Annotated in this window: 181 protein-coding genes, 29 tRNA genes, 8 rRNA genes, 1 pseudogene, 5 riboswitches and 1 other annotated feature (2 of these 225 cut by a window edge); of the genes and pseudogenes, 63 read left to right on the top strand and 156 right to left on the bottom strand. The window is 38.2% G+C overall.

The features are described 5' to 3' along the window. The 5 genes from NV349_RS01640 to NV349_RS01620 all read right to left on the bottom strand — a co-directional run. Window positions 1-264: the 5' portion of a YqhG family protein gene (locus NV349_RS01640; RefSeq protein WP_036117946.1), read on the bottom strand. 516 nt of this gene lie to the left of the window's left edge; the window shows 264 of its 780 coding nt (coding positions 1-264); it begins with the start codon at window positions 262-264; its stop codon lies beyond the left edge, outside the window. A 17-nt stretch (window positions 265-281) separates the two neighbouring features. Beyond that, window positions 282-1,796: a DEAD/DEAH box helicase gene (locus tag NV349_RS01635; protein WP_058843977.1), complete on the bottom strand. Its 1,515-nt coding sequence runs from the start codon at window positions 1,794-1,796 to the stop codon at window positions 282-284. A 104-nt stretch (window positions 1,797-1,900) separates the two neighbouring features. After that, window positions 1,901-2,713, bottom strand: coding sequence for an AraC family transcriptional regulator (locus NV349_RS01630; RefSeq protein ID WP_036117951.1), 813 nt, complete (start codon window positions 2,711-2,713; stop codon window positions 1,901-1,903). 80 nt (window positions 2,714-2,793) lie between these two features. Beyond that, window positions 2,794-3,843, bottom strand: a complete 1,050-nt coding sequence (locus NV349_RS01625) for an NAD(P)/FAD-dependent oxidoreductase (RefSeq protein ID WP_036117955.1) — start codon at window positions 3,841-3,843, stop codon at window positions 2,794-2,796. A gap of 251 nt (window positions 3,844-4,094) precedes the next feature. Then, complete coding sequence (locus tag NV349_RS01620) at window positions 4,095-5,096, bottom strand: iron-siderophore ABC transporter substrate-binding protein (RefSeq protein WP_271912155.1); 1,002 nt, start codon at window positions 5,094-5,096, stop codon at window positions 4,095-4,097. 243 nt (window positions 5,097-5,339) lie between these two features. Between NV349_RS01620 and NV349_RS01615 the strand changes: the two genes are divergently transcribed. The 4 genes from NV349_RS01615 (at window position 5,340) to NV349_RS01600 (ending at window position 8,585) form a co-directional block, all read left to right on the top strand. Next, entirely contained in the window at window positions 5,340-5,927 is a 588-nt protein-coding gene (locus NV349_RS01615; RefSeq protein ID WP_036117961.1) for a dienelactone hydrolase family protein, read from the top strand. A gap of 2 nt (window positions 5,928-5,929) precedes the next feature. After that, a complete protein-coding gene (locus NV349_RS01610) occupies window positions 5,930-6,886 on the top strand; it encodes a LytTR family transcriptional regulator DNA-binding domain-containing protein (protein ID WP_036117963.1) in 957 nt (318 codons plus the stop codon). Between the two features lie 146 nt (window positions 6,887-7,032). After that, window positions 7,033-7,881 carry an ABC transporter ATP-binding protein gene (locus NV349_RS01605; RefSeq protein ID WP_036117970.1) on the top strand — a complete coding sequence of 283 codons (849 nt, stop codon included), beginning with the start codon at window positions 7,033-7,035 and terminating at the stop codon, window positions 7,879-7,881. Further along, entirely contained in the window at window positions 7,878-8,585 is a 708-nt protein-coding gene (locus tag NV349_RS01600) for an ABC transporter permease (RefSeq protein WP_036117973.1), read from the top strand. Before NV349_RS01605 ends, NV349_RS01600 begins: the two co-directional genes overlap by 4 nt. Before the next feature lie 16 nt (window positions 8,586-8,601). On the opposite strand, the gene ldmS is transcribed toward NV349_RS01600, so the two are convergent. Continuing rightward, entirely contained in the window at window positions 8,602-9,753 is a 1,152-nt protein-coding gene (ldmS, locus tag NV349_RS01595) for an L-aspartate--L-methionine ligase LdmS (RefSeq protein ID WP_089933104.1), read from the bottom strand. Window positions 9,754-9,860: 107 nt separating this feature from the next. Then, a complete protein-coding gene (locus NV349_RS01590) occupies window positions 9,861-10,451 on the bottom strand; it encodes a GNAT family N-acetyltransferase (RefSeq protein WP_036117982.1) in 591 nt (196 codons plus the stop codon). A gap of 96 nt (window positions 10,452-10,547) precedes the next feature. On the opposite strand from NV349_RS01590, the gene pdxR reads away from it, so the two are divergent. Both pdxR and NV349_RS01580 read left to right on the top strand, forming a co-directional pair. Further along, a complete protein-coding gene (gene pdxR, locus NV349_RS01585; protein ID WP_101966968.1) occupies window positions 10,548-11,912 on the top strand; it encodes a MocR-like pyridoxine biosynthesis transcription factor PdxR in 1,365 nt (454 codons plus the stop codon). A gap of 144 nt (window positions 11,913-12,056) precedes the next feature. Beyond that, window positions 12,057-12,863 (top strand): EcsC family protein, encoded by an 807-nt coding sequence (locus NV349_RS01580; protein ID WP_036117986.1) that lies wholly within the window; start codon window positions 12,057-12,059, stop codon window positions 12,861-12,863. 49 nt (window positions 12,864-12,912) lie between these two features. Here NV349_RS01580 and NV349_RS01575 read toward each other — a convergent pair whose 3' ends face one another. Beyond that, on the bottom strand, window positions 12,913-13,881 hold the full coding sequence (locus tag NV349_RS01575; RefSeq protein ID WP_271912151.1) for a quinone oxidoreductase family protein: 969 nt from the start codon (window positions 13,879-13,881) through the stop codon (window positions 12,913-12,915). A 316-nt stretch (window positions 13,882-14,197) separates the two neighbouring features. Further along, window positions 14,198-14,462: a binding site (T-box leader), on the top strand. Between the two features lie 66 nt (window positions 14,463-14,528). Between NV349_RS01575 and NV349_RS01570 the strand changes: the two genes are divergently transcribed. Next, window positions 14,529-15,761 carry an MFS transporter gene (locus NV349_RS01570; RefSeq protein ID WP_271912149.1) on the top strand — a complete coding sequence of 411 codons (1,233 nt, stop codon included), beginning with the start codon at window positions 14,529-14,531 and terminating at the stop codon, window positions 15,759-15,761. A gap of 39 nt (window positions 15,762-15,800) precedes the next feature. On the opposite strand, the gene NV349_RS01565 is transcribed toward NV349_RS01570, so the two are convergent. After that, on the bottom strand, window positions 15,801-16,514 hold the full coding sequence (locus tag NV349_RS01565; protein ID WP_058843989.1) for an IclR family transcriptional regulator: 714 nt from the start codon (window positions 16,512-16,514) through the stop codon (window positions 15,801-15,803). A gap of 240 nt (window positions 16,515-16,754) precedes the next feature. Between NV349_RS01565 and NV349_RS01560 the strand changes: the two genes are divergently transcribed. Beyond that, window positions 16,755-18,416 carry a M20/M25/M40 family metallo-hydrolase gene (locus tag NV349_RS01560; protein ID WP_089933109.1) on the top strand — a complete coding sequence of 554 codons (1,662 nt, stop codon included), beginning with the start codon at window positions 16,755-16,757 and terminating at the stop codon, window positions 18,414-18,416. 55 nt (window positions 18,417-18,471) lie between these two features. On the opposite strand, the gene NV349_RS01555 is transcribed toward NV349_RS01560, so the two are convergent. The 4 genes from NV349_RS01555 to NV349_RS01540 all read right to left on the bottom strand — a co-directional run bounded on the left by NV349_RS01555 (window position 18,472) and on the right by NV349_RS01540 (window position 22,207). Continuing rightward, a complete protein-coding gene (locus NV349_RS01555; protein WP_036118002.1) occupies window positions 18,472-19,425 on the bottom strand; it encodes a methyl-accepting chemotaxis protein in 954 nt (317 codons plus the stop codon). Window positions 19,426-19,558: 133 nt separating this feature from the next. Then, window positions 19,559-20,743 (bottom strand): NAD(P)/FAD-dependent oxidoreductase, encoded by a 1,185-nt coding sequence (locus tag NV349_RS01550; RefSeq protein WP_101966972.1) that lies wholly within the window; start codon window positions 20,741-20,743, stop codon window positions 19,559-19,561. Window positions 20,744-20,788: 45 nt separating this feature from the next. Continuing rightward, window positions 20,789-21,217, bottom strand: a complete 429-nt coding sequence (locus NV349_RS01545; RefSeq protein WP_036118008.1) for a helical membrane plugin domain-containing protein — start codon at window positions 21,215-21,217, stop codon at window positions 20,789-20,791. Window positions 21,218-21,538: 321 nt separating this feature from the next. Further along, window positions 21,539-22,207, bottom strand: coding sequence for a Crp/Fnr family transcriptional regulator (locus NV349_RS01540; RefSeq protein WP_089933112.1), 669 nt, complete (start codon window positions 22,205-22,207; stop codon window positions 21,539-21,541). Between the two features lie 101 nt (window positions 22,208-22,308). Between NV349_RS01540 and NV349_RS01535 the strand changes: the two genes are divergently transcribed. Beyond that, window positions 22,309-23,091, top strand: coding sequence for a class I SAM-dependent methyltransferase (locus NV349_RS01535; protein ID WP_089933114.1), 783 nt, complete (start codon window positions 22,309-22,311; stop codon window positions 23,089-23,091). Window positions 23,092-23,152: 61 nt separating this feature from the next. On the opposite strand, the gene NV349_RS01530 is transcribed toward NV349_RS01535, so the two are convergent. The 6 genes from NV349_RS01530 to NV349_RS01505 all read right to left on the bottom strand — a co-directional run bounded on the left by NV349_RS01530 (window position 23,153) and on the right by NV349_RS01505 (window position 28,042). After that, a complete protein-coding gene (locus NV349_RS01530) occupies window positions 23,153-23,449 on the bottom strand; it encodes an AraC family ligand binding domain-containing protein (RefSeq protein ID WP_089933118.1) in 297 nt (98 codons plus the stop codon). A 2-nt stretch (window positions 23,450-23,451) separates the two neighbouring features. Then, window positions 23,452-24,222 (bottom strand): ABC transporter permease, encoded by a 771-nt coding sequence (locus NV349_RS01525; protein WP_089933120.1) that lies wholly within the window; start codon window positions 24,220-24,222, stop codon window positions 23,452-23,454. Further along, window positions 24,197-25,249, bottom strand: coding sequence for an ABC transporter substrate-binding protein (locus tag NV349_RS01520; RefSeq protein WP_271912144.1), 1,053 nt, complete (start codon window positions 25,247-25,249; stop codon window positions 24,197-24,199). Before NV349_RS01520 ends, NV349_RS01525 begins: the two co-directional genes overlap by 26 nt. A 19-nt stretch (window positions 25,250-25,268) precedes the next feature. Continuing rightward, window positions 25,269-25,955 carry an ABC transporter ATP-binding protein gene (locus tag NV349_RS01515; RefSeq protein WP_036118022.1) on the bottom strand — a complete coding sequence of 229 codons (687 nt, stop codon included), beginning with the start codon at window positions 25,953-25,955 and terminating at the stop codon, window positions 25,269-25,271. 3 nt (window positions 25,956-25,958) lie between these two features. After that, window positions 25,959-26,741 (bottom strand): class I SAM-dependent methyltransferase, encoded by a 783-nt coding sequence (locus NV349_RS01510; RefSeq protein ID WP_036118025.1) that lies wholly within the window; start codon window positions 26,739-26,741, stop codon window positions 25,959-25,961. Window positions 26,742-27,421: 680 nt separating this feature from the next. Further along, window positions 27,422-28,042, bottom strand: coding sequence for a TetR/AcrR family transcriptional regulator (locus NV349_RS01505; RefSeq protein WP_089934964.1), 621 nt, complete (start codon window positions 28,040-28,042; stop codon window positions 27,422-27,424). 125 nt (window positions 28,043-28,167) lie between these two features. Here NV349_RS01505 and NV349_RS01500 point away from each other — a divergent pair, with 125 nt between their 5' ends. The 3 genes from NV349_RS01500 to NV349_RS01490 all read left to right on the top strand — a co-directional run bounded on the left by NV349_RS01500 (window position 28,168) and on the right by NV349_RS01490 (window position 32,543). After that, window positions 28,168-30,354 (top strand): MMPL family transporter, encoded by a 2,187-nt coding sequence (locus NV349_RS01500; RefSeq protein ID WP_271912142.1) that lies wholly within the window; start codon window positions 28,168-28,170, stop codon window positions 30,352-30,354. 142 nt (window positions 30,355-30,496) lie between these two features. Further along, a complete protein-coding gene (locus tag NV349_RS01495; RefSeq protein ID WP_089934960.1) occupies window positions 30,497-31,357 on the top strand; it encodes a PucR family transcriptional regulator in 861 nt (286 codons plus the stop codon). A 103-nt stretch (window positions 31,358-31,460) separates the two neighbouring features. Continuing rightward, a complete protein-coding gene (locus NV349_RS01490) occupies window positions 31,461-32,543 on the top strand; it encodes an ABC transporter ATP-binding protein (protein WP_089934958.1) in 1,083 nt (360 codons plus the stop codon). 76 nt (window positions 32,544-32,619) lie between these two features. Here the strand turns inward: NV349_RS01490 and NV349_RS01485 are convergent, their stop codons facing one another. The 8 genes from NV349_RS01485 to NV349_RS01450 all read right to left on the bottom strand — a co-directional run bounded on the left by NV349_RS01485 (window position 32,620) and on the right by NV349_RS01450 (window position 41,342). Beyond that, a complete protein-coding gene (locus tag NV349_RS01485; protein ID WP_058844875.1) occupies window positions 32,620-33,501 on the bottom strand; it encodes a MurR/RpiR family transcriptional regulator in 882 nt (293 codons plus the stop codon). A 62-nt stretch (window positions 33,502-33,563) separates the two neighbouring features. Then, on the bottom strand, window positions 33,564-34,457 hold the full coding sequence (gene murQ / locus NV349_RS01480; RefSeq protein ID WP_271912137.1) for an N-acetylmuramic acid 6-phosphate etherase: 894 nt from the start codon (window positions 34,455-34,457) through the stop codon (window positions 33,564-33,566). A gap of 5 nt (window positions 34,458-34,462) precedes the next feature. After that, a complete protein-coding gene (locus tag NV349_RS01475) occupies window positions 34,463-35,476 on the bottom strand; it encodes an N-acetylglucosamine kinase (RefSeq protein ID WP_271912135.1) in 1,014 nt (337 codons plus the stop codon). Then, entirely contained in the window at window positions 35,463-36,290 is an 828-nt protein-coding gene (locus NV349_RS01470; RefSeq protein ID WP_051891576.1) for a carbohydrate ABC transporter permease, read from the bottom strand. Before NV349_RS01470 ends, NV349_RS01475 begins: the two co-directional genes overlap by 14 nt. Before the next feature lie 12 nt (window positions 36,291-36,302). Beyond that, a complete protein-coding gene (locus tag NV349_RS01465; protein ID WP_271912134.1) occupies window positions 36,303-37,247 on the bottom strand; it encodes a carbohydrate ABC transporter permease in 945 nt (314 codons plus the stop codon). Window positions 37,248-37,333: 86 nt separating this feature from the next. Then, window positions 37,334-38,647, bottom strand: a complete 1,314-nt coding sequence (locus NV349_RS01460) for an ABC transporter substrate-binding protein (RefSeq protein ID WP_196243723.1) — start codon at window positions 38,645-38,647, stop codon at window positions 37,334-37,336. Beyond that, window positions 38,644-39,663 carry a serine hydrolase domain-containing protein gene (locus NV349_RS01455; protein ID WP_058844867.1) on the bottom strand — a complete coding sequence of 340 codons (1,020 nt, stop codon included), beginning with the start codon at window positions 39,661-39,663 and terminating at the stop codon, window positions 38,644-38,646. Before NV349_RS01455 ends, NV349_RS01460 begins: the two co-directional genes overlap by 4 nt. A gap of 164 nt (window positions 39,664-39,827) precedes the next feature. Then, window positions 39,828-41,342 carry a DHA2 family efflux MFS transporter permease subunit gene (locus NV349_RS01450; protein ID WP_036118147.1) on the bottom strand — a complete coding sequence of 505 codons (1,515 nt, stop codon included), beginning with the start codon at window positions 41,340-41,342 and terminating at the stop codon, window positions 39,828-39,830. Window positions 41,343-41,499: 157 nt separating this feature from the next. Here NV349_RS01450 and NV349_RS01445 point away from each other — a divergent pair, with 157 nt between their 5' ends. Continuing rightward, window positions 41,500-42,411, top strand: a complete 912-nt coding sequence (locus tag NV349_RS01445) for a TetR/AcrR family transcriptional regulator (RefSeq protein ID WP_271912128.1) — start codon at window positions 41,500-41,502, stop codon at window positions 42,409-42,411. Window positions 42,412-42,511: 100 nt separating this feature from the next. Here NV349_RS01445 and NV349_RS01440 read toward each other — a convergent pair whose 3' ends face one another. Then, window positions 42,512-44,155, bottom strand: coding sequence for a sensor histidine kinase (locus NV349_RS01440; RefSeq protein WP_089934951.1), 1,644 nt, complete (start codon window positions 44,153-44,155; stop codon window positions 42,512-42,514). After that, window positions 44,152-44,853, bottom strand: a complete 702-nt coding sequence (locus tag NV349_RS01435) for a response regulator transcription factor (RefSeq protein WP_101966981.1) — start codon at window positions 44,851-44,853, stop codon at window positions 44,152-44,154. Before NV349_RS01435 ends, NV349_RS01440 begins: the two co-directional genes overlap by 4 nt. Window positions 44,854-44,956: 103 nt before the next feature. Here NV349_RS01435 and NV349_RS01430 point away from each other — a divergent pair, with 103 nt between their 5' ends. From NV349_RS01430 to NV349_RS01420, 3 genes are all read left to right on the top strand, one after another. After that, window positions 44,957-46,096, top strand: coding sequence for a DUF418 domain-containing protein (locus NV349_RS01430; protein ID WP_089934949.1), 1,140 nt, complete (start codon window positions 44,957-44,959; stop codon window positions 46,094-46,096). Window positions 46,097-46,327: 231 nt separating this feature from the next. Continuing rightward, window positions 46,328-46,867, top strand: a complete 540-nt coding sequence (locus tag NV349_RS01425) for an SLOG family protein (RefSeq protein WP_371327994.1) — start codon at window positions 46,328-46,330, stop codon at window positions 46,865-46,867. Between the two features lie 111 nt (window positions 46,868-46,978). Continuing rightward, window positions 46,979-47,293 (top strand): hypothetical protein, encoded by a 315-nt coding sequence (locus NV349_RS01420; RefSeq protein WP_036118164.1) that lies wholly within the window; start codon window positions 46,979-46,981, stop codon window positions 47,291-47,293. A 47-nt stretch (window positions 47,294-47,340) separates the two neighbouring features. Here NV349_RS01420 and NV349_RS01415 read toward each other — a convergent pair whose 3' ends face one another. The 3 genes from NV349_RS01415 to NV349_RS01405 all read right to left on the bottom strand — a co-directional run bounded on the left by NV349_RS01415 (window position 47,341) and on the right by NV349_RS01405 (window position 51,441). Continuing rightward, window positions 47,341-48,735, bottom strand: coding sequence for an L-cystine transporter (locus NV349_RS01415; RefSeq protein ID WP_036118167.1), 1,395 nt, complete (start codon window positions 48,733-48,735; stop codon window positions 47,341-47,343). 896 nt (window positions 48,736-49,631) lie between these two features. Continuing rightward, on the bottom strand, window positions 49,632-50,582 hold the full coding sequence (locus tag NV349_RS01410; protein ID WP_058845218.1) for a GGDEF domain-containing protein: 951 nt from the start codon (window positions 50,580-50,582) through the stop codon (window positions 49,632-49,634). After that, the gene (locus tag NV349_RS01405; RefSeq protein WP_101966983.1) at window positions 50,560-51,441 is read right to left on the bottom strand and encodes an EAL domain-containing protein; all 882 of its coding nucleotides are present in this window, start codon (window positions 51,439-51,441) and stop codon (window positions 50,560-50,562) included. The genes NV349_RS01410 and NV349_RS01405 overlap by 23 nt, the downstream gene beginning before the upstream one ends. A gap of 297 nt (window positions 51,442-51,738) precedes the next feature. Here NV349_RS01405 and NV349_RS01400 point away from each other — a divergent pair, with 297 nt between their 5' ends. From NV349_RS01400 to NV349_RS01385, 4 genes are all read left to right on the top strand, one after another. Then, window positions 51,739-51,924, top strand: a complete 186-nt coding sequence (locus NV349_RS01400; RefSeq protein WP_009373346.1) for a hypothetical protein — start codon at window positions 51,739-51,741, stop codon at window positions 51,922-51,924. Beyond that, complete coding sequence (locus tag NV349_RS01395; RefSeq protein ID WP_271912121.1) at window positions 51,914-53,332, top strand: amidase; 1,419 nt, start codon at window positions 51,914-51,916, stop codon at window positions 53,330-53,332. Before NV349_RS01400 ends, NV349_RS01395 begins: the two co-directional genes overlap by 11 nt. A gap of 160 nt (window positions 53,333-53,492) precedes the next feature. Then, complete coding sequence (locus tag NV349_RS01390; protein WP_036121985.1) at window positions 53,493-54,653, top strand: PucR family transcriptional regulator; 1,161 nt, start codon at window positions 53,493-53,495, stop codon at window positions 54,651-54,653. A gap of 103 nt (window positions 54,654-54,756) precedes the next feature. Beyond that, the gene (locus tag NV349_RS01385; protein ID WP_058845216.1) at window positions 54,757-55,653 is read left to right on the top strand and encodes a DMT family transporter; all 897 of its coding nucleotides are present in this window, start codon (window positions 54,757-54,759) and stop codon (window positions 55,651-55,653) included. Between the two features lie 25 nt (window positions 55,654-55,678). On the opposite strand, the gene NV349_RS01380 is transcribed toward NV349_RS01385, so the two are convergent. Then, a complete protein-coding gene (locus NV349_RS01380) occupies window positions 55,679-56,263 on the bottom strand; it encodes a YitT family protein (protein WP_058845215.1) in 585 nt (194 codons plus the stop codon). A gap of 181 nt (window positions 56,264-56,444) precedes the next feature. On the opposite strand from NV349_RS01380, the gene NV349_RS01375 reads away from it, so the two are divergent. Next, window positions 56,445-57,734: a DUF2252 domain-containing protein gene (locus tag NV349_RS01375; RefSeq protein WP_036121994.1), complete on the top strand. Its 1,290-nt coding sequence runs from the start codon at window positions 56,445-56,447 to the stop codon at window positions 57,732-57,734. Between the two features lie 50 nt (window positions 57,735-57,784). Here the strand turns inward: NV349_RS01375 and NV349_RS01370 are convergent, their stop codons facing one another. Next, window positions 57,785-58,306 (bottom strand): DUF2179 domain-containing protein, encoded by a 522-nt coding sequence (locus tag NV349_RS01370; RefSeq protein WP_004227692.1) that lies wholly within the window; start codon window positions 58,304-58,306, stop codon window positions 57,785-57,787. A 696-nt stretch (window positions 58,307-59,002) separates the two neighbouring features. Between NV349_RS01370 and NV349_RS01365 the strand changes: the two are divergent. Continuing rightward, window positions 59,003-59,290: pseudogene (locus tag NV349_RS01365) on the top strand (transposase); the annotation flags it as partial. A gap of 128 nt (window positions 59,291-59,418) precedes the next feature. On the opposite strand, the gene NV349_RS01360 reads toward NV349_RS01365, so the two are convergent. From NV349_RS01360 to NV349_RS01325, 8 genes are all read right to left on the bottom strand, one after another. After that, window positions 59,419-59,787 (bottom strand): hypothetical protein, encoded by a 369-nt coding sequence (locus NV349_RS01360; RefSeq protein ID WP_058845213.1) that lies wholly within the window; start codon window positions 59,785-59,787, stop codon window positions 59,419-59,421. 483 nt (window positions 59,788-60,270) lie between these two features. After that, on the bottom strand, window positions 60,271-61,569 hold the full coding sequence (locus NV349_RS01355) for a nucleobase:cation symporter-2 family protein (RefSeq protein ID WP_036121997.1): 1,299 nt from the start codon (window positions 61,567-61,569) through the stop codon (window positions 60,271-60,273). Then, a complete protein-coding gene (locus NV349_RS01350) occupies window positions 61,569-62,153 on the bottom strand; it encodes a xanthine phosphoribosyltransferase (protein WP_058845212.1) in 585 nt (194 codons plus the stop codon). The genes NV349_RS01355 and NV349_RS01350 overlap by 1 nt, the downstream gene beginning before the upstream one ends. A gap of 134 nt (window positions 62,154-62,287) precedes the next feature. Beyond that, a riboswitch (purine riboswitch) is annotated at window positions 62,288-62,389 on the bottom strand. Window positions 62,390-62,553: 164 nt separating this feature from the next. After that, complete coding sequence (locus tag NV349_RS01345) at window positions 62,554-64,377, bottom strand: APC family permease (protein WP_271912114.1); 1,824 nt, start codon at window positions 64,375-64,377, stop codon at window positions 62,554-62,556. A 118-nt stretch (window positions 64,378-64,495) separates the two neighbouring features. Further along, a riboswitch (cyclic di-AMP (ydaO/yuaA leader) is annotated at window positions 64,496-64,646 on the bottom strand. A 192-nt stretch (window positions 64,647-64,838) separates the two neighbouring features. Next, window positions 64,839-65,363 (bottom strand): PepSY domain-containing protein, encoded by a 525-nt coding sequence (locus NV349_RS01340; RefSeq protein WP_271912113.1) that lies wholly within the window; start codon window positions 65,361-65,363, stop codon window positions 64,839-64,841. A gap of 91 nt (window positions 65,364-65,454) precedes the next feature. Beyond that, window positions 65,455-66,126, bottom strand: coding sequence for a PepSY domain-containing protein (locus NV349_RS01335; RefSeq protein WP_058845209.1), 672 nt, complete (start codon window positions 66,124-66,126; stop codon window positions 65,455-65,457). Further along, on the bottom strand, window positions 66,123-67,418 hold the full coding sequence (locus NV349_RS01330; protein WP_058845208.1) for a sensor histidine kinase: 1,296 nt from the start codon (window positions 67,416-67,418) through the stop codon (window positions 66,123-66,125). Before NV349_RS01330 ends, NV349_RS01335 begins: the two co-directional genes overlap by 4 nt. Beyond that, a complete protein-coding gene (locus NV349_RS01325) occupies window positions 67,408-68,103 on the bottom strand; it encodes a response regulator transcription factor (protein WP_271912110.1) in 696 nt (231 codons plus the stop codon). The genes NV349_RS01330 and NV349_RS01325 overlap by 11 nt, the downstream gene beginning before the upstream one ends. Window positions 68,104-68,311: 208 nt before the next feature. On the opposite strand from NV349_RS01325, the gene NV349_RS01320 reads away from it, so the two are divergent. Continuing rightward, window positions 68,312-69,577 (top strand): Nramp family divalent metal transporter, encoded by a 1,266-nt coding sequence (locus NV349_RS01320; RefSeq protein WP_089934921.1) that lies wholly within the window; start codon window positions 68,312-68,314, stop codon window positions 69,575-69,577. Between the two features lie 242 nt (window positions 69,578-69,819). Here the strand turns inward: NV349_RS01320 and NV349_RS01315 are convergent, their stop codons facing one another. Further along, a complete protein-coding gene (locus NV349_RS01315; RefSeq protein ID WP_036122023.1) occupies window positions 69,820-71,283 on the bottom strand; it encodes an amino acid permease in 1,464 nt (487 codons plus the stop codon). An 82-nt stretch (window positions 71,284-71,365) separates the two neighbouring features. Then, window positions 71,366-71,542: riboswitch (Lysine riboswitch) on the bottom strand. A 176-nt stretch (window positions 71,543-71,718) separates the two neighbouring features. Here NV349_RS01315 and NV349_RS01310 point away from each other — a divergent pair. Continuing rightward, window positions 71,719-72,927: a CynX/NimT family MFS transporter gene (locus NV349_RS01310; protein ID WP_058845206.1), complete on the top strand. Its 1,209-nt coding sequence runs from the start codon at window positions 71,719-71,721 to the stop codon at window positions 72,925-72,927. Between the two features lie 66 nt (window positions 72,928-72,993). Here NV349_RS01310 and NV349_RS01305 read toward each other — a convergent pair whose 3' ends face one another. From NV349_RS01305 to hutH, 31 genes are all read right to left on the bottom strand, one after another. Continuing rightward, a complete protein-coding gene (locus NV349_RS01305) occupies window positions 72,994-73,524 on the bottom strand; it encodes a hypothetical protein (protein ID WP_271912108.1) in 531 nt (176 codons plus the stop codon). Window positions 73,525-73,549: 25 nt separating this feature from the next. Beyond that, window positions 73,550-74,596 carry a nitric oxide synthase oxygenase gene (locus tag NV349_RS01300; protein ID WP_089934917.1) on the bottom strand — a complete coding sequence of 349 codons (1,047 nt, stop codon included), beginning with the start codon at window positions 74,594-74,596 and terminating at the stop codon, window positions 73,550-73,552. A 318-nt stretch (window positions 74,597-74,914) separates the two neighbouring features. Then, window positions 74,915-74,986 (bottom strand) — tRNA-Glu (locus NV349_RS01295). A 1-nt stretch (window position 74,987) separates the two neighbouring features. Continuing rightward, a tRNA-Asn gene (locus NV349_RS01290) sits at window positions 74,988-75,064 on the bottom strand. Between the two features lie 7 nt (window positions 75,065-75,071). Then, window positions 75,072-75,145, bottom strand: a tRNA-Ile gene (locus tag NV349_RS01285). A 4-nt stretch (window positions 75,146-75,149) separates the two neighbouring features. Beyond that, window positions 75,150-75,223, bottom strand: a tRNA-Gly gene (locus NV349_RS01280). A gap of 6 nt (window positions 75,224-75,229) precedes the next feature. Then, a tRNA-Phe gene (locus NV349_RS01275) sits at window positions 75,230-75,305 on the bottom strand. Between the two features lie 4 nt (window positions 75,306-75,309). After that, window positions 75,310-75,402 (bottom strand) — tRNA-Ser (locus tag NV349_RS01270). 13 nt (window positions 75,403-75,415) lie between these two features. After that, window positions 75,416-75,491: transfer RNA gene (locus NV349_RS01265), tRNA-Ala, on the bottom strand. A gap of 15 nt (window positions 75,492-75,506) precedes the next feature. After that, window positions 75,507-75,583 (bottom strand) — tRNA-Pro (locus NV349_RS01260). 15 nt (window positions 75,584-75,598) lie between these two features. Further along, window positions 75,599-75,675, bottom strand: a tRNA-Arg gene (locus tag NV349_RS01255). A gap of 19 nt (window positions 75,676-75,694) precedes the next feature. Continuing rightward, window positions 75,695-75,767 (bottom strand) — tRNA-Lys (locus NV349_RS01250). A 14-nt stretch (window positions 75,768-75,781) separates the two neighbouring features. Further along, window positions 75,782-75,856: transfer RNA gene (locus NV349_RS01245), tRNA-Gln, on the bottom strand. 9 nt (window positions 75,857-75,865) lie between these two features. Then, a tRNA-His gene (locus tag NV349_RS01240) sits at window positions 75,866-75,941 on the bottom strand. A gap of 47 nt (window positions 75,942-75,988) precedes the next feature. Next, window positions 75,989-76,062 (bottom strand) — tRNA-Trp (locus NV349_RS01235). Window positions 76,063-76,066: 4 nt separating this feature from the next. Next, a tRNA-Tyr gene (locus NV349_RS01230) sits at window positions 76,067-76,150 on the bottom strand. A gap of 7 nt (window positions 76,151-76,157) precedes the next feature. Next, window positions 76,158-76,233 (bottom strand) — tRNA-Thr (locus tag NV349_RS01225). Window positions 76,234-76,242: 9 nt separating this feature from the next. Next, window positions 76,243-76,318: transfer RNA gene (locus tag NV349_RS01220), tRNA-Asp, on the bottom strand. Between the two features lie 3 nt (window positions 76,319-76,321). Then, window positions 76,322-76,396, bottom strand: a tRNA-Met gene (locus tag NV349_RS01215). 26 nt (window positions 76,397-76,422) lie between these two features. Then, window positions 76,423-76,498: transfer RNA gene (locus tag NV349_RS01210), tRNA-Val, on the bottom strand. Window positions 76,499-76,509: 11 nt separating this feature from the next. Then, a 5S ribosomal RNA gene (rrf, locus tag NV349_RS01205) occupies window positions 76,510-76,625 on the bottom strand. 66 nt (window positions 76,626-76,691) lie between these two features. Continuing rightward, a 23S ribosomal RNA gene (locus tag NV349_RS01200) occupies window positions 76,692-79,619 on the bottom strand. A 309-nt stretch (window positions 79,620-79,928) separates the two neighbouring features. Continuing rightward, a 16S ribosomal RNA gene (locus NV349_RS01195) occupies window positions 79,929-81,480 on the bottom strand. The 16S, 23S and 5S rRNA genes sit together here with 18 tRNA genes alongside, the layout of an rRNA operon. 408 nt (window positions 81,481-81,888) lie before the next feature. Beyond that, window positions 81,889-83,742 carry an SLC13 family permease gene (locus tag NV349_RS01190; protein ID WP_058844639.1) on the bottom strand — a complete coding sequence of 618 codons (1,854 nt, stop codon included), beginning with the start codon at window positions 83,740-83,742 and terminating at the stop codon, window positions 81,889-81,891. 164 nt (window positions 83,743-83,906) lie between these two features. After that, window positions 83,907-84,521, bottom strand: a complete 615-nt coding sequence (gene nadD, locus NV349_RS01185) for a nicotinate-nucleotide adenylyltransferase (RefSeq protein ID WP_101967047.1) — start codon at window positions 84,519-84,521, stop codon at window positions 83,907-83,909. 5 nt (window positions 84,522-84,526) lie between these two features. Further along, complete coding sequence (locus NV349_RS01180) at window positions 84,527-85,987, bottom strand: nicotinate phosphoribosyltransferase (protein WP_036125128.1); 1,461 nt, start codon at window positions 85,985-85,987, stop codon at window positions 84,527-84,529. A gap of 19 nt (window positions 85,988-86,006) precedes the next feature. Further along, window positions 86,007-86,561: a cysteine hydrolase family protein gene (locus NV349_RS01175; RefSeq protein ID WP_271912105.1), complete on the bottom strand. Its 555-nt coding sequence runs from the start codon at window positions 86,559-86,561 to the stop codon at window positions 86,007-86,009. 79 nt (window positions 86,562-86,640) lie between these two features. After that, a complete protein-coding gene (locus NV349_RS01170; RefSeq protein ID WP_058844641.1) occupies window positions 86,641-87,441 on the bottom strand; it encodes an NUDIX domain-containing protein in 801 nt (266 codons plus the stop codon). 150 nt (window positions 87,442-87,591) lie between these two features. After that, complete coding sequence (hutI, locus tag NV349_RS01165) at window positions 87,592-88,869, bottom strand: imidazolonepropionase (protein WP_058844642.1); 1,278 nt, start codon at window positions 88,867-88,869, stop codon at window positions 87,592-87,594. Continuing rightward, window positions 88,866-90,536, bottom strand: a complete 1,671-nt coding sequence (gene hutU / locus NV349_RS01160; RefSeq protein WP_271912104.1) for a urocanate hydratase — start codon at window positions 90,534-90,536, stop codon at window positions 88,866-88,868. The genes hutI and hutU overlap by 4 nt, the downstream gene beginning before the upstream one ends. A 161-nt stretch (window positions 90,537-90,697) precedes the next feature. Continuing rightward, a complete protein-coding gene (gene hutH, locus NV349_RS01155; RefSeq protein WP_036125650.1) occupies window positions 90,698-92,212 on the bottom strand; it encodes a histidine ammonia-lyase in 1,515 nt (504 codons plus the stop codon). A gap of 281 nt (window positions 92,213-92,493) precedes the next feature. Here hutH and NV349_RS01150 point away from each other — a divergent pair, with 281 nt between their 5' ends. Both NV349_RS01150 and NV349_RS01145 read left to right on the top strand, forming a co-directional pair. Next, window positions 92,494-93,948, top strand: coding sequence for a helix-turn-helix domain-containing protein (locus tag NV349_RS01150; RefSeq protein ID WP_101967044.1), 1,455 nt, complete (start codon window positions 92,494-92,496; stop codon window positions 93,946-93,948). Between the two features lie 310 nt (window positions 93,949-94,258). After that, a complete protein-coding gene (locus NV349_RS01145) occupies window positions 94,259-95,764 on the top strand; it encodes a catalase (RefSeq protein ID WP_036125644.1) in 1,506 nt (501 codons plus the stop codon). Between the two features lie 659 nt (window positions 95,765-96,423). Here NV349_RS01145 and thiC read toward each other — a convergent pair. The 4 genes from thiC to NV349_RS01125 all read right to left on the bottom strand — a co-directional run bounded on the left by thiC (window position 96,424) and on the right by NV349_RS01125 (window position 103,055). After that, window positions 96,424-98,202 carry a phosphomethylpyrimidine synthase ThiC gene (gene thiC / locus NV349_RS01140; protein WP_036125643.1) on the bottom strand — a complete coding sequence of 593 codons (1,779 nt, stop codon included), beginning with the start codon at window positions 98,200-98,202 and terminating at the stop codon, window positions 96,424-96,426. A 145-nt stretch (window positions 98,203-98,347) separates the two neighbouring features. Beyond that, window positions 98,348-98,462, bottom strand: a riboswitch (TPP riboswitch). A gap of 78 nt (window positions 98,463-98,540) precedes the next feature. Next, the gene (locus tag NV349_RS01135; protein WP_271912103.1) at window positions 98,541-99,470 is read right to left on the bottom strand and encodes an AEC family transporter; all 930 of its coding nucleotides are present in this window, start codon (window positions 99,468-99,470) and stop codon (window positions 98,541-98,543) included. 111 nt (window positions 99,471-99,581) lie between these two features. Then, entirely contained in the window at window positions 99,582-101,684 is a 2,103-nt protein-coding gene (locus NV349_RS01130) for a methyl-accepting chemotaxis protein (RefSeq protein ID WP_036125636.1), read from the bottom strand. A gap of 210 nt (window positions 101,685-101,894) precedes the next feature. Continuing rightward, window positions 101,895-103,055, bottom strand: a complete 1,161-nt coding sequence (locus tag NV349_RS01125; protein ID WP_036125634.1) for a response regulator — start codon at window positions 103,053-103,055, stop codon at window positions 101,895-101,897. Between the two features lie 211 nt (window positions 103,056-103,266). On the opposite strand from NV349_RS01125, the gene NV349_RS01120 reads away from it, so the two are divergent. Together NV349_RS01120 and NV349_RS01115 are read left to right on the top strand one after the other, a co-directional pair. Next, window positions 103,267-106,236, top strand: coding sequence for a hybrid sensor histidine kinase/response regulator (locus tag NV349_RS01120; RefSeq protein WP_271912102.1), 2,970 nt, complete (start codon window positions 103,267-103,269; stop codon window positions 106,234-106,236). 758 nt (window positions 106,237-106,994) lie between these two features. Further along, window positions 106,995-108,293: a hypothetical protein gene (locus tag NV349_RS01115; protein ID WP_271912101.1), complete on the top strand. Its 1,299-nt coding sequence runs from the start codon at window positions 106,995-106,997 to the stop codon at window positions 108,291-108,293. A gap of 106 nt (window positions 108,294-108,399) precedes the next feature. On the opposite strand, the gene NV349_RS01110 is transcribed toward NV349_RS01115, so the two are convergent. From NV349_RS01110 to NV349_RS01095, 4 genes are all read right to left on the bottom strand, one after another. Continuing rightward, on the bottom strand, window positions 108,400-110,322 hold the full coding sequence (locus NV349_RS01110; RefSeq protein ID WP_271912099.1) for an AraC family transcriptional regulator: 1,923 nt from the start codon (window positions 110,320-110,322) through the stop codon (window positions 108,400-108,402). Window positions 110,323-110,465: 143 nt separating this feature from the next. Then, window positions 110,466-112,376: an AraC family transcriptional regulator gene (locus NV349_RS01105; protein ID WP_271912098.1), complete on the bottom strand. Its 1,911-nt coding sequence runs from the start codon at window positions 112,374-112,376 to the stop codon at window positions 110,466-110,468. A gap of 190 nt (window positions 112,377-112,566) precedes the next feature. Further along, window positions 112,567-113,511: an ABC transporter substrate-binding protein gene (locus NV349_RS01100; RefSeq protein WP_036125827.1), complete on the bottom strand. Its 945-nt coding sequence runs from the start codon at window positions 113,509-113,511 to the stop codon at window positions 112,567-112,569. Window positions 113,512-113,611: 100 nt separating this feature from the next. Continuing rightward, window positions 113,612-115,174 carry a helix-turn-helix domain-containing protein gene (locus NV349_RS01095; RefSeq protein WP_271912097.1) on the bottom strand — a complete coding sequence of 521 codons (1,563 nt, stop codon included), beginning with the start codon at window positions 115,172-115,174 and terminating at the stop codon, window positions 113,612-113,614. A 98-nt stretch (window positions 115,175-115,272) separates the two neighbouring features. Here NV349_RS01095 and NV349_RS01090 point away from each other — a divergent pair, with 98 nt between their 5' ends. Then, a complete protein-coding gene (locus tag NV349_RS01090; RefSeq protein WP_058845289.1) occupies window positions 115,273-116,229 on the top strand; it encodes an ABC transporter substrate-binding protein in 957 nt (318 codons plus the stop codon). 38 nt (window positions 116,230-116,267) lie between these two features. On the opposite strand, the gene NV349_RS01085 is transcribed toward NV349_RS01090, so the two are convergent. Continuing rightward, on the bottom strand, window positions 116,268-117,239 hold the full coding sequence (locus NV349_RS01085; protein WP_036125819.1) for a helix-turn-helix transcriptional regulator: 972 nt from the start codon (window positions 117,237-117,239) through the stop codon (window positions 116,268-116,270). A gap of 89 nt (window positions 117,240-117,328) precedes the next feature. Then, window positions 117,329-118,495, bottom strand: coding sequence for an MFS transporter (locus NV349_RS01080; protein ID WP_271912095.1), 1,167 nt, complete (start codon window positions 118,493-118,495; stop codon window positions 117,329-117,331). A 232-nt stretch (window positions 118,496-118,727) separates the two neighbouring features. Here NV349_RS01080 and NV349_RS01075 point away from each other — a divergent pair, with 232 nt between their 5' ends. The 5 genes from NV349_RS01075 (at window position 118,728) to NV349_RS01055 (ending at window position 124,467) form a co-directional block, all read left to right on the top strand. Continuing rightward, window positions 118,728-119,684 (top strand): ABC transporter substrate-binding protein, encoded by a 957-nt coding sequence (locus NV349_RS01075; RefSeq protein ID WP_271912093.1) that lies wholly within the window; start codon window positions 118,728-118,730, stop codon window positions 119,682-119,684. A 97-nt stretch (window positions 119,685-119,781) separates the two neighbouring features. Further along, window positions 119,782-121,416 carry an AraC family transcriptional regulator gene (locus NV349_RS01070; protein WP_271912092.1) on the top strand — a complete coding sequence of 545 codons (1,635 nt, stop codon included), beginning with the start codon at window positions 119,782-119,784 and terminating at the stop codon, window positions 121,414-121,416. A 34-nt stretch (window positions 121,417-121,450) separates the two neighbouring features. Further along, a complete protein-coding gene (locus NV349_RS01065) occupies window positions 121,451-122,638 on the top strand; it encodes a helix-turn-helix domain-containing protein (RefSeq protein ID WP_101967031.1) in 1,188 nt (395 codons plus the stop codon). A 45-nt stretch (window positions 122,639-122,683) separates the two neighbouring features. Beyond that, window positions 122,684-123,670 (top strand): ABC transporter substrate-binding protein, encoded by a 987-nt coding sequence (locus NV349_RS01060; RefSeq protein WP_058845285.1) that lies wholly within the window; start codon window positions 122,684-122,686, stop codon window positions 123,668-123,670. Beyond that, window positions 123,667-124,467: an alpha/beta hydrolase gene (locus NV349_RS01055; RefSeq protein ID WP_036125805.1), complete on the top strand. Its 801-nt coding sequence runs from the start codon at window positions 123,667-123,669 to the stop codon at window positions 124,465-124,467. The genes NV349_RS01060 and NV349_RS01055 overlap by 4 nt, the downstream gene beginning before the upstream one ends. Window positions 124,468-124,514: 47 nt before the next feature. Here the strand turns inward: NV349_RS01055 and NV349_RS01050 are convergent, their stop codons facing one another. The 6 genes from NV349_RS01050 to NV349_RS01025 all read right to left on the bottom strand — a co-directional run bounded on the left by NV349_RS01050 (window position 124,515) and on the right by NV349_RS01025 (window position 138,452). Then, window positions 124,515-125,483: an ABC transporter substrate-binding protein gene (locus tag NV349_RS01050; protein WP_271912090.1), complete on the bottom strand. Its 969-nt coding sequence runs from the start codon at window positions 125,481-125,483 to the stop codon at window positions 124,515-124,517. A 128-nt stretch (window positions 125,484-125,611) separates the two neighbouring features. Then, entirely contained in the window at window positions 125,612-127,192 is a 1,581-nt protein-coding gene (locus NV349_RS01045) for a helix-turn-helix domain-containing protein (protein ID WP_271912089.1), read from the bottom strand. Window positions 127,193-127,992: 800 nt separating this feature from the next. Further along, the gene (locus tag NV349_RS01040) at window positions 127,993-129,930 is read right to left on the bottom strand and encodes an AraC family transcriptional regulator (RefSeq protein WP_271912087.1); all 1,938 of its coding nucleotides are present in this window, start codon (window positions 129,928-129,930) and stop codon (window positions 127,993-127,995) included. Window positions 129,931-130,045: 115 nt separating this feature from the next. After that, complete coding sequence (locus NV349_RS01035) at window positions 130,046-131,956, bottom strand: AraC family transcriptional regulator (RefSeq protein ID WP_271912085.1); 1,911 nt, start codon at window positions 131,954-131,956, stop codon at window positions 130,046-130,048. Window positions 131,957-132,081: 125 nt separating this feature from the next. Beyond that, window positions 132,082-136,236 (bottom strand): S-layer homology domain-containing protein, encoded by a 4,155-nt coding sequence (locus NV349_RS01030; protein ID WP_271912083.1) that lies wholly within the window; start codon window positions 136,234-136,236, stop codon window positions 132,082-132,084. Window positions 136,237-136,892: 656 nt separating this feature from the next. Next, on the bottom strand, window positions 136,893-138,452 hold the full coding sequence (locus NV349_RS01025; protein ID WP_036128290.1) for a sensor domain-containing diguanylate cyclase: 1,560 nt from the start codon (window positions 138,450-138,452) through the stop codon (window positions 136,893-136,895). Window positions 138,453-138,934: 482 nt separating this feature from the next. On the opposite strand from NV349_RS01025, the gene NV349_RS01020 reads away from it, so the two are divergent. The 5 genes from NV349_RS01020 (at window position 138,935) to NV349_RS01000 (ending at window position 144,393) form a co-directional block, all read left to right on the top strand. Further along, on the top strand, window positions 138,935-140,119 hold the full coding sequence (locus NV349_RS01020; protein WP_101966944.1) for a CaiB/BaiF CoA transferase family protein: 1,185 nt from the start codon (window positions 138,935-138,937) through the stop codon (window positions 140,117-140,119). A 254-nt stretch (window positions 140,120-140,373) separates the two neighbouring features. Continuing rightward, window positions 140,374-140,482: riboswitch (SAM riboswitch) on the top strand. Window positions 140,483-140,589: 107 nt separating this feature from the next. Beyond that, window positions 140,590-141,615, top strand: coding sequence for a methionine ABC transporter ATP-binding protein (locus NV349_RS01015; protein WP_058845260.1), 1,026 nt, complete (start codon window positions 140,590-140,592; stop codon window positions 141,613-141,615). Next, window positions 141,605-142,267 (top strand): methionine ABC transporter permease, encoded by a 663-nt coding sequence (locus tag NV349_RS01010; protein WP_036124987.1) that lies wholly within the window; start codon window positions 141,605-141,607, stop codon window positions 142,265-142,267. The genes NV349_RS01015 and NV349_RS01010 overlap by 11 nt, the downstream gene beginning before the upstream one ends. 47 nt (window positions 142,268-142,314) lie before the next feature. Continuing rightward, window positions 142,315-143,175, top strand: a complete 861-nt coding sequence (locus NV349_RS01005; protein ID WP_058845259.1) for a MetQ/NlpA family ABC transporter substrate-binding protein — start codon at window positions 142,315-142,317, stop codon at window positions 143,173-143,175. Window positions 143,176-143,187: 12 nt separating this feature from the next. Continuing rightward, window positions 143,188-144,393 (top strand): M20 family metallopeptidase, encoded by a 1,206-nt coding sequence (locus NV349_RS01000; RefSeq protein WP_036124984.1) that lies wholly within the window; start codon window positions 143,188-143,190, stop codon window positions 144,391-144,393. An 82-nt stretch (window positions 144,394-144,475) separates the two neighbouring features. Here the strand turns inward: NV349_RS01000 and NV349_RS00995 are convergent, their stop codons facing one another. The 4 genes from NV349_RS00995 to NV349_RS00980 form a co-directional block, all read right to left on the bottom strand. Then, a complete protein-coding gene (locus NV349_RS00995) occupies window positions 144,476-145,921 on the bottom strand; it encodes a hypothetical protein (protein ID WP_271912082.1) in 1,446 nt (481 codons plus the stop codon). Window positions 145,922-146,150: 229 nt separating this feature from the next. Beyond that, window positions 146,151-146,705 (bottom strand): HPP family protein, encoded by a 555-nt coding sequence (locus tag NV349_RS00990; RefSeq protein ID WP_036124979.1) that lies wholly within the window; start codon window positions 146,703-146,705, stop codon window positions 146,151-146,153. 195 nt (window positions 146,706-146,900) lie between these two features. After that, window positions 146,901-148,259, bottom strand: a complete 1,359-nt coding sequence (locus tag NV349_RS00985; RefSeq protein ID WP_271912081.1) for an acetamidase/formamidase family protein — start codon at window positions 148,257-148,259, stop codon at window positions 146,901-146,903. Window positions 148,260-148,342: 83 nt separating this feature from the next. Next, a complete protein-coding gene (locus tag NV349_RS00980) occupies window positions 148,343-148,957 on the bottom strand; it encodes a PH domain-containing protein (protein WP_271912080.1) in 615 nt (204 codons plus the stop codon). 183 nt (window positions 148,958-149,140) lie between these two features. On the opposite strand from NV349_RS00980, the gene NV349_RS00975 reads away from it, so the two are divergent. Together NV349_RS00975 and NV349_RS00970 are read left to right on the top strand one after the other, a co-directional pair. Continuing rightward, a complete protein-coding gene (locus NV349_RS00975; protein ID WP_271912079.1) occupies window positions 149,141-149,863 on the top strand; it encodes a response regulator transcription factor in 723 nt (240 codons plus the stop codon). Beyond that, window positions 149,860-151,248: a sensor histidine kinase gene (locus NV349_RS00970; RefSeq protein WP_271912077.1), complete on the top strand. Its 1,389-nt coding sequence runs from the start codon at window positions 149,860-149,862 to the stop codon at window positions 151,246-151,248. The genes NV349_RS00975 and NV349_RS00970 overlap by 4 nt, the downstream gene beginning before the upstream one ends. A 676-nt stretch (window positions 151,249-151,924) precedes the next feature. Here NV349_RS00970 and NV349_RS00965 read toward each other — a convergent pair. From NV349_RS00965 to NV349_RS00935, 7 genes are all read right to left on the bottom strand, one after another. Next, window positions 151,925-152,284, bottom strand: coding sequence for a YxeA family protein (locus tag NV349_RS00965; RefSeq protein WP_271912076.1), 360 nt, complete (start codon window positions 152,282-152,284; stop codon window positions 151,925-151,927). Between the two features lie 2 nt (window positions 152,285-152,286). Continuing rightward, entirely contained in the window at window positions 152,287-154,155 is a 1,869-nt protein-coding gene (locus tag NV349_RS00960) for an ABC transporter permease (protein WP_101966945.1), read from the bottom strand. Further along, window positions 154,142-154,909: an ABC transporter ATP-binding protein gene (locus NV349_RS00955; RefSeq protein ID WP_036125791.1), complete on the bottom strand. Its 768-nt coding sequence runs from the start codon at window positions 154,907-154,909 to the stop codon at window positions 154,142-154,144. Before NV349_RS00955 ends, NV349_RS00960 begins: the two co-directional genes overlap by 14 nt. A gap of 211 nt (window positions 154,910-155,120) precedes the next feature. After that, entirely contained in the window at window positions 155,121-155,597 is a 477-nt protein-coding gene (locus NV349_RS00950; protein WP_101966946.1) for a glutathione peroxidase, read from the bottom strand. A 14-nt stretch (window positions 155,598-155,611) separates the two neighbouring features. After that, window positions 155,612-156,946: an FAD-dependent oxidoreductase gene (locus tag NV349_RS00945; protein WP_271912075.1), complete on the bottom strand. Its 1,335-nt coding sequence runs from the start codon at window positions 156,944-156,946 to the stop codon at window positions 155,612-155,614. Window positions 156,947-156,959: 13 nt separating this feature from the next. Further along, complete coding sequence (locus tag NV349_RS00940) at window positions 156,960-158,105, bottom strand: VanZ family protein (protein WP_101966947.1); 1,146 nt, start codon at window positions 158,103-158,105, stop codon at window positions 156,960-156,962. A 225-nt stretch (window positions 158,106-158,330) separates the two neighbouring features. Further along, window positions 158,331-158,618, bottom strand: coding sequence for a DUF6509 family protein (locus tag NV349_RS00935; RefSeq protein ID WP_058843749.1), 288 nt, complete (start codon window positions 158,616-158,618; stop codon window positions 158,331-158,333). A gap of 157 nt (window positions 158,619-158,775) precedes the next feature. On the opposite strand from NV349_RS00935, the gene NV349_RS00930 reads away from it, so the two are divergent. After that, window positions 158,776-159,954, top strand: coding sequence for an alanyl-tRNA editing protein (locus tag NV349_RS00930; protein ID WP_271912073.1), 1,179 nt, complete (start codon window positions 158,776-158,778; stop codon window positions 159,952-159,954). 46 nt (window positions 159,955-160,000) lie between these two features. On the opposite strand, the gene NV349_RS00925 is transcribed toward NV349_RS00930, so the two are convergent. Beyond that, window positions 160,001-161,998 carry a methyl-accepting chemotaxis protein gene (locus NV349_RS00925; RefSeq protein ID WP_058843751.1) on the bottom strand — a complete coding sequence of 666 codons (1,998 nt, stop codon included), beginning with the start codon at window positions 161,996-161,998 and terminating at the stop codon, window positions 160,001-160,003. Between the two features lie 328 nt (window positions 161,999-162,326). Here NV349_RS00925 and NV349_RS00920 point away from each other — a divergent pair, with 328 nt between their 5' ends. The 4 genes from NV349_RS00920 to tatC are packed head-to-tail and all read left to right on the top strand — an operon-like array spanning window position 162,327 to window position 165,889. Next, window positions 162,327-163,073 (top strand): gluconate 2-dehydrogenase subunit 3 family protein, encoded by a 747-nt coding sequence (locus NV349_RS00920; RefSeq protein WP_036125777.1) that lies wholly within the window; start codon window positions 162,327-162,329, stop codon window positions 163,071-163,073. A 13-nt stretch (window positions 163,074-163,086) separates the two neighbouring features. After that, window positions 163,087-164,799, top strand: a complete 1,713-nt coding sequence (locus tag NV349_RS00915; protein WP_036125775.1) for a GMC family oxidoreductase — start codon at window positions 163,087-163,089, stop codon at window positions 164,797-164,799. A gap of 29 nt (window positions 164,800-164,828) precedes the next feature. Then, entirely contained in the window at window positions 164,829-165,032 is a 204-nt protein-coding gene (gene tatA, locus NV349_RS00910; RefSeq protein WP_036125774.1) for a twin-arginine translocase TatA/TatE family subunit, read from the top strand. Between the two features lie 11 nt (window positions 165,033-165,043). Then, window positions 165,044-165,889 (top strand): twin-arginine translocase subunit TatC, encoded by an 846-nt coding sequence (gene tatC, locus NV349_RS00905; protein WP_271912071.1) that lies wholly within the window; start codon window positions 165,044-165,046, stop codon window positions 165,887-165,889. Between the two features lie 15 nt (window positions 165,890-165,904). Here the strand turns inward: tatC and NV349_RS00900 are convergent, their stop codons facing one another. Next, window positions 165,905-166,720: a metallophosphoesterase gene (locus tag NV349_RS00900; protein ID WP_058843756.1), complete on the bottom strand. Its 816-nt coding sequence runs from the start codon at window positions 166,718-166,720 to the stop codon at window positions 165,905-165,907. 249 nt (window positions 166,721-166,969) lie between these two features. Between NV349_RS00900 and NV349_RS00895 the strand changes: the two genes are divergently transcribed. Beyond that, on the top strand, window positions 166,970-169,996 hold the full coding sequence (locus NV349_RS00895; RefSeq protein WP_271912069.1) for an ATP-binding protein: 3,027 nt from the start codon (window positions 166,970-166,972) through the stop codon (window positions 169,994-169,996). 4 nt (window positions 169,997-170,000) lie between these two features. Next, complete coding sequence (locus tag NV349_RS00890) at window positions 170,001-170,696, top strand: response regulator transcription factor (protein WP_058843758.1); 696 nt, start codon at window positions 170,001-170,003, stop codon at window positions 170,694-170,696. Window positions 170,697-170,741: 45 nt separating this feature from the next. On the opposite strand, the gene NV349_RS00885 is transcribed toward NV349_RS00890, so the two are convergent. From NV349_RS00885 to NV349_RS00850, 8 genes are all read right to left on the bottom strand, one after another. Then, window positions 170,742-175,328, bottom strand: a complete 4,587-nt coding sequence (locus NV349_RS00885; RefSeq protein ID WP_271912067.1) for a cadherin domain-containing protein — start codon at window positions 175,326-175,328, stop codon at window positions 170,742-170,744. 15 nt (window positions 175,329-175,343) lie between these two features. Further along, the gene (locus NV349_RS00880) at window positions 175,344-175,868 is read right to left on the bottom strand and encodes a phage tail protein (RefSeq protein ID WP_058843759.1); all 525 of its coding nucleotides are present in this window, start codon (window positions 175,866-175,868) and stop codon (window positions 175,344-175,346) included. A gap of 14 nt (window positions 175,869-175,882) precedes the next feature. Next, entirely contained in the window at window positions 175,883-176,383 is a 501-nt protein-coding gene (locus NV349_RS00875) for a phage tail protein (RefSeq protein ID WP_089933958.1), read from the bottom strand. Window positions 176,384-176,398: 15 nt separating this feature from the next. Next, complete coding sequence (locus NV349_RS00870; RefSeq protein WP_089933955.1) at window positions 176,399-176,911, bottom strand: phage tail protein; 513 nt, start codon at window positions 176,909-176,911, stop codon at window positions 176,399-176,401. A 133-nt stretch (window positions 176,912-177,044) separates the two neighbouring features. After that, entirely contained in the window at window positions 177,045-177,506 is a 462-nt protein-coding gene (locus NV349_RS00865; protein ID WP_271913512.1) for a GNAT family N-acetyltransferase, read from the bottom strand. Between the two features lie 20 nt (window positions 177,507-177,526). Further along, window positions 177,527-177,922, bottom strand: a complete 396-nt coding sequence (locus tag NV349_RS00860; RefSeq protein WP_058843763.1) for a hypothetical protein — start codon at window positions 177,920-177,922, stop codon at window positions 177,527-177,529. Window position 177,923: 1 nt separating this feature from the next. Continuing rightward, window positions 177,924-179,060: a hypothetical protein gene (locus tag NV349_RS00855; RefSeq protein ID WP_271912063.1), complete on the bottom strand. Its 1,137-nt coding sequence runs from the start codon at window positions 179,058-179,060 to the stop codon at window positions 177,924-177,926. 274 nt (window positions 179,061-179,334) lie between these two features. Further along, the gene (locus NV349_RS00850; protein WP_271912062.1) at window positions 179,335-180,387 is read right to left on the bottom strand and encodes a response regulator transcription factor; all 1,053 of its coding nucleotides are present in this window, start codon (window positions 180,385-180,387) and stop codon (window positions 179,335-179,337) included. A gap of 99 nt (window positions 180,388-180,486) precedes the next feature. Here NV349_RS00850 and NV349_RS00845 point away from each other — a divergent pair, with 99 nt between their 5' ends. After that, window positions 180,487-181,191, top strand: coding sequence for a class I SAM-dependent methyltransferase (locus NV349_RS00845; protein ID WP_101966954.1), 705 nt, complete (start codon window positions 180,487-180,489; stop codon window positions 181,189-181,191). Further along, on the top strand, window positions 181,188-182,231 hold the full coding sequence (locus NV349_RS00840) for a saccharopine dehydrogenase family protein (RefSeq protein ID WP_058843767.1): 1,044 nt from the start codon (window positions 181,188-181,190) through the stop codon (window positions 182,229-182,231). The genes NV349_RS00845 and NV349_RS00840 overlap by 4 nt, the downstream gene beginning before the upstream one ends. Window positions 182,232-182,282: 51 nt before the next feature. On the opposite strand, the gene NV349_RS00835 is transcribed toward NV349_RS00840, so the two are convergent. From NV349_RS00835 to NV349_RS00790, 10 genes are all read right to left on the bottom strand, one after another. Continuing rightward, window positions 182,283-183,005, bottom strand: a complete 723-nt coding sequence (locus tag NV349_RS00835) for an amino acid ABC transporter ATP-binding protein (protein WP_036125761.1) — start codon at window positions 183,003-183,005, stop codon at window positions 182,283-182,285. Then, window positions 182,998-183,657, bottom strand: a complete 660-nt coding sequence (locus NV349_RS00830) for an amino acid ABC transporter permease (protein WP_036125759.1) — start codon at window positions 183,655-183,657, stop codon at window positions 182,998-183,000. The genes NV349_RS00835 and NV349_RS00830 overlap by 8 nt, the downstream gene beginning before the upstream one ends. A gap of 141 nt (window positions 183,658-183,798) precedes the next feature. Continuing rightward, entirely contained in the window at window positions 183,799-184,593 is a 795-nt protein-coding gene (locus NV349_RS00825) for a transporter substrate-binding domain-containing protein (RefSeq protein ID WP_036125757.1), read from the bottom strand. 316 nt (window positions 184,594-184,909) lie between these two features. Beyond that, the gene (locus NV349_RS00820) at window positions 184,910-185,269 is read right to left on the bottom strand and encodes a Na+/H+ antiporter subunit G (RefSeq protein ID WP_036125106.1); all 360 of its coding nucleotides are present in this window, start codon (window positions 185,267-185,269) and stop codon (window positions 184,910-184,912) included. After that, complete coding sequence (locus NV349_RS00815) at window positions 185,247-185,531, bottom strand: Na(+)/H(+) antiporter subunit F1 (protein ID WP_036125101.1); 285 nt, start codon at window positions 185,529-185,531, stop codon at window positions 185,247-185,249. The genes NV349_RS00820 and NV349_RS00815 overlap by 23 nt, the downstream gene beginning before the upstream one ends. Then, complete coding sequence (locus NV349_RS00810; RefSeq protein ID WP_036125100.1) at window positions 185,531-186,013, bottom strand: Na+/H+ antiporter subunit E; 483 nt, start codon at window positions 186,011-186,013, stop codon at window positions 185,531-185,533. The genes NV349_RS00815 and NV349_RS00810 overlap by 1 nt, the downstream gene beginning before the upstream one ends. After that, entirely contained in the window at window positions 186,013-187,518 is a 1,506-nt protein-coding gene (locus tag NV349_RS00805; protein WP_036125097.1) for a Na+/H+ antiporter subunit D, read from the bottom strand. The genes NV349_RS00810 and NV349_RS00805 overlap by 1 nt, the downstream gene beginning before the upstream one ends. After that, window positions 187,511-187,849, bottom strand: coding sequence for a Na(+)/H(+) antiporter subunit C (locus NV349_RS00800; protein WP_036125094.1), 339 nt, complete (start codon window positions 187,847-187,849; stop codon window positions 187,511-187,513). The genes NV349_RS00805 and NV349_RS00800 overlap by 8 nt, the downstream gene beginning before the upstream one ends. A 3-nt stretch (window positions 187,850-187,852) precedes the next feature. Next, window positions 187,853-188,275 (bottom strand): Na(+)/H(+) antiporter subunit B, encoded by a 423-nt coding sequence (locus NV349_RS00795; protein WP_036125091.1) that lies wholly within the window; start codon window positions 188,273-188,275, stop codon window positions 187,853-187,855. Then, a complete protein-coding gene (locus NV349_RS00790; RefSeq protein ID WP_271912060.1) occupies window positions 188,265-190,676 on the bottom strand; it encodes a Na+/H+ antiporter subunit A in 2,412 nt (803 codons plus the stop codon). The genes NV349_RS00795 and NV349_RS00790 overlap by 11 nt, the downstream gene beginning before the upstream one ends. Window positions 190,677-191,243: 567 nt before the next feature. Between NV349_RS00790 and NV349_RS00785 the strand changes: the two genes are divergently transcribed. Continuing rightward, a complete protein-coding gene (locus NV349_RS00785) occupies window positions 191,244-191,930 on the top strand; it encodes an adenine nucleotide alpha hydrolase family protein (protein WP_036125087.1) in 687 nt (228 codons plus the stop codon). Between the two features lie 33 nt (window positions 191,931-191,963). On the opposite strand, the gene NV349_RS00780 is transcribed toward NV349_RS00785, so the two are convergent. Next, entirely contained in the window at window positions 191,964-193,169 is a 1,206-nt protein-coding gene (locus NV349_RS00780; protein ID WP_036125084.1) for an MFS transporter, read from the bottom strand. A gap of 102 nt (window positions 193,170-193,271) precedes the next feature. Between NV349_RS00780 and NV349_RS00775 the strand changes: the two genes are divergently transcribed. Then, complete coding sequence (locus NV349_RS00775) at window positions 193,272-193,991, top strand: DUF421 domain-containing protein (protein ID WP_080717103.1); 720 nt, start codon at window positions 193,272-193,274, stop codon at window positions 193,989-193,991. A gap of 20 nt (window positions 193,992-194,011) precedes the next feature. Here the strand turns inward: NV349_RS00775 and NV349_RS00770 are convergent, their stop codons facing one another. Further along, on the bottom strand, window positions 194,012-194,716 hold the full coding sequence (locus tag NV349_RS00770; protein WP_036125082.1) for a CBS domain-containing protein: 705 nt from the start codon (window positions 194,714-194,716) through the stop codon (window positions 194,012-194,014). Window positions 194,717-194,920: 204 nt separating this feature from the next. On the opposite strand from NV349_RS00770, the gene NV349_RS00765 reads away from it, so the two are divergent. Next, the gene (locus tag NV349_RS00765; RefSeq protein ID WP_249646086.1) at window positions 194,921-195,109 is read left to right on the top strand and encodes a MerR family transcriptional regulator; all 189 of its coding nucleotides are present in this window, start codon (window positions 194,921-194,923) and stop codon (window positions 195,107-195,109) included. A gap of 453 nt (window positions 195,110-195,562) precedes the next feature. Here the strand turns inward: NV349_RS00765 and NV349_RS00760 are convergent, their stop codons facing one another. The 5 genes from NV349_RS00760 to NV349_RS00740 form a co-directional block, all read right to left on the bottom strand. Next, window positions 195,563-196,345: an ABC transporter permease gene (locus NV349_RS00760; RefSeq protein ID WP_036125077.1), complete on the bottom strand. Its 783-nt coding sequence runs from the start codon at window positions 196,343-196,345 to the stop codon at window positions 195,563-195,565. After that, on the bottom strand, window positions 196,342-197,226 hold the full coding sequence (locus NV349_RS00755) for an ABC transporter ATP-binding protein (RefSeq protein WP_036125076.1): 885 nt from the start codon (window positions 197,224-197,226) through the stop codon (window positions 196,342-196,344). Before NV349_RS00755 ends, NV349_RS00760 begins: the two co-directional genes overlap by 4 nt. Beyond that, window positions 197,223-197,426, bottom strand: a complete 204-nt coding sequence (locus tag NV349_RS00750) for a PLDc N-terminal domain-containing protein (RefSeq protein ID WP_004233126.1) — start codon at window positions 197,424-197,426, stop codon at window positions 197,223-197,225. The genes NV349_RS00755 and NV349_RS00750 overlap by 4 nt, the downstream gene beginning before the upstream one ends. A gap of 110 nt (window positions 197,427-197,536) precedes the next feature. Beyond that, the gene (locus NV349_RS00745) at window positions 197,537-197,968 is read right to left on the bottom strand and encodes a protein-tyrosine phosphatase family protein (RefSeq protein ID WP_058843787.1); all 432 of its coding nucleotides are present in this window, start codon (window positions 197,966-197,968) and stop codon (window positions 197,537-197,539) included. A 20-nt stretch (window positions 197,969-197,988) separates the two neighbouring features. Next, window positions 197,989-198,936, bottom strand: coding sequence for a carbohydrate kinase family protein (locus NV349_RS00740; RefSeq protein WP_036124949.1), 948 nt, complete (start codon window positions 198,934-198,936; stop codon window positions 197,989-197,991). Window positions 198,937-199,279: 343 nt separating this feature from the next. On the opposite strand from NV349_RS00740, the gene NV349_RS00735 reads away from it, so the two are divergent. From NV349_RS00735 to NV349_RS00705, 7 genes are all read left to right on the top strand, one after another. Next, window positions 199,280-199,843 carry a GNAT family N-acetyltransferase gene (locus NV349_RS00735; RefSeq protein ID WP_271912057.1) on the top strand — a complete coding sequence of 188 codons (564 nt, stop codon included), beginning with the start codon at window positions 199,280-199,282 and terminating at the stop codon, window positions 199,841-199,843. An 18-nt stretch (window positions 199,844-199,861) separates the two neighbouring features. Then, window positions 199,862-200,776, top strand: a complete 915-nt coding sequence (locus tag NV349_RS00730; RefSeq protein WP_036124953.1) for an EamA family transporter — start codon at window positions 199,862-199,864, stop codon at window positions 200,774-200,776. 199 nt (window positions 200,777-200,975) lie between these two features. Next, window positions 200,976-202,082, top strand: coding sequence for an extracellular solute-binding protein (locus NV349_RS00725; RefSeq protein ID WP_271913510.1), 1,107 nt, complete (start codon window positions 200,976-200,978; stop codon window positions 202,080-202,082). Window positions 202,083-202,165: 83 nt separating this feature from the next. After that, window positions 202,166-203,236: an ABC transporter ATP-binding protein gene (locus NV349_RS00720; protein WP_271912055.1), complete on the top strand. Its 1,071-nt coding sequence runs from the start codon at window positions 202,166-202,168 to the stop codon at window positions 203,234-203,236. 12 nt (window positions 203,237-203,248) lie between these two features. Further along, window positions 203,249-204,970: an ABC transporter permease gene (locus tag NV349_RS00715; RefSeq protein ID WP_058843773.1), complete on the top strand. Its 1,722-nt coding sequence runs from the start codon at window positions 203,249-203,251 to the stop codon at window positions 204,968-204,970. A 27-nt stretch (window positions 204,971-204,997) separates the two neighbouring features. After that, entirely contained in the window at window positions 204,998-206,512 is a 1,515-nt protein-coding gene (gene argH, locus NV349_RS00710) for an argininosuccinate lyase (RefSeq protein WP_058843774.1), read from the top strand. Continuing rightward, complete coding sequence (locus NV349_RS00705) at window positions 206,509-207,456, top strand: N-acetylglucosamine kinase (protein WP_058843775.1); 948 nt, start codon at window positions 206,509-206,511, stop codon at window positions 207,454-207,456. The genes argH and NV349_RS00705 overlap by 4 nt, the downstream gene beginning before the upstream one ends. 460 nt (window positions 207,457-207,916) lie before the next feature. Here the strand turns inward: NV349_RS00705 and NV349_RS00700 are convergent, their stop codons facing one another. The 4 genes from NV349_RS00700 to NV349_RS00685 form a co-directional block, all read right to left on the bottom strand. Beyond that, window positions 207,917-209,221, bottom strand: coding sequence for a transglutaminase domain-containing protein (locus NV349_RS00700; protein WP_271912054.1), 1,305 nt, complete (start codon window positions 209,219-209,221; stop codon window positions 207,917-207,919). Between the two features lie 90 nt (window positions 209,222-209,311). Then, entirely contained in the window at window positions 209,312-210,448 is a 1,137-nt protein-coding gene (locus NV349_RS00695; protein WP_271912053.1) for a transglutaminase domain-containing protein, read from the bottom strand. Window positions 210,449-210,703: 255 nt separating this feature from the next. Further along, window positions 210,704-210,964 carry a metal-sensitive transcriptional regulator gene (locus NV349_RS00690; protein WP_036125888.1) on the bottom strand — a complete coding sequence of 87 codons (261 nt, stop codon included), beginning with the start codon at window positions 210,962-210,964 and terminating at the stop codon, window positions 210,704-210,706. Between the two features lie 85 nt (window positions 210,965-211,049). Beyond that, window positions 211,050-211,757 carry a glycosyltransferase family 2 protein gene (locus tag NV349_RS00685; RefSeq protein ID WP_058843778.1) on the bottom strand — a complete coding sequence of 236 codons (708 nt, stop codon included), beginning with the start codon at window positions 211,755-211,757 and terminating at the stop codon, window positions 211,050-211,052. Between the two features lie 239 nt (window positions 211,758-211,996). Between NV349_RS00685 and NV349_RS00680 the strand changes: the two genes are divergently transcribed. After that, entirely contained in the window at window positions 211,997-213,913 is a 1,917-nt protein-coding gene (locus tag NV349_RS00680; RefSeq protein WP_271912050.1) for an SEL1-like repeat protein, read from the top strand. 176 nt (window positions 213,914-214,089) lie between these two features. Here NV349_RS00680 and NV349_RS00675 read toward each other — a convergent pair whose 3' ends face one another. The 6 genes from NV349_RS00675 to NV349_RS00650 form a co-directional block, all read right to left on the bottom strand. Next, window positions 214,090-214,494, bottom strand: coding sequence for a hypothetical protein (locus NV349_RS00675; protein ID WP_058843779.1), 405 nt, complete (start codon window positions 214,492-214,494; stop codon window positions 214,090-214,092). Window positions 214,495-214,567: 73 nt separating this feature from the next. Beyond that, a complete protein-coding gene (locus NV349_RS00670) occupies window positions 214,568-215,941 on the bottom strand; it encodes a HAMP domain-containing sensor histidine kinase (protein ID WP_271912048.1) in 1,374 nt (457 codons plus the stop codon). Then, on the bottom strand, window positions 215,938-216,609 hold the full coding sequence (locus NV349_RS00665; RefSeq protein WP_089933926.1) for a response regulator transcription factor: 672 nt from the start codon (window positions 216,607-216,609) through the stop codon (window positions 215,938-215,940). Before NV349_RS00665 ends, NV349_RS00670 begins: the two co-directional genes overlap by 4 nt. A gap of 73 nt (window positions 216,610-216,682) precedes the next feature. Then, complete coding sequence (locus NV349_RS00660; protein WP_271912044.1) at window positions 216,683-217,780, bottom strand: DUF1648 domain-containing protein; 1,098 nt, start codon at window positions 217,778-217,780, stop codon at window positions 216,683-216,685. 4 nt (window positions 217,781-217,784) lie between these two features. Next, a complete protein-coding gene (locus tag NV349_RS00655) occupies window positions 217,785-218,180 on the bottom strand; it encodes a GntR family transcriptional regulator (protein WP_036126599.1) in 396 nt (131 codons plus the stop codon). 73 nt (window positions 218,181-218,253) lie between these two features. Then, window positions 218,254-219,147: a LysR family transcriptional regulator gene (locus NV349_RS00650; RefSeq protein WP_271913509.1), complete on the bottom strand. Its 894-nt coding sequence runs from the start codon at window positions 219,145-219,147 to the stop codon at window positions 218,254-218,256. A 129-nt stretch (window positions 219,148-219,276) separates the two neighbouring features. On the opposite strand from NV349_RS00650, the gene NV349_RS00645 reads away from it, so the two are divergent. Beyond that, window positions 219,277-219,942, top strand: coding sequence for an O-methyltransferase (locus tag NV349_RS00645; protein ID WP_058843783.1), 666 nt, complete (start codon window positions 219,277-219,279; stop codon window positions 219,940-219,942). Between the two features lie 240 nt (window positions 219,943-220,182). Here the strand turns inward: NV349_RS00645 and aceB are convergent, their stop codons facing one another. After that, window positions 220,183-221,781, bottom strand: coding sequence for a malate synthase A (aceB, locus tag NV349_RS00640; RefSeq protein WP_271912042.1), 1,599 nt, complete (start codon window positions 221,779-221,781; stop codon window positions 220,183-220,185). 112 nt (window positions 221,782-221,893) lie between these two features. After that, complete coding sequence (gene aceA / locus NV349_RS00635; protein WP_036122155.1) at window positions 221,894-223,177, bottom strand: isocitrate lyase; 1,284 nt, start codon at window positions 223,175-223,177, stop codon at window positions 221,894-221,896. 215 nt (window positions 223,178-223,392) lie between these two features. Here aceA and NV349_RS00630 point away from each other — a divergent pair, with 215 nt between their 5' ends. Beyond that, window positions 223,393-224,064 (top strand): LytTR family DNA-binding domain-containing protein, encoded by a 672-nt coding sequence (locus NV349_RS00630; RefSeq protein WP_271912039.1) that lies wholly within the window; start codon window positions 223,393-223,395, stop codon window positions 224,062-224,064. A 230-nt stretch (window positions 224,065-224,294) separates the two neighbouring features. On the opposite strand, the gene rrf (NV349_RS00625) is transcribed toward NV349_RS00630, so the two are convergent. From rrf (NV349_RS00625) to NV349_RS00550, 16 genes are all read right to left on the bottom strand, one after another. Next, window positions 224,295-224,410: ribosomal RNA gene (gene rrf / locus NV349_RS00625) — 5S ribosomal RNA — on the bottom strand. Window positions 224,411-224,520: 110 nt separating this feature from the next. Beyond that, window positions 224,521-227,448 (bottom strand): 23S ribosomal RNA (locus tag NV349_RS00620). 89 nt (window positions 227,449-227,537) lie between these two features. Next, window positions 227,538-227,613, bottom strand: a tRNA-Ala gene (locus NV349_RS00615). Window positions 227,614-227,625: 12 nt separating this feature from the next. Then, window positions 227,626-227,702 (bottom strand) — tRNA-Ile (locus NV349_RS00610). 94 nt (window positions 227,703-227,796) lie between these two features. Beyond that, window positions 227,797-229,348: ribosomal RNA gene (locus NV349_RS00605) — 16S ribosomal RNA — on the bottom strand. A 147-nt stretch (window positions 229,349-229,495) separates the two neighbouring features. After that, window positions 229,496-229,571: transfer RNA gene (locus tag NV349_RS00600), tRNA-Ala, on the bottom strand. A gap of 16 nt (window positions 229,572-229,587) precedes the next feature. Next, window positions 229,588-229,664, bottom strand: a tRNA-Pro gene (locus NV349_RS00595). Between the two features lie 8 nt (window positions 229,665-229,672). Further along, a tRNA-Arg gene (locus NV349_RS00590) sits at window positions 229,673-229,749 on the bottom strand. Window positions 229,750-229,757: 8 nt separating this feature from the next. After that, window positions 229,758-229,846: transfer RNA gene (locus NV349_RS00585), tRNA-Leu, on the bottom strand. 5 nt (window positions 229,847-229,851) lie between these two features. Further along, a tRNA-Gly gene (locus NV349_RS00580) sits at window positions 229,852-229,926 on the bottom strand. Window positions 229,927-229,961: 35 nt separating this feature from the next. Beyond that, window positions 229,962-230,046 (bottom strand) — tRNA-Leu (locus NV349_RS00575). Between the two features lie 17 nt (window positions 230,047-230,063). Next, a tRNA-Lys gene (locus NV349_RS00570) sits at window positions 230,064-230,139 on the bottom strand. Between the two features lie 8 nt (window positions 230,140-230,147). Continuing rightward, a tRNA-Thr gene (locus NV349_RS00565) sits at window positions 230,148-230,223 on the bottom strand. A 3-nt stretch (window positions 230,224-230,226) separates the two neighbouring features. After that, a tRNA-Val gene (locus tag NV349_RS00560) sits at window positions 230,227-230,302 on the bottom strand. 10 nt (window positions 230,303-230,312) lie between these two features. Beyond that, window positions 230,313-230,428: ribosomal RNA gene (gene rrf, locus NV349_RS00555) — 5S ribosomal RNA — on the bottom strand. 110 nt (window positions 230,429-230,538) lie between these two features. Next, window positions 230,539-230,686 (bottom strand): 23S ribosomal RNA (locus NV349_RS00550); it runs 2,780 nt beyond the window's last position.

Raw genomic sequence — 230,686 nt, 5'->3', positions numbered from 1 at the left:
TAAACGTGGTGAGCCGTAATGAATGGCCTCTCCAAATAAGTTACCAGCTATTGACGTTTGATTTGTTATGAAGGTTACTTGAGCTGGGTTTGGCTCACTATTAGTCGCTTCAATATACTGCCAATAAAATGGCCTATTCATAATCCTTTTATCAATATCCACCGTTAGTTGAACTGTTAAATAATGATCCTCTTCACCTAAAATAGCGCAGTCATTCTCGTTAAAAAATTCTTTTAAATAGTGATGGACTTGTTGCGGATACATGGTTGCCCCTCCTTACCTCATACAGATTCTTTAAAGTTTGTTAAAATCGCATCTAAATCGCCAACCACTTTCTCGAACACATCAATTTTTGTATGAAGTAACTCCAATATTTTTTCTTCAATGGTATTTTCAATCGCAAGATTATAAATATGGACGTCATGCTCCTGTCCCAAACGATGGACACGACCAATACGTTGCTCTAGCTTCATTGGATTCCATGGTAGATCATAGTTGATGACATGATGACAAAATTGAAGGTTGATTCCTTCGCCTCCTGCCTCAGTTGCGATGAGTACCTGTGCTCTCTCTTTAAAGAGATGCTTCATATAATCTCGTTTGCTTTTATTGAACTTCCCATTAAACAGGACACTCGTTATGCCATTAGTATGCAAATACCATTGTAAATAAACTTGAGTAGCCCGATACTCTGTAAAAATAATAACCTTGTCATCTGCTTGTTTTACGATTTCTAGCGTTTTCTCCGCCTTTGAATTTACTTCTAAGGCCATAAGCTTTGCTAAAATCGCTTCAAGTTCTTGTGGCTGCACATGATCATCTAGCATATTCGTTAGTGTTAATGCTGTGGCTTCCTTGCTACTACACATTTCCTTTTGTAAAGTAATTAATGAAAAGGAACCTGTATTTTCAAGGGCTCCAAGCAAATCGTAAACTTCCCTCTCTGCCTCCGTAAATGTAATCGGTACAATTTGAACACAGCGATTTGTCCATTCAATCCCTGTATCTTCTCGCCGATTTCTCACCATTACCTGATTGACCAATTCTTTTAAATAATCATCATGTTCTAAATGATGCTTACTAGCAGAGAAGGCTGACTGGAATGTATCGTAATTCCCTAAATGCCCTGGCTTTAATAAGGAAATTAAATAATACAGTTCGAACACATCGTTCTGAATAGGTGTGGCTGTTAATAATAAGCAAAACTTTTTCTTTAACCCTTGTACGAACTCATAAATTTGTGTTTTATTATTCTTTAATTTATGTGCCTCATCAATAATAATCATGTCGTAATCCTGCTCATAAATGCGCTCTTTATGGGGACTTTTTTTAGCCGTATCCATACTCATAATGAGGACATCGTAGCGCTCTATTGGACAATTTTTCTTATAGGCGATGGCCGGTATATGAAATTTTAAATTTAACTCTTCAATCCACTGATTAATGAGAGAAGCAGGTGCTAAAATTAATGCCCTTTTAACAAGGCCTCGAATAAGGTATTCCTTTAAAATTAAGCCCGCTTCAATCGTTTTACCAAGACCTACTTCATCGGCTAAAATCGCTTTTCCATTCATGCGCTCAATAACTGTTTCAGCCGCTTCTAACTGGTGTACTAATGGTTTTAAGTGCGGTAAATACTTAGTTGCTTGTAATCCCGTAAAATCAGGGATTAATTTCCTTTTCACAATATCATAGTTCATCTTATATAATGTCCAGCTCTGCCATTGTTCAAGATGATTTAATCGATTGCTAAAGCCTTCTTCCCACTCGGACGACCTTTCTATTTTCATGATCATCACCTCATGTTATTTTTTCTAGCTTAGGTTGTCCAAAAAAGGAAAAGATATGTTCCTTTTAGATGAAAAACACCTAATGAAAGTTATTTTTCACTAGGTGTTTGTTAGTTTATATGTTTACGAAATTGGCTAGGCGATAAACCTGTTATTTTTTTAAATACACGGCTAAAATAAAAGTAATCTGTGTAACCCACTTTTTCCGCAATATCTTTAACAGATAAATGAGAAGTTCTCAATAATACTTTAGATTTTTGAATACGCAAAACAGTAAGATAAACATTCGGGCTAACACCCATTTTTTTCTCAAATAGATAGGACAGTTTCCTTCTTTCCATTTTAAAATGATTCGCGATATCCATAACAGTCATATTCTTTGTATAGTTTTCTTGCATATACTCCGTAATTAACGTTATATTTTCTTTTTTATATTGATAATCCCTCATTTTAATGACTAAAATGATTTCTTCTAAAATATTAAAAAAAAGAGCTTTCGATTGAAGAAATGATAAATGACTACCCATGACATAATTTTGTATTAATTGCTGCAACAAATTCATTAATTTTAGCTGCTCTCCTACCTGTAAGGCAAAATGACGATTGTAGAGTGGAAACTTTGAATTTTCTCCGTCTGATAGTTGAAAATGAATGACAGCATACTCGAATTTAGTATCGCTTGTAATTGTTCGTTGGATAGATAAGTTTGGACCCGCATGGATAATCTGTCCTTTTTCTAATCGGTAATTTTTGCCTTCAATTTTAACATCTGCTACTCCATTGATAGGAAATATTAAACCAGCTGCATTCGTCATCGTCTTGTAATTCGTAACGACCGTTTCGGAGGAAATCTTCTCCGTAATCACATCCAAAAATGTTAATGGAGCAGTTGTGTAGAATTCTATGATTTCTTGTATATCCATTTTGAATGCTCTCCTTCACTTCATAGTATTAAGACAAAAAGAAAGGAACACCAACAATGCATCAGTGCTCCTAAAATCGATTATTTTAAACTTTCCTGTAGTAGCTTGCGATTACGTTGTTTGAAAATATCATTATGTGAGGAAACGATACCGCCCTCAGAAGCATCAGGTTGAATATATTTCTTCGCACTATTTACTGCATGGAGTGCATCGTGGAAGGCAGCTGCAATTAAATGGATTTTACCATCATGGTGAAGAATATCACCTGCTGCATAAAGGCCCGGAATGGACGATTCACTATTAATCGAACCAGCTATAAAATAATCATTTTTACGGTCAATGGCTAACGGACTATTATCTAATAGCTCCTTATCACGTACATATCCATGACTGATGACCACTTCGTCAATAGGAATCTCTGTTACAGTGCCTGTTTCATGATTAGTTAAAGAAATCGCTTTAATCATTCCTGCTTGATCGTCTGCAATCAGTTTCGTAATTTCAGAATTGAAATGGCATTCAATAGAACTATTTGTAAGCTCTGTAATTTGAGCCTCATGTGCAGACAATGTATCTTTTCGATATGTTAAATAGACTTTGGAAGCTACTTCCATTAACTCTAATGCCCAGTCTACAGCAGTGTTACCACCACCGGAAATAATAACTGCCTTATTCTTAAATTTTTCATAGGATTTAATTGTGTAATTTAAATTAGAAACTTCAAAGCGTTCAGCGCCTTCAATTTCAATTTTTTGAGGATTCAGGATACCTCCGCCAATAGCGACAATAACCGTTTTGGAATAATGAATGTTTCCTGACTCCGCAGTGATCATAAAAATGCCATCTTCATTTTTGGCAATGGACAGCACTTTTTCATCTGTATAAATAGAAGGGTTAAACGTTAAGGCTTGCTCAACTAATTGCTTAATTAGTTGTCCCCCTGAAATAGGCGTTACACCCCCAACATCCCAAATCATTTTCTCTGGGTAAACATGAATTTTACCGCCTAGCTGTGGTTGTGATTCAATTAGCTTCGTTTTCATTTCTCGTAAACCACAGTAAAAACTAGAATATAGACCTGCGGGCCCACCACCAATGATTGTTACATCATACAATTCTTGTTCTAACAATACTTAACACACCTTTCAATTTGTCATTACCTATCTCAACAATTGGACTAACATTGCATGACAGCCCTACTGTGTATTTCTAATTGTCTAAACTACTTTGAACTTCCTCCTTAATTCCATTATACGATAATGATAATCATTATCAAATAAAATTATTACAAAACATAATAATAATACATATCCTGTCACCATTTTTTAATATTCTTAAAGAAATAGTATGCACTAGGCATACTATTTCATTTTAATCATATTTATTTATCTTTTAACAAATCTACTACTATATCAATTCCATACATAGTTGCAATTGGTGCATCCTGTGCAAATAAAGAACGATCGACTATATAAATATTTTTATTTTTAACTGCATTGATGTTCTTCCATACCGCGCTTTCTTCATAGGATTTTAAAAATTCCTCTTCACTCATGGTAATTCCACTTTTATCAAGGAAAATAAATAGATGATCTGGGTTTAAGACTGACATCCCCTCCATACTTACTTCCTTTGTCATATCTTCTGGGTAATTTTGTGGAACTTTAATTCCTAAACCATGTTCAGGATTCGTTGGCGCAATATTTTTCCCATATATCCAAAACTCTTCTTTCGTATTTACGGATGTAAAGACTACAGTTTCTCCTTTGGCTGTAAAATTCTTCAAAGCTTCTCGGCCATCTGTGATTTTTTTGCTTACTTCTTCTAGCAGTGCCTTTCCTTGTTGCTCTTTCCCCAATACCTTTGAAATTTCCGTTACAGCTAACTCTTGATCAGTAGACATCGCTCTTTGATTTAAATACACAACAGGTGCTATGGCTGACAATTGGTCATATAGCTGATCATGAACACCTGAAGCAGCCAAAATTAAATCTGGTTTTAGTTCTAGTATTTTTTCAAGACTTGGGCTTCTAACATCCCCAATATCAGTAAATGTTTGTTCTTCCACAAAAGATTGATAGGCTTCCCATAAATTAAACATAGTATCAGCATTTGCTATACCTATTGGCTTGGTATCTAATGCTAATAGAACATCTGGGTATAATACATGCATCAAAGAAATAACACGTTTCGGCTCTTTCTCAATTATTACTTCCTTCCCTAAAGTGTCTGTATATGTTAGAGGATAAATGGACGGTTCTTCCTTTATTTCCTCTTTTTCTTTTTGGGTTTGATTCGCTACCTTCTCTTCGGCATTATTACATGCTACTAGCAAGACTGATAGTAACAAAGTGAACAGCACCATTATCCACGGCTTCTTCATTGTATGTCCTCCTTTAATTTTCTAGCAAAATAATGAGAATCATTATCAAAAAGATGATAGCAAATTCAATTTTTTGAGTACATATAATACTCGATGAACAAATTTGTGTTTTTTTATCCATAAACGTAAAAATGTCCAGCTTTGTACTTTTTGAACGAGGTTATCACTGTTCATTTTAACGTTAAATATACGTTATACTTACTTTTTGATACACTATTGGAAAAAAGATAATAGAGGGCAATAATGAGGAGAAAAATTTTTATATTACATGAAATATATGGAGTTAATCATTTTATAAAAGAACAAGTCCAAACATATAGTGATGAAAACACTTCCGTTTCCTGTATTTCGTTCTATTCAGATGGTTTATCCTTTTCATATGAGCAAGAAAAGCAAGCATATGAATTTTACATGCAGACAGTTGGCTTCGATGCCCCTCTAGAGTTACTTTCTCAAAAAATACTGGCGGCAGCTCAAAATTATAATGAAGTGGTATTAATTGGTTATAGCGTAGGTGCAACTTTGGCTTGGCGATTAGCCACACTCCCCCTACACCGCGTCATTTGTGTGTATGGTTCACGTATCCGCCAATACTTCGATATCCTACCTGCATGTCCAACTTTAGTCGTTTTACCTAGCTATGAAAGTAGTTTTGATGTGCAAATATTAAAGAATGCACTTGGTCGCATACCGAATGTTCAGACCAAACAATATCAGGGTTTACATGGTTTTATGGACGCCTCTAACTCTAATTATTGCCAAAGGAGCTACTTGCAGGCACACAATGACATCCGAAGCTTTTTACAAGCTAGAAAATTTCAGGAGGAATAAACATGGAACAAAATATTGATATTCAGGTTGAACCCTATATTGAAGCAGGCAATGTTATTTATCCGAGCTTTCAGCTTTCTTTACAACCTGGCACTATTATCGGCATCTATACAGATATTTCAAAAATACATACATTAATGCGATGGTTTATGAACCGACATGATACATATACTCATTTTCGTGAAAGTGCGTTATATGAGCGACTTACTGCTCGTGAATATATCCAGTTTTTATTGAGACTTTTTAACCGTCCAACGAACGAAACGGAGAATCTATTAAAGCTCTTTAGCCTTACTGAACAAAAAAACACTAGAATTAGTCGGCTTTCTCATAGTGAAAAACAGCGATTAAAGTTATTGAATACGTATCTCCATCAAGCACCTATTCAAATTTTAGAAGAGCCCTTTCAAAATATAGATGAATTTTCAAAACAAAATATCCAACAATTATTAAATAGTCAAATAAAACAGCAAAAAACCATCATTTTATTATCGACCAATCTAGAAGATTTAATGATTATGAGTACAGCTATACATAGATTAGACGGAGCTGGTTTGCATGCGTTAGATGTAAAGGAGGATGAAATAGAACAATCACCTCAGCAAATTGAATCTGCACCAATTCGCATTGATAAAATCCCAACAAAGAAAAATGATAAGATTATTTTATTTAATCCACCCGAAATTGATTATATTGAAAGTGTTGAAGGTGATGTTTCTATCTATGTGGCTGGAGAAGCATATCCATGTACTTTATCGCTCAATGAGCTAGAGCAAAAATTGACACCATTCGGCTTTTTTAGAAGCCATCGTTCTTATATTGTGAATCTGCAAAAGGTTCGTGAAATCATTACATGGACACGTAACAGCTATAGTCTAGCACTCAATAGCACTGAAAAGGCTGTTGTCCCACTGTCGAAAAATAAATTAGCAGATTTAAAGGAAATACTCGGAATATAGTAGATTTCCCAGGAAATAAACGACTCCTGTCACCTTTAATATTGTTTCACTGAGGATCATTTTTCCGCCTTTCACCCGATTTATACTGTGTACCTTATGTTTGTTGCTTATAGTGTAGACATCAACAACAAACAGGAGGTTTACACATGAACACAGTGATTGATGTGCAGCACTTGAAAAAAACATTTAATAAAGAAACAGCATTGCAAGATGTTTCTTTTACAATTCAGAAGGGGGAAATATTCGGCTTTCTTGGTCCAAGTGGTTCTGGTAAAACAACTACTATTAAAATATTAACCGCACAAACAGATAAGTCGGCTGGTAATGTCCTATTATTTGGGCAACCAGCATCTGAAATGAAGCAAAGTCAAAATCGTAAACGTTTTGGTATTTTAACAGATAATAGTGGTTTGTATACAAGACTATCTATTGAAGAAAATTTATTATTTTATAGTAACTTATATCAGCTATCCCACTCTGCCGTAAAAGAGGCTTTAGATTTTGTAAACTTATATGCGGAACGTAAAAAGAAGATCAGTCAGCTTTCAAAAGGAATGATTCAACGTGTTACCCTTGCTCGTGCTATTATGCATAAGCCTGAATTATTATTTTTAGATGAGCCTACTTCTGCTTTAGACCCTGTCAATACACAGCATATTTATAATGGCTTACGAAAATTAAATGATATGGGGACAACTATTTTTTTAACCACTCATGATATGAGCGAAGCAGAGATACTTTGTGACCGTGTAGCCTTCCTTCATAAGGGAAAAATTCGAGCAATAGGTGCACCAAAGGATTTAAAACAGGAATTTGGCTCTGATTCTATTACAGTTGAACTCAAAAATGGCATGCAAGAGATTATACAAAACGGTGCACAAGATGCAGAGAAGCTTTATCAATGGATGCATTCCAACGAAGTTACAAGAATTAATACAAATGAGCCGACATTGGGTGATATTTTTATGCAAATAACAGGGAGTGATTTAGTATGAATTTTTCAATGACACGTATTCAAGCTATATTGGTGAAGGATTATAAGGAATTTTCACGTAACTATGCTGTATCGACGATGGTGCTTCTGCCGCTAATAATGGCTTATTTATATAATCAATCAGGCTCCAATAGTATTAGTATATATTTTCTACCAATCAACATGGCCTTTGCTGTAGTAACAACATATGTCCAATGTTGCTTAATTGCAGAGGAAAAAGAAAAAAACACTCTTCGCAGTCTCATGCTATCCCCAGCATCACTTGGTGATATTTTAATTGGTAAAAGCTTGTTTGTTTTAATAATTACAATTCTAGCTGAAGCTGTGACTATTTTTCTAGTTGGCTATGAGCCTGCTAATCTTTTCATCATAGTAATAGCATTATTACTTTCAGCTTTGTTTTATATTGCATTAGGTACAATATGTGGTTTATTTGCTAAATCCATTATGGAGGCATCCATCATTGTGTTGCCTGTAATGTTAATATTCTCTTTCGGTCCTTTTGCTCTAGCTTTATCTTCTGTCAACCCAATCTTAAAAATAGCAGAATGGTTGCCTAGCTCACAATTATTACTTTTAGCAGAGGCATTAGAAGGTTCGTATTCCATGCCAGATGTGGTCATTCCTCTGTTGACAATCATTGTATGGACACTTGTTTCTTGGTTTTTCGCAGCAGTTATCTATAAAAAAAGAATGGTCGATTAATGACCATTCTTTTTAACTATAATAATTCCTTCTCTAGCTTTTCAATCTCATCTAGCGTTTCAGCGTACCATATGCCGACAAATCTAGAGGCAACGGGCTCATCAAAGTAATCCCCATCATAGAAAGATAACGGAAATAATGCTTCCTGTTCTATACATTGCTTAATTGTTTGAAAGAAGTGATCATTCTGTTGCGGATCTTGTGCAGCATAGGAAGCAAATTTATTAATGGGCTTTCCTAAAGCATCATGAAACATCAGCATAGAGGTAGAACCATTCTGACGGAAATTTAAGTCAATGGCTTGAACATCACCAGCCTCTGTCACAATTAAATCAAAGCCTGCCACACCAACAAAACCTTCCTCCACACCACGCTTCATTATATGTTTTCCTGCCTCAATTACTTTTTCAGGTACTTTATCTACTATGATATTTCCTTCATAAATGCCGTTGTCATCTGTTATTTGCTGTGAAGCTCCTAAGTATTGAATCCCTAGCTCCTCACAGTAAATAAATTGACAGCTATAATTGTGCTTTGTTTGTAAAAGTTCTTCAATAATGATACTGTCAGTGCCAGTCATTCGAAATTGGCGTATACCTTCTGTCAGCTCTTCTTTATTATGGCAAATGATGACACCATATCCTCCCGATGTTGGGGAATCATCTCCAGGCTTTAGTACAACAGGTGGCTGCCAATTTTTTATGGCATCAGAGAGTCTATAGGTTTCTACATTTAAACGACTTGGAATGAATTTACTATCAATTAAATGATCGATATATGCTTTTGTATTCAGCTCATTAAACTTTTCGGCATCCATCCAATAGCATTGACGATCCATATGCTCTAAGTCATGTATATACTGACAAACAATTGTCTTCCCTTCCTCACACCAAGATTGGATCTGTGCCAGATATTCTTCCTGTGTGTCATAGCTATACGGCTGTTCCATCCAAGGTAACCCTGCTAATTGATGAAGCTCCTGGGCTTTTTCTGTTTGTGTGGCTCGGTGTACTAATACGGGGATATCAGCAATAGCTACTTCTCTAGAGGTTAAAGCATCCAGCTTATGAGGTTCGTCCATCATCCACGGATTATCACTATACGGCGTTCTTGGCGTATATACAGCATTATCACCATAAATTTGTCTTAAAGTATATTTTGGTTTCAAGTAGATTACCCTCTTTCAAGTTTTAAGTACTCTACCCTTCCCATTACTTTTTGACACTTTTTATAAGAAAAAGTGGTTTTCTAGATTAAAAAAAATCCATTTTATTCCTAATTATAACCAAATTGCACTAATAGCTCTTCTAAATGTTTTTTTACCTTTGACCATTCTTCAATCGTGATACTATACATCACAGTATGCCGCGTTGTTCCATCCTTGCGAATCATATGATTACGCAATATTCCTTCCTTTGTGGCACCTATACGCTCAATGGCCTTTTGAGAACGAATATTTTCATGATCCGTTTTTATTTGAACTCGCTTTAAATGAAGCTGTTCAAAACAATATTGCAGTAATAAATATTTACAATTCGTATTTATAGCTGTACGCCAGTATGCAGGAGTCAGCCATGTATTGCCTATTTCTAGTCGCTGATGCTTATCATCAATATCCATAAACCTAGTTGAACCTATAATATCTCCTGATTTTTTATCCACAATTACAAACGGGAATTCTGTTTTTCCGCTTCTTGTTATTAATGCGTTTTCCACAAAGTTATTCACATCCTCCTTTTTCTTGATCGTTGTGGACATATGTGACCAAATTTCTGGATAACGCCCAGCCTCTATTATTCCCGGTAAATCGTTTAACTCTAAAGGCTTTAGTTTAACCACATTATTTTCTAATGCAATAAATTCCATTACAGCTCACTCCTTTTTTACTTATTTAACGATAAAATTGATATGATAGATATAACCAATTACTAAAAAACCGACCATACCAAAGGAGGCATTTTTGTGGAGCTTTCCATTTCATTTACAGGGGATTCAGCGAAATATATACACATCTACGAAGAAATAAAACACGCTATTATAACGAAAAAAATACACGCACATACGCAACTGCCTTCTAAACGAGCTCTTGCTCAAACATTGGATGTGAGCGTGCACACCATCAAGGAAGCATACGAACAATTACTTGCGGAAGGCTATATTTATAGCAAAGAAAGATCTGGTTATTATATCGCTCCCTTTGAATTTGATTGGCTACAGCAAGAACAGCCACCTGCTTTTACTCCTAGTATCAGTAACGCAAATGACATTCAATTCGACTTTACGAATGGACATGTGGATAACGAAGCTTTTCCTTATGCTGTTTGGCACAAGCTAATTAAAAAGCATTTTAATAGCAACAACTTATCAACAAGCCCCTGGGAAGGAGAGGCAACTTTACGCACAGAGATTGCTCGCTATGTAGAACGTTCGCGTGGGGTTGTTTGTGCTGCATCACAAGTGTTTGTCTATAGTGGTACACAAAGCCAGCTTCAAGCTCTCTGTCATTTTCTTGGTGGCACGACTCGCGTTGGCTTAGAGGAACCAGGGTTTAAACGAGTACGTGCCGTTTTACAGCAATGTGGATTATCTACAGAAGCGATTCCTGTGGATAATTCAGGGGTTACACTTCCTCCAACAACAATTCACATGTTATACACAACACCAGCTCATCAATTTCCTTTAGGCATGATTATGACGATGGAAAGAAGAGCGGCATTGTTACAATGGGCTAACTCGAACGAGGCTCTTATTATAGAAGATGATTATGATTCTGAATATCGTTATAAAGGGCTACCAATCCCTTCTTTAGCAAAAATGGATCAGCTTCAACGAGTCATCTATTTCGGAACATTCTCGAAAACATTGCTTCCATCATTACGTATTAGTTATATGATTCTACCAAAATCCCTAGTCATACCGTTTATGACTTTTCATCAAGATCAAAAATCAGTTGTCTCCAAAGTAGACCAGCTTGTTTTAGCAGATTTTCTTGCACAAGGGCAATTCGATAAGCATTTGGCAAAAATGCGGACGATTTATCGTAAAAAACAGCAGGCATTACTGGCTGCCATCTCTACACATTTTTCAAATGAATTTCAAGTGATCGGTGAAAAATCTGGGCTCCATCTTGTCATAAAGCTACCTCCATATCTTGCCGAAAATAGAGCAATCCAGCTAGCTCAAGAGGTAGGAATTCAAGTCTATCCATGCTCTACCTCCTATCAAAATGGTACGATTGACGCGAAGGTCATTATTGGCTATGGTGGACTGACACTTCAGCAAATTAATGACGGCATTGCACTCCTTGCTTCTGTTTGGCAATCATGATGAATTCATTAGTTTGTCTAAATCTTCATTGAATAGAGCGAAACCTTATAAAAATTTTTTCGTATATCAATTACGACACGCTGAAAATAAACATTGGCTGAATCAAGTTCAAATGATATGGACAAATAAGGGGATTAGATAATAATGGAGAAACGCGAGCAATTAGAACAGTATTTGCAAGAGATTCAATTGTGGGAGAAGGATCAAAAGGATTTATGGTTTTGGGAGAAATTAGGGAGAATACCTTTTAAGATATTAGATAAAATGACGCCTGCCTTTATTCAAAATAAAATTGCTTTATTAGTTGATGAATTAGGCAATTATATTCAATCGGGCGGGAAATATTTAATTAATGAACAAGCCATACTTCAAAAAATCCGCAACCATTCTTCTACACAGCATATTTTGACGATTGCTGATATTGGGCAAATTCCTTTAGAGGACATGATTGCTCTCAGTGATAAATTACAAAATGAACGTGTAAAATTTGCTACGGTACAAGGGGCCTCTACTGGCTTCGGAGGCATTTTTACTTTAGCTATTGATATTCCAGTTATTTTAGGAACTGCTTTAAAAACATTACAGGAAATAGCGATGATTCATGGCTATGATCCGAATGATAAGATGGAGCGTGTTTTCATAGTGAAATGTCTACAATTTACTTCTGCTGATATTGTCGGTAAAGAAGCCATTTTGCAGGAACTTTCAACTATGAATAGCTCGAAAAAGGCTTCTGATAATATGATTTCACAGCTCCAAGGATGGCAGGAAGTATTTTACACCTATCGAGATCAGCTTGGCTGGAAAAAGCTGTTTCAAATGATTCCTATTGCTGGAATGGTCTTTGGAGCCTATGCCAATAAAGGAATGATTCAGGATGTCGCTGAAACGGGCATGATGCTTTACCGAAAAAGACGTATATATGAAAAACTAAATGAATTAGAACATTAATAGAAATGGAAAGATGGCACTATTATTGACGTGTCATCTTTTTGTATTTTTATATTTTAATAAGAATTTTCCCTTGATGCTTGCGGCTTTCCATCAATTCATGTGCCTTTTTCATTTCTTCTAAGGCAAAAATTTTAGCAATGGGGACCTGAAAGCCATCTTCTTTTATTAAAGAAAAAATAGCCTGTGCAACCTGTTGCAACATTTCTGGCTTTGAAGCTCTAGTCGTGCCTAAGCTGAAGCCTTTTATAGTACGGCAGCTACTATGTAAATCTGATGTTTTAATATTACCAGCTCTACCTCCACTATTGCCGAATTGTACAAGAGTGCCATAAGGCGCTAAACAATTCAAACTTTCCTCTGTTATAGCACCTGCTATCGAATCAAATACAATATCAACACCATGTCCCTCCGTTAGTTCATGCACTTGTGTACTGAATTGATCATATGTGAGAACATGATTTGCACCAAGCTGATACACGATTGGAGCTTTCTCTAAATTACTCACAGTCCCAATAATCTGCTTTGCCCCTAGCTTTTTTGCCATTTGGATGAGCATTGTCCCTACTCCACCGGAAGCAGCATGTATCAAGACGGCATCATGCTGACCAATAGCTGCTATTTGATGTGTTAGCATATACGCCAAAAATGAAACCGTCGGTACATCTGCTACCTTGTCAATTGGTACATCACTAGGAATTTTAAAAACCAGCTGTTCCTTAGCTACAACAAATTCTGCATAAGCTCCATTTTTAGGGAATGCGATGACTTGGTCGCCCTTTTGAAAGTTACTGTTATCATCGAAGACCTCTTCTACAACACCTGCAACATCTAAGCCAAGAATCATTGGGAAATTGGCTTTAGCTTTATTGCCTGTGCGGTTTTTAATATCTGCATAGTTCACACTCGTATAAGTTGTGCGTATTAGGACTTCGCCTTTAGTCAAAGTAGGCTCTGAACAGTCTATATAGTTTAAAACTTCTGCCTCACCAAACTCATGGATCACAATAGCTTTCATTCATTTCTCCCTCCTTGTTAAGAAAAATTATATACTAAATTTAGAATGGATGGATAATCTTCCTGACAATGGACTGGAGCAATAATGCTAGTCTAAAACAACAAGTGGTTTTGCCAATTAGGACGATTAACAAAGGCTCACTATTCACAGAAAAAATAGTACAACTAACGACATTGGATCTTACCATTTTGAAGAATCTCGATCACTTACTTAAAGTTGCGTCAACTGTTGCTTGACCATACAAATTATCAGTAAAGGAATTGACGAAATTTTCAGATCACACTTTACCAAAATTATGTACATATGATACACTAGCAAAAATACATTGAAGAGAAGAGTAAATAAGGCTGTTCTTCCCAGAGAGCTCGGGTCGCTGAAAACGAGCAAGAACGAATTATTGAAACAAGTCTCGGAGTAGCGCATTGGACTTCTATTTGAATGATGGTGCGACGGGAACTCCCGTTATAGAGTTACAGTATAAACATAAGTAATTATGTCGTACTGAAAAGGCTATTATGGTGACATAGTAGTGAACTAGGGTGGCACCACGTGAGTATAAATTCCACAATCTCGTCCCTAAGACTAATCGTCTTGGGGGTGGGATTTTTTATTTTGCAGATCTTGACTTTGCTTAAGGAGGAATTGATATGAAGAAATCTTTAGAGAACTGGCGTTATCCTGCCATCCTATTATGTAGTATTGGTGTTTCCAGTATTGGCGAATGGATTTATTTTATCGCCTTAAATCTTATTGTATTAAATCTTACAAAATCAGCTCTTGCTGTCTCTGGCTTGTATATTGTAAGAGCAATCTCATCTTTGCTCACTAATTTTTGGGCAGGAAGCCTTATCGATCGCTATAATAAGAAACATTTAATGATTACTTTAAATCTTGTGCAATCTATACTAATTGTTATACTTCCCCTCTTCTATAGCTTAGCGTGGATGTATACGCTAGTTTTTATCATTACAGTAGCTAGCTCTATGTATCATCCAACCTCGATGACCTACATCACTAAATTAATTCCTATAGCACAAAGGAAACGTTTTAACTCATTACGTAGCTTGCTGGACTCAGGGGCTTTTCTAACTGGACCAGCAATTGCCGGCTTTCTATTTACACTAGGAACACCCAATATGGCTATATACTTAAATGCCTTTGCTTTATTTTTATCAGCCTGTATAACGTTCAACATGCCGAGTGTTGAAACCTTTAAACGACTAAAGTTTGATAATGCTATAGAAAAAAAATCCCTTTGCCAAGTACTATTTCATGATTGGCAAATGGTCATACGCTTTAGCTTAAAAAATATATATGTAATGAGCGTCTATTTATTGTTTAGTGCTACCATCGTCTTGATGACAGCGACTGATTCTTTAGAGGCTGCCTTTGCAACTCAAATACTTGCTTTATCAGAGGGACAATATGGAATTTTAGTTAGTATTGCTGGAATAGGTGTATTAATTGGCTCATTCATCAATTCAGCGGTTGTTGAAAAAGTGTCCACTGCCTGGTTGATTGGTATGGGATCTCTTCTAACAGCATTAGGCTATTTGGTGTTTACTTCATCCTTCACTTTTCTTATTGCTGCTCTAGGCTGCTTTCTATTATCATTTGCGACTGCCTTTGCAAATACAGGATTCTATACCTTTTATCAAAATAATATCCCATCTGAGAGCATGGGGCGAATAGGCAGTATTTATGGATTCTTGGACGCATTTTTCATCATTCTCTTAACAGCCATTTTTGGCATTACTGCTGAACTAATCACAATACGATTTGTCGTCGTGAGTGCCTCCCTTGTTATGATCATCGTCGCTATTATTTTATTGTTTTTAAATATACAATCCTCTAAGTCCCATTACTATGAATATGACTAAAGAACATAAAAATAGGTCTTTTCCTTAAATAGGAAAGACCTATTTTATATGCCCGAGTTCTTGTGAGAGAAGGTAGGCTGTTTTGGTTACTTCTTTCACAATACCCTCTAATTTTTCATCATCTGTATCATATTCAAAGCATTCTGCACTGATAGCTGCAATTGGTTTCTCATCCAAATCAAAAACAGGCGCTGCAACAGAAACGGTTCCCTTTGTTTTTTCACCGTAGCTAATAGAGTAGCCCATCTCTTTAATTTGTTGAAGTTGCTCCATCACTTCATAATTCTCTGAAAAAGTAGCTTGGATTTCTTTGCTTGAAAAGGCTAGTAGCACTTTATTGGCAGCCCCGATTGGATAAGGAATTTTTTCACCAATCATATCTATGATTCGGACGTTTTTTGGGCTGTCTACTCTATCAATAATGATTGAGCTAAATTGTTTGGGAATATTTAAATATGTAGTTTCACGAACATTATTTGCAAGCTCTTCTAATAATGGATGTGCTTTTTCTCGAATATTTGTATGATGGTACATTTTCATTCCTAGTTGTAACCAAGTATACCCTAAACGAAATTCCTTTTTTTCCTCATTTCTTTCTACTAAATCGAAAGTTTCTAATGTATACAATAGACGATAAATCGTACTGCTCGGTAAATCTGTTTCATTGTAGATATCTTGCACAGAATAGAATTTCTTCGGTTGTTTAGCTAGTACATTAATAATCAACATTGCTCTTTCAATAGATTGAATCATCACTACTCCTCCTTTTATTCATTTTAACGAATTTTTACTCATTTAAATAGACTTCCTAGCGAATAAATTAATAATAAATAACAGAATTTTATAAAAATTAAAATTGACTATTACACGTTTTTCTTATATGATATTTTCATATTCCACTATACGGATTAATTTTCATATAATGAAAACAATTGAACTGAAATGGTTGCTAATTTGAATGATATGTAGTCGAACAAAAAAGGAGCAATATACATGTGTCAACAACTAAGTCAATTACCACTTGCAACACATATCGAAGAGCTTACAAAAGAATTAGTCCATATTAATAGCATTAATGGTACAAATGGTGAAGGGAAAATCATTGAGTTCATCTATGAAAAAATGCAAGCATTCCCTTATTACCAAGAAAACCCTACATTTCTTTGGACGACAGATGTGAAGCATGATCCGATCGGACGCAAAAATCTCTTTGCATTCGTAAAAGGTCCTAATGAAACAAAGAAAACAATTATTTATCATGCCCATTTGGATACGGTCGATATAGAGGATTATGGTCATCTAAAGGAGTTTGCTTTTTCCCCTTACAAGCTTGAGGAGTTCTTTGGAAAATATGAAGGAAACGCTGAAGTACAAAAGGATGCTCAAAGTGGCGATTGGATGTTTGGACGTGGGGCTGTAGATATGAAAAGTGGTGCCGCTGTCCATGTGGCGAATATTCAGTATTTCACACAGCATCTTGAAGAATTAGATGGAAACCTACTTCTAATTTTAAATGGTGGTGAAGAGTCAGAGCATAATGGGATTATTGATGCATTAGATGAACTTAGTCATTTAAAAATAGCACATGGGTTGGATTTTCTAATGGCAATCAATACCGATTTTACAACACCATTATACGGGGATGATCCACATCGTTATATTTATACAGGCGTTGCTGGTAAGCTTCTTCCCGCATTCTATATCTACGGACGTGAGGTACATGTGGGTGATACATTAAGTGGTATCGACCCGAATTATATAGCAGCTAAAATTACTGAACGCATTCATAATAACTTAGCATTGACTGAGCAAATTACAGGTGAAACGATACTCCCACCTACTTGCTTATATCAGCGTGACACAAAGGAATCCTACACAGTTCAAACAGCATCTACAAGCCAAATTTATTTTAACTATTTTTTATATGAAGAATCTCCAGCCCATGTCGTCAGTAAACTAAAAGCTGTTACACAGCAGGCATGTACTGAAGCAGAACAATACTTACAACTTCAATATGAAAAATATAGTGAATGGTCCAATGTCCCAAAACGCTCTTTGTCCTGGCATATTGAGGTGGTGACGTATGATGAACTGATTTCATACTTGAATGAAAAAGGTGTTCAAACTGAGGCTATTCTTGCAGAGGTAATGAAAAAGAATGAAGGAAAGGAATTACGCCAACAGTCATTTGCTCTTGTGGATGCCCTACAAAAGGCCGATCCAGAACATCAACCTCGTGTTGTCTTATTTTTTGCACCACCATTCTTACCACATAATTATTTAAAGGAAAATGTGGTAAGAGATCAAGCATTGAAACAAACTATTGAGCATATTGTCAAAGAGGTTGCTATGGAAACAGGTGAGCTATTCCAAGTTAAACGCTTCTTCCCTTACTTAGCTGATGGTAGTTTCTTATCTATTCATGCGACAGAGGAAGAACTACAAGAATTGCTTCATAATTTTCCAGAATGGAATACCCTTTATCCCCTACCCTTTGACAAAATAAAAGCACTAAATATCCCTTCCGTTACAATGGGTGTATATGGGAAAGACGGCCACAAATGGACTGAGAGAGTTTACAAACCTTACTCCTTTGGCGTTTTACCAAAACTCATACAGAAAACAACTAAAGCAATATTCCAATCAAACCATTAATCTAATCAAAACACCATTCGATTCATTAAGAATCGAATGGTGTTTTTTTATGTATCTACATTTTATTCGGGAAGCATTTCACTTTATCTACAGCTTCTAGTAATTTTTTGGTTACTATTTCCGATTCATCAATATGTTCTGTTAAAACTTTATTCGTTTCATCAAATAGCGCTGTTGTTGTTTGGAATTTACTCATAACATCCTCAGTCGATATTTTTTGACTATCAATATATTGTAGCAATTCCTTCACTTCACCCTGCACATTCATAATGATTTGGAGTAAAGCATTGATTTGCTCAGAAGTATCTGTACTTTTTTGTAGGCCCTCTGTTACTAGCTGCATATTATTTTTATTATCTTCATAGGCTTCAGAGATTTGTTCCTCTATTTTTTTCGTAAGGTTTACAATATCTTCTGTGCTTGACTTTGTATTTTCTGCTAATTTACGTACTTCTTCTGCAACAACTGAAAACCCTTTGCCATGTTCGCCAGCTCGTGCTGCTTCAATTGAGGCATTCAAAGCAAGTAAATTAGTTTGGTTGGAAATCTCACTAATCACTTTGACAATATCCGTTATTTGCTTTGATCGTTCACTTAAATGATTCATGCTATTTGTTGTTTTTCTTGATTGTTCACCTAGCTCATCAATAACATGCTGTACTTCCTTAACCGCTTGTTTGCTATCAATCGATAAAGAAACCATTTTATCTGATGAGACAATTAAAGAACTACCTTTTTCAAGTGCATGTCCAGATATGGTATTTGATTGTATTGTACTATCTTCTACTCTATTAAATTCTTTTAATATTTCAGTAACCATCTCTCCTAAAATGATATGCTGGTTATTGACTATATCATGTTGTCCAATCGTTGAAATTAGTTCTTTATGTAGTTCATTGAGGAAAATCTGAAATTCATGATCCTTCTTATCTAGCTTTGCATTCAGTTCATCAATTTTAGCCTTAAATTGCTCTATATCTTCTTTTTTTGATTGAAACATTGTTAACATAGCCTATCACCCCAGAAAGTAGATTATTGAATATGTATTTAGTTTACTGGATTTAAAGTGATTAATATACATTTTTAGAAAAAAACACTCACTCCTATCAGCGTAATCCCGATAAAAGTGAGTGTTTTATTTATTAATAAGCTAAACCGAATAAAGCTTTAATATGTGTTAAATAACGAATATTTGAAGCTTCTTTCATTAATGTTGCAGGAAGACCTTTAAGCTCTGTGTTGCTTGCGCCAATTGTAGCGACAGCATCTTTACGACCTAAGCTTGCAAGTGTACCTGAGTTTACTGCTGAGAATGATTTCATCTCTTGGTTTCTGTATTGTGCAAATACATTATAACCAGCGCATTCACCCATTTGCCATGCAACTTGTGCAGTTGGAGCGTATAATGGACGACCTCCATCAGCAGGTAGAGCTACTGATGCATCACCAATAACAAATACATCTTCGTGAGAAGTAGATTGTAAGAATTCATTAATTGTTGCTTTACCACGATCAGCTGCTAAACCTGATTCACCTACGATTGGTAGTGGAGCTACCCCACCTGTCCATACAAGTGTGTTTGCAACGATTGGTTCACGATCTTTTAATGAAATAACATTGCCGTCAACACCCGTTACAGGCGTACCTGTAATAAATTCTACACCGCGTTTTGTTAAGCTTTCTGTAGCGCGTTGGATCAGTGTATCTGGAAGTACTGGTAAGATTTTTGGACCAGCTTCAACAAGTTTAATTTTAAGGTCAGCAAAGTTAACACCGTGTTTTGCAGCGATTTTCGGGAAGTTGTCCACAATTTCACCAACAAGCTCAACGCCTGTTAAACCGCCACCGCCAATAACGATTGTTGCATCTGCTTCATCTTTAGATTGTGCGTATGCTTTAATGCGGTCTTCGATATGCTTGTTAATTTTGTTAGCATCATTTACTGATTTAAGGACCATAGAGTTTTCTTCTAATCCTGGGATACCGAAGAATCCAGTTTGGCTACCTAAAGATACTACAAGCGTATCGTAAGTTAATGTATAGCCATTATCTAAATCAACTTTTTTATTATCTACATTGAATTTTGATACTTTTGCAATGTGTAAGTCGATATCTAAACCTTTAAAGATTTTTTTAAGTGGTAATGCAACAGCACCTTCTGCAATTGTACCACCTGCTAAACGGTGAAGCTCAGTGATAATTTGGTGTGTTGGGAATTGGTTTACTACAGTAATTTTAGCTTCATCAGCTGATAGATACTTACGTGCTGTTAATGCAGTTAAAACGCCAGCGTAACCTGCACCTAAGATGACGATTTCTTTTGACATGATTAATTAATCCTCCGTCCTTACGAATTGAATTTACCTTGAGTCTTATTTAGCTTTGCGTTCTGAGCTTACTTGTAAGAAAGCATTAACAAAACGGAAAACATTTTGAACTTGAGGGTCTTTTAACATTTTCACAAGACCGAATAAACCAATTACTTCTTGGCTTTCAGATGCACGGTCTTTCGCTTCAATTGCAGTTGCTGCAAGGTTTTTCGCAGAGCCTACTACAGGACCAGCCATTTCTGTTACTGCTCCAACAGTATCATTTTTAAGCACTTCGTCTGTTGCAACAGCTTGAGCAAACTCGTATGATTTCGTTAATAATGTCATCATTTCAGTTAACTTTGGTAATTGCTCAACTAAAGTTGTAAGTGATTCTTGAACTTCAGGCTTTAATAATTGATCTAGTACATCTAATTGCTCTTTACTCACAGTTACTTGTTCAGCCTGTGTTTGGTTATTCGTTTCTGACATTTTGAACTCTCCTTTGCCATCACTAGTACTATTTTTTATTGCTTACATGTAAAAAAGACCATTAAGGTAAAACTTAACAGTCGTTACAGCGTATATCTTACACAATCACCAGTCACAAGGGCTGGATAGCGATTCGTATGACTTGTTATTACAATGTTTACTTTAAATCGCAAAAAGCGCATCATAATACCATCCTTATCTTGTCTTGGTGACATTACAACCTTCATTATAAGACTGTTTGTACATTATTTCAATGAGCTATATCACAATTTCGACAATATTTTCAAAACTCATTGATTTTATCAACTATTAACTGTCTTACTATAATAAATTTTCCAAAGCATCATAATTTTTTATGATAATTCTTTTTCCTGTCATCTCTATATAACCTTCCTTTTGAAATGCAGATAAACGACGGCTTAATGTCTCTCTTGTAGTATTCAATAAAGAGGCTAAATCTTTTTTTGTAAGTGTCAATAAAAATGTATCGCTTCCTGCTGTAGCAGCAGATTTTAAAACAAAGGCAGCCAGTCTTTCACTTACCTCTTTAGAAACAGCTTCACTCAATTGATTTTCTGTCTCCTCTAATCGTGAGGAAAGCTGGGCAAGCATATGAAACAGCGTAACAGGCGTACCTGCTAAGATCTTCATCAGTTCCTCACCATCAAGTGAGCAAATTTCAGTTTTTTCTAGTGCCTCTACTGTCGATTTTTGCGGCTCATTATTAAACAATGTAACATCCCCAAAAAATTCTCCTGCTTCCAAAACTCTCATAACGTACTCCCGACCGTCTGTAGAAATATGAGATACTTTTGCACGGCCATACCTTACGATAAATAATTTTTTCTTCCGGTCACCTGCGAGTAAAATAATGTCTCCCTTATCAAAATGATGATGTGTAATAATGTGTGAGATTTCTTCCATTTCATGTGCTTTTAGATGTTGAAATATTGGTACCTTTGAAAAACAGTATTGTTTTTGACAGTTCATTTATCTACCTCCAAATTTGACATATATCACAGTAATTAATGTTATATTACCTTTATAATAGTGAGAATAATAATCATTTTCAATAAAAGGAGGATACATAAATGACTAAACAAACCTTAAACTACGAAAAAATGCCTGGTCATTGGCTCTTAGCGAGCTTAGGAAAAACGGTACTTCGCCCTGGTGGCATTCAAATGACATGTCAAATGCTTCAACATTTAGCCATTAAAGAACAGGACTATGTAGTAGAATTTGCACCTGGACTTGGCACTACTGCAAAAATGACATTAGCAAAAAATCCAACCTACATAGCCGTTGAACGTGATGAGGAAGCTGCAAAAAAGGTAAGAGAATATTTAAATGGGGATAATCAACGCTGTATCATTGGTAGTGCAGAGCACACTGGTTTACCAGATGCATGGGCTACTGTTGTCTACGGTGAAGCCATGTTGACCATGCAATCAACTAAACAGAAAAATGCCATTATTAGAGAGGCAAAAAGACTATTAAAGCCTGGTGGTATCTATGCCATACATGAGATGTGCTTAACACCATCTACTATTACTAGCACTCAACGTGAAGAGATTCGTAAAGATTTAGTCCAAGCTATAAAGGTCAATGCTCTACCATTAACAGTAGAGGAATGGGAAGATGCTTTAAAGCAACATGGTTTTACTATAGAACATGTAGAAACGGCACCTATGCATCTCCTTTACCCGAAACGCTTAATTGAAGATGAAGGCTTATTCGGCGTTCTAAAAATCATCAAAAATGTAATAATAAATTCGAAAGCTCGTAAGCGCGTACTTTTTATGCGTAAAACGTTTATGAAGCATAATCAAAACCTACAAGGCATCTCTATCATTGCGCGTCTGGCTCAATAACATCACTTAAAGTTCAGCTAAAAATGAAGCATAGAAAAAGCTCCATACGCTAGGAGCTTTTTTATTTCAATTTAATCACAATCAAGCGAACATCTGTAATAGCTTCTAAGCTGTGCTTCTCAGATGGGTTTAAGGCTAAGATGGTATCCTGTGTTAAAATTTCTTCCATCCCTTCAATAATAAAGCGAACTTCCCCAAATTGAACAATAATTAAAACTTCATTGTCTGTATGATGCTCAGGAATTTTTTCACCTGCTCGCAATTGAATGTTTAAGACATCTGCACCCTCAATACTACCCAATTTACCAATATGCTTTTTCTTCTCTTTTAGCATTGCTTGAACTTGTATAATTGTCATTGTCATTCCTCCCTATTCCATGTCATCATTTTTGCTTTTAATGGGTTTAAAATAAAACTATCGATTGCTAAAATTATTAGTACACTTATCAACGTCCAAGCGAATACTTTATCCGTATTAATATTGATGCGTGCCATCGTTAAAGCCGCTCCAATACCACTATTCGTTCCTAATAGTTCAGCCATAATGGTCATTCTTACTGCACCTCCTGCCGCCAACGAACAGGCTGTAAAAAATGGCACCATCAGACTTGGTAATATGATGAAACGTAACTTTTGCCATGTTGATTTTTGATAGACGGTCGCCATTTGTAAGAGTTGTATATCTATTTGTCGATAACCATTAGCAATATTAATATAAAATGTTGGAAACACTAAAATACTTACGACAAATATTGGTATGATTGAATTAGTACCAAACCATACCATTGCAACTACGACTAAAATAATAGGTGGGATACCTAATAAAAATGCAATAACTGGGCGGAACATTTCATAAATAACTGCAAATCTACCCGCCAATAAACCCGATAAAATTGCCAAAAACATACCGATTGATAAACCTACTACCATACGAACCATTGTTAAATAAAGTTGATGAAGCAACTCACCACTTACTATAAGGTGCCATAGTGCTGTTAGTGTTTCATATGGAGAAGGTATTAAAATGCTCGGGAAATTTAAAGATAATAGTGTCCAAATGAGCACGATGCCACTGCAAGTGCTCATTTGAATAATCAAGCTTTTTTTACGGTTCATAATAGAAATCATCATCCGGTAATTGCCCACCAATAATATCTGGCGATAGTGAAGCTAGTTGTTCAAAGAAAAACTCAAGCTCTTCCTTGGCTTCTTGCGCCGTGACAAATTCGATATTTAAATAAGGTAATAACCCTGCAATAAAGGTTGGATCAAGCCCTTCTTGATATGATGCCAATAGCTCGCCAGCAGCTTCAGGATTATCTTTTAAAAATTGAATAGATTCCTCTATTTTTGCTTGTAGCAATGCTACAGTTTCTGGGTGCTCTTGAATTAATGCCTTATCCACAACAAGGCCAGCTTGAGGAATACGCGGTGCCTTTCCTGTTGCTGCTGCCCATTCCTCTTGTAGACTCATTGATTTTTGTAGGGCAATTCCCTCTTTTTTCGCCTTCGCAATAACAAGGGAAGCAGTATGCTCTGGTAATACAGCATATTGTGCTTTGCCAGCCGCTAATAATTGGACAACCTCCTGAGGAGTTGCTGTATATTCCACCGTTAAATCTTTCTCTATATCTAGCCCGTTTTTCTGTAATAAATACTGAAATACTAATGCTGGCATATCTCCCTTAAATGGTACATGGACCGTTTTACCTTTTAAATCCTCCCATGATATTGCTTCACCCTCTGGTCCAATAAAATATAAAATACCCCAAATTAATGTATTTACCAATTGAATGTCTACACCTTTATTGTAAAGGTTAGCACCTACATATGTTGGCACAGCAGACACTTGCACCTGACCTCCACTGATACGTGCACGTAATTCGTCAGGAGTATTCCAAGTTAGAAACTCAACATCCTCTGCACCTTCTAGTAACGATTTATCATCAATCATTTTATAGAGTGGTGCAGCAATCGAAATACCTGCCGGTGCCTGAATAGTCATTTTTTCAACCTTTGATACACTTGGTTGTTCAGTAGTAGCTTGTACACTTTTCTCTGGTTCTTGATCTTGCTTTGCTTTTTCTGTATTGCCACAAGCCGTTAAGACAACTGTAAGACATACTATTAAAAGACTTACTATAGGCCATTTTTTCATAGCATACTTTCTCCCTTATTTAAAGTTGTAATAATTGATATTCAATATTTTTTATATAATCAAAGTTACGATGTTTTCTTGGTGTATCTAAAACTATTTCCTTGTAGATTCCTTCATTTGCATACGCAATATTAATAATGCGGTCTGCTACCGTTGCAGCTTCTTCATAGTCATGAGTTACATAAAACATACCTACTTGCTCATTTTCTATTAAATCAATAAGGTCCTGCACAAGTTCTTTTTTTATCCAATAATCTAATGCTGAAAAAGGTTCATCCATCATAATAAGCTTAGGCTTGCATGCAAATGCTCTAACAATTGAAACTCGCTGCTTCATGCCACCAGATAATTGCTTAGGAAACGCATCCATTTCATTGTCAAGCTTAACGCGAGCTAATAGATTCATAATTTGAGATCTATCTACTACACCATTACAGCTAAATGTGACATTTTCATATAATGTACACCATGGTAATAACCTTGGTTCTTGAAATACATAACCCAATTTATCTGTGATGCATGTAATATGACCAGATGTTGGCTGTAGTACATTCGTTGCAAGATGTAAAAAGGTAGTTTTTCCACATCCTGAAGGTCCAACAATAGCCACCACTTCGCCTTCTTGCAAACTTAAATGACAATCTTTAATAATTTGCTTCGTTCCAAAAAATTTAGATACGTGTTCAAATTGAATTGCTGTTTTCATTGGCTATCCTTGCTTTTTTGCAATGATGGTAATGTGACCAAAATGATGGCGAGCATGATCAAAATGCTCAATTATTTCAAGGAAATATTGCTCATCATCCGAATTTTTCCGTGCATTTTCAATGATACGTATTAAACCATCTAAGCCCTCATCTCGTATAAGCCCTACCAAAGATACTAAGTGGAGTTCTCCAGTATGCACATCTACAGGTTTGAATCCTGTATTTTCAACTAAAGTTTGCCAATGCTGCTTTGATAGTGGCTGTGCCTTCACAACAATGACATTACGCAGTGCCTCAATTTCATCAGTAACACTTTCTTCACTTGATGCTTTAACAACTAAATCATGTGTTGCTAAAATACCGCCTGGCTTCAAAACCCTCCTATATTCAGCTAAAGCCTGTTCTTTTAATTCCTGTGGTAGCATTGTGAGCATCGCTTCATTTATAACCACATCGAAGGTTGCATCATCAAATGGTAATTGTGTAGCATTTCCTTGTTGAATTTGAACGAGATGCTGTACATTTTCACGAATAATAATTTCTTTTGCTTTTTGAACTGCCTCTTTATTAATATCAATTCCACTTACTTTAGCATTGTATGCTTTAGCAATATGTATTGCTGTCGCTCCTGTATTCGTAGCCACCTCTAGGACATGGCTATCTTCATGTAGCTGACAAGCCTCTAATATTCGGTTCGTAGCCTCCTTTCCACCTGGACGTAAAATTGTCTTTCCTAACTTCGCTAAAAAGAGATGTGTAGGTAAACGCTGTTCTGTCGAATTCATTTTTTCTCCTCCTCTGTCATCTATAGCTACACTATAAATGAGAATCATTATCAATGTATGTGACCCATATCACAATTAAAGGAGTTACCTCAAATAATGAGATAACTCCTTTAATTGTGTTGAAAAATAAAACAATCCATAGAGTTTTGGTGACAGGTGAAAATGGATTTCCGTTGCAGGCTACTTGCTTTCCTGTGGGCGAGCGCATAGCCGCTCCGTTTAGAGGCTTGCCTGTCTCACTATCCCACGGGAGTCAAGTAGCCTTCCACTCCAACCTACAAAATGTTACCTTTTTAGCAGAGGTTTTCAAATAAATGAAGGTGTTTACTACTCTTTATGAAGAGGTGTTGTCACTCATTAAGAATACAGATAATGGGCGATTTGATCGCTATGCTACTATGAAAAAAGTTAAGACATTTTGCAGAATGGTTGATTGGAGTGGAGCCAGCGTCACTCCTAGGGGATTTAGCGTCACAGAGGAGACCCTGGAGCGAACGGAAGTGAGTGAAGCGGCTCATCGGACGCCCCCTGGAAAGGACGCTGGCGGAACGGAAATCAACCCCCACCTTGCTAAAAGGTCGTTTTCTGCTAGTGACATGATCTTTTTTCAACAACATAAAAGGAGTTACCTCAAATAATGAGATAACTCCTTTTATAAAAAATTACATAATCATTAAGTTTTATTTATTTTCAACAGACAGCCAAAAGAAATTTGTTACTTCCTTTGCCGTCACATCTACTGAGCCTAGCAAAGTTTTACCGTCGCCATCTTTAAAATATCCTACTGTCATTAATGCCATAAAGTTATGAGCGAAAAATTTAGCATTTCCTTTTCGAATCGTGCCATTATCCATCTCCACTTGCATGGTCTGCTCTATTGTTTGATACATATCATTTTCAGATGCCTGTACTTGTTTCAGCTGTGGTTCCGATAAATTGATGGTTGCCTCTTTCATAAAATTTTTCATATCAATATCGATAGTCGCTGATAAATGAACTGCCACAAGCTGCTCTAATCGCTCTTTAAATGGTATAGGCTGCTCTAAAATTTCTAGGATAGATAGCTTGATTCGATCCATCATAGCAATTAATGCAGATGTATATAATTCACCTTTAGTTGGGTAGTAGTAATAGATAGTCGCCTTTGTTACGTTACAAGCTTTAGCTACATCATCCATCGAAATATTTTTGTAGCCTTCTTTAATAAAAAGTCTTGTGGCCGTTTCAAGGACAAGATCTTTTGTTGGTTTCGCATTTCCATCATGGCGAGGTCTCCCGAGAACACGCGGTGATTGTTTCAACAAGTTCGCCTCCTTAAATTAAGCATACTTTTTACACATAGTATAACATATGAATATTTCTAGGTTGATTAATTAACCTTCTAGTATATATAATTAAATCACTTACATGAAATGGAGGTCTTCTCATGAAAAAACATCCACTTGAGCAATGGGGCTCAATGGTTGCAAGTAAAAAGGGTCGCTTATTAGCATTAGCTTTTTGGGTGTTATTAGTAGTGGTGCTGTCGTTTGCATGGCCACAAATCAATAGTATAGAAAGTGAATCCGGTAAAAATTTACCTGATACTGAAATGTCTGAGCAAGCAGCGGCGATTATTGCTGAGCAATTCCCTAACGATGCTGGAACACCTTTATTACTAGTTTGGCATCGTGACAGTGGTCTTAGCATTGATGATTTTACGGCTATCCAAGGTGTTTATAGCGAGCTTCAGGCAAAGCCCTTAGCCCATCAAACAATGATCCCACCATTTGATCAAATGCCACCACAGGCTTTAATGACTTCCGCTTCCGAAAATGGCACAACGATTGTGACACCAGTGTTTTTTGAAAAAGATGTCGCTACAGATATGCTACAGGATAGTTTAGATCATCTGACAAAGGTAATGGAACGCTATCAAGTTCAATTAGATGAGAAATTATCCAGTGATGCACTCCATGTCCGCTATTCTGGACCAGTTGGGATTGCCACTGATGCTGTCAGTTTATTTTCACAGGCAGACGTGAAATTATTAATAGCAACCGTATTGCTCGTTTTAGTATTACTTATTATCATTTATCGTTCACCATTACTGGCTATTATTCCTTTAATTGTTGTAGGTCTTGCCTATGGTGTTATTAGTCCGACACTTGGTTTCTTTGCTGACCAAGGATGGATAGATAAGGATTCGCAAGCAGTATCCATTATGACTGTTTTACTCTTTGGTGCAGGTACTGACTATTGTTTATTTTTAATTTCTAAATATAGAGAAATTCTCTTAGATGTTGAGGATAAGACTGCTGCTATGAAGCTGACTGTCAAAGAATCAGGTGGTGCCATTTTAATGAGTGCTTTGACGGTTGTCATTGGTCTAGCTACTCTTAGTCTTGCTCATTATGGTGCATTCCAACGCTTTGCTGTGCCATTTAGCTTTGGCGTGCTTGTAATGGGAATTGCAGCACTTGTTGTCCTACCAGCTATTCTTGTCATAATAGGACGTGTAGCTTTCTTTCCCTTCATCCCTCGTACTGAGGAAATGGCAAATAAAAAAGGTAAAAAGCAGCATAAACCTTCACATAAGGTTAGTCATAAAATCGGACGTTTTGTTACACATAAACCATGGATTGTTATTGCTGTAACAGTCATTTTACTCGGGGGATTGGCAGCATTCGTTCCACGTATTCAATACACGTTTGATCTGCTTTCATCCTTCCCAAAAGATATGCCGTCCCGAGAAGGCTTTACTTTAATAGAAGAGAATTTTTCTCCTGGAGAGCTAGCTCCTGTTCAATTGGTTATTGATACTGAAGGTACCGATATTAATTTACAGCAACAACTTGCTGACATCTCTTATATTGATAGTGTTGCAGATGTACAAACTGGCGATAAAAATAAGGCTATTCAATTGTACGAATTAACTTTCAATGTCAACCCCTATGCAAAGGAATCATTAGCCCATATTCCTGAGCTTCAAGCTGAGGTAATTAAAATGTTGGAGGTACAGGGGCTCACTAGTGCTGAGAAGCATGTTTGGATTGGTGGAGAAACAGCCAGCCAATACGATACACAACAAATAACTAAGCGTGATGAGACCGTGATCATGCCAACCATGATTGCTTTAATCGCATTATTATTGTTTGTTTATTTACGCTCTATTACTGCTACGGTTTATTTATTAGCAACCGTTATTATTTCCTACTTTGGAGCATTAGGTGCTGGATGGCTAATTTTGCATCATATCATGGGTGCAGAAGCCATTTCTGGAGCTATACCACTGTATTCCTTCGTGTTCCTAGTAGCACTCGGAGAAGATTATAATATCTTTATGATCTCAGAAATTTGGAAAAAGCGTAAAACTGCTGATCATTTAACAGCTGTAGAAGAAGGTGTCGTCCGAACAGGAAGTGTTATTACATCCGCTGGACTCATCTTGGCAGGTACGTTTGCTGTGTTGGCAACTTTACCGATTCAGGTGCTTGTTCAATTTGGTGTCGTTACAGCCATCGGTGTGCTTCTCGATACATTTATTGTACGTCCATTGCTTGTACCAGCAATCACAACAGTACTAGGTAAATATGCATTTTGGCCAGGGAAGTTATTTAAAAAAGAGGCATAAACAGATAACACGGACATTAGATAAGTATGACTATCATACTTGCTAACATCCGTGTTTTTTCTATTAATACTATAAACATTTCATCATATAATTATACTAATTTAACTTTATTACTCTCCATTCAAATAAAGGAGTGGCATAAATGAACCTTCAAAAACTACAGCAACGCTTCCCATTATTAACCCCCTTTTCAGGTAAAACAGACGGAAACTATGTATTTAATTTTGACAACCATCTTTATGAAATTCCAGCACATACCGTGACACAAAGTGAATTTGAGCTGTTGCAAATTTTCTCAGATCCCATTGCCTTGCCACATGACTACGATAGGATTTGGCTAGATTATTTAACAGACCTAACGGATATTGCTCCATCTATCCTTCCTCTACATCGTTTGTTATTTCTTCACTTCGACAAAGATTTTACAGCACCTGCATTACTCCGCACAATCTTTGAAGCTTTACTAGGAAAAGATATTTTCATGCTATCCATACATCCACAATTATTTGTCATAATCGAATGTATTAAGGGTGATGAAATATTAAATTTTGCTCATTATCTTGATCCATTAATCGAGGATTTACAGGCTCATTTTAAGATTTTCGTATCTGATGTTATACCAGACGTAACGACGACTAAGGAGCGATTTAGCTGGTATGTCCACCTTCAACAATTTATTTGGACCTATACACCAAAGCATGTACTCACACAGCAGGAGATTTTAGTGCCATATGTCATGCAGCATATAGAGTCACATGAAAAGGAGATTTTTATTTCCTCTGTCTTAAAAAGTGCCACCTCTCAGCCTGAATTACTCCATACGATAAAGCAATTGATTGAATATGAAGGGAATATCACATTAGCTTCTAAAAAAATGTATATGCATCGCAATACACTACAAAATCGCTTAGAAAAATTTCAGCTATTGACGCAAAAGGACATTCGGCATTTTTCTCATCGACTAGATGTTTATTTCGCAATTATTTTCTTAGAATCACTTTAGGTTAACTGCACAATTAATGGCCTCAACACTGTGCACTGTTTCTCTATCACTCTGTGCTGAAGTTATTTACAATAAAATTATGTCTTACAAAGGGGTGTATATTATGGCGGAATTACGGTTAGAGCATATCTATAAAATTTACGATAAAAATATTCAGGCTGTAACTGATTTCAATCTGCATATTCATAATAAAGAATTCATTGTGTTTGTAGGTCCATCTGGCTGTGGAAAAACCACAACTTTGCGTATGATTGCTGGCTTAGAGGACATATCAAAAGGAGAACTCTATATTGATGATGTCCTAATGAATGATGTGGAGTCAAAAGATCGTAGTATTGCCATGGTATTTCAAAGCTATGCTTTATATCCACATATGACAGTCTATGATAATATGGCGTTTAGCTTAAAGCTCCGAAAGGTCGATAAAAAGGAAATAGATCACCGCGTCAAAGAGGCTGCTAAAATATTAGGTTTAGAGGATTATTTAAAAAGAAAGCCAAAAGCTTTATCAGGTGGACAACGTCAGCGTGTGGCTCTTGGTCGAGCTATTGTTAGAGACGCTAAAGTATTTTTAATGGATGAACCTCTTTCTAATTTGGATGCCAAATTACGTGTGCAAATGCGTGCTGAAATCCAGAAACTCCATCAACGAATTCAAACAACTACAATCTATGTTACGCATGACCAAACAGAGGCTATGACAATGGCTACTCGCCTCGTCGTGATGAAGGATGGTCTTATTCAACAAATCGGGACGCCAAAGGAAGTATATAATACACCTCATAACATGTTTGTGGCAGGCTTTATTGGTTCACCATCCATGAACTTATTCCATTGCCACCTTACAGAAACAGAGATCCTTTTAGGAGAGCAGAGCTTCCCTATCCCATCCATGTACGTACCATTGTTAAAGGAAAAAAATTATTTAGGGAAAGAGATTGTTATGGGTATACGTCCTGAGGATTTACAAATTACGGATGTCGTTTCTCCTTTTGCTTTTAAGGCAACTATTGATGTTACTGAATTACTAGGTGCAGAAACTTATCTTTATTGTTCTTTAAACAATCAAAATTTCATTGCACGCGTACAGGCTGACAATAATTTACACCCATCCGATAGGGTTTCCTTTGTCATGAGGGAGGAAAAAATCCACTTCTTTGACCCTGAAACAGAAGAGCGCCTTTAAGCATACACTCTAGCGACTACAGCTGAATCGAAACCAAAAACGAAGACGATACTATGGGATAATAGATCGCCTTCGTTTACTTTATTTTATTTTTTCGTTTCGCCACTTTTTTATGCAGCCCTTGAATGACTGAACGTGTTTCGTCTAAATAGTCAACTGTCTGCTCATAGGCACTCGTCACGACTCCCATAAATAAAATATCAATGACGAGTAGTTGGGCAAGGCGTGAGGAGGTTGCACCACTTCTAAAAGTAGCTTCAACATTTGGAGATACATATAAGCAAATGTCCGCTAAACTAGCTGCTAAAGAACTACCATAGCGCGTTAAACTAATTGTAGTTGCCGGTGTTTCCCTAGCTATCTCAAGAATTTTAGCCACTTCATGTGTTTCTCCAGAAAAGGAAATGCCCACTACGACATCTCCCTCCTGTGCATTGACTACCGCTGTAGCTCCTAAATGTAGGTCCATAAAAGCTCTACTATTTTTATTGATTCTTAAAAATTTTTGATCTGCATCCATTGCTGCTATACCTGAAGCACCCACTCCAAAAAATATAATTTTACGAGCTTGTGATAAAGCAGTGACGGCACGCTCTAATTCAACTATATCTATTAAATTAGCTGTTTGTGCCAAAATTTCACTACTTTGCATCGTCACCTTTTCTACAATCGATGGCAATGCTTCATTTGCCTCAATATCCCGATCTACTGTTTTCGTATGTTGTAAATCACCAGCGATACGTAATTTCAGCTCTTGAACACCACTTATATTTAACGATTTACACAGACGAATGACAGCCGCACTACTTGTATGACTTGCTTCTCCCAATTCAACCGCAGTCATTTTAATTGCCTGTGTTGGGTAGTCTAAAATAAAGCTCGCTACCTTTTTTTCTGAAGGAGGTAGCTTCTCTCGCATTTCTGCAAGCATAATTAAGCCAGCATTTATTTTGTCCATTCTTCCATCCTCATCTCTTGTTGAATGGAGGTTTCCATTCACATCTCGCATCAAAACTTTCTTCATTCCACTGCTCTACGTACATGCCCTTCGGATTGGGCTAGTAATTCCGTTGCTTCTTCTATTGTTGTATTCGTCAGTAGCATCACAATCGATAGCTTCACTTGAAAATTAGTTTGCTCCAAAACACTTTCAGCCTGACTATAAGCAACACCTGTCACATCACAAACTATTTGTTTGGCTCGCTCTCGCAATTTAAAGTTACTAGCATGGACATCCACCATTAAATTTTTATAGACTTTGCCAAGCTTGATCATTGTGGCTGTTGTAATCATATTCAGTATTTGTTTATGGGCAGTGGCAGCCTTTAATCTTGTAGACCCTGTCAAAATTTCAGGACCAGTAATCACCTCTATCGCAATGTCCGTATACTGACTAATGGCAGAATGAGAATTACTAACTAAGCTGATGGTTTTCGCTCCTATTTGCTGCGCGTATATTAATGCCCCCTTCACAAAAGGTGTTCTACCACTTGCCGCTATTCCAATCACTACATCGCGGTTTGTTAGCTGTCGTTTCTTTAATTCTGCTTCGCCTAATGACAGATCATCCTCCGCTCCTTCTACGGCAATCATGACTGCCTCTTCCCCACCAGCCAATATTGCCTGTACAAGCGCTGGTAAGGTACTAAATGTGGGCGGACATTCCACTGCATCAAGCAAACCAATTCGCCCACTCGTCCCTGCACCTATATAAAATAAACGGCCACCATTCTTCAGTGCATGAACAGTAGCTGTAATAGCTTGTTCAATCTCAGGTAAAACTTTGGCTATGGCTAACGGTATTTTTTTATCCTCTTCATTCATCAGCTTTACAATTTCAGCAGTGGACATTAAATCTAGATTTGTCGTATCTGGATGGTAGCCTTCAGTCGTCAGTTTTGTCATGCGTTCCATTGAATTTAAATCCCTCCCGCGCTCTTTTCATGGATGCTCATCCAAGTTCCCTTTACCGTTTGCTGTAAAGCTTCTGTCATTTGAATCCCCTCACTCAAAAGCCCATTAATGAAAGCCCCAATAACAGGTGGCACTTCAGGTTGTATGAGCCGATTATGCCTAGTTGCTAGCCGTAATGTCTCTTGAAAACATTGCTTAAAATAAAGATTTTCAAATAAACCTCCACATATGACAATAGGCCAATTTTTCACTTGTGGTTCTTTTTTCAGCATCGTTTGGAGGAATTGCACTAAATGATGAACAGCCTGTTCGATAATATTCTTTGCTTTATCATTCTGTTGTTCAGCTAAACTTAACACCGTCCGAGCTATAGAGGCTATGAGGACACGTGGTTGTGGATGCTCATAAACATGGGTAATGATGTCAGTAGGATTTGTTAATGTTAACTGCTCTAAAATGGCCGCAGTAAAGACATCTCCATTCATGCCAAAAACATCATAATGCTGAGCAATTACACGCAATGCCTCTTGCCCAATATAGTAGCCACTGCCTTCATCTCCAAATAAATAACCCCATCCTCCAACACGACTAACTTGATGATCTTTCCTGACAGCGTATACAATGGAGCCTGTGCCTGCTATTACAACGAGCCCTTGCTGGGTAAATGTACCGCTAGTAAGAGCCGCTACTGCATCATTGGTGATCGTTACCTTACAAGAGCTAGCAGGGAAAATGAAACCAATCCATTGCTCCCAGCGGACTTTATCTACTTGTCGATCTCCTCCTGCCACACATAAGAACACAGTCGAAACATCACTCTTTGTCGCAGCTATCTTTTGTAATAACTGGGCTAGTAGATGCTCAATCTGTATCCTTACCACGTTTGGTGGTGTCGCCTTCATATTCGTTCCGACTCCTTCAACAACCGCCAGCACTTCTCCTTCTTTCGTTCCAATTACTGCGCGAGTTCTCGTCCCGCCTCCATCTACCGCAATAATGTATTGTCTATTTAATAGCACCAGCCGTCAGCCCTTCCATAAATTGCTTTGAAGCAATAAAGAATAATAGGATCATTGGTAATGATGCTAATGTTAGGCCTGCAAACAGCGAGCCCCAATCTGCGGAATGTTCCCCAAAGAGTGACATCATCCCAACTGGTATCGTCCGTTTCATTTTCTCTGTAATAAAAATAAGCGGGAAGAAAAAATCATTCCATGCAGCGATAAAGTTAATAATGACGACTGTTCCAAGTGCTGGTCTCATTAACGGTAATACCACATGCCAAAGGACTCTTAAGTTTCCTGCCCCATCTATACGGGCAGCCTCCTCCAGCTCATAAGGCATCGTTTTAAAAAAGCCTGTTAAGATCAGCATGGATAATGGTATGCCTGTCGCCATATTCATCAAAATTAAAGACCATAAGGAATTAATTAATCCTAAATCACGCATTAAAATAAAGAGCGGTACAATACCTAGCTTTATAGGGATCATCATGCCTAATAAAAAAATAAAAAACAATGCATGATTCCAAGAAAATTGAAAGCGAGCAATATAAAATGAAGCCAATGAACAAACAACAACAATCAATACAACAGATACAACGCTAACAAACAGGCTGTTTAAAAAATACGTTGTAAATGGGATTTTAGATAATAATGTACGGTAAGTCTCTAAGCTAAAGCTAGTTGGTAAGCCTAATGGATTTTTGTAAATGTCCACGCTTTTTTTAAATGAAGATAAAATCATTAACAAAATGGGATATAAACTAATGGTCGCCACCGTAAATACCACAAGATAATAAAAAGGTCGAACCCATATTGCACCTTGCTTCACTATATTCACCCCCTACATTTGGACATCCCTTTTATTGGCCAGGCGTAAAAATACCGTGGTACAAACTAAAATAAATAGGAATAGTACCGTTGCTAGCGCAGAACCTAGCCCAATAGCTGTCGCTCCAGAAGCTGTAGAGCTACCAAATGCCAAGCGATAGAAAAATACAGCTAAAGTATCTGTAGAATAATATGGCTCTCCCATGGAGCCCTGCATCGCATATACAAGCTCAAATGCCTCAAAGGACTGGATAAACGTTAAAATTCCCATGATCATAATAGATGGCACCATTAATGGCAAATAAATAGTGCGTAATAATGTAAAGCCTTTGGCACCATCCAATTTTGCTGCTTCAACTAACTCACTTGGAATTCCTTGAAAGCCAGCTAAAAATATTAAAACGCCAAAACCAAGCCCAAACCAACAATTCACTAAAATTATCGCTATTAAAGCTGTTCCAGGATCTCCAAGCCAAGCCTTTTGTAAGGTTTCAAGACCCAATTTCTCTAAAATAACATTTAAGGTACCAAAATTAGGATTTAAGATGAGCTTCCATAAGAAACCTACTACGATTACTGATAATAATCGTGGTAGAAAGAAAGCCGCCTTAAAAAACTCCGCTCCCTTAACTTTTTGGTAGATAATAAATGCAAGAAAGAATGCTAATCCATTCATCACTACCATTTGCAAAACAAAATACAGGACATTATGTTTGAAGGCGTTCCAAAACATGGAGCTATAAGGTTCTGTCGTAAAAAGCGTCACAAAATTTTGGAAGCCAATGAAACCGCCACGAGCCATCCCTTTCCATTCAAAAAAACTATAGGATAAAGCTGCTACTATCGGATAAAGTACAAACATTCCGTATACTATTAGTGCAGGAATTGGGAAAAGATGTATTGTCCATTTTGCCCATGATTTCCTCTTTCTTGACGATGAAGCTGTAGATTCTTTCATGCTGAACAGCCCCCTTTAATCATAATGAGACAACAAGACCCCTATACACCTTAGTGGAGTTTCAGGGGTCTATCTTAATACATTACTTATTGCTGAAAGGGCGTAAACCAAGCTTTAGCGTTTTCCTGTACTTTTTTGGCTACCTCTTCAGGCGTTACCTGATCTAAGTACATGCCCTGTAGCTCACTCTCAAGCAAGCTCTTTGTTGTCGGGTCCCCACCAGTAAAATTAGTCACCCACATATATGGTGTTGCTTCATTAGCAGTCGAGTTACTAATGTCATTTAGCAAGGCGTCATCAGAAGTAATGCCAGGAATAGCACTGATCATAGAAAATTCCCTCACAAACAGTTCACCAAATTCCTTTGTTGTTAAAAACGCTAAAAATTCTTTAGCTGCTTCTTTATTTTTTGAATTTGCATTGATCGCAAATGAACCATCTACCCAAGTTGTCACTGTTTTATGACCTTCTTTTGAAGGAATCGGGAAATACCCTAAATCTAAATCTGGATTCATTTCTAAGACAACAGGAATTTCCCAGCTACCGAGCGGGAACATCGCTGCATCCTCTAAAGCGAACAATGTACGAATATCATCCATTCCCAAGCCTTCTGAATTAGCTGGAAAATACTTTTTCAAGTCGTTCATCACTTGTATAGATTCGATAAACTGAGCGTCTGAGAAATCCTTTTCTCCCGTAAGCACTGCTTGATAGAAATCATTTCCTTCATAAATAGCGGGGCCCACAATACCGTGTAGCAACGATAATAACCAGCCTTCTTTTGTACCCATTGCAATGGGTGTAATGCCCTTTTCTAATAATTGATCATTTAAGGCTATAAATTCATCCCATGTAGTAGGAACTTCGAGATTATTATCTTTAAAAATCTTTTTATTATAGAAAAATTGCGTTGAGCTTAAATTAATTGGTACACCATACTGATTCCCTTGTTCATCACGTGAAGCCATTAATGCCTCTTCAGGATATGCACGCAAACCGCTTAAGTCATTTATTTTCTCAACATAACCCGCCTCTGCAAGCTTCAACCCAGCTGCATATGGACGCAAGTGGAAAATATCTGGTCCTTCCCCCGCTTGTAATGCTGTATTGAGGACTGTGTTATATTCTGTATTTTTAGTTGGGTTAAAGGAAATGTGTATATCAGGATGTTGTTCATTAAATAAAGCAATTACTTTTTCATATTTGGCAACATCTTCTGTCCGCCAACTCCCTATTGTTAGGGAAACCTCTTCTGTTTTCGGCCCGTCTTCTTTACCAGGTGTTGTTGCGTTCGTTGATTTCTTATCGGTGTTACAGCCTACTAAAGCTACAACGAGTAATAAAAGAAACGGCAATAACCATTTACTCTTTTGTCTCATACCAACAGATCCACCCTTCATATCAGTAATTTTTCATAAATCATCGTATGAAGCTTCTCCCGAATCCTTCGCAGCTTTGTATTTCTCCCATAATGCACCGCATTCGTTAAGAAAATAACAAATGCTTTTTGAATAGGGTCCATCCAAATACTCGTGCCTGTAAATCCTGTATGACCAAATGAGTTCTTGCTCCACCTCCTACCAAAACAAAATGATGTATCGTCCCCTCTCCATACTTCAAAACCAAGTCCCCTATTTTTGAATGTTTTTGTATAGGTAAGCTCCATCCATTCATATGGAATAACCGTTTGTTGCCTGATCCCTAAAAAAATTTCCGCATACTTTGCTAAATCCTCTGCGCACGAAAACAAGCCTGCACTCCCAGCAACCCCATCGAGTAATAGAGCTTTTTCATCATGAACAATCCCCTGAACAAATTTCCCTGCAAACATTTCAGTTGATGCCGCAAGCCTTCTTTGTTGCTCCTGCAATCGAAAACGAGTATGGTGCATGCCCCATGGCTTAAAAATCTCTTGCTCTACAAAACTGTTGAATGAACACCCAGTAACCTGTTCAATCACCTTTCCTAGTAGAATCATGCCTAAATCACTATATACCACCTGTTTATTTGGCTGACACACTACTTCACTTGCCATTATCTCCTGCATGATGTCACGTCTGTGATTCCTCTCTACCACTGGTGTTAAATCTGCCGGTAGCCCTGAGCAATGCTGTAATAACTGTTGAATCGTTATATCTGGGTAATGAAATGTAGGCAAAAATGTTTGAACAGGCTCTCTTAATGTTAATTGATTTCGACTTATCAACAGTAAAATAGCTGGTACTGTAGCTACAACCTTCGTTAAGGAAGCTAAATCAAACAGCGTATGATTTACAATAGCTTGCTTGCTACCATCCTCAGCTGTATAGGCTCCATAACTGCCTGTTAATAGCCTGTTTTGTTGCTGTTGAACAATTAATACAGCTCCTGGCAGTTCCTTTTCGTTCACTAAGTCATTGATATATGCATCTACCACGAAAGCACCTCATTATATAAAAATCTAAATTTTCTGTAAATTATTATTATCATATAAAATAAAATGATGAAAAATAACAACAATCCTAAAATTTTTTTTCAAATAAACATATAAAAAACCCCCTTCGTTGGTAAATGTTTTACCTATAAAGGGGGTTCTGTTCATTATTTAGTTGGTTTTTTTAAATCCATTGAAGCTGCTGTGCTTTCAACTTTTACACGTTTTAAGAAGAAGGCAAGTACTACTGCAATCACTGTTATACCCGCTGCAATTAAGAAGGAGTGTGTAATACCATCTAATAAGGCAGTTTGCATAATCTGATCTTGCATTTGTTGCATTTGCTCTGCTGTAGGTGCCGCTCCTGATTGTGCAGCATTCGCTTTGGCTTCTACAATTAATTCTTCTGCTTTTGCTTTTGTACGGTTATTCATAAATGTAACTAAAATCGCACTACCGATTGCTCCTGATACCTGCTGTAATGTATTGTTAATAGCTGTACCATGAGGATTCATAATTTGTGGTAGTTGATTTAAACCGTTTGTCATAATTGGCATCATGACCATCGACATACCAAACATACGAATTGTATACATTGATACGATATATGTGTAGCTTGAATCAATTTCTAATTTTGTTAAACCAAATGTTGCGATTGTTGTGATTGTTAAGCCAATAATGGCCAACACACGAGGACCAAATTTATCGAAAAGCTTACCAGTGATTGGTGACATAATCCCCATAACAAGTGCCCCTGGAAGCATCATTAAGCCCGCCTCAAATGGTTCAATACCACGAATAGATTGTACGTATGCTGGTGTTAAAATCATCCCTGAGAACATCGCCATAGAGATAATAACTGAGATGACAGACCCTAAAGCAAACATTGGGTATTTATAAATACGTAATTCCAGAAGTGGCTCATCCATTTTCAACTGCTTAATGATAAAAATTATTAAAGCGATGAAGCCAACTGTAATTGTTCCATATACCCATGGACTTGACCAGCCTTTATCCCCCGCTGTACTAAAGCCGTATAAAATACCACCGAATGCAACTGTTGATAAAAGGACTGAAGGGAAATCTAAGTGAACTTCACGTGTCTCCATCACGTTTCTTAGTTTCCACACACCAAATAATAAACTAATTATTGCAAATGGAATAATCATTTGGAAGAGCATACGCCAATCATGATGCTCCACAATGTAGCCTGATAATGTAGGACCAATTGCTGGCGCCATGATCATTACTAAACCAAAGATCCCCATCGCTGCTCCACGCTTCTCTTTCGGGAAGCTTGTTAGCATAACATTCATTAAAAGTGGTGACATACTAGAAGCCCCAGCTGCTTGCACCATACGACCTGCTAGCAGCACACCAAAGTTTGGCGCAAAGCCTGCCATAATTGTACCGATTGTAAAGATGGACATCGCTGTTATAAATAGATGTCTATTTTTAAAGCGTGTCACAAAGAATGCTGAAGCGGGCACTAAAATACCGCTCACGAGCATATACCCTGTTGCTAACCATTGTACCTTTGAATAGGTAATCCCAAAATCCTTCATGATTGTTGGTAATGCCACATTCAACAATGTGTTGTTTAGAAAAGCAACAAAAGCACCCACAAATAGAATAGCTATCATGCCGTAAGGGGGCTTTTTCATTGTTTGCTCACTATTCATTTATATCCCTCAATTCTTTCTTGTGTTTTGCGATAAAACTTATTTTATACTCGTAGTCTACTTTTTTCAACAAATAAGTTTATATTTTTTATAAACGTTGATATGAAAGGATTTTAAGTGTAGAATAAGAGTATAATAATATAAAAAAGGTGAGGTTATGAACAAAAGAAAAAGACAGATTATTACAGCAGCACGTGAACTTTTTATTGAAAAGGGTTTTCTAGATACATCGATTAATGACATCATCAATGCAGCTAAAATCTCAAAAGGTACATTTTATAATCACTTTACTTCGAAAAACGAATGCTTAATCGCCATTTTGGATGAAGGGCGTGAAGAAGCTAGTAATCGTCGTCATGAGCTTATCTATGGTAAAGACCCTACAGATTTAGAAGTATTGACACAGCAAGTCGCTGTTCTCATGTATGTCAATCGTGAACATAATTTAATACAGATTTTCGAATCCGTCTTCCAATCAAGAGATAAAGAACTAAAGAAAATCATTATTAACTACCATTTACAAGAATTAGAATGGCTAGCCAGCCGACTAGTACAAGTTTTTGGCGAAGAGATTAGCCCAATTAGCTATGAATGTGCTGTCCAAACACTTGGGATGATTAACCTCACTCTACGTGCTGTCTTTATTGCCGATTATAAATATATCAATCGAGAAGCTATTGTACGTGTAGCATTGCGTAATATTAGCGTAATTATACCCACGATGCTTGAGTCGAAAGAAATCATCGTGAGTGTTGAAATGATCAATACCATTCAAAATGTGGTGAACTATAAAACCGTTACAAAAGAAATGGTTATCGAACAATTACAAGGCTTTACAAGGGGTTTGTCGAACAACGAAACAATGGAAGGTTTGGAATATGCTCAATTCTTATTAGAAGAGCTACAGCGCGAAAAACCAAAGCTTTTTATCATCGAATCACTTCTTACTCCTTTCCGTAAGGCATTCGTTGGCACAGAACATATCGCAGAAGCGCGCGATATCGCTAATAACTTATGGCGCTATGTTAAAATTGAACAGCCAGCCGAGCGTTGTACGAAAAATAAATAAAACAAAAAGAGGTATCAAATAAAACACTTTGATACCTCTTTACTCTGTTTAATAAGCCTCGTCCTTCAAGAGCATTCCTCTCTAGAAATCGAATCTAACACTAGTGACATTGGAATTTTAGAACGAAGATGGTTCCATCTTGGCCTGAACGAACACTAATTGTGCCATTGTGTAAATCAATGAGCTGTTTCGTAATGGCTAGTCCTAGCCCTGTTCCTGTTGTATCATCTGTCGTATTCGTTCCTCGATAATAGCGTTCGAATAGATTATCGAGCTCCTCCTGCGGAATACCAGGGCCTTGGTCAGCAATGGTTAGCATTACTTCTTTACCAGTATGTTGTGCCTCCACAACGACCTTCGTGCCTTCAGGCGTATACTTTTTCGCATTAGTTATTAAATTATCCATAATCCGCTTAAGTAAAAGCTCATCTGCTTGCAGCAACACATCACCATATACCTTTACACATACCTGTTCATCTGCAAATTGTGGTAACCATATGGCTAGCGGTAATAACACTTTATCCAGCTGTATCGCTTTATTTTTTAATTGGTACGTATAGGTTAAATCCTGAATGAGTGCATCCATGTATGTCGCCTTTTCTTGCATGGTTTGTGCAAAAATACGCATCTCATCCTTTGTCCACTCATATTCCTCAGATGCAAGCATAGTGGAATAGCCATAAATGGAGCTTAACGGGGTCTTTAGATCGTGCGATAAGCCTGTTATCCACTCCTCACGTAAATGCTCTGCATGCTTGATTTGTCTTTCATTTGAATCAAGTCGTTCAGATAGATGATTGAGTGACTCCTCTACAGGTTGAAACAGTTTAAATTTCCGTTTTAACTTCCCTGTTTTTTGATGATGGATTTTTTTATCACTAATTTCACTGTAATCAAATTGAGTTAGTCGTTCAATGCGTGATATAACATAGACTAATGGTCGTACAAATTGTCGTGAAATACTGATGGATAAAAAGATAACGCCCAACAGCAATATAATATGCCCTCCAAAGAAGATAGAAACGAACAATACCATCGCCTTATTAAAAGGCTCTTCAAAAGGCTTATAAGATGGGTTAGGCATTCGCACAACAAATGTCATATCGTTGGCTAAGGCTGTGCTTTGCTTCAGCTCCGCATGCTCGAAAATATCGTATTTTTCCTCTAGTAATTGTGGCTTATTTAGCTTCTCATAGCGTTCGCCAATGACTTCAATCCGATTCCATTGCTCGTCATAGATTTCAACACTGGCTTTATTTTCTTTTAGACGTTGCCGTGTTACAGCAGAAATATTCCCTGTTGCTGTCCAGTTTTCAAGTGCCTCCTCAAAAAGTGGTTGGACAGGAGTAGTCGGAAGAAATAATAAATAGTAATTTGGCAGTTCCCACGTATGCATACCCGGTTGTTTCAATGCCAATAGTTCATTATCTGACTTTCCACATAATCCACATGTATCTCCCGTATAATCAACAATTGTCATGGATGAATCAAATAAATAGAGCTGTCCTACATTTTCCTCAGCTCTCTTCACTAAATAATCAGCAATTTTAACCGTCTTCCCTTTCTCTACAACTGCATCATCTTCAATTTCAAAGGAGCTCATTACATGAATATTGTCACCAACACGTTCATTGATAAAGATAGCGAAAAACACCAGACTTATAATAAAACCTGAAATGATCAATAGATAGAATATGATGAAATACGACACAAAACGGAGTGTTAATTTTCCAGCAGACTTCATGAAGAGATGTCTCCAACAAGCTTATAGCCAATACCTCTGACAGTGATAATGCAGGTCGGCTTTCCAGGATTTTTTTCTATTTTTTCTCGCAGCTTTCTTATATGTACCATCACTGTATTATCATCAAATAAGCAATCACCCCATACGCGCTCGTATATTTGCTCTTTTGATAACACTTGCCCTACATTGTCACATAAATATTTTAATAAATGAAACAAGCGACCACTGATTATTTCCTTCACCCCGTCTACCTCGATTTCTGCTGCGTCAATGTCAAATGTAAAACGGCTGCAAGTAAATACATGATTTTCTGGTACACTCTTTTTCTTCATGTAACGGACTAACTGTACCTTTACTCGTGCTACAAGCTCTAATGGGTTAAATGGTTTTGTAATATAATCATCTGCGCCATTCATAAAACCGCGAAGTTTATCTGCATCACTGCTTTTTGCAGTTAAATAAAAAATAGGGGCATCACTTTTTTCCCGAATCCTATTCGCGATATCCAGCCCACTTCCATCTGGCAGCATGATATCTAATAGATAAAAGTCAAATGTTTTAGTATTCATTTCATCTTTTGCTTCTTCAATTGTGTTACATAATGTAATATTGGTAATTCCTTCTTTTCTTAAAATGATTTCAATCATTTCAGCAATGGCACGTTCATCCTCTAACACTAAAATTGATGCGTCCTGCATTTCCTCACCTACTTTTAAGATTAATTTAAGGTAGTCATTATTTCACCATAAGCTTCCTTCACTATTCTATGTATAAGATAACCAATTAAGGAGATAAAACGCAATGACAACTAAACGTGTTACTTTCATTGATACGATGCGTGGATTTAGTTTATTTGGCATCTTAATGGCGAATTTACTGATTTTCCAGTACGGGATGTATGGCAAAGATGAATTAAAAAATCTTTCTACCTTAGATAATGGAGCTTTATATTTTGTGAAAATTGTGATTGAAGGCTCGTTTATGCCTATCTTCACTATATTATTCGGCTTCTCACTTATTAAATTAATTGAATCCATTCGCAGAAAAAAGAATAAAAGTCGCTGGTCTATTTTACGCCGTGCTACTGGCTTGATTGCTCTCGGCTTACTTCATTCCACTTTATTATGGGAAGGCGATATTCTATTTTCTTATGGCTGTATGACTTTATTTTTGATTCCCTTTATTAATCGGAAGCCGAAAACGCTATTTATATGGGCCAGTATCCTTTTCGTCCTAACAACGGCATTAACATACGGCTCTATGGAAGCTTCAAAAAAGGAACAAAAAGAGCTAGATACCTATATTGAAAAAGCAGATAACGTTTACGCTAACGGAAGCTACTCAGAAATTTTTGATTTTCGAGCTAATGCTGAAGTACCGGGAATGGAAGAGCCAGCCTTCCTCTTCATTTTATTAATTATTACACCGTTGTTCTACGCGCCTCTATTCCTTTTCGGTATGGCACTTGCTAAAAAGCAAGCCTTCATGGAGATGGATAAGGAAATGAAATGGTATAAGCTAGGTACTCTCCTCGTTCCTATTGGGCTCGTATGTAAAAGTCTAAGTTTTATAGAAAGTGCCTTTTCTTCCATCTTATTAATGGGTGGCGCTCAGTTACTAGCGGTTGGCTATGTTTGCCTTGCAGCACTCATTTATAAAACACGTCCTGTACAACTACTTGCACCAGCATTTGAGAGCGTTGGAAAACTGTCATTAACCAATTATTTACTACAAACCATTATTTGTACAACTGTTTTTTATGGCTATGGTCTCGGATTATACGGTAAACTGGGCGTCTTTGGTGGTATCCTATTCGGAATCGTTGTATATGGCTTGCAATGTGTTTTCAGCCTTGCCTATTTAAAGAAATTTAAACGTGGCCCATTTGAGACAATCTTACGGATATGGACGAATTGGTCTTGGACTGGGCAGGTAAAATAAAACTCAACAGGTAGGCAAATAAGAAAGGAATTATTTTATATGAATAGTGACACTAAAGAAGACTTTACAGACTCATGGTGGTTTTTAGGTATTTGTGCGGCTGTAGCAGTGATTCTAACACTACTTGCATTTTCATAGACAATTGCATGGAATTCGTTTTCATTTGCCCCCTACTGTATACTAGAACTACAACTATACAGCTTAGGGGGCATTTTGTTGTTACAGCGTATTATGATTACTGGCTATAAGCCACATGAACTTGGTATTTTTAATGATAAACATCCTGGCATTGCCATCATAAAAAAAGCACTGGAAGCCCGTCTACGCACACTACTTGATGAAGGACTGGAATGGGTTATTATCAGTGGTCAGCAGGGTGTAGAATCTTGGAGTGCTGAAGTTGTTTTAATGCTTAAAAAAGAATTTCCACATTTAAAATATGCCGTTATTACACCATTTTTAGAGCAAGAAAAAAATTGGCAGGACCATAAAAGGGAAAAGTATCAAACATTAATTGCCCAAGCCGATTTTGTTACAAGCGTGACCAAAAAACCATACGAAGCACCCTGGCAATTTGTTGAGAAGGATAAATTTATTATTCAAAATACAGATGGGCTTTTATTAATTTACGATGAAGAAAATGAAGGTTCTCCGAAATATATTAAGCGACTTGCTGAAAAATATATGGAATCTCATGACTACACTCTTTTAATCGTAAATGCCTATGATTTACAAGTAATAGCAGAGGACATACAGCAACAAGATTGGTAGAAAAATATTGATATAATTTTCTGATAATTATATACTAAAATTAATAAAACCCTTATTTGTAACTAGTTCACATACGGACGTTACTAATAATTTGAAAGGAGCTATCATCATTTGAATAAACAGATTGAAATGATTCTTGAAGCTTCTCCCGTAAATGTTGCTCACGATACCTACCGCAGAGAATGCCGCTATACACGAGGAATTCATATTGAAGAACAAGAATTTCTAGCTATTTTAAATACAATGAGCAATGATGCACGCCTCTATTTCGATTTCCATAATCCTCGGAAAGAGATTAAAAAGGGAACCTATTTAAATGGACACTCTGGTCTAGCCTACAATATTTATGATTACTATAAACAAAATTATAAAATTGAAGTTTCCGAATTAATTAATGGTAAAGATTTTTATGTAAAAATAATATAAAATGTAAGCCCCTTTAAAGTTTTACCTTTAAAGGGGCCTCTTTGATTTTATAGATCTGCTACTTGAGCACCTAATTCTTTATCATTGTACATTTCTGTATCCAATTCTTTTGTAATACGTGCTGTTGTAACACCCGCTGTCATTGACCCACTTACATTTAATGCTGTACGTCCCATATCAATTAAAGGCTCTACAGAAATTAATACACCTGCAAGTGCAATTGGTAAATCAAGTGCTGATAACACAAGAATAGCTGCAAATGTTGCACCACCACCAACACCTGCTACACCAAATGAGCTAACCGCTACTACCGCGATAACTGTAATAATGAAGATCGGATCGAGTGGATTAATGCCAACTGTTGGTGCGATCATAATTGCTAACATAGCAGGATATACACCAGCACAGCCATTTTGACCGATTGATAATCCGAATGAGCCTGAGAAGTTTGCAATACCCTCAGATACCCCAAGACGACCTGTTTGCGTTTTAATATTCATCGGTAAAGTACCCGCACTAGAACGAGATGTAAAGGCGAATAATAATGTCTCTGCAGATTTTTTCAAATACGTGAATGGATTTAATCCGCTTAATGTCAGAATTAATAAGTGTACTAGTAAAACAATAAATAACGCCACATAAGAAGCAATAACAAACTTACCTAAATTGTAAATCGCACCGAAATCTGATGTTGCAACAGTACGAGCCATAATAGCCAAAATGCCGTATGGTGTTAATCGTAAGACAATCGTTACGACACCCATTACAAGGGCATAGATTGCATCTAAGCCTTTTTTAATTGTAGCTGCTGTCCCCTCATCCTTACGTGCCACACGTAAATAAGCAAAACCAAGGAATGCTGAGAAAATAACAACCGCAATTGTTGAAGTAGAACGAGCACCTGTTAAATCAAGGAATGGATTTGCAGGGAATAGCTCGATAATTTGTGTTGGTAGATCTGGAGCTGCTAAGCCCGTTGTTTTTTCTTCAAGATATTGACCGCGTGCCGTTTCTGCATCACCTTGTAAAATTTGTGTTGCATCTAAATCAAATACGGTTGCAGAAAAAATACCGACAGCCGCTGAAACCGCTGTTGTACCAATTAAAATGGCTAAAATAAGAGCTGCCATTTTCCCAAAGTTTTTGCCAATCTTCATCTTCGTAAAGGCAATTAAAATAGAAATAAAGACTAATGGCATTGCTACCATTTGTAGCAATTTTACATATCCTGTACCTATAATGTTGTACCAAGATGTTGTTTTGGCTAACACTTCAGAATCTATACCATAGATAAAATGAAGTCCAAGACCAAGTACAATCCCTAAACCTAAACCTGCAAAAACACGATTTGAAAACTTGACGTGTTTTTTATTCATAACATATAAAATTCCAACGAACACAAGTAACACTGCTACGTTAAGAATGATTTGTAAATTCGACAATGGAATGCCTCCTAAGATGTTTTATAATAATGTAATCGAATTATATACCCATAATCCCTATAATTCAAGTATGTTTTATTAAGATTAATAAATTCCTAAAATAAAAACGATTTCTTCCTTTGATTATGCCCTTAAAATTAAAATCAATAATATTTATTAGCCATAAGTAAAAGGAGCCATTATAAAAGGGAATAGTAGATAGTTATCGAAAACGTTCATGAGGCTAACTTTTAACGTATAGACAGCTAAACTATAAGGCTTGATAGAATTGCTCATTTCAGTTGTATTAATATTCTAGTCAAAAACATAGAAGTTGGTGACAAAATGGTTACCGGAATTTTAAAATTGTTCATATTAACTACAAAATCTATACCCAAAATGCCTTACTGACGAACAAAAAACCTACATCGTTTAATGAACGAAGTAGGTTTTTCTTAGTGTTGAAAAACAAAACAGTCAATTGAAAGGTAGAAATGGATTTCCGTTGCAGGCTACTTGACTCCAACCTACAAAAGTATTACCTTTTTAGCAAAGGTTTTCAAATAAGGCGAAGGTCTTCACTACTCTTTATGGAGAGGTGTTGTCACACATCACTTCCCCACATTGAAAATAAGAGCTTATTCCCTCTAAAAATAATGGGCTATTTAATCGCTATATTACTATGAAAAAAGTAAAGGCACTTTGCAGAATGGTTGATTGTAGTGGAGCCAGCGTCACTCCTAGGGGATTTAGCGTCACAGATGAGACCCTGGAGCGAGCGTAAGTGAGTGAAGCGGCTCATCGGACGCCCCCTGGAAAGGGCGCTGGAGGAACGGAAATCAACCTCTCACCTTGCAAATTTGCTTTTTCTGCCGTTGACATGATCTTTTTTCAACAACATGAAAAACCTACATCGTTTAATGAACGAAGTAGGTTTTTTGTTCGTTGATAAGGTAACAGCTGCCTGCAATTTTTTTACACTGCTTTTTCACGTGTGTGACCGCATTGGATAATTGTTCGACGGAGTTAAAATACTGATATTCATTCGTAATAACGGCAATGGATAAGGATGTACATGTTAGAGTACCTAGCTCACCCGCTCTATTAGCTACCTGCACATACACTAAATCCTCTAGCTCATAAAAGCTTAAAATATTGGCATCAAAGTCATCTATGATCTTCTGACAAATCTTTTCTATTTCATAATGCGGAAGGATGGCAACAAAATCGTCGCCACCAATATGTCCTAAAAAATCTTCCGCCCCACAGATATATCTTTTTAGTATATCTGTTAAATAACGTAAAATTTTATCTCCTTTATTAAAGCCATATGTGTCATTGTAGGATTTAAAATGATCTAAATCAAAATAGATCAAACTATAGTGTGCTAGCTGTAATGCTTCCTCTAGCTTTTCATCGATTAATGTATTTCCTGGAAGACTACTTAACGGATTTAAAAAACTGGCGATAGCTACTTGTGTATCAACAAGCTTTAACAGTAACTCACGAATGCTAACCATTCCGTCATATAAGTCATTTTTCGTCACAATGATATCATCATATAAGTCTTCAGGAGGTCTAGACATCGCTAGTGTACTAACCTCAGTGATTGGAGTATAGCGATCTACTATTAAAGGATTTTCTTTAATGATAAGTTGATTTTGCCGTCCCATAAATAAATGATAGCCATATTGAGTACCTATTTTTTGATAGAAATGTGTGCGTGTAATATGTCCAATTGGTTTTTCATCCCGAACGACAACAATACTACGCAATGAAGGATTACTTGTAAAAAGTACATCTACTTCTTTATTTTTCACAAATTCATCAATACATGGAACCTTTTCAATGACTTCCCCTATCTTCATTGTCACCCACCCTTATTTTCCCCAATTGTATTTCCTTTGCGGGCTTTCCTATTGCATAACCTTGTGCATAGTGAATGCCAATATGATGCAGATACGCCAGCTCTTCTTGTCGCTCAATCCCTTCAGCAATCATTTTAGTGTTAGCTTGCTCGGCATACTTCATTAATAAGGTAACGAGTTGTTGCTGTTCGCTGTTTTGATCGATAAATTGAATTAAGGAACGGTCTAATTTAATGAATTCTGGCTTTAAATAAATGAGCGTTTTTAAACTATTATAGCCTGAGCCTACATCGTCCACTGCTATGCGATAGCCCTGTGATCGATAATGTGATAATACACGCTCAAACTCTACAAAATCTATCACGACACTACGCTCAGTTAATTCAAACACGACTTGCTGCGGTTTAATGCCAAGTTCCTTTAGCAATTGCAGTGTTTCTCCACAATGATAATTTTTATCTACTAATACATTTGGATGTATATTAAGAAAGACTAAGAAGCTTTTATTCGCCAAATCGTTAGGCATACGTTCCTTAAATCGTTGTAAGGAAAGATTTCGACAAAAACATTCAAATAAAAATACACAATCTGTTTGTCCAACAAACTCATAAAACTGGTCGACACTATTAAATAATGCTGAGGAAACTGGACGGTTTAATGCTTCAAATCCCATCGTTTGTTTTGACTGTAAATCTACAATAGGTTGAAAATATGTATGTAAATCGTTATGCTGAATAATTTGTTTCAATGCTTTTAAACGTTTCATATATAACGTATTGCTTTGATGTTGCCCATATAAATATTTAACAAAAGAAAATATATTACTAGTTTTTATATTTTGCCCCACAGCAGACTCCATTCTTGCACCTCTTCAATTGGTTATTATGGTTCATTGTACGCTTTGATTGTAAATAGACTGTGAATCGTATGTAAAAAGAGCAAGCACACACACTAGACTTTGACCGTTTATTAGCGTAGTAAATATTTCATAATATTAAATATATTACAAATAATTTATTTGATATAAATTATTGTTAGTGTATGATTGTAATAATAGGTTTATATTACCTATTATAATATTTTGCGTTTTTACCCTATCGATCTTAATAGGGAAACCTATTTAGATATAAAAATTATTCAAGGGAGGATCCTGTTAATGAGCTTGTCTATTCAACAATTATTGGAGAACAAAGGAATTACACCGAAACCTGAACACCTTGAACTATTAAAAACACGCTGGGAGGGCATGCAGTCACTTCGTAGCAATTTAGAAGGTATTGCGATTGATGATGCAGATATCGCGGTACGTAGTATTCCTGGAGGTGATCATATTGACAACTGATTTACATTTAAAATCCGTTGAAGAGTTGGCACCCTTACTTGCATCGAAGACACTATCTCCCGTGGAATTAACGAAGGCGATTTTAGATTTTGCTGAGGAAAGTCAGCCTAAAATTAATTCCTATATGGCCTTTTACAGGGAAGAAGCTTTAGCAAAGGCAAAAGAAGTGGAACAGGAAATTCTCCAAGGCCACTATAAAGGCATGTATCACGGGATTCCGATGGCCTTAAAAGATAACTTGTATTTCAAAGATAAGATAACAACGATGTCCTCAAAAATTCATAAGGACTTCGTTTCTGATTATGATGCGACAGTGGTTGAAAAACTTCGTGACGCTGGTGTAATTTTCACTGGAAAACTAAGCATGCATGAATATGCTTGGGGAATTACCAATAACAATCCTCATTACGGACCTGTTCGCAACCCATGGGATTTAGATAAAATCCCTGGCGGTTCTAGCGGCGGCTCTGGGGCGGCTGTTGCAGCAGGGGCCAGTGTTGCTTCATTAGGAACGGATACAGCTGGTTCCATTCGAATTCCATCCTCTGCTTGTGGCATTGTTGGTTTAAAACCTACACACGGTCGTGTAAGTAAATATGGCTGTTACCCACTCGCTTGGAGTTTAGACCATATTGGCCCAATGACAAAGACAGTAAAGGATGCAGCAGGCTTGCTTGAAGTCATTTCTGGCTTTGATCATCGAGACCCTACTTGCATTGACGTTCCAACAGACAACTACGTGCAGCAGCTTTCTGGCAATATCAAGGATTTAGTGATTGGTATCAATGAAGAATACTTCTTTAAAAATGTGGATGCTGATATAGAAAAAGCTGTTCGAGCAAGTATTCAAAACTTAGTAGATCAAGGTGCGAAAGTGGAAGTAGTGCGAATTCCTTCATTACAATATGCAGAATGGGCAGAGCTTGTGACGTCCCTTTCGGAGGCGGCAGCTATACACCATTCCGATTTACAAGAGAGACCACAAGATTTTGGTGACGATATACGCCTACTCTTTGAGCTCGGTGAATTGCCTTCTGCTGTCGATTACTTACAGGCACAACAGGTACGTCGTCAAATCAAACAGGAGTTTACAGAGATTTTTAATAAGGTAGATGTGCTTATTACCCCTACTCTACCTGTTGTGGCTAATACAATTGGTGATGATTTCGCAGAGTTAAATGGTCAAAAAGTGGATTTAATTGAGAATATTATTCGCTTTACAGGCCCTAGCAACTTAACTGGCTTACCTGCCCTTTCCGTTCCTTGTGGCTTTAAAGGGAATTTACCAATAGGGCTACAAATTATTGGCCCTGCCTTTAAAGAAGGACGCATTTTAAATGTAGGGTATGCCGTTGAGCAAACGAATCCACTGAGAAATAGAAAGCCTAATATTTTTGCTAACATTTAAACGATAAGTACTGAAATCTGCTCACTTCACGGTTTACCGCTGAATGAGCAGATTTTTTTGTGGTGGATATCCATTTGCATGAATACAAATGGTTTTTTATGAACAAGTAAATTTATAATAGAAGTTAGTACCTTACTACAAGAAAGGCAATGGTCCGTTTATGAATGTAGAAAATTTTTTACAATTACCCATTACAAAGAATTTCACTGTTGTCGCTGGCCACAACGGTTTGCATAAAGCTGTTCAAAATGTAGAGATTTTAGACTTTGAATTTTCACCAGACATACACCATGTGCGAGATACAATTTTCACGCCCAACAGCGTTGTATTAAGTAGTTTATTATTTGCCAAACAAAAGCCTGAGTATTTATTAAATGCAGTAAAAAATCTAGTGGAGCTCGGGGCGAGTGCCTTAGCTTATAAGCCTGTTATTTTCAGAGATTTACCTGAAGAGGTTTTGACTTATGCAGAGGAACAAGATTTTCCTATTTTAAGATTTGGTGGAGATGAGTTTTTTGAGAAGATTATTTTAGAAACAATGGCCTACGCTAAAACACAGGATTATTCATTCTTTTTAGAAACGATCTTACGGAGATTAATGGAGGAAGATATTACACAAGAGCAAATCAAATCCATTTTACAGCAGCTCAATAGACCCTTTGAAAAATATGTATTTGTAGCAACTTTACGAGCAAGTGACACATCTCACCATAACTGGATGCAAGCTATTTTTTCGTTAGAGCCACTACTTAAATCAGGTCTGATTTGTTCTTATAAGCAGAGCCTTTTTATCATCATGACACATCCATCCCAGCTGTTTCAATTTGACAAGGTGTTACATGAATGGTTAGCATTATATGCCATCCCAACGGAAAAGATCACTTTTGGCTATAGTAGTAGCTACGATACTCAAACTGGCTTCCCTATTGCTTTACGCGAAGCCTTCTTTGCTAGTATATTAGCTGAGATTGACATGCTGCCTAGCCTTCATTATAAGCATCTGGCATCGGATCGTTTATTAATTGAGTTGTATCGTAAAGATCCAATATTTGCAATGGATTATGTTACTTCTTTTTTAGCTCCTTTACTTGATGATAAGGCTGATCCCGATTTAATGGAAACTGCCATAACCTATATCGTAAAAAAAGGAAATATTAAGGAAGTTGCCGTAGCACAATTTTGTCATCCAAATACAATTCGCTATCGTATGGCTAAAATACGTCATTTAGTAGCACCGACAGATAATGATTATGTTTTTTATGAACACTTAGCTGCAGCCGTTAAATTGTACTTATTACATAGCAAGATAGGTTTTGAGTAATCGCTTTGGAATAAGTACAAAAAAACGCCTGAATATTTAGAAATAAAATCAAATTCTTTTCCTCACTCCTATGCTATTCTATTGAAGTCAGGAGGAAGAAAACATGAAAACTTACATAGCTGATGGCATGCTATTGATTACTGCAATCGTGTGGGGTAGTGGATTTGTTATAACGGCTATTGCCTTAGAATATTTAACAGCTTATCAAGTGATGGCTGGTAGATTTTTATTAGCTTCCATTATATTATTGGTTTTATTTGGTTCTCGATTAAAAAAAGCTTCGAAATCTGTTATTTGGAAGGGAGCTTTATTAGGTACAATTCTGTATATAGCATTCGCCCTTCAAACCGTTGGACTCCAATATACAACACCGTCTAAAAATGCCTTTTTAACCGCAGTGAATGTTATTATTGTTCCTTTAATAGCCTATGCGGTTTATAAACGCCGCATTGACGGCTATGAAATCATTGGTTCTCTAATTGCGATTGCAGGAATCGGCTTTTTATCACTACAAGGCTCATTAACAATGAATGTTGGGGATGCACTTTCTCTAGCATGTGCCGTTGCTTTTGCCTTTGATATCTTTTATACTAATCTTTTTGTTCAAAAAGAAGATGCCATTGCTCTTACCATTATTCAATTTCTGACGGCATCCTTTATAGGTGTTCTAGTCGTCATTAGCCAAGGGGATATCCCGACATCACTCGAAAAAGAAGCAATCTATTCGATTATTTACCTAGGTATTTTTTCTACGACAATTGCTTACCTCTTCCAAAATGTAGCCAATCAATATACAACTGCTACTAAAGCTGCGATTATCCTATCGACTGAATCCTTTTTCGGTATGGTGTTATCCGTCATCTTTTTGCATGAAATCTTAACAAGTCGCATGGTCGTAGGTGCAGTACTTATTTTACTAGCTATACTCATTGCAGAGATCAAACCAGCACATCCTAAAAAGAAGCTAATGAAAACACTTGATAATCAGACGCCAAAATAGTTTCAGTTTTATACTGGGACTATTTTTACGTTCCTGATACTCGACTTCGACTAGTAATAACGCTTGTCGTAATGCCTACTACCAATACGGTAATAATGGATAATAGGAAGGTCGATGTGGATAGTAGGAAGCCTCCTATAACAATAACAATGGAGTCAATAAAAAATATTAATATTCCAACATTAATACCTGTCTTGTCACAGATAAATTGAGCGATTAAGTCTGTCCCCCCTGTGCTTGTCTGAAAACGCAGCATCAGACCAATGCCGAAGCCAACAAGTATACCTCCCAAAATTGCACTGTAAAGCGCATCCATTTGGACAAGATTTCGCACAGGCTTTAACAAATCAATAATTACGGAAGATGCTATTAAGCCATGTATACTATTGTAAAAATAGGCTCTATATTTAAACCAAGCAATAATAAAAATAGGAATACTAATAATAATGATCATTAAACCGATTTTGAGCTTATATAGATAATGTAATATAAGCGCTAACCCTACTACTCCCCCATCTAAAATTTCATATGGCGTTAAAAATAAATTAATTCCTAACGACAATGAAATACTTCCTACTATAATGACAAGACCTTTTGTAAAGAAATACATATAACCCCCCTCCGTGATTAAGCATGTCTTATAGTATGAAAATAGGTTATCGAACATGTTATGAAATACCCTTAGATGTATAACCATTTTTATCGAGAACATTTGCTAAATTTCTTCGAAACCTATTCAATTATTTTTCGTATATACAGGTAAATTTTGATTTAACAAAGGGGATTATTGTATGGAGCATGCTTTATTGGAACAAGTTAAACATACTAGAACTTTTTTAAGACAAGAACAATTAGAAACAATCTTTGAAGAATTTGATGTTCAACGAATGAGTTTAACAGAGGGACAGCGCTTGGAAAAATACCGTAAAATGCTTGAAAGCCCATTTCGCTTTTTCCGTGGAAGTGCCTATCTATTTTATTTTGATATGACAAAATCCGCCTCAATCTTCCATACTCCTGATAGAAAACCAACTTGGATTCAAGGTGATATGCATATGGATAACTTCGGTGCTTTTCAAAATGAGGCAGGCGAGATTGTTTTTGATGTTAATGATTTCGATGAGGGCTATGTCGGCTCTTATTTATACGATATTATTCGCATGAGCGTCAGTATTGCGCTCTATTTAGAAGAACAAGGCTTACATAAGACAACTCAGGAAACGGCTATTCAGTATTTTCTCCGTAGCTACATAGATCAGCTAAAACGATTCCAGCGTAAGCAGGATAATCCTTTAACCTTGATGTTCACAAAGGACAATACAAAGGGACCAGCAAAGAGATTATTGAAAAAGCTTGATAAACGCCAGCGATCTCATTTTTTACAGGATATTTCGTATGTAAATGAGGATGGTCAGCGTGCCTTCTTATGGAATGAAGAAATTCAACCTGTTACTAGTGAAGAATACAGCGCCATTTCAAACGCACTATCTACATATAAAATTAGGGACATAGCTTATAAGTATGGCTCTGGTACAGCTTCTATCGGTTTAAAACGTTACTATATTTTAGTGGAAGACGAAAAAGGTGCGTCAGGAGTCGAGGATTTAGTGTTAGAAATGAAAGAGGTACGTACAGCAATTCCTGCCTACTTCCTCCCTTATCAGGAACTATTTTGGGCTCATTATGAGCATCAGGGAGCACGTGTAGTCGGAACTCAAAAAGCTATGCACCATTTAGAGGACCCACATTTAGCCTTTATCACGATGAATGGACAGGAATTTTATATTCGTGAACGTTCTCCTTATAAAAAGAAGATTAAGCCTAAAAACTATAAGGATGTAGAGGATTACTTTACTACAACATCACTTATGGGGAAAATTGCTGCTAAAATACATGCGCGAGCTGATATCGATTATTCTCATGTTTTTACCTATCACAGTGAGGAGGAGATTTTAAAAGCGATCGGCAAAGAGCGTGATGTATTTATAGAGCATACAATTTTACAAGCCATGAGCTACAAGGAAATTGTCTACACAGACTTTAGTTTATTTAAAGACTGGGTAGAAACAAAATTTAATTAACATCCTAAAAAAGGGACCTCGGCATTTAGCAGAGGTCCTTCCTTATTAAATTATTTTTGCTTAGCCTTCATACGAGCAAGCAAAAAGCCGCCCTTAAATGATTTAGGCTCATACGAGATAATAAAGGCATTCGGCTCAAATTGCTCTACTATTTGAAAGAGCTCCCCTTCACGATTTCTCTTCGTTAAAATTTCATATTTATAGCGATTACTATCTCGCCCTTCTCCGATATAAATCGTGACTGCAAACCCTTCGTTACGAAGAAATTTCACAAGCTCTTCATTCTTATTTTGCGTATTAATGGTTGTATAAACATAGCCTATCGCTAGCTTACGTTCTATTTTTGCTCCTAAAAATATACCTAATCCAAATCCAACTGCATAGACAACCATAGATAACATGCTTTGCTTCCCACTAAAAACGAGTGAAAGGCCAAATACATACACTAACATCTCCAGCATACCAAATATCGCAGCAAGGAACGTGATATTCTTTACCAAAAATATTGTTCGCAATGTTAAAAAAGGTACATAAACTAATTGAAGAATTAATATTAAAACGATACTTTGCATTTGTACTAGACCTTTCTCAGAGTAGTTATATATAAGTGTATGTTGAAAGAGAGAATTACATTCTATTAAAAACCATCCTCATTTTTAAATTCCCCTTATAACCTAATTTTAAACATTGCAGATGGCATTGCTTTAAAAGTGCTCTTCTAAACTAATTGCGCGATATAATACTACCTAAGTATTGCTTATGAGATATGTTAATCGCACTTAGACACAAATTTATATATTTTTGGAAAGTGGTTCTTGTTTGACCAATGGTATGAAACAGATTCGAAAGAAAAAATCATTTTAAAGTGAGTAAAATAATTAATAATGATGATTATATGTAAACAAGGGAAAGTAGTGCTATTGATACAAGTATCAATAAAAATAAATTTAGCGTATTTCCATATTATCTTGAAGTAAGTACTAGACTGCTAAAAGGATTTTTTATTTAATTGTAAAAAACAATGTTCAGAAATGATAGGAAATGGAGGGTGAAAATCTCGACTCTCGCCAGCTCCATAATCCATTAGCATGAAATGTCACATTTTTATAGCTTAATTTTCGAAAATAGGATGTTATTACTTCAGGTCACTCACAATATTATGAATACGATCAAAAAGAGACTGGGACATAACCCAACATCAGAAACGTCTAGAATTGGAATATCCATCTGTACGGAATATTGTACATGCTTTCAACGTACGTTCATGAGAAGACTGTTTAGGATGTTCATTCCGTTCATCTTGTACAAAAGCAAAGGAAGGCACCAATTAGAAAATCATGGTGAATGAAAAATGGAAACAGCAAAAAGAATATGTTAGAGTCAAGCTTTCGGAAGAGAAAACGAGTGCCATCTATCGAAAACGCAAAGTCGATGCGGACCCAGTTTTTGGATTCTTAAAGGCTAATTTGAGTTCCATTCGGTTTTTAATACGAGGAAAATCGAAGGTTGAAAACGAAATACGTTTAGCATTAATGGCAGTTCGGAAATATATTGCCATTAATCAAGAAATGAGGTAAAGAAAATCAAAAAACTTAGTCAAATAAGTAAAAAGGGAAATCGAACAACATCGATTTCCCTTTTATCTTGAATATCAGCTAGTTTTGTCCCAGCCTCTTACTAAAAACTAATCAAGATATCTTGATAGCATACCAGAATACCAGACTTTCCAATAGTCACCATTTACGCCACCGTGTTCAATGGTTGTGGTTTCTTTGCTTAGTGTTCCTCCGTATTTATTTCCATTATTTAGTTGTTTATACACAAATTTTGTTTTAGGAGTATCTGCTGCCATCTGATACTGGCTTTTAGGATACAGCTCAAAAACTCTTTCATATATTTGATTACTAAAAGTAGTAATAGGAAGATCTATGCTAATCACTGTATTCCCTTGATGTGGTAAATTAGTTTCAATAGGTTCTTCTGCATTTGCATTGGCAGCAATCCCTAAAGACAATCCTACTGTTGTTGCACCTAATATAAGTTTTTTTAACATGTAAATTAATACCTCCATTTTCATAATATGTATCACAAATATTATTATAATACATTTTACATAAATGGTAAATATTACTTTTTTCCCAATTTTCACAATTAATTCATATATCAAATTAATCCAATTACAAAAAGTTAAATTTCTTCCGAATACGTCTGATGTCAATTTTGCGACTACTATTTCATTTCTTTAGTTATTTTATATTCAAGAGCTCTAACCATTGAACAAAAAATATATAGTGCTCATCATAAGTTATGAAGTATACTTTTCTAACTTCTTTCCCCTTTTTGGCAGAATAAAAATAAGAAAAAACTTAATAACCTGAATTTCAATTTAGCTTGTTCTTCTAAAGAATAATCTTTTACGCATACAAAAAAGCCACCTACTTTCAACTAAATTAATAGCCAAAAGATAGGCGACTTTACAACGTTCTTTTCATCAAAACATGTGGGGTATTTAGATGAAAGTTATTTAATTTTCCCTTTATACTTCACCATGCATCGGGTCTTGCTTATGCTTAGGCCCAATCATATTGAATAAAATATTAAGGATAATCGCTGTGACAGAACCACAGACGATACCGTTGGATGTTAAAATAGACACTTTTTCTGGTAGTGCATCAAAAATGCCAGGAACGACTGATACACCGACCCCTAAACTTACTGCAATCGCAGCAATCATCGCATTCTCAGCTGACTCATTCATAACTGGTACAAGCATCCCCATACCTTGTGTAATCACCATTCCGAACATCGCAAGCATCGCTGCACCTAGTACGGATGTTGGAATAATCGTTGTTAACGCTGCGATTTTCGGTAGGAAGCCAAGTGCTACTAATAATCCACCAGTGATGTAAATGACTTTACGGTCCTTAACGCCTGACATACGCGTAAGTCCCACGTTTTGTGAGAATGTTGTGTAAGGAAAGGCATTGAAAATACCACCGATTACTGAAGCTAGACCTTCTGAACGATAGCCGCGAGCTAAATCCTTTGAATCTAATTTTTTATTACAAATATCACTTAGTGCAAAATAGACACCAGATGACTCTACTAAAGATACCATTGCTACAAGTGTCATGGTGATAATTGCCGTTACATCAAATGTTGGCATGCCAAAGTAGAAAGGTTGTACCATGTGAAATACATTAGCATCCGCTACTGGCGTGAAATCCACTTTGTCCATGAATGCACCTAAAACGGTACCTACTACTAATCCAATCAGAATAGAAATCGCACGAACAAAACCTGTAGAAAAACGATACACGATTAAAATAATGATTAATGTAATAAACGCTAATGCCACATTAGAAGCAGAAGCAAAATCCTCAGCACCTTGTCCACCTGCCATATTGTTTAAAGCTACTGGTAATAAGGAAATACCGATAATCGAAACAACGGATCCAGTTACTACTGGAGGGAAGAATTTCACAAGCTTGCCGAAGAAGCCCGCAATAATCATTACAATTACACCAGAGGCAATAATAGAACCATAAATATCTGTAATACCTTGCTCTGGATTGGTGCCGATCGCAATAATTGGACTTACTGCTGTGAATGTACAGCCAAGTACTACAGGTAAGCCAATCCCGATGAATTTACCTGAATATACCTGTAAAAGTGTTGCAATCCCGCACATCATAATATCAATTGCTACTAAATACGTCATTTGTGTTGAATCAAAGCCAATTGCTCCACCAATAATCAGTGGCACTAAAATGGCTCCAGCATACATCGCAAGTAAATGTTGAATCGCTAGCGCAGTTGATTTAAAGGTATTCATTACGAGCGAGCCTCCGTAGCAAATGTTACATTGCCATCTTCAAGAGAGTCTACAATCGCTAATGACTCAACGCGAACTCCCTGCTCACGCAATAATTTTCCACCATCTTGGAAGCCCTTTTCAATAACGATGCCCACACCCACAACATGCGCACCAGCTTGTGCAGCAATATCTAGTAAGCCTTTGACAGCTTCACCATTTGCTAAGAAATCATCAACAATTAAAATATTATCGTCCTCATTTAAGAAATTACGTGATACAGAGATCTCATTTGTTTCATTTTTTGTAAACGAATGTACCTTTGATGAATAAAGGTTATCTGAAAGTGTTAACGATTTGCGTTTACGAGCAAACACGACAGGCGCGCCAATTTCTAACCCTAACATAACAGATGGTGCAATACCTGAAGATTCTATTGTTAAAATCTTTGTAATCACTTGATCAGAGAAACGGTTTGCGAATTCATGCCCAATTTCCTTCATTAATATTGGATCAATTTGATGGTTTAAAAATGAATCAACTTTTAATACGGATGAAGATAATACTTTACCCTCTTGCATAATTTTGTCTTGTAATAACTTCATTTCTTTTATATCCTTCTTTCTTTCAGAGTAATAAAAAACGCTAAATACCTTGTTTCCATTCAGCTACGAGTGGAGCAAAGCATTCAGCGTAAAAACGTCGAAACGAATAGAAAACATCATTATAATTGAAGTTCTCTAAAAGCATTGCTACCCATAGTCGATTTATTTACGGTAAATCGGTAGAAACTTGCGAGCCCTATTCTCGCTATTATATGAGTGGATTTGTATGAAACTATCAGAATATCCAATTTATCACTTTATTCGGCAAGAACCTATAACTTTTACGAAATAAAGTTTGATTTTTCGGAATTTAATGGTATTTCGCAACTTTTCAATTGCAAACGTTCGTGTTTTCAATCAACGTACTGATTATAACAGACTATTTTCTAGCTTGCTAGCATTATTTTGATAAATGAAAAGGGACTGTCATAATGACGACATTTCTGTGAAATAACAGTGTCGTACGAATGAGTAGACTCGATTGGTTGTGTAGCATATGATGCCACCCTTTTTTCGGTAGAAATTGAGGAATCACAACCGTCACTTTATGATTTGTTTTAGTACAATGGTGCTCTACTTTATCAATAAATTTCATCAATGGCTGTGTAATGCTACGATATGGTGAATAGTAAGTCACTAACCGTACATCAGGTTGCCATGCGTTCCACTTCTCTTCAAAAGCTTTTGCTTCTGCTTGATCGAAAGCTACATAAAAGGCGATCACTTTATCCACCTTAAGTGATTTAGCATAATGAAGAGAGTTTTCAACTACCTTTGTTATACCAGCGACTGGCACAATGAACACATTTCCCTCAATAGTAGTCAGCTCCTCCTGATTCAATCTCAATTGTTCTCCAACGGCTTGATAATGGTGCTTAATCCGATGAAATACAAAAATAATGATTGGTAAAAAGACGAACACTGGCCATACTTGGGGCATTTTTGTCACAAAGAACATCATAGCTACAATGAAAGAGATCGCTGCTCCAATTGTATTGATAGAAAATTTTGCTACCCAACCTTTAGGTTTTTCGCGCCACCATTTTCGCATCATTCCCGTTTGCGCTAATGTAAACGGAATAAATACCCCAACTGCATATAGCGGAATTAAATGCTCTGTGGCTCCATCAAAAAGAATAATTAAGACAATGGCCGCAACACCTAGCATCATGATGCCATTTGAATAACCAAGACGATCTCCACGAATTTGGAATATTCTTGGGATAAAACCATCCTTCGATAAATTCACAGCAAGCAATGGAAAGGCTGAATACCCTGTGTTTGCGGCAAGTACTAAAATCATTGCCGTAGTCCCCTGTACAATATAATAAAGGAAATTCCGACCAACACTAGCTTCTGCTAGTTGGGAAACTACTGTTGCTTCTGCTGTTGGGGCAATCCCATAAAAATAAGCTAAACTTACAATACCAATAAATAAAACAGCTAAAATGGCGCCCATCGCTAAAAGTGTTTTTGCTGCATTATTAGGAGCAGGATTTCTAAAATTAGGTATGGCGTTAGAAATAGCTTCTACCCCGGTTAACGCTGAGCTACCTGAGGCAAATGCCTTTAATAAAATAAATAAGCTAATCCCTGCCACTGGTGTACCAACCTTTGGATGCAGCTCTGCTGGCACCTGACCAGTTACAACCTGATAGAGCCCAATCCCAATTAACAAGAGCATAACGCCTACAAATAGATAGACTGGGTATGCCAAGATAGAGGCTGACTCTGTTACACCTCGTAGGTTTAAAATTGTTAAGAAAATCACAAAAACAATAGCAATGGGTACATTGTATGGATGAAGGCTTGGAAATGCCGATGTAATAGCATCTGTACCTGCTGAAACACTAACTGCTACTGTTAAAATATAATCAACAAGCAAAGAGCCTCCAGCTACAAGACCTGCATTCACTCCTAAATTTTCTCGCGATACTACATAAGCGCCACCACCATGTGGATAAGCAAAAATAACCTGACGATAAGATAAAATCAGTGCCACAAGCAGAACGACCACTCCAGCGGCAATCGGTAAAGAATACCAAAGGGCAAGTGTGCCCACTGTCATAAGAACAATTAAAATTTGTTCTGGTCCATAGGCTACTGAAGATAAAGCATCGGACGATAAGATTGCCAATGCCTTTGCTTTACTAAGCTTTTGTTCCCCTAACTCATCGGATCTTAATGGTTTGCCGATTACATAACGTTTGAATGAGGATTTCATTGATAAACACCTTCTAGTTTCATAGAATGTGTTTCGCTTCTCTAAATAACATCAAAAAACGTCTACAAGTCATCACTAAATAAGACTCGTAGACGTTCATCCGTCTGCCAAGCTCCACTTTTCTGCTCTTAACGCTTACGAGGTTAGCTGTCGGATTCGGGCCTGAGTAGCCCTACCCCTCCAAATGGAAGAGATTCACCCCAAGAATGGCTTATGCCATCCATCAAAATTGGTTCCCCCGCGTTTAGTTGCTTCAGCGATTTAGAAATTTGAAACTTTTATAATGATGTCATATTACGCCTGCTGATTGAAAAAGTAAAGAAGAAAATTTTTCATTTTCACGAGTGAAAAACATAGACTTTTCTCGAGCATATGTTAATACTCGTCATTGCTGCCAATACTCTCGCTACAACAAAAAACTGTCTTAAAAGTATGCTCTACTTTTAAGACAGCTCGCTCTTTTAGTCTTCTATATCTTGTTCAAAATCAACAATGTTCCCTGTCATTGCATCCACATCTACTTCATATTCATACTGACCATCTTTCAATTCTATTTCATATAAGCCATCATCCAGCTTAATTTTTGTCACGGTACCTTTTGCTTTCGTTAAGGCTGTTTCGATAGCCTGTTCTTTTGTAATAATTTTCTCTGTTGGCGTGTTAGCAGAAACGTGATTATCCCAATCATCGTCATCTCGACGCTCTTTTTTCTGCTTCAGTAATTTTCCCGTATAAGCATCAAATTTTAAATCATATTCCGCTGTCTCGGTATGCACCTCTACTTCGTAAATAGAGCGGAATTGATTTTGATCAAATTCGATATCCGCAACAGTCCCATCAACTATTGCTAATGCTTTCTTCTCAATCTGCTGCATTGTTAATACCTTATTTTCTTGCGCATTTCCTGATAATAAAGTTGTCGAGCCAATTGCTGCTCCAACCCCAAGAGTAACTACCAATGCTGGAATCATAATTATTTTTTTCATATTCATCTCTCCTTTGTTTTATCTATTCTTAGCTTAGCAAGCGAAGATGATAGAACTATAAGAGGAACATTAGAATTTCATGAGAAATGATTTATTGTTCGTCATCCCATGTAACAGACAGAACTTTTCCTGAAACGGCATGAATTTGAAAAGTGGCTTCGTCATCCTGTGTTTCAATTTCAACTAAATAGTAACCACCCTCTGAGGTTTCTTCAAAATCGACTGAATCCACCTCTCCCTTCAATTGCTCCAGTGCTATTTGAACGGCTTGCTGCTCAGTAATAATAGGCCCTTCTACAGATTGTTCTTGTGGCTCCACCATTTTCTCCGATAATACTTCACCGGAATAGCCATCAAGTGTGATATCTTTTTGCTTGCTATCTTTTTCAACTCGCACTGTATAAATGGAATCTGTTAACATAACACTTTCTACATCTCCATATTCCTGTTTAACCATCTGCCTGATTTGCTTTTCTGTTAACAGTAATTTACTTTGTCCTTCTTTTATTTTTAAATCAGTCACCTGTTGTGTCGTAGCATCGAGCACAGCTCCATACTTGATATGATCTCGCGTAAAGAGCATTTCATAGGTTTTTCCTTGTTTCTTCACCTGAGTAACATGACCTTTATAGATTGTTTCAACATGGCGAATGGCCTCCGCTTCGCTAAGAGGCTCGACTTGAAAATAACGCGTTTGAATAAACCAAAACGTTCCGCTACCGAGAAGGACAATCACAACAATTATCAACAGCCACTTTCTCATTGTTGTCCCTCCTTTGGTATACATAAGGTAAAGCTTGACCCTTCTCCAATTGTACTTTTTACATCCATCATTATCCCCAATTGTTCTGCAAGCCCATGCGCTATGGCAAGTCCTAGCCCAGAACCACCTGTCTTACGGTTACGATCTCCTGTTACACGATAAAATCGCTCAAACAAATGTGGAATATGCTCCGCTGGAATACCAATACCAAAATCTTGGATGGTAATGCATACATGATTAGCTGTTTCTGTTGCGAGAATATGCACTTCCTCCTCACTATATTTCCTAGCGTTATCCAGCAAAATAAAGAGTAGTTGCTTTAATATTTTTTCATCACTATAAACAAAACTTGGCTTCTTCACATCAACTATAAATGCTCGATGATACGCATGCTGCATTTGGGAAGCCACTTTATTCAAGAACGGCGCGAGCTCTAGCTGTTCAAAATGAATGTCCAGATGCTCATTATTTTTAGCTAGTTCTAGCAATTGCAGCACCATTTCATGCATGCGTGATGATTCATTGGCAATAGCTAGTAATGATTCCTGTGCAACTTCCCGATTGTCAAAACCTCTTCTGAGCAGTAATTTTGCATAGCTTTCAATAACCGTAATGGGTGTCTTCAATTCATGGGAAGCATTCGATACAAATTCTTCTTGCTTTCGATAATGCTGTTCAAGCTTTTCCATCATCATATTAAAAGTACGGTTAATGTTTGTTAACTCATCCCCACCTTTTACTGGTATATCCATTTTTTCATATTTTCCTGTCGATGCACTTTTTCGCATAGTCTCATTTAAACGTTCTAGCGGTAATAAAATAAGTCGCCCAAGTACTAGGCTTGCTAAGAAAATAGGAATCGTTGCAATAACAGATACAATAATCAATATAACCTTTAGCAAACTTAATGTCCGTTCTACTTCTTCCATGGATTGCTGTAATGTGATATCCACAACCGTTCCGTCTATCCAAATAGCAGGCATTGTATAGGTAATGGAAGGGCCTTCTGGCATGTCAAGGGTAGCCTGAACCTTTGTTTTTAAACGCTCTCCATCATAAATGTAGACGGCACCATCTGTCGGCATATAGGCTCTTAATACTTGCTGTAGGTTAGTTTGAGCATTTAACTGACTGAATGTGGAGCTTAAATCATTGGCACGTGTTTGAAGCTGATGATATTCCGTATCATAGGCAGATTTCTCATACAATAAATAAATTCCACTGTTTGTGGCCACTAATATTACTAGCATCAGCAATGTTGTAAGTAGATGAATTTTTGTTTTAAGTCTCATCACGATGTTCCTTCAACACATAGCCAACTCCACGAACTGTTTGGATAATAGGCGTTGCATTAGCAGCTTCAAGCTTTTGTCGTACATAGCGAATATAGACATCCACAACATTTGTATCCCCATAATAGTCATAGCCCCATACAGCCTCTAGTAGCTGTTCCCTAGTCAGTACTTGTTTAGGATGCTTTAGTAAATAGAACAATAAATCATATTCACGAGGTGTCAGTTGAATATCTTTATTAAAATATACGACCTCTCTTGTTTGCTCGTTTATCGATAAGTGTCCAAATGCAAGGGCAACTTGTTTTGGACTAGCCTTTTGTGAAAATCGTAAAGCATTGCGAATACGCGCCAGCAATTCTTCAATTTCAAACGGCTTTGTCACATAATCATTGGCTCCTAAATCCAATCCTTTTACTTTATCCTCCACCTCACTTTTGGCAGTAAGCATAATAACAGGTGTCTGGGATTCCGTTGCACGAATCCGCTTTAGCACATCAATGCCACTCATCTCAGGCAGCATGACATCAAGTAGGATCAAATCCCATGGCTGTTCACGGTAACGAAGCAAACCATCTGTCCCTGTATGAGCCATTTCCGCCTCAAAGCCTTCAAATTGAAGCTCAAGCTGTAGCACTCTCGCAATATTTTCTTCATCTTCTATAATTAAAATTCGATTGGTCATGTCGAATCCGTCCTTCATCTTTTCTTTTCATCGTAAACGATGCTGGTGGTGAAAGTCTAATTAGAAAATGATGAGAATGGCACATACTTATAGAAACTTAAAGCAAACCACTTCACTTTTTTGATTCCTAGCGTTAGAATACTAATATCTTATTTTCCTATAGGAAACTTTATTTCGTTAATGATACTTTTTGAAACGAGGGAACAATATGGTTTACAAACGAGTCACAAAATCGTCTGCCGAGGCGGTTTTAGATGGAGATATAAAAGGTTGGCGACGCTTTTTACCATTTTTAGGACCTGCATTTATTGCAGCCGTCGCCTATATCGATCCTGGTAATTTTGCTACAAATATTACAGCAGGCTCTCAATATGGCTACCTGCTACTTTGGGTTATAGCCTTTTCTAATTTAATGGCCGTGTTAATTCAATCCTTATCTGCCAAGCTTGGAATTGCGACAGGTAAAAACTTGCCTGAAGTAGCACGCGAGCATTTTTCTAAAAAAACATCCATCTTTTTATGGATACAGGCTGAATTGGTCATCATTGCTACAGATCTCGCTGAATTTATTGGTGCAGCATTAGGGCTTTACTTGCTCTTCAATATCCCTATGCTGCCCGCAGCATTAATTACGGCAGTTGGTTCATTTGCTATTTTAGAACTTCAAAGAAGAGGATTTAGAGCCTTTGAAGCCGGTATTTCGGGCATGGTGTTAATTGTTGTCTTAGCATTTGCCTTCCAAACATTTTTAGCACAGCCAGAATGGGGCGATGTAGCGATTGGCATGTTCACGCCACAGTTTGAAGGTGTAGATTCACTATTATTAGCAACAGGTATTTTAGGAGCAACTGTCATGCCTCATGCTATTTACTTACATTCATCGTTAACGCAAAATCGTATTGTTGGTCGGAATGAAAATGAAAAAAAACGTATTTTCCGTTTTGAATTTATCGATATTATCATCGCTATGATTATTGCCGGAGCGATTAATATGAGCATGCTGATCATTGCTGCAGCAGTCTTCCACACACAAGGCGTGGTTGTAGAAGATTTAGATGTTGCCTACAATGGCTTAAAAGATGCGCTCGGCCCCATGGCTGCTATTTCATTTGGTCTTGGTTTACTTATTGCCGGGCTAGCTAGCTCCTCTGTCGGGACGTTAGCAGGTGATGTAGTCATGCAAGGATTCATTCAAAGAAAAATACCACTTTATTTACGTAGAGCGATTACTATGGTGCCGCCTCTAGTCATTATTGCTTCAGGCGTGAATGCAACCTATGCGCTCGTTCTAAGTCAGGTTGTTTTATCTTTCGGTATTGCATTTGCTCTTGTCCCTCTTGTTATGTTTACAAGCAAACGAAACATCATGGGCAGTTTAGTCAATCACCGTATTACAACGTTTTTAGGTTGGTTTGTTGTTATTATCGTTGTGACATTGAATATTTACTTACTGTGGGAAACAATATTTGGATAATAAAAATCAGGTACTCGAGATGAACTGCCCCGTAAAAGTTTGATTTCTAACTATTACGGGGCAGTTCAAGAATGGGTACCTGTTTTTTATTTGATTAGACATCGACTTTCGAATGGCTAGTTAGTAAATACTAATATTACTCTATATATGATATTATTTTTTGATATTTTTAACGACGATTAAGACATAAAAAGCTGTCCCATAAACCAATCATTCATTAGTTTACAGAACAGCCCTACTATTTAATCTTCCACTTTTAAATCACATTCTTGAAGTGAAAGCATTTTTGTTTTGTGCTTGATTTTGTAGCCAAACCATAACAGTAAAAATAGTGGGATTCCAACATAAGAAACTAATATCCCATACCAATCAATTTGGTCTCCCGTAAAGGCCGTGTAATTTTGCCCAATGACCACAATCATACAAACAGTAAAGGCAAATAGTGGTCCAAACGGGTACAATTTTGCTCTATAAGGTAATAGCTTTGGATCTAGGCCCTGTGCCTCAAATGCACGACGGAAGCGATAATGACTAAAGGCAATGCCGAGCCATGCAATAAAACCAGACATACCAGAGGCGTTTAACAGCCAAATATAAACAACGCCATCACCAAAGAAAGACGCTAAAAAAGCTAAGCAACCTACAGCTAATGTTGCCATCAATGCATAAATTGGTATTCCTCGACGACTTAGCTTTGTGAAGAACTTAGGCGCATGTCCATCCACTGCTAATTGCCATAGCATACGTGATGATGCATAAAGCCCTGAATTTCCAGCTGACAGCATAGCCGTTAAAATAATGGCATTCATTAACGAAGCTGCAAAGGCAATACCTAAGCGGTCAAACACTAATGTAAACGGTGATACTGCGATATCTTCTGATAATAAGCGTTCATCTGTAAATGGAATCAACATTCCGATTGCACCAATTGCTAAAATATAAAACAAAAGAATACGCCAGAATACGGATTTAACAGCCTTTGGAATATTTTTTCCTGGATCGTCTGTTTCACCTGCTGTAATCCCAAGTAACTCTGTTCCTTGGAATGAAAATCCGGCTGCTAGGAAAATTCCAAATGTAGCTAGGAAGCCACCGTGAAATGGTCCATCACTAATAAAGAAATTAGTAAAGCCTACAGGTGCCTGTCCACCTAAAATACCAAAAATCATTAATAAACTGATAATAATAAAAACAATGACTGTCACTACTTTAATCATCGCAAACCAATATTCACTTTCTCCATAGCTCTTTACAGAAAGTAAATTAAATGACAGTACAACAGCAATAAATAATACTGTCCAAAGGGCTGATGAACTATCAGGGAACCAATATTTCATAATTAAGGATACTGCCGCAATTTCTGCTGCAATAGTGATTGCCCAGTTATACCAATAGTTCCAGCCTAATGCAAAGCCTAGTGCTGGATCTACAAATTTTGTTGCATACGTACTAAATGAACCGGATGATGGCATATAGGCAGCCATTTCCCCTAAGCTTGTCATTAAAAAGTACACCATAATACCGATTAGGGCGTAGGCAAGCAATGCACCACCAGGTCCAGCTTGTGCAATGGCACCACCACTGGCTAAAAATAGTCCCGTACCAATTGTACCGCCTAAAGAAATCATTGTGATATGACGGCTTTTCAATTCTTTTTTCAGCTTTGGCGCTTTATGTCCGAGCTGATTTACTTTTATTTCACTCACGATATAGCTTCCTTCCTATTTACGAGGCAAAAAAATGCCATCACATATACACTGTGATGGCTAAGTTAATCCTCAGTTTTTCCTAAATGATAGCTCAACACGTTGTGCAAACGTGACAGTTCTGTTCCTTTCGGAGACAGCCCCAGCATGAGGTTTTCAAGTCCCCTCACACTTCGGCAATATTCCCTTTCAGCTAATCTCATCAATGCTTGTCATTTCCATTAGCATACTTATAAATATCGCGACCTCTACCTCAATACAAACATGAGGCATATAATTATTAAATTTATGATGCTTATTATATTAGCATAAGACCTTTGACATTTCAATATAACAATAAATGTTCTGTATTTTGTGAATCTTCTACTATTTTTATTAGTTTGTTAAAGTGTTATAGTAGTTCAATTAGAGCGGTTACGAACAGGGGGATTTATTTTGACTACAAATGATCATTCCGCTAGTTTTCCGAGTAAAAAAATTAGCTGGAGGGGAACAACCTTACTTTTAGTCTTCGGAGTTATCTTTATAGCCTCTACATTAAGAATGCCACTAACTGTTGTTGGCCCTATTATATCATTTATCCGTGACGATCTTGGTATTTCTAATGTACTTGCAGGCTTTCTAACAACGATTCCATTGCTCGCTTTTGCTACCATCTCACCATTTGCGCCCGTTGTAGCACGCAAACTAGGGCTTGAGCTAACACTATTTTTATCCACTATTTTATTAGCCTTGGGGATTGTTCTACGTTCCCTTGGTACAACGGGGTTACTTGTATTTGGTACTGTACTAATCGGCATAGCGATATCATTTGGAAATGTGCTGATTCCAGGATTATTAAAATTAAAATTTCCATACCATGTTGGTTTATTAATGGCATTTTTCACTATGTCGATGAACTTAACGGCTGGGCTTGGCGCAGGTATTAGCTATCCTATAGCCAATTCATCATTTGGCTGGCAAGGAGCGCTGTCCATTGCACTTGTACTAGTGGTCGTAACGATTTTAATTTGGATACCTCAATTGAAATCAAATAAACCTGAGCCAGCCACTACCTCTAAAATGACGAGTACACCCTTATGGAAGTCACCTGTTACTTGGGCTGTCACAGGTGCAATGGGATTACAGTCTTTATTATTTTATACGACTGCTGCTTGGATTCCCGAAATCTACATCGCCCAGGGATTGGCTCCTGACAAAGCTGGTTGGATGTTTTCTATCATGCAATTTTCACAAGTACCAATGGCATTGGCTGTGCCTATCATTGCAAGTAAAATGGCTTCTCAAAGACCTCTTGTAGTGATGTTTACATTCTTCTATTTAATAGGCTTTACTGGAGTTGTCATGGAGTGGACAAGTCTTGGGGTACTGTGGATGATTCTTTTAGGTTTAGCAGGAGGTTCTTCATTTGCCTTAGCGATGATGTTCTTTACACTTCGTACACGCACGGCATTTGAGGCAGCAGATTTATCAGGCTTTGCACAATCATTAGGTTATTTATTTGCCGCCATTGGCCCTATTCTTTTTGGCTACTTACATGATTTATTTGGTGGCTGGAATATTGCTGGTTGGCTCTTTGTAGCTGTGGCGACCATTCTTTTCTTTTGCTCAATGAGAGCTTCTAAAGACGAATATGTCCATTAAAATAAAGCAGATGGGATAACTGCTCATATTTCCCATCTGCTTTACTTCTATATAGGTATAGACGTTTTATTTGTCCAATTGCTGTAGTAAGGTTAGCAGTTCAGTAAGACGGTCTGCTGTTTCTTTGTTGTGAGCTATAACTGCTGCAAAAATAGGAACAGCCTCTTGTAAGAGTATATAACTAAAATAATAATAGCTTACAAAAGCTTTCTGCTCATAACCCTTTGGCGTTTCCTCCTCCCATTCCAGCTCATCATTCTCTTCGTGATCCATCCATAAATATTTGACATCTAACAGCTCCTGCATAGTTTGAACTGAATAGGATGGGTCTAGATAATCTTCAGAAATTGCATGTGCCACAGCTAAATAAAGCTCTACTTCTTGTACAGAGACATCCCCCGTATTTTTGCTAGCAAGCTTTTTTAGAAGGACAAGCAAAGCCCATGGTGTGACCTGCCATAGTGTACCTTGATGCTCCACTAACTCAGCTAGCTCTGTATATTGCTCCTGTTCAATCAGCTGAGGGATAGCCGTTCCTCTTCCATAAGGTGTCGTCAATTGTAACCACGGGATACTCGGAATTTGCTCATTCAACATAGCGTTTCGTCCTCTCCACAATCAGTTAATAGCATGGTTTTTGATAAAAATAATTGGGTGTATGATAAATATTGACATAAGGTTTATGGAAAATATGAGTCGTTGCGGGCGAAAGTGGTGGGATTAGCCATGTCCAGTTGCCTGTAACGTCTCGTCCTGCTGATTCCTCTGCTTCTTCAAACAATTTAAACTGCTGAGCAGCTGTATGATGATCGACAATGCTCACGCCTTGTTCTTTAAAAGAATGAAGGACAGCAATATTAAGCTCCACTAATGCACGATCACGCCAAAGTGAAGCTTGCTTGGTTGTATCAAGATTAAAAACCTCCGCAATAGCTGGTAGCATATTATAACGGTCATGATCTGCTAAATTACGTGCACCGATTTCTGTCCCCATATACCAGCCATTAAAGGGTGCGGCTTGGAAATCAATGCCTGCCATTTGAAAACGCATACTTGAAATTATGGGTACAGCATACCATTTCATTCCTAATTTCTCTACATCCACTGACTCTGGATGACGAATTGGCACCTCTAAAATATATTCTACAGGAATTGTAAACAGCTGCGGAGCTCGCTCATCTACTTGTATAACAAGAGGTAACACATCGAATGGTGTCCTCTCACTTTTCCAACCTAACGATTCACATACTTTAGTAAAAACAATAGAATGTGCATCACCAATAACGCCAGCTTCCGTTTCATAGCCTGCATAACGAATTAGCTGATGATTCCATATACGCACTCTGTTCGAAGCAAATACTGTTATTGTTGGACGGATTTTTCCACTATTTGTTGCATAATCGATATGCTCCAGTAGTTTTTGAAAAATATCCTGTTCATCTAAAACGGCACGTGCATCTACTACATGCAATGATTGCCAAAACAGACGACCAATACATTTGTTACTATTACGCCACGCCACCCGTGCACCAAAAGCTAGCTCCTCTGTTGTTGGGTCGTACTCACCTGCATTCTTAATCTGTTGTAATCTATTCGCTAACCAACGTTCTGATTCATCTTGTTCTGTCTGATATAAACTTAAAAATTGCTGGATCTCCTGTATATTCATTTCGATTCCTCCACTTATCCTCATATTAGAGGAACAAAACGACAAGCACCACGAAAATAGCTATAAAAAAACATACATATTGCATATATGAAATAGTTTGTTCAAATTTATAATGAATCGAATCATGATTAGAAGATATTGTGAATGAAGAAGGAAAAGAGGTGGGCGACATCTTATAGAAAGGAGAAACAAAATATTAGTCATGTAAAAAAGCTACTGAACCATTGATAGCGGATTCGTAGCTTTCACTCTTTACTAATGTATCATTTATTGATAAAAGAAAAAGCATGTAACACAATATTTGTGCTACATGCTTGATGACCCGTACGGGATTCGAACCCGTGTTACCGCCGTGAAAGGGCGGTGTCTTAACCACTTGACCAACGGGCCGTGGCTCCGAAGGCAGGACTCGAACCTGCGACAACCTGATTAACAGTCAGGTGCTACTACCAACTGAGCTACTTCGGAATAATGATGGGCCTAAATGGACTCGAACCATCGACCTCACGCTTATCAGGCGTGCGCTCTAACCAGCTGAGCTATAGGCCCATTTTGGAGCGGGTGATGAGAATCGAACTCACGACATCAGCTTGGAAGGCTGAGGTTTTACCATTAAACTACACCCGCAAATAATGGTGGGTCAGGACGGAATCGAACCGCCGACACTTAGAGCTTCAATCTAATGCTCTACCAACTGAGCTACTGACCCAAAATGGAGGAGGTAGAGGGATTCGAACCCCCGCGCGGTGTTACCCGCCTGTCGGTTTTCAAGACCGATCCCTTCAGCCAGACTTGGGTATACCTCCAAAAATATTGAACTGGTGGAGCCTAGCGGGATCGAACCGCTGACCTCCTGCGTGCAAGGCAGGCGCTCTCCCAGCTGAGCTAAGGCCCCATTTATCATAAAAAATGGTCGGAATGACAGGATTCGAACCTACGACCCCTTGGTCCCAAACCAAGTGCTCTACCAAGCTGAGCTACATTCCGAAAACATAAATTTATTGGCGCGCCCGACAGGAGTCGAACCCATAACCTTCTGATCCGTAGTCAGACGCTCTATCCAATTGAGCTACGGGCGCAATATTCATTAAAAAACGATGAGCCATGAAGGACTCGAACCTTCGACCCTCTGATTAAAAGTCAGATGCTCTACCAACTGAGCTAATGGCTCGTAAAAAAGAAAAATGGCTGGGGTACTAGGATTCGAACCTAGGCATGACGGAATCAAAATCCGTTGCCTTACCGCTTGGCTATACCCCAATTTGAAAATGGGGCGACTGATGGGAATCGAACCCACGAATGTCGGAACCACAATCCGATGCGTTAACCACTTCGCCACAATCGCCACTATATAAATTATAACAGCTGTATATGAACGAGTACCTCAATACCTGGCAGGGGCAGTAGGAATCGAACCCACACCAAAGGTTTTGGAGACCTCTATTCTACCGTTGAACTATGCCCCTAAAATGGTGGAGGGGGACGGATTCGAACCGCCGAACCCTAAGGAGCGGATTTACAGTCCGCCGCGTTTAGCCACTTCGCTACCCCTCCAAGGGAATGGTGCCGGCGATAGGAGTCGAACCCACGACCTACTGATTACAAGTCAGTTGCTCTACCAACTGAGCTACACCGGCAAAAAAAAATGGCGGTCCCGACCGGGATCGAACCGGCGATCTCCTGCGTGACAGGCAGGCATGTTAACCGCTACACCACGGGACCATTTGGTTGCGGGGGCTGGATTTGAACCAACGACCTTCGGGTTATGAGCCCGACGAGCTACCACTGCTCCACCCCGCGATAATACTATACTGTTTTAAAAATAATGGTGGAGGATGACGGGCTCGAACCGCCGACCCTCTGCTTGTAAGGCAGATGCTCTCCCAGCTGAGCTAATCCTCCACGAAAAATAAGCGAAGCGATGTCCTACTCTCACAGGGGGAAGCCCCCAACTACCATCGGCGCTAAAGAGCTTAACTTCCGTGTTCGGTATGGGAACGGGTGTGGCCTCTTTGCCATCATCACTTCACTTATTCAGTTGAAAGAGTTGTTCTTTCAAAACTGGATAAACGGTTCATTGAATGTTTCAAACGTTTTGGTTAAGTCCTCGATCGATTAGTATTCGTCAGCTCCATGTGTCACCACACTTCCACCTCGAACCTATCTACCTCATCGTCTTTGAGGGATCTTACTTACTTGCGTAATGGGAAATCTCATCTTGAGGGGGGCTTCATGCTTAGATGCTTTCAGCACTTATCCCGTCCACACATAGCTACCCAGCGATGCCTTTGGCAAGACAACTGGTACACCAGCGGTGTGTCCATCCCGGTCCTCTCGTACTAAGGACAGCTCCTCTCAAATTTCCTACGCCCACGACGGATAGGGACCGAACTGTCTCACGACGTTCTGAACCCAGCTCGCGTACCGCTTTAATGGGCGAACAGCCCAACCCTTGGGACCGACTACAGCCCCAGGATGCGATGAGCCGACATCGAGGTGCCAAACCTCCCCGTCGATGTGGACTCTTGGGGGAGATAAGCCTGTTATCCCCGGGGTAGCTTTTATCCGTTGAGCGATGGCCCTTCCATGCGGAACCACCGGATCACTAAGCCCGTCTTTCGACCCTGCTCGACTTGTAGGTCTCGCAGTCAAGCTCCCTTGTGCCTTTACACTCTACGAATGATTTCCAACCATTCTGAGGGAACCTTTGGGCGCCTCCGTTACCTTTTAGGAGGCGACCGCCCCAGTCAAACTGTCCGCCTGACACTGTCTCCTGCCCCGCTAAGGGGCATGGGTTAGAATTTCAATACAACCAGGGTAGTATCCCACCGACGCCTCCTTCGAAGCTGGCGCTCCGAGATCTCTGGCTCCTACCTATCCTGTACAAGTTGTACCAAAATTCAATATCAGGCTACAGTAAAGCTCCACGGGGTCTTTCCGTCCTGTCGCGGGTAACCTGCATCTTCACAGGTACTATAATTTCACCGAGTCTCTCGTTGAGACAGTGCCCAGATCGTTACGCCTTTCGTGCGGGTCGGAACTTACCCGACAAGGAATTTCGCTACCTTAGGACCGTTATAGTTACGGCCGCCGTTTACTGGGGCTTCAATTCGCAGCTTCGCTTGCGCTAACCACTCCTCTTAACCTTCCAGCACCGGGCAGGCGTCAGCCCCTATACGTCACCTTACGGTTTTGCAGAGACCTGTGTTTTTGCTAAACAGTCGCCTGGGCCTATTCACTGCGGCTCTCATGCGCTTGCACGCTCAAGAGCACCCCTTCTCCCGAAGTTACGGGGTCATTTTGCCGAGTTCCTTAACGAGAGTTCTCTCGCACACCTTAGGATTCTCTCCTCGACTACCTGTGTCGGTTTGCGGTACGGGCACCTCTCACCTCGATAGAGGCTTTTCTTGGCAGTGTGAAATCAGGAACTTCGTCCATACGGACTCGCCATCACAGCTCAACGTTACAGTGTGCGGATTTGCCTACACACACGCCTTACTGCTTGGACGCGCATAACCAACAGCGCGCTTACCCTATCCTACTGCGTCCCCCCATTTCTCAAACGGTGAGGAGGTGGTACAGGAATATCAACCTGTTGTCCATCGCCTACGCCTATCGGCCTCGGCTTAGGTCCCGACTAACCCTGAGCGGACGAGCCTTCCTCAGGAAACCTTAGTCATACGGTGGACGGGATTCTCACCCGTCTTTCGCTACTCATACCGGCATTCTCACTTCTAAGCGCTCCACCAGTCCTTCCGGTCTGACTTCAACGCACTTAGAACGCTCTCCTACCACTGACATCGTAGATGTCAATCCACAGCTTCGGTGAATCGTTTAGCCCCGATACATTTTCGGCGCAGCGTCACTCGACCAGTGAGCTATTACGCACTCTTTAAATGATGGCTGCTTCTAAGCCAACATCCTGGTTGTCTGTGCAACGCCACATCCTTTTCCACTTAACGATTACTTTGGGACCTTAGCTGGTGGTCTGGGCTGTTTCCCTTTTGACTACGGATCTTATCACTCGCAGTCTGACTCCCGTGTATAAATATCTGGCATTCGGAGTTTGTCTGAATTCGGTAAACCGGGATGGCCCCCTAGTCCAAACAGTGCTCTACCTCCAGTATTCTCATCACGAGGCTAGCCCTAAAGCTATTTCGGAGAGAACCAGCTATCTCCAAGTTCGATTGGAATTTCTCCGCTACCCACACCTCATCCCCGCACTTTTCAACGTGCGTGGGTTCGGGCCTCCAGTAAGTGTTACCTTACCTTCACCCTGGACATGGGTAGATCACCTGGTTTCGGGTCTACGACCACGTACTATTTCGCCCTATTCAGACTCGCTTTCGCTGCGGCTCCGCCTTCTAAAGCTTAACCTCGCACGTAATCGTAACTCGCCGGTTCATTCTACAAAAGGCACGCTATCACCCATTAACGGGCTCTAACTACTTGTAGGCACACGGTTTCAGGATCTCTTTCACTCCCCTTCCGGGGTGCTTTTCACCTTTCCCTCACGGTACTGGTTCACTATCGGTCACTAGGTAGTATTTAGCCTTGGGAGATGGTCCTCCCGGATTCCGACGGAATTTCACGTGTTCCGCCGTACTCAGGATCCACTCAGGAGAGAACGAACTTTCGACTACAGGGCTTTTACCTGCTCTGGCGGACCTTTCCAAGTCGCTTCATCTAACTCGCTCTTTTGTAACTCCGTATTGAGTGTCCTACAACCCCAAGAGGCAAGCCTCTTGGTTTGGGCTCTTCCCGTTTCGCTCGCCGCTACTCAGGGAATCGATTTTTCTTTCTCTTCCTCCAGGTACTTAGATGTTTCAGTTCCCTGGGTCTGCCTTCAAGACGCTATGTATTCACGTCAAGATACTACGCGATTAAACGTAGTGGGTTCCCCCATTCGGAAATCTCCGGATCAAAGCTCACTTACAGCTCCCCGAAGCATATCGGTGTTAGTGCCGTCCTTCTTCGGCTCCTAGTGCCAAGGCATTCGCCGTGCGCCCTTAATAACTTAACCTAACGGCTTTCAATACACATCACATTTCGTTGTCAGCTTCACTCGTTCAATCAGTCACGTACTCAAGTACGCTCCTTCATTCACTCGATTGCTTCCTAGAACTGCTCGTGTCTTGAAACCTTCTAATGTTATTAAGCCTATAAAAAAACTTAAAAAAATAAATGTGTTTGTTACAATTTCAATGTCGTTTTATCCAGTTTTCAAAGAACAAGTTTTGAAGCTTTTCATTCAAGAAAGAATGAACCTTCAAAACTGAACGCAAAACGTAATCTTACAAACCCTAGGTTTGTATTCCGAAATAATCCTTAGAAAGGAGGTGATCCAGCCGCACCTTCCGATACGGCTACCTTGTTACGACTTCACCCCAATCATCTATCCCACCTTCGGCGGCTGGCTCCAAAAGGTTACCTCACCGACTTCGGGTGTTACAAACTCTCGTGGTGTGACGGGCGGTGTGTACAAGGCCCGGGAACGTATTCACCGCGGCATGCTGATCCGCGATTACTAGCGATTCCGGCTTCATGTAGGCGAGTTGCAGCCTACAATCCGAACTGAGAACGACTTTATCGGATTAGCTCCCTCTCGCGAGTTGGCAACCGTTTGTATCGTCCATTGTAGCACGTGTGTAGCCCAGGTCATAAGGGGCATGATGATTTGACGTCATCCCCACCTTCCTCCGGTTTGTCACCGGCAGTCACCTTAGAGTGCCCAACTAAATGATGGCAACTAAGATCAAGGGTTGCGCTCGTTGCGGGACTTAACCCAACATCTCACGACACGAGCTGACGACAACCATGCACCACCTGTCACCGTTGCCCCCGAAGGGGAAACTATATCTCTACAGTGGTCAACGGGATGTCAAGACCTGGTAAGGTTCTTCGCGTTGCTTCGAATTAAACCACATGCTCCACCGCTTGTGCGGGCCCCCGTCAATTCCTTTGAGTTTCAGTCTTGCGACCGTACTCCCCAGGCGGAGTGCTTAATGCGTTAGCTGCAGCACTAAGGGGCGGAAACCCCCTAACACTTAGCACTCATCGTTTACGGCGTGGACTACCAGGGTATCTAATCCTGTTTGCTCCCCACGCTTTCGCGCCTCAGTGTCAGTTACAGACCAGATAGTCGCCTTCGCCACTGGTGTTCCTCCAAATCTCTACGCATTTCACCGCTACACTTGGAATTCCACTATCCTCTTCTGCACTCAAGTCTCCCAGTTTCCAATGACCCTCCACGGTTGAGCCGTGGGCTTTCACATCAGACTTAAGAAACCACCTGCGCGCGCTTTACGCCCAATAATTCCGGACAACGCTTGCCACCTACGTATTACCGCGGCTGCTGGCACGTAGTTAGCCGTGGCTTTCTAATAAGGTACCGTCAAGGTACAGCCAGTTACTACTGTACTTGTTCTTCCCTTACAACAGAGTTTTACGAACCGAAATCCTTCTTCACTCACGCGGCGTTGCTCCATCAGGCTTTCGCCCATTGTGGAAGATTCCCTACTGCTGCCTCCCGTAGGAGTCTGGGCCGTGTCTCAGTCCCAGTGTGGCCGATCACCCTCTCAGGTCGGCTACGCATCGTCGCCTTGGTGAGCCGTTACCTCACCAACTAGCTAATGCGCCGCGGGCCCATCCTATAGCGACAGCCGAAACCGTCTTTCAGTGTTTCACCATGAGGTGAAACAGATTATTCGGTATTAGCCCCGGTTTCCCGGAGTTATCCCAAACTATAAGGTAGGTTGCCCACGTGTTACTCACCCGTCCGCCGCTAACGTCGAAGGAGCAAGCTCCTTCTCTGTTCGCTCGACTTGCATGTATTAGGCACGCCGCCAGCGTTCGTCCTGAGCCAGGATCAAACTCTCCATAAAAGAAATTTGAATAGCTCAAATTGTTTTGCTGGCATCATTTTGATGTCCAAAATTTTGTTTCGTTCACTAACCGAAGTTAGTTACTGAAAACTTTATTGATTACGTTTTGCTTGTTCAGTTTTCAAGGTTCATGTTTTGCTTTGTTTTAGCGTGTCACCGTGGCGACTTGTATAATACTACACTCTTATTTTTAAAAGGTCAACACTTTTCATGAAAAAAATTTAACTTTTTTCTTGGTAATGAAAAACTTCCTATATATACTCGTAAAAATAATGACAACCTAAAATTCAATTTTCACAAGTGAGTGCCATGTTATACCGCTATCTAAAAAAGAATTTTATCATACTTTTCGATAAAAAATAATAGATCTTTATATAAAATAAAAAACTCGGTATAGAAACCGAGTTTTTAAAACGGGAAAAAGAATGGGATGGCAATCATCATAACGATAAACATAACAATTTGTAATGGTACCCCTATTCTTACAAAATCCATAAATTTATAGCCCCCCGCCGTCATTACTAGCGCATTCGTAGGGGAAGCAATCGGCGTAGCAAATGCCATACTTGCCGCAACTGCTACTGCAATCATAAATGTTGTAGGACTAACTTCCATAGCAATGGCTGCACTCATTGCAATGGGCGCGAACAATACAGCAGTTGCCGTATTACTTATAAATTGACCAAATATAGCTGTTAAAATATAAACACCAATGAGCACGCCATATGGTCCAAAATCACCCAAGGCATTAATAATACCATCCGATAAAATGGTCATGCCTCCAGTTTTTTCTAACGCCGTTGCCATTGGCAACATTGCAGCCACTAGCACAATACTTTCAAAATTCATATTGCTATAGGCATCTTCCATGTTTCGTAAACAGCCTGTTAAAATCATCAACACAGCACCAATCATTACTGAGATTACAGCTGGGAAAACTTCGAATGCCATTAAAATAATCATCAACAGCATAATTAAACCGGCAATACCAGCTTTACCTGTAGCGGCTGCCACACTCGCGTGTTCTTTAGGCTGACCGACAACCACGACATCCTGGGTCTCTCTTGCTAACAAGAGAATTTCATCCCATGCTCCCTGTACTAATATGGCATCTCCAAATTTCAATTTATGAGAAACCATATCCTGAAGCTTATAACCACCTCTGCGATTAATGCCAATGATATTTAAATTATATTTTTCCCTGAATCCAAGAGAGCTAACGGTTTCATTAATAAAGCTCGAATTAGGTGTCAGCAACACCTCTGCAATACCGAGATGTTTCGATACCAATTCATCAGCTTCTCCTTCCACTAACCCTTGCATCTCAAGATGATAATCCTCAACAAAACGACGAATATCCTCTACTTCTCCTTGAACATACAGCTCGTCCTTGGCATGAATGACACTAGTTGGACCTGCCATTTCCTGATATGTCATCGGCAGTAAATTGATACCCTCCTGTGATTTACGATGAATTTTCATCATACAGAGCGTGTACTTAGCTGGCAGTTTTAGCTCTGCTAAAGATGTCTCAATAATTGGTGAGTCTTCAGGAACAGCGATTTTAAATAGACGATTATTTAAATCATATTGCTTAATAATTTTTTTTGGTGAAAGTTTATAGCCTTCATTTGTTTGTGTACGGTTTTGATCCTTTGGTAATAGAATATTACGTACAAGCACTAAATAAGTAATTCCAGCAATCATCCCAACAATACCAATAGGGGTCACTTCAAAAAAGCCCAGTTTATTATAGCCTCGATCAACCAATAACTGACTGACAATTAAATTGGTTGGTGACGCAATCAGTGTCATCAGACCAGAAAGACTTGCTACATATGAGAGTGGGAGTAGAAACTTAGACGGACTAACTTTCATACTAATCGCTATACTTACAACGATTGGCATCATTAATGCTACGGTACCAGTATTGCTCATAAAGGCACCAACAGATCCTACAATAATAAGCAGTAGCACAAATAATTTCAGCTCACTATTGCCCGACCATTTAAGTAAGAGTTGCCCTGCCATTCCTGCTAGACCTGTGCGTAATATTCCAGCGCCCACGACAAATAGCCCTGCAATCATTAAAACGACAGAGTTTGAAAAACCAGCTAATGCCTCCGTTGGCGTTAGAATATCCGCAATGACAAATGCTAGAAGTGACACAATCGCTACAAGATCTGCTCGTATTTTATTGGTCACAAATGCAAAAATTGTTGCTCCTAAAATAAGAAATGTTAATGTAAGCTGCACATCCATGAATTCCTTTCTAACATTAATCATTGTAATTATCGTCAGCAAAAAGGGTGTATTCCATTGCTATTTTTATTATAGCTTACCTAGAGCTACATATGATGAAATTCACCATCTTTTCAAAATTAAAAAAAGTGCGGCATCCAACCACACTTAAAAAAATAATTCCACTATTTTTGATAAAGATGATGCTCTTTAATATAGTCGTAACAAGCAGTAGGCAAGAGGTATCTCGGCTCTCCCCCCATCGCAAATTCCTCACGAATATAAGTAGAGCTAATTTCCATCGCTAGCCCTTTATCTATCAGATGGAATCTACCATCATCATTATTTCTTAAAATGGGAGAACGACTAATCGTTGATAGCATATCGATGCCATGTCTAGCCATTACAATAAATTTATTCTCCGCAACTAATGCGTCACCTTTTTTCCACAATCCCGCGCCGATATCCACTAATAAATCAGCGCCCATGATAAAATGCAATTCATCCTCTGGATGTTTTTCTCTAAAGTATTTCATCGTGTCATAAGTATAGATGTTCCAGCCTTCTTGGTCCATCTCATAGGAATCTGCAATAAAACGATCATCCTTAGCAATGGCCAGCTGTAGCATATTCCAACGATGAGTATCTGCTGTTTTTATCGTTTTATCTTTACGTTTGTTTGAACAAGGTAAAAAAATGACTCTATCTAATTTACAACGGTGCGCGACTGTGCTTGCTGTCCAAAGATGAACATTGGTAATAGGATCAAAGGATGAACCATAAATACCTATTCTCGCCATTGTAGCTACCTCCTATCTTGTGAAATTTTTTCTTTTATGTCCTGTATGCTTGCCATTTTATTGTCCCAACATGCTTGACTTAAATCGACAGGATACTCTTCGGGATTCATTGTTCGTTTATATTCACACCACAGTAAATGTAAATTTTCTTTCACATATGCTTGTGTTTCTTGAATTGTAGGTTCCTCATAAACTACTTTTCCGTTTTCTACGATGCTTTCATGTAAATCTTTTGCAAAAAAATTCGTTACAAATTTACTAATATACGTATGAACAGGGTGGAACATTTTCAATCTTTCTTCTTGCTCTATGTTTTCTCCCTCTAATGCAATATAGTCTCCTTCAGCATGACCATTATCCATATTAATAATACGGTAAACACGTTTACGCCCTGGTGTAGTCACTTTTTCAGGATTTGCTGAAATTTTAATGGTATCTACCATATCTCCACTTTCGTTTTCAATTGAAACTAATTTATATACCCCGCCAAGAGCTGCCTGATCATAGGCTGTAATAAGCTTCGTTCCGATTCCCCAAGCGTCAATTTGTGCACCTTGCGACTTTAAATGCATAATTGTATATTCGTCCAAATCATTCGAAGCCATAATTTTTGCTTCTGTAAATCCTGCAGCATCTAGCATTTTTCTTGCCTGTTTTGAAAGATATGCTAGATCACCACTGTCTAAACGAATACCAATAAAATTAATGTGATCTCCTAGCTCCTTTGCTACACGAATCGCATTAGGAACGCCCGAACGTAACGTATCATAGGTATCTACTAAAAATACACAATCTTTATGTGCCGCTGCATATTTTTTAAATGCAGTGTACTCATCCCGATAGGTTTGAATCATTGCATGGGCATGCGTTCCTGACACGGGGATACCGAATAATTTTCCTGCTCTTACATTACTTGTTGAAGAGAATCCACCTATATAGGCAGCACGAGTTCCCCAAATAGCTGCATCAAATTCATGTGCACGTCGAGTACCAAACTCCATCACGACATCCTCACCTGTCACTTGTTTAATGCGTGAAGCCTTTGTCGCAATCAACGTTTGATAGTTCACAATATTTAACAAAGGGGTTTCAATTAATTGGGCTTCTGCCAATGGGGCTTCAATTCGTAGGATAGGCTCATTCGCAAAGACTAGTTCTCCTTCCCTCATCGCCTTAATCGATCCAGTAAACTTAAGCTCCTGTAAATATTGAAGAAATTCCTCTGGATATTTTCCTTCTTCTCGTAAATATTGAATATCACTTTGAGAGAAACCGAAGTTATTAATAAACTCGATAGCTTTTTTTAAGCCTGCAAATACCGCATACCCATTGCCAAATGGAAGGTTTCTAAAATATAGCTCAAAAACAGCTTTGCGTTGATGAGCCCCATCTTGCCAGTAAGTTTGAACCATATTAATTTGATATAGATCTGTGTGTAACATAAAACTATCGTCAGCATATTTCATGTTTTTCCCTCCATTCATGTCAAATCACAGTGGCGCCAAGTGTATGCTCGAAATGTCCTAACGCCCACTCATGGCCTGTTTGATTAAAGGAGGCGACAGCATTCTTATGAACGACGACTTCGAACCCTTTATTATAAGCATCGACTGCTGTATGAAGAACACAGATATCTGTACAAACGCCGATTAAGTGAAGCTTAGTAATGCCTCTTTCACGTAGTTTCAGCTCTAAATCTGTCCCTGCAAAAGCTGAGTAGCGCGTTTTATCAATGTAATAGACATGATCCTGCTCTTTATGTGCTTCGTACAACGGTTTTAAAGCGCCAAATAAATCTCTGCCTTTTGTATTTCGAATATTATGTGGTGGAAATAGCTTTGTTTCTGGATGATAAACATCTCCTCGTTCATGAACATCGATGGCAAACACCGTAAACTCACCATTCAATATAAATTCCTTCGTTAAGCCTACATTTGCTTGCTCAAGCAGCTGGCCAGGCTCTCCACAAGTTAAGGCTCCATCAGATGCAACAAAATCAACTGTATAATCAATATTAATTAATGCTCGCTTTTTCATCATCTCATCACTCCGTTTTTAATTAGTAATAGCTAAATTACAAATTACTACATTTAAAACAATCAGGAAAGACGGATCTTTCCTAATGATAAATGGACTCCACCATTTCAAAATTATTAAATCTATATAGTTGCGAAGGTCTGAATGAATTTCGTTTGGTTTTCTTCGGTTTGCCTTCCTCATCTAATATTTTTTCGATAAAAGGTAATTTGGGTGCTTTTGTAAAGAACACCGAATCATTAGAAATTCGAGGATCTTCCCCAACTGTTAAAAGTACTCGCTGTAATTCTGACAAAGTGAATGCTTGTGGTAAAAAATTTTTAGCAACGGTTGTTTGAATCATATCTCTTTTAATAAAATTCAACGCATCTGTAATAATTTTTCTATGATCGAAGGCTAGTTGAAGTGTAAATACACTTTCTATATCAAACAGTTCTACCTCAGCCGCATCATCATTTGCTTGACGTTGTTCAATATATGTCTCAGGAACAATTGCGTAAAATGCATTTGAGATCATCCAACCACGAGGATCTCGATCGATTTGATCATAAACACCAAAGTGTTGAACATGCAAACCTTCAACATTGGTTTCTTCTTTTAATTCTCGTTTAGCTGCGATATAGGCTGTTTCTTTTTGATCGGCATCTACAAATCCTCCTGGGAGTGCCCATTTCCCTCCTTCAATATTCGGATTTCCATCAGCATCCTTAGCCGCACGCTTAATTAGCATAATCTTAAGCGTCATGTTGGGCGGCGCCTTTTCTTCTGTTTTCTCTGACGTAATTGTAAAAATGGCAATATCTGCGGTATATCCATCAGGTGTTTGATATTTTGAAGAATCATAATGCTCAAGCACTTCTTCCTCAGTACGGAATTTTGTCATTGTATAACCCCTTTAATTGATTACAAGGTTAAGTAATTTGTAATTCAATAATTACTATTTAATTGTATTATAATCTTCCTTCAAGGTAATTGCAACTCAATTTTAAAAAAGCATAAATAAAGCTTCCTCAGCCTTATTTATGCCCATTTTTTATCGATTATTCAACAGAATGCCGTTTTGTACAACAACTTGCCCATTTTTGATAACTGTATGTGTATGGTTCATACCATAGAAATATTGTAACTGCTTATAGTTGGCAACATCTAAAATAAGTACATCCGCTTTTTTATTCGCTTCCAAGGAACCTATTTGTTTGCCTCGATTTAATGCATAAGCTGCATTAATCGTTGTCGCAGTTAACACTTCCTCCAATGTCATTCCCATATGCATACAGGCTAAATTCATAATAAATGGTAAACTCATTGTCGGTGATGATCCCGGGTTAAAATCTGTTGATATTGCTACAGGCACCCCTTCATCAATCATTAGACGTCCTCTTGCATATGGTGCACGTAAAAAGAATGCAGTTCCTGGCAGTAATACAGCAATTGTGCCCGCTTCAGCCATTTTTAGAATTCCTTTATCAGAAGCAACCAGCAAATGCTCTGCCGAAATAGCTCCCACCTCGGCAGCAAGCTCCGCTCCTTGATAAGGCTCGATTTCATCAGCATGTATTTTCGGTGTTAAGCCAAGAGCTTTGCCAGCCTCTAAAATGCGCTGAGATTGCTCTGGTGTAAAGACACCCTTTTCACAAAATACATCATTAAATTCTGCCAGTTTTAGCTCTGCCACCTTGGGCAACATGTCATGGATTACAACATCAACAAATTCATCCTCACGTTCCTTATAGTCGCGTGGTACTGCATGCGCACCCATAAACGTACTAACAATATCAACGTCATGTGTAGCTTGTAATTGTTTCGCTACCTCTAGCTGCTTCTTTTCCGTATCCCAATCCAATCCATAACCTGATTTTGCTTCAACAGTTGTCACACCATGCTTTAAAAATACATCTAAATGCTGCATCGTCTTTTCATATAATTCTTCAAAGCTGGTTTCTCGTGTACGCTTTGTTGTAGCATGAATACCGCCACCTGCGTTCATAATTTCCATATAGGTAGAACCATTAAGTCTCATATTAAATTCTTGTTCACGTGTTCCACCATGCACTAAATGGGTATGACAATCCACTAAACCTGGCATCACAATCTTACCAGTAGCATCAATAATGTCTGCTTTCCTTACTAAATCAGGGAAATCTACTTCCAGTTGTTCAAAAGCTCCAACAGCTACAATACGATCTTCTTCAATTAGTACACAGCCATTTTCTACTACCGCAATTTCCTGCATTTGTTCTTTCGTACGCGGTCCTTGTGCATTACTTCTCAAAGTAATTACTTCATTGGCATTTCTAATTAGAATGGTCACTTCACATCACCCTTTAACATTGGTATATGGACACCTTTGTTTTTTGCCGTATTAATCGCAATCTCATAGCCTGCATCAGCATGACGGGCAACACCCATGCCAGGGTCCGAAATCAATACTCGTGCGATTTTTTCAGCAGCAAGCGCCGATCCATCCGCAACTAGTACTTGACCTGCATGCTGTGAATATCCCATTCCTACACCACCGCCATGATGCACACTCACCCAGCTCGCACCACTAGCAGTATTTACAAGCGCATTTAAAATTGGCCAATCCGATACTGCATCCGAACCATCCATCATCCCTTCTGTTTCACGATTTGGTGATGCGACTGAACCTGAATCTAAATGATCACGCCCAAAGACAATCGGTGCTGACACTTCACCATTCGCAACCATTTCGTTTACCTTTAATGCAAAGCGATGACGATCACCATAGCCTAACCAGCAAATACGAGCTGGTAACCCCTGCCATTTAACCATTTTTTGCGCCATATCAATCCAATTGACTAGACCTTCGTCTTCAGCGAACATCTCTTTCGCAAGTGCATCTGTTTTATAAATATCCTCAGGGTTTCCTGAAAGAGCCGCCCAACGGAATGGTCCCTTTCCTTCACAGAATAGTGGACGAATATAGGCTGGTACAAAGCCCGGGAAATCGAAGGCATTCGTTACACCCATCTCTTTGGCATAGGCACGAATATTATTTCCATAATCAAATACTTCTGCACCTGCATCTTGAAACGCTAGCATTGTACGAACATGCTCTGCCATTGTTTCTTTCGCTTTGTGCTCATACGTTTTAACGTCCGATTTCCGAAGTGCTAATGCTTCTTCAAATGTCATGCCATTTGGTACATAGCCATTAATCGGGTCATGTGCAGATGTTTGATCCGTCACAAAATCCGGAATAATCCCTCGATTTAACAGCTCACGATTGACATCTGCACAATTCCCTACAAGACCAATAGAAGCTGGCTCTTTCTGATTACGTAATTTATCGACTAATGCAATGGCTTCATCCACAGTCTCCACGATGTAATCACAGTATCCTTCTTTTATTTTACGTTCAATGCGGGCACGATCCACTTCAACGACTAAGATTACAGCGCCTGCCATTTTCCCAGCTAACGGCTGTGCACCACTCATACCGCCCATACCACCTGTTAGGATGAATTTACCACGTAAATCCGCAGTGCCAAATACCTTCTTCCCTGCTTCTACGAATGATAAATAAGTTCCCTGTAAAATGCCCTGAGCACCAATATAAATCCAGCTACCCGCAGTCATTTGCCCATACATCATTAAATCTCTGTCCTCTAATTCATAGAAATGATCCCAATTTGCCCATGCAGGTACTAGGTTTGAATTGGCAATTAATACACGGGGAGAATGCTCATGCGTACGGAATACAGCTACTGGCTTCCCTGATTGAATCAGCAGTGTTTCATCATTCTCTAATTCTTTTAAAGAAGCAATAATTTGTTCATAGCTTTCCCAGTTACGAGCAGCCTTTCCAATACCACCGTACACAATCAGCTCATCTGGGTTCTCAGCCACCTCTGGGTCTAGATTGTTCATTAACATACGCATTGCCGCTTCCTGTGTCCATCCCTTACATGTTAGTTCACTTCCACGTGGTGCACGAATATCTGTTTTGAATACCATAAAAACACGCTCCTTTTCATAAAAATACTATTAGTTTGAAAGTGTAGACACTAAAATAAAGACTGAATATTCAGACTCAAAAGCATATAATTATATCCAAAGCAGAGGTGACTCGGATTAACGAGTCTTGCCTCAGCCTTTGCTATTTCATTCAACCCTATTTACACATACTCATTTACTAGATCATTACTTGCTAGTAAGTATTTCGCCAATGCTTCAATTTCGTCACCAATTGGTTGATCCGCTAATAAAGGTGGACAGAATTCACGCACTTTCTCTAAGAATTTACGTGTTGTTGGAGATAATTGCTCTTCCGCCTTATCTAAATGGATTGCCTGAGAAGCACAAATTAATTCTATTGCGATAACGCGAGCCGCATTGTGAACAATCTGACGTACTTGACGGGCCGATGTTGTTCCCATACTTACATGGTCCTCTTGGTTACCTGATGTAGGAATAGAATCCACACTAGAAGGATGAGCTAATACTTTATTTTCTGAGACAATAGAAGCTGCTGTATATTGTGCAATCATTAGTCCACATTCAATCCCAGGGTTTGTTGCCAAGAACGGCGGCAATCCTTCGTTAAGATGTGGATTTACCATACGTTCTGTACGACGTTCTGAAATATTAGCCCATTCACTTACACCAATCTTCAAAAAGTCCATTGCCAAGGCAATTGGCTGACCATGGAAATGACCACCCGATAGTACCTCACCACTTTCTAAAACAATCGGATTATCTGTAGTCGCGTTCATTTCAGTTTGAACACGATTCTCCGCGTAGAAAAAGGACTGCCAAGAAGCACCGTGTACTTGCGGAATACAGCGTAGCGAGTAAGCATCCTGCATGCGAATTTCGCCTTGCTTTGTGACACGTTTACTACCATCAAGCCACTTACGAATACGTCCCCCCACCAGTTCTAATTCTGGATGTGGCCTTACTGCTAATAGCGCTGGATCAAATGCTGACGTAATGCCCTTTAAAGCTTCTAGCGTCAAGCTTGCCGCCATATCCGCCGCAAGTCCAATTCGTTCAGCTTCATTGACTGTTAATACACCAATTCCTGTCATAGCTTGCGTACCATTAACAAGTGCCAGCCCCTCTTTAGCTTGAAGTCGAACTGGTGTTAACTCCGCTCGTTGTAGCGCCTCGCTTCCACTCATAACTTCTCCGTTAAACTCCGCCTTACCTTCTCCCACTAGCACTAATGCCAAATGCGATAATGGCGCTAAATCGCCGCTTGCTCCCACCGAACCTTGTGACGGAACAATCGGATGCACCCCTTTATTAATAAACTCCAATAACAGCTGTACGGTTTCCTCACGAATGCCAGAAAATCCTCTAGCTAAAGCATTGGCACGTAACACCATCATTGCACGTACAACATCAGTAGGGAACGGTTCACCAACACCCGTTGCATCAGATCTTAATAAATTCAGCTGCAATAGCTCAATATCCTCTTGCTCAATTTTTATATTGCTGAGTTGCCCAAAGCCTGTATTCACTCCATAAATCGTTTGTCCTTCAGCTAAACGTTTCTCGATACGCTCTCTACTTAAACGAATACGTTGTAAACTATCGACAGAAAGTGCAACTGTTGCTTGCCCCTTAACGATTTCCTCAATTTGTTGTCTTGTTAATGTATTGCCATCAAGCTCGATGATCGATTTCACATGACATCCTCCTATTCCCTATCTAACTATGTAAATAAAAACTCCTCATTTATTGGTCGTAATATTAAAAACTTCAGCATTAAATTCCATTTAAGCGTTTTCATTGTACAAGTGGTTTCTGCTGATGATTTATTACTCTATTTACATTGTACTCACTACTTTTTTCAGAATATAGAGAATTTTAAAAGAGAAAAGAAGATTTTTTTCAGATTCCTATGTTATTTTTAATAATATAATCGTATTTTTATATGAAACTGGAATATTTTATAGGAGTTGATGTAATGAAGCTATTATTAATTGATCGTGATCCTACCGACTTGGCAGGCATAAAGTGGTTTTTACATACCTATTTCCCTGGAGACGTCTTCATTGAAATGTGCACAAGTATTTCAGAGGTGCCCCAAAGAATTCGATTATTTGAACCGGACGCCATTCTGTTAAATATCGATCTATTTCCTAATAATCGCTTAACGGCTCTTTATCGGGATTTACAAAAGCTATCTGGTGCCATTCTTGCAATGACGACAGAACCTTTATTTAAAAATGCATTGAAGGCAATAGATTTACAAGTGGCCCATCTCTTTGTAAAACCCATTGATTTAGAATTATTAAAACAAAAGCTCACAACCATTTCTCTTCGCACACCACAGGTCACGGAATATGCACAGGAGACTACAAATGATTCCTTTTATTATCAATTATTTTTAGATAACAAATCTAGTTCAATTGAGACGACCATACATTTCACAATGATGGAGCCAGAACATATCGAAACTTTTAATAAGCTTTACAATTGGCTACAACAAACACCTATCCACTTCCATATGAAAACCTACCCTCTGTCCAATACAATTGTATGCCTTTTTCAAACAAGTGACATAAAGATGGTAGAAAAGGATGTCCGTGCACTTATGATGGAATGGCGGTTAATTAGTAATAGTTCTTTAAATATTGGCATTTATGATGGGCCACCGACAACCATCAAAAACATGTATACATTAACAAAGCGCGCACTACATCAAAGCTTTTACGAAGGCTTTGGTCATATTTTTTATGCAAGCAAACAAATTGAAACACAGCCCTTTGATCCCTTATTAACACCAGAAGAGCAACAATTGTTAATCAGTAGTTTGGAAGACGGAAACCTTGAAGCCGTTAAAACATTTTTATACCAGCTATCTAATGAGGGAATATATTATGAGCAAGATGATCTACGTATTCATTTAACAAGTGTTCTAGCACAAATTCGACGCTTTATGTTGAAATATAAATTACACGAAAAAGCAGTTATCGAGCAAAGCTATCGTCAGCTATTTCACTTAATCATTGAACATCCTATATTTTATACAATTCTCAATGGCATTATTTCTTTCACACAAACATTAATTGAATTAGCGCGGGAAGCTCGAATGGAGAAACGAGCCGATTATGTTGAACTAGCTTTAGAAATAATTGATCAACAATTTAATGATAGCTCCTTGTCCCTGCCCTTCGTCGCCCATAAGCTCGGAATCAGCCCAAATTATTTAAGTACCATTTTCTCAAAGAAGCAAGGCTTACCATTTAAACGCTATTTACAGCAAATAAGAATTCATCATGCTACTAACATGCTGCTAGAAACGGATTTTTCCATTAGTGAAATTGCCCATTTAAACGGTTTTGATGATCCTAATTATTTCATTAAAATATTTAAACAACAAATCGGCATAACGCCTAATCGATATCGAAAAAACTAAAAGATAATTGATTGAAATAATTTTCAATTAGTCCATTTTATTTTCAATAAAGGTTTTTACAATGTAGTCATTATCTTAAAATTCATGTCATTTTCATACCTAATATTTTTTAAAAACGAGATTAGAAAAGTGAAATTTCTGGTGAAAACTATGTATAAAACGCCTTTCCTTCGCATATATTTATAGTTTATCTTTAAATATAAAAATTCTTTAACGATAATAATTATAATGTACTAGCAATTCTATTTTATATTTGTTATAGTTATAGATGAAGAGTTTGACTTATATTTTTTTCAGGAGGTAAACTAATATGACAAACGCAAATGATCGTAGCCGTCGTTTTACAACAGCAGGTGGCGCTCCAGTAGTAAGTAACCATGACTCTATGTCAGCAGGTCCACGTGGTCCTCTTTTACTTCAAGATGTATGGTTAGTTGAAAAATTAGCAAATTTTAACCGTGAAGTAATTCCTGAACGTCGTATGCACGCTAAAGGCTCAGGTGCATTTGGTACTTTTACTGTAACGCATGATATTACTCAATATACAAAAGCGAAAATTTTCTCAGAGATTGGCAAGAAAACAGAAATGTTCGCACGTTTCTCAACAGTTGCTGGTGAGCGTGGTGCTGCAGATGCTGAGCGCGATATTCGTGGCTTTGCCCTTAAATTCTATACAGAAGAAGGAAACTGGGATCTAGTAGGGAACAATACACCTGTATTCTTCTTCCGCGACCCATTACACTTTACAGATTTAAACCATGTCGTTAAACGTGATCCACGTACAAATATGAAAAACGCTAACTCCAACTGGGATTTCTGGACTCTATTACCTGAAGCGCTTCACCAAGTGACAATTGTAATGTCTGACCGTGGTATTCCAGCTGGTTACCGCAATATGCATGGATTTGGTTCTCATACGTATAGCTTTATCAATGCTGAAAATGAGCGTGTATGGGTTAAATTCCATTTCCGTACAGAGCAAGGTATTAAAAACTTAACAGGTGCTGAAGCTACTGAAGTTATCGGTCAAGATCGTGAATCTTCACAACGTGATCTATATGAAGCTATTGAAAAAGGCGATTTCCCTAAATGGAAAATGTATATTCAGGTTATGACAGAGGAGCAAGCTCGTGAGCTTCCATACAACCCATTTGACTTAACAAAAGTATGGTATAAAAAAGACTTCCCATTAATTCCTGTCGGTGAGTTCGAGTTAAATAAAAATCCGGATAACTACTTTGCAGAAGTTGAACAAGCTGCATTCGCACCATCTAACATTATTCCTGGTATTAGCTTCTCACCAGATAAAATGTTACAAGGTCGTATCTTTGCATACGCAGATGCACAACGCTATCGCCTAGGTGTAAACCACTATATGCTGCCAGTTAACGCACCGAAATGTCCATTCCGTACCTTCCATCGTGATGGTGCAATGCGCTTTGACGGCAACCTCGGTTCTACATTAGGCTATGAACCAAATAGCTATGGTGAATGGGAGCATAACCTAGACCATAAAGAGCCTGAATTACGCATTGATGGTCATGCAGGTATTCACGACTTCCGTGAAGATGATAACAATTACTTTGAGCAACCAGGTAAACTGTTCCGTTTAATGACTACAGAAGAGCAACAACGTCTATTTGAAAATACAGCGAATGATATGGCTTCTGTTGAAGAATTCATCAAACGCCGTCACATCCTTCACTGCTATTTAGCTGACCCAGCATATGGTGAGGGTGTCGCAAAAGCGATGGGTCTTTCGTTAGAAGGTATGGACCTTACAAACCCATATGTAAAACAACCAACTAACGTTTAATAGTCCACTTATTATTGATATCCAAATTCAACTTTTACTCCATGTGAATCTGTCATTCACATGGAGCTTTTTTATGATTAGAAAAGGCTTATGTCTATACTTTGACATAAGCCTTCCTTAGTGTTGAAAAACAAAACAGTCAATTGAAAGGGAGAAATGGATTTCCGTTGCAGGCTACTTGCTTTCCTGTGGGCGAGCGCCGAGCCGCTTCCTCCGCTACCGCTCCGTGCAGGGGCTCGCCTGTCTCGCTCTCCCACGGGAGTCAAGTAGTCTTCCACTCCAACCCACAAAAATGGTACCTTTTTAGCAAAGGTTTTCAAATAAAGTGAAGGTTTTTGCTACTTATTTTATGGAGGATGATTGTCATTCATCACTTCTCCATATTGAAAATAAGAGCCTATCCCCTCTAAGAATACAGATAATGGGCTATTTGATCGCTATACTACTATGAAAAAAAGTAAAGACACTTTGCAGAATGGTTGATTGGAGTGGAGCGAGCGTAAGTGAGTGAAGTGGCTCATCGGACGCCCCTGGAAAGGGCGCTGGCGGAACGGAAATCAACCTCTCACCTTGCAAATTTGCTTTTTCTGCCGTTGACATCATCTTTTTTCAACAACATGAAAGGCTTATGTCTATACTTTGATATAAGCCTTCCTTCATTATTGATAAATCTGACTCCCCGCTTTTTTAAACTCCTCTGCCTTTTCCTGCATACCTTGATGAATAGCTTCAGTCGTATTTAAATCTTTTTCTTTAGCATAATTACGAATATCCTGTGAGATTCTCATACTACAGAATTTAGGGCCACACATTGAGCAAAAGTGCGCTGTTTTCGCCCCCTCTGCTGGAAGCGTTTCGTCATGATATTCAACCGCACGTTCTGGATCTAATGATAGATTGAATTGATCACGCCAGCGGAATTCAAAGCGTGCTTTTGACAATGCATCATCCCGTTGTTGTGCACCTGGGTGTCCTTTCGCTAAATCAGCTGCATGGGCAGCAATCTTATAAGTAATAACTCCTACTCGAACATCCTCACGATTAGGTAAGCCAAGATGCTCCTTCGGTGTCACATAGCAGAGCATCGCTGTACCAAACCAGCCAATCATCGCTGCACCAATAGCTGAGGTAATATGGTCATATCCTGGCGCAATATCTGTTGTTAATGGGCCCAATGTATAGAAAGGCGCTTCCTTACAAACTTCTAATTGCTTGTCCATATTCTCCTTTATCAAATGCATCGGTACATGACCTGGCCCCTCTACCATCACCTGAACATCATGCTTCCAAGCGATTTGTGTTAATTCACCCAGCGTTTCAAGCTCTGCAAATTGGGCCTCATCATTGGCATCTGCAATGGAACCTGGGCGTAAGCCATCTCCTAAAGAAAAAGCAACATCATATGTCTTCATAATTTCACAGATTTCCTCAAAATGTGTATAAAGGAAATTCTCTTGATGATGAAATAAACACCACTGTGCCATAATTGAACCACCACGTGACACAATGCCTGTTACACGATTTGCTGTAAGAGGTACATAGCGTAAAAGAACACCCGCATGTATCGTGAAATAATCAACCCCCTGCTCTGCTTGCTCAATGAGCGTATCACGATAAACTTCCCACGTTAAATCCTCGGCTATGCCATTTACTTTTTCTAAAGCCTGATAAATGGGCACCGTTCCCACTGGCACTGCAGCATTTCGAATAATCCATTCTCTCGTTGTATGAATATGTTTACCAGTCGAGAGATCCATAATATTATCGGCACCCCAGCGTGTAGCCCATGTCATTTTCTCAACTTCTTCTGCTATTGACGACGACACCGCGGAATTTCCAATGTTTGCATTGATTTTCACATGGAAGTTGCGACCAATAATCATCGGCTCTGCCTCAGGGTGATTAATATTAGAAGGCATAATAGCCCGACCTGCTGCAATTTCTGAACGAACAAATTCAGGATCCATGTTTTCACGTATCGCCACAAACTCCATTTCCGGCGTTATCATTCCATTTCGTGCATAGTGAAGCTGTGTTACATTTTTACCCCTTTTTGCACGTAAAGGCTTCCGCTCCAATTCAGGGAAAACATTTTCTTGAATGCGCGGATCATCAACACGACGAAAACCGTTATCCTCAGGTTTAATCGTACGCCCCTCATATTCCTCAACATCTCCTCTTTCTTCTATCCATGCACGTCGCAAAGCAGGCAGACCCTTTGTAATATCAACGTGATAATTCGGATCTGTGTATGGACCACTCGTATCATATACTCGAATAGGGGCATTTTTTTCATCCCCAAAGCTACCAGTCGTTGGGCTTAATGCGATTTCACGCATAGGTACTAAAATATCTGGACGTGATCCTTCCACATACACTTTTTTGCTTCCTTCAAAGCTAGACATAATCGTAATGTTCTTTTCACTAACTACTGACATGAGCTACTTCTCTCCCTTAAATGTAATTTGATACAAGGACCGAAAATCTAGCTCACTCCAACAAATAAAGAAAGGCCGAATCCAAAATATTTTTTTGGATCCGGCCATGAATGTAAAGGTCTAGTAATTGCACACGACATACGATGCAATAGCTTCTTAACTTTCCCACGCTGGTATGAGCCAGATCAGGTCCAAAGGGTCAAGAAACTTCTAAGCGTTTCCCTCTCAGCCTGACTCATCAGACTCCCCTAGTTAATACTATTTAGTTTGATGCTAGTGTAGCAGATATTTCTAAGAGATGGAAGTTTTCCATTCAATATTTTAAAATTTTCATCCAACTAAGTAAATAATACTTCCGCAAGATAAATCACGATCGTTACTGTTAGACAGCTCACAATGGTTGAAAATAAAACAGTTTGCGCAGCTGTAGCTGATTCCACATCGTATTCTAATGCTAGACTAGAGCTATTGCGAGATGTTGGGAAGGCACTGGCTATAAACAGAGATTGTGCGACAACTCCATCTAACCCCAATACATAAATAATGACCAATGCTACAGCTGGTCCGATAACTAATCTTGTAAAACAGCTAACAAAAACAGTTTTATTAAACATAGATTTGATTTCAAGCTGTGATAATTGTGCGCCTAATGTAATTAAGGCTACAGCAATAAATCCATCTGCGACATGCTCTACAGGTATTTTGATAAACTCCGGTATACCAATATTAAAATAGTTCATAGCGACACCAATAATTAGCGCATGAATAATGGGCATTTTAAAGAAATCTTTGATGATTGTCATACCCGATTTCGTAGAGGAAATTAAATTGTACAAACCATATGTATAAGTTGTCATATTTTGAAATATAACGAGCATGACCTGAATGGCTACACCAATAGGTTGTGTTACAAAAATCATTTGGGCCACTGGAATACCATAATTTCCAGAGTTAATGAGCACAACACTATTTTTAAAGACGGCTGCCTCCGTTTTGGCCAAACCAAGCCCTTTCGCTAAAAAATGACTGAGTATCATTTGACTCCCAATAAAAAGCACAATAAATAACCCGACTTCTCCCAGAACAGACAGCTCTACACGTGTTTCATATAAATTCACAAAAACAGCGGCTGGCATAAAGCAATATGTAATAAGCTGAGACAATGCTTTTAAGTTAAAACGAAATTTCTTTTGTAGTATAGCGCCAAGTACAAGCAACACTAAAATAGGTGCAACAATTTGAAAGAAAATCATTCCGAGATACATCATATTGATGACCCCCTTCCCTTCATTATAGTAGTGCTGAATGGCTAACAGGTCAATGTCTCTTCCCTTCACCATTAAGAAAGACTGCCTATATATTTTAGGCAGCCTTTTTCTTTACGCTAGCTTAAATCGATTTACGACTTCTTGCAGTTCATTTGATATATCATTCATATTTTGAATAGACTCTGCTACTTTTTGTAACTCTGCTTGTTGATCCATTGCAGAAGCACTTACTTGTTCAGCAGAGGCAGCTGTTTCCTCTGAAATAGCAGATATACTTTGAATGGCCATAATTGCTTGATTTTTATGCTCTAACATACTAGATAGCTTACTCATTAGTTCACTAATGGAAGCTGCAATTGAACGTGACAAGTCACTGCTATCTTTAAAGGCCATTTGTGTGCTTTGTACGGACTCATTTTGAGAATGCATTAAATCTGCATTCGAAGCAATAACAGCTACTGTTTGTTGGGAATTTTCGAGAATACTTTCTACCGTACTCTTAATAATTTCTGTTTCATTTTTAGATTGCTCTGCTAGCTTTCTTACTTCCTCTGCTACTACTGCAAACCCTTTTCCATGTTCGCCAGCACGAGCTGCCTCGATACTTGCATTTAAAGCTAACAAATTCGTTTGCTCTGTAATGCTTTGAATAGAAGCGATGATTTGATTAATATTGGCAATGTTAGAAGCTAATGATTCCATTTGCTGTTGAATACGCCCATTCATCTCATTTGTTTCTATATTATGTTCACGTAAACTATTAACCTCATGCAATCCCTTTTCTGTCGTTGCACTTGTTTTATGAGATAGCTCATCCATCTCATTGGATAGTGACGTAATGGCATCAATCTGATCAGATAGATCCATCATTCGATAATTGGTTTCTTCAGTATCCTCTGATTGCTTCGATGCACCTTGTGCAATTTCATTGATTGCTACTGAAACCTCTTGACTTGAAGCTACTATTTCATTAAAGACCTCATGCACTTGATTAGAAGATTGGTTCAATAATGTCGTAGAATTTAGCACTGTTTGTATTGCACTATTGGTTTTATCCAGCATATTATTATAAGCCAGTGCAACTGCACCAATCTCATCAGACTTAATATATTTCTCCTCTACTCTTTGTGTTAAATCCCCTTCTGCAGCTGTTTCAATGGATGCACGCAAAAATTGGAGTGGCTTTAACTGTTTGTAAATGAATAGCACACTTGCAACTGTCATCAAAACAACCATAATAATAGAAGAAATAATTGTAAATACAAAGACGTGGTTGTATGTCTCTAGAATTTTTGATTCAGGCAATACAATTTGAACAGTCCACGTCTCGTCAATATCCTCTAAAATCATTGGGGCAAATACATTAAATGCCTTTTCCTTAAACTGTTTAGAATCAACGTACATACTTGTAAGCTCATCATTTTCCATGGTCTTACTAATACTTGTCCAAGCTGGGTCCTCTTGCATATTGCGCCCATCTAGCTCTTCACCAAAACTGTTGGCTGTCAGTACACCCTTATTCGTAATAATGCCCGCATAACCACCCTCTGGTGCAACAGATTCTGTTAATCCATTTAAAAAATCTATCGATACATCCGCCGTCAATACACCAAAAAACGATCCAGAAGCATTGACTAACGGCACTGAAATGGTTGTCATTAATACGTTCTTTCCATTTACATTGTAATCATACGGCTCCGTTAAAACTGCGCGTCCGTCTTCTTTTGGCACCCAGTACCATTCAGAAACACTTTTATCATCGACCCCTTCAATTAAAGTGGTGCTGATCTTATTATCATCTTTGCTTAGGTATGGTCCAAAACGTTTTTTGGAATCGACTAAAGTAGCCTCTGCATTTGCATCTAACATAATAGAACCCTGCTCAAAGATTGCTCCAACACCAAGTAAATCATCATTGTTAGCTAGATTATTTTCCATAATGTCTAAGACACCCTTGGAAGATAAAGCATTATTCTTCTGCATGCTTTCAATGATTTGCTTTGTTGTTTGCAATGCCGTATTTGCTTTCTTGAAACGTTCACTCATAATAGCAGCCGAAGATTCAGCAGCCTGCACCGTTGCATATTCTGAGTCTTCCACACTTTGATTTTTTATAATAATTCCCGTTGTCACTGTATAGGATAAAAATAAAACTAGAAATAATCCTATAATTAGGGAAGATAGTTTTAATGCAATACCTTTAGATTTTTTCATAACTAACACCCCACTTTTATAATAATGATAAAGGATGAAAGGTTGTATCACAATAAAATATTTAGCGAATAAAGTAGAATTTTACAGAGTTATAGAGAGAAATATGGACAAATCTACAACCAATATACATTTTTTAATAAGGGTCTTATGAACTATTAAAAACAAAAAGCTCTGTCTATGACAGAGCCTTTCATAACAAAATCATGTAGTTTAACTAAAGGTTTGAGCATGAGGCATAGCATTTGCTTGTTTCCAGCTTTCATACCAACTCTCAATTTCCTCGCTTGGTTCCACTGCCAAATGCTCCTGAAGCATTTTTTTTAATAACCAGTATTGCTCCTCAACAGCAGCTGTATTATTTAGAAGATCGTATAGCTTCATTAAAGTGAAGTAGTTTTCCTCTGCATCAGAAAAAAGTGCCTGGACTTTTTCCTGTACCTTTACTGCAGCCATGTAGTTCTCATTTTTTATGTAAAACTCGCTTAGCTGATGAGCATGGTGTAACCACAATCTCCTTAAGCGCTCTCGCTCACTTTCCGCCCATAGATAATCGCAATCTCCTAAATAATCACCTGTATACATTTGGAATACTTTTTCATGTTCATCAACTGATGTCTCTTGTAATGGGGGTAATGATTTTAAACAGGACAGCCACTGTTCTACATCCACTACAACATTTTCAACTAAGAGCTTATAGCCAGAATTCAGCAAAGGGCTTGAAATTTGCACACCATCCATTCCATAATTTTTTAATGTTTGACGGATTGTATAGATAGCTGTATAAAGCTGTTTAGATGCTTTATCGATATCAGACTCCGGCCAAAATAATTCTAAAATCGTATCACGATAAATCATTTCATCACGGTGATTTAGCATGAAGGCAAATAGCTCTTTGGCTTTAGATGTACGCCATTTCATGAGCTGTGTATGACCATCTGGTGTAACAACATTAAGACCGCCAAAAAGCTTAATAATTGTATGTTTAGGCGGAACTTTTTTATGTTTATTATTTATGTGTTCTAGACGTTCTAAGGTCTTTTCTAAACGAACATTTTGTACAGGCTTTAATAAATAATCAATAGCATGTAGATTAAATGCATCTATTGCGTATTGATCAAACCCTGTTGTAAAAACGATTTCTACATCGGGCAATAACTCTTGAATTTTTTCCCCTAATGCTAAACCATCCAAATCAGGCATCACGATATCTAAAAATACAGCATTTGGCTGTAGCGTTTGGATCTCTTCAATTGCTTTTAGAGAATCGGTGTATTCTCCTACTATTTCAATTTCCGGGACATTACTTTTTTCAAGTAAGGTTTTCAGTCTCGTTAATGGTAAAATTTCATCATCTACTAGCACGATTCTCACATTGACCCCTCCTAAAAAACTATTCCTTTACTTATTATCGTATAATTATTAAAAGAATTGATAGAATAACCATTACTTTTGAAGGAGAAATAACTCTATTTGTTGAAATCTATTATTTATGATGAAAAAGAAAATACTTTCCAAAAATTTTACTATTTTTCTAATTGCCGGGTTATTCTTTTGTTTTCTAACTTTGATACGCTTCACTTGGATGAATTTCACAAATATTTCAACAGGGATCGATGCTATCCAAGGGACTGTTAATTTAAGAAATATTGATACAAGCCATAATTTTATAATTAAGCTACAAAAGGAATGGGAATTCTACCCTAATGTCCTTCTCGCTTCAGAAAATACCCAATCAGTGGAACAACATAAAGTTTATACAAATCAACCAGAATCTTGGGATCAGTATTTTCAACATAATGATGAGGTTCATTATGGTTCTTATCGTTTAAAAATTCTCAAAGAACACACTGCACCTCAGATGTATGGCATTACGATTCCTGAAGGTTTAGCTCCCTATGAGCTTTACATAGATGGTCAATTCATTGGTGGACTAGGGAATCTTACAGCGGATTATACTCAAACGGCTCCTATTGGCAGACCTGTAACCCATTATTTTACGCTTAATACTAATGAAAGCGAAATTATTATCCAAGGTGTTCAAACAAACCCATATGTACAAGGCGGGTTTCAAAAAGAAATTATTTTTGGCGATTTGCACTCTATGGAACAATCAAAAACCTTTTCCATTACAACTCAAATGGCGGTTTGCTTTGTCTTTATTTTTTATCTATTATTTACGATTCTACTTTGGATTATCGGTATTCGGGATAAATCTCTTCTTTATTTTGCCTTGATTATTGTTTCAACCTGTGTAACCGTACTCGTTTCTAGCAATAAAATTTTATTTAGCTACCTACCTATCAATTGGATTTGGGCAAACAAATTATTTTATTTTTCTTATATTAACAATATGATGTTTTTCGTTTTGTTCCTACGTGAATTGATGAAGGAATACGCTAAGCCTAAAATATTAACGATTGTTCCTTTGCTATGTGCTACCTATTTATTATTTATTGTAGTAACCCCGATAGAATACATTTTTAAAACAAAAATGATATTCATAATACTTTTCATCGTCTCGCCTATTATTATAACGATTTTCACATTGTCTATCGTGATAAAAGGTCAAAAAGGCGTAATATTTTTATTATTAACAGGGACAGCAGTAGTCACTAATTCATTATTTTTCTCTATAAGACAAAATGCTACACTACCTTATAGTCATTATCCTTTTGATTTATTAATTGGTATAACGGCATTATCCGCATTTTGGTTTACACGCTATTTTCAATCAACCTTACAAACTGAAAAGCTTTCTGTGAAATTACAAAAAGAAATAAGTACAAAGGATGATTTTCTAGCAAATACCTCTCATGAGCTGCGAAACCCTTTGCACGGCATGATGAGCATCGCCCAAACTTTGTTAGCAAAACAGGAAACTAAAGAAGATCAAAGTGATTTAAAACTATTGGTAAGAATCGGTAATCACATGACCCATATGCTAGATGATTTATTAGATCTAGTAAAGCTAAAAGAAAAAACGCTTCGACTGCAGCCCAAACCTTTGAATGCTTATAATCTCGCAAGTGGGGTTAGCAATATGTTTCGTTTTATGCTGAAAGGAAAACCAATTGAGCTTATCATACGGATACCTACTAATTCACCTTTTGTGTTAGCAGATGAGACACGATTAATTCAAATTTTTTCCAACCTAATTCATAATGCCATTAAATTTACAGAGCAGGGCTCCATTACGATTGATGCCGAAGTGGTTGGTAAAAAATTATATATTTCCGTTACAGATACAGGAATTGGCATTGAAAAGGATATGCAAGAAAGAATATTCGACCCTTATGAGCAAGTTGATTCAACAATGACGTCGGTAAGTGGGGGCCTCGGATTAGGCTTAAGTATTTGCCAAGAGCTTATATCTTTGCACGGTGGGACAATATCGTTGACTTCCACTCTTGGGGAAGGCTCATCCTTTACGTTCTCCTTACCCATAGCAAAGACACAAACAGTGGAATACAGTGACTCCACTACTGAAATGGATACAACATTATTAAAATTTACGTCATTGTTAAATGATTTATCGCAAATGAAAGAAAGCTTTGCCGCTTCCACTGAAGAAACTACTTTGGTGACCAGTCAGGCAAGAATTCTTGTCGTGGATGATGATGCTGTAAACTTACAAGTTCTCGTGAATGCATTTTCGACTGAACCCTTTGAAATTGAAACAGCTTTAAGTGGGACCGAAGCTCTTAGAAAACTACAAGAGAGTAGCTTTGATTTAGTTATTTCCGACATTATGATGCCGCATATGTCTGGCTATGAATTGGCAAAGTACATTCGTGAAAAATTCTCAATTTCAGAGCTGCCCATATTATTTTTAACAGCTCGACAGCAAAGTGAAGATATTCGACTCGCCTTTTTAAGTGGAGCAAATGACTACATTAGGAAACCAATGGAATACATGGAGCTTAAATCACGTGTTCAAGCACTCATTCAGATGAAGCAATCTAGTGAGGAACGTCTTCGCATTGAAGCTGCATGGCTCCAAGCACAAATTCAACCTCACTTTTTCTTCAATACACTGAATTCTATTATTTCTTTAAATGGAGTAGATGATGAAAAAATGGAGGAATTACTACTGGCCTTTAGTGATTACCTACAAATGAGTTTCGATTTCCAAAATGTCGATTTAGTCGTGCCTATCGACTATGAATTAAAGCTTGTACGCGCCTATATTGCAATTGAACAAATTCGCTTTGGTGACAGGATACGAGTTGTGTGGAATATTCCTAATCAGATGAGTCTGTTTGTTCCTCCACTGTCGTTACAAACCTTGGTCGAAAATGCTATCCAGCATGGTATTTTACCTCGTCGAGAGGGGGGTACTGTGACCATCTGCATCAAAGAGATGGAGAAGCTTTTTACAATAGCCATTTCTGATAACGGTGTTGGCTTTGAACATAGGATACCTGAAAAGAAAACAAGCGTAGGTCTTGTCAATACGGAACAACGTCTAAAGCAATTATTTGGCGTGGAATTAACGATAAACAGTGTCATTGATCAAGGCACAACCATCTCCTTCTCCATTCCAAAAACTTAAAGGCGAATGATGTCGTTCTAACCGCCAGTTTGGAAGCTGAATCCGTCACTTTATGAGCTCTATTCATCTCTTCCAGAAATCCTATCCATTGCACGAACAAAAAAGACTAGGCTTACAAAAGAAGCCTAGTCTTTCTTGGTTTGCTTACAGTTTAAGACATTGACAAGATTACATAAAATAGCTTACTACATGGTACTGAACAAATCCTGAACATCCTTGTATTTTTCATGTATCACATTCGTAACTTTTGACTGTTCAGCTGCTTAATTTTCTTTTCTGCTTAGTTTGCTTGTAACCGTTCCCTTCTTGGCTCTCTATCTACTGTTAATCTGTTCAATGTCTACATACCACCCAAATTAATACTTCATCACATCATGAATATTTTCAGCGATTTGTCGATTTTCTTATGTACCTGTTACAACATAATACTTTGATGAATTGTTCATTTTCTTCTTTTGAACAGTACCTAGTGATGCATTTTTAACCTTCGGGATCAATTGTAACCAATTGACTCACCATGCTCTCTACTCAACATCTCCTGTTTTTCCCATTAAATTTCTATTATCTTTACAAATATAACTTCCTCTATAGGTACTGAAGTTATATGATGCTCACATAAATTTTATAACCAATCTACCTAATCATCTAAAAAATGCATAAAAAGATCCTAGGCTATGATAAAATTGATTTAACACCAAATCTTGGATAGATTCCCACTGCATCTACCATGAAAAATAAAATAGGAGGCTTCTCTTAGTATGAAAAACAAAAAAAGATTGGCTTTGCTGTCTTTAGTTGCTATCCCTTCACTTCTTTACAGTGCACCAGCATCAGCAGCTGAAGTTACAGAGCCATCAAAAATAGCCTACACATACAATAATAACTACTACTACAATTCTAATGTCTGGAATGTTATTCAGCTCATATCAATCATTGATGATCGATATTCCTCATTCCAAACAAGATTGGAATCGGCTCTCAAAGCTTATAACAACTTGACTGAAACAGAAAAACAGTATGTTACTAATTATGACGTACTTTCCAATCATCAACATACTAGAATTTTATATCGTAAACTCGCTTCACAAATTGAAGAAAAACTAGCTTCTGTAGAACCTACCGCAGTAAATTATTATGAAAATGTTTTGGCTACAAGGGAGTGGTTCAATTCTTTAAACGCTGCACAGAAAACATTTGTTAATGCTGAAACACAGAGAATACTATCATCATATATAAGTCCAAATACGACAATTGACAAAGTAGTAACGAAAATACAATTATTAAATTCTTCACGCTTAAGCTTCCATCAAGAAGTTGAGGCAGCACGTGCTGAATATAATGCATTACGAAAATTTACAAATGCTTATTTACCGTATGGTACAGAGCAACTATTATTAGAGGCTGAACGACTTGTCGTAAAGGATAAAGCTGCTGCCAAAGATGTAGAAAATGCCATTGCTGCTCTATCACCTAAAACATCTACAATTAAGGATGTACAAAAGGTTAAAACTGCGTTTGAGGCGCTAACACCCGTGCAGCAACAAATAGTTCCAAATGTGTCTATTTTAATTGATTTTGTGAATGGTAAATATAAACTTCCAACACAATCAGTTGAAAATACAAAGCCTAATTTTTCCAATACTGCCGCATTGCCTGGTAAAACAACGGCTATGTCTAGAAATAGAAATGATTATAGTGCAAAAATAAATGTCACTGACCCAGGAGTTCACACAGAAAGATTTATCTTAACTACCAAATCTAATATGACATTAATTATTCCTTCTCTCTCAACTTTAGTGGATAAGGATACTACTGGTGTCATAGAAATTCAGCTTAAAAGAAAATTAAATAACATTACATTCAAAATGACACTCAATAATAAACCTATAGAATTCGAGGAAAACATCGAATTAATTATTAACAATTTGCCTAAAAATGCTTCCATTATTCAAAGGAACGATTTAGGTGAGAAGTTGCATACTAACTTCTATGTTGATGGAAATCGTCATATTGTTCAAGCAACTACGTCTGGCACATTCCAAATTATAAGAAAATAAGCATGACGCTTCTGAAAGAAGAAACAACTAAATTCAAGTTAGTTGTTCCAGACTGTAGACAAAAGCCCCATAAACGATATTTATGGGGCACTCTCTAATGTTTATACTATTTTGTCGTAGCTACTAGGTTGTCCACGATGAAATCTAGCTGCTTTGTTAATGAATAAATGTCGTTATAGTAACAAAAACCAAAATCCATTTCAATCAGTCTTCCTTCTTTAACGGCTGGGATATTAGACCAAACTGGGTGATCTGTTAAATCCACCATTCCTTCGTAGGATGAACGGAACACAAAATCACCTGCATAATCTGTTAGTACTTCTAAAGAAACATTGATTGCCTCATCCGTGTTGTTTTTGTCATCAATTTTCTTTTGAATAATATCAGGTGCTTTCAAACCTAAATACTCATAAATAGCTTGGGAACCACGTCCATAGGTATAGCTTGTCACTACGGACATTTGTCCTTTGCCGCCTTCCATAATACTAACTGTTTTATCTAAAATACCTGCCTCTTTCAGCTTCTCTTGACTGTTCTCTACTTTTGTATAGAAATTAGCTAAAAGCTCTTTTGCTTCTTTCTCTTTCCCTAATACTTCACCAATCTTCGTTAAACGGTCATCCAGTGATGTAGAGAAATCGATCATGACAGTAGGTGCAATTTTTTGCATTTGCTCATACAGCTCATCCTTACTTGGGATAATGATGACGTCAGGTTTTAATTGGATTACTGCCTCCACATTTGGTTCGAACCACTCACCTAAACTTTCAACTGTTTTTAATTCTTCCTCAAATGCTGCTCCCTCTTGTATTTTAGAGGAGCCCACTGGTGTCACATCAAAAGCTAGTACATCACCTGTATAATACATCACCACTACTCGCTCAGGATTTACAGGTATTTCTACATCTCCTTTCATAGTGGATACAATTTTTGTTTGTGATTCGCTGACTGCTTGTGCCGTAGAGGCCTGTTTTTCCCCGCTTCCAGTATTTGTTGTTGCTCCACTACTGCAAGCATTTAATAAAAGTGTCAGACATAGAAAGAGTGTTGCAATAGCTGATAATCCTCTTTTATTCATTGGTTCATACTTCCTTTCATTATATTGATAACCATTCTCAATATAATCTTGGAAGCTCCAATCGACAATAGAGTATCTTTCAGACATTGAAGGACTATCTTTTACTAGACGATTCAACTGTTCCCTTTGACGAAATTTTGTGGGGGAAACGCCTACTCTCTTTTTGAATAGTCTACTAAAATAATAAACATCGTTATAGCCGACACCCATTGCGATATCGCGCAAGCTAGCATTTGTCTGCTCAAGCAAAATAGAAGCTTTTTCAATACGGAGCTGAATTAAATACTCAATCGGACTACAACCTATTTGTTGCTTGAATTGAATGGATAAATGGGATGGACTATAGCGTAATGCCTTCGCAATTGATTCTAAAGTCAATGGCTGTGCATAATTTTCTTCTAGATAGGCTTTAATTTGACTAGAGACATTCAGCTTTTGAATGTCGATACTGTCTTGTTCTAACTGCTTGAAAATCTCATTTAATAATTGATAGAATAGCGATTTAATGGTAAATTTGCTGAGATTATTAGCATTTCCCCATTCTATATACATATAATGTATTTTTTTAAACATAGTAATAGGTGAGTTAGGTATAAGACTGTATTGATAGTTGAAAGGATTATTGCTTTGCATGGCTCTTGCTATCATTTTATTAAGGGTTAAAGGAATGGAAGCTCGATAAAATACCATGTAGTATTCAAACCCTTTGTCTGTTGCCACGATTTGCAAAGTGGAGCCTTTTCCACCGTGAATAAGATGAAAGCCCTCTAGTGTATAGTTTGTTAAATCGATCTGGATTTCTGCACCTCCACCTGTGGCAAAAAGAAACATATTAGCAGGCAATTTATATAATTTCCCAATCTCTTCAGGTTTAAATAGTTCATATCGTATATCGAGTACTTTAATCGTTGCATGATTCCAAAGAAAAAAAAACTCCTCTTTTGGCAGCATCCTACATCATTCCTTCCAATTATCACTATCTCCCAGTTTATTATAATTGATAATCGTTCTCAATATATTTTTCTACAATCATGCATGAAACATAGAAAAATCACTCAAACATCCAATGCTTGAGTGATTTTATGGAATCCCATTTATTTTGCTTTTGCATGCTGTACTAGCATTTCTGTCACTTCTTCAATTTGTCCTAGGATTGAAATAGGATCTGAAAACCAGAAACTCCAGCCATCAATTTCAAAAATTTGATCATCTTGCACAGCATCTAGCGTTTTCCAAACTGGTTCGTTTTTATAATCATATGTTTCTGTCGCTTTATCAACAGCCACAAAAATATAATCACCCGCATAATCTGGAAGTAATTCAGGTGATAATTCCAGCCACGGCTTTTCAGGATCAATTTCCTCTACTACTTTTGCGGGTGGAGTTAGCCCAAGCCCATCATAAAATGATCGCCCTGTATAACCATTACCATATAATGTTATGTTATTTTTTGCTCCACCAGCAAAAATCGTCACGGTTTGATCCTTACCAATGATATCTTGAACCGTTTGTCTCGCTTTTGCTACCCTTTGACTATAGTCATCTAACCAAGCCTTCACTTCTTCTTCTTTATCTAAAATTTTACTAAACTCCTCCAATGTTGCATCCATTTCTAAATTAAAGGGTATTAAAACTGTAGGCGCTATTTTAGCATATGCTTCGTATTTCTTATCATCCCCAGTAATGATAAGGTCGGGCTTCAAATCAACTACTGCTTCAAGGGATTCTTCAAAATAAGTAATTCCTTCATTATGCTCCTTCAGGTAAGGGCTTTTCATATAAAGCTCCTGTGTTCCAACTGGTTTAATGCCCATAGTTAATAAAAAACCTGGGTAATAATCGGTTACGATACGTTCTGGGTCAACAGGAATCTCGACATCCCCCTTCACAGTGGATACAATTTTGGTTGTCGACTGTACTTCCGTTGACTCATTAGCTGGTGCTTTTGTTTCTCCATTATTAGAAGCTGTGATAGCAGTACCAGAGCATGCACTAAGCAATAAAGTGAAGCATAGCAATAAAGTCGCCATCATAGAGGACTTTGCTTTTTTATTCATCGATAAATCTCCTTTTGCTTTATATTGATAATAATTATCATTATCAATATAATGTCGTATCCACTTTTTATCATTAGACAAAGAAAGCCGATACATAGGACGATACGATTTATGCTTATCTGGCTGTTGTTTAAATTGCATTGGGGTTTGCCCACTGTACTTTTTAAAGATACGGATAAAATAAGAGACATCTTCATAGCCAACACTCGACGCAATCTCCTGCAAGCTCGAAGTGGTATGTAATAATAACTGCTGTGCTTTTTGTATTCTTATCTGGATAAGATAATCAATAATACTTCTACCCGTCTTCTGCTTAAATTGCTTAGCTATATAGGGCACACTATAATTCAACATTTGAGCAAGCGATTCTCGTGTAATCGGTTGATTGTAATATTCTTCTATATAATTTTGAATTTGCTCCACAAGGTCCGGCTGTTGAACAATGACCTGCTGTTGATGTAATTGCTGCAAAAGTTCATAAATGAATTGATAAAAAAGGACTTTGACATGAAAATGGGCTAGATTGCCCTGTTTGAGCCACTCTCGGTGCATAGTTTCGATTTTTTCCTGTAATGTGAGCGCATTCGAAATTTGAAAAACATATTGAAGCTGAAAAGGTTTTTCACGTTCCCACAATGCTAGCAAATTTTTTCTATGAGGAAGAGGTAACGTCGCTTTGTAGAGAATTAAATAGTACTCCAAACTATCTTCTACAGCACTAATATGCAGGCAGCTCCCTTTACCAACATGCACTATATAAAAATTTTCTATCTTATAGGCTTTACTGTCTAATAATACTTTAGCCTTTCCCTTTATTGCGTACAAAAAACCGCTAGCTGGTACACGATAGGAGCTAAGCTGTTCATCACTTTGCATCCTTGTATAACGAATATCAAACAATTGAATGGAAGCCGCTTTCCACAAAAGGATATGATCATCTATGTTCACTGTTTGTTTTCACACCTTTCTAATCAAAGCATAGAATGGTACCTCATGTGAATATTATAAATGATAAACATTCTCAATAATATATTAAAATGAAACAACAAAAAAGAAGCACCTTTATTGCTAAAGTTGCTTCCTTTTTTTACTTGCTATAAACCATCGTACTAATAAATTATCTGCACAACTCACCCTGTTATTTTTTAGTCGTTAGCCATTTGGTTAATTCCTCAACCTGAGCCAACACTGCTGTAGGGTCATAGTACCACGAACGTTCCTCAGGCCAAACATAAAGATGATCGTTTTTTACAGCTGGTAGGCTACCCCATATTGGATCATTTTTAAAATCTTCAACTGTGCGACCATCTGCAGTTAAAATGATGTAGTCTCCTGTATAATCTGCTAGCACCTCTTTTGAAATTTCAACCCACTGCTTTTCCATAATTTCGTCTGCTACTTTAGCGGGTGGCTTACGACCAAGCGACTGATAAACTGGCTGTCCACCACGTCCAAAGTTATCGCCATAAGCATAATAAGATTTGCCTGCATCTTCAATAATAGAAAAGCTTGCATCCTCTGGAATAATCGCATCTACCAGTGCTTTTGCATCGGCAATCTTTTGATCGTATTGTGCGAGCCAATCCTTCGCTTCCTGCTCTTTGTCAAGCAATTCACCAAAATATGTAAGCTCTTCATGTGCATTCTTTAATTCACCATAAGGGATGACAACTGTCGGTGCAATTTTACTTAAAGCATCGTAATTTTCCCCATTGCCCGTAATAATTAAATCTGGTTTGAGTGATATAACTTTTTCAATCGATGGTTTTCCATAATCACCGATTTCTTCTACATCCTTTAATCCATCCTTTAAATAATAGTTTTCAAGAGCCAACCCAGGAGCTCCCACTGGTTTCACGTCCAATACAAGCAAACTAGCAATATATTCCTCTGCTACGATACGCTGTGGATTAGTCGGAATAACAATTTCGCCATTTGTCGTCTGGACCGTTTTTGTCTCTGCTTCTTTTGTATCTTGTTCTGTAGTTGAACTAGTGTTTTTTTCATTTTCCCCACAAGCCGTTAACAAAAGAAGTAATAGAAGAAACAGTGGTGCTATGAATTTTCTATTTTGTCTAAGCATTTTTTCCCTCCATACACATTAGTTGATAATCATTCTCAATAATTGTAGAAGAAAGTAAAATAACTGTCTATGCATGGAAGTGATTTGTTCCCTTGTACTTTTATGATGTTAGTACTTCCATTAATTTTTGTAATTGAGCCACTGTAGATAATGGGTCATAGCCATAAAATAATTCATATTGATTCATAAAGTACATCTGCTTCTTTTGCACTGCCGTAAGTGACCGCCATTTTTCTGACTGCAATACTGTTAAGAGACACTCCTTTCCAAAATCTGTTGTAGGAAGAGCCGTAACGAATATATAATCAGCTGGAAAGTACACAATATCTTCAATATCTACTGTTAAGTAGCCTGTTTGTTCAATGTTTTTCGTGACTATCGCATCTGGTCGACTAAAGCCTAAATCCTCATATAATATATGACTTCCTCTCCCATGACTACTATTTAAACAATATGCTTGATGACTACCTATTTCCCAAACAATAGCGGTACCCCTTCTTGACCCAAGTTGTTGATCAAGAATATAGTTACAATGCGCTATTTGTTCATCATATTGCTGAAGCCAGCTCTTACACACTTCTCGCCTATCAACAATATCGGCAATCAGCCCAAATTGCTCTCGCCAACTCAATTGTCTACATGGTAGCTCGAATACAGGGGCTACTGACAGTAATGCTTGTTTCTCCTTGCCACCACTGTAGTTAACAATGACATCTGAACATGCTGCGGTTATCTCCTGATAATTTGACGTAATAGCATACTCATAGCCTTTAAGCCTCTGCAAAGAGGGTACTGGCTCGATGCCCTCCAGAAATGGAGAATACACCCCCAACACTGGCGTAATGCCCAGAGCAAGTAAGCAGGCTGTATGATTGGTATTAAGCGCAATGACACGCTTCGATTTTTGATAATAAACTGTCGGTGACATACCCACTAATTCTTTAAATTTCCGACTTAAATAAGTACCCTCACGGTAGCCAACCTCCTGGGCAAGATCATCTAATTTCGGCATCGCTAACAACAGCTTTTTCTGGGATTCTCGTATTCTTAGCAACGTTAAATATTCACTATATGTATGACCAGTATGCTTGTGGAAGGTACGTGAAAAATGCTCAGGACTTACTTGTGCATTTTCAGCCAGCTGCTCCCTTGTTAATTCTTCACGAAAATGTAGGTTGATATAATGAAGTACCTTATCAATCCATAGTTGTTGTTGTGTATTATCACGTAAATGGTTGTATAACACTTCAAGCATTTCACCAAATAATTTTTGTAAGTGAAACGGATTGTTACCTTGGGCGTCCGCTTCCTTTTCTATTTCTTTAGCTAGATTCATGAGCCGATAGGAGCCATGTTCAATTAAAATAGCATCTTGTAATAAATGATCCGTTTTAGAGCCATATGCACAGTACTGAATGACGATTCCGCTACTTTCACCTGTTTCAAGTAGATGAAAATCGTCAGTATCGTTCAACAGCATAACAGAATTTGAACTAAGCTGAATCTTCTTACCTTGGTGGGTGCACTCTACTTGTCCCTCATAAATGATGACAATAATAGGATGTGTGAAATGTGCTGCTTTGTCATTTAACATTTCTTGTAATGTCACTATTTGAATAGGTTGATAAAAAATATGGGACAGTAACTGACGATCTTTGTTCATTTCGTTTTATCTCCTAAACATCAAATTGATATTGATTATCATTTTCATTATAATGAAATAGCATGATAGAAATCAATTGAATTAGGAGGCTTATCGTTTTGACAAAATATATAAAACAAAATGTCTTGTTAATAGGCATTTTTATTATTTCCATCCTATTAGCTGCATGTGGAAATCAACCATCTTCCTCATCCGATACAACAAATGAAAAGAGCACTAATCGGGTTTTAACAGATGCCATCGGTCATGCAGTGACCATTCCCAAAAATCCTCAGCATGTCATTGCACCCTATTTAGAAGATCACCTTGTAGCATTGGGCATAAAGCCAGTTGCACAATGGTCAGTCAAAGGAGGTACCTCTATCCAAGGCTACCTTCAAGATTCATTAAAAGACATCCCAACAATTGAATTTGATCTTCCTTACGAAGCTGTTACAAGCTTTAATCCGGATTTAATTGTAATTGGTTCACCTGAAATTGCTGAAGGTGAAAAATACGAGCAATATAGCAAAATTGCGCCTACTTATGTCATGGGAGCAGAGGATAATAATTGGCGCAATAAGCTCTTAACAATGGGCGAAATTTTTGGTCAAACAGATACAGCAAAAAAAGTCCTTGCAGATTATGATCAATTTGCTAAAGAAGCTAAAGAAGATATTCACAACAAAGTTGGAAGCCCTTCTGCCACTGTCATCTGGAATATTAAAAATACAATTTATATGGTAAGTGACACAGCTTCTAGCGGTGTTGTTCTTTATGAGGATCTCGGACTACAAACACCAACCTTAGTAAAAGAGGTATCAGCCTCTGCTGCTGGTGATTGGTCACAGGTTTCTTTAGAAAAATTTATACAAATAGATGCTGACTATCTTTTTGTTATTAACAGTGATCATACAGGCAGCACTGAATTATTAAGTGATCCACTCTTAGCAAATATACCTGCTATTAAAAATGGCCATGTTTATGAATTTGACCAAAATTCAAGTTGGTTATATTCAGGGGCTATTGCTAATCGACAAATCATTCAAAATGTCGTAGATAGCATTGCTAAGTAAGAAAACCCCTCCAGCGTCAACATAACGCTGGAGGGGTTTTAGTGTGAACTATATTTTACAAATTCTCGAGGACTCAGCCCATACCTCTCCTTAAAAACCTCAGCAAAATGACTTGGATTCGAATACCCGACAGCATTTGCCACTTCCATGACATTCATTGTTCCATTTTGTAGTAAATAACAAGCCTTTTCTAATCGTTGCTCACGTAAGTAGCCAAATACTGTTGTGCCATACATTTCTTTAAATCCTTTTTTCAACTTATAATCATTTAAGCCAATTAAACGAGACAGCTCCATGAGTGAAGGAGGATTCACTATATTTCCTGCCATGATGGCTTTTGCTTGAGATAGTTTAGCTCTATCGTCCTGTGAAAATTCCATTGAATTAGTAGGATGAGAGAAAAAGGTTTGAAATGTTCTCGTTAAAAGCTGTAAAGCCATGCTTTCTAACTCCAAATTAGTCATCCGATTAGCTGCTATCCCTTCTAGCAGCTGTTTTACCATAAACAAATCAAGCGAATCTATCTTCTCTTGAAACAAACGATAGGGATATCCTTGAAGAACCTTAGAAAACTTGGTAGCACCGCCATTGCCATTGATTTTTTCCATGTAATGATTAAAAGTTGTTACGGGAATACCGATGCCAACCATCTGATAAGACTCATCTTTATTAAATAAAAAATTTGCCTCTACTTGCTCCATTAATTGCAAAGTACATGTTCCTGGCGTTACTTCATATTCACAATTAGAAATATGAACGCCACGTGTCCCTTGCAAGCAGTAGCTAACTTCCACCATTGGCTTCGCTGTAGAGATATACATTCGATGTTCTTGATGAAATGAATAATCCGATACAACCACCTCTAAATCTGCACGAGGCATAAAACGATGTATTGCCCCTTCCTTTATCGATGATTGGAATGTCATATATTGTGTTGCATTTTCCTGTGGTTTTAGTATCTCTAATGCATGAAAAAATTGAGTAAAATTTTGATGAAAGTCGATATTCATAGCGTTCACCATCCCTCAGTATTTTATTGAGAATGATTATCAATAATTAACCAAAGTATAGCAAAGATACATCTTTTCCGCTATGAAATTCAGAATTCTTCTGTTGTTGCAGTAGTCATTGTAAATGCTAGCAGGATACATATAAAGAAAACTATCGCTCCAAAGCCATAAGCAACTGGAAATCCTCCAACATGCTCAATTAACCAACCTGCTAAACCAGGCCCCATCATTTGACCAACTGCATAAAAAATGGAAATAAATCCGATGGCAGATGCAATATATGGAGGTGGCACTTGCTGGCTTGCCTTCATCTGAATCAAGACAAGAACACCACCGAGTGATGAACCCCAAATAATAGAGGATAATATAAACCCTCCAATATTTTCAAACACTATTGGTAGTAAATCGCCGACAACCGATAGTAGTAAAGCCGCTGTTAATGCCTTTTTAACACCCATTTTATCTGCTAACATTCCCCAGAATGGAGCGCCTCCAATCGACACGATTCCCGCAATGGCATAAATGGAACCTGCTAGTCCATTGGATAGCCCAAGGCTTTTCATATAGCTTGTTTGGTATAGATTAGGAATAAGATAGACTAGACCAACAGCAAAATAAATACCTGCAATGATATATAGCTGCTTATTGCGCCATGCTGTTGTTTTTTCCTGTATTGTATCCTTCTTAACAGGATTTGGTTGCTTTATCGTCCAGAACGCTAACAACATGACGATCAGTGTCAAAATCGCAAATACTAACCACGCCCCTCGCCATCCTAACGTAGGAAATTGTTGCAGCATAAAAGGGACGAGTAAGCCTGATAAAAGCATCCCAATTCCAGCTCCACTCATTAACAGTCCCATGACAGTCCCTCGTTTCTTAGGGTATAGGCTAATGGCTATAGATAGTAGTGGTGTATACACAAGTGCACTACCAGCGCCTGCAAAAAACAGTGTGATAGCAGCCTCCCAGAAGCTAGTGACGAAAACTAGACCCATCAATCCTAAAACAACACAGACTCCTCCAACTAACAGAACATTTTTTGCACCAATGCGTATTGTGAGTACTCCTGAAAGTCCAACAGTTAGTAAATAGCCTAAAAACAGCATTGTACCTAAGTAACCAGACTGAGAGGTCGTAAGGCTTAACCCCTCCTGCATAAACGGTAAAATAATGCCATAGGCCATACGTGCAAATCCTGTCGTTGTAACAATTAATAGCATACCTGTTAAGACAAACACCCAAAATTTTTTCATTTGTATACTCCTTTCATTACATGCATCTTAGTTCAATGAAAGGCCCATTTTCCACCTATGGAAGGATGCTTATACGGTTAAACGGATTTTATTTTCTGCCATTTAAAAGAGAAGACATTCGCTTTTTGGATAAACCTCAATGACCCATTTTTTGTTTGTCCATTGTCCTTGGACAATGACTAAATTATGCTAATCAATATCGATAATGATTATCATTTATGGAGGAATAGACATGAAAAAATTAAATCGACATATACTCATTTGTAGCCTATTACTACTGATGGGGATATTTATGGCTGCTTGTGGTTCAAGCAATGAAGAGACAAATAAAAAAGGGACAACAACAACTGAAGCAACAACTCGTATGTATAAGGATTATTTAGATCATGAGGTTGAAATCCCAGTAAATCCACAGAGAGTGGTTTATCATGGAGAAGGATACGGTGATTTGCTTGCATTGAATATCAACACAGTTGGTGCAGGCTTCTCCTGGATTACAAATTATGCTTGGGAAGATCGTGTAAAAGATGTAGAGGACGTTGGTTTTCCTATAAATGTTGAGAAAACATTGTCATTAAAACCAGACCTTATCATTATTGGTACTTCTGATGATAAGACATATTCACAGCTTTCTAAAATCGCTCCAACCATAGTGCTTGATACTTTCGCGCCTTTGGACCAACGTTTGACAGAGCTAGGCGATATACTTAATAAAAAAGATGAAGCAGCACAATGGATAGATGACTATACAGAAAAAGCAGATAAAATGTGGAACTCACTTGTAGCTGATGGTAGCGTTAAACCAGATGAAACGGCATCGGTTTTAACCTATTATCCAGGAGACCGATTATTTGTAATGGCACGTGCTGGACTTTCTCAAGTTTTATACGATTCAAACGTTCTTAAGCCTAGTGACAAAATACAAAAAATACTTGATGATGGAACAGGCTTTGCTGAAATCTCCACAGAACTTCTCCCTGAATATGCTGGTGATCGAATTTTCATCCTAACACCAGTAGATGATGAGGCGAAACAATCGACAAAAGAAATGATGGAAAGCCCGATCTGGAAGAACCTACCTGCTGTGAAAAATGGACATGTTTACACAATTGATATTCAAAAAAGTGATAGCGATGCCTCAACTAGAGAATGGCTGTTAACACAAATACCTACTATGCTAAAAAAATAAATAGCAAGAGACATTTCATCTTTGTTGAAATGTCTCTTTACTTTTTATACAATATAGTTAATTGATAATCATTTTCATTTAGCAAGGAAGTGAACAGATGGAAGACAATATTTCATCTTCTTTTAACAATAATTTACTATTTCATTTAGAAGATATCGACTATATTTCACAGAGCTATCCGTTTATCTCAACTTCTCACCATACGATGATACTTTTTATGGATGGCTGTGGCACATTAACGATTGATGATATTCCCTATTTGGTGACGAAAGGGAAGATTTTTCTTATACAACCTCATTCTATGATAGATTTATCGGATCTAACGAAGCAATTCCATTTCTATAAAATAACTTTTACAGCTTTTCAGCTAAAACATGAGTACCCTTCTCCATATTTAGGAGCCCTTTTTTCTGATGAAGTGGAGTATACCGTTTACCCAAATACGCGCTTTATTCGTCTTACCGAAGATCTATATCATTTAAAGCCTAAATCAGATTATCTTAAACAACACGGAATCTTGTATGAACTATTAAATTTATTATTTGAACATCAGCTTCATGTGAATTACCAATTAACAATGACAAAGTCGGTTGAAGAAACGATTAACTATATACATAGCTACTATCAACAGCCTTTAACCGTGAAAAAGCTGTCAGAGCTAGCTCATATCGCTCAATGGCAATATAGCGCAATCTTTCAAACTTTAACAGGGAAAAAACCGTTAGATTATATTACAGATTTACGTCTTACCAATGCAAAGGAATTATTGCTACAAACAAATGAGCCATTAAAGGATATTGCACAGCAAGTTGGATTTGATGATGAATATTATTTTAATCGCCGCTTCCGACAAGTGATTGGGATTCCCCCAAAGCAGTTTGCACGGCAGTATAAGCAAAGAACAATTGTAAAAGATTGGACTGGACATGAGGTAGTCATCCCTTCCTCTCCTCATCGTATTATTTATCATGGAGAGACATTTGGCGATATGTTGATTTTTGATGTACAGCCAATAGGTGGTGACAAAAACTCTATTAGTAAATCTTTTTATAAAAACCATGTTCCGTACATTCAAGATGTAGCATTTCCAATCAATCTAGAAAAATCTTCAAAGCTTAATCCAGATTTAATCATTTTTACAAATAACGACGAACGGCAATATCAGGCATTATCGTCGATTGCTCCAACTATTACCCTAAATTCTTGGGATTCATTAGAAGAACGCATCCGTCTATTAGGACAATGGCTAAGCCAACAACAATGTGCAGAAAATTGGCTAACACGTTTTAAAATCCAAGAACAAACTATGTGGCAGCAGCTACAAACCGTTGTAGAGTCTGGTGAAACGGCATCAGTTTTGACCTTTGATCATGGTAAACGCCTTTATGTCATGGGCTGTACAGGTCTATCCCCTGCCCTTTTTCATCCAGATGGATTTCAACCTCACCCGCAAGTAAAAAAATTACTTCAAGCAAGCATGGGGTATAAGGAAATTCCGATAAACCACTTGCCTCAATACGCTGGTGATCGAATCTTTATGCTTTTATCTGATAAACCAGAATCGCAAAAGGCAACGATGGAATTGATGCAAAGTGATATTTGGAAAAGCCTCACTGCCGTACAAAATAACCACGTTTATTTAGTGGATGCAACAAAGTGGAATTATAGTGATGCCTTTACAAGGGAGAAGTTACTCGGTGCATTACCAAAGTTATTGGTTACTGCAAAGTAATTCCCATAATTATATACAAGGGGTGACATGTTACATGAAAACGGAAAGCATAACAGATAGAATGACAACTCAAATTTCATTAAAGGATATTCGAGATTATATTGCTAAAAACCATCATCAACCACTCACGATGGAGCATCTGGCACTCATTTCTGGTCTAAGTTCTAGCTACTTTGGTGAGGCATTTAAAAAGGCATTCGGTCAAAGTGCCACTGATTATTTAACGGAGCTGCGTATTGGACATGCTAAGCAGCTATTGCGTGATACAGATCTATTGCTTCGTGAAATCGCTAGAAAAGTTGGATACAGTGATGAATTTTATTTTAGTCGGAAGTTTAAAAAGGAAGTGGGGGTTTCACCTTCTGCTTTTAATAAAATAGCTCGTCAGCGAATCTCTACTTTTTCTGTTTCAGCTACCGGGAATTTATTAGCACTTGGCATCATACCTGTTGCAGCTCCATTGAATGCTAAATGGAGTCCTTATTATTACAACCATTACCAAGACAAAATTCAAGTGCATGTCAATATTTTTGATGCAGAGTCCGAAGACAACTTTAGAAAATTAGCCTCTGCTAAGCCAGACATTCACATTTTCCAAGAGGAGCCCTCCCTCTCCATGCTTGATTGGCTTCAAACAATGGGTATTAAAAATGTCTATATACAAGCTAAGGACTGGCGAACACAGTTAAGAGAGATAGCTGTTGCTGTCAAAAAACAAAGCGTGGGTGAGCATTTCATTCAAACATATGAACAAAAGGTATTACAGGCTAAACAAGATATCAAAGGAGTGACTGGGGAGGATACTTTTGCTGTTCTCCGTTTATGTGGCGACCAATTATTTTTATATTGTAATAAAGGCATTCAGGATGTGCTCTTTACGGATTTGCAGCTTCGTCTTGTTGATGCGCAACAACAAACATGTAACGAACCTATTACACTTGAACAGCTAGTAGATATAAATCCAGACCGTCTACTATTTATCATTTGCCCAGATTCGCCCACTCGGAATTATTGGCTCACTTTACAATACCTCGATCATTGGAAAGAGCTCCAAGCCGTAAAAAATGGACATGTATATGTTTTGCCATCAAATCCTTGGTTCGAATACTCTGCTATTGCTATAAACCGAATGCTAGATGAAATGTTGCTGATGTTAACCGGAAAAAATCCAAACCCTTTTCCTGTTTCCGTCCATGGTATCCTATCAGACAGTGATTTATAATCCCATTTGAGAATGATTATCAATGGAAGGAGACTTTGATGAACAATGAAACAAAATTGTCGTAATCACTGTCAAACGATTTTAAAATCTGCCTATATATTAGCGATGTTATTGCTTGCTATTGGCATACTTTCGGCATGCAATGACCAATCAAGTAATAAAGAAGAACAGGCTGACTCAGAAAATACGAAGGAGCAAAGTGTTTATCCATTAACAATAAAAGATGAGGTTGGCAATGATGTGACACTACCTGATAAGCCTACAAAAATATTTGCACCTGTTATGGAGGATTCGTTATTAGCTTTTGGCATCAAGCCTATTATGCAATGGTCGAATGGTGTTAAACCACAGCTCTATTTACAAGATCAGCTACAAGGCGTACCTGAAATTAGCTTTGCAAGTGGTCCCCCTTCAGCCGAATCAATTATGGCTAATAAACCAGATTTAATTATTTTGCACAATTCATTTTATGTGGAAAATGGCACATACGAAAAATATGCCAAAATTGCTCCAACCTATGTATTTAATAATGCTGCAAGCGATTTAGAAGGCTCTATTAAAATTTTAGGGCAATTACTTGATGAACCAGACAAGGCTGAGCAAGCTTTACAAGGCTATCAAGAAAAGGTGGATGCAGCAAAAACAAAGCTAGCCTCCATCACAGAAGGTAAAAAGGTTGCGTTAATTCGCTTTAATGCAAAAGGAATGTTTTTCATGACTGATGAGTATTTCAGTGGGTATGTCTTAACACATGAATTAGGATTTGAACAAAGCAGCTACGTGAAAAATGGTGCCTTTGAAGTATCATTAGAAATTCTACCTGAACTTGATGCCGATTATATTTTCCTAATCAATGATGGCAATCTTGGAGATGAATTTATAAATGAGTTGAAGGACAGTAAAATTTGGCAAAGTACAGCTGCCTTCAAACATAATCAAGTATTTGAAACATCCGAGGATTATTGGCTAAATGGTGGTATTCATGCACAAGGAAAAGTGATAGAGGATGTATTGGAGTTTTTAGCGCCATGACAACAATGACAAAGAAACCTTATACATCAGATAACTACTTTGAAGTTGCCATGACATCTCGTCAACAGCTTGACTATCGAATTTTAATTGCTGCCCCAACAGAAGCACCACCAGCAGATGGCTATACTGTTATATATGCCTTAGATGGGGACGCTCTTTTTCCAACGCTCGCTGAGGCAGTAAAATTACAAACACGTAAACCAAAAGGCTATGAGCCAATTCTTGTTATTGGGATTGGCTATCCCTCAAAGGAACCCTTTGATATGGAACGACGTTGCAATGATTTTACACTACCTGTTAGTGAAGCTCAGCTACCACCACGTCCAGATGGATCGCCTTGGCCTCCTAATGGCAAAGCCAATGAATTCCTAGACTTTATTGAGCATGAGCTAATGCCTGCTATCGCAAAGGAGTGGCCAGTCAATAAGAAGAAACAAGCGGTTGTTGGTCATTCATTAGGCGGTCTTTTCACACTGTATGCTCTATGTGCGAGACCAAATTTATTTAGTCATGTAGTAGTCGGAAGCCCCTCTGTTTGGTGGGCTAACAATGCCGTACTAAAAGAAATAGACAAATTTGCTGAAACTTGGAACAGTCAGCATACTATTAATCTCTTACTTACAATCGGCGCTAACGAGCTGCCAGATATGCTTGAAGGAGCTGATCAAGCAGCTGAACAAATGAAACGTTTAAGCGACAAAAACATTCTTACTGATTATGTAAAATTTGATGAGGAGGACCATGTGAGCGTCCTCCCTTGTATGCTTAGTCGTCTTCCCCGTTTTTTGGATTCCTAGTAGAAGACCCAAGTGGTAATTTATCCACTTGGGCTTTTTTGTAGCATTTACTTCTCTTGCTCTAAATGGTTCTTTAACATTTTAGCAATTTCTTCAACCTGTGATTCCACTGCAATTGGATCATATGGCCAGAAACGTTCGGGATTTAAGTAGAATACTTTATTATTTTTAACTGCATCAATCGTTGACCATACAGGGTCATTCTCATCAAATTCCGCTTCTCCTGAAATGTCTAAAAAGATATAGTCACCTGCATAATCTGCAATCTTTTCCTGTGAAATACTCAGTGCATTAATTTTTGGCTCAATTAAATCCTTGCGTACTAATTTCGGTGGTGTTAAACCTAGCTGCTGATAAATTGCTTGTCCACCACGATTTACACCATCACCATAGACATAAAAATCCTTTCCAAACGGACCCATAAGAGAAAAAGTCGTTCCTTCTCTAATTAACCCTTTAATAGAGTCCTTTGCCTTCGCTACTTTTTTATCAAATTCTTTTAGCCATTTTTCCGCTTCCTTCTCTTTTCCTAAAATCTCCCCAAAAGCTCTCATTTCGTCATGAACTTCATGATATGTACCATAAGGGATGACCAATGTAGGGGCAATCTTGCGGTATTGCTCATTTAATTTTTCATCTCCTCCAACCGTGACTATTAAATCAGGTTTAAGTGATAAAATTTTTTCAACCGAGCCTCCATCAATTTGACCAATATCTGTGATCCCTTCACTTAATTCCATAGTATAAGGGCTTTCCATTTCCCAATATGGTGCACCGACTGGTTTAACATCAAAAACTAAAAAATTTGCTAAATACCCTTGCGTAACGATTCGTTGAGGATTGGCAGGTATTTCAACATCACCATCAACTGTTTTAATAATTTTTGTATCTGTTTCTGAATTACTTTTTGACTCTGACTGAGGGCTTTCTGTCGCTTTGCTACAGCCACCTAAAACAATTAAAATCAACAGTAGCATCATTAACCCTATCCAAATTCTTTGCCTAGCCTTGACCATTTTTTCCACTCCTATCGATAATGATAATCTTTCTCAATCAATATCCTTATCGTAATGGTCTCTTCTTCAATCGTCTATTTCAAAATGTGAGAACTTGCATATGGACAAAAGTGACATTGGCTTCATTATTAATGATTATATAGCTTTTCTAGCATAATACTAAGTTGTTTTTCTAGCGTTAATCCATCATTGCACCAAAAATCATTCAGCTTAATCGGATAAATGTTCCTTGTTGGATCTTCTAATAGCTGCTTCCAAGCTTTATGCTTTAATAACTTATTTGGAAAATCTTGATAATAATCTTCTGTGAGGACAACAAACATGTGGTTAGCAGCGTAGTTAGATAATATATTTTCCTCTATAAAAAGATGACTATTTACTTCGAGCACCTCTTGCTGAATACGTGGAGGAGGAGTTAACTTTAAGCCATTATATAAATTATAGGTAGCTCTTGCAGTGGTATTCCAAATACATATTGTATGATCCTCCCATACCTCATATAAACCTACTGTTTCGTGAGGTTGTATAATGAATTCGAGCTTAGCAGCTGCTGTATGTGTAATGGATTGATAATGCTCAACCCACATCGTTGCCTCTGCCTCACATCCAAGAATTTTCCCTATAAGCTTAACTTCTTCAAGTCGATCTAATTGATTCCATGGCAAAACCAAAATGGGTGCAAGTTGCTCCAATTTTTCTAACTTGCCTGGACAATAATATAAATATTCAGGCACAATGATTAGGTCGATGTCCATTTTCTCCAGTTGATGAGTTCTATCTTGCTCCAGATCAATCGTACCACTAAGCTCACGATGTATAAGCGGTGATACTTCCCATGGTGTAAAAGGAGCAGCAATTGGCTGTATGCCTAAAGCAAGTAAATCACCACTATATTGGAATGCTACAATACGTCTCGGCTTTGGTCTATACCGATACTCACTTGGCGATACACCAACAATTTGTTTAAACTTTCGGCTTAAATAGAGTCCATCTGTATAGCCAACTTTTCTCGCAATCTCGTTCAATGTGGCATCCGTCGAAAGAAGATACATTTTGGCTTTGTCTATTCTCACTCTCATCAAATGGTTCGAGAAACTACGCCCTATTTGTTGTTGAAACAATCTTGAAAAATAACTTGGATTAAAACCCATAAGCTCTGCTAATTGTGAACGATTTAGATTTTGATCATAATGGCGATTGATATATGCTAGAGCTTCTCGCATAATCAAATCTACTTTCTCTTTATACGGCTTTAAAGCTTGGATAAATAAATGTAATATTTCCTCCAACAAAAAATTTTGTCTACTATGAAAATGCTGTTCACCTACGTCTATCTCACCTACAAGCTCTTGAAGAAGAGTAACAGCACGATACGATAATGTTTCTACACTAGCAATTGAGCCATGGGCAGGCAATTGTTTATGATCGACACGATAAAGCAATAAATCAGCATTTTCTTCAGTAAGACTGTACATTTGAAAAGATACAATGTATAAATGAACAACTTGGTGATTTGCTTTTTCTAACTTTGCTATTTTTCCCGCACTAAGATATATCATTTCATTTTTATCTAAACATAACCATTTTCCATCTAAGGAAATTTTGGTAGCAACGTCGCAAGCTAATAAGGTTGGAAATTTTGTATGAAGTGAATATGTATTAACCTTTTCTTTCCATTCAATTATTGCTGTGTCCATTAATCTATACATTTTGCATCCACCTTAATATAATTGAAACAATCATTATAGAGTCATTATAATTGATAATAGTTATCATTAAAAGTCAAGCAAATATAGATAACTATAATTGCTTGACTTAGTGTTGAAAAACAAAACCATCCATAGAATTTATGTGAAAGGTGAAAAAGGATTTCCGTTGCAGGCTACTTGCTTTCCTGTGGGCGAGCGCCGAGCCGCTTCCTCCGCTACCGCTCCGTGCAGGGGCTCGCCTGTCTCGCTATCCCACGGGAGTCAAGTAGCCTTCCACTCCAATCCATAAAATAAAAATGTTAACTTTTTAGCAAAAAAGGGAAGGTATTCATTACTCTTTTATGGAGGGGTGTTGTCACACATCACTTTTAATGGCTATTTTGTTCAGGAAAAGACACTTTTGCAGAATGGTTGATTGGAGTGGAGCCAGCGTCACTCCTAGGGGATTTAGCGTCACAAAGGAGACCCTGGAGCGAACGCAGTGAGTGAAGCGGCTCATCGGACGCCCCCTGGAAAGGACGCTGGCAGAACGGAAATCAACCCCTCGCCTTACCAAATTGCTTATTATGCCGTTGACATTACCTTTTTTCAACAACAAGTCAAGCAAATATAGATAACTATAATTGCTTGACTTTTATAGTTTATCGTATTTAATTCTTTAGAAAAGCCAGCTATTTCTCTAACAGTTTTGATAGTCCTCTTTACTATCGATTGCCTCTGCTGGATGATTTGATAACGTCTGCCTTTATTTAGCAAACACAAAAAAAGGCTAAGGATTTCCCCGAGCCTTTCTAGTTTACTTATTTTTTCAGTATATTTGGAAATTCCTCTAACAGCATGTTACTTGTTGTCATATCATCATAATTCCATTTATCCTCAATAAAGTGAACTTTATTCTTCACGGCAGGTAAGGAGTTCCATAATGGCTCTTGTGTTAATTCATCAAATGCCTTTTGTGCCTCTTTATCTCCAGAAATTAATACAAATAATTGATCACCCACAAGTGTCTCATGCAGTGTTTCTTTAGTAATTTCAATATATGGCCCACTATTTGGCTGTAATGCCTGTACCTTTTCGTCCATAGTATATCCTTTGTCTTGATACAGCAAGCCTGCTACCCCGCCTGTTTTCATCACGAACATTTTTTTATTCCAAAAAAATTGGAATACGACAGCCGTTTCTCCTTCAGTCACCTTACCATTTGCGCGAAGCTGTTCCCACATTGCATCGGCATCTTCATTATATTTCCTCAGTAGCTGCTCTCCCTCTTCCTTTTTACCAACAATATCAGCAACGACTGGGAATCGATCCTTTAATGGCTGCATACCATCGAAAACAACGGTTGGTGCAATTTTAGAAGCTTCTTCGACCTCATTATCCATAATATATGACAGCATAATCAAATCGGGCTTTAACGTCAGTACCTTCTCTAAATTTGTTGGAAAGCCTATATCTGTTGAACTAATTTTCCCGTTATCTTCTAAAACACCGCTCTCGATGAAACGACGATCTACCCCAACAGGCTCTATACCTAATGCTATTAAATCACCAATTGCATTACCCTGAAGGACAATTCGTTCTGGATTTGTAGGAATGTCTACTTCTGTCCCTTGAAGGTCTTTGTAAACCCTTGTCTCAGAAGAGCTTGCTGACTGACTTTCTACTACAGTCTGATTTTGTCCAGTAGTTTCATTGTTTAGATTAACAGTACCTCCCGTACATGCTGATAATAGTAACGTAATACAAAGTAGTGCCATTGCTGTGAATGAAGCTCTTGAACCTCTATGCATATGTATAACTTCCTCTCGCTTATATTGATAATGATTATCACTATCAATATATCGCCATATTGGTCTCCAAACAATGGACGATTCAATGCTATTTTGAGGACGATGTATAGCATTTTTTCTTTCTTGTTTTCTAAAGCGTAATGGCGTAACACCCCTATGCTTTTTAAAAAGACGGCTCAAATAATAAGGGTCCTTATAGCCCACATATTCGGCAATTTCCTTCAATGTGGCATCCGTTTCTACTAATAAATTTGCCGCTATATCAAGGCGAATCTGAATCAAATAGTAAATTACACTATAACCCGTTTTCTTTTTAAAAATGGACGCTAAATAAGGAACGCTATAATTCAAATTGGCTGCAATAGATTCTAGTGTCAAAGCCTGTGCATAATGCTCTTGTAAATATTTCATTACCTGTCCTACAAGGTCTGGCTTCATCATATCTATACCTTGGCTATGTAGTTGCTGTAGCAGATTATGAACAAATTGATAAAATAATGATTTCACATGAAAGCGATCTATTCCACCAGACTTCCTCCACTCCTGCTCCATCAATTTAACTTTGTGAAAAATAGTAATCGGGTAACTGGGTATATAGCTATATTGCAGTTGAAATGGATTACTTTTATCCATTAGGCGTAATACTTCCGGGCGCATAGGATTAGGCATGGTCGCTTTATAAAAAATCAAATAATACGCCAACTCATCCTCCGTTAGAAAAATATCTAAAATAGTCCCTTTGCTACCATGTATGACTTGAAACTGCTGAATAATATACTCGATTTGATTGAGCTGAACTTGCGCCCTTCCTCGAGAAACAAAAATAAAGCCATTAGCTGGCATTCTATAAGACTGTAATGTTTCTCCCATCCTCATAATCTGATGCCGAACATCCAGCACTTTGATAGCAGCATGATCCCACAGGTATATATGGTCATCAACATTCATAATGCACATAATTCCTCCTACCTATCTTTTTTACTACTATCATTATAATTGAAAATGATTCTCAAATGAAAGCCAAACTACATTGATGGTAGTTTGGCTTCCGAAAATATTCATGTTATTCATTTTTATGCATTTTGTTAAAGGCTTCTACTACAATATCAAGCTGCTTCTCTAATGAAACGGGATCATTAAAGTAGGAAGCATCGCTATCTAATATAGTGACCTTGTTATTTTTCACCGCAGGTAGCTCATTCCATAAAATACTTTCCTTTAGAAATGCAAGTGCTGTATCTTCTACAAAAATAAAATCTCCTGCATAATCCAGCAAACGTTCAATGGAAAATGCAACTCCCCATTCTTTCGACTCAAGTGCTTCTTTTTGAACCAGGGCTGGCGCATTTAGCTGGAACTCCCCATAAATAATTTCTCCACCTCTAGAATAATGATCACCATATATGTAAACCTCTTTGTCAGTACCACCCATTAGAGAAACGGTCTGATCTCCAACAACCTCTTGGATAGTTGACTTGTTGTCGGCAATTTTTTCATCCCAATTACTTATCCATTGAGCGGCTTCTTTTTCTCTATTAAGCATCTTACCAAACTCTACTAATTGTTCACGGTAACTCATGACGCCATACTTAATGCCAACAGTTGGCGCAATCTTTTCAAAGTTTTCAAAGCCTTCCATGCCATCAAAAGCAATAATTAAATCTGGTTTCAATTCCAAGATTTTTTCAACCGATTTATTGTCACCAATACTTTCAATGCCATCTATTTTACCTTCAAAATAAGGATTACTTAACGCAAAATCAGACATACCAATAGGTTTAATGCCCAATGCCAATAAATAACCCGCATAACTGTCTGCTACAACTACAATACGTTTCGGATTTTTGGGAATCTCCACTTCTCTATTCGCCGCCTTATAAACGATGGTTTCTTGTGTTACTTCGGTAGTCTGTCCTTGTGTCTTGGACTGTGGGTTTGTGCCATTCGAACAAGCACCCAATAGTAGTGTTAGACAAAGCAATACTATCGCTGCAAAGTTTGTTTTATGTTTCTGAGACATTGGAATATTTTCTCCTTTTTTATATTGATAATGATTATCATTAACAATATATCGTTGAAACATTTCCCCTTCAATAGAGGATTCCATGATGATTTGTGGAGTATCTTCTAGTATGCCTTGTTCCATTACTCGTTTTCTATATTTCCCTGGTGATATTCCTAGATGTCTTTTAAAAATACGATTAAAATAATGAACATCTGTATAGCCAACACTTGTCGCAATATCCTTTAAAGACACGTTTGTTGATTTTAATAGAGCTACAGCCTTTTTCATTCTTGTATGCATGACATATTCGATAAAGCTATAGTTGGTCTCTCTTTTAAATACTGCCGATATATGTGATACACTGTAATTTAAATGCTCTGCAAGAGACTCTAGCCTTATCGAATCTGCATAATGCTCATCCACATACCTCTTTATTTGACTTACTAAATCTGTTTCTTTTACATAGCTCTCTTGGCTACATAACTCTTGATATATACTTAATATAATTTGATAGAATAATGTTTTAACTTGCAAACGTTCCAGCCACCATGATTGTTGCCAGCTTTCGTGCATAAGCTGCACTTTTTCATAAATAGTTACCGGATATTTCGGTACCAAGCTAAACTGGATTTGAAATGCATTTCTTTTCTCAAACAGCTGAAGAATCCTTTGACCAACAGGATAAGGAACAGAACCTTTATAAAAAATAAGGTAGCACTCTAGTTCATTAGTTATTTGATTAATTTCTAAAGCTGCCCCTTTACCGCTATGTATCATTTGAAACTGAATCACGTGATAATTAGTTTGATCCAAATGCACTTGCGCTGTTCCACGCGTGATTACTATAAGTACACTTGTTGGCAATTTATAAGGCTGTAATGTATCCCCTATCCTCATTACTCTATGACGAACGTCTAATACCTTGATAGAAGCGTAATTCCAGAGTAGTAGATGTTCTTCTATATTCATGTCGACTTTCACCCTCCTCCACTATGTATTATAAATGATATTGATTATCATCCACTTTTAAAATAACGTGTTTAAGTAAATAAAAAACACTAGCTATTAGAATTGATAGCTAGTGTATTTATATTCTATTGAGTTCTAGGTTGGATTAAGACATAGTTTGGAGCTGTTGGAGATGTAGATTCCTTCGCATAAACTATATTTCCGTATTTATCCTTCGTAAATAAATATATTTTTTGATCCTTTTGGAATATGTTTGTAGAATTTGGATCAGTGCTTGTTTGAATAGCCGTAAATGTTTTTTCAGAACTTGCATCTGAAGGTTTTGTTATTTGTCCCTTACCATAAGATATTATTCCTCCGCCAGGAATGTCTGTGTAATTACTGCTATCAGCTCTTTCGATAATATCTTTAATATTAGCTATTGTTAAGTCACCTGGGTACTGTATATCAGGTACTAACGTTGCTGAAGTAATTGTATTCACTTTTGTTGGATATTTGTATTCTGCTTTTAATTTACTGAATGCCCATCCGCCTTTATCCTTCGCGGTAGCATTGATTGTCATATCAAAGCTTTGTGTAACTTCATTTGCAAATGTTAGTATCATTTTACGTGGCTTCCATTCATCAATTTCATCTACCTTATCCTGCCACTTCCATGAAGCATAAGTAGGAGTAATTGCAGTGCCTGTTTCAGGATTCACTAATTGGAAATCTGAGTCTTTTAATTCAATAGCCTCAGAAAAAGTCACTTCTAATGTTTTTCCATCAAGCTGTTTAACGATCGGATCCTCTACCTTTGGTGGTGTACCATCTGAGAAGAATTTATATGCCATTACACCTTTGTCAGTTTCGCCTGGTGTCAAAGTAATTGTTTTATTTTGCTGTTCATCAAAAGTATATACTTTTGACTCAGTACCTACTTGAAGCATTGTTGCATTTTTATATCTATCTTTTACCGCAACATAAAGCTCATAATTTTGATGGGGTTCTAAAGAGGTAAAATTAATTTCATTAGTACCCTTTCGCATATTGCTAGCTCTTCCTCTTTCAATAACCTCCTCAGCACTTGAAGGTACTGGAACTGTTGCATCGCCAGCTTTTCTAAGAATATAGTGATACGTACCATCTTCATCTGACATAAATTTGAAGGTAGCATTCTTATCTCCTTGAGCTATCTTTATCGATGTATTTTCAATTTTCGGTGGTGTTTGGTCATCGATTACATGTCTAGTCTCAATATCTGAAACATTTCCTGAACGATCGCGCAATACCATATAGATAGAGTAGCTCTTAAACGGATTTAAATTTGCTGTTGGTAATGGGATTACTACCTTTTGTTTTCCTAGTTGAGCAGGTTTATTACCTCCGCTCCCAACAATATCGATTTCTTCTGTTCCAACCTTAAATTTTGTTTCATTTAATTGGACAGCTTCAATTAAACGTAAGCGGTCATCACGTGTAAGAGTTATATCTGACTCCATAATTAGATAATGATACGTTCCTGCTTTTGAAGCATTAAACTCAAGAAGTGTTTGGTCCTTTGTATTATTAATTACTGGTTCTCCTATAATTGTGAGGACTGGTAATTCAATATCGTTATGAATGTATTCGGCTGTGTTTCGCGGAACAGTATTATTTGGAATGTTATTGATATTTTCAAATTCGATATCAGCCAAATCTTTAACATTCGGTGATATTGTAACAACTAGATTATCCCCGTTTACAAAGCCTGTTAGTGATGGAATGGTGAAAATTAATCTTTTCTGAGCTTTATTATAGACAACCTTTGTAGGATGTATCGGTTGCTGTGCACCTTGATTGACTATCCCTGTACCTGAAAGATCATAGTTCTCTATTTTTTCAGCAGAAATAGGATCTAAATCCTCACTCACGGTTAGATAAAATTCATTTTTAATCTCATCTAGTAATACAAGTTGTCCACCTACAACATATGGTGGGATATTATCAAGCTCACCAGTTTTAAACTCTTTAACCGCCTCTTTAGGTATAGGATCTACCGAGAAGTTGCCTGAATCATCCTTCATGACAACATAAAGTTGATATTCGGTTTCAGCATCTAATTCTGTTAAAATTCCTGTTATTCCAAGTTCTCCAGCTTTTGCTTTCCCTTTACCTGTTGGGTTTGCGACGATATCTGCCGTCGTCGGGTCAGCTGCTGTTGTTTTCTTACGTACATAATAGTAATAATCTCCAGGTTCACTTGCTGCAAACTTGAATTCAGCACGTGTTCCTCCATGTAAAGGCGTAACTTGTAGAGATTTAACTACTGGTGGAGTTGCATCTTTCATTTGGAATGCTTGAGAGACAATATCAGATGCATTTTTCGAGCCGTCTACAACCATGATGTAGATGACATATTCTTTTTTCTCACCTAGATTTGAAACTTTTATTGAGTTTGTGCCTTTGATTGCCGCACTACTTCCGTATGCAACGTTTTCAATTGAAAGATGGTTTACCATTTCACGTTTATTAGGTGCCTCTGCTCCCTTTTCACGCACAATATAGTAGTACGTACCTACCTCATCAGATGTGAAATCTGCTTGAATCTCACTGCCATTGAGCACTTTGACATTTGTAATACTTACAATAGGCTTTGTTTTATCATCTGGATTCTGATTCTCGTTTTCGTCTTTATCGATTGGTTTGCCATCTGGATCTGTGATATTTCCGATATTGTCTTTATCATCTAGGAAATCATCAAAGATATTATTTGGAGATTCATCTTTAGGTAAAATGACTTTGTCGATATACGTATAGTCCCCGATGTCAACCTTGCCGTATGAATTATCAACATATAGAGTACCGATACGGCCATCTATATACAGCTCTAAATCTGTATAACTGTTGTAGTTTATCCAATCAATATTGCCATCTCCATAGATCGTTAACTTTGTTTCGGTATCCAGATTTAATGTTCCAATATAGCCTTGAATTTCAAATTCGCGAACACTTCCGATGATGTCTACACGTGGTAGTTTCATATTGGATTCGATTTTTGTCCCTGTTTGTGATACTACTAGTCTCGAAACAGTGCTGTTATAAAATTCAAGATGCTTTTCAACATTTTTCATTTCTTGTTTTTCTTTTGACCAGTTGACAAATGGCTTATCTTTATCAGGATTTTGGTTCGTCCAATTTTGAAGATCGTTTGTTGAATTGTTATTAGATGGACCATCGCCTTTAGTATTATCTGGATTCGACCAGTTGATAAAAGAAATATTATTGCTCGCCACACGCCCAATGGATAATGGTTGATTGTTAGTAGCACCTAAATGCAATGGTGGTCGAACTGTTTCATTGACGAACATAGTACCTGTCATCTTCAGATTCGAAAATTCAATATAGTTGCCATTAACTACAATGGTTGCACCTAATGAACCATAATCACCATCAAAATCAAGGAATCTTGAGCTTGTTCCGCTTGCATTTAATGTTAGTTTAGAGATGGATCGAACCTTCTTACCAGAAAGATCACCCTCAATATAAGCACCCTTTAAGACAGGTGCATTATCGTCATTAAAAATATGTGAAAGACTTTCTGGAACTGCATAGGCTTCACCATTTATATAAACGGCATCATCATCTACATCTATGATTTTGAAAGATGTTTCATTGTTCTTTTTCTCTTGTGAACGAACCACAAAAGAAGCAAACTGTCCGCGATTTACAGCATCAAACGGAGAGAATGTCACAGGTGTTGTGCCTTCAGTAATATTTAAATCGATAAGTGTTTGAATATAGATAGCATTGCTTGATTGGCTATCTACATCTTTAAAAATATTGTTGTAACTAGGAGATACCTCCAAATGGAATGCTAATACTAATATTTTTGCTAATTCGCCACGAGTCATCACTTCGTTTGGCATAAATGTGCCATTAGAATACCCAGACATAATGCCCGCGTTTTGCAATGCTGCGACAAATTTATAAAATTCGCTACCCTTCGGTACATCTTTATAATAAGGATTTTGGACATTTCTCATATCCAATTTTAATGCCGTTGCAATCATTTTTGCTGCTTGTCCACGTGTTACATTGACATCCGGACGGAAGGTTTTATCGGCAAACCCGTTAATCACACCCTGAGAATATAATTTTAATATATCGTTATAATGAACTGAGTATTGGTCGATGTCTGTAAAGGGAGAAGTAGCCGCTGCCGCTTTTTGTGGTGGAGGTACTACAACAGCAATCCCACTTGTAGCAAATACTGTTGCTATCAAGGCTTTATTTACTTTTTGGATTTTAGATTTATCCATCCCACTCTTCCTTTCGCTTATGTATTTTGATACGTACAAATATCATTTCCTCATACTCTTTATATCGGCTCGTAGCTAACGAACCTTCATAGATAAATCTAAATTAGTCAGGTAAATTTCTTGATTAATCAAATGACCTTTCTATTTCTGAAATGGTGATTAATTTTTCAGTTTGCTAACTGAGTGATTCGCCATTTTGACTCACCTTTCTATTTCTTTTGGAATGATAGCCCTTCTTAATGAGCATCTTTTCCCACTTTTAGAACGGGCTCTACACTTTGACGAGCTCTTCCATGTGATATCACCACTTCTCTCCTCTTCAAACCATTGTGGCCACGTTTGACCCTCACTAATAACAAAATAAATTCCCTTCATCCACACAACAAAAAAGCCAAGGAGCATCGGTGCTCGCTTGGCTTTTCACGATATATAGGCATACATCTAGTCGTCCTTGGGGTGTCATAAGGGAAAGGGGGATAACCTTACGTCTTGTCAAGTCGATCAAGAGATGTGACCCGAGTTACATATCATTTGAACATGGTTTAGGAAGTCATATGGCGGATGACTTACAAGTAGCTTGCCCAAATGATGTTTGCATTAATCAATTACCCCGAAATTCAAAATTGTAAGCCCCTTTGTTTCATTTTTTACTGCATTTATATTTCCGCAACCTTTACTTGATTGCGTCCCTCTTGTTTCGCAAGGTATAGTGCATCGTCAGCTGCTTTAATTAGTTCCTCTGTTGAATCTGCCATTGCTGGATAGGCAGCTATTCCTGCAGATAATGTTATGGGTCTGCCACATGGACTTTCTGTTGTTGCCAAAATTTCTCGTAGTTGTTCAGCCACTTGTGCTGCCTCTTCTGCTGCCGTATTTGGTAGCAGTATGACAAATTCCTCGCCACCATATCGACAGCATACATCTCCTTCACGAGCCACAGCTTCCATATGACTGGCTAAAAATTGCAAAACTTTATCGCCTACTGCATGACCATATGTGTCGTTCACACTTTTAAAGTGATCTAAATCTAGTAAAATAATTGCATGTGGTACATTGTTCGTTAACCATTCGGCAAGCATCGAATCCATTGTACGTCGATTCGTAACTCCCGTCAGTGGATCAACAGTAGATTGATCCTTGAAAAACGAGACCTGTCCATGTAAAAATGATAAACTCCGAACCAAGGCATTCTTCAAAGAATAAGCTTCAAAGTACCATCCACTTACAGATTTTAAACCTTCTACATTTTTCTTATCTAAACTTTCCTCCGTTAAATTTGCTAGTTGCTGCAAAGGGTTGGCAATGCGTGCTGCCGCCCAAAGTACAATGATAATAGATAGAATCATAAGGGGTACAGATTTAATAATGACTTCCTGCACACGATCAAAGGAAGGGGCTAGTGCTACGTCTAAAGGTTTCTGGGCGACAACGCCCCATCCTGTTGATGGGACTGTACTATAGCCAGCAAGCATTTTCACTCTTTCTGTGTTCTCAACAAGTTGAGCACCACTCTTTCCTGATATCACCGATTGAACGACTTTATTTTTCGTTACCACATCATTAATCCGACTTGGGTCTTGATGATAGATAACACGTCCATCTGAATCAACTACATATACGTAAGAGCCGTCCTTACTATAATGCTCTCCCAGTAAAGTTTTAAAGGCATTTGGTTCCTTTAAATAAATAGTCCCTGCTATCATTCCTAAATACTCATTGGAGTCGGAAAAAATAGGATGAGAAATAAAAATGATGAGACGTCCTGTCATCGCCTCATATGGTTTAGAGATAAGTGGTGTCCTTTTGGATAACGCCTCTTTAGCACCGATTGATGTTAAAATTTCTCCCTTTATTTCAATAGATGGTGGAGAGACGGATAAAACCAATCCTTCTGCATTTGTTATTACTACAGAATTAAACATTTGATTTTGCAATCTCAAACGTTCTGTTTCCTGATTCAATGCTTGCGCATCGTCCATCTTTGCTTGTATCTGAGTTGCACTATAACCTAATATTTGGAAAGATTCATGTAGATAAGAATCCGCAGTAGATGCCAATTTTTGAGCATAAACCCTATTCGTTTCTAGTGTATTTTCCTTTATCGAGTCAATATTCATTCTGTATCCGCCCCAAACACTACCAAGGCTCGTGAAAAAGAATGCTGCCATCGCAACTCCCATAATTAAATGCTTTAGTTTTAATTGATGTGATTTCATTTCTTCTCTCCTATTTACGTTAATTTTATATGTATTTTTTGAGAGATACTTTATTAATAAATGGGGTAATAGTATCATTTCCAAATTGCGTAAGAAGAATCCAATACACCACTAGGATTGTATCAATAAAAAGGGTCGTATCATATAGCTAGCTAGTAAACAAAATTCTACAATTTATTTTCTTAAATTAAATATTCTAACAACTGACAACTATTGTCTGAAATTTGATAAAAAATCTAAATTCTAAATTTTTTTACTTTTATTGTTATTCTGACATATGAAAGTTGAAATGTTTATTTTATAATGAAAAATAGCATAGGCAAGTTAAGGTCTATTCTGTTATAATACTACTTAAAATAAAATAAACTGTATTAATACAGAATCGAACGTTACGCTTTTCACACAATGGGGATTATGAGAAAAGCGCTACGCTTCCATCAATGGGATGGTCGTGTAGCCTACACAAAAAGGGGTTGGAAGATTTGGGCATTTTACAAGGGTTAAAAATTCTCGATTTTTCTGCATTACTACCAGGGCCAATGGCGACAATGATTTTTGCTGATTTAGGAGCAGATGTCATCCATGTTGAATCTTCAAAGCGCGTTGATTTAACACGAATTATGCCTCCCTATGATGAAGATCATGAGGCTTACATTCATCAACATTTAAATCGATCTAAAAAATCAATTACATTAAATCTTAAATCACCAGAGGCTATAGACATTGTAAAATCACTGGTGCAAGAGTATGACGTTATTATCGAAGGTTTTCGGCCTGGTGTCATGCAACGCCTTGGCATTGGCTATGAAGCTCTAAAGGAAATAAATCCAAAGGTTATCTATTGTGCGATTACTGGTTACGGACAAACTGGACCTTATAGCAATCGACCTGGACACGATAATAACTATTTATCTTTAGCAGGCTTACTCGATTATTCACGCCATAAGGATAAAAAGCCTGTCTCCATGGGGGTTCAACTAGCTGATATAGCTGGAGGGACAATGCATGCCGCAATTGGGGTACTGGCTGCTGCCCTTCATCGTGAAAAAACAGGCGAAGGACAATTCATAGATATTAGTATGACAGATGCTGTCTTTTCGCTGAATGCTATGTATGGTGCTGCGTTTATTGGGGGTGGTCGTGTACCACAGCCAGAGCAAGAAATTTTAAACGGAGGCAGTTACTATGATTTTTACAAAACAAAAGATGGACGCTTCTTCTCTGTCGGTAGCTTAGAACCTCAATTTCGTAAACTGCTCTGTGAAGCACTCGACATTCCTGAGTTGATTGATAATACCTTTAATGATTCTTACTATACGCAAATACGCTTTAAAGAGGCTGTTCATGATGCCTTTCTATCAAAGACATATGAGGAATGGCTTGAGGTATTTAACGAGGATTTTGAAGGTTGTGTAGAGCCTGTACTCACTTTTCCAGAAGCATGTGAGCATCCACAGTTGAAGGCTCGCGGCATGATCGTCGATATTCCAAAAAGCGATGGCACCATGCAACAGCAAATTGCTTCTGCCTTTAAATTTGATGGCACTGAGCCTGAGTACAAGTATGTCGGTGCCAAGCTTGGAGAGCATAATGAAGAAGTATTAACTGCACTTGGCTATAATGATGAACAAATTGCTAGTTTACGAGAAAAGGGCGTTTTAGAATAACGGAAAGGTTCAATTTGGAAGTAGGCAATTTTCAAATTGAACCTTTTTATGGCTGCCTGCTCATTGACATCCTCAGTAACATAAGCATAAATTATTTCACTAGAAAAAACGCGGCTACCAATGTACTCCTGCTGTTATAACAGTAAATGGATTTATTTTTCTAATAAAACTTTTTAAAAGAAATGTTGACATATAATTCATCAAGCATTATAGTATTGTTTAAATCTTAACAGACAATTAAATACGATAATTTCTTCTTATCCAGAGAGACTGAGGGACAGGCCCAATGAAGTCTCGGCAGCGGGTTATTAACATAATACCGTGCCAATTCCTGCAAATGTACTTACATTTGAAAGATGAGAAGGAAGTAGTTTCTTCAATAGTGGGGACCTTCCTTTTTTCTTAATCGATAAGAACAAAAGGAAGGTCCTTTTTGTTCTTTATTTTTAAATAGGGAGTTGAGCAAGTAAATGATTGAATTTCAGAATGTAGCGAAAACCTTTAAATTTGGTGATCGTGAAGTGAATGCAGTGAAAGATGTATCTCTTTCAATTCAGCAGGGAGAGATTTTTGGAATTATTGGATTTAGTGGTGCAGGAAAGAGCACATTATTGCGACTTGTGAATCTATTAGAAAGTCCAACCCATGGCACTGTTCAAGTACAAGGTGTTGATATTAATTCGCTCACACCAAAAGAGGTAAGAAAGCTGAGAAGAAGAATCGGCATGATTTTTCAAAATTTCAACTTATTCTCCTCAAGAACGGTAGCTGGAAATGTAGCCTATCCACTTAAGCTGGCGGGAGTGCCTAAAAAAGAAATTAATGAAAGAGTTGCAGAACTTCTTAGTTTTGTTGGTCTTACAGAAAAAGCGAACGATTACCCTGAGCAATTATCTGGAGGCCAAAAACAGCGGGTTGGCATTGCGAGGGCGCTTGCTACCTCCCCTGATATATTAATTTGTGATGAAGCAACCTCAGCGCTCGATCCAGATACAACTGGGGAAATTCTCCGCCTTCTCAAAAAAGTAAACAAGGATTTAGGAATCACTATTTTGCTAATCACACATGAGATGAATGTCATCCAACAAATATGTGACAGAGTAGCAGTCATGGAAAATGGAGCAGTAATTGAATCTAATTCAGTTTTTGATATTTTTACAAATCCACAGCATTTAACGACTCAACGGTTTATTCAATCGGTTCAGCAAGATCGACCATCTGCATCTCTATTAGAGGAATGGAGAAAAAAAGGCGGCAAAAATTTATACCGTGTTATTTTTAAAGGTGATATTGCTAGCGATCCTATCCTTTCTCGCGTAACAAGAAAATTTGATGTGGACGTTAATATCGTCTATGGCTCTGTCCGAGAAATTCAGGAGAAGTTCTATGGGAACTTGCTCGTCTCATTTGAGGGACATAGCGATAAAATACCTAGTGTTCTTACTGAATTACAAGACATTGTAACTGTTGAGGAGGTAAAATTCAATGAAGGTTGATTGGACGACTTTTTGGCCCCGTATTTTTGAATCTACGGGTGAAACGATTTTAATGGTTATTATAACCCTTATCTTCGGTTCTATTCTTGGTATAACAATAGGTTTACTACTATATGTGACACGAAAAGGAAATATTTTAGAGAACAAATTCGTGTTTCAATTGTTAAATTTTTTAATTAATATTATTCGCCCAGTTCCATTTATTATTTTTCTAGTGGCCATTAGCCCATTAACAAGAATGGTTGTTGGAACAACGATTGGTACGTGGGCAGCAATCTTTCCGATGACGATTGCCTCATCATTTGGTATTGCGAGAGTAGTAGAGAATAACTTAGTTAGCATTGACCCTGGGGTAATTGAAGCCGCAAAGGCAATGGGAGCAAGTCCTCTACAAATTATTTTTACTGTATTAATTCCAGAGGCACTTGGACCGTTAATTTTAGGCTTAACGTTTGTGACAGTCGGTTTAATAGATTTCTCTGCAATGGCTGGTACAGTTGGCGGAGGCGGTTTAGGTCATATTGCTATGACATATGGTTATCAACGCTTTGATGGAAGTGTCATGCTTGTGACCGTTATTATTCTTATTATTCTTGTACAAATTGCGCAGTGGATTGGGAATAAGCTATCAAGAAAAATTATGCGACGGTAAGAAGGACATTTTTCATTTGAATAAAACAACGAAAGAGGAGATTAATAATGAAAAAGTGGTTTAGTATTTTATTAGTTTTAACAGCCGTATTAGCATTGGCTGCCTGTGGGTCTGATTCAGCTACAGATAATGCTAAAAAAGAAGAAAAGGTAAAGATTGGTGTAACTGGAACAGATGGTGAAGTATGGCCGATTTTAAAAGAGAAAGCTAAAAAGGAAGGGATTGAAATTGAGCTTGTTGAGTTCTCTGACTATACATTGCCGAATCAGGCATTAGCAAATAAAGAAATTGATATTAATTCCTTTCAGCATATCGCGTTTCTAACACAATTTACTAAAGAAAATAATGTCGATTTAGTTCCAATTGGTGCTACTGTTATTGCTCCAATGGGAATATATTCAGAGAAAGTGAAGGATGTTAACGAAATTAAAAAAGGTGACAAAATTGCTATCCCTGATGACCCTTCCAACCAGGCTCGTGCATTAAGATTATTAGAATCAGCTGGCTTAATTAAATTGGCAGATGATTTTGGTCTCTTCGGTGACCCAAGTAAAATCGTCGACAACCCGAAAGATTTAGACATTTTACCGATTGTAGCTCAACAAACACCACGTGTATTACCAGATGTAGTTGCATCCGTTATTAATAATGGAGTTGCTGGACAAGCTGGGTTTGATCCCGTAAAGGACCCCATTTATCTTGAAGATGCCAACGATCCAAACGCCTTACCTTATGTGAACATTTTTGCTGCACGAGCAGATGATCAAGATAATAAAACATATCAGAGAATTGTCGAGCTGTATCATGAGGAAGACGTAATGAAGGCAGTCGAGGCAGAAACAAATGGAGGATCTATTGTTGTTGATTTATCAAAAGATGAGTTAATAAAACAAAGCAAAGGACTATAGGGGGAGATAAATATGAGCAAAACTTTATCGGGAATTGAACTAATCCAGGAATCCATTGAAACAAATCAAGCATTGTATATTGAAACTAGCCAGGCAATCCATGCCAATCCAGAAATAGGGAATCAGGAGTTTTTCGCAAGTCAAAAGCATGTAGAAATCTTGACGAATGCAGGATTTAAAGTAGACACAGCCGTTGCTGGACATGAAACCTCCTTTTATGCAGTGAAAGACAGTGGAAAACCTGGTTCAACAATTGCCTTTCTTGCTGAATATGACGCTCTTCCAGGTTTAGGGCATGCCTGTGGTCATAATATTATCGGAACAACGAGTGTCGCAGCCGGAATTGCTCTTTCTAAAACATTAGATGAAACCGGTGGAAGTGTCGTCGTCTTAGGAACACCTGCTGAAGAGGGTGGTCCAAACGGCAGTGCAAAGGGAAGCTTTGTAGCACATGGCTATTTAAAGGAAGTAGATGTCGCTTTAATGATTCATCCAGCAGGAAAAACATCTCTAACAAGCGAAACACTTGCCGTTGATCCACTTGATTTTCATTTTTACGGGAAAGCCGCACATGCATCAGGGGCTCCTGAGGAAGGAATTAATGCATTAGATGCAGTGATCCAGCTTTTTGTTGGGATTAATGCTCTACGCCAGCAGCTTCCTACAGATGTTCGAATTCATGGAATTATTACACATGGTGGGGATGCACCAAACATTATTCCTGAATATGCAGCAGCAAGATTCTTCATTCGTGCGGATTCATGGAAAAAAACAGAGGAGGTATCAGTAAAGGTACGTGCAATTGCTGAAGGTGCTGCACTAGCAACCGGGGCAACGGTAAAAATTGAACGATTCCAAAATGAAGTAAAGGATTTTGTGCTAAATCCTGTACTAGATAATATTTTACAAGAGGAGTTAGAGGCTTTAGGAGAAAAGGTTTGGACAATTCGAGGACAAGGCAAAGGTTCAACAGATGCTGGGAATATTAGCTACGAGGTTCCAACAGCACATCCATATATAAAAATTGGCCCAGACGATCTAATTGGGCATACAAATGAATTTAGAGAAGCTGCTAAATCCCCTGAAGGTGATGCAGCTTTAATAAAAGGAGCAAAAGCACTTGCTTCAGCTGGCTATCGCTTATTAAAAGATAGTGATCTTTTAAGTGAAATAAAAGCTTCTTTTGAGACAGCGAAGGCACAGAAAGAAAACTTCTAAAACTCATTCTAACATTATTTGCATATGGAACAGGGCTGTACCAGAAAGTTGCCGAAGATCAACTTTTTGGACAGCCCTACTTTTATACATATGCACTTATAAATACTCGTAGCTTTTCAAAATGATCGTCAATCAATAAATACTTTTTGTAGATTTCCATTAATTTCTCAAAAAGCTCATAGTGCTCTGTTACAAATAAAATCTTTAAAATATTTAATAGATGGAGAGAGGCACTTTGAGCTACAAAATAATAAGGAGCCTCTGATTGGCGATAATGTTGACGCCATTCTTCCACAGATAACCCAATATGCTGTAATGAATTATTAACGTGTAATGCAATATCCTGCTGAACATATGCCTCAATTGCAATCAATTGTTCATTGCTACAACTCCCCTCCACTAATGCTGCATGTATTTTTTTATTGGATGCTAGTACATGCTCTTTTAAAAGGACTAACCCCTCTTGATAACGTCCCATTCTTACGTAATGATCCAGCAATATAGCATACAAATTCTCTAAAAAATTTAGTTCATAGTTTTTAATAATTGCAGGAGGAGTCGGCTTACGATTTGGTAGTAACTCTTTATATTCAAGCATTATCTCGATTGCATAATTATTAAGTCGCTCATCCTCTAATAAATATTCCCCATATTGAATAACTAATTCATTATCCTTCTCCTGATGTGCTATATGAAATAGTAGATAGGCTATTAACACTTTTTCCTTCTCCGTTAATGCATACATTGAATAGCGCCAATCCGCCTCAAAGGACGTAATAAGTGTCTTCACACAGTTATTATCTCCCTCAGCCAATCGGTAGTGTACAACAATTTGATAAAGACGTAACTGTTTTTTTGCCAAACAGCTAGCATTGTGTTTATCCACATGAGTTATACACTTATCCAGTATCGTTTTATAGTTATTCACAAAGTTATCCACATGTTCACAATTTTCTTTCATAGATTGCTCAAAATGTCCCATTATTTCATAAAGAAATGTGAATTGCTCTAAGGGTCTGTGGATAAGTAGTGAATAAACCTTTTTTGTAAAAAGCCAATGCCAAAAAGATGCATGCTCTTTATACATCATATGCACTAAATATTCATCTTGAAATTTATATAAAATAATTGTTTGTAGTTCATTAACTGGCATTACTATTTGCATTCGTTTCCCAAAAACTAGCCAAATTAGTCGTTCTAAGTCTATTGTGTGTTGCGCAAAGAGTTGCTCAAAAAAAGTTTCTTTTCCTTTTTGTGTATAAAAAAAAGCATTGAGCCGTTCATTCACAAATTTTGCATCTAAGCCATATTTGTCAAAATACATTTGCATTTCTGTTGATACACGACCCCAATATTTACGAGCTGTGGAAAAGGCAATATTCTTAGCCGTTTCTTCATTTACTAAAAATAGCTTTGGTGAAAGCGAAGTACCAAGTATTTTTGGATCTTCCTGCAGATTTGACTCTGCCTCCAGCCATGTTGCTAGTAAATTTTCAGCACCCTTTTCACTTTTTTGTTTATAAGCCATGAATAATTGCTCATCACAGTCCAACAGCATAAAATTGGAGCCTCCCATCAAATTCGACCAACAAAGATCTTCCCCTATCATTCAAATACATGTTTTTAACACTCTTTCTTCAATATAACAAATCTTAAGTAAAATATGCTAAAAAATTAGTGATATGCCTAGCTAAAATGTTCTCAAACAAAAAAGAACCACCTATCAAGTGAATACACTTCATAGATGGAAATCTCCATCACCAAAATAGTGGATATTTTCTTTTTTCACGTAAATTATTTATCAACAATCCGAAAAATACAATAATGACAGCTCCAATTAACACAGGTGTTACTAAATAACTCCAACCATAGCCTCCTAAAATAATAATTATAGGATTGGCACCTGCCGGCGGATGGATAATGCCCAGGAAGGCCATAAAAAATATTGTTAGCCCTACGCCTAAACTAATAGACAGCATACTCGAGCCTAATAGTGCATACATAGCCAAACCAATAAAGGCGGAAATGAAATGGCCGCCAATAATATTTCGAGGCTGAGATAACGGTGCATTCCAGACGACAAATACAAGTACACAGCTACCACCAAGTGAAGCCATTAGCCAAGGTGCCTCTGTAAAATTTGTTAGCCATAGCAAAACAAAAATACATATTAAGCCGCCTATTGCTCCCGTGATGGCATCAGCAAAATTTGTTCGAGAGGGGGCATGTCCCCCTCCTCTCATTTTTAATATAAAAGGTTTTATACTATTCTTTTTCTCTATTTTATTTTCCACACCAAAAAACTCTGTCATTCGACACCAACTTTTCTATGCTACGTTCTATTTAAATTCGGTTAGGCTAATCATTTTTAAACTTTACCTATTATATCAACACAACATTAGAATTCAATCTAAACTTCATATTTCAGACAAATTCTTACTTTGCCACCCCATAACCCATACAAAAAAGCAAACCTTTAACAGTTTGCTTTAGAATGAATTCATCTATTAATCATATTGCTTTTTCACTGTCTTATAAATTCGTACCTTTTTCAATATCGTTTTAGGTACTTGGAAGGTTGCTGTGACAACTCCTGGATGACGTCCAATTTCAATGGAACCTGTTATCGTCGCTCTATTTAATACTTCTGGCTCACTCATCTCAAATAACTTTGCAGCTCTCTGGACTGCATTATCCGTAGCCTCATTTAGCGTTTTTCCAGAACCAATCATAGATACAGGGAATGCTTCCTCTACCTGTTTCACACCGAACTCCTCTGCTAGCTCTCGTGCACGGCGCTTTTCTTCCTTCGTAAAGGGCTTTGCTGTATAAGGTAAATCTTCTTCGTTTGGTAATAACACTGGGCCTTCCAATGCTACTTTTTTCAAGACACTAACTTGTAGCTGTACAATACCAGCTACATCTGTTGTATGCCCTGCAATCTCCCCATCTCCCTGCATAGCATGCATATCCCCAATATAGACACCGCCACCTGGAACCTTTACAGGACAAATAATCGTTGCCCCTTCGCGTACTCTACTTATATCCATATGACCATCGGTACGATGTAAATCCAATTCATCTTGTGTAAAGGCATATTCATGCGGTGCTCCAATTAAGAACGAACCAAAATCACCAGCATTATGAGAATCCGGCATTGCTTTTGAAGGGGTTGTGCCAAGCTGTCCTAAAAAAGGTCGCATTCTCGCCATTACACCTACTAGGTCGCTTGGTGCTAATGCAACAACTGGATTTTGTACAGAATTTTCAGGTGTTCTCATGTAATTTTTAGCATCAACTGCGATACGGCGAGCACCCTCTCTTCCAACAGTGACACCCATTTGGCCTTTTTGATCAAGGGCCATTGTATAGCCGTTTATCATTTTAAATGGTGCCGTTTCTGTATCACAGGTTGAACAGCGAATCGCTTGTGGACCTATCCCTTTGACAATTGTGCTTGGATGTAACTTGCCACAACCTGGGCATTTGACAGAAACGAACGGGTCGCCAATGAATCGATCTATAATCGCCTCATCGTAACCTGACGAGGTTGCCAGAGATGTGACCTGAATAGATTTAATTTTAATGGCGATGGCGTCGCCCACCTCAGCGCCTTCTACAAAAACAGGCTTCGTTACTTCGTGTCCTCCACGAATAGTAGGTGTAAGCATTGGTCCCCAGCATCCAGGTGCTGTATTGGCAATGATCGTTCCACCGTCTTTAACGGGCCCTAACATCTTCTTTGAGGGATCTAAAATTCCATCAATGAACTCATTTACGAACAATGTCTCAGCGGCTTGCGATTGCTGTATAAAGTCATCATTTTCTAAGCCTTCCTTTTCAAGCACATGCAATTCGTTTGTCATTTTTTGTCACGCTCCTGGTTCTGATTTTTATGTAAGTGTTATATGTTAAAAACGCTCTCCACATTTGCAGAGAGCTATTTTTATCAATTGTTCATGTATAAATCAAAAATATGTGAGAAGTCTTCTTTTTTGTACTTTTCTTTATGGTCGATCATCCAAGTACTCGCAAAGCGTGTGATTTCCTCGAATGACGTAGATGGAGAGATGTTATCATTGCCCATCCGTCCAAGTGATGAAGAAGCAATGTTTAAGCTTTTTTCTGCTACCTCTAGCTTATAGGCATTGTGTTTTTGCTCATAGCTAATAGCATGCAGTGCTTTATAGAGGTCTTTAATATCATCAATAAAGCGTTTATGGATGTCGATGGATAGTGGAGAATTACCAATTGTAAACTTAATTTCGACATCAAGGTCAATTGTTCCTGCTGTTTCTAGAAAAACATCTGTAATGGCATACATAGAATAGTCATAGCGTCGCAATAATCTCTTTTTACTCATAGCACTCTCGCCATCTACATGAATAATGGCACGATTCGTAAAGCAGTACTCGTCTGCCTTCGTTTTAATTAAAAAATATATTTTTTCGTCAATTTCATGTAGGATAAAATCATCTGCATCTGTTTTATCATAATCCACTTGTGGCACAACTACTCCAATATCTGAAAGTCCAAGTGCATCTGCTGCTATTTTTTTGAACACCGTCATTCCTCCTAAATCGTCATACTCCTTTTACGCTTTAGAAACTGTAAAAGTTTCATAATACATTTCCCTACTATATACAAATTTTCATATAATCAATACTTCATTTCCTCTTTCATGTATATTTCATTTATAATGATTGTCAGAAAAGGATTCTTCCAAATCGAAAGGTCGTGTGAATAAGTGCAAGAACCAACTATATTAGTAGTGGATGATGAGGCTGATTTAGCTAATCTGTTAAAAGTAAGCTTACAAAAAGAGGGCTACAAACAAATTTATACAGCTGGCTCCATTCATGATGCTTGGACAAGCTTTCAACTAACAAAACCAGATATTGTACTGCTAGATGTCATGCTTCCAGATGGTGAGGGCTACGATTTATGTAGACGTATCCGTGAAGTCTCACATGTGCCTGTACTTTTCATGTCTGCTAAAAACGAGGAAATTGATAAAATTTTAGGGCTAGCCATTGGTGGAGACGATTACATTACTAAGCCTTTTAGCCCTAAAGAGGTTGCCTATCGTGTAAAGGCCCAATTACGAAGAGCTGGCTACCAAACTCAAGATACTGCTCCGAGCCTTACCAAGAAAGCACTACAGCATGGACCATTCCAGCTGAATACCGATGAAACTGAAGTTCATAAAGATGGCGTTTTATTGGAGTTAACGGCAAAGGAAATTGGTTTAATGGCGTGCTTTATGCACAATCCTAATCGAATTTTAAGTAAAGAAACGCTGTTCGAACGTGTCTGGGGAGAGGACTTTTTCGGTTCAGATAATACCGTCATGGTGCATATCCGCCGTTTGCGTGAAAAAATCGAACAGGATGCCTCAAAACCTCTGTATATCACCACTGTTAAAGGGCTTGGTTATAAATTCGTCGTACCAAAAGAGGCACAAGGATGAAGTGGAAATTAACAGCGCGCTTCCTCCTTTCTGTACTTTCTATTGTCATCATCGTTATTTTCGTCAATACTGCCATTCTAGTAGGTCTGCTCACTTATCGGTTAGCTACTGATTCTGATGGTGCTTCTGCAACTAAAGAAGAAAACTTTGTACGCGAATTCCAAAAATATATCGAAATTAAAAATGGGGTTCCCTCAATAAGTGCAGATGGGCTTGAACATTTGCATCTGCGAAATGCTTGGATTCAATTACTTGATGTAAATGGTCAAGTTATTGACGCCCATTTTGTACCAGAAAAAGCACTCTCGCACTATACACCCATCGACTTAATTCAGGTATATAAATATAAAGAATTTGATTCTAATACTACGGTTTATATTGGCAATAAGGATGATTTTAGTTATTTAATTGGCATTCAAGGTAGTGGTGTTACAAGATATGTTATGCATTTTTCTGGCACATCAATCTTACAGTTTATCGGGAAATTCGGCTTGTTCATCGTTATTGCGGACTTGTTAGTAGCAACATTGGTAGGCTGGCTTTTTGGGCGCACATTAACGAAGCCTCTTTATGCGATGATTGAACGAATTCACCATTTAAAAGATCATAAGCATTCGTCCGACAAAGCGCCTGGAGGAGTTTACAAGCCTGTTTTTGAAAATCTAAATGAAGTATCACTAGAACTAGCTGCCCATGAACAAGAGAGAAAGAGACTAGAAGTTATGCGTGAGGAATGGATTAGTAATGTTTCACACGATATGAAAACACCACTTGCCTCTATTCGTGGCTATGCAGAGCTATTGAATGATGAAAAATTGCCACTTAGTGAGCAAACTGAGTACGCAAAAATTATAGAAAAACAATCATTGCATATGCAAGATCTATTAGATGATTTAAATTTAACGATGCGTTTAAGACATCAACGGCTTCCTCTCACATTAAAAAAAGTGAATATGGTGCCATTTATTCGTGAAATTGTAATCGATACATTGAATACACCACAATATGAGCTTGCTAATCTTGAGTTTGAGACAGCCACCGAGGACAGTCTGCATCAAATTGACGAGCACTTTATGCGCAGAGCTATTATGAACTTTTTACACAATGCCATCCTCCATAATACTCCTGATGTTTCCGTACTTGTATCAGTTGATGAAGATTCTATTACGATTTCCGATAATGGTAGAGGCATCGCAGCAGAGGATCTGGAACATATTTTTGAACGCTATTACCGAGGTACAAATACGGAAAAAACAACTGGCACTGGTTTAGGTACAGCTATTGCTAGAGATATTATCGAGGCCCATGGAGGAACCGTAAGTATCAGCTCTGAAGAAGGGAAAGGTACAAGCGTTAACATTTATTTAAAAAGGAATACGCAATAAATCAAAACCCAAAATTTAACTAGTAGCATTCTTGGAAATACGATAAATTTTAAACACACTTTTGGCACTAGCACTTCGCTTTCGTGCAGAAAAGGGGTGTCTCAAATAACTTTTGAGACACCCCTCAGAGTGTTGAAAAACAAAACTATCCATAGCATTTTTGTGAAAGGTGAAAATGGATTTCCGCTGCAGGCTACTTGCTTTCCTGTGGGCGAGCGCCGAGCCGCTTCCTCCGCTACCGCTCCGTTTAGAGGCTCGCCTGTCTCGCTATCCCACGGGAGTCAAGTAGCCTTCCACTCCAACCCACAAAAGTGTTACCTTTTTAGCAAAGTTTTCAAATAAAGTGAAGGTGCTCACTACTTTTTATGAAGAGGTGTTGTCACGCATCACTTCTCCATATTGAAAATAAGAGTTTATCCCCTCTAAGAATACAGATAATGGGCTATTTGATCGCTATACTACTATGAAAAAAGTAAAGACACTTTGCAGAATGGTTGATTGGAGTGGAGCCAGCGTCACTCCTAGGGGATTTAGCGTCACAGATGAGACCCTGGAGCGAGCGTAAGTGAATGAAGAGCGGCTCATCGGACGCCCCCTAGAAAGGGCGCTGGCGGAACGGAAATCAACCTCTCACCTTGCTAAAGGTTCTTTTTCTGCTATTGACATCACCTTTTTGCTATTTCACTTGATCTTGCACTTTTGCAGGTAACTCGTGGAATTTTACTTCATCAAATGAAGAGACTTCCGTTTCCTTTTTCACGTAAAGCTTTAAATAAGCATCCTGGCGTAAATTTTTGTGTGCTGAAAACTTTAATGTTTTTTCTTCGCCATTTTTATTGTAAGCAGGTAGCTCGTACCAGTACATTTTAAAGATTTCACCGCTATCAACCTTATACTCCTCTACTTCTCCCTCAGCTGTAATATGGACATAGTATGTGTCTTTATTTAACCGATTAAAGTCTACAGTCATCAATACAACCAATCCTGCCACGAATAAGATGAACAATGCACCTATTCCGAAAAATACTTTTTTCATATTTAATTCCCCTGTCTCACTATTTTATAGAACGAACGCACGGTAAAGATATAATAAATAAAGTAAATAGCTGAATATGCAACAATCCACAACATAACTGGCTTTGTAATATTCATACCAAATAGCTGTGAAAATGCTAGTAACGCAAAAGCACTATGCACAATGCCGACGATAAGTGGAGCACTAAAGATCACAGCCACCTGTCCTGCAACTGTCTTTAAAATTTGCTTACTATTCACACCAATTTTATTTAATATAGCGTATTTCGCCTGATCTTCCTCAGCTTCCGTTAAAATTTTGAAATAGATAATACTGCCTGTTGCCGCTAGGAAAACGAGACCTAAGAAGCTTCCCACAAACAATAGTGCACCAACTGTTGCTAAACCATCCTCATAGCTTTGTGGAACACTAGAGAAAGTTTCTTGTTGTTCAGTAGGTAATTGTTTATAAATATCTTGTGAAACGTTCTGTTGTTTCAAATCATTGTCCAATCCAACAACCTGCATGATGAGCTCTTCGGCATTTGTAGTCGCAAATTCCTGATCATTCACAACGAGTACTGTTCCCGCTGCTATAAAGTTTAGCACGCTTTCCTTGTACATTTTCTCTACATGGAAGGAATCTCCGTTTTGTAGCTTAAAGTCCTCACCCGTAAAATCATGTGAAAATCGTTCATCATAGGCTGCATCAAGTAAAACTGTAGAGCCATCTGCAATGTGCAGTTCTTCATCCTTACCTTGTAATTTCGCTAAACGATTATAATCAGATTCCTTCAATAATGTATATTCGAAAAACGAGAATTCATTATCAACACGTAAATTTTTCACAGCCACTGCTTCATTATATAAGACATCTTCTTGAGAAAATTCTACCGTCTCGCCTTTCCACATAAATGTATTTGGCAGCATCTGACGCACACTTGCTTCTGCATTGTAATACATGCCGAAGACACCGCCACCTGCTGTAATCGTTGTTGCACTTAAAATTGCAATGATCGACAGCGATTTAGCATTAGCTCGAATACGATATAATAACTGAGAAACACCGATTAAATTTAAGCCTTTCCATGACCATGATGTGGCTTTTTTTAATGCTGTTAACACAAAAACACTCACACTATGGAATAAAAGATATGTTCCTGCAATCGTTACACCTATGACCATTAATGGCGTACCTAACATAGTGAAGAATTTCCATATTTCACTCGTAAACATATCAGAGGCAGCTGTATAATATCCAAATGCAATTAGCGCAGTACCGAGTAAAGCAGCTACTAAAGAGGCACGTGGAATTTGCTCACCCTGTTTGTCAGCGTGAAATAAATCAATTAGCTTAAATTGATAAATAACACGATAGCCTTGCAATGATGTGAATAAAAACAGTAGTGTAAATATGCCAGTCGTATTAATTAATGCCTCCATCGAAAATGTCAGACTACCAACCACTTCATAGCCCATTAAGCGTACTAAGATCATTAACAGCCCTTGTGACATAAAGAACCCTAGAATGATACCAAGTATTAGAGAAACAAGTCCTATAACTAAATTCTCAAAAAAGAGCATTAAGCCAATTTTTTGCTTACGCACACCTAGCAATGAATAGAGGGCTACTTCCTTTTTCCGCTTCTTCATAAAAAATGAATTGGAATAGGCCATAAAGATGACAATAAAGAATAATAGCACTACTGACGATGCACTCATCAATCCCTTTATTTGTTGTGATGATTGTTTTAAGGCCGAAAGATCATCATTATATTTGAGCGTCACAAATGTAAAGTAAATAACGATACTAAATACCATCGAGGCAATATATAAAAAGTAATTCGACAAATTGCGTTGAATATTTTTGCGCGCTAAACTAAATAACGTCATTTACTCCACCCCCGATGCTAGACAGCACCTGCAAGATCTCTTGGAAAAATTGCTTCCTTGTTAGAGTCCCACGTTGAATTTCCTTAGAAAGCTGTCCATCTTGAATAAATAGTATCCGCTGGCAGAAGCTAGCTGCAAAAGCATCATGGGTAACCATCATAATCGTTGCGGCTTGAGATTGGTTTAGATCGCTTAAGCTTTCTAGTAAATCTGTTGCAGATTTTGAATCAAGTGCACCTGTAGGCTCATCCGCAAAGATTAGCTTTGGCTCTGTCACTAATGCTCGTGACGACGCAGTACGCTGCTTTTGTCCTCCTGAAATTTGATAAGGATATTTATCAAGCAAGTCACTTATACCAAATAATGCAGCAATCCGCTCAACCCTTGCGTTGATAGCCTTTGTTGGCATCTTCGCAATAGCTAGTGGTAAAACAATATTTTCTCGCACTGTCAAAGAATCGAGTAAATTATAATCTTGAAAAATAAATCCTAAATTATCGCGACGAAAATCCGCTAATTCGGCATCTTTCATACGTGCTAAATTAGTATTCCCAATAATTATTTCACCAGTCGTTGGCGTATCAATCGTTGCTAATACATTTAAAAGGGTAGATTTCCCGGCTCCAGAAGGACCCATTACACCAACAAACTCTCCTTTTTCTACTTCAAATGATATATTCGATAGCGCTGTAAAAGTATTTGCGCCTTTGCCGTAAGTTTTTCCAACGTTTTGTACCTTTAATAATGGCGTCATATACGCTCACCTCTTCTTTCTGACTTTAGTATACGACCTCAAACTTACAACAAATTTGTCGCAAGCTTACAGCAACCTTAAATCAATCGCTAGTTTTCGATTAATTCATACGTTTTATCGAAGCCATTCCCTTTTGTATTCCCCAACTTTTAAAATTGATTGACATAAAAAAAGATTCATACACAAATAACTGTGCATGAACCATTTTAATCTATTGTTCTAAAACCTTTTGAATATCGTCCTCAAAGCTACTTGGCTTATCTGCTGAGGCGTAGCGCCCTACAACCTCACCATTGCGATTTACAAGGAATTTTGTAAAATTCCACTTCACGCTACTGCCTAAAAATCCTTTGGAGTGAGAAGTTAGATAATCGAAAATAGGATGTGCTTCTTTTCCATTTACCTTAACTATCTCATGCATCGGGAAAGTCACTCCATATGTCAGACGACACTGTGATGCAGCTTCTTCAGCAGTCGCTAGCTCTTGTTTAAATTGATTTGAAGGGAAACCAAGTACCACAAGACCTTCCTCCTGATATTTTTCATAAAGACCTTCTAATTCTTCAAATTGCGGTGTAAACCCACATTTGGAGGCTGTATTGACAATTAGCAAAGGCTTTCCCTTATAACGTTCGAGGCTATAGACAGTACCATCTTCTAAAGTTACGTTAATATCATAAATGCTCATCTTTCTACCTCCTATTATAAACGTCCATTCATTCGTGCCACCTGCTGTAATGGGTCCCAAACACCATTGAACGGTGGTGCATAGGCTAAATCTAAATCTAGTAAATCAGGTAATGTCATTTTACTATACAATGCCGTAGCAAATACATCGATACGCTTATCAACTCCTGCTGGACCTACGATTTGTGCGCCTAATAGCAGCTGGTCCCGCTTGCGAACAACCACCTTAATATACATACGTTGTGCACCTGGATAATAGCCAGCAATATGACGTGCAGATAGTTTAAATGCCTCATAGTCAAAGCCAAGCTCTTTCGCCTTACGCTCATTGATGCCTGTCGTAGCAATGGTTAAATTGAAAAACTTTAAGATAGAAGTTCCCACGATTCCTCTAAACGGTGCAAACTTGCCTGACATATTAAGGCCTGCTAAACGACCTTGCTTATTAGCAGTCGTTCCTAAAGGTACGTAATCTAAACGCTCCTTCACAATATTAAAATGGGTTGCACAATCTCCTGCTGCATAAACATTTTCAATAGAAGTCTCTAAATGGCGATTCACAATAATTGCTCCATTTTTCGCAAGTGCTATTCCAGTATTCTTTAAAAACTGCGTATTTGGTTGAATGCCTGAAGCGACAATCACTAAATCTGTTTCTAAAACACTGTTATCTGTGACGACACGCTCGACCCGTTTACTCCCTTCAAATGCTTCCACACTTGTATTTAATAAGAGTTCCACATCGTTCTTTTTTGCTTCCTCATGAACATGTTGGGCAAGCTCTTCATCTAAAATTCGTGCTACATGGCTTCCTCGTTGAACTAGCCTTACTTTTTTCCCGCAGGCGTGTAGCGTTTCAGCCATTTCTAATCCAATATAGCCACCACCTATGATGGTTACCTGTTCAATATCTGGCGTTAAATCAGCCAGTAAATCCTCCAACTGAGGAATCGTTTTTACCGTGTGGATACCTTCTAATTCAATCCCCTCTTGCACAGGCACTACTGGACTAGCTCCCGTAGCAATAAGAAGCTTATCATAGGGAATCTCAAATGCTTCACCACTCGCCTGTGTCCCCGTAATAAATTTCTTCTCTATATCTACATTTTCTACCTCATAGCCAACTCTTGCATCAATGCCATACTTATCTCTAAAAGTCTCGACATCTCGTGCAATTAAACGTTTGGTTGATGAAATACGTCCATCTACAACATAAGGCAATCCACATTGCCCATATGAATAAATAAAACCACGTTCTAAAGTAGTTATTTCTGCCCCTGGCACATTACGATAGATTTCCATTGCTGCAGACATACCTGCAGCATCTCCCCCAATGATGACGTATTTCATTCTACAAGCCCCCTTATTTTTTCCTTGTTGCCATTAAATCTGCATATTGATCGATATACAAACGTCGTTTTCCTCCACTTACGATGACACGTATTATATGGATGGCTATAATCATTGTAAGTGCAAAACCTGCTGTTGCGGCTAGTAGAGAAATGACAATTTGCAGAACATAAAATGATGAATCCATATTTAATTGAATACTACCAAACGTTGAAATGGCTTCGAATAGACTAGCCGTAGCGACAATAGCGATACAGCGACGCCACGATTGCTTTACAATACTTTTGCCATTCTTGTTGGCCATTGTAAAACGCATAATCTTCATACCTAGCGTTGCACCATTCATCATACTTGGGATCACGCCAAAGAGGATCATGTACAAGACCATGTTCACCAAGAACTCGAATGTACCACTATACCCTGTCAGACCGCCAACCATAATCCATATCATTTGTGCGATACATAAATCAATGACGAGTGCCAGCAAAATAGAGATGGGCTTAACAATATCCATTTTTTCCATTTCAGCAGCTTTTGCCTCAACCTCTTCATGCGAAGGAAATAGTGCCCATATGATTGGTGCTAAAAAGAATCCTAGTAACGCGCCTACACTGTTCAGTAATAAATCATCCACATCAAAGATGCGGTAGGCACAATTAAAGATGCCGTAAATACCTGTTCTTTGTGTGACCTCATAAAACAATGTTAGCAAAAAGCTAATTAAAAATGCACGTTTCCAGTACCTTCTTTCTTTAAGAAAATATCGCAAGTAAACGCCAAACGGCATCAGTAGCAAGAAATTAAAGAATGCTTGGAAAAATGCCTGCTGTTTCGTTATAGCAAGCCATGTAGAGGGATTTGTTACTACAACCCCGCTGTCCTTTAAAATATCCTCAACAAATTGAAAAAGTCGCAAATTAGTATGAACAGTGTCTGCGGATTGGAGTGAGCATGTATCTCTTGTAGATGGAAATGGCAGTAATACTAAACATAGTGCGGATAAAAAATAAAAAATAAATGAGAACATAATAATGGTTTTGGACATAGATAAATATCCATATTTACGATACGTATAAATAAGCCATGGAATAAAAAGTACAAATGATAAAATAATCGTTATAAAAAACGCTATTAAAATGGAATCTGTGTAAGTTGACATATAAGCACCTCTCTCTTTAAAATGCCCGTTTTTATGAACACTAAAACTAAGTTTAGTTCTCCAATACAACATATTTATTTCAGTAAGCTTACATAATCCTTAATTCAATCAAATATGGCTGATACGTACGAGGAGTAGTTAATCTAAAGAAATCATGTCCTGTGGCAGCTACTACAACAAAATAAAAAACAGGTAAAGAATATACTCTCTACCTGCTCCCATTTATTATAATTTAGCAATTTCTTCTTTACAGAATGTCAGAATTTCCTCTAGTTCATCATCCTCTAAAGCAAAATCTAAGTATTCACCTTCAGCCTTTTCCAGAATGAAGTAATTTAAAATAAATGGCGATTCGCCCTTTTCACCGATGAGGACACGAATTTCAATGCCAGCTTCGTGATATAATTCGTCCTCTTCATCAATTTCTACATCCAAAATAAATTCATAGCGCTTACCCTCAATAATATTTGTAGGGTCTAAAATTTCTTCCATTGTGAATTGTGTAATTTCCATTGTTCTAGCTCCTTTTTCTTTAGCTGTTCCTTTTTATATTAAATCAATTTCAGCATGGGTCAACTAGAAAAGCCGTATACACGTGTAAGTAATTATGCCAGAATAAAATGGAATTGTTTTAGAATTAAGAATCCCTACATAAAAAGGAGGCTTTTTCATGAAAGAGCTATTATATTATCAAGACGTTATGTTACACGAGTTTAATGCTAATTTTGTAAGCAAAGGAATGGATGAAGCTGGTCGTCATTATGTTGTCCTATCCAATACCGCATTCTATCCAACTGGTGGCGGACAGCCTCACGATACAGGCACTTTGAATAATGTAGATGTCATAGATGTTGAAAAAGTGGATGATGAAATTCGTCACTATATTCAAGGAGATCCATCAACTTTAGACGGTGTAGTACGTGGCAAAATCAATTGGTCAAGACGATTCGATCATATGCAGCAGCATGCTGGACAACATATTTTAACAGCGGCATTTATAGAGCTTTTTAATGCACAGACTGTAAGCTTTCACCTAGGTAGTGAGCAGGTCACAATTGATATTGCTATAGATACGCTGACTGAACAGCAGCTTGCAGCGGCGGAAGCAAGAGCCAATGACATCATTTTAGAAAATCGTCCAATTCAAACAACATGGATTACAGAAAATGAGCTTGTTAACTATAATCTTCGGAAAGAAGTTGCTGTGACGGGGGACATTCGACTGGTCATTATCCCTGATTTTGATTATAACGGCTGTGGTGGCACTCATCCAACATCCACAGGGCAGGTCAGTGCTATTAAAATACTAAGCACTGAAAAAATGAAAGGCAATGTGCGCGTTTCTTTTGTCTGTGGACAACGTGTTTTAGCCGAGCTTGCCATGCGGAAAAAAGTATTAGCAGATGTTGCTCGACAATTAAGTGTTCCAGAGATTGAGGCTGCTACAGCACTTACAAAAGTTCTATCTGTCCAAAAAACTACGGAGAAAGCACTTGCTACTGCGAAAGAGGAGTTACTAACTTACGAAGCAAAGGCACTGGTGGCTAATAGTGAAGGTGTAGTAACGGCTGCTTTTCATCAACGAACAATGCAGGAGCTACAAAAAATCGCTCGTCTGATTGTCTCTGACCAGTCAGATGCTATGACCTTACTAGTTTCTGAAAATGAAGGCAAACTACAATTTGTTGCAGCAAAAGGTAAAAATGTTACCAAAAGCATGAAAGATATTGCCGCGAAGGCATTACCTCTTATTAATGGTAAGGGCGGCGGAAGTGACCAAATGGTCCAAGGCGGTGGCGATTGTATGATTTCCAAAGAAGAACTACTGCTAGCTATGGAAAAAGCTTAATTCTACTATGAAAAAGGAGCCGTCATTATGAGACAGCTCCTCCTTTTTAATACTTAAATTTTTGAATGGCTCCATATAACCGTTTCGCCATTTCTGATAGTTTTTCAGTTTGACCGTTCATCGTTTCTACTGTATTCAACTGTTCTGTTGTTGCATCTGTTACCTCATGCACATAATCACTTGCTGCATGTGCGGTTGCTGCCATTTCTTCCATAGATGCTGAAACTTCCTCTGTATTTGCAGACATTTGTTCAGCTGAAGCGTTCATTTCTTCAATTTGACCTGCTATCTCACCTACCGCTCGAACCATTTCCTCAAAACGTTCACCAACTGCCTCAATAGAAGCTAATCCGCGTTCAACATGAACTTCGCCCGATTCTGCCGCCTTTACTACCTCTAATGTGTAGGATTGAACGCTTTCAATTAATACATTAATTTTGGTAGCTGACTCTGCTGTCTGCTCCGAAAGCTTGCGAACTTCATCCGCTACAACAGCAAATCCTTTACCTGCCTCTCCTGCACGAGCTGCTTCGATGGAGGCATTCAATGCTAATAAATTTGTTTGATCAGAAATATCTGTAATCATTTTAGAAATTAAACTAATTTCCTCTGACTCTCTTTCTAGCTTGTGAATAATTGTTAGCTCAGCTGTTGTCCCCTCCTGAATTTCATTCATACGGCGCATAGATTGCTGGACAGCTTCATTGCTCTCACTAATTTTCTGGGAAATAAAATCTGTATTGCAGGCAATAGCTGAGGCTACTTCGGCAACATTTTGTATACCCATAGCCATTTGTTCCATTGCAGAGGCACTTTCTTCTGCCATCACGGTTTGACTCTGTGCCCCCCTGTCTACTTCACTGATTGCACTAGCTATTTGCTTAGAATGCTTTGTCACAGCAGTGACATCTCCCATTAAATCACACGAGGCTTCATTCACTGCAGTTGCTTCCTGACTCACTTTCGCTACCATTTCTCGCATATTATCAATCATGCGATCTAATGCACGCGCCATTGTCCCCATCTCATCAATACGCTTTAAATACTTCTCAGGGATCTCCTGTGTAAAGTCACCTTCTGATAAGCCTTCACTAATACGAAGCACATGACGAAGTGGTCTACTGACCGAACGTGAAATAGCAAATGAGATGAATAGTCCTAGTATCGAAACAATGATGGTCGTGACAATAAAGTTCGTCTTAAGCTTAGAAAGTCCTGAGAACATCTCATTTTCTAATGCAATAACCCCCATTTTCCAACCATTATCAAGGGTATGGTAGCCCATTAAGTTCGTACCAGCATCCTCTGTTTCGAACGAAAAATAGCCACTTTCATTGGTAATCATTTCTTTTGCAGCTAATGCCCTGCCCGTCATAACACCTGTTTCTTCCGCTTCTTCGATTGGATTATTTTGCTCCCTCACATAGGAATGATTATTATGTCCAATAATCGTTCCTTGAGCATCCAGCATAAATGCATAGCCACTGTCTCCAACCTTAATGTCCTCGACAATATTAGATAAATAATAACCATCAATACGAGCCAATAATAGTGCTTTTTCACCTGTAGCTGTAGTAATTGGTGAAACAATTAAAATAACCGGCTCGCCAGTTACACGGCTAATCGTTATTTCAGACATGACAGACTTGCCAGTAAAACCTTCTTTTACATAATCACGATCGCCTAATTCAGCAGTTGTATCATCTAGATAATGGGCTACCCCATCAGCTTTTATAATGCCAAAACCTAAGTAGTTCTTATTATTAGCAAGGCGTTTTGACAAATATTGTTTTTGTTTTTCAAAGTCCATACTACGAACTGCCTCTTGCTCTGCGATTGCTTCTACCTCTACCAGTGTTAGTTGGAAGTGTTCTTCTATGTATTGTGAAACATCCTCTGCTCTAGATACTAAATTGGATTCCACTTGCTCATTCATTGCATTCGTACTATTGATCCAAGTAGATAGTCCAAGTGTGCCGCAAGTTACAAAAACAAGAGCAATAATTGCAATAATTAATTTACCACCAATACCTTTTATCCACATATCCCTTTTTCTCACTTCTTCCGTTTTTAGCTATATTATTCGAATATTTATGCATAACTTCAGAGTAAAGTCACAAAAAGTAGAAGTCAACAAAAGTTTTCCAATATGATTAATAAATGTATAATAATACCATTTTCACTATATATATAGTGCTAACAATTTTCTACAAATTTTTTAATTCATAGATATAGTTTGCTATAGAAAGACAGAATACTCGCTACATTGGATGAAATTAAAACATTTTCCAATAAAAATTGATTATAATTCACAATTTTTGCTGATTATTAACAATAGGATCGGTTTAAAACATTTTGAGGGGAGGATTTCTATGAGTTCAGACAAAAACAATGTTTCTCGTCGAGACTTTTTGAAAACAACAGGTATTGCTGCTGGTACATTAGTCGGTGGTGGATTAATAGGAGGGCTAGTAGGCTACAACATCCAAGGTAAAGGGACTTCCACTCTGGAGCATGATGGGCATGAAACGAATGAGGCTACTGGTTCGCCTAAGGCTAAGATGTTTTTTAGAAATGAAAAAGATTTTAGTATCTTATCAAAGGCTACAGAGCGTATCTTCCCAGAAGATGATTTAGGGCCCGGCGCTATAGGCTTAGATGTTCCCTATTTTATCGATCATCAACTGGCAGGAAATTATGGGAGTAACTCTAAAGAATATATGCAAGCTCCATTTGACGTAGGTGCCCCTACACAAGGCTATCAAAGTCGTTTAACACGAGCAGAAATTTTCAGGCAGGGCATTCAAAAATTAGAGGACGAAGCTCAAAAGCGTTATCAAAAGAGCTTTAATGATTTAGAAGGTAAACAGATGGATGAAATTTTAACAGCCTTTCAAAAGGGTGACATAGAAATGGTTGGGGTGACATCCGCATTCTTCTTTACACTGCTGCGTGCGGCTACATTAGAGGGTGCCTATTCTGACCCTATGTATGGCGGAAATCGTAATATGGATGGCTGGCGCATGAAAGGCTTCCCTGGCCACCAAATGGCTTATATTACACAAATAGAAGATGCGAAATTCCAAAAAATTGAGCCTAATCCATTAGGCAATCATTAAGGGGGGTTAGAAAATGGCTAAAACATTACCTAGTGTAGACGTTGTAACAGTTGGCGTAGGTTGGACAGGCGGTATCGTTGCTGCTGAATGTGCAAAAGCCGGCTTAAAGGTGGTCGGTTTAGAGCGTGGTCAAAAGCGCGGTACCGAAGATTATTTAAATGTTCACGATGAATACCGTTATGCCATTCGATATGATTTGATGCAAAATCTATCTAAAGAAACGGTAAGCTTTCGAAATGATCGCAATATGAAGGCATTGCCAATGCGACAGCTTGGCTCCTTCCTACTTGGAGAGGGTCTTGGAGGATCAGGAACGCACTGGAATGGTATGACCTATCGATTTTTACCCTATGATTTTCAAATAAAAACATTAACAGATAAACGTTATGGACCAAACAAGCTTGGACCAGATTATCTAATACAGGATTGGGGTTTAACATACGATCAACTGGAGCCCTATTTCGATAAATTTGAAAAAACAGCAGGTATTTCAGGTGATGATAAAAATCCATTTAGCGGCAAGCGTTCAAATCCCTATCCTACACCACCTATGAAAAAAACACCTATGCTTACGCAATTTGAAAAAGCGGCACAAAGCTTAAAGCTAACACCCTATATGGTGCCATCTGCCAACGTATCCGAGGTTTATAAAAATCCTGATGGTGAAACGATCAATGCTTGTCAATATTGTGGTTTCTGTGAACGGTTTGGCTGTGAATATGGCGCAAAATCTTCTGCAGAAATTACAGTCGTCCCTACCGCTTTAAAGACAGGAAACTTTGATTTACGCTTCAATTCCAATGTTGTCGAAATTTTAAAGCAGGGCAATAAGGCTACTGGTGTAAGATATATCGATACTGTGTCGGGAGAAGAATTTATTCAGCCTGCTAATGCGGTTGTATTGACTAGCTATGTCTTTAATAATGCCAAGCTGTTAATGGTCTCAGACATCGGTGAACGATATGATCCTACTACTGGTAAAGGCACACTTGGCAGAAACTATTGCTATCAAATCTTACCTGGTGCTGCGGGGTTCTTCGATGAACAATACAATACATTTATGGGCGCAGGTTCATTAGGCATGTGTATAGACGACTTCAATGGGGATAATTTTGACCATAGTGATTTAGATTTTATTCACGGAGGAAATATTGCTCTTACACAGACAGGTACTCGACCAATCGGTTCCAATCCAACACCACCAGATACGCCTACTTGGGGACCTGAATTTAAAAAGCAGTCTATTTATTACTATACACGCTCATTCGGTATTGGTGCGCAAGGAGCATCTATGCCACATAAGCAAAACTATTTATCACTGGACCCTACCTATAAAGATGCTTATGGCTTGCCATTAATACAATTAACGTACAATTTTACTGAGCAGGATCGTGCACTTCATAAATATATTTCCGCAAGAGCAGCTGACATTATGAAAGAGATGGGTGCAAAAACAATTGTTCCTAACGCTGAAATTACCGACTACAATATCGTACCTTACCAAACAACGCATAACACAGGTGGGACAGTCATGAGTTCAACGCCAGAGCAAGGTGTCGTGAATAATTACCTACAGCATTGGGATGTTGATAATCTGTTCGCGGTAAGTGCAGGCAATTTTGCACACAATAGCGGCTACAATCCAACAGGTACATTAGGAGCACTTGCTTATCGCTGTGCAGAGGGAGTTATTAAATATAGTCAATCAGGCGGTTCTTTAGTGTAAAAAACTTAAATTTAAAGGAGGCAAGGCTTATGGGAGGTCTTGGAGCAATTGGAGTACCTGGCTTAATCATTATTTTGGTCATTGTATTAATTGTATTTGGTCCGAAGAAATTGCCAGAAATCGGCGGAGCAGTTGGCAAAACGTTTGCAGAATTTAAAAAGTCCACTAAAGGGCTTATGGATGATGAGGACGATTCCGAGAAAAAGGTCGAAAAAAAATCTGATGCTTCGTAGGAGGGGTTCCTATGGATCCATATGAAGACGGAAAAAGAAAATATTTAAGCCCCCTTGATAAACCACAAGTTGAGCTTCCATCACCCGTGGAGGCTTTAGCTGAAATACCTGTAGTAGCAAGTGAAGAAGATCATGTAGCAGATGAACCTCTGATACCTGTTACCTCATTATTGGAACATCTTTCTGAGCTGCGTAAGCAAATTATAAAAGGGCTAACAATTTTCATTTTATTTTTTATTGTAGTCTTTTCGACTATAAATATTTGGTTTCCATTCATAACTCGAGGTCATTCTCTCATTATTTTAGGGCCGCTTGAGGTTGTTAAATTTTATATGACTATTTCTACTACTTTAGCATTTGGTCTTGCAATGCCTTTTCTCGTTCATTTTCTGTGGAGCTTTGTAAAGCCTGGCTTAAAGGAAGAGGAAAGTCGATTTTTAGGTCTCTATGCACCGATTATGCTAGTTCTTTTTTTAATAGGAATAGCTTTTGGCTACTTTGTTGTCAATCCACTTAGCTATACCTTCTTAGTAAGTATCGGAGCTACCAATTTCGATGTTATGGTATCAGCTAGTGAATATATGCATTTTTTAATCATGACCACCGTACCGCTCGGTTTATTATTCGAGTTACCCATTGTTGCTCTCTTTTTATCAGCCATTGGTGTACTGACTGCTGAATCCATGAAAAAAATACGAGGCTGGTCTTATATCGCAATGGGCGTAGGTTCTGCTGTTATCACGCCACCCGATTTTATCAGTCAGCTACTCGTATTAATACCTATGATTATTTTGTATGAAATTAGTATCTATCTTGTCAGACGTACAGAACGTAAACAAATTGAAAGCACTGCGTAAAATTTAACGCAGTGCTTATTTTTTCTTTAATTCCATCACAATAATTTCCGGAAGATTAAAAATGCGATATGGTACTGAGCTATTTCCTAGCCCACGACTAACCACCATTTCAGTCGATCCTGCTTCGTAGACACCAGCTGTATATTTTGGAAACAGCCCCTGTCCTGGCGCAACAAGTCCACCAAGTCCAGGAATACGAACTTGCCCACCATGCGCATGTCCCGAAAATACTAAATCCATGTGATACTTTACATACGTATTAAACACCTCAGGTCGATGTGCCAGTAACAGCTTAAACATATCGTTTGGTAAATAAGCTGTTGCTATGTCTAGCATGTCTGCCGTGGATCTACCCATTAACGGATCCTCAATTCCAACAATCGCCAAGCGCTCCCCGTCGCGCTCTAGTACGGTCGATTCATTGGCCAGTATATGTACCCCTAACGATGACAGCGCCTCATAAATTTCATCAACCTTATTCGTCGCTACTTCATGGTTGCCCAGTACATAATAAACATCCGCTATTTCAACTAGTCCTTTTACTGCCTGTAGACTTTGCTTTAAATCGTAGCGATTGCTATCTATCACATCACCTGTGATAAAGATATAGTCAGGATTTGTATCCTTAACCTTTGCAATCAGTCTTTGCTGATTGTCACCAAAGAGGGCGTCATGTAAATCCGATACCTGTACAATGCGTAGCCCTTCAAAGCTGGCAGGCACTTTTTCTGATTCGAACACATGCTTACTTACGACTAGCCAGTGATTGTTTACGTACAAAAAAATGACTATAAACACAACAAAGCATACACTATATAATAATTTTTTCAATCGCAATCGCTCACTTTGCGGCTACTTTGTTCAGAGAAAACTCTGACTTCCTTATTATAAGCAAAAAACAGAGTGATTGTAAGCATATGCACTATAAATAAATAAAATGCACAAAATCCATCTAAAATGGACTCGTCACAATAGGCATTCACTCACATTTTAACTATTCTTAGTTTACTTTCACATGCTATACTGTAGGTATAATTACATATTATTTCCTTTAAATATAACAAGATTGAGAGAACCATAATGAGAAAGCTAATACTTATTTCTATGGTCATTATTAGTGTAGTGATTATTGGTGTGGCGTCACAGTTACTCAAACATGAAAGAACCGACGCTCCTAAAGCTGTTGCTGGCGTAATAGACCTAAAACAATACGATTTGCACCACAATACAGTAAGTTTAGATGGAGAATGGGATTTCGTCCCCGATAAATTGTTGAATTATTCCGATTTCGATAACCATCATTCCTATTTAGTAGAAGTCCCGTCACAATGGTCAAAGTATACGCTCAATAAAGAAAATTTCACCACTTTCGGCAGTGGTACTTATCGATTAAAAATTTTAATCAATAATCCCGATGATATTTTAGGTATCAAAACAGGGAATATTCGTATGTCCAATGCCATTTATATTGATGAAAAGCGTATTGGACAAAGCGGTGTACCTGCTGAAGAGTCAATATATGTACAAAAGAATGTACCCTATGTTGCTTACTTTCAACCTAATAAAAACGAGTTAGAGCTGCTTATACATGTGGCTAATTTTGATTATGCATCAGGTGGAGGAATTATTGGTTCAATTTTCATTGGAGATCAAGAAAGTATTGGAAAATTAAGAGAAAGCTCTCTTTTTTACGATTTGATAACGATTGCTGCTTTTTTTACAATGTTTATTTATTTTGCTGGTTCTTATCTCTATGCGAGACTCGATATCGAACAGCTTTATTTTTCCTTATTTTGTTTCATGGTCGGTTTATATAGCGTCTCCCATGGTGAAAAAATTTTAATGTCGTTACTCCCTGTTACCTATGAGTTCCTGATAAGAATTCAAATTATTTCGAGTATCGGTACAGGTATCTTCATGCTGTTGTATTTTTACTATGCCCTTCAACAATTTGCTTATGAAAAAATTGTAAAAATACTTTGTATAATTGGCGTTTTATTATTAGCTACGGTTATGCTCCCCATATCCATTAGCTCATACTTACAATTTGTGTACTCTATTTATATTTTTATGAATATCTTTTATATCCTTTATATTCAAATCATTGCTATCTTTAAACGATCAGTAGGAGCTATATATTTATCGCTTAGTTCGATGGCTATTCTCATCTATATGGTCGTAGCTACTTTAAATCTGAATATTAATCTAGAAATCTATTCATTACCACCTTTACTTCCTTTTATTTGTTTAACGATGCTTTCTCTTTATATTTCCCATCGTTTTACTGACTCTTATTTAGAGAAAGGACGAATAACAAGTGCTTTAATGCGAGTAGATAAATTAAAAGATGAGTTTCTCGCAAAAACTTCTCATGAATTTCGTACGCCCTTACATGGTGTAATTGCTATTTCTCAGTCCATGCTAGAGCCTCAGGAAAGCACCACATTAACGATGGAACAAAAAGAAAAAATCTCGCTCATCTTTAATATCACAGAAAAGTTATCACATCTTGTTAATGATATATTAGATTTTTCAAAGATAAAAGAAGGTGAACTAAAACTACGTCTTACTAATGTTGATCTATATTCTGTAACCCATGTCATCGTTGAAATATTGTCGTACATCGGCAATAAAGACGTAAAAATTTATAATTATATTGAACGAGGTAAGTTTCTATTAGCTGACGAAGATAGGCTACGTCAAATTCTTTATAATCTAATTGAAAATGCTGTTAAATACACCAAGCAAGGAAAAGTTGAAATTTCATGCTACGAAGAACATAGATTCCTTGTTATTGAAGTAAGTGACACCGGGCGGGGTATTGCGCCAGAACATTTAGAGTCAATCTTTGAACCATTTCGGCAGTTAGAGGATGCAAGTAGAGGTGCAGGTCTAGGCCTAAATGTGACAAAAGAACTTGTGCAGTTGCATGGTGGAGAAATTACTGTTCATTCAGTTGTAGGTCAAGGAACAACTTTCTACGTTAAGCTACCTATTGAAGCAATAAAGAAAGAGCAGCAAGACAAGGAACATAGGAATAAAATTATACTAACTAAAGAATATTCTCCAGTAACCTTTCCTCATTTTGCGGGAAATAAAGTAGGGAAAAAAATTCTAATTGCTGATGATGACCATATTAACCTAAAAGTATTAATCGATATTCTAGAAAAGGAAAATTACTCTATCATTGCTGTAGACGATAGCCAGCAAGTCTTTGAACAATTAACACTGCATCCAGCTATCGATTTATTAATTTTAGATATTATGATGCCTAAGTTGTCTGGCTATGAGGTTTGCCAGCAAATTAGAAAAAGCTATTCTTCTGCGGAGCTACCAATACTAATGCTTACAGCCGCCATTCGTCCCGAGGATTTGATTGCTGCTTTCCAATCCGGAGCGAATGATTTTCTACATAAACCACTAGATACGGCTGAACTAAAGACAAGAGTTCGAAATCTTATTTTGTTAAAAGAATCTGCTGAAACAGCTATTAAAATGGAGACAGCTTTTTTACAAGCACAGATTAAACCTCACTTTATTTACAATGTGTTAAATTCGATTTTATCGCTCAGTTATTTAGATTTAGATAAAGCACGGACAATGATTACCGATTTTGCAGCATTTTTAAGAAGCAGCTTCTCATTCGAAAATACTAATAGCTTAATTGCCTTAGATCAGGAACTCCAGCTTATACAGGCCTATGTCAATATTCATCGAATGAGATATCCAGAGCAGCTCGATTGGGAAATTCAGATGGAGGAACCATTCAATATATTGATTCCTCCTCTACTACTACAGCCTTTAGTTGAAAATGCTCTTTTTCACGGTTTAAAAAACAAACGAAACAATGGTCGAGTGACAATGAAAATAGCAAAAGAACAGCAAATGATAAATATCCAGATTAGAGATAATGGTATTGGCATGACACAAGAAATGTTAGACAAAATTTTATCAGAAGAACCTTCAGTTCATCAGAGCGTTGGGATTCGAAATATTGCCAAACGTATAAAAAAATATGAGAATGCCACCTTCCGTATCGATAGTGTTGTCGATGAAGGAACAACTGTACAAATAAATTTCCCACTAATCCCGGATGAAAAGAGATGAAAGAATGTTAAAATCGATTATTGTAGACGATGAAATCTTAGCAATCCACTTATTAGAGGCTATGTTAAAGGACAATGAGACAGTTGAGATTATTGGCAAGTTTACAAGTCCTCTAGAGGCTATAGACCATATTCCTAGGTTGAAGCCAGATATTCTTTTTTTAGATATTGAAATGGCTGATATGAATGGCATTGAGGTTGCCAGTAAAGTAGAAGAATTAGCGCAATCAATGGATATTATCTTTATAACTGCCTACGAGCATTATGCTATTGAGGCGTTTGCAGTTCAAGCAGTAGACTATATTTTAAAACCGATTGAAAAAATGCGTTTACTGAAAACCATTGAAAGAATCGCTTTACGAAGGAAGCAAATACAATTACTAGATAGGAAAGATGAGGATATTAGCATCATCGATAATTTTCACTTTCATGTTCATTCAAGAAGAGTCTATATTGAAGATATAGCATTAACATTATCAACAAAGGAATTTCAAATTTTATTTTTTCTAGCACAACGCCCCGCGCAAATTTTCCATCCAACTGAATTGTACAAGCTGATTTGGGCTGAGGAAAGTATTGGACAAACACAGGCATTGAAAGTGCATATTAGTAATTTACGAAAAAAGCTGGAGTTCGCCTCGGGTCATCGAGCAAAAATTGTTACTGTGAGAGGATCTGGTTATCAGTTCCTTTTTGAATAAAGTCAAAAAACACGACGATTGGAATAAACTCGTCGTGTTTTTCATTCATTTTTTTGCCGCTTCTTGAATCTCATTAAATGCCCAATGATTACTCAGAACATCTTTAAATATTGGCGTTTGAAGCTCTGTTGTTACTTGACGCTCAAACAAGTCATTTAATACTTTGACCGCTTCAGCACGTGATAAATAACCATCTGGATTAAATATATCCACCGTCATACCGTTCATAATGCCCAATCCATTGACAGCATTAATTGCTTTAACAGCCCAATGATTGACGCTCACATCTTTGAAAATCATACCTTGTGAGGTAGATTTACAAAATTCTACATTTGGACTGTCTGCGCAATGCCTTTCCATCCACCGAACTGCTACTGTCGCCATTTGTGCTCGTGTAATAAAGCCGTCTGGATGGAAGTTTGTCTCAGTAATGCCTTTAAATAAACCTGCATCCTTCGCAAATTCTATTGCATCTTTTGCATCATGTTGTATTGTATCTGTATATGTCGCCCTCGCTTGGGGAATTGCATTACCTGTTAATTGACGAGCAAACATACTTGCCATTTGTGCTCTTGTAACAGGGGCATTCGGACGGAAGGTACCATCCGGATAGCCTTGAATATAAGGTGTATGTGTAACAGCGTCAGTAGTTGGTTCCTTTACATCTTCCTTTTCTGGTACATAGAGAATAGAGAAAGTAGAGAACTTATTTACCTCAAACTGTAAGCCTGCTATTCCTTTTTGATATTCTACAACCTTCCCACGTACAACCTCTTTTGAGCCATCACTATGCTCGATAAAGATTGCCAAATGAGCTAGTTGTTCATCTGTTAAATCTGTAGGCAACGGCAATGTTAAAATAACAAGACGGTTTTGCATATTTGTTTCAATTGTCATCGGGCGACCAAGCAACTCAACAACTGCACTTTCGACCAATTGCTGAACAACGATTTCCCTTTTGGCTCGTTCTTTGATTTCTAGTTGTTTATCTAGCTCTTTTATAGGAACAAGTCGGAAATAGAGGTCATCATTAAATATTTCCAATGAAGTTTTAGGCACTTCAATTCTAACGTTATCTGTGACAATTTCAAGATGAACTGCACCAGTTTTTAGAAGTGTCACTACATTATTTGGTATGGAAACATGAACTTGATTTACTTGATCCTTCTGGTCTGGAATGATGACCCTTGCTGTATCATTTCCTTGTTCCTTTAATTTTTTAATCGTCTCTGTTGCGCTCTCTGCTGTTAATGTCACTTCATCCTTCATAGTGTTGTCTACATTTTTTGTTCGTTTTATTGTTGTTTTAGAAACTAGGTTTCCATCACCAGACTCAACATCTATTACAATTTCCTCTACTTTGGTTGAAGGTATTGCTGAACCTGGCTCAAGATTTGGTGATGGATCAGTATTGCCACCACCTGTATTATTACTAATCCATTTAGCATAGATCACTGTGTTCGCTGTAATTACATTATCAAAAGTATATGGTGTTGTGTAGGCACTACTCGTATACCAGCCACCAAATGTATAGCCAGCTTTCGTTGGCACTTGCGTCGGCTGACTTGCTTTTCCTCTATGTGCCACCACCTGATTTGAAACGACACTTCCTCCCGCTACATCAAAGCTCACAGTATAATGATTAATTGTCCATTGTGCAAAAAGTGTGACATTCTCTTTAGCCATTTTAAACGTCTCATTCGGCAAATAAGAAGTCCCTGTCCCATCCGCCTTTGTATTCCAGCCTATAAAAGAGTGCCCTATTTTAACGAGGTACCCACCATTTGCAGCTACAATAATATTGTCATTTTGACTATATGTTGCATTATCTTGGGGTGCAGTTCCACCCGTACTACCATTACCATTGTATAAAACCGTATAAGTTAAAGGTGTTATAATTTTTGCTGATGATGATACCCCTTGATCCCCATCTAAAATTAGTAATTCATCACCTTTTGGCTGAACAGTAAAAGTATAGCTTCCTATGCTATTTGTTTGGAACGCGGTAGTAAAATCAACACCTTCATTGATATTTCCAGCTAATACATTCGCTGCTGTTCCAACTGCCGTTCCTTCCTTATACAGAAGCACATCATAGCTCAACGCATTAGGAATAGTCTGCCATTTTGCAATATTTCCATCCCAGCTCAAGCCATTTGTAATGCTTGCTAGCTTAATAACCGTTTGTGTATTGGAATGGCTTGACGGAACTCCATCTAAATATACTAGCCCGTCTCCCTTGGCAGTTACGGTTACTGTATATGTCCCCACTCCAGCTGCACGCATTGCTGGTAAGAAATTATGCGTTGTTGTATCTGCTGATATGTCAACGATACTACCAATCGGAGAGCCATCTTTTAAGAGCTGCACAGCATAGCAAGATTCGCCTGTTAAATCTGTCCATGTTGCAATACCACTAGGGCTTAAAGCAACATTGTCTACTTGTTCGAGAGTAGGTAATGCTCTTATCACCGTAAGGGTATATGTTTTGGTTGCTACTCCGTTTTCAGCAGTCACAACAATGGTAATTGTGTTACTGCCTACATTTAGAGGTATTGTGTTCAATAGCCCACTTGCAATGGAGGAACCATTTACTGTAAGAGTTGCACTACTATTTGCAGTTGTTGGCATTATACCAATATTTTCAACATTATGAGCCACGTTGATCTGATAATCCAATATACTATCTGTAAAATTTGGACTTAAACTGCCTGGTGAAATAACTAAATTACTTAAATAGGCATTATTACTAGGAGGTAAAGTGGTAAAACTCCATATATTTTTTGCTGTTATGCCAGCTACACCTTGATTGGATGTATCAACGAAAGTTCCATCATCCATCAATACATAATAAGTTGTTGCTTTTATTAAATTATTTGTTAATTGAATTGACACGTTACTGCCATTCACTGTCACATTTGTTGCAGTGGCTTCTATTGTTTCTATTAAATTATTATCTTGATCATAGATACGAAGATGTTTTCCTGCAATACCACTCACACTCTTGCTAAAATTTAGCGTTAGCGTAGGATTAATAGAAGCATTTGTCATCTTGTTAACTGGTACGGTTGATACCAGTGTGGGAATCGGAACTTCATTGACATCTGTCACCGAAATAGTAAACACTTTTTCAAAAGATAAGTCGCCTTGATCTGTCACCCTAATCCGTACACTGTAGCTATTTTTTGTTTCATAATCAAATGGACTATTCGTTTGTAGTTTATCCCCAGCTATACTAAAGCCACTATTATCTGTTGACCCAGCACCACCTACTAAACTATACGTAAAAGAGGAACCTGCATCAGGATCAGTGGCACTTAATGTACCCACTTTGGTTCCTGATGGTTGATTTTCTTCTACTGATGTTGGGCTTAATGAAATATCTGTTGGAGCTTCATTGACATCTGAAATATTTATAGTGAATGCTTTTTCATATAAATTATTGGCACTATCGGATACTTGAATCCGCACACTGTAATTATTCTTTGCTTCATAATCAAATATTCCTGCTGTTTTTAGCTGATTCCCATCGACGGTAAAGCTACTGTTATCTGTAGCTCCTGTGCCAGCCACTAAACTGTAAGTAAACGTTTCTCCAACATTTGGATCAGTTGCGCTAAATGTACCAACAACCGTTCCTACTGGCTGATTTTCTGCTACTGTCAGCGAGCTCAGCACAATATCAGTTGGACGCTCATTTAATTTTGTCACCGAAATGGTGAATATTTTTTCAAAGGTTAATCCTCCATTATCCGTTACCTGAATTCGAACACTATAGCTGTTCTTTGCTTGATAATCAAATGAACTATTCGTTCGTAGTTCATTTCCTACTATGCTAAAACTACTATTATCTGTTGACCCGGATCCTCCTACTAGACTATACGTAAAAGAGGAAACTGCATCAGGGTCAGCGGCACTTAATGTCCCTACTTTGGTTCCTGATGGTTGACTTTCTATTACTGAAGTCGAACTTAATGTTATGTCGGTAGGTGCACTATTTTGCACATCACCATACGTAATCTCTAAGTATGGGCCCAATTCGGGTGCAATTGGATTTTCTGATTTTACAATTACCATATTTTTAGCGTCGCTGCTCAGTAAAAATGTAATCTGTTGTGTATCAATTGCAGAGGGATTTTTCAATAACTCTTTTACATCAATTGATACATTAATTGGCTCGCCTGACGTATCCTTCAAAACCGATACTTTTTCAGAAGGTATATCTAAATTATTTGGAAAACTACCATCGTTCCAGTTACTTGATCCAACTCTTATTACTAAATCGGAAACTGGCATATCATTAATATTATCATTATCATTTGTAACATTTAAAATAAGGTTAGCCGAAATAATGCTTTTAGTTGTATTAATATTATTAAATTTCACAGCAGCTACACGTGTTTTATTATCAGTAGTCTTTGAAACATCTAAATAAATCCCTTCGTTAATATATTTTTCGAAGTTGCCATTACTATCGTTTAGTGCATTCAACTGTGCTACTGGAAGTAACGGCGGTACTGTAGAACTAGCACTTGCAGGTTGTATTCCTAAGGTTGAGAAAACCATTGCCAAAATGGTTAAAGTTATTAATATTTTATATACTGCTGTTTTTATAAAAGATACTAAATCCATTCTCACTCCTCCTTGTTAGGGCTTCTGAGGATATATTCCTTCTAAACAAATAATAAAATTCATTGCTACAAAAGGCTGCATATTATTATGTGGCTGATTTCCTCCTTGTGGCTTTACTATGTCCACTTTCATTGCAACTGGATTTTTCACATTAACATATGGCTTTGCCGAAAGTGCTGACTCACTTCCCCAAATGGCATTAGTGGGGTTGTCAATTCCACCTGCTACTACAGAGGAACCCTGTGCGCTATGTGTATGAATAGGCATTTGCATTTCATTAAGTGTTACTGTGCTCGATCCTATTGATTGTGCAAATGTCCTTGGCGTTAAATTAGGACCATCGCCATAATGCATAGGGGCATGTCCCCTTAAATCAGGTAATTTAAATGTTGTCTTGCCATCTCCACCATAAGTTATGCCGATAATGGAATATAGAGCATTATATTGAGCAATAGATAATAGACTGCCATCACATAATGCCCAGTCCCTCGGAGCATAGTTTCCTGCGAAAATTCTAATTTCACCTAAATACGGATCCATTCTCTAATTCCTCCTTATACTCTACTTGGAAAGATGCCCATTGTTGCGATACAAAAAGATACGCTTAAATAGGGTTGCATATTATTATGTCCTTTATTCTGCCCTGTCATTGACAAAGCAGCTTCATTCATGGCTGTATTATCTTTTTTAGCATAAATATTCTTTCCATTAACTGCACCCCATGTATTATCTTTGGGGGAGGGCTTATCTGTTGTTGATGAATCTGCTGTTATTTGATGTGTATGAGCAGGTATCTCGTTAACTGTCAATGTATGTGTTGCTTCTCCTCCTATTGATCCATAGGCAATCTGATTACCTGAATGTAATGGTACCTTCCCCTGTAAATTGGGAATCGCAAAAATTGTCTTACCATCCCCTCCATATGTAAATCCTAACAATGAAAAAAGTGCAGTATTTGTAGCTACTGGTAAAAGTTGACCATTACAAGGAAGCCACCCATTCGGTATTTTATTGAAACTAAAAAGACGTATTTCTCCTAAAAATGGCTCTGCCATTATACTCACTCCTTTTTATTGAAAATCGGGATAAAGACCATTCGTTGCAATAATAAAATTAATAACAAATGATGGCATAATGTTACTATGAGATTGAGTTCCACCTACATTAGAAACTAACTTGTTATTCATTTGTACAATATTACTGGAAACATTTGTTTGATAGTTGGTGAGGTTTGATACACCCCATGTATTATTAGCTGGTGAATTTTCTGTTGCTTCATTTGCTATATTATTGGCATAAACGCCATGAGTATGTGCAGGTAGATGTTCCTCGGTTAACATAACTGTCTCCACTCCACCTTTACTTGCCCATGGATACTGAGAACAATTATGAATCGGTAATCTTCCACGTAAATCAGGTAAAGCAAAATTCGTTGCACCGTCTCCCCCGTATTTGACACCTATTAATGAAAAAAGTGCCTCATTACCTGTAATAGTTAATAATTGACCATTGCATAGTTCCCACCCTACTGGGGCATATTTACCGCTAAACATGCGAATTTCTCCTATATATTGATCTGACATTATGCAAACCCTCCCTTATTGTAATTTCAATGAGCGCTATACAAACGCATTAAGCAATACTGGCTAACACATCTTTATGTGCTTCTTGAATAAACACGACTTTCATATCTACTTTGATGCGAAATATTCTTTCTCACTGCCATCTCATTTTCAAATATATTTCATCTGCTGACGATATTTGAAATCCTAATCTCTCATAAAGATTTCTCGCAGGATTTGTATGAAAAACTTGCAATATAACTGGCTTATTCCCTTCTCTTGCCTTCTGTTGAAGTTGAGTAATTAAAAATGTACCTATCCCTTTACCTTGGTAACTTGGTAAAATTGAAATATCAATAAGATGATGATAATCTGATAATTCTTCCGTTAGTAATCTCCCTACGTATTGTTCACCTACAGCAATGATAGAATGACTTGCCCCTGGAAATTGCTGATGATAGGAAGCTTGCTGTGCGCGCCATTGCATTTCTAAAAAAAGCTTCTTTTGTTCAGCTGACCATCCCCATGAATCTATTTCTTGATTTCTTGTAGATGCATAGATTTCGAAAAGAAATGCTTCATCTTCCTTTGTAATAGATTTAAGCTCGATTTTCATCACATTTGTTCCACTTTCTTTTAAACATACTTATTAGTCACAATGATAGATCTTACAAAGTTATGTCCTTTTTCAGGTAAGTCTTCCCAGCTATCTACATGCAATTGATGTTCAGTTAAGCATTCAGCTCGATTTTTACTTTTTTGAGGTACGTCTAGGACTAGCGAAATTGTGCCATAGGATTTTTCGCCTGATGGGACTTTATCTCGCCATGAACAAGAGCATTCATAACCATTCGGACCCGTTGAAGCTTTTACTCCTAATGCCTGCAATGTTGTATTTGGTGGAATACTAACTGGCTGCTTGTCCTCCTCATCATTGGTATTCCAGATTCCCCATTCCAACTGTGATTGAAAAACTTCAAGCTCACGGTCTGTTGCATTTGTAATCATTAATGAAAATGTCCAAGTCGCCATTTTAGTACTCTCCTCCTGTCGTCACTTTTTTCTTCGCGTTATCCATCACATCATATACATGTGTACGATGTAATACTGCATAATCCCATTCAGATGCGCCAATGAGCGTTGTGACATTATTATTGTCCGTTCGATAAAGAAGAATCATTTTACTAAAAATCCATGGCACAACGTCCATATCCTTATCGCTTGGGGCTTCAAAAACTCTTTCCTTTGATTTTTTTTCAGTTTGCTGTTGCTCTTTTGTAACAGCGTTTAATATATTAAATTTTGCCTTTAATTCCGCCTGTAGTTCCTGCGTTACGCTCGCCTTCACTACTTTTTCTTCAGATACGGAGATCTTTTCAGTAAATTTAAAGGCTGTTTCAATAGTGCTAACCTTCTCCTCTACCACCTTACTAGCAGTAGATAATCCATACTCATCTTTAACTGTAATTTTCCCCTTTTTAGTAACAGTTTCAATCTTAGTAGCATCCGCTCTTAAACAAGTCACCTCTACAGAAAAATACTGTTGCACTTCACGCTGCTTTAAATAAAGACTATCAAATTCTAAATCATTTACCCCGTCCCATAATATTTTAGAAATATTGAAGAGAGACGTTCGGAATAATGACATTTTTTCAAAATGAACACCACTCGGAATATATTGATTCAGATCTATATCTCTAACATCCTCAATTTCTTTCAATGTTTTGATTTTGGACCAGTCCGTAAACAAATTGTTACTTATTTCTTTTTGTCTCCATTTATCCAATTTGTTAGAAATTCGTATATTTCGAACAAAGTTATGACCATCATGTGTAATATCTTTCCACTCCGCTACTTCAAAATATCCATTTGCTCGACATCTAGCTTCATTAGGATCATTATAGGGAACATTTACATAAAGGCTTATTACTCCATACGGTGCTTGATATTCATTATTTTTATCTTTCCAGGAACAAGAAAATTCATAACCATTTGGTCCAAAAGCTGATTTGGCGCCAACAGCTTGAATCGTTTCCCCCGCTTTAATAGATTGAGGTTCTTTATCCTCTTCACCACCTGTATTCCAATAACCCCAATGCAACTGTGATTCTACCAGCTCTAAATCTCGATCTGTGTCATTCGTGACATTTAGATAGAAAGTCCATGTCATTGTTTGATCCTCCTGTTAATTGAATTTTCAGAATAATTTACATGTAATTTTTTACTATCTGTATCCCATGATGTCGATTATTGTATTTTTATGAGACTTTCTTACAGCTTTAATTATAGTATAGGTTCCATCTATTCTCTATAAAATAATTCCATTTTTCAGGTTAATTTTTCTTAACCTTCACTTCATTATTTAGTTCAATTCAATCAGATTGAAACTTTTCACCTTATCAAAACAACAAAAATCTGCAAAAGGTGCAGATTTTTATTGTTTCCTATTTATTTATTTGAAAACGAGAGAATATCTTCCAGACTAATTCATTACGGTCTCCCACACCTACTTTTTGAAAGATTAGCTTTAAATGATCTTGTACAGTGTAGCTAGAAATGCCAAGATTATATGCAATCACCTTTGTTGGTATGCCCCTCATCATTTCCACTACTACCTCTTTTTCTCTAGGTGTGAGTTGATAAGCAGTTAGTAAAAAAGCCAACATCTCTTTAGGAGACGCTTCATTTAATAAAATGGCTATTTGCTGCTGTAAATCGGTTGTCATAAGAAAAGAAGCTTGGATTGTAATATATCCTTTGTCATGGATAGGCACTAGTAAGGAAATAGGTGTATTGTCTTCAGCCTGTAACTTAGCGCAGGATGCCTGTATGGGCTTGGGTAATTGCCCATCCGACAAGCCCTCATTACTTCTTAAAAGTGCTAGTATTTGAGAAGCCTTCGTACTCATAGATAAAATATGATAATCCTTATCTAAAATAACGATGCCACTCTCTCCTGCTTCTGTTGACAGCCGCTCTTCAATAATTGAATGGTAGAACGCCTTTAATGCCTCTCCCATCACTGGCATGAGTATTTTTATTTGTTCTAGCTCATCATCTTGAAAGATGGGCTGTGCATTTTTCATCTTTTTAAAAAGAGTTAAAAAGCCATAACATTGCCCCTGAAACATTAATGCAGCTCGAATTTCGTCGCTAAAGCCATTGGGCACTAATATCTCCCTATAACGCAAGCTCTGACTACTTGCATCACTTAATCGTCCTATACATTGGCCACTTTCCACTAGCTTTCTATAGTTATTCACATCTTCAAATGCATATTCAAAAGTCATTATTTTTTGATGAACATCCTCAATCGATTGCTCTGTTACAGCACCGATCGAAAAAAGGGTTTGCGTATCTGTCACTGAACAGCAATAGGCATCAAAATCAATGAATTTCCGTAATTCTTCTACCATCATTTGTCGATATTGAAATGAATTTTGACTATTTTTTATACATCTCTCTGATATCCTTTGCCAATCATGACAATTTCTCATAAAACTCCTCCCCCCAGAATTATGGGATAGCACATTCCCCATAAGTATTTATAATTGAGAATAATTCTTAATTATATTGTACAACACGGAGGTATAAAAATGAAAAATCCACTACATGATTGGCACAGTCCCATTGTATCTACTTATCAAAATACCATTCGACAAAAAATTATAGGCTATGACCTCATCTATAACATGATGACAGATATACTTCGTGGTCACCCTGTCATTGATAACACTTTAGTAGTAGGTGCTGGCGGAGGTCAGGAACTTCTTACTCTAGGAGAAGCCTTCCCTTCCTCACATTTTACAGCCGTTGATACTTCAACAATCATGCGACAGGCTGCTGATCAGCGCATACAGCAGCTTGATCAAGACCTTCATATTGATTGGTATGAGGATGATGTACTTTCCCTCAGATTCCACCATCCATATGATGTTACTACCTGCCATTTGGTTTTACATTTTATAAAGGATCTCGAACAAAAAAGGGCACTACTGCAAAAATTGGCAACAAGCCTACAGAATGGGGGCGTCTTATTCATTTCTTCTATTAATGCTGATATGACAGACACAATATGCCAACAGCAGCTCAAGTATTGGCGAAATTCCATGTACCAAAATGATATTTCCGAAGAAGATTGGTTACGTTTTGAGCAGTCCTTTGGCTCAACTATTTATCCAATTAAACTTGAATTATTGATTGACTTACTACATGAGGTCGGCTTCACAAAGATTGTTCCCTATTTTAAATCATATTTAGTCGATGCATTAGTAGCCACGAAGGAAGAGGTAAATAAATGAGCAGAGAAAATATTTTAATTGTCGGAGGCTATGGTGAAGTCGGTAGTAAAATGGCAACTATGCTACTCACAAGCTATCCAAACAAAATATGGATTGCAGGTCGAAGCTTTGAAAAGGCAAAACAATTTTGCGCACAACACCATCATCTTGCTAAGCCTATCCAAATGGATGTGTCCAAGACCGTAAACGCTCAGCAATTAGCCAATGTAGCACTTGTCATTATGTGTCTAGAGCAAAAAGATACTGCATTTGCACATCTCTGCTTGAAGGAAGGGATTATGTATATCGATATTACGGCAAGCTATGCCTTCCTAAAAAAATTAGAGGAACTCCATCCAATAGCTAAACAGAATAATGCAACAGCCGTTTTTAGTGTTGGTATGGCACCTGGATTGACTAATTTAATGGCTATGCATGCTGCACAGCAATTAGCCTCCATCGAGAAACTCCATATTTCTATCCTACTAGGAGCAGGCGATACACATGGAAACGCGGCTATTCTCTGGATATTACACCAACTAAACATTCCGTTTTATAGTTATAAAAATAAAAAAACCACTAATTTTACTAATAGGAGAAAAGTTCCGTTTAAAGAGCTTGGAAAACGTAGTGTGTACCAATTCAACTTCTCAGACCAACATACATTAGCAAAGCATTTCCCTACTATTCCAATCATGACAAGATTGGGCTTTGATGTAGAGTCACTCAATTGGTTCGTATCCTTTTTGCAAAAAAGCCGAATTGCAAAATTGTTAAAATTCAACAAAATACAAACAACACTCGCTTCTCTCATTCAAAAAATAAAAATTGGCTCAGAGGTATGTGGCATTCACGTAGAAGCCATTGGGAAAAAACATCACAAAGAAGCAGTCTTTACATTAGACTTTCTTGACCGTGATGAATCTCTCGTGACAGCAAAAGTTGCAACGGCGATTGCTAAAGAACTCCTGAACAACAAGCATCCTTTTGGAACTTATCATATTGAGGAACTGTTTACACTAGAAACATTACAAGCTCAATTCACATTTTCTTCCCAATAAAAAAAGCATTTAGCACTCGCCTATACGGGAGAGCTAAATGCCTCTGATTATTTATAAAACTTTTTCCAAAAAATCCTTTGCACGCTGTGTTGATGGTGCTGTAAAAAACAATTCTGGTGGAGCATCCTCAATGAGCTTACCACCATCAAGGAAAAGAATACGATCAGCAACCTCACGAGCAAAGCCCATCTCATGTGTCACAATCAACATGGTCATACCTGAATCTGCGAGGCTTTTCATAACTGCTAATACCTCTTTTACCATTTCAGGATCAAGTGCTGATGTAGGCTCATCGAATAATATAACTTTAGGGTCCATCGCAAGTGCTCGCGCAATGGCAACACGTTGCTTTTGTCCCCCAGATAATCGGTTTGGATATTCCTGGCGCTTCTCAAACAGTCCTACTTTCTTCAGTAGTTCTTCTGCTTTGTTGATAGCAGCTGTTTTATCTAACCCCTTCACATTGATTGGGGCATATGTTAAATTTTCTAGTACTGTTTTATGAGGGAAGAGATGGAAATGCTGAAATACCATTCCTACTTCTGCACGTATTTTCATAATATTTGTCCCTTTATCCGTAAGGACATCCCCTGCGATTGTTACCTTTCCACTCGTGGGGATTTCTAATAAGTTTAAGCAACGAAGGAATGTCGATTTACCAGATCCTGATGGTCCAATAATGGCTATTACTTCTTGTTCTTTGATTTCTGTAGAAATACCCTTTAGTACTTCATTTTGCCCATATGATTTGTGTAAATCTTCAATTTTAATCACTTTTTCTCATTCCTTTCTCGATTCGTTTACCAAGGAACGTTAAAACAAGCGTCATAAGGTAATAAATTACTCCCGCAAAAAGTAATGGCTCAAGATAACGGTATGTTGAACCTCCTACAATATAGGCACGACGCATAATATCTAATGCACTGATTACCGTCACAACGGCTGTTTCTTTATTTAATGTAATAAATTCATTAACTAAAGATGGTAAAATATTTTTTACTGCTTGTGGAATAATAATATCCTTCATCATTTTTGCATATGGAATACCAAGTGCTTGTGCCGCTTCCATTTGCCCTTTATCCACTGCATTAATACCAGCACGGATAATTTCTGAAATATAAGCACCAGAGTTTAAACCAAATGCAATAATCGCTGTAGGAATTGGTTCAATTTGAATATCCAGTAATTGTGGTACTGCATAATAAATAATCAATAATTGTAATACAAGTGGTGTACCACGGAAAATCGACGTATAGAAATCAGCAAACCAACGTAAAACATTGACCTTACCAATTTTACATAATGCCAGTAGTATACCTACGATAAAACCGATGATGGATGCACCGATTGCAATTTGAAGTGTAACACCTATCCCTTTTAAAATATAAGGAATAGAGGGAACAATCGCCGTAAAATCTAAATTCACAGCGCTCCCTCCTTTCTTTTTCATCTTGATACAGCTATTGTTTTTTGTACAGAAGGTGAAACGTCGAGCATAGAAAACTCTCCCCTCTATAGGGAGAAAAGCACAAGCGATAGCCCAAATAAGAGCTATCGCACGCTTTAATTATTCAACTTTTTCTAACCATTTTTCTTCTAACTCTTGAATTTTTCCTTCTTCTGCTAATTCTTTTAGTGCTTTGTTAATTTTATCTTTCAAATCGCTGCCCTTTGGAACTGCGATCGCTTTGAAATCTTCCGGTTGTTCTTCTACAGGAAAGGCTTCTAATTGGTCATTTGTTTTTAAATAACCTTTCGCAACGCCACCCTCTAAAATACCTGCGTCTAAGCGTTTAGACATCATATCTTGAATAATCTCAGGGATACGTGTACGTCCTTCTACTGCTACATCTACTTTTTTTGCAATATCATTACCTAAATTTTCTTGAATAGATGCTGTTTGTACACCAATCTTTTTTCCAGCCAAGTCAGCTTCTTTTTTAATGCCGCTATCCTTTTTAACAATGATTACTTGCTCTGTTTCATTGTATTGATCAGAGAAATCAACCACTTTTTCACGATCTGGGTTTGGTGTCATACCCGAAATAACTACATCAATTTTCCCTGCTTGTAATGCTGGTACTAAACTGTTGAAGTCCATATCTTGCACTTGCATGTCAACGCCTATTTTTTCTCCAACTAATTTGATTAAATCTATATCAAATCCAATAATTTCTTCACCTTTAGCTGCATCAACATATTCAAATGGAGCATAGTCAGCTGAAGTACCAACCTTTAATACTTGCTTGTTCCCTGTATCAGTATTAGATCCTGTATCGCTTGCATTATTATCTTTAGTGCCGCATGCTGCAAGTACACCTATAACAAGTACAAGCATTACCATGAATAACTTGTTCTTCATAATCATTGATCTCCTTTTATTTATAATTTATTGTGTATGAGAATTCATTTCTCGAAAATAGTTGATTGGATATTTATTCATACTTAAGAATAAAAAATCTATCTGCTAATTAAGATATACTCTTTTGAAATAATAATCAAGATAAACTAAAAATATTTTAGCGAATTATTATATACATAATTTTCAGATAAGTCAATTTATTTATATTTCAATTGCTCTTTACTATACTATTTTCCGAAAGCACAACAATTATCCCATAAATATTGAATTAAAAATAAATAAAAAAAGACCCCCAATGTAATGGAGGTCCTCCAATTTATTTTTCCTCAGGAAACAACTTTGTCTTTAGCTCGTCCTCTCCAGAGCCTTCTGCTAATGGAACATGCGAACGATAAGCTGCGCGGCAGATTAAATGTCCAGCAACTGGTGCTGTTACAAAGACGAAAAGAATACCTAAAATGAGGCGTACACTGACAAAACCATCATGCACCCAAAAATAGATAAACGTACCTAGTAAACAAGTTAACACTGATAATGTAGAGCTTTTCGTAGCAGCATGTGATCGTGTATACACATCTGGTAAGCGAATCATGCCAAATGCGCTAATAACGCTCACAATTGAACCTATCAAAATAAGGATGACGGCCGCCCATTCAATCATTTGATTTACGTTCAACAATCACACCTCTTTCAATATATTTGGTAAAGGCAATTGTACCAATAAACGCTAAAATACCTAAAATAAGAATGGCCTCCAAATATGCCTTCGTCTTTAAAATAATCGAAACAATCGCAATGGCCGATAATAGATTTACACCAATTGTATCGAGAGCTATGGCTCGATCAGGCATTGATGGACCACGGATGACTCTATACAGCGACAGCGCAATGGAAATACTAAAAAAAGCAAGCGCTAGCAGTAGAATATTGGTAATCATTAGCGTGTCACCTCCATTATTGCTTGTTCAAATTTCCCAATTGAGCGTATGACAGCATCCTTAGACTGCTCAATGTCCATGGCATGGATATAAAAGACATCGCCCTCTTCTGATACTTCCATCACTACAGAGCCAGGTGTTAGCGTTAGCAGTAAGGCAAGAGCTGTAATCTCCCAATCGCCCTTAAGTACCGTTTTATACGTGAAAATACCAGGCGTAATGTTAAGCCTTGGAGTAGTTATTTGTCTTATAACGCTATAACTTGATAAAAATAGCTCCCAGTTAAACAGCCATAATAATTTTAAGATTGAAAAGACACGTCGCAAATAAAATTGGGTGCCATAAAAGCGATGCATCGCATATAAAATACCCATACCTACAATAAAGCCCATTAAAAATGTCGAAAAATGTGGTGTCACTTCATCCTGTAAAAGTAACCAAAGTGTTGCGATAAATAAATTTAAGATAAACTGCATCGCCATTATTTATTCACCTCACCTTGCCATAAATCACCATCTAAAACAGCATCAATATAAATAGATGGTGTATAAAGTGTTTCCGCTGCATCTGTTACAAAAGGTGCCAATTTTTCAGCCCCAATACCTAAACCGAGTGTACATGCAGCCAATAGTGTTAATGGTAGCAGAATACGTTTTGGTAAAGGTTTTTCATCCTCTATACTAATGATGGTTTCTCCAAAAAAGGAAGAAAGAAATATTCGTAGCAGTGAATACAAAACAATTAAACTAGAGAAAAATCCTAGACCTAATAGAACAAAATTGCCACCTTCTATCGCACCTTGTCCAATTAAAACTTTTCCTAGAAAACCGCTTAATGGCGGTATACCAGCTAAAGAACACATAGCTACAAAGAATAACCATCCAAAAAAAGGATAATTTCGTATAAGTCCACTCATTTTATCTATTACCGTTTCCCCAGTGACATAAATCATCATACCAATTGCTAAAAACAGCATAGCCTTGGCTACCATATCATGCATTAAATAGTAGACAACGCCTTGCAAGGCTGATTCTGTACCAATCGCTAGACCAGCTACTATAAAGCCAACACCAATCAGCACATTGTAGGAGGCAATCGTTCTGACATCTCGTCCTGAAAGAGCGCCGATACAGCCTGCTATAATCGTGACTCCAGCCATTATGCCGAGTGCCATGTGTGTGACTTCCGTATTGTTAGGGAAAAGCAATGTAAAAGTACGTACAAGTGCATAAATCCCTACCTTTGTTAATAAAGCAGCGAATAAAGCAGCAATAGCAGTTGGTGGTACACTATAGGAGCCTGGCAACCAGAAGAATAATAAAAGTCCAGCCTTCAAGCTGAAGACAATTAAGAAAATAAGCGCCACTGTTGTAATAAGGGGATTAGTCCCTGCCTCCATCACACGAACAGATATATGGGCCATGTTTAATGTACCAACTGTGCCATATAGGAAAGCTAACGCCACTAAGAAAATCCAAGAGGCCACAATATTGATGAGCACGTATTTCAATGCTTCACGCAGTTGAATTTTCTCGCCACCTAAGCTAATAAGTGCATAGGAAGCAAGCAGCATTACTTCAAAACATACAAATAAGTTAAAAATATCGCCCGTCAAAAATGAGCCGTTAACGCCCGCTACCATGAGTAAGGTAAATGGATAAAAATACATTTTTTCATACCTTAACTCCATCGTAAAAATTGCATATAGTATACAGATAACGGCCACAAGATTAGCAACTAACACTAATAATGTTGCAAATGAATCTGCCACAAATGAAATACCAAATGGCGGAGCCCAGCCACTAAAATCAATTCGCAATATACCTTGATGTTGAATCTCTAACAATAAAATAATGCTAATAATAACAATAAAGCTTAATGTCAATAAGCTGATGATACGTTGTAACATCACATGCTCTTTTAAAAAAACCAGTAAAATAGCTGTAATTACCGGTACAATTAATGGTAAGACAATTATATTACTCATCCGGCGTACCTCTCAATTCATCAAAATTCCCTGAACCATTTGTCTTGTACGCACGATAGCCTAAAACTAAAACAAATGCAGTAACAGCAAAGCTAATCACAATAGCTGTTAAAATTAACGCTTGTGGTAACGCATCTGTATAAGGGCCCTCTGATTCCCCTAATAATGGTACAGCTCCTTTTTTAAGACCTCCCATTGTCAGAATCAGTAAGTGGGCAGCATGTGATAAAACAGCAGTGCCTAATATAACACGCAATAACTGTTTCGAGAGGATTAAGTACGTTGCAACAGCTACTAATATACCTACTAAAACAAGTATTAAAGACTCCATTGGCTACTCATCCTCACTTATACTTAAAATAATTGTCACGACAACACCCACCACCGTTAAAGCTACACCCGCTTCAAAAATGGTTACGGTTGAAAAACCCATTTTCCCAAATATCGGCACATCAATATACGTATAGGCCTGTGTTAAAAACGGCACATCGAAAAACAACGAACCTATTGCAGTTCCAGTTGCAAGCAATACGCCTAATGCTGCAACCTTTTTAAAGTCAAATGGCATTCCTTTATGCACAGTCTCAATATCATAGGCTAGGTATAATAAAACAATGCCAGAAGCTAACACGAGGCCACCTATAAAGCCACCACCTGGCGCGTGATGTCCAGCAAAGAACAAATACACACCAAGTGTTAAAATAATGAATACGACTGTCTTTGTGACCGTCCTTAATATCACATCATTAATTTTCACGATCTGCTTCCTCCTTTCGTGGCTTAAGCTTTGTCAACATATAGACCCCTAAGCCAGCAATCAGAAGAACAACAACCTCTAACATCGTATCAAAGGCACGGAAATCCCCTAGAATTGTATTGACAATATTGGAACCCCCAGCCAATTCATAGGAATCATTGAAGTAAGTGGACACTGGTTCAAAGCGATCGTAGTGTACGACTGCCAATCCAACCATTGTTACGGTTGCCCCAACAAAAATGGAGATCATCGCTTTTGACCATTGAATCCTTTTGCGAGGAGCTTCCGGCATTAGATCTGGTAAATATTTAAAGCACAACAGGAATAAAGCCGTTGTTACCGATTCAACAACCAATTGTGTTAAAGCTAGATCTGGTGCACGGAAAATGACAAAGAAGAAGGCAATGGAATAACCTAATACACCATTTAACAACATAGCTGTCACACGACCTTTTGCAAAAATCATCCAAATTGCTGCAAAAATCATGACAAATACAAGAATTAGCTCATAGTATTCAACAGCAGAGTCCATGTCAAAATGAAAGGTCATTGCGTCTGACCAAATAAAATAACCAGCAATAAGTGCAACGAAAAATACATATATATAGACAAAATAATGTGTTAAATTACCTGTCATATATTTACTAGTGAGCTTCTTAGAGCCGCTTTCACTCATCTCAATTATTCGATTGTAATACGTATTAAACGTATACTTTTGTGAAAATAGGCGATAAAGTGGCTTCCAGCTTTTTAATGTTTTGAATAAGATTATCCCAATAATAATGACACCTAGCGTCATTATTAATTCCGCATTGATGCCATGCCACGCATGGACATGTGGTGTTAATTCACTTGTTGTTGGGAATGTAGGATAAATACTTGCCATAGCAGGCTCTAAAATATAGTGACCTAGCACATTTGGGAAGAAAAAGATACCTATTACCAACAAGCATAAGATTATTGGTGAAATTAACATGCCAAACGGAGCTTCATGTGGTTTTCTATCCATCTTCTCTGGCTGTAGTTTACCCAAAAATGTACGGCTAATTAATATCAAACTGTAAACAAATGTAAAGATACTTGCCACCCATGCTACTAATGGGAAAAACAGCCCTACATCAGCAATTGAGAATGCCTCTACATCTCGAATAGCCAATACCGCAGCAAAAAACATTTCCTTACTTAAGAAACCATTAAATGGCGGTAATCCTGCCATCGAGAAGCTACCGATAACTGCGATTGTAAATGTTATAGGCATTAAAGACATTAGGCCACCTAAACGGCGAATATCACGAGTACCTACTTCATGATCGACAATTCCAACCATCATGAATAAGGCTCCCTTAAATGTCGAGTGATTCACAAGGTGAAATAACGCCGCAAAGCTTGCTTGTGTATAGAGAATAGAATTCTCTGCATAGCCATAATAATGACCAACAGATCCAAGACCAAATAGACTCATAATTAAGCCCAGCTGACTCACTGTTGAAAAAGCTAATAAAGCTTTTAAATCCGTTTGACGAACAGCATTAAAGGAACCCCAGAATAGTGTAATTAGACCAACGACACTGACTAGCCAGAACCAAATGGCTTCTCCTCCAAAGACTGGTGAAAAACGGGCAACTAAATAAATTCCTGCCTTAACCATTGTCGCTGAGTGTAAGTAAGCACTAACAGGTGTTGGTGCTTCCATAGCATCCGGTAACCAAATATGGAATGGAAATTGAGCAGACTTTGTAAAAGCTCCTAGTAAAATTAAAATTAGCGCTGGCGTAAACAGAGAATGATCACGTATTACTTCTACATTAGCTACAATTTCACGAATACTAAATGTTTGAGAGGCCACGTAAAGCATTAAGAAGCCTGCAAGCATCGATAGACCACCAAAGACTGTAATCATCATCGCCTTTTTAGCTCCTGCGCGAGATGCTTTTCTATGGTGCCAAAAAGCAATTAATAGGAATGATGACACACTTGTTAGTTCCCAAAATGTGTATAATACCATTAGGTTATCTGAAAAAACAACGCCAAGCATAGCGCCCATGAATAGTAATAAATAGCAGTAAAAATGATGAAGAGATTCTTTCGTTGATAAATAAAAAATAGAATATAAAATGACTAAACTACCTACTCCTGTAATCAGTAAACCAAAAATCATACTGAGTCCATCAAGGTAAGTTGTGAAATTTATATTAAAAGAGGGAATCCACTCATATGTATGGATAAATGTTTTACCCTCGGCAAGTTGAGGAATATAGCGCGCGAGTAAAAGAAACAAGATAAGTGGAACAGATAAAACAAACCAGCCAAGATGTGTGACACGCCTTAGTCGCCTATAAAGCAATGGGATTAGTGCAGCACAAACAATTGGCAAAAGTATTGCGATGAGAACAGTAACCAAATGAAAACCTCCTACTATCAAAATCATCTAGCAAATTTTTGTGGTGATTGGAATGGTAAGTGCTAAGACTCTAGAAATTTGTTCAAGCTAAGTAACATATCAGATCTATTCTTGAAATTTTTTAAATGGAATGTGGTGGGGTGTGAAAAAGTGCCTTGTCGTTTATCAAAAATGGTTATGTTAGTTATTTAGTCACTTCTAACCCGATGCAAGCCTAAATAACTTGTGGAAAATCAGATAATTTATACAGTTGTAACTTAGGTTATATCAGTACAATGAAGACACTTGACTATCTATTTAACACACTGCATAATAGTGTGGCATATGAAAGCAATTTTGCTCAGATGCACATAATGCATAAATTAAATAATTTTAAATTATTGATTTAAGCTTAATCCTTCAAGGGTTTTCCAATATATTTCCGTTAACTTTTATACGTTTTTAAGTATACAATATAAATGAGCATAATGCACTGTAACAGCATCAATTTTAGCTGTTTTAGGATAATTTTTTCGATACAACAGTGAAATTAACAAAATACCAACAGATAAGAGGTGTACATTTTTTATGAAGCATGTAAAAGGGCGTTTGGATGAAAGTATATTAGTTTGTGTTTACTACGGCTTAAATGGCGAACGTTTAATACGTCGTGGTCATAAGATGGCCACAATGCTAGATTGTCCACTCTATATTCTTTCAGTCGATTCGCAACCCCTTGATGCATTTGACGCAGAAAAATCTAGTTATATAGAGCAATGGAAGAAGCTATCAGATGAACTTGAGGTTGAAAAATTCATTTTGCAAGATAATGAAAAACGCCCCATTCAAAAAGTTATTGCAGAAGTCGCAAAGAGTTATGGTATTTCACAAATTATCGTAGGGCAAAGCGCACAAAGTCGTTGGGAGGAAATCACTAAAGGTTCTTTCCTAAACGTACTGTTAAAAGAAGTTCCTTTTGTAGACTTTCATATTGTGGCTGTTCAACGTCCAACAGACGATGATGCAAATGAAACATATGAAAAAGGAGTACGTGCTTACTTAATTAAAGAGCAGGATCACTTTAAAGTAGCATTTACTTGCCCTAAATATGTATCCATCGAAGGTATATTTTTCAAGGAAATTGGCACGGACTTTGACAATGGCATCTTTAAATTTACTTACAATGATAAAATGCATGAAGTTCATATTTCAGAGGGCTACGTGATCGATCAAGAGAAGTTGCCAGCAGAATTTTTAGCTCCATTAAGACAATAAAAAGACGCGTACCTCTTAAAGAGGACGCGTTTTTTAAACTGCAGTGGATGCTGGTTTATCCTTCGGTAAAAAGAAGGCAATCAACAATAATAACGGTAATAAGGAAACGACCATCATAGTAAAATCAATCCCTTTATGATCCATTAAAATGCCGATAACCATCGCACCTATTGCTCCCATACCAAAGGCAAAGCCCGTTGTTAAGCCAGCCATTGTACCAATTTTTGTTGGTACTAGCTCTTGAGCATAGACTACCGTTACGGAGAAGCTAATCATAATCAATGTACCGATAATGACTAAAAATATCATAGCGGCCCATAATGGTACATAGGGCAATGCTAAACAAAATGGCATTGGCACTACCACAGAAAGAATAATGACATTCTTTCTACCAATACGATCTGATAAAGAGCCTCCGAAAAATGTACCTACTACCCCGAATGCCATGAAGGTGAATATTAATATTTGTCCTAGTCGCAGGCTGACATCATAGTGATCCATCAAATAAAACACATAAAAGCTTGTTATATTTGTTGTATAAAATGATCGTGCAAAAATAATTGTAAATAATAATGTTAACGCAATTCCTACTTGTTTCTTTGTTAAAGGAGGCAATGTTGAGATTAGTACACGTTTTTTCTTCGCTATACGCTCTTGCTCCAATTGTTTTTTATACCATGTAGCTATTTTACTCAATAAAATGATACCAAACGTTGCAACGACTAATACGATTGCAGCACCACGCTGCCCGAAAATATCAAAGATGTACGCACTAATTAACGGTGCAAGAGCTTGTCCTGAATTTCCCCCTACTTGATAGATAGACTGAGCAAGTCCTCTTTTAGAACCAGCTGCCATAAATGAAACTCGCGATCCCTCAGGGTGAAATATAGCTGAACCAAAGCCGATAAATAATACCGCAATAATAATAATCCAATACTGTGTTGTAAACGCGATAATGGCGATACCTATAAAAGAACTAATCATACCTATTGGTAAAGCATAGGGCATTGGTTTTTTATCACTGATAAAGCCTACAGCAGGCTGTAATGCAGAAGCAAATATGTTTAAAACAAAAGAAATCATACCAATTTGTGTAAAGGTCAAACCTAATTCACTCTTAAATATCGGAAACATCGCTGGGATAACAGCTTGCATCGTATCATTGATAAGGTGAGCAACACCGATTGCAACCATAATTGGATAGATTGGATTTGTTAAATTTAATTGTTTATTCATGTTGCCACCTCGCTCATATTTTGTTTATACAGGATTGTCGCATACTATCGACCATTTTGCACAAGCTATAGTTCGACAGCTGTAAAAGGAGTTGATATATGCATGGAAAGCTTTATTCATGCTCACTTTTGGGAAATGATTCTTCGAACAACACTTTCGTTTTTTGCATTACTCATTCTGGCACGTATACTTGGGAAAAAACAATTGGGCCAGTTAACATTCTTCCACTATATTACAGGTATTACATTTGGTTCGATTGCTTCAGAAATAGCCTCACAGGAAGAAACACCTTTTTTAGATGGTATGATATCCCTCGTTTGGTGGAGTGCTTTAACCTATTTGATGACCGTCATTACCATTAAATCTAAAAAGGCTCGTGTTCTCATCGATGATAAACCTACCATCGTTATTCAAAAGGGGCTTATATTAGAATCAGCTCTACAAAAAAATCGTCTTCATTTAGATGAGCTAACAATGATGCTACGTGAACAAGCCATTTTCTCTGTACAGGATGTTGAATATGCTATGTTAGAAACAAATGGTAAACTCAGTGTTTTACAAAAAACTTCTGAGCAAGTGGCTACGAAGCAAGATGTGAAAGCGGATGTATCACCACCTACTTATCTGCCTACGGAAGTCATTTCGGATGGTCAACTTATTACAGAAAATATAGTTGAGCTTGAGCTAACAGAAGATTGGGTATTGAAAAAATTGAAAAAACAAAATGTGCAATCAGTAGAAGAAGTTTATTTTGCTCAAGTCCAAACAAATGGATCCTTATACATTAGCCTAAAAGACAAATCGAGACATTCAAGCCCGTAATTGTTTGTCTCGTCTCTTTGTTAGTCGATCTTTACTATATCTAATGGTGTAATGATACCTAGTAATTTTTGATGTGGTTCGCCATGCTCTGTTATTAGTAAGGCCTCGAAGCGCCTTCCCCTTTCGACCCCTTGTTTAAAAATCTCCTCAGCCTCATAGATCGTTAAAGATCTGCTGACAAATTTGTAATTTACTCTATTTTTCTCATGCATTAAAATATCATGCAACGTAGGAATCCTTTTTGGTAGATGGTCACCACCCATTTTTGAAGCAAGCCAATTCGTAATTCCTACTGTCGTGATAAGCCCTTTAAATTGCTTATTATAATAAACTGGGAACTGCGTAAATTTGCGTTGGCGTATCACTTTTAGTACATGTTTCAATGAATCGTTTTCCTGAAAAACCAGTACTCTTTTACGGAACATTTGTCCCACAAGCGTTGGCTTAGCAAGGGTAGCATCTATGTATTCAATTCTTTCTACAACATCGGTATGTGGTTCTGCAATGACATAATGTAAGGAAGTACGGTGATGCACAATAGCATTACGTAAGTCGGCATATGAGCGTAAATCATCCTCATATTTCTTCACCAAGACATCCTTTTTCTTTGCTTGATCAATCAGTCGATAAAAAGCCATAAAATCCTTGGCTCCTACAATATCTCGTAATCTATGATCTATTCGATTAAACGCTGTCAGGAAACGATCGGAGTTTTCAGTCCCCACTTTTCTTGTACCTTCTTTCTCTATTCATCTATATATTTTCCGAGTTATTTGACAAATTTCGAGTTACACACCCATTATATTCCTAAGTTATAGAGATTCCAAGAATGTAGTTTTTAAATATAGAAATGAATTAACAATTCCCCCTTGAAAGTGACGTAATGTTATTTTATATACTAGCTGTAACAGAGAGGGGTATTAGTTATTTTGCTGACGATTCACCATGTTTCCAAGCAAACTGGCTTACTGTTCGCACATTATGAGGAGATTGAACTGTTACTTCCAACAGTAAAGGCGGAGGGTGGACAGAGGATTTACGGTGAAAATGCCCCTACAAATCGTATTTTTAAAGGCATGAGGATTCAAATTAAAAGAAATTCAAACTCTACTAAATAATCCATGGGCGTGGCAAACAAGTTAACTTTTATAGCAGAGGAACAAAAGAAATGACAACAGATGGAGAGTGCCATACTTGGATTAAAGAACGCTGCGGCTATTGAGAGAAGGCTAACAGAGTCCCTTATCCAGAAATTCATCCAGCTTTCGAATCAATAACGAGATAAAAAGCAAGCTTTCCGACAGCAAATTTTTGTAGCTGCCGAAATAGATCTCATTAACTTGGTGATGATTACACCAGGGATCATTCTACTTGTTTTACATCTTTTATTCTGTGGATTTATGAATCAACCGTTAAGAAAAATTCAAACACTTTTTGATCAAAGTACAAGTTCTGCTCTTTCTTGGATTATGTTCTTTATCGGGCTGATACTGCTTATAAATGGTGGGATGATTTAAAAATAAAAAACGGTAAAAACTCATCGTAAACTGTTTTTTACCGTTTTATCTTTTTTAGATTTTTGCCATAGACGCATTTCTTTTCATCATCGCAATCCCAATGCTAATACAGATAATTGTTAATGCCACAGTGATTATTAGGCTCCACCAATAGTCTGACATGTCCATTGCTCCTCGTACTAGCAAAATTCCATAGCTCGCTAGTTTCCAAGGAGATATTGTCCAAAAGATTCCCACTATCATATCTACGATTTGCCCTACAAAGATCACCGTAAATGCACATGTAGTAGCTATAACCGTTTTAAAACTAGCACTCATCAGTAATGAAACAGCTATTACAAATAACAGCCAAATATAGTACGTACAAAAACTAATTAGTAGTGCTCCAATGTCCAAAGTTCCATATAATATGCTTGTGTAATATACACTTGCAGCAAAGCCAGCTAAAATACTTACGAAACAAACTGTGCCTATAACAATAAACTTACTCATAAAGTAGGCGCCATATGAAATGGGCCGTGCATATAAGAGGGTAGCCATGCCACTTGCTCGTTCTTTACTAATAGCCCCTACAAATGAAGCCATCATCACCAGTAAGCCTATTGTTTGAAACTGTCCAATAGAAGCTTGGAGTAAATCAACTGGCACTAATTCTGGCATTAGCATTTCAAAGCCCTCAGGTACATTCCCAACAGCATTTAATATATCCATCATATAATAGTTTGTTAGTGGATCACTCATTCCAAGCAAAGCAAACACGAGAGGTATCCATAAAAATTTCCAGCTTCGCCATGCTTCTCTATATTCCTTTTGCAGAAGTACTTTGAATCCACTCATGCTTTTTTCGCCACCTTCATGAAAATTTCTTCCAGAGATGCTGTTTGTCGCTCCACTTTTCGGATGGTATAAGGACATGCACTTAAACGTTGTAGCAGCTCCTTCATCGTTGGCTCCTCATTCACAACCTCGATATACACATAACAACCGATTATAGTATAGGATGGATCCGCAAAAAGCTTCGCCTCTTCTTCACTGCCAAATTCAATTACATAGTTTTGCTCATCAAAACGTTGCCGTACCTCACGTAATGTACCCTGTTCTACTAGTTTTCCATTTTGCAAAAATAATAGCTGGTCTGTCATTTCTTCCGCATCATTTAAAATATGCGTTGAATATAAAATGGTTGTCTCTTGTTGTAAACCTTTTAATAAATCGAGCACTTCTCTGCGTCCAACGGGATCTAACGCTGAAACTGGTTCATCTAATAGCAGTAATTTAGGCTTATGCACAATTGCCTGGGAAATACCAAGACGTTGCTTCATTCCCCCAGAAAAAGTGGCTATTTTTTTATGTAGCGCATCCCCCAACCCTACGAACTCTAATGTTTTTTGTGCTTCTAATTTAGCTTTTTTGGCTGCTACACCATTCAACCTAGCAGCCATTTCTGTAAACTCTAATGCACTTAGCCAAGGATGAAACTGCGGATATTGAGGTAAAAACCCTATATTCGCACGTAAATCTCCATTTAACATCCTTACACTTCCAGCAGTCGGTTTTAAGAGCCCTGTTAACATAGATAAAGTTGTTGTCTTGCCAGCTCCATTTGGTCCAATTAAAGCCGTTGAAGTCTTTTCTTCTAACACGAAATGAATATTATCTACAACTGTGTGCTCTGCAAATTGCTTGGTCAAGCCTGTAACTTGAAGTAATGTTGTCATGACTGCTTTCTCCCTACTATAAAGTACGCAATGGACCCTAATAGATTGGCAAATAGAATGATAAATACCCATAAAATTTTAGGACCATTTGTGGCATGGATTTTACGCAGATCAATAAGCGCTACGATCATTAATATAATTTGAACGATGATGAGCGGTGCGATAACCGCCCATGGAACCTTTGCTAATTCCTCCATCATACAGATCACCTCATCATTTGTTATATATTAACTATAACAACTTTGTTCTAATATGTATAGAACAAAATAAAATTTAATAAAAAAGATGCACCCTAATAGGTACATCTTTTTTATTTATATAGTTGTTGCAATGCATCTTCCATTTTTGGGCGAATGGATACTTGTGGACGAGCTTTTTTAACTGCTGCTTCTGCTTCCTCTAATGAATTAACCATTCCCAGCTCCATTAATGCGGCTGCGGCGGCAACACCTGCACGTCCGCCACCACTTCCACAGTGAATATATACTTTTTGCCCGTCCTCGAAGGCTGATGCAATTTCTTTCGCTACTTGTTGAATAGATGATGCTACCTCAATCTCTTCATCTGCAATTGGCAAATGTTTATAAGAATAAGGAACTGTTTGCTGCTCTTGTGTGGAAAGCCCTTGAACACGAACATCTATCACAATATTTACGGATTCTTGTGCAAATGCAGTCTCAGCGTCTTTTGCGCCACCAAAGAATAGTCGATCTTCTACTAAAGCATCGTAGTTCTTTTCCATATTCTCCACATCCCACATGTTTATTTTAGTAAATGCTTAATGTCCTCATAATATGGTAGGGCAGTTAATGCACCTGCTTTTGTGGCAGCAAAAGCTCCTAATTTATTGCCGAAGCTTGTACAGCGCACGAGTTCTTCTTGCGTTGTAGGTAAGCCATTATAATGGACATCACGTAGTACGCCTGCCATAAATGCATCGCCCGCACCTGTCGTATCTACAGGTACTACCTTCTCCGTCGGCACATGGAGAACCTCACCATTAAGTACAGCATAAGTACCATTTTCTCCTACTGTGATTAAGATAATAGGCACTAAATAGCTATTGAGATGTGCAATGCCCTCTTCTAAGGTAGTTGTCTCTGTCAGGAAGAATAATTCATCATCCGTAACCTTTAAAATATCAACATCCTCAAAAAATGATGTAATCGTCTCTCGACAAATTTCCTCACTGCTCCAACGTAGCGGTCGAATATTGGCATCCATTGCAATAATTGCACCCTTATCCTTTGCCATTTCTACAGCTGCTCGCGTTGTGGCAAGTGCTGTTGGATGGAACATAGTACCTGAACATACTGTTAAAGCCGAAGCATGTTTAAAAGCTGCTTCATTTAGCTGTGATGGTTCCACTTGTAAATCGGGTGTTTCATCAACATAATCTTTAAAAATCCGCTCACACGCTTCTGTAAGATGCACATATACGCCACTTACTCGCTTTGCTGGATTAAATACGGCATAATCCAGTTGTACACCCTCTTGGGCAAGCCCATCTCGCACAAATTGAGAGCCTTCATCATCCCCTGTAATAGTAATTAATGCCGACGGTGCCCCAATTCGGCTAATACCAGCTGCAACATTTACCGTTGCACCACCCATATATTTAGTAAATGATGTGTTTGTTACATCATCAGCAATATAGTCAATAAAAGCATCTCCATAGACTAATATAAAATCCTTCTCTTGCTTTGTCATGATTGTCCTCCAAAATGTCTAGTCATTATAGATTAACACGAAAATTGTCATTCTATCAATGACGCCGGGGCGTCATTGCGTCCAAATATTTTCGAGCTGACGAGTAGAAGTGAATCTATAACTGTCTGTCCGTCCTGTCCTGTGACAACGGTTAACTGATCTGCATCATACAAGCCTCTTTTCAAAATCTTTGATATCAGCTAGAGCCATTGTTTTAATTTAGTGTTTTGTTGAACACCTGCTGGATTAAGCTAATGGGTTTTACTTTTGTTAGTGGGCTATAAAATTTGAGTCAATCTCTATCTTTGTTATACTTGCCTATAGAAAGGTAGGGATTATCAAGATGAGTATTATAATTCGACAAGCGCAACCACATGATGCCCATGCCGTTGTGCCTCTTATTATCGATGCAATTGGTGAAATTGCTAATCGCTTAACTGGCGAGAAATCAGCTGAAGCTGTTATACAAGAACTGACAATTCTTTTTCAACGTGACGACAATCGACATTCTTATTTAAATACCTTTGTCGCTACTGAAGGAGAGCAAATATTAGGGATTCTCGTTTATTATCACGGTGCACAAGCCGTTCACATGGATGCTAACCTTGTTAAATGGCTAGAAGCAAAAAACGCTACATCCATTGTCATTGATCAAGAAGCACATGAAGATGAGGCATATATCGATACTGTTTGCGTAGCACCAGAAGCACGAGGTAAAGGAATTGGAACATTGCTATTACAATTTGCCGAAGAGCTAACAAAGCAGCGCGGCTATACAAAATTATCATTAAATGTTGAAACCCAAAAAGAAGATGCTCGCCGACTTTATGAGCGTTTGGGCTTTGTTATTACAGAGCCATGGTCCATAATCGATGAGCCATTCCATCACATGGTGAAACAGTTTTAGGAAGTGAAATATTTATATATGAAAACAAATTTTATTTACCCTCTTTTGATTGTCATTGCTTCTAGTAGCTACGGTATATTGTCAACGATTGTCAAAGTAGCTATGCAGCATGGCTTTACAACATCAGAGGCAGTATCAAGTCAGTATATAATTGGCTTTTTACTCGTTGTAGCCATTTTTATTTTTACAGACAGAAAATTACCGAGTCCATCCAAAAAGGGCTTACTTATTTTAATTTGTGCTGGAATTTTTACTGGGACGACAGGAATAGTGTATGGAGAATCTTTAAAATATCTACCCGCTTCTCTTGCGGTAGTCATGCTATTCCAATTTACATGGATTGGTCTGCTAATTGATTGTGCCCTACACAAAAGATTACCCAGTCGACCTGAAGTAATTTCGATCATTATCTTATTTGCAGGAACTATTTTAGCTGCTGGTGTATTAAATGTAGATTTAAGTGGCATCCCTATCCAAGGGTGGCTATTTGGCTTTGCAGCAGCCTTTACCTTTGCTTGCTTCATTCAATTCAATTCGCGGCCTGTCGAGGGAGTTACTACGACTTCTCGGGTATTAATCGTTTCCTTCGTAGCCCTTATTATGATTAGTATTTTCCTTAGCCCTGAGGTTATTTGGAATGGCCAATTATTCATGCAAGGCTTATGGAAATTTGGACTAGCACTAGGTCTTTTCGGTATCATTTTACCAATTTACTTATTTTCAATCGCTATTCCTAAAGTCGGTGGCGCGCTAGCTTCCATTTTAAGTGCCATCGAATTACCAGTTGCCGTTACAGTTTCGGTTATTGTTCTGCATGAACCTTTAACCGCTGTACAAATCGTAGGGATTATTCTCGTTATTGCTGGTATGATGCTGCCAACCATTATTGCACAACGGCAACAAAAAGACAGCTTATTAGAAGCCCATTCATAAATCGACAAAAAACTCCTTAAAAATGGAATGATTCCTTTTTAAGGAGTTTTTTTGAATTTTGCTGAAATCGCATTGCTTACTGTTAAGTACTTAGCTATGATGAAGGCAAATGTAATTTTTTAATAATTCTAACATTAATCTTATCCTTTCGTATTATACTGCAATATGCAAGTACCTTACTTTATGAAAGGAGAAGATGATGAAAAAAACCCGCATTCTTGGTTTTTTCCTTGTGTTGATGTTTTTAGCTTTAACTGCTTGTAACGGCAATAATCAGCAAAATTCTACAGATGGTGCAGCAAATAAAGACAAAACATCTGATGGTGATAAAACAGAAGTGGCAGCAACGACACCTTCAGGAAAGCTTGTCATTTACACAGGTCGTGATGAAGAAATGGTGCAAAATGTGATCGATCAGTTTAATGAAAAATACCCAGACATTGAGGTCGAGTTTTTAACGATGGGGGCACAGCAAATTTTAGAGCGCCTCCGCGGTGAAAAGGCCAATCCTCAAGCAGATTTTTGGTGGGGTGGAACGCAATCCGCTCTCATTGTTGGAGCAAATGAAGACTTATTGCATGCTTGGCAGCCTAGCTTTATCGGTGCCATTGATGCCTCACACAAAGATGCAGATGGACGTTGGTTTGGTGAGATGTTGCTACCAGAGGTCATTATGATTAATAGTGATTTACTGACAAAAGAAACAGGGCCTCAGGACTGGGATGACCTATTAGATCCTAAATGGAAGGATCAAATTCTAATTAGAGGTGTGCTTGCGTCAGGTACAATGCGCACAATTTATTCCTCTATGATTGTACGACAGGGAGACGATTCACCTGATAAAGGCTATGAATGGTTATTACAATTAGATGCTAATACAAAGGAGTATACACAAGATCCTAATGCCTTATATTTAAAGCTAACACGACAAGAAGGTAGTGTTTCTTTATGGAATTTGCAAGATATTTTATTAAAGAAATATACGACTGATTATCCTTTTGATTATATTTATCCAAAAAGTGGTGCACCTATTTTAGTAGATGGTGTAGCTGTTGTAAACAATGCGAAAAACTTAGACAATGCAAAACTATTTGTAGAGTTCTTATTTGAAAAAGAAATGGTGACACAATTGGCGAACGATTATTATCAAATTCCTACACGTTCTGATATCGATAAGGCTTCCATGCCAGAATGGTATCAGGAATTAGATTTAAAAACGTTCGATATTGATTGGCAGCTAATGTCTGACAAAGAAGCTGAATGGATGGAATATTGGGATAACAATGTAAAAGGGCGCGGCAAATAATAAAATAGGTAAAAATTCGACTTATACTGCGAATTTTTACCTTCCTGTATCATCTGCATTCTTTGTTAGAGAGGAGTTTATGATTGAGAAGTGTCAAAATTGAAAATGTCTCAAAGCAATTTGGTCAAGTGTATGGCGTGAATGATATAAATCTTGAAATAAAAGCAGGGGAATTTTTTACTTTTCTCGGTCCTAGCGGCTGTGGCAAAACAACCACTTTAAGGATGATTGCAGGCTTTTATTACCCTTCTAAAGGTAAAATTCTTTTTGACAATCGAGATGTCACTCGACTTCAGCCCAATAAACGCAATATCGGTATGGTATTTCAAAATTATGCTCTTTTTCCTCATATGACGGTTGATGAAAATATTGCCTTTGGTTTACAAGTGCGGAAATTTTCAAAGACCGAAATTCAATACAAGGTTGACCGCATTAGAGGACAAGTACATCTAGCAGCTTATGGTAACAGAAAAATAAATGAACTATCTGGTGGACAACAACAACGGGTTGCTTTAGCTAGAGCGCTTGTAATTGAGCCAGATATTTTATTACTGGATGAACCTCTATCCAATCTAGATGCTAAATTGCGTGAGGAAACACGTATTGAAATCAAACGAATTCAATCTGAGCTTGGCGTTACAACAATTTACGTTACCCATGATCAGATGGAGGCAATGGCTATGTCGGATCGAATCATGGTCATGGAGAATGGTTTGATCAAGCAAATTGGGACTCCTCAAGAAATTTATCATCAGCCTGAAGATCGTTTTGTAGCTAACTTTATTGGTGAAACCAATTTAATCGAAGGCACTATACAAGCCATTAATGGTGAAAATGTACAAGTGAGAACCTTAAATGGACATCTTTTGACTGGGCGAAAGCAACAAAGCTCCCCCTCTTTAACGCATATGATTGGAGACAAAGTGTTTATTTCTATTCGACCGGAGTCTATTCAACTAGGTACTGGTGATAATACGTTAACAGGAAAAATTACATTTGTTGAATTTACAGGTATTAGCGTCAATTACATTGTAGATTTTACGGCATTTTCACTTAAAGTAATGATTATTAATTCTTATGACCAAATAAAGAAAATCGGTGAAGACATTACAATCAATATGGCTCATGATTCACTGTACTTATTAGGGGAATAGGAGGAAGCCAATATGGGAAAACAGTCTGTCAATGCCTCTCAGGAAAGCGCGTGGACACGAATTTTTCAATCCAATTGGTTTGTTTATATTTTAATATCGCCATTATTTTTAGTATTGTTCGCCTATGTGGTTTACCCCTTCTATCAAACATTTATCCAAAGCTTTGCTGGTGATGAGGCTTTCTTTCACTATAAAAAATTTTTTGATCTGGCGAGCCCAGCAAACTTAGAGGCTTTATGGACCAGTATTTATATTTCGATCATCAGTGTTATTTGCTGTGCAGTCGTTGGGGTTACGATGGCCTTTTTACTGGAGCGCTATAATTTCCCAGGAAGGCGTACACTGTCTATTTTAGTATTAGTTCCTATGGCACTTCCTCCTCTAGTGGGTGTACTTTCTTTTTCATTTTTATATGGCGATAGCGGTATTTTCCCTCGAATCTTTCAGCATCTATTCGGATTAGACCATGTACCGTTTGCATTGAAAGGCATTTGGGGAGTTATCGTCGTTCATACCTTCACGATGTATACGTACTTCTACTTAACAGCTTCAGCTGCTATTAAGGGGCTCGATCCTGCTTTAGAAGAGGCTGCAACCAGTCTAGGTGCAGGGCGTATTCGCGTATGGACAAAGGTTATTCTACCAATGCTGACACCTTCCATTGTCGCCTCGTCCTTATTAGTGTTTATGATCTCAATGGCTTCCTATACAGCACCTTTAATGTTTGGTGTAGAGCGCACCATGACGATGCAAATATATTTATCACGTACAAATGGCAATCTTGAGATGGCTGCAACACAGTCGATGATTTTATCCTTTGTATCTATTACCTTTTTAATCATCATGCGTTGGTATCAGAATCAGCGAAATTATCAAAATCTCAGTAAGGGTATCAGTGTTCATCGTTCCGAGGTATCCTCTAAAAAAATTAAAGTTATGGCAACAATCGCATCCTTTGTTGGGACATTCATATTAATATTGCCGATATTAGTTTTGATATTGATATCTTTTTCTGTTGATGGTGCTTGGAAAACGCAAATTCTCCCGACCGACTATACGATCGATCATTATATTGCTCTTTTTACTGATGAGCGTACATGGCGGCCTATTTGGAATTCCATTCAAATGGGTGTCATAGCAACAATCGGCAATATCATTTTTGGTGTCGCTGCTGCTTATGCTATGGTTCGGTTAAACTTTAAAGGGAAAACATTGCTCGATATTTTGATTATGGTACCTTGGGCTTTACCTGGTACTGTTGTAGCGGTTAATTTAATCGCTGCCTTTAGTACAGAAAGTATTTTTAGTTTCAATCAAGTATTGATCGGTACATTTTGGATTTTGCCATTAGCGTATTTTATTCGACATTTACCACTTGTTTTTCGATCTACTTCCGCCTCTCTTGTACAACTAGATCAATCGATTGAAGAGGCTTCACGTGGCTTAGGCGCCAATTGGTGGTATACATTTAGACGGATTGTCGTACCGTTAACATTCACCGGAATTTTAGCAGGGACACTCTTAGCTCTCGTGCAAAGCTTTGGTGAGTTTGTTGCATCCATTCTAATATACAGTACATCCACTATTCCATTGTCTGTAGCGATATTCCAAAAATTATATGCATTTAAATTTGGGACCGCCTGTGCTTATGGTGTCTTACAAATTTGCTTAATTTTAGTTGTTCTTATTATTTCTGAAAAACTATCAAAAGGCAGTGCTGGTACAGCCATCTAGCTGCCAATCTATTAGGGGGCCATTACAATGTTTGAAGATTTTCGCAACAAAACGCAGCGGGAAGATGGGATGATATTCCCTTCTAACATCTATCGGAAAATTGTCTTACAGCCAGCTTATGATGAGGCGAAGAAAAATTTTTTAACAATCATGCTACAAATTAATATTGCTCATTTAAAAATGTTAGAAGAACAAGGACTCGTAAAAAAAGATGAAGCGAAACAAATTGGGATAGCTCTAAAAAAAATAGATTTAAATTATTATCGTTTAGAGGATTACAGTCCCCAATATGAGGATTTATTTTTCCGCATTGAAAATAAACTAATCGAGCTTGCTGGTGATGTTGCAGGAAATCTTCACATTGGCAGAAGTAGGAATGATATGGGGATCGCCATCTATCGTATGACCTTAAGGAAAAAACTATTATTATTAATGAACGAGTTACTAACATTACGTGATGACTTAATCGCGGCTGCAGAGGAACATATAGATACCATCATGATTGGCTACACGCATACACAGCAGGCTCAGCCCACAACCTTTGCCCATTATTTAAAAGCTGTTATTGACCAGCTTGAGCGTGATTTTGAGCGGATGCAGCATGTCTATAAAACTGTCAATCGCAGTAGTATGGGGGCGGCTGCCTTAACAACGACAGGCTTTAATATTAGTAGAGAACGGATGCGTGATCTACTGGCATTTGATGATATTATCGAAAATGCGTGGGATGCTGTTGCAGGCGCAGATTATATTGCTGAAGCGGCAAGTATTGTACAGCTGGCTGCACTCAATCTCGGCCGTACATCTCAAGATTTTTTATTATGGGCTACCCAGGAATTTAATGCATTCACACTCGCAAGTCCATATGTCCAGATAAGTTCCATAATGCCTCAAAAACGTAACCCTGTTTCCGTAGAGCATACACGTTCATTACTATCTGCGGTTGTTGGAGATGCAAGTACAGTATTACAAATGGTACATAATACACCGTTCGGAGATATCGTCGACACTGAAGATGATATGCAGCCCTATTTATGGCGTGCCATTGACCGTTTAAATGGGATTTACAAGTTATTTGGTTCTCTTGTTGTCACAATGGATGTTAATAAAAAGAAATTAAGAAACCGTGCAGAGAATAGCTTTGCCAATGTTACAGAGCTTGCAGATACATTAGTGCGTTCAGAGGGGATTTCATTCCGCCAAGCACATAGTATTGTTAGCAAATGTATTAAAGTTCTACTTGCCCATGGCGAAGAATCACTAGCAAGCCTTACATGGGGCCTTGCCAATACACAATCTAAATTGATTACGGGAAAGGAATTAGCTATTTCAGAAGAAGACTTTTATAAAACATTAAAGCCAGAATCTTTTGTTGGTGTGCGAACATTGCTAGGTGGCCCAGCTCCAGCCACAATGAAAGCAGCGCTCGAACGTTCAAAAATGAATGCTCAAAACCTTTATGAATGGGTCCGCTTAAAGGAAAATTCTATTATACAAGCGGAAAAGGAATTAACAGCCTTTCTTGAGGAATGGAATCAATGAAGGATTGGTTATTGATTATTGACGGTGGAGCAACAAAAACAGCATGTGCGGTCGTTCATGCTGAATCTGGTGACATTCACTATTCTACAACAATGCAAGGCTCGAATTATCAAGCCATTGGTGTCGAATCAGCTACAGCAAGATTACAAGGACTTTTAGCAAATGTACAAACATTTTTGCAAAAGTACCCCCATTCTCAAATTGCTGTAGCTACCTTTGCGTTAGCTGGCATTGATTCTCCTAAGGATCATGCCACAGTAACGGCCATTGTTCAAAATGCCCTAAAGGCCACACAGCTACAAATCAAGACGCTAATTATTGAAAATGATGCAGAAGCTACACTACTTGGTGTGACTGCTGGACAGGCTGGTGCATTACTCATTGCCGGAACAGGAGCCATCGCCTATGCCTATGACGGGCAACGAATTGTACGTGCAGGAGGTTGGGGACATCGAGCTGGTGATGAGGGAAGTGGATATTGGCTAGGGCAGGAAGTAGTAAGAGCTGTATTTAAAATGGAGGATGGTCGTGGTGAACCAACAATCTTAAAAGAAGCCGTCTATCATTTTTTAAATATACAGGATGTAACAGAGCTTGCGGAATGGTTATTCCATCCATCCTATACGAATGCACAGCTGGCCAAGATGAGCTCATTTGTAGCAAAGGCAGTCGAGCAAGAAGATGCTTGCGCCATGCAAATATCACTACAGGCTGCCTACGAATTAGTTCTTCTAGCAAGCGCTGTATTGAAAAAAATGGGCTATCAGAATGGACCATTTACACTTTATTGTAATGGTGGTGCCATCAAGCATAATCCACTCATTTTAAAGACTTTTACGGAGGAAATCACCTTACTATATCCACAAATTGATATTAAACTTTGTCAGCATCAGCCTATTACTTATTTGATTGAACGTACAAAAAGGGCATATGACTATTTATAAGTCATTGCCCTTTTCATAGTGTAAAAAAACAAAACCATCTATTTTGTGAAAGCTGAAGATGGATTTCCGTTGCAGGCTACTTGCTTTCCCGTAGGCTAGCGCCGAGCCGCTTCGTGTTTAGAGGCTCGCCAGTCTCGCGGGAATCGAGTAGCCTTCCGCTCCACCTCACAAAAGATTATCTTTTTAGAAAAAATTCCTAAGTAAAGTGAAGGTGTTCACTACTTATTTATTGAGAGGTGTGTAACTAATCACTTCTCCACATTGAAAATAAGAGCCTATCCTTTCTCTAATTATACAAATATTTTGATCGCTACGGCTAGTATAAAAGAGAAGGAAAAGACACCTTTGCCACATGGATTTAGTGAACTGCCCCCTGGGAAGGACGCTGGCAGAACGGAAATTCCCCCCCGCCTTTCAACATGGCTGTTTGTGCCGTTGACATCACCTTTTTTATGTTAAATTAGAGAGCCATTCTCTTCAATTCATTCGTTGTGAAATAGAGGAAGCCATCCTTAACAAATATATCCTTTGTATCTTCCCTATTTAGTACCTGTTCTCCACTACCGTCTGGACGAATTTTTGTTAAATACGCCCCCCGAGAGTAATTACTAAAGTATAGCCACCCATCCGAGTAAACGATGTATTGTGCACGAGTATTTGTGACACGCTTTATTTTACCTGTCTTTATATCAAGCACATACAACTTATTGTCATCAGAGATATTACTAAAATATAATTGATCGCCAGCCTGTGCTGGGAAGTCTATATCATGATAATAACTATACATTGTGCTTGTTGCCTTTGGATAATCCTCAGCAATCCACGTGTGATCTTTCGCCATTGTACGATCGTCTACTAAAAAGTATTGGTAACGAATGGCACCTTTGCGATCTGGTACTGGATCATTCCATGTCGTATCAAGGTGATACCACTGTCCATCCAGCTTGACCAAATTCCACGCATGTCCCTCTTTGCCGACATAGCCCACGATATATTTTGTTTCAATTCCCAGTTTTTGAAGCATCGAGTGAGCTAGTAAAGCATAGCCCTGACATACTCCCCCATGCTCGGCAAGTACGGTATAGGCACTATGTGGACTAGAATTTGTTTGATCTGTATAGGCAGTATTAGCGACAATATAGTCATTGACTGCTCGTACCTTTTCTACTTCTGTCATAGAGTCTTTACTGATTTTGTTGATGATTTCTTGGACATTCATCTCGACAAAGGCAGCCTGTTCTGGCGTCATTAAATAGCTCTGCTCTCCAAAAATAGTTGCCTTATTTCGCCCATATTCATAACGAATTGAATGCTTACTAACATGACCATAAACATAATCATCTCGTTCAATAGCATTGTTGTAGGCCTCTTCCACAATTTGTTCAATTCGTTGTGTATTACCTTTATATTGAATTTCAAACTTCGGTGAAAAACTACTATAATATGCATACATGGCATCAGCCATCTCTTTGGCATTTGTCACGACTAGCTTCGTTTCTGGTTTCTGAATTGGCGGCGCTTTAGGTGCTACCTCCGCTTCATGTATATCTTCTATAGGTATGGCTGTTTCTATGGAGGCATCGTCTGAAAGTCTAGCAGTAACATCTACGATTTTCTCCTTTGTTGAAAGAAGCATTGTTTCTATTTCGTCATTATTTGTCCAATCCAGCACCTGCTGAACGACTGCCTTACCAGCCATATAAATGGGATCAATAAAAATAATAATAATGGCAATAATAGCTAATTTCTTCCACAAATTCCTCACCTCCAACCGTCTTCTTTTCATTATATACAAAAAAAGCACAAAGAACTCACTTAAGGGTCCAATTGTGCTTGTTAATATTTGTTTGTTGACTTAATTAATTTTAAGTTTATATTCTTTAGTATTCATAGTATACAGCAAATCATTGTCATTGATCTTTAAATTCGTTACTGGCTGCTTAACTAGCACTTCAGCTTTTAATGTTTTCAAATTCAGCTTTGTCAAATACCCACCGTTACTGTAATCACTATAGTATAGATAATCATTAGTTCCAGTAATATACAATGCTCGTTTATCTAATACTTTTGTCTTTTTCCCACTAGTCATATCCAGCTTATACAGTTTATCGTTATCTGCCGTATTGCTAAAATAAACAGCATTATTTAACTGATACGCAAAATGAACATTGTGCATATAACTGTATTTTGTGCTTGTAGCAGTAGGATAATCGGCTTTAACCCAAGTGTGATCTTTGTTAAGCTGACTGTCCGTCACTAAAAAATAGTCATATGAAGCAGCACCAACACGATTTGGCAAAGGATCATTCCATGTTGTATCTAAATGATACCATTTTCCATCTACCTTTACTAAATTCCAAGCATGTGCCTCGTTCCCATTCACAAAACCTATAACATATTTTGTCTCTATCCCAGATTGCTCTAACAAGGCTTGTGCAGCTAATGCATAACCTTGACACACAGCTTGTCCTTCAAAAAATAAAGCATAGGCACTATGTGGGCTTGCCTTTGTTTTTGTTCCATACATCGTATTCGATACAATATAATCGTTAATAGCCTTTACTTTTTGGAACTCTGTCATAGAAGGTTTGATAATATTTTTCAGTATTTGATTAATCTTTTTTTGTACAGCTACTTCTTGTGTTTGATTCGTCAGATACTTCACTTTATACGTTACATTTCCGAGAGAATCTGCAGAAACCGTCATACTTTCGAAATGTCCACTTGCATAAACAGCTTGTTGTTTAGCCTTTTCAAATGCATCCATCATTTCTTTTTTGAAATCACCCATCGGGCCTGTATACGTAAATTTTATTTCCGTCTCGAAATTTCGCATTTGCTTAGCAAGCTCTTTTGTCAATTGATCCCAAGTAACTACTGTTGAGTTAGCTACCACAGGATAAATTGGGGAAGTAATTTCTGTTTGTTTTGCATAGGCAGCAGTTGGGCTTAACATCAATAAAGTTGCTCCACATAACAACCATTTTTTCATCACTAATCACCTTCCCTTTGAATCTTTTGTTACTATTTAGCATAACAAAGAAAGTACCTACTAAGCTATCATACAAGTTCACTAACTAAGACTTTCATCTAAAAATATATCAACACTTACATGATATAAAATACCTAAAAACTAAATATAATTCTCGAATATAACTATTTTTTTGCAAAAAAATAAAACTCACCCCATTTATAGTGAGTTTTATTTGGATTCAGCTACTATTTTTTGTTCCGAAAATCGAGGTAATTATCTACTTTTCACAACCAAATTAACGGCTTCCTGAATGGCTTCATTCATTTTTTCGTCATCACCTTCAGCATTTTGGACACATTCTAATAAGTTTGTACTGACAATAACACCAACTGTACGATCTACAGCAGAGCGTACAGCCGATAGCTGTGTAATGACTGCCTTACAGTCCTTACCTTCCTCCATCATCTTCAAAATACCACGTAGCTGGCCTTCCATCCGTTTCACACGATTTTTCACTTGATCTGAATATTCCATAAACATTGCTCCTTCTTTCTATACTCGCTACGTCCTCATGAGTAATCGTTATTCTTTATCCTAGCTCATTATTTCAAATTTAAACCTAGCCATTCCTTGGTTTTAAATAATTCATCAGCATTCTTGTGATTATAGTGCTTGCATTGGTTATTTCATCGTACTGGATAATTGTATTTTTCTTTAAACGTAATTGCCCAATCTCTACCTCAAAAATTGGACACTTTCTTTTCAGTGCCGCAACTAGCATATTTGTATCATAATCATAGCGTTCGCCTTTCACCTTCATCAGCCAAGGCAACTCATTTATCGATATATATCGCAAACCCGTTTGTGTATCCATTAATTTTCGATGATACAGTAACTCAAAAAATAGGCTTGTTGCACGATTTCCCCAATAAGAAAGAAATGAACTATCGGCAGAATGGAAATTACGTACCCCTAGCACAATACCTTCTGAAAACACCTTTGTCATCGTTAAGACAAGCTTAACATCTTGCAGTGCATGCTGCCCATGTGCCCCCACTGTAAGGACACCATGACACTTTCCTTTTTGCTCTCGGATAAATGCAAAGGCTGTCTTCAATGCACCACCTTTTCCAATATTGCGATCATGCTGCAATACTTGACAACGATCAATTTTATTTAAATCTTCAAAAATATCTTTATATCTTTGATCACTCCCATCATTGACAATGACAATTTGTGTAATGGTCGTTGCTAATAATTGATGTACATAGGTAATGAGTGATTGTTGTGGATTATATGCTGGAATAATAGCTGCAATATTTTTCATTTCGATCCCCCACCTATAGGCTGACGGGCTCTCCGTAGCTACGAATTTCCCTTATATCAAATAGTATCATGTCACAGCAACAATTCAACTGATGAATCCCATTAAAACTTATCAATAATATAGATTTTTCTCCGATATATGTACAAAGAGATTTAGAAGAGGGGCTTTCAACTGGCTCGAAGAAAATTAGACGCAATGATGCCGAGGCATCATTGATGAAAGAGGTGAGGGTGATTGTTATGCATTACGAAATTCTTGAAGAACAATGTCAGAAATTAACGCAGCTGTCCTTCACAAAATTAGCAAAAAACCTACAGGATGCAAGTTTGCTCGCTATTTCAAACCCAGCTACATCTTTACAAAAATCTCTTTTTGTATTGGAAGAAATTCTTTATGAGATTTATCGGCTGGAAATGCATACTGAACCTAAAACGAAAAATATCCGTACACTATTAAATAATCGAAGTTTTGTAGCGCAAATTCACCCTCGTCGGATTTATTTATTAATGAATTTAGTTCATAAAATGACAAGTCATAATAGTAACGACATTGTGGAAGCCAAAGCGGCAAAAATTGTTTTGGATTATCTTAGCGATATTGTGGAATGGTTTATGAAACGCTATGATCGTAGTTTCAAGTCAGCAAGTCTAACTCCTCACACTACAGAGCTTCCAACCATATTGGATAAGAACATACTCCAGCACAATCAATCGCCAGAGGCTTATACACATGCAGCCAAATGGTTTGAAAGGGCAGCGCAAAACGGTGATGCCAGTGCACAATATAATTTAGGAACTCTTTACAATCACGGGCGAGGGGTGAAAAGGGACTATAAACTTGCGAAAGTATGGTATGAACGAGCTGCCGCACAAAATGACGCAAATGCCCACTATAGTCTAGGCGTACTCTTTCATTTAGGGCATGGGGTTGGACAAGATTATAAGGAAGCCGCGCACCATTATCAAATTGCGGCAGATCTCGGAAATGCAGATGCGCAATATAATTTAGGTGTCCTTTATAATCAAGGTCTAGGCCTTTCGCAAAACTTTCATGAAGCGGCTAAATGGTATACTTTAGCAGCCAACCAAGGCAATACAAGTGCTCAAAACAATTTAGGCTTCCTTTATCATAATGGCACAGGTGTCGAGCAAAGCTACGCAGAGGCCATCGCTTATTTCGAAATGGCTGCCTTAGCGGGCGATGCCAGTGCACAGTATAATCTCGGCTATATGTACCTTAAAGGTCGTGGTATTGTTCAAAACCTTGAAGAAGCGGCGAGATGGTTTCATATGGCTGCTTTACAAGACCATGTGAACGCAGAGTTTCAATTGGCTATGCTCTACAATACGGGACAAGGAATGACGAAGGATCATCTAGAAGCCTTAAAATGGTTCAAGCTAGCAGCATATAAAGGACATTTAAATGCACAGTACTGTCTCGGCTTACTGTATGAAAAAGAACAGGATCTTGTTTCAGCAGAAAAATGGCTTCTACGAGCAGCTGACAATGGGCATATTAGCGCCGGCTTCGAGCTAGGTCGGCTTTATGTCTATCAGCAAAAACAGCCTGCTAAAGCTATGTCATACTTTAAAGTTGCTGCTAACAAAGGCTATGCTGATGCTCAGTATGAGCTTGGTCTATTACTGACATCAGGAGTTGATGTACCTATAAACTATACAGAGGCTGTAAAATGGTGGCGAGCCGCAACAGATCAGTCACATATTCAAGCGGAGTATCAATTAGGCTTACTGTATGAGCAGGGATTAGGAGTTGCTATGGATCTTGAAGAAGCACGAAGATGTTATCGACTAGCTGCTATTCAGGGCCATGCAGGTGCTCAATATCAACTTGGTAATTTATTTGATAAAGGGAAAGGTGTTAAACAGGATTACACGGAGGCAGCTAAATGGATTGAACAAGCAACGTCACAAGGGCATATAAAGGCACAATATCAACTAGCTCAAATGCACATTCATGGACAGGGTGTACCGAAAGATTTTGCAAAGGCAGCCCAGCTTTATCGATTGGCTGCTAATCAAGGGCATCAAAAGGCTCAATTTCAGCTTGGTATGCTCTACAAAAAAGGGCATGGGGTTGCACAAGATTATCAAGAGGCTGAAAAATGGCTGAAAAAATCGCTTGAAAATATTAAATAGACAGTTTAAAACCTACCGTATCATGAATTGTGATACGGTAGGTTTTTCTCTTGTTTCGGCATTCATCTCCTTTTTCTATAGTGGGAGATGAATATTTTTTCTCAACAGATTTTTACAGGCAAAATCGAAAAATTTTGGATACATTGTTTATCTGCGCGCTAGAAATGCGTAATGGATTAACTTTTTATATAGTCTTGTTGATGAATCATGAATGTTACTATAATAAATAAGGCAAAGCTGATTAATAGCGTAGTTCCACCTACAATAAAGAAGATTAATGTAAATGTACTACCAAAATTAAATGGATTTATATTGTAAAACCACATGCCAACTGTTAAACCCAAAACACCAAGAATAGCTGTCCAACCGTGAATGGCTACTAATTTTTGTGATTTCACTTTGAAGGCTCGATAAAAAATGCCCCATGCAAACATACTTAGCCAGCCGACAAGTAAAATATGTGCATGGATTGGTCTATATTCATAACTACCTGATCCTGACATATGTGAACCTAAATACGTACCGATGAAAGCAAAAATAGCCGCTAATCGAATAAGACGTATACTCCACTTCTGTTCCATACGAAAACTCCCCCTAAGCTTGTTTCAACTAAGTAGCAGTTTAACGTGTGAACATGAACTTTACATGAACTCCTTATGACAAGACTGGTAAATGAATATAAACCTTTGTACCGACATGCATCGTACTTTCCATCTGAATAGTACCTCCGTGTAGCTCTACAATCTGTTTGACAATTGCTAGTCCTAGACCTGTTCCTTGCTTTGTCCTGGAAGCATCTGCGCGATAAAAGCGGTCATATACTTTGGCTAATTGATCTGTCGTCATCCCCATCCCATTGTCCTCCACAAGGATTTCAAGTGAAGTAGATTTTTTCTGTAATTGTAGATGTATTTGTCCACCCTCTACATTATATTTAATAGCATTCGTCAGCAAATTATCCCACACATTTTGTAAAAGTCCTGCATCACCAGCATAACTAATTGGCTCTAGCTTGTAGGCTATTTGAAGCTGTGCCTCTTCTATTTGCCAGCGATATTTTCGCACAGTCTCCCTCAATTGTTCGTCTAATCGGTACGGCTCACGTTTTACGATTCTTGTCGATTGGTCGAGAGATGTTAGTAATAATAATTGCTTGGTTAATGTAGATAAGCGCTTTGTTTCCAACTCGATGATCGCTGCATACTCCTGTCTTTCCTGCTCAGTCAGCAGCGGATTTTTCAGGAGGTCAACATAGCCTTGAATATTTAACAAAGGCGACTGAAAATCATGCGATACATTACTAATAAATTCCTTTCGTATACGATCATTTTCTTGTAATTTCTCGGTCATCCTATTAAAGCTTACAGCTAATTGACCAATTTCATCTGCACTATCAATATCTAACACCGTATCAAACTTTTCATGCGCAAGCTGTTGAGTTGCCGCCGTTAGCTTTGTAATCGGACGAATTAATGCTTTAGCAAACAATAGCATTGCTAGTAAACTCAGTACTGTCATAACCAACATTAACCCTGCAAGTATCGTATGCACTTCCGAAAATAATAAGCGAATATCAGGTCTTATAAATAATGCATATGGCTTGTTTTCATACGTAAATGGCACACCAACTGTATTAATCAATTCATTAGCGAAAAATCCTGTCACAAAGGTTTCTTTAGGGAAGTCTCGCATACCATGATAGGTTTCTCCTTGTAAAACGTGGTCAACAACAGATGCTGACAATGTTTTATCACGATAGTCTCCACCAAAAAAATACCCTTCCTCGCCTGATGTTACATATATTTGATAGCCAATTTCACCCAGTGTCTTCAAATAATTATTTAAATCCTCTGGCTTCGCTGTTTCAATATAATGAACGATATCCTTTGCTATGTTTACGTTTTTTGCATCATTCTTTTCTTTTACCACTTGATGATAATACGTATTCGTTGCTAAAAAACCAATACATAGGCTACCAATCATCACTAGCATCGTCGTCACAACAAATTTACTGTATAAAGTTTTCATGTTGTCTCCTCTAGCTTATAGCCAACACCTCTTACGGTTGTGATTTCAACAGCCGTGTCATAGCGATTTAATCTTTCACGAATTCGCTTCACATGAGTATTCAACGTCTGTTCGTCTCCTTCATAGTCATAGCCCCATACTTGCTCCATAATATAGCTTCGCGTAAATACTTGGTGAGGGCGTGATGCCAATAAAGCAAGTAGTTCAAATTCCTTTAAAGGTAATATAAGTGTATCCTCTCCTATGACAACTTCAAAGCTTCGACGATCAATCACTAATTTGCCTACTTGGAAAGTTACTTGATTTTTCTTATCCAATCTCCGTAAAATAGCTGCTATACGAAACAATAATTCCTTTGGCTCAAAAGGCTTTACAACATAATCATCTGATCCTGCTAAAAAGCCACGCTCTTTATCCTCAAGCTCGCCTTTCGCTGTTAATAATAAAACAGGAATGTCATAATCTTGCGTTAAAGTCTCGGTTAATGTAAAACCATCCATCCCCGGCATCATCACATCGACAACAGCTAAATCAGGCAGATTCCCTTCTAGTAAGGCTAATGCCTGCTGTGCATTTTCTGCACATAGTACCTGATAGCCTTCCCTTGTGAGATAAATAGTAACTAGCTGTAAAATATGAGCATCGTCATCGACAACAAGAATTTGCATCTGCCTACCTCCAATCAATAAGAAAAAAACTCGCTCATATGGAACGAATTTTTCATCACAAATTACTATTATTTTATAACGAGAATATGGAAATCAACAGTAATAAAAGAAAAGGCAAACCAATAACAATATAACCTCTTGGATTTGCAAGGTTCATGGTCCAACCTACTCCAAAACGTTTCTCTACAAAAACGGAAGGGTCCTGTCGATTCATATAAATTAAGCCGCCTTTCCAATAACGATCTTCATCTACATCCATTACCTGTGAATCAACATTATCTTCATAACGCACTCTATGTTTACGCTTTTTCAAAATATAAATAAATAGTGAACCTAACACAACAGCTAGAAATAAAATAAATACTGGTAATAGCTTATAGCCAACAATCATGGAAGGATAAATATTGCTTAGTTGTAAAACCGTTAATAGAATGGTTAAGGCATAGCTCATCAGCAATATTTTCCAACTCATGTATTTTCGAGTCTTTAGCTGATCTTCCAACGATTCAGCTTTGCGGTTTACAGCTAATTTAATAGCAGAACGTTTAATAGAATCAGTAATTCCCCACATCATACATTGCATCATTAGCATAACAAGCGGCAGCGAAATAGCCGTAAAATAAGTCTTGTTTCTCCAAGCATCTGCTTCTCCACTTGGTCCCCAATGTACAGCTATATCATTTGGCATTAGGTCGTAATGGAGCAATGTGTAAATGATTAAAAACACCGCTATCCCTATAGGCACAGCAAAAAATGTCCAAGGAATCATTGCATCACGGCTTCGAGCAGTTAAATCAACCGCTCGTACTTGTTTAATATTTACGCCCCACTGCTCCTGCCTTTTCAACGTTGATACCTTGTGATGATTTATCCAGTACAGCACCATACTTACGGTAAGCATACTAAACAAACAGCTTAGTAAAACGATACTTTGAGTGGATTCAGAAGAAGCTAGACGATTGTAGCACATCAACATAATGATTAGAAATACTATGCCTGAGCCTCCTACCAATTGAACATACTGTTTTTTCAGCTTAGCTAATGCGAGATGCTTAATATGCTGATCAGGTACAGTAACCCCAAAAACAATAGTCTCCCTTACAATATAAGGAACCATCATTTGCATAGCTAATGTCATGATGTAGATTGTTGTAAAAACACCCAGTAGCATCTTGCTACACTCCCTCTGCTGGAATTTGCAAATCAGCGAATACCTTTTTCATCATGTGCTCAATTTGTTCTACTGTTGCGCCGAGCACCATTCCTTCTGCTACAACAGGCTTTAAATTCTTTTCGATTTGTCGTAGCTGCTCAGGTGACAAAGCTCTCTCCTCAGTTGAACTAATAATAGCTCCTGATTTCGGTCGAATAACAATAATTCCTTTCGCTTCTAATTCATGATAGCTCTTATTAACAGTATGCATATTCACACCTAAATCAGCAGCTAACCCTCGCACAGATGGTAGGGTATCGCCTGGTTTCATTTCGCCTCTTGCAATACCTTCAATAATTTGACGTGTCACCTGCTCATAGATCGGTACGTCTGATTGTGGCTCTATTTGAATAAACATGTTTATCAGCTCCAAATTTGTTATATAACTAGTATAACAAATTTACTGCAATAATGCATGAGATACAAGCTTATTAAATTGGGGAATTTCTAATTGTTTCAATAAATTTTTGCACAAGCATATTTTGTTTCTCGTTATTTCTCGTACAAATAGCGATTTTATGTTTAATAGCATGTATATCCTTTACATAAACCCTTGCCAATTGGCCACTCTCTACATACTCTCGAACTGCAAGGGAAGAAATAAAGTTTGCACCATAGCCTGCCATGACCGAGCGAATTGTTTCATTGATGCCATTAAATTGGAGGGCAATTTTCGGTGGTTTCACTTGGTATGTTTGACATAACGAAAACAGATGCTCTCTCATCGAGCTCCCTTCTTCCCTCATAATAAAAGGCTCCTGAAACATTTCAACCAATGTAATGGATTGATATGCAAAGCGATGATTTGGAGACACAACAAACCATAACTCATCCTCATATAATTCATCCCACTCGATTTCTTTCGGCCTTTCAGACATTCCTCCACCATATATCGCAATATCCGCCTTATAGTTTATTAGTTGTTCAAAAGCGTCCTTCGTATTGGTTGTTGTAATCATTAAATCCACCTGTTCATTTGCAGCCTTGAAAGTAGCTGCCCATTTTGGAATTAAAAAATTGGCAGGCAGATAGGTAGCCACAATATGTAAATTCCCTGCTTTCGCCAAACGGTAATTTTCGATAAATGTTTCAATATGCTGTTCAAGAGCAATAAAATTTTGAGCTTTCTCTGCTAGAGCTTCACCAACTTCTGTTAGTACTACACCACGCCCTTGTTGCTTAAATAATTGGACTCCTAGTTCATGTTCAAATCGCTTCATTTGACTTGAAACGGCAGGTTGGCTAATACACAAGATCTCTGCAGCTTTAGTGAAGCTACCTGTAGTAGCAACCTGATAAAATAATTTTAAGCTATGACTGTTGATGATTTCACCCCTATTCATAATATAAAGTTATGTATAAATAATAATAATATATTTTTATTATGATTTATTCTATCATACACTTTATTGGCAAGCTTGCACTTTAAAATATAGGGAAATGAGGACTGTATCATGACAGAGTTAAATGTTTGGAAAAATGTAGATGACTATTTTATGGATAAGCTTCTACCAGAAAACGAACACCTTGATGCTGTACTACAGGCTAATAAAGAAGCAGGTATTCCAGAGATAGATGTATCCCCTACTCAAGGGAAACTATTATATTTACTAGCTAAAATAAAAGGAGCAGCAACTATTTTAGAAATTGGCACACTTGGTGGCTATAGCAGTATTTGCTTAGCGCAGGCTCTTCCTAAAGAAGGGAAAGTAGTGACTTTAGAAATTAATGAAGAGTATGCCTTAGTCGCTCAACAAAATATAGAGAGGGCTGGCTATAAGGAACAGGTTGAGATCATTTTAGGAAACGCCTTAGATTCATTACCAAACTTGAAAAAAGCAGGCCATTTATTTGACTTTATTTTTATTGATGCCGATAAGCCTAATAACCCCGCTTACTTGAAGTGGGCGTTAAAACTAGCTCATCCAGGCGCCATCATCATCGCGGATAATGTAGTTCGTAATGGTGCGGTAACTGATGAAATTAGTGAAGATGAACGTGTCAGAGGCGTACAGCAATTTATAGATTTACTAAAAGAGGAACCTAGAATTGAAGCAACAGCTATACAAACAGTTGGTGTGAAGGGGTATGACGGCTTCGTACTAGCCATTGTAAACTAAGACGGAAAAAAATCCGCGTAAACTGCTGCAGCAGCTACGCGGATTTATTTCAAAAAAGATGCCCTACAGCTCCCCATCTAAGCTAATAAGACATCTTTTCCCCCTTAAAACCTCTTAACTTTTATTTAGACCCCTTTTAATTCGATCATGCTTATCTCTTTCATTTAACGGGGGAACAGACCCCGTCACGTTATGTTAGTAGAATTAGGAAAGTTGAATATGTTAATAGTAGATTTTATCTTATGCTAATTTTTCATACCCTGGAAGTGTCAAGAATTCCGCGAACTCATCTTGCTCAATTAAAGATTTAAACAGTTCAGCAGCTTCTTCATAGCGACCACTGTTATAGGCTTGTTCCCCAACAGCCTCTTTAATTTTCACAAGCTCTTCTTCCAATATCTCTAAGACAAACGCTAACGTAATGCCACGTCCATCATCTAAAATACCTTTAGGATGACGAATCCATTGCCATACTTGTGTTCGAGAGATTTCTGCTGTTGCAGCATCCTCCATCAAGTTATTTATAGGTGCAGCACCGTTACCACGAAGCCATGAAGCAATATACTGTACACCAACACTGCAGTTAATACGAAGACCTTCAAGCGTAATTGTCCCTTCTGGTACAGCTACTAAATCTTCTGCCTTTACATGTACATCTTCGCGTTTTTTATGAATTTGGTTAGGAGTTGTCATAATAGCATCAAATTGCTCCATTGCAGTTGCCACCATACCTGGATGTGCTACCCAAGTACCATCATGTCCCTCTGTTGCCTCACGACGTTTATCTTCTGCAACCTTTGCAAATGCCACCGCATTCGCCTCATCATCATTTTTAACAGGAATTTGTGCGGCCATACCGCCCATTGCTGGTGCATTTCGCTTATGACATGTCTGTATACATAAAGACGTATAAGCCTTCATGAAAGGTACAGTCATCGTTACTTGGCCACGATCTGGTAAAATAACGTCAGCTTGATTGCGAAGACGTTTAATATAACTGAAAATATAATCCCAACGGCCACAATTCAGACCAGCTGAATGTTCACGTAGCTCATATAAAATTTCATCCATCTCAAACGCTGCTAAAATCGTTTCAATCAAAACAGTAGCTTTTATAGTCCCTTGTGGGATGCCAATATAATCTTGGGCAAACACAAAGATATCATTCCATAGACGAGCCTCTAAATGACTTTCAAGCTTCGGTAAATAGAAGTATGGCCCAGTACCTTGTGCTAGTGCATTTTTCGCATTATGGAATAGATATAACCCAAAATCAAAGAAACTCCCTGAGATCGGCTCTCCATCAACAAGCACATGCTTCTCAAGCAGATGTAAGCCTCGCGGTCGAACTAACAGCACTGCTGTTTCAGTATTTAATGTATACGTTTTACCATTGGAGGCTTGCGTAAACTCAATCGTCTTATTAATAGCATCACGCATATTAATTTGACCACCAATCATATTTTCCCACGTTGGAGAGGATGCATCCTCAAAGCAAGCCATAAACATTTTTGCACCAGAGTTTAAAGCATTAATCACCATTTTTCGATCAACAGGACCTGTAATCTCGACACGGCGATCTTGCAAGTCCTTTGGAAGTGGTGCAATTGTCCAATCACCTTCACGAATACCTTTAGTCTCTGGTAAGAAATCCAGTTTCTCTCCTGTATCAAGACGATTTTGTCTTTCCTGGCGAGCGTTCAACAGCTCCTTACGACGAGCATCAAAATTTTTATGCAAGGCAAGAACAAACTCAAGAGCTTCAGGTGTTAAAACTTCCTTCGTTTGCTCGTTTTGTTCTCCAACAATTTTAAGCTTACCTGTCGTTGCCTGTTCCATTAGTTGTTTACCCACCTTTGCTATTTTAGTTTCGTCATCCTCCGCCTTAGGAGGAGCGGAGGAGACTACTCTATGATTATGAATTTAGGAAAACACGTAATTCAATCAAGACTTATACAAACTGTTCAGTTTCAGTTGAACCTGCCATTGCCGTTGTAGAAGAAGTACCTCCAGAGATAACTTGAGAAATTTCATCAAAGTATCCAGTACCTACCTCACGTTGGTGGCGTGTAGCTGTATAGCCTTTTGATTCTGAAGCAAACTCAGCTTGTTGCAGCTTAGAATATGCAGCCATACCATTATCTTTATAATCGTGTGCAAGCTCAAACATAGAGTGGTTTAGTGCATGGAAACCTGCTAATGTTACAAACTGGAATTTATAACCTAGCTTACCAAGCTCACGTTGATACTCTGCAATTTCCTCTTCTGAAAGGTTTGCTTTCCAGTTGAATGATGGTGAACAGTTGTATGCAAGCATTTTACCAGGGAACTCTGCATGAATGGCCTCAGCAAATTCACGAGCTTCTTCTAGTGATGGTTTAGAAGTTTCACACCAAATTAAGTCTGCATATGGTGCGTAAGCTAAACCACGAGCAATTGCTTGTTTAATACCTGCTTTTGTACGGAAGAAACCTTCAGGTGTACGTTCACCAGTTATGAACTCCGCATCACGTGGATCAATATCTGAAGTAACCATATCCGCAGCATCGGCATCTGTACGCGCAATTAAAATTGTATCTACGCCCATAACGTCTGTTGCTAAACGAGCAGCCACTAAGTTACGAACAGCGTTTTGCGTTGGCAGTAAAACTTTACCGCCTAGATGTCCACATTTCTTTTCTGAAGCTAATTGATCTTCTAAGTGCACACCAGCTGCACCAGCTTCAATCATGCCTTTTACAAGCTCAAATACGTTTAGAGGACCACCAAAACCTGCTTCAGCATCTGCTACGATTGGTGCAAACCAGTCAAATTGATCGACACGTCCTTCAGCATGATCAATTTGATCGGCACGTTGAAGTGCTTGGTTGATTCTTTTTACTACTGCTGGTACAGAGTTAGCAGGATATAACGATTGGTCAGGATACATTTGACCAGAAAGATTTGCATCCGCAGCCACTTGCCAGCCTGATAGATAGATAGCCTTTAATCCAGCCTTTACTTGTTGTACCGCCTGATTACCTGTTAATGCCCCCAATGCATTAATAAATGGTTCTTCACGTAACGAATTCCAAAGTCGAGTAGCACCTTTTTGCGCCAATGTTTGTTCAATTATCACAGTGCCCTGTAATTTAACAACCTCTTCAGCTGAATATGTGCGTTCAATACCAGCCCAGCGTGGGTTTTCAGCCCATTGTTTTTCTAAAGCTTCGATTCTTTCTTGACGAGTTGACATATTGAAATTCCACCTTCCCCTTTGTGTACAATATACTCTGTTAAAAAACTTTTAAATTAACTGTTCCATAACAGGTTTATTTGTTGTAAATTAATATATAACAGAGTGTTTGAATTTTCATTATTTTTGGATAAAAGACCATTTTTTCGGGATGAAACTACTTTTTTGAGCGATAAAATTTGGAAGACTGTTTACAAACAAGGGGGATATTCACAATGAACAATGAGTTAAAATCTTTTGGAAATGATATTTCACAACAGTATATTTTAATGTTGCAGGACTGGGTTCCAGCGAATTCATCCATTGCAATTGCTGTTGAACATTCTTATATTTATTTTCACTCAGGTCATCAAGATATTCAGTTAAAGATAGGTCAACAAGTAATGCCTGGGAGTATTGCAGAGCAAGTGTTACGCACTCACAAAAAAACAGATGCCATATTAGATAATTCTTTATTCAATACGCCCTATTATGGCATTGGCTATCCCATATCCATTCAAGATAAGCCAGCTGCATTAGTTGTTATCTTACCATCCACATTCACTATGAAAAAAGCAGAGCCATTCCAATTTTTAACGGGGAAACAAGAGGAGGAGTGGAATCCAGTAGCAATAAGTAAAATATCTCATATAGAAAGTCTGCAGAAAAAAACTTGGTTTTATGTAGATAAAGAACAGTTTAAAACGGGGATTACACTAAAAGAGCTGCAATTAAGGTTGCCACCATACTTTATTCGTATTCATAGATCCTATATTGTAAATATACATTTCATAAAAAAAATGGCCCGAGATCTAACATCAAATTTTATTATTACATTAACCGATGGAAGTGAATTGCCAGTGAGTCAATCCTATATCAATAATCTTCGAAGTGCTCTTGAATTTTAAGTGCGAAGACTGTCTTTTATCTGGATTTAACAATTATTTTTGTACCGAAAGCAAAGAATCACTCCTCTCTAGGGGATAATCATTGCTTACTTTGTTGCTATTTTCAGCAGATGTTCACATGTGATGAATCAAGCTAAATCATCAAGCGGATGTCACAGATTTGAGCTTGAAAAATCTAACTAGAAGAACCAAAAAAGACCAGAGAAATTATTCTCTGGTCTTTCACAATTGCCTAGCGACGTCCTACTCTCACAGGGGGAAGCCCCCAACTACCATCGGCGCTAAAGAGCTTAACTTCCGTGTTCGGTATGGGAACGGGTGTGACCTCTTTGCCATCATCACTAGACTATGGTCGACCTTCCATACACGGCATACTACTGTGTCTAGAAGCTCTCTTTTTTGAAAGAATTGTTCTTTCAAAACTGGATAAACGGTTCATTGAATGGTTCAAACATTTTGGTTAAGTCCTCGATCGATTAGTATTCGTCAGCTCCATGTGTCACCACACTTCCACCTCGAACCTATCTACCTCATCGTCTTTGAGGGATCTTACTTACTTGCGTAATGGGAAATCTCATCTTGAGGGGGGCTTCATGCTTAGATGCTTTCAGCACTTATCCCGTCCACACATAGCTACCCAGCGATGCCTTTGGCAAGACAACTGGTACACCAGCGGTGTGTCCATCCCGGTCCTCTCGTACTAAGGACAGCTCCTCTCAAATTTCCTACGCCCACGACGGATAGGGACCGAACTGTCTCACGACGTTCTGAACCCAGCTCGCGTACCGCTTTAATGGGCGAACAGCCCAACCCTTGGGACCGACTACAGCCCCAGGATGCGATGAGCCGACATCGAGGTGCCAAACCTCCCCGTCGATGTGGACTCTTGGGGGAGATAAGCCTGTTATCCCCGGGGTAGCTTTTATCCGTTGAGCGATGGCCCTTCCATGCGGAACCACCGGATCACTAAGCCCGTCTTTCGACCCTGCTCGACTTGTAGGTCTCGCAGTCAAGCTCCCTTGTGCCTTTACACTCTACGAATGATTTCCAACCATTCTGAGGGAACCTTTGGGCGCCTCCGTTACCTTTTAGGAGGCGACCGCCCCAGTCAAACTGTCCGCCTGACACTGTCTCCTGCCCCGCTAAGGGGCATGGGTTAGAATTTCAATACAACCAGGGTAGTATCCCACCGACGCCTCCTTCGAAGCTGGCGCTCCGAGATCTCTGGCTCCTACCTATCCTGTACAAGTTGTACCAAAATTCAATATCAGGCTACAGTAAAGCTCCACGGGGTCTTTCCGTCCTGTCGCGGGTAACCTGCATCTTCACAGGTACTATAATTTCACCGAGTCTCTCGTTGAGACAGTGCCCAGATCGTTACGCCTTTCGTGCGGGTCGGAACTTACCCGACAAGGAATTTCGCTACCTTAGGACCGTTATAGTTACGGCCGCCGTTTACTGGGGCTTCAATTCGCAGCTTCGCTTGCGCTAACCACTCCTCTTAACCTTCCAGCACCGGGCAGGCGTCAGCCCCTATACGTCACCTTACGGTTTTGCAGAGACCTGTGTTTTTGCTAAACAGTCGCCTGGGCCTATTCACTGCGGCTCTCATGCGCTTGCACGCTCAAGAGCACCCCTTCTCCCGAAGTTACGGGGTCATTTTGCCGAGTTCCTTAACGAGAGTTCTCTCGCACACCTTAGGATTCTCTCCTCGACTACCTGTGTCGGTTTGCGGTACGGGCACCTCTCACCTCGATAGAGGCTTTTCTTGGCAGTGTGAAATCAGGAACTTCGTCCATACGGACTCGCCATCACAGCTCAACGTTACAGTGTGCGGATTTGCCTACACACACGCCTTACTGCTTGGACGCGCATAACCAACAGCGCGCTTACCCTATCCTACTGCGTCCCCCCATTTCTCAAACGGTGAGGAGGTGGTACAGGAATATCAACCTGTTGTCCATCGCCTACGCCTATCGGCCTCGGCTTAGGTCCCGACTAACCCTGAGCGGACGAGCCTTCCTCAGGAAACCTTAGTCATACGGTGGACGGGATTCTCACCCGTCTTTCGCTACTCATACCGGCATTCTCACTTCTAAGCGCTCCACCAGTCCTTCCGGTCTGACTTCAACGCACTTAGAACGCTCTCCTACCACTGACATCGTAGATGTCAATCCACAGCTTCGGTGAATCGTTTAGCCCCGATACATTTTCGGCGCAGCGTCACTCGACCAGTGAGCTATTACGCACTCTTTAAATGATGGCTGCTTCTAAGCCAACATCCTGGTTGTCTGTGCAACGCCACATCCTTTTCCACTTAACGATTACTTTGGGACCTTAGCTGGTGGTCTGGGCTGTTTCCCTTTTGACTACGGATCTTATCACTCGCAGTCTGACTCCCGTGTATAAATATCTGGCATTCGGAGTTTGTCTGAATTCGGTAAACCGGGATGGCCCCCTAGTCCAAACAGTGCTCTACCTCCAGTATTCTCATCACGAGGCTAGCCCTAAAGCTATTTCGGAGAGAACCAGCTATCTCCAAGTTCGATTGGAATTTCTCCGCTACCCACACCTCATCCCCGCACTTTTCAACGTGCGTGGGTTCGGGCCTCCAGTAAGTGTTACCTTACCTTCACCCTGGACATGGGTAGATCACCTGGTTTCGGGTCTACGACCACGTACTATTTCGCCCTATTCAGACTCGCTTTCGCTGCGGCTCCGCCTTCTAAAGCTTAACCTCGCACGTAATCGTAACTCGCCGGTTCATTCTACAAAAGGCACGCTATCACCCATTAACGGGCTCTAACTACTTGTAGGCACACGGTTTCAGGATCTCTTTCACTCCCCTTCCGGGGTGCTTTTCACCTTTCCCTCACGGTACTGGTTCACTATCGGTCACTAGGTAGTATTTAGCCTTGGGAGATGGTCCTCCCGGATTCCGACGGAATTTCACGTGTTCCGCCGTACTCAGGATCCACTCAGGAGAGAACGAACTTTCGACTACAGGGCTTTTACCTGCTCTGGCGGACCTTTCCAAGTCGCTTCATCTAACTCGCTCTTTTGTAACTCCGTATTGAGTGTCCTACAACCCCAAGAGGCAAGCCTCTTGGTTTGGGCTCTTCCCGTTTCGCTCGCCGCTACTCAGGGAATCGATTTTTCTTTCTCTTCCTCCAGGTACTTAGATGTTTCAGTTCCCTGGGTCTGCCTTCAAGACGCTATGTATTCACGTCAAGATACTACGCGATTAAACGTAGTGGGTTCCCCCATTCGGAAATCTCCGGATCAAAGCTCACTTACAGCTCCCCGAAGCATATCGGTGTTAGTGCCGTCCTTCTTCGGCTCCTAGTGCCAAGGCATTCGCCGTGCGCCCTTAATAACTTAACCAAGTTATTAAGCCTATAAAAAAACTTAAAAAATAAATGTGTTTGTTACAATTTCAATGTCGTTTTATCCAGTTTTCAAAGAACAAAGATTGGTGGAGCCTAGCGGGATCGAACCGCTGACCTCCTGCGTGCAAGGCAGGCGCTCTCCCAGCTGAGCTAAGGCCCCAAGAGGTATATATGGTGGGCCTAAATGGACTCGAACCATCGACCTCACGCTTATCAGGCGTGCGCTCTAACCAGCTGAGCTATAGGCCCTCTTGGAAGTTTTATATTATTTAATAAACCTTCAAAACTGAACGCAAAACGTAATCTTACAAACCCTAGGTTTGTATTCCGAAATAATCCTTAGAAAGGAGGTGATCCAGCCGCACCTTCCGATACGGCTACCTTGTTACGACTTCACCCCAATCATCTATCCCACCTTCGGCGGCTGGCTCCAAAAGGTTACCTCACCGACTTCGGGTGTTACAAACTCTCGTGGTGTGACGGGCGGTGTGTACAAGGCCCGGGAACGTATTCACCGCGGCATGCTGATCCGCGATTACTAGCGATTCCGGCTTCATGTAGGCGAGTTGCAGCCTACAATCCGAACTGAGAACGACTTTATCGGATTAGCTCCCTCTCGCGAGTTGGCAACCGTTTGTATCGTCCATTGTAGCACGTGTGTAGCCCAGGTCATAAGGGGCATGATGATTTGACGTCATCCCCACCTTCCTCCGGTTTGTCACCGGCAGTCACCTTAGAGTGCCCAACTAAATGATGGCAACTAAGATCAAGGGTTGCGCTCGTTGCGGGACTTAACCCAACATCTCACGACACGAGCTGACGACAACCATGCACCACCTGTCACCGTTGCCCCCGAAGGGGAAACTATATCTCTACAGTGGTCAACGGGATGTCAAGACCTGGTAAGGTTCTTCGCGTTGCTTCGAATTAAACCACATGCTCCACCGCTTGTGCGGGCCCCCGTCAATTCCTTTGAGTTTCAGTCTTGCGACCGTACTCCCCAGGCGGAGTGCTTAATGCGTTAGCTGCAGCACTAAGGGGCGGAAACCCCCTAACACTTAGCACTCATCGTTTACGGCGTGGACTACCAGGGTATCTAATCCTGTTTGCTCCCCACGCTTTCGCGCCTCAGTGTCAGTTACAGACCAGATAGTCGCCTTCGCCACTGGTGTTCCTCCAAATCTCTACGCATTTCACCGCTACACTTGGAATTCCACTATCCTCTTCTGCACTCAAGTCTCCCAGTTTCCAATGACCCTCCACGGTTGAGCCGTGGGCTTTCACATCAGACTTAAGAAACCACCTGCGCGCGCTTTACGCCCAATAATTCCGGACAACGCTTGCCACCTACGTATTACCGCGGCTGCTGGCACGTAGTTAGCCGTGGCTTTCTAATAAGGTACCGTCAAGGTACAGCCAGTTACTACTGTACTTGTTCTTCCCTTACAACAGAGTTTTACGAACCGAAATCCTTCTTCACTCACGCGGCGTTGCTCCATCAGGCTTTCGCCCATTGTGGAAGATTCCCTACTGCTGCCTCCCGTAGGAGTCTGGGCCGTGTCTCAGTCCCAGTGTGGCCGATCACCCTCTCAGGTCGGCTACGCATCGTCGCCTTGGTGAGCCGTTACCTCACCAACTAGCTAATGCGCCGCGGGCCCATCCTATAGCGACAGCCGAAACCGTCTTTCAGTGTTTCACCATGAGGTGAAACAGATTATTCGGTATTAGCCCCGGTTTCCCGGAGTTATCCCAAACTATAAGGTAGGTTGCCCACGTGTTACTCACCCGTCCGCCGCTAACGTCGAAGGAGCAAGCTCCTTCTCTGTTCGCTCGACTTGCATGTATTAGGCACGCCGCCAGCGTTCGTCCTGAGCCAGGATCAAACTCTCCATAAAAGAAATTTGAATAGCTCAAATTGTTTTGCTGGCATCAATTTTGATGTCCAAAATTTTGTTTTGTTCACTAACCGAAGTTAGTTACTGAAAACTTTATTGATTACGTTTTGCTTGTTCAGTTTTCAAGGTTCATTTAATAAATCGAATTGGTGGAGCCTAGCGGGATCGAACCGCTGACCTCCTGCGTGCAAGGCAGGCGCTCTCCCAGCTGAGCTAAGGCCCCATATATTTTTAGGAAATGGTCGGGAAGACAGGATTCGAACCTGCGACCCCTTGGTCCCAAACCAAGTGCTCTACCAAGCTGAGCTACTTCCCGTTCTTTTTTGGCGCGCCCGACAGGAGTCGAACCCATAACCTTCTGATCCGTAGTCAGACGCTCTATCCAATTGAGCTACGGGCGCATTAAAAATGGTGCCGAGGACCGGAATCGAACCGGTACGGTAGTCACCTACCGCAGGATTTTAAGTCCTGTGCGTCTGCCAGTTCCGCCACCCCGGCACATTTGGAGCGGAAGACGAGGTTCGAACTCGCGACCCCCACCTTGGCAAGGTGGTGTTCTACCACTGAACTACTTCCGCATGTGCATAAGTTTTTTTATCTGGCAATGAAATAATGGTGCGGGTGAAGGGAGTCGAACCCCCACGCCTTGCGGCGCTAGATCCTAAGTCTAGTGCGTCTGCCAATTCCGCCACACCCGCTTATTATTATTTAAAAATGGTGAGCCATGAAGGACTCGAACCTTCGACCCTCTGATTAAAAGTCAGATGCTCTACCAACTGAGCTAATGGCTCTAAAAAAATGGTGCCGGCTATAGGAATCGAACCCACGACCTACTGATTACAAGTCAGTTGCTCTACCTGCTGAGCTAAACCGGCATATGGTGGAGGATGACGGGCTCGAACCGCCGACCCTCTGCTTGTAAGGCAGATGCTCTCCCAGCTGAGCTAATCCTCCTGGGTATTATGCCTAGCGACGTCCTACTCTCACAGGGGGAAGCCCCCAACTACCATCGGCGCTAAAGAGCTTAACTTCCGTGTTCGGTATGGGAACGGGTGTGACCTCTTTGCCATCATCACTAGACTATGGTCGACCTTCCATACACGGCATACTACTGTGTCTAGAAGCTCTCTTTTTTGAAAGAATTGTTCTTTCAAAACTGGATAAACGGTTCATTGAATGGTTCAAACATTTTGGTTAAGTCCTCGATCGATTAGTATTCGTCAGCTCCATGTGTCACCACACTTCCACCTCGAACCTATCTACCTCATCGTCTTTGAGGGATCTTACTTACTTGCGTAATGGGAAATCTCATCTTGAGGGGGGCTTCATGCTTAGATG

The sequence above is a fragment of the Lysinibacillus sp. OF-1 genome, from assembly GCF_028356935.1.
Taxonomy (GTDB): Bacteria; Bacillota; Bacilli; order Bacillales_A; family Planococcaceae; genus Lysinibacillus; species Lysinibacillus fusiformis_D.
The sequence above is the reverse complement of the archived record's forward strand: the minus strand, read 5'-3'. Positions and strand labels throughout refer to the sequence as shown.

What these genes read in the sequence shown, in the direction of transcription:
- NV349_RS01060 (WP_058845285.1), top strand. Translation starts at nt 122,684, where the DNA reads ATGAAACAAAATTGTCGTAATCACTGTCAAACGATTTTAAAATCTGCC.
- NV349_RS01575 (WP_271912151.1), bottom strand. Translation starts at nt 13,881, where the DNA reads ATGAAAGCTATTGTGATCCATGAGTTTGGTGAGGCAGAAGTTTTAAAC.
- NV349_RS01175 (WP_271912105.1), bottom strand. Translation starts at nt 86,561, where the DNA reads ATGATGAAAAAGCGAGCATTAATTAATATTGATTATACAGTTGATTTT.
- NV349_RS01330 (WP_058845208.1), bottom strand. Translation starts at nt 67,418, where the DNA reads ATGAGACTTAAAACAAAAATTCATCTACTTACAACATTGCTGATGCTA.
- NV349_RS00810 (WP_036125100.1), bottom strand. Translation starts at nt 186,013, where the DNA reads ATGGCGATGCAGTTTATCTTAAATTTATTTATCGCAACACTTTGGTTA.
- NV349_RS00850 (WP_271912062.1), bottom strand. Translation starts at nt 180,387, where the DNA reads ATGAGAAATTGTCATGATTGGCAAAGGATATCAGAGAGATGTATAAAA.
- NV349_RS01510 (WP_036118025.1), bottom strand. Translation starts at nt 26,741, where the DNA reads ATGAATTCGACAGAACAGCGTTTACCTACACATCTCTTTTTAGCGAAG.
- NV349_RS01495 (WP_089934960.1), top strand. Translation starts at nt 30,497, where the DNA reads ATGAACCTTCAAAAACTACAGCAACGCTTCCCATTATTAACCCCCTTT.
- NV349_RS01635 (WP_058843977.1), bottom strand. Translation starts at nt 1,796, where the DNA reads ATGATCATGAAAATAGAAAGGTCGTCCGAGTGGGAAGAAGGCTTTAGC.
- NV349_RS00800 (WP_036125094.1), bottom strand. Translation starts at nt 187,849, where the DNA reads ATGGAGTCTTTAATACTTGTTTTAGTAGGTATATTAGTAGCTGTTGCA.
- NV349_RS00725 (WP_271913510.1), top strand. Translation starts at nt 200,976, where the DNA reads ATGAAAAAAACCCGCATTCTTGGTTTTTTCCTTGTGTTGATGTTTTTA.
- NV349_RS00670 (WP_271912048.1), bottom strand. Translation starts at nt 215,941, where the DNA reads ATGAAAACTTTATACAGTAAATTTGTTGTGACGACGATGCTAGTGATG.
- NV349_RS00780 (WP_036125084.1), bottom strand. Translation starts at nt 193,169, where the DNA reads ATGAATAAACAATTAAATTTAACAAATCCAATCTATCCAATTATGGTT.
- NV349_RS01145 (WP_036125644.1), top strand. Translation starts at nt 94,259, where the DNA reads ATGACAAACGCAAATGATCGTAGCCGTCGTTTTACAACAGCAGGTGGC.
- NV349_RS01520 (WP_271912144.1), bottom strand. Translation starts at nt 25,249, where the DNA reads ATGAAAAAATGGCCTATAGTAAGTCTTTTAATAGTATGTCTTACAGTT.
- NV349_RS01305 (WP_271912108.1), bottom strand. Translation starts at nt 73,524, where the DNA reads ATGTTGAATGAGCAAATTCCGAGTATCCCGTGGTTACAATTGACGACA.
- NV349_RS01540 (WP_089933112.1), bottom strand. Translation starts at nt 22,207, where the DNA reads ATGAACTGTCAAAAACAATACTGTTTTTCAAAGGTACCAATATTTCAA.
- NV349_RS01515 (WP_036118022.1), bottom strand. Translation starts at nt 25,955, where the DNA reads ATGAAAACAGCAATTCAATTTGAACACGTATCTAAATTTTTTGGAACG.
- NV349_RS00995 (WP_271912082.1), bottom strand. Translation starts at nt 145,921, where the DNA reads ATGGCTTATAAACAAAAAAGTGAAAAGGGTGCTGAAAATTTACTAGCA.
- NV349_RS00845 (WP_101966954.1), top strand. Translation starts at nt 180,487, where the DNA reads ATGAAAAATCCACTACATGATTGGCACAGTCCCATTGTATCTACTTAT.
- NV349_RS01430 (WP_089934949.1), top strand. Translation starts at nt 44,957, where the DNA reads ATGACAACTAAACGTGTTACTTTCATTGATACGATGCGTGGATTTAGT.
- tatC (WP_271912071.1), top strand. Translation starts at nt 165,044, where the DNA reads ATGGATCCATATGAAGACGGAAAAAGAAAATATTTAAGCCCCCTTGAT.
- NV349_RS00715 (WP_058843773.1), top strand. Translation starts at nt 203,249, where the DNA reads ATGGGAAAACAGTCTGTCAATGCCTCTCAGGAAAGCGCGTGGACACGA.
- NV349_RS00920 (WP_036125777.1), top strand. Translation starts at nt 162,327, where the DNA reads ATGAGTTCAGACAAAAACAATGTTTCTCGTCGAGACTTTTTGAAAACA.
- NV349_RS00950 (WP_101966946.1), bottom strand. Translation starts at nt 155,597, where the DNA reads ATGAGCATTTATGATATTAACGTAACTTTAGAAGATGGTACTGTCTAT.
- NV349_RS01075 (WP_271912093.1), top strand. Translation starts at nt 118,728, where the DNA reads ATGAAAAAATTAAATCGACATATACTCATTTGTAGCCTATTACTACTG.
- argH (WP_058843774.1), top strand. Translation starts at nt 204,998, where the DNA reads ATGTTTGAAGATTTTCGCAACAAAACGCAGCGGGAAGATGGGATGATA.
- NV349_RS00745 (WP_058843787.1), bottom strand. Translation starts at nt 197,968, where the DNA reads ATGGAAAAGAACTACGATGCTTTAGTAGAAGATCGACTATTCTTTGGT.
- nadD (WP_101967047.1), bottom strand. Translation starts at nt 84,521, where the DNA reads ATGGCGAGAATAGGTATTTATGGTTCATCCTTTGATCCTATTACCAAT.
- NV349_RS01565 (WP_058843989.1), bottom strand. Translation starts at nt 16,514, where the DNA reads ATGATTCAATCTATTGAAAGAGCAATGTTGATTATTAATGTACTAGCT.
- NV349_RS00775 (WP_080717103.1), top strand. Translation starts at nt 193,272, where the DNA reads ATGGAAAGCTTTATTCATGCTCACTTTTGGGAAATGATTCTTCGAACA.
- NV349_RS00875 (WP_089933958.1), bottom strand. Translation starts at nt 176,383, where the DNA reads ATGGCAGAGCCATTTTTAGGAGAAATACGTCTTTTTAGTTTCAATAAA.
- NV349_RS01030 (WP_271912083.1), bottom strand. Translation starts at nt 136,236, where the DNA reads ATGGATAAATCTAAAATCCAAAAAGTAAATAAAGCCTTGATAGCAACA.
- NV349_RS01500 (WP_271912142.1), top strand. Translation starts at nt 28,168, where the DNA reads ATGAAAAAACATCCACTTGAGCAATGGGGCTCAATGGTTGCAAGTAAA.
- NV349_RS01390 (WP_036121985.1), top strand. Translation starts at nt 53,493, where the DNA reads ATGAATGTAGAAAATTTTTTACAATTACCCATTACAAAGAATTTCACT.
- NV349_RS01555 (WP_036118002.1), bottom strand. Translation starts at nt 19,425, where the DNA reads ATGTTAACAATGTTTCAATCAAAAAAAGAAGATATAGAGCAATTTAAG.
- NV349_RS00935 (WP_058843749.1), bottom strand. Translation starts at nt 158,618, where the DNA reads ATGGAAATTACACAATTCACAATGGAAGAAATTTTAGACCCTACAAAT.
- NV349_RS01040 (WP_271912087.1), bottom strand. Translation starts at nt 129,930, where the DNA reads ATGAATGTTGATGACCATATATACCTGTGGGATCATGCTGCTATCAAA.
- NV349_RS01045 (WP_271912089.1), bottom strand. Translation starts at nt 127,192, where the DNA reads ATGTATAGATTAATGGACACAGCAATAATTGAATGGAAAGAAAAGGTT.
- NV349_RS01560 (WP_089933109.1), top strand. Translation starts at nt 16,755, where the DNA reads ATGTGTCAACAACTAAGTCAATTACCACTTGCAACACATATCGAAGAG.
- NV349_RS01410 (WP_058845218.1), bottom strand. Translation starts at nt 50,582, where the DNA reads ATGAAGATAGGGGAAGTCATTGAAAAGGTTCCATGTATTGATGAATTT.
- NV349_RS01135 (WP_271912103.1), bottom strand. Translation starts at nt 99,470, where the DNA reads ATGATGTATCTCGGAATGATTTTCTTTCAAATTGTTGCACCTATTTTA.
- NV349_RS01350 (WP_058845212.1), bottom strand. Translation starts at nt 62,153, where the DNA reads ATGAAGTTATTACAAGACAAAATTATGCAAGAGGGTAAAGTATTATCT.
- NV349_RS00785 (WP_036125087.1), top strand. Translation starts at nt 191,244, where the DNA reads ATGAAGCATGTAAAAGGGCGTTTGGATGAAAGTATATTAGTTTGTGTT.
- NV349_RS00990 (WP_036124979.1), bottom strand. Translation starts at nt 146,705, where the DNA reads ATGACAGAGTTTTTTGGTGTGGAAAATAAAATAGAGAAAAAGAATAGT.
- NV349_RS01370 (WP_004227692.1), bottom strand. Translation starts at nt 58,306, where the DNA reads ATGCAAAGTATCGTTTTAATATTAATTCTTCAATTAGTTTATGTACCT.
- NV349_RS01525 (WP_089933120.1), bottom strand. Translation starts at nt 24,222, where the DNA reads ATGATGATTTCTATTATGAACCGTAAAAAAAGCTTGATTATTCAAATG.
- NV349_RS01130 (WP_036125636.1), bottom strand. Translation starts at nt 101,684, where the DNA reads ATGAAAAAATCTAAAGGTATTGCATTAAAACTATCTTCCCTAATTATA.
- NV349_RS00705 (WP_058843775.1), top strand. Translation starts at nt 206,509, where the DNA reads ATGAAGGATTGGTTATTGATTATTGACGGTGGAGCAACAAAAACAGCA.
- NV349_RS00690 (WP_036125888.1), bottom strand. Translation starts at nt 210,964, where the DNA reads ATGGAATATTCAGATCAAGTGAAAAATCGTGTGAAACGGATGGAAGGC.
- NV349_RS00945 (WP_271912075.1), bottom strand. Translation starts at nt 156,946, where the DNA reads ATGAAATACGTCATCATTGGGGGAGATGCTGCAGGTATGTCTGCAGCA.
- NV349_RS01440 (WP_089934951.1), bottom strand. Translation starts at nt 44,155, where the DNA reads ATGAAGTCTGCTGGAAAATTAACACTCCGTTTTGTGTCGTATTTCATC.
- NV349_RS00695 (WP_271912053.1), bottom strand. Translation starts at nt 210,448, where the DNA reads ATGAAAAAATGGTTGTTATGTGGAGCAACTTTATTGATGTTAAGCCCA.
- NV349_RS01120 (WP_271912102.1), top strand. Translation starts at nt 103,267, where the DNA reads ATGAATTTCACAAATATTTCAACAGGGATCGATGCTATCCAAGGGACT.
- NV349_RS00730 (WP_036124953.1), top strand. Translation starts at nt 199,862, where the DNA reads ATGAAAACAAATTTTATTTACCCTCTTTTGATTGTCATTGCTTCTAGT.
- NV349_RS01590 (WP_036117982.1), bottom strand. Translation starts at nt 10,451, where the DNA reads ATGGAATTTATTGCATTAGAAAATAATGTGGTTAAACTAAAGCCTTTA.
- NV349_RS00825 (WP_036125757.1), bottom strand. Translation starts at nt 184,593, where the DNA reads ATGAAGAACAAGTTATTCATGGTAATGCTTGTACTTGTTATAGGTGTA.
- NV349_RS01620 (WP_271912155.1), bottom strand. Translation starts at nt 5,096, where the DNA reads ATGAAGAAGCCGTGGATAATGGTGCTGTTCACTTTGTTACTATCAGTC.
- NV349_RS00960 (WP_101966945.1), bottom strand. Translation starts at nt 154,155, where the DNA reads ATGACGTTATTTAGTTTAGCGCGCAAAAATATTCAACGCAATTTGTCG.
- NV349_RS01065 (WP_101967031.1), top strand. Translation starts at nt 121,451, where the DNA reads ATGAAAACGGAAAGCATAACAGATAGAATGACAACTCAAATTTCATTA.
- tatA (WP_036125774.1), top strand. Translation starts at nt 164,829, where the DNA reads ATGGGAGGTCTTGGAGCAATTGGAGTACCTGGCTTAATCATTATTTTG.
- NV349_RS01465 (WP_271912134.1), bottom strand. Translation starts at nt 37,247, where the DNA reads ATGAAAGAATCTACAGCTTCATCGTCAAGAAAGAGGAAATCATGGGCA.
- NV349_RS01490 (WP_089934958.1), top strand. Translation starts at nt 31,461, where the DNA reads ATGGCGGAATTACGGTTAGAGCATATCTATAAAATTTACGATAAAAAT.
- NV349_RS01055 (WP_036125805.1), top strand. Translation starts at nt 123,667, where the DNA reads ATGACAACAATGACAAAGAAACCTTATACATCAGATAACTACTTTGAA.
- NV349_RS01630 (WP_036117951.1), bottom strand. Translation starts at nt 2,713, where the DNA reads ATGGATATACAAGAAATCATAGAATTCTACACAACTGCTCCATTAACA.
- NV349_RS01345 (WP_271912114.1), bottom strand. Translation starts at nt 64,377, where the DNA reads ATGAAATCCTCATTCAAACGTTATGTAATCGGCAAACCATTAAGATCC.
- murQ (WP_271912137.1), bottom strand. Translation starts at nt 34,457, where the DNA reads ATGGAACGCATGACAAAACTGACGACTGAAGGCTACCATCCAGATACG.
- NV349_RS01050 (WP_271912090.1), bottom strand. Translation starts at nt 125,483, where the DNA reads ATGGTCAAGGCTAGGCAAAGAATTTGGATAGGGTTAATGATGCTACTG.
- NV349_RS01015 (WP_058845260.1), top strand. Translation starts at nt 140,590, where the DNA reads ATGATTGAATTTCAGAATGTAGCGAAAACCTTTAAATTTGGTGATCGT.
- NV349_RS01325 (WP_271912110.1), bottom strand. Translation starts at nt 68,103, where the DNA reads ATGACCAATCGAATTTTAATTATAGAAGATGAAGAAAATATTGCGAGA.
- NV349_RS01600 (WP_036117973.1), top strand. Translation starts at nt 7,878, where the DNA reads ATGAATTTTTCAATGACACGTATTCAAGCTATATTGGTGAAGGATTAT.
- NV349_RS00660 (WP_271912044.1), bottom strand. Translation starts at nt 217,780, where the DNA reads ATGCTACTGGGTGTTTTTACAACAATCTACATCATGACATTAGCTATG.
- NV349_RS00930 (WP_271912073.1), top strand. Translation starts at nt 158,776, where the DNA reads ATGAAAGAGCTATTATATTATCAAGACGTTATGTTACACGAGTTTAAT.
- NV349_RS00760 (WP_036125077.1), bottom strand. Translation starts at nt 196,345, where the DNA reads ATGAGTGGATTCAAAGTACTTCTGCAAAAGGAATATAGAGAAGCATGG.
- NV349_RS00925 (WP_058843751.1), bottom strand. Translation starts at nt 161,998, where the DNA reads ATGTGGATAAAAGGTATTGGTGGTAAATTAATTATTGCAATTATTGCT.
- NV349_RS00815 (WP_036125101.1), bottom strand. Translation starts at nt 185,531, where the DNA reads ATGATTACCAATATTCTACTGCTAGCGCTTGCTTTTTTTAGTATTTCC.
- NV349_RS01360 (WP_058845213.1), bottom strand. Translation starts at nt 59,787, where the DNA reads ATGTTAAAAAAACTTATATTAGGTGCAACAACAGTAGGATTGTCTTTA.
- NV349_RS01300 (WP_089934917.1), bottom strand. Translation starts at nt 74,596, where the DNA reads ATGAATATACAGGAGATCCAGCAATTTTTAAGTTTATATCAGACAGAA.
- NV349_RS00895 (WP_271912069.1), top strand. Translation starts at nt 166,970, where the DNA reads ATGAGAAAGCTAATACTTATTTCTATGGTCATTATTAGTGTAGTGATT.
- aceA (WP_036122155.1), bottom strand. Translation starts at nt 223,177, where the DNA reads ATGTCAACTCGTCAAGAAAGAATCGAAGCTTTAGAAAAACAATGGGCT.
- NV349_RS00890 (WP_058843758.1), top strand. Translation starts at nt 170,001, where the DNA reads ATGTTAAAATCGATTATTGTAGACGATGAAATCTTAGCAATCCACTTA.
- NV349_RS00885 (WP_271912067.1), bottom strand. Translation starts at nt 175,328, where the DNA reads ATGGATTTAGTATCTTTTATAAAAACAGCAGTATATAAAATATTAATA.
- NV349_RS00755 (WP_036125076.1), bottom strand. Translation starts at nt 197,226, where the DNA reads ATGACAACATTACTTCAAGTTACAGGCTTGACCAAGCAATTTGCAGAG.
- NV349_RS01085 (WP_036125819.1), bottom strand. Translation starts at nt 117,239, where the DNA reads ATGAATATCGACTTTCATCAAAATTTTACTCAATTTTTTCATGCATTA.
- NV349_RS01605 (WP_036117970.1), top strand. Translation starts at nt 7,033, where the DNA reads ATGAACACAGTGATTGATGTGCAGCACTTGAAAAAAACATTTAATAAA.
- NV349_RS01320 (WP_089934921.1), top strand. Translation starts at nt 68,312, where the DNA reads ATGGTTTACAAACGAGTCACAAAATCGTCTGCCGAGGCGGTTTTAGAT.
- NV349_RS01340 (WP_271912113.1), bottom strand. Translation starts at nt 65,363, where the DNA reads ATGAAAAAAATAATTATGATTCCAGCATTGGTAGTTACTCTTGGGGTT.
- NV349_RS00735 (WP_271912057.1), top strand. Translation starts at nt 199,280, where the DNA reads ATGAGTATTATAATTCGACAAGCGCAACCACATGATGCCCATGCCGTT.
- aceB (WP_271912042.1), bottom strand. Translation starts at nt 221,781, where the DNA reads ATGGAACAGGCAACGACAGGTAAGCTTAAAATTGTTGGAGAACAAAAC.
- NV349_RS01180 (WP_036125128.1), bottom strand. Translation starts at nt 85,987, where the DNA reads ATGAAATATGCTGACGATAGTTTTATGTTACACACAGATCTATATCAA.
- NV349_RS00955 (WP_036125791.1), bottom strand. Translation starts at nt 154,909, where the DNA reads ATGACGCCATTATTAAAGGTACAAAACGTTGGAAAAACTTACGGCAAA.
- NV349_RS00840 (WP_058843767.1), top strand. Translation starts at nt 181,188, where the DNA reads ATGAGCAGAGAAAATATTTTAATTGTCGGAGGCTATGGTGAAGTCGGT.
- hutU (WP_271912104.1), bottom strand. Translation starts at nt 90,536, where the DNA reads ATGGTATTCAAAACAGATATTCGTGCACCACGTGGAAGTGAACTAACA.
- NV349_RS01070 (WP_271912092.1), top strand. Translation starts at nt 119,782, where the DNA reads ATGGAAGACAATATTTCATCTTCTTTTAACAATAATTTACTATTTCAT.
- NV349_RS01535 (WP_089933114.1), top strand. Translation starts at nt 22,309, where the DNA reads ATGACTAAACAAACCTTAAACTACGAAAAAATGCCTGGTCATTGGCTC.
- NV349_RS01610 (WP_036117963.1), top strand. Translation starts at nt 5,930, where the DNA reads ATGGAACAAAATATTGATATTCAGGTTGAACCCTATATTGAAGCAGGC.
- NV349_RS01375 (WP_036121994.1), top strand. Translation starts at nt 56,445, where the DNA reads ATGGAGCATGCTTTATTGGAACAAGTTAAACATACTAGAACTTTTTTA.
- NV349_RS00680 (WP_271912050.1), top strand. Translation starts at nt 211,997, where the DNA reads ATGCATTACGAAATTCTTGAAGAACAATGTCAGAAATTAACGCAGCTG.
- NV349_RS00860 (WP_058843763.1), bottom strand. Translation starts at nt 177,922, where the DNA reads ATGGCGACTTGGACATTTTCATTAATGATTACAAATGCAACAGACCGT.
- NV349_RS01485 (WP_058844875.1), bottom strand. Translation starts at nt 33,501, where the DNA reads ATGGACAAAATAAATGCTGGCTTAATTATGCTTGCAGAAATGCGAGAG.
- NV349_RS01550 (WP_101966972.1), bottom strand. Translation starts at nt 20,743, where the DNA reads ATGTCAAAAGAAATCGTCATCTTAGGTGCAGGTTACGCTGGCGTTTTA.
- NV349_RS00965 (WP_271912076.1), bottom strand. Translation starts at nt 152,284, where the DNA reads ATGAAAAAAGTATTTTTCGGAATAGGTGCATTGTTCATCTTATTCGTG.
- NV349_RS01445 (WP_271912128.1), top strand. Translation starts at nt 41,500, where the DNA reads ATGAACAAAAGAAAAAGACAGATTATTACAGCAGCACGTGAACTTTTT.
- NV349_RS01080 (WP_271912095.1), bottom strand. Translation starts at nt 118,495, where the DNA reads ATGAAAAAATTTTGGGTGTTTGTCTTAACAGGTATGCTATTAATTGTT.
- NV349_RS00645 (WP_058843783.1), top strand. Translation starts at nt 219,277, where the DNA reads ATGACAGAGTTAAATGTTTGGAAAAATGTAGATGACTATTTTATGGAT.
- NV349_RS01110 (WP_271912099.1), bottom strand. Translation starts at nt 110,322, where the DNA reads ATGCTGCCAAAAGAGGAGTTTTTTTTTCTTTGGAATCATGCAACGATT.
- NV349_RS01380 (WP_058845215.1), bottom strand. Translation starts at nt 56,263, where the DNA reads ATGTATTTCTTTACAAAAGGTCTTGTCATTATAGTAGGAAGTATTTCA.
- NV349_RS01170 (WP_058844641.1), bottom strand. Translation starts at nt 87,441, where the DNA reads ATGACAAAATTCCGTACTGAGGAAGAAGTGCTTGAGCATTATGATTCT.
- NV349_RS01150 (WP_101967044.1), top strand. Translation starts at nt 92,494, where the DNA reads ATGAAGCTATTATTAATTGATCGTGATCCTACCGACTTGGCAGGCATA.
- NV349_RS01000 (WP_036124984.1), top strand. Translation starts at nt 143,188, where the DNA reads ATGAGCAAAACTTTATCGGGAATTGAACTAATCCAGGAATCCATTGAA.
- NV349_RS00665 (WP_089933926.1), bottom strand. Translation starts at nt 216,609, where the DNA reads ATGCAAATTCTTGTTGTCGATGACGATGCTCATATTTTACAGCTAGTT.
- NV349_RS00870 (WP_089933955.1), bottom strand. Translation starts at nt 176,911, where the DNA reads ATGTCAGATCAATATATAGGAGAAATTCGCATGTTTAGCGGTAAATAT.
- NV349_RS01450 (WP_036118147.1), bottom strand. Translation starts at nt 41,342, where the DNA reads ATGAATAGTGAGCAAACAATGAAAAAGCCCCCTTACGGCATGATAGCT.
- NV349_RS01580 (WP_036117986.1), top strand. Translation starts at nt 12,057, where the DNA reads ATGGAGAAACGCGAGCAATTAGAACAGTATTTGCAAGAGATTCAATTG.
- NV349_RS01405 (WP_101966983.1), bottom strand. Translation starts at nt 51,441, where the DNA reads ATGGAGTCTGCTGTGGGGCAAAATATAAAAACTAGTAATATATTTTCT.
- NV349_RS01425 (WP_371327994.1), top strand. Translation starts at nt 46,328, where the DNA reads ATGATTACTGGCTATAAGCCACATGAACTTGGTATTTTTAATGATAAA.
- NV349_RS00915 (WP_036125775.1), top strand. Translation starts at nt 163,087, where the DNA reads ATGGCTAAAACATTACCTAGTGTAGACGTTGTAACAGTTGGCGTAGGT.
- NV349_RS01530 (WP_089933118.1), bottom strand. Translation starts at nt 23,449, where the DNA reads ATGACAATTATACAAGTTCAAGCAATGCTAAAAGAGAAGAAAAAGCAT.
- NV349_RS00740 (WP_036124949.1), bottom strand. Translation starts at nt 198,936, where the DNA reads ATGACAAAGCAAGAGAAGGATTTTATATTAGTCTATGGAGATGCTTTT.
- NV349_RS00655 (WP_036126599.1), bottom strand. Translation starts at nt 218,180, where the DNA reads ATGTTTATTCAAATAGAGCCACAATCAGACGTACCGATCTATGAGCAG.
- NV349_RS01095 (WP_271912097.1), bottom strand. Translation starts at nt 115,174, where the DNA reads ATGAACAAAGATCGTCAGTTACTGTCCCATATTTTTTATCAACCTATT.
- NV349_RS01100 (WP_036125827.1), bottom strand. Translation starts at nt 113,511, where the DNA reads ATGCTTAGACAAAATAGAAAATTCATAGCACCACTGTTTCTTCTATTA.
- NV349_RS00675 (WP_058843779.1), bottom strand. Translation starts at nt 214,494, where the DNA reads ATGGAACAGAAGTGGAGTATACGTCTTATTCGATTAGCGGCTATTTTT.
- NV349_RS01615 (WP_036117961.1), top strand. Translation starts at nt 5,340, where the DNA reads ATGAGGAGAAAAATTTTTATATTACATGAAATATATGGAGTTAATCAT.
- NV349_RS00985 (WP_271912081.1), bottom strand. Translation starts at nt 148,259, where the DNA reads ATGACAAACGAATTGCATGTGCTTGAAAAGGAAGGCTTAGAAAATGAT.
- NV349_RS01190 (WP_058844639.1), bottom strand. Translation starts at nt 83,742, where the DNA reads ATGGATGTGCAGCTTACATTAACATTTCTTATTTTAGGAGCAACAATT.
- NV349_RS00685 (WP_058843778.1), bottom strand. Translation starts at nt 211,757, where the DNA reads ATGAAAAATATTGCAGCTATTATTCCAGCATATAATCCACAACAATCA.
- NV349_RS01400 (WP_009373346.1), top strand. Translation starts at nt 51,739, where the DNA reads ATGAGCTTGTCTATTCAACAATTATTGGAGAACAAAGGAATTACACCG.
- NV349_RS01570 (WP_271912149.1), top strand. Translation starts at nt 14,529, where the DNA reads ATGAAGAAATCTTTAGAGAACTGGCGTTATCCTGCCATCCTATTATGT.
- NV349_RS01005 (WP_058845259.1), top strand. Translation starts at nt 142,315, where the DNA reads ATGAAAAAGTGGTTTAGTATTTTATTAGTTTTAACAGCCGTATTAGCA.
- NV349_RS01115 (WP_271912101.1), top strand. Translation starts at nt 106,995, where the DNA reads ATGAAAAACAAAAAAAGATTGGCTTTGCTGTCTTTAGTTGCTATCCCT.
- NV349_RS01335 (WP_058845209.1), bottom strand. Translation starts at nt 66,126, where the DNA reads ATGAGAAAGTGGCTGTTGATAATTGTTGTGATTGTCCTTCTCGGTAGC.
- NV349_RS00750 (WP_004233126.1), bottom strand. Translation starts at nt 197,426, where the DNA reads ATGATGGAGGAATTAGCAAAGGTTCCATGGGCGGTTATCGCACCGCTC.
- NV349_RS01035 (WP_271912085.1), bottom strand. Translation starts at nt 131,956, where the DNA reads ATGAATATAGAAGAACATCTACTACTCTGGAATTACGCTTCTATCAAG.
- NV349_RS01355 (WP_036121997.1), bottom strand. Translation starts at nt 61,569, where the DNA reads ATGAATACCTTTAAATCAACTGCGCTAGCGATTCAACATTTACTTGCG.
- NV349_RS01460 (WP_196243723.1), bottom strand. Translation starts at nt 38,647, where the DNA reads ATGAAGGGTGGATCTGTTGGTATGAGACAAAAGAGTAAATGGTTATTG.
- NV349_RS00880 (WP_058843759.1), bottom strand. Translation starts at nt 175,868, where the DNA reads ATGGATCCGTATTTAGGTGAAATTAGAATTTTCGCAGGAAACTATGCT.
- NV349_RS01435 (WP_101966981.1), bottom strand. Translation starts at nt 44,853, where the DNA reads ATGCAGGACGCATCAATTTTAGTGTTAGAGGATGAACGTGCCATTGCT.
- NV349_RS00855 (WP_271912063.1), bottom strand. Translation starts at nt 179,060, where the DNA reads ATGACATGGACTTTCTATCTAAATGTCACGAATGACACAGATCGAGAT.
- NV349_RS00970 (WP_271912077.1), top strand. Translation starts at nt 149,860, where the DNA reads ATGAAGTGGAAATTAACAGCGCGCTTCCTCCTTTCTGTACTTTCTATT.
- NV349_RS00805 (WP_036125097.1), bottom strand. Translation starts at nt 187,518, where the DNA reads ATGAGTAATATAATTGTCTTACCATTAATTGTACCGGTAATTACAGCT.
- NV349_RS01545 (WP_036118008.1), bottom strand. Translation starts at nt 21,217, where the DNA reads ATGTCAGAAACGAATAACCAAACACAGGCTGAACAAGTAACTGTGAGT.
- NV349_RS00865 (WP_271913512.1), bottom strand. Translation starts at nt 177,506, where the DNA reads ATGAAAATCGAGCTTAAATCTATTACAAAGGAAGATGAAGCATTTCTT.
- NV349_RS01385 (WP_058845216.1), top strand. Translation starts at nt 54,757, where the DNA reads ATGAAAACTTACATAGCTGATGGCATGCTATTGATTACTGCAATCGTG.
- NV349_RS01025 (WP_036128290.1), bottom strand. Translation starts at nt 138,452, where the DNA reads ATGAAATCACATCAATTAAAACTAAAGCATTTAATTATGGGAGTTGCG.
- NV349_RS01010 (WP_036124987.1), top strand. Translation starts at nt 141,605, where the DNA reads ATGAAGGTTGATTGGACGACTTTTTGGCCCCGTATTTTTGAATCTACG.
- NV349_RS00940 (WP_101966947.1), bottom strand. Translation starts at nt 158,105, where the DNA reads ATGTCAACTTACACAGATTCCATTTTAATAGCGTTTTTTATAACGATT.
- thiC (WP_036125643.1), bottom strand. Translation starts at nt 98,202, where the DNA reads ATGTCAGTAGTTAGTGAAAAGAACATTACGATTATGTCTAGCTTTGAA.
- NV349_RS00630 (WP_271912039.1), top strand. Translation starts at nt 223,393, where the DNA reads ATGAACAATGAGTTAAAATCTTTTGGAAATGATATTTCACAACAGTAT.